The organism is Pseudomonas sp. NY15372 (assembly GCF_048068215.1).
Lineage (GTDB): Bacteria > Pseudomonadota > Gammaproteobacteria > Pseudomonadales > Pseudomonadaceae > Aquipseudomonas > Aquipseudomonas guariconensis_A.
Genome location: NZ_JBLUPY010000008.1, coordinates 1 through 190,531, shown reverse-complemented (window position 1 = coordinate 190,531; position 190,531 = coordinate 1). Strand labels below are relative to the sequence as shown.

The 190,531-nt window shown below is 63.2% G+C and carries 165 protein-coding genes, 1 tRNA gene and 2 pseudogenes; 64 read left to right on the top strand and 104 right to left on the bottom strand.

The window, feature by feature from the left end; all coding sequences use genetic code 11:
- The first annotated feature begins 541 nt into the window (after positions 1 to 541).
- Positions 542 to 1,327 carry a sulfite exporter TauE/SafE family protein gene (locus ACNFG0_RS09310; RefSeq protein ID WP_196145526.1) on the top strand — a complete coding sequence of 262 codons (786 nt, stop codon included), beginning with the start codon at positions 542 to 544 and terminating at the stop codon, positions 1,325 to 1,327.
- A gap of 82 nt (positions 1,328 to 1,409) precedes the next feature.
- Here the strand turns inward: ACNFG0_RS09310 and ACNFG0_RS09305 are convergent, their stop codons facing one another.
- The 5 genes from ACNFG0_RS09305 to ACNFG0_RS09285 form a co-directional block, all read right to left on the bottom strand.
- The gene (locus tag ACNFG0_RS09305; RefSeq protein WP_416764544.1) at positions 1,410 to 1,949 is read right to left on the bottom strand and encodes a histidine phosphatase family protein; all 540 of its coding nucleotides are present in this window, start codon (positions 1,947 to 1,949) and stop codon (positions 1,410 to 1,412) included.
- Positions 1,950 to 1,974: 25 nt separating this feature from the next.
- Positions 1,975 to 2,301, bottom strand: a complete 327-nt coding sequence (locus ACNFG0_RS09300; protein WP_416764543.1) for a DUF3325 domain-containing protein — start codon at positions 2,299 to 2,301, stop codon at positions 1,975 to 1,977.
- On the bottom strand, positions 2,298 to 3,827 hold the full coding sequence (locus tag ACNFG0_RS09295) for a PepSY-associated TM helix domain-containing protein (protein WP_416764542.1): 1,530 nt from the start codon (positions 3,825 to 3,827) through the stop codon (positions 2,298 to 2,300). Before ACNFG0_RS09295 ends, ACNFG0_RS09300 begins: the two co-directional genes overlap by 4 nt.
- The gene (locus ACNFG0_RS09290; RefSeq protein WP_416764541.1) at positions 3,824 to 4,111 is read right to left on the bottom strand and encodes an iron transporter; all 288 of its coding nucleotides are present in this window, start codon (positions 4,109 to 4,111) and stop codon (positions 3,824 to 3,826) included. Before ACNFG0_RS09290 ends, ACNFG0_RS09295 begins: the two co-directional genes overlap by 4 nt.
- Positions 4,112 to 4,215: 104 nt before the next feature.
- Complete coding sequence (locus ACNFG0_RS09285; protein WP_196154707.1) at positions 4,216 to 6,450, bottom strand: TonB-dependent siderophore receptor; 2,235 nt, start codon at positions 6,448 to 6,450, stop codon at positions 4,216 to 4,218.
- Between the two features lie 320 nt (positions 6,451 to 6,770).
- Here ACNFG0_RS09285 and ACNFG0_RS09280 point away from each other — a divergent pair, with 320 nt between their 5' ends.
- Positions 6,771 to 7,988: an MFS transporter gene (locus ACNFG0_RS09280; protein ID WP_416764540.1), complete on the top strand. Its 1,218-nt coding sequence runs from the start codon at positions 6,771 to 6,773 to the stop codon at positions 7,986 to 7,988.
- Positions 7,989 to 7,993: 5 nt separating this feature from the next.
- Here the strand turns inward: ACNFG0_RS09280 and ACNFG0_RS09275 are convergent, their stop codons facing one another.
- The 11 genes from ACNFG0_RS09275 to ACNFG0_RS09225 all read right to left on the bottom strand — a co-directional run bounded on the left by ACNFG0_RS09275 (position 7,994) and on the right by ACNFG0_RS09225 (position 21,746).
- Entirely contained in the window at positions 7,994 to 9,811 is a 1,818-nt protein-coding gene (locus ACNFG0_RS09275) for an ABC transporter ATP-binding protein/permease (protein ID WP_416764539.1), read from the bottom strand.
- A gap of 184 nt (positions 9,812 to 9,995) precedes the next feature.
- On the bottom strand, positions 9,996 to 10,205 hold the full coding sequence (locus ACNFG0_RS09270) for a formate dehydrogenase subunit delta (RefSeq protein WP_196154704.1): 210 nt from the start codon (positions 10,203 to 10,205) through the stop codon (positions 9,996 to 9,998).
- Positions 10,202 to 13,078, bottom strand: a complete 2,877-nt coding sequence (gene fdhF, locus ACNFG0_RS09265; protein ID WP_416764538.1) for a formate dehydrogenase subunit alpha — start codon at positions 13,076 to 13,078, stop codon at positions 10,202 to 10,204. The genes ACNFG0_RS09270 and fdhF overlap by 4 nt, the downstream gene beginning before the upstream one ends.
- Positions 13,075 to 14,634 carry a formate dehydrogenase beta subunit gene (locus ACNFG0_RS09260; RefSeq protein ID WP_416764537.1) on the bottom strand — a complete coding sequence of 520 codons (1,560 nt, stop codon included), beginning with the start codon at positions 14,632 to 14,634 and terminating at the stop codon, positions 13,075 to 13,077. Before ACNFG0_RS09260 ends, fdhF begins: the two co-directional genes overlap by 4 nt.
- Positions 14,628 to 15,110, bottom strand: coding sequence for a formate dehydrogenase subunit gamma (locus ACNFG0_RS09255; RefSeq protein WP_084858113.1), 483 nt, complete (start codon positions 15,108 to 15,110; stop codon positions 14,628 to 14,630). The genes ACNFG0_RS09260 and ACNFG0_RS09255 overlap by 7 nt, the downstream gene beginning before the upstream one ends.
- Before the next feature lie 1,158 nt (positions 15,111 to 16,268).
- On the bottom strand, positions 16,269 to 16,472 hold the full coding sequence (locus ACNFG0_RS09250) for a hypothetical protein (protein ID WP_416764536.1): 204 nt from the start codon (positions 16,470 to 16,472) through the stop codon (positions 16,269 to 16,271).
- 216 nt (positions 16,473 to 16,688) lie between these two features.
- On the bottom strand, positions 16,689 to 18,101 hold the full coding sequence (locus ACNFG0_RS09245) for a hypothetical protein (protein ID WP_416764535.1): 1,413 nt from the start codon (positions 18,099 to 18,101) through the stop codon (positions 16,689 to 16,691).
- A 130-nt stretch (positions 18,102 to 18,231) separates the two neighbouring features.
- Positions 18,232 to 18,975: an HIRAN domain-containing protein gene (locus ACNFG0_RS09240; RefSeq protein WP_416764534.1), complete on the bottom strand. Its 744-nt coding sequence runs from the start codon at positions 18,973 to 18,975 to the stop codon at positions 18,232 to 18,234.
- A complete protein-coding gene (locus tag ACNFG0_RS09235; RefSeq protein WP_416764533.1) occupies positions 18,968 to 19,951 on the bottom strand; it encodes a hypothetical protein in 984 nt (327 codons plus the stop codon). The genes ACNFG0_RS09240 and ACNFG0_RS09235 overlap by 8 nt, the downstream gene beginning before the upstream one ends.
- Before the next feature lie 99 nt (positions 19,952 to 20,050).
- Positions 20,051 to 21,328 carry a translesion error-prone DNA polymerase V subunit UmuC gene (gene umuC / locus ACNFG0_RS09230; protein WP_416764532.1) on the bottom strand — a complete coding sequence of 426 codons (1,278 nt, stop codon included), beginning with the start codon at positions 21,326 to 21,328 and terminating at the stop codon, positions 20,051 to 20,053.
- Entirely contained in the window at positions 21,318 to 21,746 is a 429-nt protein-coding gene (locus ACNFG0_RS09225; RefSeq protein WP_416764531.1) for a LexA family protein, read from the bottom strand. Before ACNFG0_RS09225 ends, umuC begins: the two co-directional genes overlap by 11 nt.
- 103 nt (positions 21,747 to 21,849) lie before the next feature.
- Between ACNFG0_RS09225 and ACNFG0_RS09220 the strand changes: the two are divergent.
- Positions 21,850 to 22,539 (top strand): annotated as a pseudogene (locus ACNFG0_RS09220) (SOS response-associated peptidase family protein).
- Positions 22,540 to 23,086: 547 nt separating this feature from the next.
- On the opposite strand, the gene ACNFG0_RS09215 reads toward ACNFG0_RS09220, so the two are convergent.
- The 33 genes and pseudogenes from ACNFG0_RS09215 to ACNFG0_RS09055 form a co-directional block, all read right to left on the bottom strand.
- The gene (locus ACNFG0_RS09215; RefSeq protein WP_416764530.1) at positions 23,087 to 23,881 is read right to left on the bottom strand and encodes a DNA adenine methylase; all 795 of its coding nucleotides are present in this window, start codon (positions 23,879 to 23,881) and stop codon (positions 23,087 to 23,089) included.
- A 151-nt stretch (positions 23,882 to 24,032) separates the two neighbouring features.
- Positions 24,033 to 24,593, bottom strand: coding sequence for a lysis protein (locus tag ACNFG0_RS09210; protein WP_416764529.1), 561 nt, complete (start codon positions 24,591 to 24,593; stop codon positions 24,033 to 24,035).
- The gene (locus ACNFG0_RS09205; protein WP_416764528.1) at positions 24,590 to 25,141 is read right to left on the bottom strand and encodes a glycoside hydrolase family 19 protein; all 552 of its coding nucleotides are present in this window, start codon (positions 25,139 to 25,141) and stop codon (positions 24,590 to 24,592) included. Before ACNFG0_RS09205 ends, ACNFG0_RS09210 begins: the two co-directional genes overlap by 4 nt.
- Positions 25,141 to 25,770 carry a hypothetical protein gene (locus ACNFG0_RS09200; protein WP_416764527.1) on the bottom strand — a complete coding sequence of 210 codons (630 nt, stop codon included), beginning with the start codon at positions 25,768 to 25,770 and terminating at the stop codon, positions 25,141 to 25,143. Before ACNFG0_RS09200 ends, ACNFG0_RS09205 begins: the two co-directional genes overlap by 1 nt.
- Positions 25,771 to 25,804: 34 nt before the next feature.
- The gene (locus tag ACNFG0_RS09195; RefSeq protein ID WP_416764526.1) at positions 25,805 to 26,851 is read right to left on the bottom strand and encodes a phage late control D family protein; all 1,047 of its coding nucleotides are present in this window, start codon (positions 26,849 to 26,851) and stop codon (positions 25,805 to 25,807) included.
- A 57-nt stretch (positions 26,852 to 26,908) separates the two neighbouring features.
- A complete protein-coding gene (locus tag ACNFG0_RS09190) occupies positions 26,909 to 27,115 on the bottom strand; it encodes a tail protein X (protein WP_368830082.1) in 207 nt (68 codons plus the stop codon).
- Positions 27,090 to 27,920: a phage tail protein gene (locus tag ACNFG0_RS09185; protein WP_416764525.1), complete on the bottom strand. Its 831-nt coding sequence runs from the start codon at positions 27,918 to 27,920 to the stop codon at positions 27,090 to 27,092. Before ACNFG0_RS09185 ends, ACNFG0_RS09190 begins: the two co-directional genes overlap by 26 nt.
- A 9-nt stretch (positions 27,921 to 27,929) precedes the next feature.
- Entirely contained in the window at positions 27,930 to 31,205 is a 3,276-nt protein-coding gene (locus tag ACNFG0_RS09180) for a phage tail tape measure protein (protein ID WP_416764524.1), read from the bottom strand.
- A 131-nt stretch (positions 31,206 to 31,336) separates the two neighbouring features.
- Positions 31,337 to 31,633: a phage tail assembly protein gene (locus ACNFG0_RS09175; protein ID WP_416764523.1), complete on the bottom strand. Its 297-nt coding sequence runs from the start codon at positions 31,631 to 31,633 to the stop codon at positions 31,337 to 31,339.
- 29 nt (positions 31,634 to 31,662) lie between these two features.
- Positions 31,663 to 32,172, bottom strand: coding sequence for a phage major tail tube protein (locus ACNFG0_RS09170; RefSeq protein ID WP_416764522.1), 510 nt, complete (start codon positions 32,170 to 32,172; stop codon positions 31,663 to 31,665).
- Between the two features lie 12 nt (positions 32,173 to 32,184).
- Positions 32,185 to 33,351 (bottom strand): phage tail sheath subtilisin-like domain-containing protein, encoded by a 1,167-nt coding sequence (locus ACNFG0_RS09165; protein WP_416764521.1) that lies wholly within the window; start codon positions 33,349 to 33,351, stop codon positions 32,185 to 32,187.
- An 83-nt stretch (positions 33,352 to 33,434) separates the two neighbouring features.
- A complete protein-coding gene (locus ACNFG0_RS09160; protein ID WP_416764520.1) occupies positions 33,435 to 33,851 on the bottom strand; it encodes a phage tail assembly chaperone in 417 nt (138 codons plus the stop codon).
- Positions 33,852 to 35,293: 1,442 nt separating this feature from the next.
- Positions 35,294 to 36,088 (bottom strand): annotated as a pseudogene (locus ACNFG0_RS09155) (phage tail protein); the annotation flags it as partial.
- Complete coding sequence (locus tag ACNFG0_RS09150) at positions 36,081 to 36,689, bottom strand: phage tail protein I (RefSeq protein ID WP_416764519.1); 609 nt, start codon at positions 36,687 to 36,689, stop codon at positions 36,081 to 36,083. The gene ACNFG0_RS09150 and the pseudogene ACNFG0_RS09155, both read right to left, overlap by 8 nt.
- Positions 36,689 to 37,570, bottom strand: a complete 882-nt coding sequence (locus ACNFG0_RS09145; protein ID WP_416764518.1) for a baseplate assembly protein — start codon at positions 37,568 to 37,570, stop codon at positions 36,689 to 36,691. Before ACNFG0_RS09145 ends, ACNFG0_RS09150 begins: the two co-directional genes overlap by 1 nt.
- Positions 37,567 to 37,893, bottom strand: a complete 327-nt coding sequence (locus tag ACNFG0_RS09140) for a GPW/gp25 family protein (RefSeq protein WP_416764517.1) — start codon at positions 37,891 to 37,893, stop codon at positions 37,567 to 37,569. Before ACNFG0_RS09140 ends, ACNFG0_RS09145 begins: the two co-directional genes overlap by 4 nt.
- Before the next feature lie 4 nt (positions 37,894 to 37,897).
- Entirely contained in the window at positions 37,898 to 38,131 is a 234-nt protein-coding gene (locus ACNFG0_RS09135) for a hypothetical protein (RefSeq protein WP_416764516.1), read from the bottom strand.
- 42 nt (positions 38,132 to 38,173) lie between these two features.
- Entirely contained in the window at positions 38,174 to 38,734 is a 561-nt protein-coding gene (locus ACNFG0_RS09130) for a phage baseplate assembly protein V (protein ID WP_416764515.1), read from the bottom strand.
- Complete coding sequence (locus ACNFG0_RS09125) at positions 38,731 to 39,264, bottom strand: hypothetical protein (protein ID WP_416764514.1); 534 nt, start codon at positions 39,262 to 39,264, stop codon at positions 38,731 to 38,733. Before ACNFG0_RS09125 ends, ACNFG0_RS09130 begins: the two co-directional genes overlap by 4 nt.
- A complete protein-coding gene (locus ACNFG0_RS09120) occupies positions 39,257 to 39,910 on the bottom strand; it encodes a hypothetical protein (protein ID WP_416764513.1) in 654 nt (217 codons plus the stop codon). The genes ACNFG0_RS09125 and ACNFG0_RS09120 overlap by 8 nt, the downstream gene beginning before the upstream one ends.
- Positions 39,907 to 40,221 carry a hypothetical protein gene (locus ACNFG0_RS09115; protein ID WP_416764512.1) on the bottom strand — a complete coding sequence of 105 codons (315 nt, stop codon included), beginning with the start codon at positions 40,219 to 40,221 and terminating at the stop codon, positions 39,907 to 39,909. Before ACNFG0_RS09115 ends, ACNFG0_RS09120 begins: the two co-directional genes overlap by 4 nt.
- A gap of 2 nt (positions 40,222 to 40,223) precedes the next feature.
- Entirely contained in the window at positions 40,224 to 41,219 is a 996-nt protein-coding gene (locus ACNFG0_RS09110; RefSeq protein ID WP_416764511.1) for a major capsid protein, read from the bottom strand.
- Positions 41,220 to 41,281: 62 nt separating this feature from the next.
- The gene (locus tag ACNFG0_RS09105) at positions 41,282 to 41,629 is read right to left on the bottom strand and encodes a head decoration protein (RefSeq protein ID WP_186678573.1); all 348 of its coding nucleotides are present in this window, start codon (positions 41,627 to 41,629) and stop codon (positions 41,282 to 41,284) included.
- Positions 41,630 to 41,631: 2 nt separating this feature from the next.
- Positions 41,632 to 42,789 (bottom strand): head maturation protease, ClpP-related, encoded by a 1,158-nt coding sequence (locus ACNFG0_RS09100; RefSeq protein WP_416764510.1) that lies wholly within the window; start codon positions 42,787 to 42,789, stop codon positions 41,632 to 41,634.
- Positions 42,786 to 44,279, bottom strand: coding sequence for a phage portal protein (locus ACNFG0_RS09095; protein WP_416764509.1), 1,494 nt, complete (start codon positions 44,277 to 44,279; stop codon positions 42,786 to 42,788). Before ACNFG0_RS09095 ends, ACNFG0_RS09100 begins: the two co-directional genes overlap by 4 nt.
- Complete coding sequence (locus ACNFG0_RS09090; RefSeq protein ID WP_021785548.1) at positions 44,276 to 44,482, bottom strand: phage head-tail joining protein; 207 nt, start codon at positions 44,480 to 44,482, stop codon at positions 44,276 to 44,278. Before ACNFG0_RS09090 ends, ACNFG0_RS09095 begins: the two co-directional genes overlap by 4 nt.
- A 1-nt stretch (position 44,483) precedes the next feature.
- Positions 44,484 to 46,517 carry a phage terminase large subunit family protein gene (locus ACNFG0_RS09085; RefSeq protein WP_416764508.1) on the bottom strand — a complete coding sequence of 678 codons (2,034 nt, stop codon included), beginning with the start codon at positions 46,515 to 46,517 and terminating at the stop codon, positions 44,484 to 44,486.
- Between the two features lie 4 nt (positions 46,518 to 46,521).
- The gene (locus ACNFG0_RS09080) at positions 46,522 to 47,103 is read right to left on the bottom strand and encodes a terminase small subunit (RefSeq protein WP_416764507.1); all 582 of its coding nucleotides are present in this window, start codon (positions 47,101 to 47,103) and stop codon (positions 46,522 to 46,524) included.
- A 160-nt stretch (positions 47,104 to 47,263) separates the two neighbouring features.
- A complete protein-coding gene (locus ACNFG0_RS09075; RefSeq protein WP_416764506.1) occupies positions 47,264 to 47,611 on the bottom strand; it encodes a phage holin family protein in 348 nt (115 codons plus the stop codon).
- Between the two features lie 511 nt (positions 47,612 to 48,122).
- A complete protein-coding gene (locus ACNFG0_RS09070) occupies positions 48,123 to 48,485 on the bottom strand; it encodes a hypothetical protein (RefSeq protein WP_416764505.1) in 363 nt (120 codons plus the stop codon).
- Positions 48,482 to 50,701, bottom strand: coding sequence for a VapE domain-containing protein (locus tag ACNFG0_RS09065; RefSeq protein WP_416764504.1), 2,220 nt, complete (start codon positions 50,699 to 50,701; stop codon positions 48,482 to 48,484). The genes ACNFG0_RS09070 and ACNFG0_RS09065 overlap by 4 nt, the downstream gene beginning before the upstream one ends.
- Positions 50,691 to 51,020, bottom strand: coding sequence for a TraR/DksA C4-type zinc finger protein (locus ACNFG0_RS09060; protein WP_416764503.1), 330 nt, complete (start codon positions 51,018 to 51,020; stop codon positions 50,691 to 50,693). The genes ACNFG0_RS09065 and ACNFG0_RS09060 overlap by 11 nt, the downstream gene beginning before the upstream one ends.
- Complete coding sequence (locus tag ACNFG0_RS09055) at positions 50,902 to 51,420, bottom strand: phage regulatory CII family protein (RefSeq protein ID WP_416764502.1); 519 nt, start codon at positions 51,418 to 51,420, stop codon at positions 50,902 to 50,904. Before ACNFG0_RS09055 ends, ACNFG0_RS09060 begins: the two co-directional genes overlap by 119 nt.
- Before the next feature lie 915 nt (positions 51,421 to 52,335).
- Here ACNFG0_RS09055 and ACNFG0_RS09050 point away from each other — a divergent pair.
- From ACNFG0_RS09050 to ACNFG0_RS09010, 9 genes are all read left to right on the top strand, one after another.
- Positions 52,336 to 52,995, top strand: coding sequence for a LexA family protein (locus ACNFG0_RS09050; protein ID WP_416764501.1), 660 nt, complete (start codon positions 52,336 to 52,338; stop codon positions 52,993 to 52,995).
- A 13-nt stretch (positions 52,996 to 53,008) separates the two neighbouring features.
- Positions 53,009 to 54,061, top strand: coding sequence for a hypothetical protein (locus tag ACNFG0_RS09045; protein WP_416764500.1), 1,053 nt, complete (start codon positions 53,009 to 53,011; stop codon positions 54,059 to 54,061).
- A 243-nt stretch (positions 54,062 to 54,304) separates the two neighbouring features.
- The gene (locus ACNFG0_RS09040; RefSeq protein WP_416764499.1) at positions 54,305 to 54,616 is read left to right on the top strand and encodes a hypothetical protein; all 312 of its coding nucleotides are present in this window, start codon (positions 54,305 to 54,307) and stop codon (positions 54,614 to 54,616) included.
- Between the two features lie 9 nt (positions 54,617 to 54,625).
- On the top strand, positions 54,626 to 54,910 hold the full coding sequence (locus ACNFG0_RS09035; RefSeq protein WP_416764498.1) for a phage antirepressor KilAC domain-containing protein: 285 nt from the start codon (positions 54,626 to 54,628) through the stop codon (positions 54,908 to 54,910).
- A gap of 158 nt (positions 54,911 to 55,068) precedes the next feature.
- Positions 55,069 to 55,386: a pyocin activator PrtN family protein gene (locus ACNFG0_RS09030; protein ID WP_416764497.1), complete on the top strand. Its 318-nt coding sequence runs from the start codon at positions 55,069 to 55,071 to the stop codon at positions 55,384 to 55,386.
- A gap of 54 nt (positions 55,387 to 55,440) precedes the next feature.
- Positions 55,441 to 56,460, top strand: a complete 1,020-nt coding sequence (locus tag ACNFG0_RS09025; RefSeq protein ID WP_416764496.1) for a hypothetical protein — start codon at positions 55,441 to 55,443, stop codon at positions 56,458 to 56,460.
- A complete protein-coding gene (locus ACNFG0_RS09020) occupies positions 56,457 to 58,199 on the top strand; it encodes a DNA cytosine methyltransferase (protein WP_416764495.1) in 1,743 nt (580 codons plus the stop codon). The genes ACNFG0_RS09025 and ACNFG0_RS09020 overlap by 4 nt, the downstream gene beginning before the upstream one ends.
- Positions 58,196 to 58,705, top strand: a complete 510-nt coding sequence (locus ACNFG0_RS09015; RefSeq protein WP_416764494.1) for a hypothetical protein — start codon at positions 58,196 to 58,198, stop codon at positions 58,703 to 58,705. The genes ACNFG0_RS09020 and ACNFG0_RS09015 overlap by 4 nt, the downstream gene beginning before the upstream one ends.
- A 187-nt stretch (positions 58,706 to 58,892) precedes the next feature.
- The gene (locus ACNFG0_RS09010; RefSeq protein ID WP_416764493.1) at positions 58,893 to 59,168 is read left to right on the top strand and encodes a pyocin activator PrtN family protein; all 276 of its coding nucleotides are present in this window, start codon (positions 58,893 to 58,895) and stop codon (positions 59,166 to 59,168) included.
- 261 nt (positions 59,169 to 59,429) lie between these two features.
- On the opposite strand, the gene ACNFG0_RS09005 is transcribed toward ACNFG0_RS09010, so the two are convergent.
- Both ACNFG0_RS09005 and ACNFG0_RS09000 read right to left on the bottom strand, forming a co-directional pair.
- The gene (locus ACNFG0_RS09005) at positions 59,430 to 60,116 is read right to left on the bottom strand and encodes a hypothetical protein (protein ID WP_416764492.1); all 687 of its coding nucleotides are present in this window, start codon (positions 60,114 to 60,116) and stop codon (positions 59,430 to 59,432) included.
- 136 nt (positions 60,117 to 60,252) lie between these two features.
- Complete coding sequence (locus ACNFG0_RS09000) at positions 60,253 to 61,374, bottom strand: tyrosine-type recombinase/integrase (protein WP_416764491.1); 1,122 nt, start codon at positions 61,372 to 61,374, stop codon at positions 60,253 to 60,255.
- Positions 61,375 to 61,478: 104 nt separating this feature from the next.
- Between ACNFG0_RS09000 and dusA the strand changes: the two genes are divergently transcribed.
- The 3 genes from dusA (at position 61,479) to ACNFG0_RS08985 (ending at position 65,615) form a co-directional block, all read left to right on the top strand.
- A complete protein-coding gene (dusA, locus tag ACNFG0_RS08995; RefSeq protein ID WP_416764490.1) occupies positions 61,479 to 62,489 on the top strand; it encodes a tRNA dihydrouridine(20/20a) synthase DusA in 1,011 nt (336 codons plus the stop codon).
- A 122-nt stretch (positions 62,490 to 62,611) separates the two neighbouring features.
- Positions 62,612 to 63,538 (top strand): transaldolase, encoded by a 927-nt coding sequence (gene tal / locus ACNFG0_RS08990; protein WP_416764489.1) that lies wholly within the window; start codon positions 62,612 to 62,614, stop codon positions 63,536 to 63,538.
- Positions 63,539 to 63,728: 190 nt separating this feature from the next.
- The gene (locus ACNFG0_RS08985) at positions 63,729 to 65,615 is read left to right on the top strand and encodes an alkaline phosphatase D family protein (protein WP_416764488.1); all 1,887 of its coding nucleotides are present in this window, start codon (positions 63,729 to 63,731) and stop codon (positions 65,613 to 65,615) included.
- Between the two features lie 93 nt (positions 65,616 to 65,708).
- Here the strand turns inward: ACNFG0_RS08985 and rssC are convergent, their stop codons facing one another.
- From rssC to ACNFG0_RS08970, 3 genes are all read right to left on the bottom strand, one after another.
- Positions 65,709 to 66,191 carry an anti-sigma factor antagonist RssC gene (gene rssC, locus ACNFG0_RS08980; RefSeq protein ID WP_008099230.1) on the bottom strand — a complete coding sequence of 161 codons (483 nt, stop codon included), beginning with the start codon at positions 66,189 to 66,191 and terminating at the stop codon, positions 65,709 to 65,711.
- Positions 66,188 to 67,372, bottom strand: a complete 1,185-nt coding sequence (rssB, locus tag ACNFG0_RS08975; protein WP_196145512.1) for a two-component system response regulator RssB — start codon at positions 67,370 to 67,372, stop codon at positions 66,188 to 66,190. Before rssB ends, rssC begins: the two co-directional genes overlap by 4 nt.
- Before the next feature lie 429 nt (positions 67,373 to 67,801).
- Positions 67,802 to 68,509 (bottom strand): VacJ family lipoprotein, encoded by a 708-nt coding sequence (locus ACNFG0_RS08970; RefSeq protein WP_196145511.1) that lies wholly within the window; start codon positions 68,507 to 68,509, stop codon positions 67,802 to 67,804.
- Positions 68,510 to 68,700: 191 nt separating this feature from the next.
- On the opposite strand from ACNFG0_RS08970, the gene ACNFG0_RS08965 reads away from it, so the two are divergent.
- Positions 68,701 to 69,264, top strand: a complete 564-nt coding sequence (locus ACNFG0_RS08965; protein ID WP_416764487.1) for a phosphonoacetaldehyde phosphonohydrolase-related protein — start codon at positions 68,701 to 68,703, stop codon at positions 69,262 to 69,264.
- A gap of 123 nt (positions 69,265 to 69,387) precedes the next feature.
- Positions 69,388 to 69,651, top strand: coding sequence for a DUF4404 family protein (locus ACNFG0_RS08960; RefSeq protein ID WP_084858169.1), 264 nt, complete (start codon positions 69,388 to 69,390; stop codon positions 69,649 to 69,651).
- A gap of 79 nt (positions 69,652 to 69,730) precedes the next feature.
- On the opposite strand, the gene queF is transcribed toward ACNFG0_RS08960, so the two are convergent.
- Positions 69,731 to 70,561, bottom strand: a complete 831-nt coding sequence (gene queF / locus ACNFG0_RS08955; RefSeq protein ID WP_416764486.1) for an NADPH-dependent 7-cyano-7-deazaguanine reductase QueF — start codon at positions 70,559 to 70,561, stop codon at positions 69,731 to 69,733.
- 221 nt (positions 70,562 to 70,782) lie between these two features.
- On the opposite strand from queF, the gene ACNFG0_RS08950 reads away from it, so the two are divergent.
- A complete protein-coding gene (locus tag ACNFG0_RS08950) occupies positions 70,783 to 71,463 on the top strand; it encodes a heavy metal response regulator transcription factor (protein WP_196145508.1) in 681 nt (226 codons plus the stop codon).
- Positions 71,463 to 72,806: a heavy metal sensor histidine kinase gene (locus tag ACNFG0_RS08945; RefSeq protein ID WP_416764485.1), complete on the top strand. Its 1,344-nt coding sequence runs from the start codon at positions 71,463 to 71,465 to the stop codon at positions 72,804 to 72,806. Before ACNFG0_RS08950 ends, ACNFG0_RS08945 begins: the two co-directional genes overlap by 1 nt.
- 1,197 nt (positions 72,807 to 74,003) lie before the next feature.
- Here the strand turns inward: ACNFG0_RS08945 and ACNFG0_RS08940 are convergent.
- From ACNFG0_RS08940 to ACNFG0_RS08930, 3 genes are all read right to left on the bottom strand, one after another.
- The gene (locus tag ACNFG0_RS08940; RefSeq protein WP_196145507.1) at positions 74,004 to 75,248 is read right to left on the bottom strand and encodes a lipoprotein-releasing ABC transporter permease subunit; all 1,245 of its coding nucleotides are present in this window, start codon (positions 75,246 to 75,248) and stop codon (positions 74,004 to 74,006) included.
- A 61-nt stretch (positions 75,249 to 75,309) separates the two neighbouring features.
- Positions 75,310 to 75,993 carry a lipoprotein-releasing ABC transporter ATP-binding protein LolD gene (lolD, locus tag ACNFG0_RS08935; protein ID WP_172403038.1) on the bottom strand — a complete coding sequence of 228 codons (684 nt, stop codon included), beginning with the start codon at positions 75,991 to 75,993 and terminating at the stop codon, positions 75,310 to 75,312.
- A 7-nt stretch (positions 75,994 to 76,000) separates the two neighbouring features.
- Entirely contained in the window at positions 76,001 to 77,251 is a 1,251-nt protein-coding gene (locus tag ACNFG0_RS08930; protein WP_196145505.1) for a lipoprotein-releasing ABC transporter permease subunit, read from the bottom strand.
- A gap of 93 nt (positions 77,252 to 77,344) precedes the next feature.
- Here ACNFG0_RS08930 and ACNFG0_RS08925 point away from each other — a divergent pair, with 93 nt between their 5' ends.
- Both ACNFG0_RS08925 and ACNFG0_RS08920 read left to right on the top strand, forming a co-directional pair.
- Positions 77,345 to 77,929: a PilZ domain-containing protein gene (locus ACNFG0_RS08925; RefSeq protein ID WP_416764484.1), complete on the top strand. Its 585-nt coding sequence runs from the start codon at positions 77,345 to 77,347 to the stop codon at positions 77,927 to 77,929.
- Positions 77,930 to 77,959: 30 nt separating this feature from the next.
- Positions 77,960 to 78,682 (top strand): glycerophosphodiester phosphodiesterase, encoded by a 723-nt coding sequence (locus ACNFG0_RS08920; RefSeq protein ID WP_196145503.1) that lies wholly within the window; start codon positions 77,960 to 77,962, stop codon positions 78,680 to 78,682.
- A gap of 42 nt (positions 78,683 to 78,724) precedes the next feature.
- On the opposite strand, the gene sthA is transcribed toward ACNFG0_RS08920, so the two are convergent.
- From sthA to ACNFG0_RS08905, 3 genes are all read right to left on the bottom strand, one after another.
- On the bottom strand, positions 78,725 to 80,119 hold the full coding sequence (gene sthA / locus ACNFG0_RS08915; protein WP_196145502.1) for a Si-specific NAD(P)(+) transhydrogenase: 1,395 nt from the start codon (positions 80,117 to 80,119) through the stop codon (positions 78,725 to 78,727).
- 203 nt (positions 80,120 to 80,322) lie between these two features.
- Entirely contained in the window at positions 80,323 to 81,294 is a 972-nt protein-coding gene (locus ACNFG0_RS08910; protein WP_416764483.1) for an FAD:protein FMN transferase, read from the bottom strand.
- A gap of 142 nt (positions 81,295 to 81,436) precedes the next feature.
- Positions 81,437 to 82,900, bottom strand: a complete 1,464-nt coding sequence (locus tag ACNFG0_RS08905; protein WP_196145500.1) for a glyceraldehyde-3-phosphate dehydrogenase — start codon at positions 82,898 to 82,900, stop codon at positions 81,437 to 81,439.
- A 167-nt stretch (positions 82,901 to 83,067) separates the two neighbouring features.
- On the opposite strand from ACNFG0_RS08905, the gene mfd reads away from it, so the two are divergent.
- From mfd to ACNFG0_RS08890, 3 genes are read left to right on the top strand one after another with little or no spacing between them, the layout of a single operon-like run.
- Positions 83,068 to 86,517 carry a transcription-repair coupling factor gene (mfd, locus tag ACNFG0_RS08900; RefSeq protein ID WP_416764482.1) on the top strand — a complete coding sequence of 1,150 codons (3,450 nt, stop codon included), beginning with the start codon at positions 83,068 to 83,070 and terminating at the stop codon, positions 86,515 to 86,517.
- 9 nt (positions 86,518 to 86,526) lie between these two features.
- A complete protein-coding gene (locus tag ACNFG0_RS08895) occupies positions 86,527 to 87,099 on the top strand; it encodes a CsiV family protein (protein WP_196145498.1) in 573 nt (190 codons plus the stop codon).
- Between the two features lie 49 nt (positions 87,100 to 87,148).
- Positions 87,149 to 90,415 carry an SNF2-related protein gene (locus ACNFG0_RS08890; protein ID WP_416764548.1) on the top strand — a complete coding sequence of 1,089 codons (3,267 nt, stop codon included), beginning with the start codon at positions 87,149 to 87,151 and terminating at the stop codon, positions 90,413 to 90,415.
- Between the two features lie 124 nt (positions 90,416 to 90,539).
- On the opposite strand, the gene nagZ is transcribed toward ACNFG0_RS08890, so the two are convergent.
- The 3 genes from nagZ to ACNFG0_RS08875 are packed head-to-tail and all read right to left on the bottom strand — an operon-like array spanning position 90,540 to position 92,840.
- Positions 90,540 to 91,538 (bottom strand): beta-N-acetylhexosaminidase, encoded by a 999-nt coding sequence (nagZ, locus tag ACNFG0_RS08885; protein WP_416764547.1) that lies wholly within the window; start codon positions 91,536 to 91,538, stop codon positions 90,540 to 90,542.
- Between the two features lie 23 nt (positions 91,539 to 91,561).
- Entirely contained in the window at positions 91,562 to 92,086 is a 525-nt protein-coding gene (locus ACNFG0_RS08880) for a L,D-transpeptidase family protein (protein WP_416764481.1), read from the bottom strand.
- 40 nt (positions 92,087 to 92,126) lie between these two features.
- Positions 92,127 to 92,840 (bottom strand): TetR/AcrR family transcriptional regulator, encoded by a 714-nt coding sequence (locus ACNFG0_RS08875; RefSeq protein ID WP_084858185.1) that lies wholly within the window; start codon positions 92,838 to 92,840, stop codon positions 92,127 to 92,129.
- 264 nt (positions 92,841 to 93,104) lie between these two features.
- Between ACNFG0_RS08875 and lexA the strand changes: the two genes are divergently transcribed.
- Positions 93,105 to 93,713 carry a transcriptional repressor LexA gene (gene lexA / locus ACNFG0_RS08870; protein WP_196145496.1) on the top strand — a complete coding sequence of 203 codons (609 nt, stop codon included), beginning with the start codon at positions 93,105 to 93,107 and terminating at the stop codon, positions 93,711 to 93,713.
- Between the two features lie 13 nt (positions 93,714 to 93,726).
- A complete protein-coding gene (sulA, locus tag ACNFG0_RS08865) occupies positions 93,727 to 94,215 on the top strand; it encodes an SOS-induced cell division inhibitor SulA (protein ID WP_416764480.1) in 489 nt (162 codons plus the stop codon).
- Between the two features lie 50 nt (positions 94,216 to 94,265).
- Here sulA and ACNFG0_RS08860 read toward each other — a convergent pair whose 3' ends face one another.
- The 7 genes from ACNFG0_RS08860 to ACNFG0_RS08830 all read right to left on the bottom strand — a co-directional run bounded on the left by ACNFG0_RS08860 (position 94,266) and on the right by ACNFG0_RS08830 (position 102,385).
- A complete protein-coding gene (locus ACNFG0_RS08860; protein ID WP_084858188.1) occupies positions 94,266 to 94,499 on the bottom strand; it encodes a hypothetical protein in 234 nt (77 codons plus the stop codon).
- Between the two features lie 52 nt (positions 94,500 to 94,551).
- Complete coding sequence (locus ACNFG0_RS08855) at positions 94,552 to 95,073, bottom strand: DUF6586 family protein (RefSeq protein WP_196145494.1); 522 nt, start codon at positions 95,071 to 95,073, stop codon at positions 94,552 to 94,554.
- A gap of 123 nt (positions 95,074 to 95,196) precedes the next feature.
- Positions 95,197 to 97,806, bottom strand: coding sequence for a type I DNA topoisomerase (gene topA / locus ACNFG0_RS08850; RefSeq protein WP_196154689.1), 2,610 nt, complete (start codon positions 97,804 to 97,806; stop codon positions 95,197 to 95,199).
- A 100-nt stretch (positions 97,807 to 97,906) separates the two neighbouring features.
- Positions 97,907 to 98,158: a DUF1653 domain-containing protein gene (locus ACNFG0_RS08845; protein WP_196166003.1), complete on the bottom strand. Its 252-nt coding sequence runs from the start codon at positions 98,156 to 98,158 to the stop codon at positions 97,907 to 97,909.
- A gap of 75 nt (positions 98,159 to 98,233) precedes the next feature.
- Positions 98,234 to 99,409, bottom strand: a complete 1,176-nt coding sequence (gene fadA, locus ACNFG0_RS08840; RefSeq protein ID WP_416764479.1) for an acetyl-CoA C-acyltransferase FadA — start codon at positions 99,407 to 99,409, stop codon at positions 98,234 to 98,236.
- 31 nt (positions 99,410 to 99,440) lie between these two features.
- Positions 99,441 to 101,588, bottom strand: coding sequence for a fatty acid oxidation complex subunit alpha FadB (fadB, locus tag ACNFG0_RS08835; RefSeq protein WP_196145490.1), 2,148 nt, complete (start codon positions 101,586 to 101,588; stop codon positions 99,441 to 99,443).
- Between the two features lie 359 nt (positions 101,589 to 101,947).
- On the bottom strand, positions 101,948 to 102,385 hold the full coding sequence (locus ACNFG0_RS08830) for a hypothetical protein (RefSeq protein ID WP_196145489.1): 438 nt from the start codon (positions 102,383 to 102,385) through the stop codon (positions 101,948 to 101,950).
- A gap of 108 nt (positions 102,386 to 102,493) precedes the next feature.
- Between ACNFG0_RS08830 and ACNFG0_RS08825 the strand changes: the two genes are divergently transcribed.
- Positions 102,494 to 102,937 (top strand): universal stress protein, encoded by a 444-nt coding sequence (locus ACNFG0_RS08825; RefSeq protein ID WP_084859247.1) that lies wholly within the window; start codon positions 102,494 to 102,496, stop codon positions 102,935 to 102,937.
- Between the two features lie 153 nt (positions 102,938 to 103,090).
- On the opposite strand, the gene ACNFG0_RS08820 is transcribed toward ACNFG0_RS08825, so the two are convergent.
- Positions 103,091 to 105,025, bottom strand: coding sequence for an ATP-binding cassette domain-containing protein (locus ACNFG0_RS08820; protein WP_416764478.1), 1,935 nt, complete (start codon positions 105,023 to 105,025; stop codon positions 103,091 to 103,093).
- A 221-nt stretch (positions 105,026 to 105,246) separates the two neighbouring features.
- Between ACNFG0_RS08820 and ACNFG0_RS08815 the strand changes: the two genes are divergently transcribed.
- On the top strand, positions 105,247 to 107,175 hold the full coding sequence (locus ACNFG0_RS08815; protein WP_196154684.1) for a transglycosylase SLT domain-containing protein: 1,929 nt from the start codon (positions 105,247 to 105,249) through the stop codon (positions 107,173 to 107,175).
- Positions 107,176 to 107,356: 181 nt separating this feature from the next.
- Here the strand turns inward: ACNFG0_RS08815 and ACNFG0_RS08810 are convergent, their stop codons facing one another.
- Complete coding sequence (locus ACNFG0_RS08810) at positions 107,357 to 108,160, bottom strand: MOSC domain-containing protein (RefSeq protein WP_416764477.1); 804 nt, start codon at positions 108,158 to 108,160, stop codon at positions 107,357 to 107,359.
- A gap of 60 nt (positions 108,161 to 108,220) precedes the next feature.
- Complete coding sequence (locus ACNFG0_RS08805) at positions 108,221 to 109,156, bottom strand: chemotaxis protein (RefSeq protein WP_416764476.1); 936 nt, start codon at positions 109,154 to 109,156, stop codon at positions 108,221 to 108,223.
- Between the two features lie 340 nt (positions 109,157 to 109,496).
- Here ACNFG0_RS08805 and ACNFG0_RS08800 point away from each other — a divergent pair, with 340 nt between their 5' ends.
- The 3 genes from ACNFG0_RS08800 to ACNFG0_RS08790 all read left to right on the top strand — a co-directional run bounded on the left by ACNFG0_RS08800 (position 109,497) and on the right by ACNFG0_RS08790 (position 111,840).
- A complete protein-coding gene (locus ACNFG0_RS08800) occupies positions 109,497 to 110,009 on the top strand; it encodes a histidine kinase (RefSeq protein WP_416764475.1) in 513 nt (170 codons plus the stop codon).
- 285 nt (positions 110,010 to 110,294) lie between these two features.
- Positions 110,295 to 111,191 (top strand): sensor histidine kinase, encoded by an 897-nt coding sequence (locus tag ACNFG0_RS08795; RefSeq protein ID WP_196154682.1) that lies wholly within the window; start codon positions 110,295 to 110,297, stop codon positions 111,189 to 111,191.
- Positions 111,181 to 111,840, top strand: a complete 660-nt coding sequence (locus ACNFG0_RS08790) for a response regulator (RefSeq protein WP_196145482.1) — start codon at positions 111,181 to 111,183, stop codon at positions 111,838 to 111,840. Before ACNFG0_RS08795 ends, ACNFG0_RS08790 begins: the two co-directional genes overlap by 11 nt.
- Here ACNFG0_RS08790 and yegS read toward each other — a convergent pair.
- A complete protein-coding gene (yegS, locus tag ACNFG0_RS08785; protein WP_416764474.1) occupies positions 111,824 to 112,711 on the bottom strand; it encodes a lipid kinase YegS in 888 nt (295 codons plus the stop codon). The genes ACNFG0_RS08790 and yegS overlap by 17 nt on opposite strands.
- A gap of 195 nt (positions 112,712 to 112,906) precedes the next feature.
- Between yegS and ACNFG0_RS08780 the strand changes: the two genes are divergently transcribed.
- Complete coding sequence (locus ACNFG0_RS08780; protein ID WP_196145480.1) at positions 112,907 to 114,154, top strand: glycosyltransferase family 4 protein; 1,248 nt, start codon at positions 112,907 to 112,909, stop codon at positions 114,152 to 114,154.
- Here the strand turns inward: ACNFG0_RS08780 and glp are convergent.
- Both glp and moaB read right to left on the bottom strand, forming a co-directional pair.
- Entirely contained in the window at positions 114,143 to 115,330 is a 1,188-nt protein-coding gene (gene glp / locus ACNFG0_RS08775) for a gephyrin-like molybdotransferase Glp (RefSeq protein ID WP_416764546.1), read from the bottom strand. The two genes, ACNFG0_RS08780 and glp, sit on opposite strands and share 12 nt — an antisense overlap.
- Positions 115,331 to 115,352: 22 nt before the next feature.
- The gene (gene moaB, locus ACNFG0_RS08770) at positions 115,353 to 115,892 is read right to left on the bottom strand and encodes a molybdenum cofactor biosynthesis protein B (RefSeq protein ID WP_196145479.1); all 540 of its coding nucleotides are present in this window, start codon (positions 115,890 to 115,892) and stop codon (positions 115,353 to 115,355) included.
- Between the two features lie 176 nt (positions 115,893 to 116,068).
- On the opposite strand from moaB, the gene ACNFG0_RS08765 reads away from it, so the two are divergent.
- Both ACNFG0_RS08765 and ACNFG0_RS08760 read left to right on the top strand, forming a co-directional pair.
- Positions 116,069 to 116,290 (top strand): YgdI/YgdR family lipoprotein, encoded by a 222-nt coding sequence (locus tag ACNFG0_RS08765; protein WP_196145478.1) that lies wholly within the window; start codon positions 116,069 to 116,071, stop codon positions 116,288 to 116,290.
- An 82-nt stretch (positions 116,291 to 116,372) separates the two neighbouring features.
- Positions 116,373 to 116,449 (top strand) — tRNA-Pro (locus ACNFG0_RS08760).
- Positions 116,450 to 116,747: 298 nt separating this feature from the next.
- Here ACNFG0_RS08760 and mqo read toward each other — a convergent pair.
- Together mqo and ACNFG0_RS08750 are read right to left on the bottom strand one after the other, a co-directional pair.
- Complete coding sequence (gene mqo, locus ACNFG0_RS08755) at positions 116,748 to 118,343, bottom strand: malate dehydrogenase (quinone) (protein ID WP_196145477.1); 1,596 nt, start codon at positions 118,341 to 118,343, stop codon at positions 116,748 to 116,750.
- A gap of 554 nt (positions 118,344 to 118,897) precedes the next feature.
- On the bottom strand, positions 118,898 to 120,658 hold the full coding sequence (locus ACNFG0_RS08750) for an ABC transporter transmembrane domain-containing protein (protein ID WP_416764473.1): 1,761 nt from the start codon (positions 120,656 to 120,658) through the stop codon (positions 118,898 to 118,900).
- Between the two features lie 265 nt (positions 120,659 to 120,923).
- On the opposite strand from ACNFG0_RS08750, the gene ACNFG0_RS08745 reads away from it, so the two are divergent.
- On the top strand, positions 120,924 to 121,097 hold the full coding sequence (locus ACNFG0_RS08745; protein WP_196145475.1) for a PA1571 family protein: 174 nt from the start codon (positions 120,924 to 120,926) through the stop codon (positions 121,095 to 121,097).
- A 136-nt stretch (positions 121,098 to 121,233) separates the two neighbouring features.
- Here ACNFG0_RS08745 and pdxB read toward each other — a convergent pair whose 3' ends face one another.
- The 3 genes from pdxB to rlmM form a co-directional block, all read right to left on the bottom strand.
- Positions 121,234 to 122,376: a 4-phosphoerythronate dehydrogenase PdxB gene (gene pdxB / locus ACNFG0_RS08740; RefSeq protein ID WP_416764472.1), complete on the bottom strand. Its 1,143-nt coding sequence runs from the start codon at positions 122,374 to 122,376 to the stop codon at positions 121,234 to 121,236.
- Positions 122,377 to 122,435: 59 nt separating this feature from the next.
- Positions 122,436 to 122,678, bottom strand: coding sequence for a sulfurtransferase TusA (tusA, locus tag ACNFG0_RS08735; RefSeq protein ID WP_196145473.1), 243 nt, complete (start codon positions 122,676 to 122,678; stop codon positions 122,436 to 122,438).
- Positions 122,679 to 122,827: 149 nt separating this feature from the next.
- Entirely contained in the window at positions 122,828 to 123,892 is a 1,065-nt protein-coding gene (rlmM, locus tag ACNFG0_RS08730) for a 23S rRNA (cytidine(2498)-2'-O)-methyltransferase RlmM (RefSeq protein WP_196145472.1), read from the bottom strand.
- A gap of 240 nt (positions 123,893 to 124,132) precedes the next feature.
- Here rlmM and acnA point away from each other — a divergent pair, with 240 nt between their 5' ends.
- The 3 genes from acnA (at position 124,133) to ACNFG0_RS08715 (ending at position 129,648) form a co-directional block, all read left to right on the top strand.
- Positions 124,133 to 126,874, top strand: coding sequence for an aconitate hydratase AcnA (acnA, locus tag ACNFG0_RS08725; protein ID WP_196166010.1), 2,742 nt, complete (start codon positions 124,133 to 124,135; stop codon positions 126,872 to 126,874).
- 359 nt (positions 126,875 to 127,233) lie between these two features.
- Positions 127,234 to 128,019, top strand: a complete 786-nt coding sequence (locus ACNFG0_RS08720) for a CPBP family intramembrane glutamic endopeptidase (RefSeq protein WP_196145470.1) — start codon at positions 127,234 to 127,236, stop codon at positions 128,017 to 128,019.
- Positions 128,020 to 128,082: 63 nt separating this feature from the next.
- Positions 128,083 to 129,648, top strand: a complete 1,566-nt coding sequence (locus ACNFG0_RS08715) for a methyl-accepting chemotaxis protein (RefSeq protein WP_196154677.1) — start codon at positions 128,083 to 128,085, stop codon at positions 129,646 to 129,648.
- A 249-nt stretch (positions 129,649 to 129,897) separates the two neighbouring features.
- Here ACNFG0_RS08715 and ACNFG0_RS08710 read toward each other — a convergent pair whose 3' ends face one another.
- From ACNFG0_RS08710 to ACNFG0_RS08690, 5 genes are all read right to left on the bottom strand, one after another.
- Positions 129,898 to 130,782: a pseudouridine synthase gene (locus ACNFG0_RS08710; protein WP_416764471.1), complete on the bottom strand. Its 885-nt coding sequence runs from the start codon at positions 130,780 to 130,782 to the stop codon at positions 129,898 to 129,900.
- Positions 130,783 to 130,832: 50 nt separating this feature from the next.
- Entirely contained in the window at positions 130,833 to 131,141 is a 309-nt protein-coding gene (locus ACNFG0_RS08705) for a transcriptional regulator (RefSeq protein WP_196145467.1), read from the bottom strand.
- Between the two features lie 64 nt (positions 131,142 to 131,205).
- On the bottom strand, positions 131,206 to 131,637 hold the full coding sequence (locus ACNFG0_RS08700) for a D-Ala-D-Ala carboxypeptidase family metallohydrolase (RefSeq protein WP_416764470.1): 432 nt from the start codon (positions 131,635 to 131,637) through the stop codon (positions 131,206 to 131,208).
- Between the two features lie 89 nt (positions 131,638 to 131,726).
- The gene (locus ACNFG0_RS08695; protein ID WP_196145465.1) at positions 131,727 to 131,963 is read right to left on the bottom strand and encodes a glutaredoxin family protein; all 237 of its coding nucleotides are present in this window, start codon (positions 131,961 to 131,963) and stop codon (positions 131,727 to 131,729) included.
- A 72-nt stretch (positions 131,964 to 132,035) separates the two neighbouring features.
- Positions 132,036 to 133,244, bottom strand: a complete 1,209-nt coding sequence (locus ACNFG0_RS08690) for an ammonium transporter (protein WP_196145464.1) — start codon at positions 133,242 to 133,244, stop codon at positions 132,036 to 132,038.
- Between the two features lie 297 nt (positions 133,245 to 133,541).
- Between ACNFG0_RS08690 and ACNFG0_RS08685 the strand changes: the two genes are divergently transcribed.
- From ACNFG0_RS08685 to ACNFG0_RS08660, 6 genes are all read left to right on the top strand, one after another.
- A complete protein-coding gene (locus tag ACNFG0_RS08685; RefSeq protein WP_196145463.1) occupies positions 133,542 to 133,856 on the top strand; it encodes a DUF883 family protein in 315 nt (104 codons plus the stop codon).
- 9 nt (positions 133,857 to 133,865) lie between these two features.
- Complete coding sequence (locus ACNFG0_RS08680; RefSeq protein ID WP_196145462.1) at positions 133,866 to 134,240, top strand: phage holin family protein; 375 nt, start codon at positions 133,866 to 133,868, stop codon at positions 134,238 to 134,240.
- Positions 134,237 to 134,566 carry a hypothetical protein gene (locus ACNFG0_RS08675; RefSeq protein WP_196166012.1) on the top strand — a complete coding sequence of 110 codons (330 nt, stop codon included), beginning with the start codon at positions 134,237 to 134,239 and terminating at the stop codon, positions 134,564 to 134,566. Before ACNFG0_RS08680 ends, ACNFG0_RS08675 begins: the two co-directional genes overlap by 4 nt.
- 75 nt (positions 134,567 to 134,641) lie before the next feature.
- The gene (locus ACNFG0_RS08670) at positions 134,642 to 135,973 is read left to right on the top strand and encodes a deoxyguanosinetriphosphate triphosphohydrolase (RefSeq protein WP_196145460.1); all 1,332 of its coding nucleotides are present in this window, start codon (positions 134,642 to 134,644) and stop codon (positions 135,971 to 135,973) included.
- A gap of 270 nt (positions 135,974 to 136,243) precedes the next feature.
- Complete coding sequence (locus ACNFG0_RS08665; protein WP_196145459.1) at positions 136,244 to 136,864, top strand: response regulator transcription factor; 621 nt, start codon at positions 136,244 to 136,246, stop codon at positions 136,862 to 136,864.
- 8 nt (positions 136,865 to 136,872) lie between these two features.
- Entirely contained in the window at positions 136,873 to 140,487 is a 3,615-nt protein-coding gene (locus tag ACNFG0_RS08660; RefSeq protein WP_416764469.1) for a transporter substrate-binding domain-containing protein, read from the top strand.
- A 33-nt stretch (positions 140,488 to 140,520) separates the two neighbouring features.
- On the opposite strand, the gene ACNFG0_RS08655 is transcribed toward ACNFG0_RS08660, so the two are convergent.
- Positions 140,521 to 140,868 carry a YggL family protein gene (locus tag ACNFG0_RS08655; RefSeq protein WP_196145457.1) on the bottom strand — a complete coding sequence of 116 codons (348 nt, stop codon included), beginning with the start codon at positions 140,866 to 140,868 and terminating at the stop codon, positions 140,521 to 140,523.
- A 185-nt stretch (positions 140,869 to 141,053) separates the two neighbouring features.
- Here ACNFG0_RS08655 and dacB point away from each other — a divergent pair, with 185 nt between their 5' ends.
- A complete protein-coding gene (dacB, locus tag ACNFG0_RS08650) occupies positions 141,054 to 142,517 on the top strand; it encodes a D-alanyl-D-alanine carboxypeptidase/D-alanyl-D-alanine-endopeptidase (protein WP_196145456.1) in 1,464 nt (487 codons plus the stop codon).
- 211 nt (positions 142,518 to 142,728) lie between these two features.
- On the opposite strand, the gene ACNFG0_RS08645 is transcribed toward dacB, so the two are convergent.
- Positions 142,729 to 145,119 (bottom strand): diguanylate cyclase, encoded by a 2,391-nt coding sequence (locus ACNFG0_RS08645; RefSeq protein ID WP_416764468.1) that lies wholly within the window; start codon positions 145,117 to 145,119, stop codon positions 142,729 to 142,731.
- Positions 145,120 to 145,213: 94 nt separating this feature from the next.
- On the bottom strand, positions 145,214 to 147,406 hold the full coding sequence (rlmKL, locus tag ACNFG0_RS08640; protein ID WP_196146938.1) for a bifunctional 23S rRNA (guanine(2069)-N(7))-methyltransferase RlmK/23S rRNA (guanine(2445)-N(2))-methyltransferase RlmL: 2,193 nt from the start codon (positions 147,404 to 147,406) through the stop codon (positions 145,214 to 145,216).
- 550 nt (positions 147,407 to 147,956) lie between these two features.
- Between rlmKL and rmf the strand changes: the two genes are divergently transcribed.
- A complete protein-coding gene (gene rmf, locus ACNFG0_RS08635; RefSeq protein ID WP_080642046.1) occupies positions 147,957 to 148,172 on the top strand; it encodes a ribosome modulation factor in 216 nt (71 codons plus the stop codon).
- 100 nt (positions 148,173 to 148,272) lie between these two features.
- On the opposite strand, the gene ACNFG0_RS08630 is transcribed toward rmf, so the two are convergent.
- A complete protein-coding gene (locus tag ACNFG0_RS08630; protein ID WP_196146937.1) occupies positions 148,273 to 149,298 on the bottom strand; it encodes a quinone-dependent dihydroorotate dehydrogenase in 1,026 nt (341 codons plus the stop codon).
- A gap of 128 nt (positions 149,299 to 149,426) precedes the next feature.
- Here ACNFG0_RS08630 and ACNFG0_RS08625 point away from each other — a divergent pair, with 128 nt between their 5' ends.
- From ACNFG0_RS08625 to ACNFG0_RS08610, 4 genes are all read left to right on the top strand, one after another.
- Positions 149,427 to 150,641 (top strand): CmpA/NrtA family ABC transporter substrate-binding protein, encoded by a 1,215-nt coding sequence (locus ACNFG0_RS08625; RefSeq protein ID WP_416764467.1) that lies wholly within the window; start codon positions 149,427 to 149,429, stop codon positions 150,639 to 150,641.
- Positions 150,642 to 150,652: 11 nt separating this feature from the next.
- Positions 150,653 to 151,228 carry an ANTAR domain-containing response regulator gene (locus ACNFG0_RS08620; RefSeq protein WP_196146935.1) on the top strand — a complete coding sequence of 192 codons (576 nt, stop codon included), beginning with the start codon at positions 150,653 to 150,655 and terminating at the stop codon, positions 151,226 to 151,228.
- Positions 151,229 to 151,491: 263 nt separating this feature from the next.
- On the top strand, positions 151,492 to 152,703 hold the full coding sequence (locus ACNFG0_RS08615) for a nitrate/nitrite transporter (protein ID WP_196146934.1): 1,212 nt from the start codon (positions 151,492 to 151,494) through the stop codon (positions 152,701 to 152,703).
- 9 nt (positions 152,704 to 152,712) lie between these two features.
- Positions 152,713 to 154,383, top strand: a complete 1,671-nt coding sequence (locus ACNFG0_RS08610) for a protein kinase domain-containing protein (protein ID WP_416764466.1) — start codon at positions 152,713 to 152,715, stop codon at positions 154,381 to 154,383.
- A gap of 106 nt (positions 154,384 to 154,489) precedes the next feature.
- Here ACNFG0_RS08610 and ACNFG0_RS08605 read toward each other — a convergent pair whose 3' ends face one another.
- The 8 genes from ACNFG0_RS08605 to ppsA all read right to left on the bottom strand — a co-directional run bounded on the left by ACNFG0_RS08605 (position 154,490) and on the right by ppsA (position 163,408).
- Complete coding sequence (locus ACNFG0_RS08605; protein ID WP_196146932.1) at positions 154,490 to 155,524, bottom strand: OmpA family protein; 1,035 nt, start codon at positions 155,522 to 155,524, stop codon at positions 154,490 to 154,492.
- Between the two features lie 110 nt (positions 155,525 to 155,634).
- Positions 155,635 to 156,201, bottom strand: coding sequence for an RNA polymerase sigma factor SigX (gene sigX / locus ACNFG0_RS08600; protein WP_196146931.1), 567 nt, complete (start codon positions 156,199 to 156,201; stop codon positions 155,635 to 155,637).
- A gap of 113 nt (positions 156,202 to 156,314) precedes the next feature.
- Entirely contained in the window at positions 156,315 to 157,139 is an 825-nt protein-coding gene (locus ACNFG0_RS08595; RefSeq protein WP_084855104.1) for a mechanosensitive ion channel family protein, read from the bottom strand.
- A gap of 2 nt (positions 157,140 to 157,141) precedes the next feature.
- Entirely contained in the window at positions 157,142 to 157,393 is a 252-nt protein-coding gene (locus ACNFG0_RS08590) for a hypothetical protein (protein WP_043206741.1), read from the bottom strand.
- Between the two features lie 213 nt (positions 157,394 to 157,606).
- Positions 157,607 to 158,602, bottom strand: coding sequence for a zinc transporter ZntB (locus tag ACNFG0_RS08585; RefSeq protein WP_196146048.1), 996 nt, complete (start codon positions 158,600 to 158,602; stop codon positions 157,607 to 157,609).
- A 27-nt stretch (positions 158,603 to 158,629) separates the two neighbouring features.
- Positions 158,630 to 159,121: a ribonuclease E activity regulator RraA gene (rraA, locus tag ACNFG0_RS08580; protein WP_196146047.1), complete on the bottom strand. Its 492-nt coding sequence runs from the start codon at positions 159,119 to 159,121 to the stop codon at positions 158,630 to 158,632.
- A 761-nt stretch (positions 159,122 to 159,882) separates the two neighbouring features.
- Complete coding sequence (locus tag ACNFG0_RS08575; protein WP_196146046.1) at positions 159,883 to 160,872, bottom strand: alpha/beta fold hydrolase; 990 nt, start codon at positions 160,870 to 160,872, stop codon at positions 159,883 to 159,885.
- A gap of 160 nt (positions 160,873 to 161,032) precedes the next feature.
- Complete coding sequence (ppsA, locus tag ACNFG0_RS08570) at positions 161,033 to 163,408, bottom strand: phosphoenolpyruvate synthase (RefSeq protein ID WP_196146045.1); 2,376 nt, start codon at positions 163,406 to 163,408, stop codon at positions 161,033 to 161,035.
- 179 nt (positions 163,409 to 163,587) lie between these two features.
- On the opposite strand from ppsA, the gene ACNFG0_RS08565 reads away from it, so the two are divergent.
- Entirely contained in the window at positions 163,588 to 164,406 is an 819-nt protein-coding gene (locus tag ACNFG0_RS08565; protein WP_084855099.1) for a pyruvate, water dikinase regulatory protein, read from the top strand.
- A gap of 163 nt (positions 164,407 to 164,569) precedes the next feature.
- Here ACNFG0_RS08565 and ACNFG0_RS08560 read toward each other — a convergent pair whose 3' ends face one another.
- Positions 164,570 to 169,435, bottom strand: a complete 4,866-nt coding sequence (locus tag ACNFG0_RS08560) for an NAD-glutamate dehydrogenase (RefSeq protein ID WP_416764465.1) — start codon at positions 169,433 to 169,435, stop codon at positions 164,570 to 164,572.
- A gap of 336 nt (positions 169,436 to 169,771) precedes the next feature.
- On the opposite strand from ACNFG0_RS08560, the gene ACNFG0_RS08555 reads away from it, so the two are divergent.
- The 4 genes from ACNFG0_RS08555 to ACNFG0_RS08540 all read left to right on the top strand — a co-directional run bounded on the left by ACNFG0_RS08555 (position 169,772) and on the right by ACNFG0_RS08540 (position 173,583).
- Positions 169,772 to 170,125, top strand: a complete 354-nt coding sequence (locus tag ACNFG0_RS08555; RefSeq protein ID WP_196146043.1) for a hypothetical protein — start codon at positions 169,772 to 169,774, stop codon at positions 170,123 to 170,125.
- Between the two features lie 79 nt (positions 170,126 to 170,204).
- On the top strand, positions 170,205 to 170,915 hold the full coding sequence (locus ACNFG0_RS08550) for a FadR/GntR family transcriptional regulator (protein WP_196146042.1): 711 nt from the start codon (positions 170,205 to 170,207) through the stop codon (positions 170,913 to 170,915).
- A 103-nt stretch (positions 170,916 to 171,018) separates the two neighbouring features.
- Positions 171,019 to 172,212 carry an L-2-hydroxyglutarate oxidase gene (gene lhgO, locus ACNFG0_RS08545; protein ID WP_416764464.1) on the top strand — a complete coding sequence of 398 codons (1,194 nt, stop codon included), beginning with the start codon at positions 171,019 to 171,021 and terminating at the stop codon, positions 172,210 to 172,212.
- A gap of 42 nt (positions 172,213 to 172,254) precedes the next feature.
- Positions 172,255 to 173,583, top strand: coding sequence for an MFS transporter (locus ACNFG0_RS08540; protein WP_196146040.1), 1,329 nt, complete (start codon positions 172,255 to 172,257; stop codon positions 173,581 to 173,583).
- 95 nt (positions 173,584 to 173,678) lie between these two features.
- On the opposite strand, the gene ACNFG0_RS08535 is transcribed toward ACNFG0_RS08540, so the two are convergent.
- Positions 173,679 to 175,001 (bottom strand): T6SS phospholipase effector Tle1-like catalytic domain-containing protein, encoded by a 1,323-nt coding sequence (locus ACNFG0_RS08535; protein WP_416764463.1) that lies wholly within the window; start codon positions 174,999 to 175,001, stop codon positions 173,679 to 173,681.
- Between the two features lie 218 nt (positions 175,002 to 175,219).
- On the opposite strand from ACNFG0_RS08535, the gene ACNFG0_RS08530 reads away from it, so the two are divergent.
- Genes ACNFG0_RS08530 through ACNFG0_RS08490 form a run of 9 tightly spaced genes read left to right on the top strand, consistent with a single transcriptional unit; the run spans position 175,220 to position 187,546 of the window.
- A complete protein-coding gene (locus ACNFG0_RS08530) occupies positions 175,220 to 176,179 on the top strand; it encodes an AAA family ATPase (protein ID WP_196146038.1) in 960 nt (319 codons plus the stop codon).
- 4 nt (positions 176,180 to 176,183) lie between these two features.
- Positions 176,184 to 177,128, top strand: coding sequence for a DUF58 domain-containing protein (locus ACNFG0_RS08525; RefSeq protein ID WP_196146037.1), 945 nt, complete (start codon positions 176,184 to 176,186; stop codon positions 177,126 to 177,128).
- On the top strand, positions 177,125 to 177,619 hold the full coding sequence (locus tag ACNFG0_RS08520; RefSeq protein WP_196146036.1) for a DUF4381 domain-containing protein: 495 nt from the start codon (positions 177,125 to 177,127) through the stop codon (positions 177,617 to 177,619). The genes ACNFG0_RS08525 and ACNFG0_RS08520 overlap by 4 nt, the downstream gene beginning before the upstream one ends.
- On the top strand, positions 177,612 to 178,688 hold the full coding sequence (locus ACNFG0_RS08515) for a vWA domain-containing protein (RefSeq protein WP_196154649.1): 1,077 nt from the start codon (positions 177,612 to 177,614) through the stop codon (positions 178,686 to 178,688). The genes ACNFG0_RS08520 and ACNFG0_RS08515 overlap by 8 nt, the downstream gene beginning before the upstream one ends.
- The gene (locus ACNFG0_RS08510) at positions 178,685 to 180,403 is read left to right on the top strand and encodes a tetratricopeptide repeat protein (RefSeq protein WP_416764462.1); all 1,719 of its coding nucleotides are present in this window, start codon (positions 178,685 to 178,687) and stop codon (positions 180,401 to 180,403) included. Before ACNFG0_RS08515 ends, ACNFG0_RS08510 begins: the two co-directional genes overlap by 4 nt.
- Positions 180,400 to 182,025: a BatD family protein gene (locus ACNFG0_RS08505; RefSeq protein WP_196146033.1), complete on the top strand. Its 1,626-nt coding sequence runs from the start codon at positions 180,400 to 180,402 to the stop codon at positions 182,023 to 182,025. The genes ACNFG0_RS08510 and ACNFG0_RS08505 overlap by 4 nt, the downstream gene beginning before the upstream one ends.
- Before the next feature lie 51 nt (positions 182,026 to 182,076).
- A complete protein-coding gene (locus tag ACNFG0_RS08500; RefSeq protein ID WP_416764461.1) occupies positions 182,077 to 183,315 on the top strand; it encodes an exonuclease SbcCD subunit D C-terminal domain-containing protein in 1,239 nt (412 codons plus the stop codon).
- Positions 183,312 to 186,956: an AAA family ATPase gene (locus ACNFG0_RS08495; RefSeq protein ID WP_416764460.1), complete on the top strand. Its 3,645-nt coding sequence runs from the start codon at positions 183,312 to 183,314 to the stop codon at positions 186,954 to 186,956. Before ACNFG0_RS08500 ends, ACNFG0_RS08495 begins: the two co-directional genes overlap by 4 nt.
- Positions 186,953 to 187,546, top strand: a complete 594-nt coding sequence (locus tag ACNFG0_RS08490) for a glutathione S-transferase (RefSeq protein WP_416764459.1) — start codon at positions 186,953 to 186,955, stop codon at positions 187,544 to 187,546. The genes ACNFG0_RS08495 and ACNFG0_RS08490 overlap by 4 nt, the downstream gene beginning before the upstream one ends.
- Before the next feature lie 53 nt (positions 187,547 to 187,599).
- Here ACNFG0_RS08490 and ACNFG0_RS08485 read toward each other — a convergent pair whose 3' ends face one another.
- From ACNFG0_RS08485 to ACNFG0_RS08475, 3 genes are all read right to left on the bottom strand, one after another.
- On the bottom strand, positions 187,600 to 188,757 hold the full coding sequence (locus tag ACNFG0_RS08485; protein ID WP_416764458.1) for a hypothetical protein: 1,158 nt from the start codon (positions 188,755 to 188,757) through the stop codon (positions 187,600 to 187,602).
- Between the two features lie 152 nt (positions 188,758 to 188,909).
- Entirely contained in the window at positions 188,910 to 190,001 is a 1,092-nt protein-coding gene (locus tag ACNFG0_RS08480; RefSeq protein ID WP_416764545.1) for a lactonase family protein, read from the bottom strand.
- A 4-nt stretch (positions 190,002 to 190,005) separates the two neighbouring features.
- On the bottom strand, positions 190,006 to 190,293 hold the full coding sequence (locus ACNFG0_RS08475) for a DUF5629 family protein (RefSeq protein WP_416764457.1): 288 nt from the start codon (positions 190,291 to 190,293) through the stop codon (positions 190,006 to 190,008).
- Positions 190,294 to 190,531: the final 238 nt, after the last annotated feature.

The following is a 190,531-nucleotide window of genomic DNA, read 5'->3' as shown; positions in this document are numbered from 1 at the left end:
CTCCGGGGTTCCCTCGCTCCGGCATTACTCCCGGTGGGGCGCGGCGAAGGGCCATCCATGGCCCTGCGCCGCTTGCCGGGCATCCATGCCCGGCACCCACCTCCGTAATGCTTCCACTCGGCCTCCTGACGTCGCGTTTGGCGGCGCCTGGACTATTGCGCATCGCAAGCAAAAGCAAAAGCAAAAGCAAAGGCCGGTCGGTTAATTTTGGGACATCTCATTGGGGCTGCTATGCAGCCCATCGCGGGACAAGCCCGCTCCCACAGGCAACCCGCCAGTGGCAAGCCTTGCATAACCCTGTAGGAGCGGCCTTGTGCCGCGATTGGGCCGGGCCAGATATCACCGCCGCCTAGCAAGGGCTTCGCCCTTGATCGCGGGCCAAGCTGGTTCCTACAGGGCTGGTGAATTGCCACCTTATCCATCCAGACGAAGACAGAAAGCAGCTGGTTATAACCTAATAACGAACAAGTCTATTCGGTTATAAAAAAACCTTTATGCTGGCAGCCATCCGATCACGGGCAAGTTGGGCGTCGAGTAGCGTATGGATGTAGGTTCTTTCGGTTTCACCATCGCGGGGCTGGTTGTTGGGTTCATCGTCGGCATGACCGGCGTGGGCGGCGGCTCGCTCATGACCCCCATCCTGCTCTGGTTCGGCATCAACCCGGCTACCGCCGTGGGCACCGACCTGCTCTATGCCGCCATCACCAAGGCCAGCGGCGTCTGGGTGCACGGGCGCAACAAGAACATCGACTGGAAGATCACCGGCTTGCTGAGCCTGGGCAGCGTGCCTGCGGCAGCATCGACCCTGTGGTTCCTCAGCACCCTGCACACCGATACCTCGGCGCTCAATGCAGTGATCAAGCAAGGCCTGGCCGTGGTGCTGATCCTCACCGCCCTGGCGATCCTGTTCAAATCCCGCCTGCAGGCTTTTGCCAACCGCCACGCGGGCGACCACTATCACCTGAGCGACCGCACCCTGAATATCCTCACGGTGCTCACCGGCGTGATGCTCGGCGTGATGGTCACCCTGACGTCCATCGGCGCTGGCGCTTTGGGCACCGTAGCGCTGTTCCTGCTCTATCCGTTCCTGGTCACCCGTCGCCTGGTAGGCACCGAGATCGCTCATGCCGTGCCCCTGACCCTAGTGGCAGGCCTGGGCCATGCCGGCATGGGCAACATGGACTGGTCGCTGCTGGGCTACCTGCTGCTCGGCTCCCTGCCTGGCATCTACCTGGGCAGCCACCTCACCGGGCGCATCTCCGACCGCGTGCTGCGCCCTTGCCTGGCGACGATGCTATTGCTGATCGGCTACAAGCTGGCGTTCTAGATCGGGTAATGGGGGGCGCGCTGTGCGCGCCTTTCGCGGCACAAGGCCGCTCCTACAGGATCCCGGGAGCCCTCCAGCTCGCTCAGCCCAAGCGTAACCGCCACTGCCCCGCCCGGCTCAACTGCAACCGCGCCAATGGCAGCACGTCGATATGCTGAAACCCCGCCAATGGGCTGCCCAGCACATGAACCAGCGCAGCCCGTATCACCTGCGGGTGGGTCACCGCCCAGGTCTCTCCCGGCCCGTTGAACGCCTCCAGCCAGGCCGCAATCCGTTGGCAAAGCTGGCCGATGGACTCGCCACCATGGGGTGCGCAGTGCGGATCTTGCAGCCATTGTTCCAATGCTTCGGGGGCCTCGGCCTGCAAGTGCTTGAGCGCCAGCCCCTGCCAGGCGCCCAGGTCAACGTCCGCCAGGGCCGGCTCGATAGCTGGGGTTGCCCCGAGGCCGATGGCCGTTTGCAGCGCGCGAGGTTCAGGCGCGCTCAGGATGCGAATGCCCGGCTCGGCTGCGGCGGGCCAGTGGCCTACGGGCAGGATGGCCTCGTCGACAGCGTGGAAGTGTCCGACCTTTTGGCTCTGGGTCAAGGCATGGCAGATGAGGGTCAGGCGAACGGCTTTCACAGGTGGTCTCGTCGTTGAGCGGTGCTCAGAGTATCGACACCGCCCAGAGCGGCAGCAACCCCGCCAGCCCAATTGCCAGCCGCGGCCAATACGGCAGCAGCAGCACCAGCACCACTGCCGCCAGCGAGATCATCCCGAACCAGGCCACCGGCCCCATGGCCCAGCCCCAGGCTTCGGCGCACAGCAGCAGGCTAATGACCAGCGCTGCCCAGCCGCCGCCACGCAGTGCACGGCGCAGCAGCGGCGGGCATGCCCTGCCCCAGACCTGCTTGTAGTGCCGCTCCAGCCCTTGGCACAGGCCGACCATGCCCGCGTAGGCCCACAACAGGCCCCCCACCATCATCATCGTCATCCCTTGGCCCCCACGTAGCGCGCTGTACGGCGCTTCACCGGCGCCCCATCGGCACGCGCCACTCGCCAGGCCGCCATGGCCAGCCCCAAGCCCAGGACCAAGCCGGTGGCTTCGACGCCCAACCGCAGGTTGCCGCTCGCCCCACTGACTGCACCCAGTACGCCAAGCCCGGCACACAACAACGAAACCAGGCCCAATTGCTCGACCCAGGCGCGCCTGGCAGGTCGCACGCCTGCGTGCAACAGCGCCAGCAACCAAGCGCCGAAGAACGCCCGCACCTCCCAGGCCTCGCGGTGCGCCAACTCCACCGGCAGCAGGCGACTGGCCCACAGCAGGCCGGCGCAGGCCAGCAACAGGCCGCTGACGAACCCGATGTTGCAGACCTCGGCCAACCGGTACCAGCGACGCGGCCACGTCTCGTCCGTGGCGCCGGCGTACTTGCGCCCGCGCTTGACGCAGAACAGTACCAGCCCGCTGGCGATCATCGCGCAGCTCACCAGCCCGCATACGAAGTACAACCAACGCATGGGGTAGCCACCGAACTGAGCAAAATGCAGGCCTGCCATCACCCGCTGGGTCAGCGGTGCCGGGCGCAGCTCGGGTACGTCGCCGAGCCGTTCGCCGGTGACACCGTCGAAGACCATGGCGTGCCCTTTGGTCAGGGCGATGCGGTTGCCAAGCTCAGGGCGGACCTCGATGCGCGCCGCGGCCGTATTGGGGTTACGGATGTTCAGGCCGCCGATAGGCCCCAGCCGTGCCTGGGCTTCGGCCAGCAAGGGGGCCACGTCGGCCAATACACCTGGCTGCCGGACCAACTGGCGCGGCGTCTCCGGTCGCGCATTGCCCTGGGCCTGGAAATACGCCCGGGTGTCGCCGTCGAACAGCGCGTCGACCCCGGCCGGGATGTAGATGAGCATGAAGATCACCAGCCCGGTATAGGTGATCATCAGGTGGAACGGCAGCAACAGCACCGCGCTCGCATTGTGAAAATCCAGCCAGGAACGCTGCCCCTTGGCCGGGCGGAAGGTGAAGAACTCCTTGAAGATCTTCTTGTGGATCACGATGCCGGTGACCAGCGCCGCCAGCATCACCAAGGCCAAGGCGCCGACCACGAAGATGCCCCAATTGCGCGGCAGGTCCAGGGTGAAATGGAAGCGGAAGAAGAAATTGCCGCCGACGCTGTCACGCACCTGGATCGGCTCGCCGGTCTGCGGGTCCAGTTGCACGCCGACGCCATGGCGACGGTCGCCGGTGGAAACCCGCAGCCCCGGCGAGCGCTCGGTGGGCAGGCTGATGCCCCAGTTATCAGCAGTGGGCTCATGGGCCTGCAGGTAGGCGATGGCGCGGTGGGCGGCGTCGGCCTGGGAGACTGCGCTGGCCGGAATCTCCGGCTGCATCCAATGGCTGAGTTCCTTGTCGAACACCGCCAGGGTACCGGTGACGAAGATGGCGAACAGCAACCAGCCGAAGATCAACCCGGCCCAGGTATGCAACCAAGCCATCGATTGGGTGAAGGTGTTCTTCATGCCAGCCACCTCACGACCTGGGGCCAGAACCCTGCCATGGCCAGTGGTGTGGCGATGGCCATGGGCAGCCAGGCACGCAAGGCATCACGGCTGGCGAAGGCCCAAAGGATCGCGGCGGTGTAGAAGATGAAGGCCGGTAGCGTGGCGACGGTCACGGCATCGGCCGGGGCCAGCGGCAACAGACGGGCCAGGCAGGCCGTGAAGGCGTAGGTGAAGACATAGCCGCCGAGCAATGCGGCGGCGCTGCGCGAGAGGATGCCTAGGCTGGTGGAAAGCGCGCTCATCGACGGCTCCTTGAGTGCACGGGACTGCTGCGCAGACCGATCGCGGGACAAGCCCGTTCCTACAGGCTCTACGCGATCGGGCCGCACAGCGGCCCCTGTACACATCAGAACGAAATATTCAGCGCCGCGAACACCGCACGCCCCGGCTGGTTGTAGGTGTTGGCCCCCGAGCTGCTGGCGTTGCCGCCGCGCAGGATCTGCTTGTCGAAGAGGTTGTTCACCCCTACCCGCACGTCATAGTTGGCGTTGAACTTGTAGCCAGCACTCACGTCCACCAGGCCATACGCCTTCACGTCCTGCTGGGCAGCCTTGTCGTAGTCCTGCTCGGTGCGGTAGTTGTAGGTCGGCGACTTCTGTTTGCCGAAATAGGTACCCGCCACCTGGAACGACAGCTTGTCGGTGGCACGCCAGTCGAGGGTGGTGTTGACGGTGTATTCGGGGATCACCGACAGCGGCTCGCCGGTCTCGCGGTTGTCGTTGTCGAGCATCCAGGTCAGGTTGGTGTTCCAGTCCAGGGTCGGGGTCAGCTCCATGAAGAAGTTGCCCTCGATGCCTTCGACCCGCGCTTTGCCGGCGTTTTCCCATTGGGTCACACGCGATCCGCTGCCCAGGTTGTAGACCACATCGGTACCACCGATGATCTTGTTCTTGTAGTCATTGCGAAAGTAGGTCGCGCTGGTCCGCCAGCTGCCACGGTCGTACAGCAGGCCGATTTCCTTGTTGACGCTGATCTCAGGCTTGAGATCGGCATTGCCCTGCAGGTAGCAACCGCCGTTGTTGGTCTGTTTCACGCTGCAACCGTTACCCCGACTGTAGAGCAGGTAGTTGGGGTTGGACTGGTACAGGTTCGGTGTCTTGTAGGCACGGGCGATGCCGCCTTTGAGGCTCAGGGCCTCGGTGAGCTTGTGCGACAGGTTCAGGCTCGGGCTGAAGTTGTCGCCGAAGGTTTCGTGATGATCGAAGCGCAGACCCGGGGTGATGGTGGTGTCACCCAGTACGATGTTGTCCTCGACGAACAACGCGTAGCTTCTGGCGGTCATCTTGGTTTCACTGCGGTCGAAGCCAACGATCGGGTCATTGCCGCTCGGGTCGGACGTCTGCGGACGGAACGAGCCCTGGTCGTTGAGCGATTCGTACAGGTACTCCCCACCAAGGGTCAGCACGTGCTCGGTGCTGCCCAGGGCGAACGGCAGGTTCACTTCGCTGTTCAGGCGCGTGTTGCGCAGGCGCGACATCGCTGCCCCCTCGTCGTTCGGCGCGCCTTCGGTGCGCCCAGCCAGGCCTTCGTTCAACCGCCAGTTGCGCACGTATTCGTAGGCCAGCACGGTCTTGCTGGTACCCCAGGTGAAGTCGCCCAGGTGGGTCAGGTCGTAGGTGCTGCGCTGCATGACGTTGGTTTCATGGCCATACAGGTCGGAGACGAATTCCGGGTCGCCGCCACCGTTGCTGTTCATGGTGTCGCCGGCAAAGATGTTGCCCTGGCGGCTGTAGCCGGCGTTGAGTTCCAGGCGATGCTCGTCGTTGAGCTTCCAGCTCAACAGGCCGTTGATGTCCTTGTTGCGCACGCCCTCGCGGCCGGCCACCAAGGCGCTGTTGGCGTGCCCTGCGTTGATGTCCAGGTCGTCGGCGTCGGTCTTGGCCAGACCGCCGTAGAGGCGAAAGCCCAGGTTCTCGGTCAGGCCACCGCCGAGGTTGAAGTTGGCCCGGCGGCTGGCCCCTTCGGCGCTGTCTTCGGGCAGCTGGGTGTAGAGGCTGACATTGCCCTTGAGTTCGTCGGTGGGGCGCTTGGTGATGATGTTCACCACCCCGCCCATGGCGCCGGAGCCGTAGCGCGCCGCAGCCGGGCCGCGAAGAATCTCGATACGCTCGACCGCCTCGGCCGGCACCCAGTTGGTCTCGCCACGGGTATCGCGGTCACCGTTCCAGCCGTAGCGTACCGAGTTGCGCGCACTCGACGGTTTGCCATCGATGAGGATCAGGGTGTTCTCCGGGCCCATGCCGCGCAGGTCGATCTGGCGGTTGTTGCCCCGCGCGCCGCTGGCGCTGTTGCCGGTCAGGTTGACCCCGGGTTCGCGGCGGATGAGGTCGGACAGGTCGTTGGCCGGCGGATGGCGCTTGATGTCCTCCTCGGTGATGATCGAGGTGCCCAGGGCCTGGCGAGCTTCACGTTCGGCGGTGACCAGGGTGTCCTGGATCACCAAGGCGTTGCCATCGACCGGAACCTCCAGCACCTCGGCGGCCTGCTTCTGCTCGGCCTGGGCCGCAGTCGCCACCATGGCCGGCGACGCCAGTGCGACAAAGGCCAGGGCCAGGCTGTTGGGTGAGGTTCTGGGTTGCATCGACAGATCTCCTGCGGTTCATGGGCCAAAGGCATAACCCGGCCCCCATACGATTACGGGGGCTGACAGGGATCGTGAATATAATGATTCTCAAATGGGTTTAAATCTTATTTACGAAATTTACAGATAGGCAGGGAACTTGTGGGAGCGGGCTTGTCCCGCGATCAAGGGCGAAGCCCTTGCCATACCATCGCAATTGACGGACCGCCGCAGCGCTGGTCCTCACCCGACTCGACCCAGCAGTTCGTCTCCGGCATGGCCATGTCCTACAGTGAAGAGCATTACACCGTATCGAACATGACAAGCCCGCGAGGACCTCGATGAGACATGCTGGCCACGCCCCCTCCTCGCCCTCCCACCAGACGCTCCAGGCCATCCCTCGTAGCGTCTGGGCCCTGGGTTTCGTATCGATGTTCATGGACATTTCCTCGGAAATGATCCACGCGTTGCTGCCGCTCTACATGGTCACGGTACTGGGCACTTCGGTGGTGGCGGTGGGTTTCATCGAAGGTATAGCCGAGGCGACGGCGTCGATCAGCAAGGTATTTTCCGGCGCGCTGAGCGACCGGCTGGGCAAGCGCAAGCTGCTCACGGTGCTGGGTTATGGCCTGGCGGCGCTGACCAAGCCGGTGTTTCCCCTGGCTTCGGGGCTGGGGTGGCTGGTCGGGGCGCGCTTCGTCGACCGGATCGGCAAGGGCATCCGCGGGGCCCCGCGGGACGCGCTTATCGCCGATGTCACCCCGCCTGGGCTGCGGGGTGCGGCCTTCGGCCTGCGCCAGGCGTTGGATACCGTGGGCGCCTTCCTCGGGCCATTGCTGGCGATCCTGTTGATGTGGCTGACGGCCAGCCACTTCCAGACGGTGTTCTGGATAGCGGTGATACCGGCTTTCCTGGCCCTGTTCGTACTCATCGCCTTCGTTCGCGAGCCCGAGGCTTCCAGCAGGCCAGCTCCCGTGCGCGCCCCCCTGGCGGTCAAGGAACTGGCCCGCCTGGGCGGGCGTTACTGGCGGCTGATCATCCTGGCGACGGTGTTTACCGTGGCGCGCTTCAGTGAAGCCTTCCTGCTGCTGCGTGGCCAGGCCATGGGCCTGCCAGCCTTGTGGACGCCCGCTGTGCTGGTGCTGATGTCGCTGGCCTACTCGCTCTCGGCCTACCCTGCCGGCGCCTTGTCGGACAAGGTCGGGCGCCGGGCGATGCTGCTGATCGGCCTGGGGCTGCTGGTGGCCGCCGACCTGACCCTGGCATGGGCACCGGGCTGGCTGGGCCTGGGGGTGGGCGTGGTGCTGTGGGGGCTGCACATGGGCTTTACCCAGGGCATCTTCAGCGCGCTGATCGCCGACAGCGCACCGGCTGATTTGCGCGGCACTGCGTTCGGGATGTTCAACCTGCTGTCCGGGGTGGCGTTGCTGGTCGCCAGCGTAGTGGCCGGCCTACTCTGGGATGCCGCCGGCTACCAGGCCACGTTCCTGCTGGGTGCCCTCTTCGCTGCGGCCACCCTCGCCGGGGTGGCCCTGTTGCGCGGAGCCATCGACCGCTGACAGAACTAGGCCAGCGTGCCCTCGGCCGCTTGCTGCTCGAACAACGACCAGCCGCCCTGACCATCGACTTCCAGCCTGTGGGTGTGGAACGCGGCCAAGGTGCTGCGGTGGCCGACGCTCACCAGCAAAGTGTCGGGCATTTCGTGGCGCAGCAGTGAATAGAGCGCGTGTTCGAGCCCTTCATCCATGGCCGAGGTGGACTCGTCGAGGAACACCACCTGCGGCCGGTTGAACAACAGCCGAGCGAAAGCCAGGCGCTGCTGCTCACCGACCGAAAGGATATGCGACCAATCGCAACTGACTTCCAGACGCTCGGCCAGGTGGGCCAGGTTGACCTGGCGCAGGGCCTGTCGCATCCGCAGGTCGTCCTCGGGCGCACCGGCCGCCGGGTAGGCGATGGCGGTGCGCAGGTCGCCCAGCGGCAGGTACGGGCGCTGGGAGAGGAACAGCGCACGGTTGCCCAACGGCCGGGCGACCTGGCCCTCGGCGTAGGGCCACAAGCCTGCCAACGCCCGCAGCAATGTGGTCTTGCCACTGCCGGACGGCCCCTTGATCAGTAGGGCCTGGCCGGCCTGCAGGTGCAGTTCGAGGTCGGCGATCAAACGGTGGCCATCGGGGCGCAACACCTGCAGGCCGGAGATTTCCAGCGCCTGGGCTTGGTCCTTGGTGACCACCCGCGGCAACGCGCTGGCTTGTTGGTTGGCGTCGATGAAACCGGTCAGACGGTCCAGGGTGGCGCGGTATTGGGCGAAGGTATCGTAGGACTCACGGAAGAACGACAGCGAATCCTGCACCTGGCCGAAGGCCTGGGAGGTCTGCATGACGTCACCGAGCTTGATCGCGCCACTGAAGAACCGCGGCGCCTGGAGAATGAACGGGAATACCACCGCGACCTGGCTGATCCCCAGGTTGAAACCGTTGAACTTCAGGCTCCGGTAGACCAGCGCCCAGACATTGACGATCAGCGCGCCGAAGCGCCCCAACAGCGTACCCCGCTCCACCTGGGCCCCTTGGTAGAACGCGATGTTCTCGGCGTTCTCGCGCAGGCGCATCAGGGCATAACGAAAATTGGCGGTGAGTTTTTCGTTGAGGAAGTTCAGGCGGATCAGCGGGCGCCCGAGGCGGAAGGCGATCCAGGTCGCGACGATGACGTACAGGTACACGGCAAACACCATCGCCCGGGGAATCTCCACGCCAGCCACTGTCAGCGGTGCGGAAAGCCCCCACAAGATGGCGGTGAAGGCGACCAGGGACACCAGCGCGCTGACCGCACCCAAGGCCAGCGACACGGACCCGGTGACGAATGCGTTGACGTCCAGCTCGATACGCTGGTCAGGGTTGTCTACCGGCTCTGCGAGGAAGCGCCCGCGGTAGTAGGCATCGCCCTGCATCCAGTCGGCCGTCAGGCGTTCGGTCAGCCACACGCGCCAGCGGATGCTGAAGGCCTGGGTCACGTAGTAGGTGAACAACGAGCGCAGCACATGGATGGTGGCCAATACGGCGAATACGCCCAGCAGGTACCAGAACGCCGTCTGGTCGAGGGCTTGCAGGGCGCTGTAGAAGCCGTTGTACCAGAACGAGAACAGCACGTTCAGACGTACTGAAAACAGCGTAAGTACCAGCAACAGCGCGAACACCAGCAAAGGGCGCCAGCTGCGCCTGAAATTGAAATAGGCGCCGGCAAGCTGCCAAAACTGCCGGCCCCAACGGGTAAAACGCACCGCCAGGGCGCCGGCGGCGGCAAAGCCGGCAAGGGTGAACAGAGAGGCGATTGCGAGCCAGCTCAGGCTCTCCTGCAGGGCCTGGTGCCAGTTCATGTCCATGGGTGACTTCCATACGAATGCGGGTTATCTGGCGAGCGTAGCATTGCCCCCGGATTCGTCAGGCATACATGACGGACTTTTCATCTTTTGCGAGCGGCCCAATCGCCGGCAAGCCGGCTCCCACAGGGAGCATTGGCACAGCCCCCTGTGGGAGCCGGCTTGCCGGCAATTGGGCGGGACCGCGCTAGGCCAGTGCCTCACGCACCAACGCATGCAGCTCGGCCTGCGGATTGGCCTGGGACCATTCCCCCAGTTGCCGACGCATGGCTGGCGTCCAGAAGCTCTGGATATGCTGCCTCACCCCCTCCACCGCCAGCGCCCGGTCGGGCTCGCTGGCGAAGTACTGGGCGATCTGGTTGGCCATCTTGACCAGGCTTTCGTGACCACTGCTCATCGGCGCACCTCGGCTTTCTCGGCTTGGCGGCGTTCCTTGAGCAGCCGCTGCTGTTCATCGCTGAAGGCCTGGTAGCGCTTCTGCCATTCGGACGGCTGGAACACCCGCACCACTTCCACCGCCGTGACCTTGTACTCAGGGCAGTTGGTGGCCCAGTCGGAGTTATCGGTGGTGATCACGTTGGCCCCGGACTCGGGGAAGTGGAACGTGGTGTACACCACGCCCGGCGCGACCCGGCTGCTGACCTTGGCACGCAGCACCGTCTGCCCTGCCCGGCTGCCCACGCCGACCCAGTCGCCATCGCTGATGCCACGGCTCTCGGCGTCGGTCGGGTGAATCTCCAGGCGGTCCTGGGCATGCCAGGCAACGTTCTCGGTACGGCGGGTCTGGGCGCCGACGTTGTACTGGCTGAGGATACGCCCAGTGGTCAGCAACAGCGGGAAGCGGTTGTTGACCTTCTCGTCGGTCGGCACGTAGCCGGTCAGCATGAAGCGGCCCTTGCCACGCACGAACTGGTCGATGTGCATGGTCGGCGTGCCGTCCGGCGCCTCGTCGTTGCACGGCCATTGCAGGCTGCCGTGGCGGTCGAGCTCGGCGTAGCTGACCCGGTGGAAGGTCGGGGTCAGGCGCGCGATCTCATCCATGATTTCCGAGGGGTGGCGGTAGTCCATCTTGTAGCCCAGCGCATTGGCCAGGGCCACGGTGGCTTCCCAGTCGCCCTTGCCGGCCAGCGGTTCCATGACTTTGCGTACCCGCGAGATGCGGCGCTCGGCGTTGGTGAAGGTGCCGTCCTTCTCGAGGAACGAGCTGCCCGGCAGGAATACGTGGGCGAACTTGGCGGTCTCGTTGAGGAAGATGTCCTGTACCACCACGCACTCCATGGCCATCAAGGCGGCGGTGACATGCTGGGTGTTGGGGTCGCTCTGGGCGATGTCCTCGCCCTGGCAGTAGAGCGCCTTGAAGCTGCCGTCCAGGGCCGCCTCGAACATGTTGGGGATGCGCAGGCCCGGGTCGGGCTGCAGGGTCACGCCCCAGGCCTGTTCGAACTCGCTGCGCACGGTCTCGTTGGAGATGTGCCGGTAGCCAGGCAGCTCGTGGGGGAAGGAGCCCATGTCGCAGGAGCCCTGGACGTTGTTCTGCCCACGCAGCGGGTTCACGCCCACGCCTTCGCGGCCGACGTTGCCGGTGGCCATGGCCAGGTTGGCGATGCCCATCACCGCGGTACTGCCCTGGCTGTGCTCGGTGACGCCCAGGCCGTAGTAAATCGCCGCGTTGCCGCCGGTGGCGTACAGGCGAGCCGCTTCGCGGATCTGTTCGGCCGGCACGCCGCAGACCGGGCCGAGCACTTCAGGTGCGTTTTCCGGGAGGCTGACGAAGTCGCGCCAACGGGCGAAGTCTGCCGCCTCGCAGCGAGCATCGATGAACGGCTGGTCGACCAGGCCTTCGGTGACGATCACATGGGCCAGGGCATTGAGCATGGCCACGTTGGTGCCCGGACGCAGCTGCAGGTGCAGCTCGGCGCGGGCGTGAGGCGAATCCACCAGGTCGATCCGGCGCGGGTCGATGACGATCAGCCGCGCGCCCTGGCGCAGGCGACGCTTGAGCTGGGAGCCGAACACTGGGTGGGCGTCGGTGGGGTTGGCACCGATCACCAGCACCACGTCGGCCTGCATCACCGAGTCGAAGCTCTGGGTACCGGCCGACTCGCCCAGGGTCTGCTTCAGGCCATAGCCGGTCGGCGAGTGGCAGACGCGCGCGCAGGTGTCGACGTTGTTGTTGCCGAAGGCGGCGCGTACCAGCTTCTGCACCAGGTAGGCTTCTTCGTTGGTGCAGCGGCTGGAAGTGATGCCGCCGATGGAATCACGCCCGTACTTGAGCTGGATGCGACGGAATTCGCTGGCCGCGTAGTTGACCGCTTCGTCCCAGCTGACTTCCTGCCACGGGTCGTTGATGTGCTTGCGGATCATCGGCTTGGTGACGCGATCCGGGTGGGTGGCATAGCCCCAGGCGAAGCGGCCCTTGACGCAGGCATGGCCATGGTTGGCGCCGCCGTTCTTGTCCGGGACCATGCGCACCAGTTGGTCGCCCTTCATCTCGGCGCGGAACGAGCAGCCCACGCCGCAATAGGCGCAGGTGGTGATCACGGCGCGCTCGGGCTGGCCGAGCTGAATAAGGCTCTTCTCGCTCAAGGTCGCGGTCGGGCAGGCCTGCACGCAGGCACCGCAGGAGACGCATTCGGACTCCAGGAAGTTGTCACCGCCAGCTGCTGCCACACGCGACTCGAAGCCACGGCCGGTGATGGTCAGGGCGAAGGTGCCCTGGATTTCTTCGCAGGCACGTACGCAGCGGTTGCAGACGATGCACTTGCTCGGCTCGTAGTCGAAGTACGGGTTGGAGACGTCCTTCTTCTCGTCCAGGTGGTTTTCGCCCTCGTAGCCGTAGCGCACCTCGCGCAGGCCCACCTGGCCGGCGACGGTCTGCAGCTCGCAGTTGCCGTTGGCCGAGCAGGTCAGGCAGTCCAGCGGGTGGTCGGAGATGTACAGCTCCATCACGTTGCGGCGCAGGTCGGCCAGGCGTGAGGTCTGGGTACGCACCACCATGCCCTCGGTGACGGGTGTGGTGCAGGATGCCGGGTAACCGCGCATGCCCTCGATTTCCACCACGCACATGCGGCAGGAGCCGAAGGCCTCCAGGCTGTCGGTGGCGCAGAGCTTGGGAATGGTGGTGCCCAGCAGCGCCGCGGCACGCATCACCGAAGTGCCGGCAGGCACGCTGATTTCACGGCCATCGATGACCAGGTTGACCTGCACGTCGCTTTCGCGGGCAGGCGTCCCCAGGTCGATGTCGCTGGCGGGGTCGAAGAAATTGATCACTGGGCGACCTCCGTAGTGGTCAGACCGAAGTCGGCGGGGAAATACTTGAGGGCGCTGGCCACCGGGTAGGAGGTCATCCCGCCCATGGCGCACAGCGAGCCGTACTGCATGGTGTCGCACAGGTCATGCAGCAGTTGGGCCTGGTTCTGACGCTCGGTGACATCGGTGGCGGCGATCAGCCGGTCCACCACTTCCATGCCACGGGTCGAGCCGATTCGGCACGGCGTGCACTTGCCGCAAGATTCCTCGGCACAGAACTGCATGGCGAAGCGGGCCATGCTGGCCATGTTCAGGGTGTCGTCGGCGACGACCACGCCACCGTGGCCGAGCATCGCGCCGATGGCGGCGAAGGCCTCGTAGTCCATCGGCGTGTCGAAGGCGCTGGGCGGCACCCAGGCGCCCAACGGGCCACCCACCTGCGCAGCCTTCAACGGTCGGCCGCTGGCGGTACCACCGCCGTAGCCTTCCACCAGTTCGCGCAGGGTCAGGCCGAAAGCGCGCTCGACCAGGCCGCCCTGGCGAATGTTGCCTGCCAGCTGGAACGGCATGGTGCCCAGCGAGCGGCCCATGCCGAAGTCGCGGTAGAACGCCGAGCCCTTGGCCATGATCACCGGCACCGAGGCCAGGGTGAGCACGTTGTGCACCAGCGTCGGCAGGCCGAACAGGCCCTCGAGCGCGGGCAGCGGCGGCTTGGCGCGGACGATGCCACGCTTGCCTTCGATGGATTCCAGCAGCGCGGTTTCCTCACCGCAGATATAGGCACCGGCACCGACCCGCACTTCCAGGTCGAAGGCCTTGCCGCTGCCAGCGACGTCATTGCCCAGGTAACCTGCCTCACGGGCGATGTCGAAGGCCTGGTTCAGCACGCGGATCGCATCCGGGTATTCGGAACGCACGTAGATGTAGCCCATGGTCGCGCCCACGGCGAGACCGGCAATGGCCATGCCTTCGATCAGCAGGAAGGGGTCGCCTTCCATCAGCATGCGGTCGGCGAAGGTACCGGAGTCGCCTTCATCGGCGTTGCACACCACGTACTTCTGTTCTGCACGGGCGTCACGCACGGTGCGCCACTTGATACCGGCCGGGAACGCCGCGCCGCCACGGCCACGCAGGCCGGAGTCCAGCACGGCGGCGACCACTTCGGCGCCATCGAGCGCAACGGCCCGGGCCAGGCCCTCGAAACCGCCGTGGGCGCGGTAGTCGTCCAGCGACAGCGGCCGGGTGATGCCGGCACGGGCGAACAGCAGGCGCTGCTGGGTCTTGAGGTACGGAATGTCTTCGACCGGCCCCAGGGCCAGCGAATGCTTGGCAGGCTCACCGGCCAGCGCATCCAACAGGCCAGGCGCGTCATCGGCGCTGACTGGGCCGAAACCGTGGCGGCCATCGGCCTGCTCCACTTCGACCAGCGGCTCCAGCCAGTACAAGCCACGGGAACTGGTGCGCTGGATGTCTACCGGCAACTGCCGACGTTCGGCCTCGCGGGCCAAGGCTTCGACGACCTGGTCGGCACCGACGGCGCGGGCGATCGAATCGCAGGGAATGAACAGCTTCAGCATGCTTCGTCCTCCAGGCAGCCATTGACCAGGGAACGCAAGCGTTCAGGGGTGATACGGGCATGCAACTGGCCATCGAGCTCCAGGGCTGGCGAGCAGGCGCAGGCGCCCAGGCAGTACACCGGTCGCAGGCTGATCGCGCCATCGGCGCTGGTGCCATGGTCGTCCAGCGCCAGCTGTTCGCGCAGCTGCGCGGCGAGCGCCTCGGCCCCACGACTCTGGCAAGACTCGGCCCGGCACAGGCGCAGGGTATGGCGCGCCGGCGGCGTGGTATGGAAATCGTGGTAGAAACTGATCACCCCGCGTACCTCGGCCTGGCTGAGGTTCAGAGCATGGGCGATGTCGGGAACGGCGCCATCGGGCACATAGCCCGCGCCTTCCTGGATGGCGTGGAGGATCGGCAGCAAGGCACCGGGGGTGTCCTTGAAGCGTTCCAGCACGGTCTGGATCAATGGCAGGTGAAGCGTCTCATCAGGCATACAGCGGACCTCGGCATCACGGACCGACCTGCCTCCCTGGGCAGGCCGCCGGTGTCTTCTGCTGCGGCGCACCGGCCATGTCACGGTTGCATGGTTACGGACGCCCTCCGTGCCCATGGCCATGCGTCTGCGCGCACTGGTTCCCTAGGCATCCTTAAAGCATGGCAGCCCTAGCGCTGGAGATTTGCACCCAAGCGACAGGGCTCATCCTGAAACCGACGCGGGGTGCTGGAAGGCTTTTTGCCTGGTGCTGTAGGAGCCAACTGTTTTTCGCTTCAACCCGACCAACCCATCAGCATGACTTTTCGCGGCCATGGCAAATGGGTGAATGACCGAATCCACCCGCTGGACCGGAGCGACCGACGGTCGACGCTCCTTCCAAGAGGTAAACGACCGCCACTCTTGATAGACTATGGCCCGACTGTCTTCGGAGCAGCGCCGAACAATGTAACGGCCGCTTTTGCACTCTTCTCCAGCGCGTCCGACCGACACCCTGCGCCGCAGACACTTCCGTCCGCCCCGTTACCCGCCGTGAACCATGCCAGCTGAAAACGCCACCACCCTGACCATTGCTCGCCCTGAGCCCACCCGCCGCTTCAGCGTTGCGCCGATGATGGATTGGGGCCAGTTTTCTTAGAACCTTTAATCTTAAAGGGATTGATGAGTAGGATTTTTAATCCGTACCATTTTTGTACCAACGAACCACGCTTAGAATCAATATGCCACCATCGAGTTCTCCAATCGCGAGTAATCATGGAGATCTCTACCGATGGCAATTACTCCTAAAGTAACCTCGATTACGAACTTGAGGGGGTTCAGATGCCCCTCACCACTTGGCAGGAGCTTCAGCGGTACCGCGGCACCCCGCTCTTTGCAGGAATCGAGAAACTGGCTCGCGAGATATAAGCACGAAGAGGCACTTCAAGGTCTACTCAGACACTGACTCCCATATCTACACCCTATGCAGCAACACGAAGGAGCTCAATGATCTGTTTGAAATGGAGATTCTCCCGACCGATTCAGAAAATCCCAAAGCTACCTAACCACACACTAATTGTGCTGGAGTACCGACTAGACAAAGCGCCCAAGCCCCGTATATAAAGGGCTTGGGCGCTTTTTCGTATCTGGCGCTCGATTTCCCCTATCACGTCCCTGTGGCTAGTGAAGCACCTGGCGATCATGTGTGAGCATCTGATAATCCGTTACTGCCTCATACAGCGCGTCTGCCAGCATGCGAAGCCGCTCAATTTCACCGGTCGGCCTAGCTTCCGCTTCTGCTTTGTGGAGCTCTCGCCTAGCCTCGATAGCTTCGACAATCAGCGGCTCGCCCGCCTCAAGCAGCCCTAGAAACGATTTCTTCATTGATGCTCCCCTTCCCTACGAGCTTCGTCTTACGACTTCATGCCCCAATAACCGAACTTCCCTTAATTGCTAGCGCCGCATGGCAGAATGCCATCTACCAGAACGGCATTTTAAGAATCTCTATAATTTAACGATATCCATCTACGTCAAATTTTGTGCTTTCGAGATCGCAGACTCAGAATTACGCCTTCGCCCCCAACCATCATGAATACATGGTCAGAATACCAAGTTGGAAATATCCGCCCCAGCATTTAACCCCCCACGATAATCACTTCCTGTCTTAGGCAGAACGTAGGTATATCTCTCATCCCCCTGATACACAACTCGCCAATGCCTAGCATCACTCTCTACACTAAAGCCAAGCTCCTCGAAAGTATCCCGAACTTTCTTTGACATATCTCTATAGCCACGCAAGGCGTCTTTGAGCGCTTTAGACTTTTGCTCATGCAAATCATTTGAATTATTATTATCCAATATTGCTGTCATGAGATGTTGGCGACGAGAATTCGGATGCGTACTCTTACTGGAGTATTCTCTCATTGCATCCAAAACAACTGAAAGTGTTTCCAACTCAAAATAATCATCCTCCGCGCCTGTATCTAAAATCAAGCCACCTTGTACAGGGCGTTTTGACTCCGACAACCTCAGCATATAGCTTAGACGATCAATTTCTTTTTTCATCTGAGCAATCGTTTCGTCTTTTTGCGAAATTTCGATTTCGTACAGCCCTACAATTTCATTAGCCTCACCATTTTCCTTCAATTGCTCAATAGCATTTCTATTCTTTACATGTATTACTTCTTCCCACCCACATTTTTGAGGAGGAATTAGTACTGACAAAGCTTCAGCTACACACCTAAAAATCCTGTCTTCAAAACTCTTAGCATCGTCAGCTCCGCGTCGACACAAGGTAACGCCCGCACCATTTGGCCAATAAATACCTACAGAACCAGCATAAACATTTCGAGAGCTTACTTGCGGCCGCAACTTAAACGAGAAGTCGCGACTTGGCTCAACGACTACATGTGCCATACCGCAGACCTTTCTTGCGAGCCTATCTGGGATAAGAGCATGCCGATCAAAAAATTTAGCACTCACATAAATCACAGGAAGCGCACTTATGTTTTCCCCTACAACAACTCTTCTCGCAATCTCCAAACTAGTAGTATCATCCCTCAAAACAATAGGGTTAACACCTAAAGGAAAATCACCATCTGTACCACCACCAAACCTATCTAACAAACGAATTGCAATCAATGGGCGCTTAATACTCAACCCTATCGGAGCAGTTAGAGCAGTGGTCGTAACAATGCTCGATACGACACTTACCCATAGTACATCTAACTCTTTACGGGCAGATATCTCGGTAACCCATTTTACAGCCTCTTGCGATTTCGCATAACGCATCGAGGATACGGAAACACCGTCAGCGCTCGCATAAGAATATTCAATAATTTCACTGTCATCTTCATTTCTATGCAAAAACTCATCCTCAGCCGTGTATCTGACAAGCTCTTCTTGTGCAAATGAAGTATGAGGCGAATCTAAAATCCAATTGACGCACTCATTAAAAACATCAGCCACGGTAGTTTCGGCGGAAAGTGTAAAGTATGATTTAATTGATTTCATGCGAGCTAGATCCATTTAATTACAGCCAGTTACAAAACATAATATCAAAATGCCACATTTCATGTCCACATCTCAAAAAAAAGCCCTTCACGGGGTTAACCTGAAGGGCTTGCAAACCAACCACTGTGAATTAATCATCAATTAGCAGTTGATATTTCTCAGTTTGAAACGGTACAAAGCCGTCCGGCCAAGGCGTACGGGACTCACAGAGCAGCCTATATTGTTCTGGAGCACCAAGATTCACCTTTACGACTTTTACTTCGGTCAGCAATGATGACAGGTCTGCACCACAAGCTTTATTTAACCTAATGAGATCCTCATTGAGATAAGAAGGATAATAACCCAAATGCATGCGCGATCTAAGCTTAACCAAGCTAACCGCATTTTTATCCATCGGATTATTCGGCTCAACCACACACTGAAGCCGATCGCCTTTCGTCAAATGATTGATATCAATCTTCGCCTCATCCGAGACGTAGTGAATTCCACTCACAAAAAACTTAAGCTTATAAAAACCATCAGGACTTCTCTGAGGAACTTTTACAACCCGAAAGCTATCAGTTTTCCGAGCCCCTCCTGACGCACTCAAGATCTCAATTGGATCACTAGAACCTGGAACCATGTCCAGCCAACTCAACATCGAATAATATTCTGGACGCCGCTCCGGAATAAGACGATTTTGGAAAAATGGAAATAACTCAGTAGAAATATAAGATTTGACCATGTGATCCATACGAGGGAAAGCACTGAATCTTTTATTCAGGGCGCCCCGAGTATAAGCCAACTTAAAAATCCCTTCCTCTTCAGACAGTTTCGCAACTGGCTCCCACAATGAGGTACCTGGATCCTGCCACAAAACAAATGCGCTACTCATAGTTTTCAATCTGCCACTTTCTATATGACGAGTTCAAATTCCTCTCAAAGAACGGAACCATTTCCATCATATTCGACTTGTTACAAACAAGCATTTCAAGGGCAAATTTTTTAGATTCATCACTCATCACTTCCATTGGAATCAGATCAATAATAGCCCGCATCCTTTCATAAGTCAATTTATCAAGCCTTTCCAACCAACTCAGAGCCGCCAACGGCCGTAAAACCCCCCAATATCCAAATGCCTTCATCGTGCGCAACCTCTTATCTCTAAGATAAAAATAAGATTTAGCGCGAGTTACATATGTTGAGACTTGCTGCCCCTTATCTTTCGACAATAAACGAGCACACTTCGTCTCATCAGACTCGTTTCTAGCTAGACTGGCGGCGTGATCAAAAGAAGGAGCTAGGTGACGACTACCCTTCTCAGTCACTACCAACCCCCAGTTCTCACTGTGCCTATCCTGATTCGAAATCAAAGCATCTAGCATCAAATATCCTGTAAAAAAATCAGCTGCTGTTTTGATTCCCGGCAGGCTATTGAACCCAAGAGGCTTGTTTCGAATGATTCGCCGCAAAATAATGTAAACATGCATAATATTCTGCTTTTCTGAACGTTTCTCTGCCTCGACAGGGACTGCACTGCTGTAATTTTTTAAAACCTCGTTCCCTGTAATCAGGTAAGAACTCTTCCGCTCCAGAAAGTTTGGAGTGATTACACCGCGCGACTCTCCATCATGGGCAAGATCATATGTCGCACAGGGCACCGACAAGAATTTCGCCAGTTCACATGCCACTTTCTCAGCCCAATCTTCGCCGCCTCTCGAAACAAGATTAAATTTCGAGTCGAATGTAACGATCGATTTAAATAAAAATTCCTTTCCACCTGGCCCGGTACACCAATACTTAGATTTGGTACCTAAAGGCTCAACCTCGTCCCTTTTGTAACCTGACACATCCAAGATTTCATACGACATAACCGACCCGCATCCGTTAAGCCTCAGTTTTTGTGGTTTCCAGTAGGACTAAACAGAAATTACCCTTTCTTGATTCACCAGGGAAGGTAGGGGTGCAACTCATTTGCATTTTACGGTCCAGAGCTCTTGGACTTTGGTTGTGAAACTCTGGCTCATAAAAGCACGCTGCATTCCCCAATCGGGGGCGTCGGGTGCCCTCGCAACCCGCAGCGTTCCCCTCCCCCAGCGCCCGTTGATAATGTCCATTATCTGCATTAGTCGATCACAATTTGCGGATTGCTTAGGAGCGAACAAATCCTCAGAAAATTCACCTGGCTGCCGCAGATCCATCAGCAGCACTTCCGCCTTACTATATCGATACCCTGGTCGGTAGACCTGCTCCACCGCCTCGGTAGCCGCCCTGGTAAGCAGCAACGTATCGTTGGTGGGGTAGGGCAATTCCACCAGGACGCCTTTCGCGTACTTGGCTTCGTCCGGGTTGAACATACCCGTTCGGATGCTCACCCGCATGCGCTTGCACACAGAGCCCTGGACCCGCAGCTTCTCCGCCGCCCGCCCCGCGTAGCTGGCCACTGCCTGCTTGATTGGCGCCAAATCAGTCAGCCGCTTGCCGAACATCCGGCTGCAGCAGATCTCCTGCTTAGGCGGGGCAGCGTCCTCGAGCTCCAGGCAAGCCGTGCCGGCGAGCTCCCTGGCCGTCTTCTCAACGACAACGCTGAACTTCTGCCGCAGTGTCCACGGGTCCGCCTTGGCCAAGTCCATCGCCGTTCGGATTCCCATCGCCTCAAGGTGTGCCGTCATTCGCCGGCCGATCCCCCAGACTTCCTTAACCTCGGTGTTGCGCAACACCCAGTCCCGCTTGAACGGGTCGCAGATATCGACCACTCCTCCGGTCTGTGCCTGCAGGCGCTTCGCGGTATGGTTGGCCAACTTCGCGAGCGTCTTGGTGCGGGCAATGCCTACCCCCACCGGAATGCCGGTGCATTTGAGCACCCTGGCCCGCACCTGACGACCGAACTCGGCGAGACTGCCCTGAACCCCGGTCAGATCGGCAAAGCACTCATCGATCGAATACACCTCCGCCGCCGGCACCATCGACTCGATCAGCGACATGACGCGCTCGCTCATGTCGCCGTAGAGCACATAGTTAGATGAGAAGGCAACAATACCGTGGCGCTGCAGTGTGTCTTTGCACTGGAAGTAAGGCTCGCCCATTTTGACGAAGGGCTTCGCATCGTAGGATCTGGCGATCACACAGCCGTCGTTGTTGCTCAGCACCACGATGGGGGTTTTGGCCAGATCCGGCCGGAACACGCGCTCACAACTCGCATAGAACGAATTGCAGTCGATCAGGGCGAACACGGGCTCACTGGGCATGATCGCGCACGCTGTAGCGAACCACGCCCCAGATCACCAGGTCATCGCCTTCCATGACGTGCCTCGGTGGATAGGCCGGGTTCTCCGACTGCAGGATGACAACACCGCTACGCCGATACAGCCGTTTGCACACCGGTTCCGTGTTGATGGCCGCGATCACGATGTCACCGTGCTCAGCATCGCGACTACGGTCTACGATCAGTAGATCACCGGAATAGATGCCTGCGCCCTGCATGCTGTCGCCCTCAACCTGCACCAGGTACATATGCGGCGCCCGCAGATCAAAAAGCTCATCCAGGGAAATGTGCCGCTCGAGATGATCCGCAGCCGGCGAAGGAAAACCTGCAGGCACGCGGAACGAATACACGGGCAACTGCGCGGGGCCACCGATTGGCGTACCCAGGATTGTGACTGACATGGTGGACGGACCCGACTATACTGTATAGACATACAGTTAACTGGTAGATCACGCTCCGGTCAATGCCCGAGCGAGAGGATCCCGATAAACGTTCGAGGTGAGTATGTGCGGAAGGTACGCGATCTACGAGTCAATGGATGACTATCTCAGGCAGCTGGCCCTCGACCTGGTGGTGATCAATGGCTACGACCATGAGCGGATCAACCGCTACAACGTCGCGCCATCAACACGGGTCGAACTGATCCGGCAGCAGGCTGCAGGATTGCGGGTTGATCGAGTGAAGTGGGGATGGGCGCCCTTTTGGGCGAAGGGGAAACGTCCCGACCCGATCAATGCCAGGGCCGAGACGGTGATGACGGGAAAATTCTTCAAGACGCTATGGCCGGTGGGCCGCGCTCTGGCCCCGGCGAACGGCTGGTTCGAGTAGATACCGGACCCAACTGACCCTAAGCGCAAGCAGCCCTACCACATAACGGCCGCGAACGATGAGCCGCTGTTCTTTGCCGCGCTCGCCGAGGTTCATGACAGCCTTGTGCCTGACGACCGCGACAGGTTCGTGATTATCACCGCCGCAGCCGACCAAGGCATGGTCGATATCCACGACCGTAAACCACTCGTCCTAACCCCAGATCTCGCCAGGGAATGGATCGACCCCGCAACAACAGCAGAGCGCGCCGAGGAGATAGCACAGCAAGGCTGTCGTCCAGCGAGCGACTTCAAATGGCATCCAGTCAGCAAGCTGGTGGGGAACGTGCGCAACCAGGGCGCGGAGCTGATCGTCCCCCTTCGGTAGAAGCTGAAAAAGAAAAGGGCATAGAATTAAAAAGTTAACAGAATGAAGATCCAATAAGACTTAAAAGTTAACAAATAGGAGTCAACAAAACACAAAAGTTAACAAATTGACAAGCCAACCAGACTTAAAAGTTAACAGACAACCCAACAAACTTTAAAACTAGTAGCTGGCAACCCTAGCCTCCTTACTTACCTATTCATGGCAGCGTTTAGCCTTCAGTCAAACCCCAGGCCGGGATTCCAACCCCGCAGATCCCTTTTCATCCTCCCACGCAAGCCACGAATCACAAGGCCTGGAGCAAAATGGAAAAAACATTCGGCAAAGCCACAGTTTAGAAAAACTCTTGACGAAGCCCACCAACCCATCCTAATTTAAACACCAAGCCAAACACCAAGTACAACGCCGCATAAAAAATGCGGCGCCGTACTATTTCGTCAAGAGGATTATTTCAAGTGACCCTGCCGTGCTTAATCACAATTGCATACATTGAAACCATAAGACTCTTCCAGATCGCCCTCGTCATCTACGGAGGAAGCATACCCGGAGTTTAGAAAAGCCCACCTAGGGCCGCCGGCTCCCAGTTGGTAATCACCAACTCGCCAGTCATCTCCGCCTTGCCTTGCCGCTGGTTCGTGTTGCTGTAGCGTATGTCCAGGCACTCGAAGTGGAAGCCAGCGAACGCCCGCCGGATGTCCGGATGATCGTTGATGCTGACCATCACCCGACCCTTGCAGCGCCGCATGAAGTCGGCCATGCGCTCGTATTCCTCGAACGGGAAATCAAGCCCATAGCCGGCGGTCTGCCAGTAAGGCGGATCCATGTAGAAGAACGTGTGCGCCCGGTCGTAACGCTCGGCGCAGGCAAGCCACGATAGGTTCTCGACATAGGTTCCGGCGAGGCGCTGCCACGCGGCGGACAGGTTCTCCTCGATGCGCAACAGGTTGATGGCGGGCCCCGTCGTTGCGGTACCGAACGTCTGGCCAGTCACCTTACCGCCGAAGGCATGCTGCTGCAGGTAAAAGAACCGAGCCGCACGCTGGATGTCTGTCAGCGTCTCCGGGCGGGTCATCTTCTGCCATTCGAAGATCTGGCGGGAGCTGAGCGCCCATTTGAACTGGCGGACGAACTCCTCGAGGTGGTTCTGCACCACCCGATAGAGCGTCACCAGATCACCGTTGAGGTCATTGAGCACCTCCACGGGGGCCGGCTGGGGACGGAGGAAGTACAAGGCTGCACCGCCTGCGAAGACTTCCACGTAGCACTCATGAGGGGGAAAGAGAGGGATCAAGCGGTCGGCCAGGCGGCGCTTGCCGCCCATCCAGGGAATGATTGGAGAGGTCATTGGTTGCAAGTCTTTACTGTATGGATAGACAGGTGTTAGGCTCGCCGCGCTTTGTGCACAAGGCAGAGGCCACGGCTGGACTTGCAGGAAGGGTCTGCGGGTTCGGCGGGCCGGGCTGGATGTTGGCGCATCCACCCGGCTCGCCTCTTTTCTACTTGGTGACTTCGCGCACGTAGGCCTGGCAGGCCTGCAGCGCGATCAGCCCCCGGTCGCCTTCGTCGGTGATGGCGACAATTCGTTGAGCATGCGCTCGGTCAAGTTGGGCGCGTACGGTTCCATGAACCACGCCTCCGGCGCTGGTGGCTTCTCGCAGCCCACCGTCACAGCCCTGGGTGGCAAGGGATCCGGCGTCGACCAAGACTGACAACCGCAGGTCAGCAGTAGCGAGCCGGTCACGCAAGCGAGCTTGAGCTTGTTGAGCATCGTTCATTTCCTTCCAGTGAGCTTGTGTCTGTTCCTGCAGGCGGGCTTCCAGTGTGCGGCGAGCGGACTGCTGTTCTGCCAACTGCTCGAGAGCCGCTGCAGCAGCCTCCTCCCGTTCCCGGCTGTGATCGCGATTCTTCGCGGCCAGTTGGCGGTCGTACTCAGCTGCCTGATCGGAGAGGCGCTTACCGTAGGCGTTGTCCTGCCATACCCAGGCGACTTGCCCAGCTATGGCGGAGCCGACCAGCAGCACCGACAGAGCGACAAGGCGGGTCACCCAAGCGCTCATTGCAGCACCTCAAGCGCCCGCTGATAGAGCGCCTGGCGATCCTCGAGCCCGTTGGTACCGCCGTTGATCCGCCTGGTGATGGACAGGAAGTCGCCCTGGTCGGCCAGGCTGTTGAGGCCTCGCTTGTGCCAGAACCAACCCGCCGACATCGAGGCGTAAACAGGGTGCTCGAGCAGCTCCGGAGTGGCCAGCAAGCGAGCGTCGCCGAACAGCGCCTCGCTGCAGGCTGCATAGTTAGCCCGCCCGGTCACCTGAATCAGCCCTCGGCCGCGATACAGCTGGCCGTCGTCGTCATCCTCGGGGGTGTTTCCAAGCCGCTTGGCCAGCGGGCCGGTGTCGTATTTGTCCAAGTAGCCATGGCTACCGAGCTCTCGCACATAGCGCAACTGGCCGGACTCATGGCCGATTTGCGCGAGAAATGCCGCCATGCGCAGACGGGTGACGATGCCGTACTTGCCCATGGCCGCATTGAGGGCAGGAACAAAAACGCCGGCTTGGCGGCCGGCGCTGGGGAGGATCTGCTGCAACTGTGTTTCGGTGATAGCCATTACGAGATGTCCTTGAACAGATTGATTTCGAAAGTCATGCCGGCCCACTGCCGGCTCAGGTCGCCCGAATAGTCCTCGAGCCAGTCCTTGGGCTCCCCCTTGAAGCCCAGCTGGACCACCACGGCGCGTGTGGCCGACCACTGCCACACGCCATAGAAGCCGTAGTAACGCCGGCCTGTTTTCCGGTGCGTTGCCAGCAGCAGCCGGCGACCACCCTCCCCTGGCCGATCCTCGACGCTCTCGTCACCCCAGTAGCGGTAATCGCACTCGGTGACCGGGCAACCGAACAGTGGCGTGAAGCGCATGTTGTTGGCCGGGTTGCGCAGGGCCAGCCACCAGAGCATCGAGAACCAGTGATAGGCGCCCAGGCCGAACGGGGCGTTGAGGTGCCACCAGCCGCGCTTGTCACCCAGGGCGCCGTCCCGGTCGTTGGACCAGAGCCACGCCCAGGCAGGCAGCACAACCAGTTGCCAGCTACCAGGCGCCTGGGTGAAAGGCACAGGCGGCCCTTGCCGGGTTCGGTAAGGCAGCGCCAGTGGCACCACCAAGAACCCGAGCAGGACAAGAACCACGCGGGCAGGAAACAGCAGCAGCCACTGCAGGGCCGCTCGAAGCAGGTGGATGAACATAGAAACCTCAGATGGGTGGATACAGGGAACTGCGTTACAGCTGCTCGACCTTGAGCGGCTTCTCCGTCTTTTTCTTCTTGGCGCCCTTGGCCTTGGCCTTGCCCTTCTTGCCGCCATTGCACTCGACAGTGGTCGACCACCCGGAGGCGGTGAACACTTGCTCGACACTGTCGATCAGGTATTCGCCATCGAGCCCGACCTTGAAGCCCTGGGCACTGATCAGTCGTTCGGCGAACAGATCGGTACGCCCCGGCATCTCCAGGCGCACACCCGCAGTGCTGCGGTTGAACGCGGCCAACCGGGCCTTGGCGGCCTGCTCGGCGGCTGATTTGTTGGGGTAAATGTGGCGGTCGGTATGGACGGGCGGCATGCCGGCGGGCGACTCATCGTTGGCCAGCTGAACGACCTTCAGGTCGCCGGACTTCTTGTCCTGATGCGTAGTCTGTACGGCCTTCTGCGTGTTGCGATCACCCAGGCGGAAGGAGTACCGACTGACATCCGACCTGGAGATGGTGACCATGCCCAGGGCCTTGCCACTGACGCTCTTGCCGCCTTGGCGCTGCATCACGACCAGCTGGCCCTCCGCCACTTTCGCCGTACAGTCGTATTGCTTGGCCAGCCGCGTGACGAAGTTGAAGTCCGACTCATTGCGCTGGTCGACGCGGGGCAGCTTGGTCGCTACCTGGCACACCGCCTGCCAACCGTTGCGCGCTGCCACGTCGCGAACGATCTGCTGCAGCGACACGTTTTCCCAGCTGCCATTGCGGGTGGTCTTGCCGCTCCCACGCATATCGCTGGCCTTGCCCCGGATCGAGATAGTGTCCGGCGGGCCCGTGACCTCGACTTCATCGACCGTGTAGCGGCCGAGCCGGGCGAGCGCCTGGCCTTGGTAGCCCAGATACACCTCAATGTTGGCACCGCGAGCGGGCAGGCTGACCGCCTGGGCACGGTCATCAATGCGCAGCTCGAACTCGTCCGACTCCATGCCGGGCTTGTCGCTGGTACGCAGCAGCAGCAAGCGGTCATTGATCAGCGCCGTGATGTCCTTGCCATCGGCGACTATGCGAAACATGGGCCTCATGCCTTGCTCCAGAAACAAAGAACCCCGCACAGGGCGGGGCTTGTTGATGTTATGGGATCAGTCCCAAAGCTTGACGTGCTCGATCTCCGGCGCGGGCAGATCAGGGAACAAGATCAGCACCCCAGTCCGGTAGGGTTGCGGCTCATCCGCCAGCCCCTGGTTGGCCTCGAGCACCGCTTCGACGGTACCGGTGAGGTGGCCGTAATAGCGGTGGCACAAGGTATCGAGCAGATCTCCCTCAGACGTTCTGCAGGTCGTTGCCATACTTCACAAACTCCAGCGTGAAGGCCTGTTTGCGCGGTATACCGCCCGCGAGCAGCGCCGATTGTTCCTCCTCGATCTTGGTCAGGCACCAAGTGCCCAACACATCACCGTAGCCCGTGGTCAGGCTTAGCGGCAACAGCCGGCGAGCCATGGTGCGCAGGGTATCCAGCTGCCGGATCCCGCCCTTGAACAGTGGGAAGATGGCCCCCTTCAAGATGAGCTGATCCTCACCGTGCCCGACCGCTTGCTGCGCAATGTCACGCGTCAAGCGTTCCTGGCCGGCCCACCTTGAGGAAGTCTGTCGGCGCACCTCATCGAAGGCCGCTGTGTCCAGGTTGAAGTAGTACGGCTTTGCGTTCGGCTCCAGCGTCTGAATGATTAGCAGGTGGGGGAACGGCTTCACCGCCTCGGCCAGCGGGGACACCCCGCCAAACGTCCTACTAGGGAGGATGTTGTTCACAATCGGGGCGATTCGGCCGGCGATTCGGTTAACGGCTGCGCCGGCCCGAGTCGATTGCCCGGCGAAAGCGCCCATACGTTCAATGGCCATCGGCCCGGCCCCTGGCTTCATGGCCATTTGTCGCGCAATGGACTCTGCCGCATTGACCGCCCGCATGGTCCGCTGGAGCTTCTTGGCCCTGTCCGGGTCCAAGGAGCTCTGCTTGTCTAGCTCGTCCGCCGCCACGGTCATCCCGGCAATGGCCATATCGAGCGGTCCAAGCATGCCACCTGGATTAGTGCGGCCCGCCTCCCCCGCCGCAACCAAAGCCGCGACGACTCGTTTCAATGGTTCCTCGTAATCCATACCACCTCCTTAACCGACATCTGGAGCATCGAATAGCTGCTTGGCCGCCATGCGCGCCGTGCGCTCCCGCTCCCAGGCTTCCCAGCTGCCACGGATCCGAGATTCCAGCAGACCGAACAGCCGATCTGGATCGCGGGCATCGCCCTCGACCTTGATCGAGATGCTCGGCGAGTACTGGAACGACTGATCGACTTTCGGCGCCTCCGCTTTAGCAGGCTCGACGGGCTTTGCAGGCACCGGGACTGCGGGCGCCGGCATCATTGCCTTGATCAGGTCTCTGACCACGCTGCCCAAGGAAGCGGTGGGAGCGGGAGCAGCTGCAGGCCCAGCCACACCGACCGGTTCACGAAGTGCAGCACCAGGCGCCGGCTGTTTCGGCGTAGCCACCACCGCTGGCACCGGCACTGGCGCACTCGGCTGAGTGATCGCGACTGGTACCGGCTTGGCGACCTCACGGATGACTTTCCCCGGCTGTTGGACGGCCATGGAGCTCCGAGCGGTCTGCTCCGTAGGCGCCCGACTGCTGGGCAACGCGACCGCTACCGGCGCCGCAGCCGGAGTGGCCCGCTCGGTTGCGACCTGGGGCGGCCGAGCTGGGGGCGGCACATTCCGCACGGCATCACCCGGCTGCATCCTGCGCGGCTCGCTCCGCTCCACTGGGGCAGCGGCCGGAAGAGTAGACGGAGGCGCAGCGGCGACAGATGGAGCCTCAGGCGGAACCGGGGCTGCGACCTGCACTGCATTCCCAAGCACGACCGGATTAACTGAGACAGGTCCCGTCTTGGCTTCTACGGCAGGGACATTGGGGGCAGTAACCTGCACACCGGGCGCAGGAGCACGTACTGACTCTCCCACTACCGGGGGCCGGGCAGTTGCAGGTTCGGCCGGCCTGGCCGGTGCAGGGACGGTATCAACAGTTGGCTCTGGTTTCGCATCCCGGTCGGCTTCCGGCTCATCACCGAACAACTTTTTCCCCAGCCAGCCACCAACGGATTCACCACCGAGGCCGCCCATCACCATACCCACGGCACCACCGACGGCGCTGCCAACAGCGGTCCCGATCACAGGCACAACGGAGCCAATCAAGGCACCCGCCATCGCCCCCGTGGTGCCACCAGCCCAAGCCCCCGCCAAGCCACCGGCCACCCCGCCGTAACCCTCGGCTTTTTCAGCCTTGGTTTCGGCGTTGAGCGCGGTATCCAGCACACCCGGCACTGCATCCACCAGCTTCCCGCCCGGCAGTTTGGACAGCCCACGGGTGAAGACGCGCAGGCTACGCACCGAGCGACCGACGGTTTTCGCATCGAGCGAACCCAGCGCCTCGGCCGTTACCGCTTTCGCGCCGGACACCGGCAAAGAGGGCTTGGCCACGGGTACCGGCGGCCGAGGGTTGCCGAAGGCACCACCCGTTTGCCGCCGTGCCCGGCGCCCACGCCGACGCTTGGTCGAAGCTGCTGGGCCAGAACCAGCGGCAGAAGATCCGAGCCCGCCAAACGCGCTCGCGTTCACGACGAAAACGCGCTGCGGCTCGCCGCTACGGCCAGCGTCGGGATCGTTGCTTGCTGGCACCCCGAGCACCTTGCCCAAAGCCCCCAGCCCGGCGTCCACCACGCGGTTGCCGGTTTTCGGCAGCTCGACACCTGCAGGTGCGTCTTCCTCGCCTCGGCCGAGGCCACGGTCGAGCCGGCGGCCGCGAGCGATGTTGAACACCCCACGGGCAATCTTCAGGCCGCTGGATGCCGTTTTCAGCGCCATGAAGCCAGCGGCCACCGCACCCAGGGTAAGCACAACAGGCTGTGCTCCGTCGGACAACCGGGTCAGGCCCTGGAAGATCCAGGTCAGCCCCTGAGCGGCTGCATCCGTTACCGGGCGAATCGCGTCACCGACACTGCGCATGCTGTCGTTGGCCGCCTGGAACATCTCATCCCAGCGCTGCTGCGAGGTCTCGCGCCGTTCGGCCAGGTTCTTGTCCAAGATCCCGGCCGCCTTCTGCGAGTCGTTTTTCAGGTCGTTGTACAGGCCTCGGTTCTGCGCATAGGCAGTGAGCGCCGCCTTGACCTGCATGTCGGCGAACAAGTCGCCGGTACGCAGGGTTTTCTCCAAGGCATCCAGCGCAGCCCGGGCCTTCTCCGGGTCGACTTCCTTGTCGATGCCCGCCTGGGCGTCCTTGATTTTCTTCGCCTTGGCCGGGTCCGTGGCTTCGACGTAGCGCATCGCCAAGGCCATGCTGGCCTCAAGCGTGTTCATGCCCTTCTGGATACCGGTGTTCAAAGAAGCCTGATAGTCGATGCCGGCGTCCGCATACGCTTTCACCACGTCACCGGAGCCGATCTTCTCGATCCAGTTCTTCAGGTTGTTCGCCGCATCGTCGGAGCTGCCTGCAGTTTTCATCTGCACCTGCAGCATCGAGCCGAGCGACGTGACCGCGTCCATGCCGGTGCTGCCGTTCTTCTCCATGCTGGCCAGCAGCTGCGGGAACCACTTGGCCATGTCGCTGGCCTCAAAGCTGCCCGCCTGGCCCTGGAAGGCGATAGCTTCGAGGGCTTGCTGCATCACCTTGGGATCGTTGATCTTGGCGTTTTGCTGCAGCGCCATGATCATCCGCGCCGTGTCGACCCCGGACGAACCCTGGCCGACGGCGAACTTCGCCGCCGTCGGGGCATAGGCCATGGCCTTGTCCAACTCCATGCCGGCACCGACGAGCTGGTTCACCAGGTCGGCCACGTCGTTGCGCGACATCCCCGTTTCCTTCGAGGTATCGATCACCGTCCGGGTCAACTGGGTTTCTTCGGCCTTATTGACGATGTCCGCCTTGATCGCGATGTCGCGGATGATCGCCTGGTAGTTCGCGCTGATCGTGGTGGGCACCGCAGCCAGGCCAACGCCCACCGCCGCCTGGCCGATGCTGGACTTGAGCCCCGCCCTGCCCTGCTGGATCTGCTGATGGCCCTTCAGCTGCAGATCGGCTGCCTTCGCCTCACGCCCAAGCCGCTGGTACTCACGCGATAGACGCCCGACTTCCACCCCCTGCTTGCGCAAGGAAGCAAGGTTCTTGTCCAGCTTGGCCAACAGCTTGTCCGCGCCTGCAGCACCGGTATCGTGGGCCTTCTTCCACTCGGCCTGCAGCTTCTGCGTGTCGCCAATCATGCCTTTCAGCACTTTGGCCTTGCTGCCCTTGTCCTCGAGCTTCTTGATGTGACCGTCGACGGTCTTGAACGCCGCTCCCACGGACGGGGCAACGGCGCCTCCAAGCTCCAGCGCTATCGACAGTTTGTTCTTTGCCATGCGCTAACCCTCAGAAGGCTCAATCCGTGAGCCACCAGACCATGTCCTCCCAGGACATGGTCATGATTTCCGCAGACGAAAAGCCAAAATCCCGCACTAGCCGCTTGGCCAGGCGCTTTTGCAGCTGGGGATCAAAGCTCGTCGTCCTGCACCAGGCGAAAATAGCCGGCCTGCAGGCGGCTGTAGTCTTTCAGGGTCAGGCTCTCCAGATCCTTGACGCCGACCTCGGCCAGGCTGGAGAACAGGTTCAGCTCGCGCTGTTCGTCATCCGTGGTACCACCGGCTTGGGCGGCGCGCACGTCGCGAACCGTCGGGGCGCGCAGGGTAATCTTGTCCACCTGAATGCCATTGGCCTCGCTGGGCTTGGACAGGGTGACGGTGACGCGATCAGCCTGCAGGTTCATCCAGGCGGGGATTTTCTTGCTCATGTGTACGTTCCTTAATTCGAAGAAAAGGGTTACAGACCCAGGGCGCGGCGCTGCTCGGTGAGCTGGTCGACACCGTCGATCACGCGCTTCATACCCAGAGCATCGATCTCGTAGATCAGCCGGCCGTCGACCTCGAGCTTGTAATAGGTGAGCGCCACCGCATGCTTGATCTCGGCCTTGTCGCCTGCCTTCCAGTCGCCCATGTCGACTTCCTTGAGCGAGCCGCGCAGGGTGACGATCACCGGGTTGATCTTGCCCTTGAGGCCTTTGAAGGCCCCGCGGAACACGCCGTTGAAGGCGGTACCGTCGGCAAGGCCGAAGAACTTCAGCGACTCACGACGCACGCCCGTGGTGGTGAAGTTGGCCTCTTGCTTCTCCATGCCCTGGTCCATCTCGACGGGCAGGTCCATGCCGCCTGCGCGGTGTTCTTCCATCTTCAGGGTGAGCTTGGGCAGGGTCAGGCTCGGGACATCGCCCTGGAAGCTGACGCCGTCGACGAACAGGTTCAGGTTCGCCAGGGTTTCAGGAATCATTGCCATGTAGTGCGCTCCTTAGGCGACAGCGTTGATGACTTCAGTCAGCCACTGGTTGGTGACCTCGACGCGGAAGTTCGGGTTCTCGGCCGGCGGGACGTCGGTAAAGCGGATGTTCCAATACACCTTGCCCTGCTCCAGCTGGCTGGCCGTGTTCAGCTCGGGGTCGGCAAAGACCTCGAAGTTGATGATCGCGCCCTGGTTCTTCAGGTCGCGCATGAAGGCCTGCAAGCCCTCGGTGACGTCCTGCACGTAGGTCGCGGTGATCGAGCGGTCCACCGCCCACTTGTGGCCGTACAGGATGGCGTCCATCACCATGTCCATGGTCCGCACGCGGGTCACGAAGGCCCACTTCGGATCGCTCGACAGGGTGCGGTTGCCCCACAGACGGAAGCCGTCGTCGCGGATAATGGTGGTGATGTTGGCGTTGTTCAGCAGGTTGGCCCGGCAGGTATCGTCACCATCCAGGAACTCGACCGGGCGGGTGGTACCGGTGATGCCAACGAACTCTTTGTTGGACGGCGAGGCCCAGAAACCGTACTCGCTGTCGGTCCAGGCGAACAGGCCGGCGGTGTAGGCCGAGGCCGGCGCATCGACAGTCCCATCCGCGTCGGTGTCCCAGTACTGCACGCCTGGGTCGACCATGAAGGCGCGCTTGGAGCCGAAGTCGCTGGCATACGCCATCGCCGCTTCGTCCGTGGTACCAGGGCCATCAATGATCGCCACGGCCCGCAACTTGTCTGCCAGCCCCACCAGCGCGGTACCGACCGCCGCCGTCGCGCTGTGCTTGGGCGCGATCAGCAGCCGGGGCTGGGCGTTGAAGCGGCTCTTCCCGTCGAGCAGCGCCTGCAGGCCGGTACGCTTGCCGTCGGCCAGGGTGCCACCGATGATCGCGGAGATCTGCTCAGCGGGGTCAACCTGCTCGGCCACACCACAGGCGACGATGACCGCCTTGGCACGGGCGTAGATGGCTTTGCACGCTTTGGTGATGGCCGAGGCCGGGCCGAAGGCGGCGACGGCTTCCCGCTCGCTCGTGATCAGCACCAGATCGTTGGCCTTGGCGGTCGCATCGGCCCCCTCGGTGAAAGTATCGACCAGGCCGATGATCGAGGACGACGGCAACGCGATGCTGCGCGCACCGTTATCGACGTTGGTCACGGTGACGCCGTGAAAGAATCCAGCCATGAAGTTCTCCAGATGTGAAAAGGCCCCGCAAAGCAGGGCCAAGTGGTACAGCGGAAAAGAAAACGCCCCGTCGGTGCGGGGCGTCATTGGGTTTGGCTAGCGACCCAGGACGGCACCACAGGACGCTGCTGCGACTCGGGGAAGGCGCCAGACTGGGGCCAATCGCGCAAGGCCTGGCGGTACAGCAGCAGCTCAGCGAACCGCTGCGGGCTCAGGGTGGTCGGCGATTGCATGTCCTGTTCGTCGCGGTGGCGATTCACCAGCCATTCGGTCGCGGTCAGCTGGCCGTCCCGCCAGGCGCGCTCCTGCGCGGCCCAATCTGGCGCTACCGGGATCAGGTACGGCAGCCCATCTTTGTGCGCCCGGAGAGTGTTCGGGGCCGGATTTGCGATGACCTCTTGATAGAGTTCGTCGCTGATCGGCACCGCGTCGGCCGGGACTTCACCATGGATGCCCACGAAGTAGCAGCAGCCAGTCGATTGCGAATACAAGCGTTCCATCAGTTACTCCTTTAAATCCGTCCAAGAGCGAGCCAGCGCGGCGTGACGTTACCGCCACCGCCCACCGGGCCGTCGACATAGAACGTCACGCCAGTGAGTGTTGGAGCCCCGGTTTTCAAGGTCAAAGGGGTCGTCAGCGGAGCGGTCCCATGGGGGATGGCCATCACCTGAAACACCGAGGCAAAACTCATCGGAAAACTGACCGCACCCGAGTCTGAAGAGGGGATAGCGGCCGCCCTGATTCCCCATTGCAACCCAAAACCCCCGAGCCATTTGGGCAGGAAGAAATAGCCGTTCGGGGCAAAGGACCAGATCGCGCCGAAGCGCATCTTCTTGGGTGTGACGAGCACATCGTCCGCAGCACCAGTGTCAACCTGATCCTGGGTAGCGATGTGGTCAGAAGTCAGCGCATACGACCAGAACATAGTGGGAACGCCGTTGATTAGGTTGTACTGGCCGAACCAGATCCGACGCACCGACGAGGCACCACCATTTTCTATAGCGATGAAGTGACTGCCATCTTGACGCGGGGTGATAGCGAAAACCCCTAGGACGTTATTACCGATAGACGGAGGCCCTCCGGGGGTCGGATTAGATGCCCCTCCGGAATAGGCCAAGTAAAAGCCTCCAGGCACAACGGCTTCAAAGGATGGCAACAGCGGCGCACTGGTGATCCCAAGACCGATGTTGTTCAACTGCTTGATGATGGATTGCAGCGTCGAAAGAGCCGTCATCCACTTGACGTTATCGACGCCGGCCTCGGCAAGCTGCTTGGTTGCCTTGTCCGCAACGTTTACTTTGCTGTCCAGGCCGTTCAGCACCGTTGCCGCGAAATTGGGATCGTTCCCCAGCGCCGCCGCCAGCTCTTTCAGCGTATCGAGCGCACCAGGTGCTGAATCCACAAGGCCTGCCACCTCGCCCCGAACAAACGCCGTGGTCGCCACCTGTTGGGTATTGGTCCCTTTAGGTGCGGTCGGTGCTTCGGGGATGCCGGTTAGCTTCGGAGAATTGACCGTCGGAATCTCATCCCAATCATCCCAACTTCCCCCGTAGGAGGTGCGGAAAAAAATCCGATTGGTCAGGTACATGGTGTATTGCTGGGTCGTGATCTGCGGGCCTGCCGCCTGGACCAGCAGTGTGCCAGCGGCCGCGACCGGGTAGTTCAAAGCCAGCGTTGCGTTAGCATTTTGGGGCTGCCCGTAGGAGCCAGGTACGGTCATCGCGTTGAGGTTGGTGCCGACAGGGATGTTGCTGCCCGAGACGCCTTTTGCGCCCCAGCCTGCCGTCCCGAGCAGATCATCCACCTGGGTCTTGGTGTAAGCATCCGTCAGTCCGTACCCCTCCACGGTGGTGGGACTGGTCGCCGCGACGACCCGTCCATACTTGTCGACCGTGACGCTGCGATAGGTTCCAGCAGCCACGCCACTGCGCCCGAACGCCATTTCGAACACGAGCGCGGACACGCCAACGGTGATTGGGGCGTCGGTCACCAATTGCCATGCGCTATCGCCGTTGACGGTACCGCGTTCTACTAGGACCAGCAGGCCTGGCGTCACCTCAGTACTGACGTCGGCATCAGGGCAGCGCGTCCAGGCGCTGGCAGCAACGGTGTACAGGCCATTGTCCTTACCGGCGGCCTGGTTCTTCACTAGCACGCGGGCCCCGGCAGTAAGCGCCACGCCGTCAATGGTCTGAAGGCCTGTCAAGGCGATGTTGGCCGTGGTCGCCGCCAGCACCGAATGCTTGAAGTCCTGCTTGTGCAGCTCGCTGGTGACCCATTCGCGAGTGGCCAGCACCACGGCCGGGTCAATCTTGAGCTCTACGTTGCTGGAACTGCTGACCACCAGGTTCATGCGCACCACCTGGGTGCGGCCGCTGCCCTGGTTGAGCTGCGGCTTATAAGTTGGCGGGCAGTTGGCCACCGCCACCAGGTCGCCATCGGCGTCATACAGACCGATCTCGCGAATCCAGCGACCTCCGACCTCGGCAGGAATCACCTGCTCCGCCACGATTATCGCTGCGTCCTTGTCGTCGACCTTGAGCTGGTTGAGCGGCGCCCGGCGCCATTCGTTAATCAGGCTGGTCTGATTGGCATTCGGCGTAGGGTCGGTGTTGTTGGCATCACCGACGCCCATCTGTGTGATTTTCCAAGCGATGCCCAGGGCGTCTGCATTGGCCTGCTTGGCGGCCCCGATATTGGTCAGGATCGCGTAAAACTGTGAAGTCTGGTCAACCATGTGCAATTTCCAATGTGTCGATGGTGTGTTCACGGCCGCCACGGCCAATCTCGCCGGAGACCTCCAAGTCGATTGCCTGAGGTGGGTACACGTCCAGCTCGTCACCGTCGTAGATCGAAGGGGCTAGGTTGATCTGGCCTCGGGTTTCGAGGCTGATGGCGAGCCCCGTCATGTGCCGGCTCACTGGCCGGGCGTCATCGATCAGCCAAGACAACTCCTCATAGGTCTCCTCACTGATGCCTTCCTCAGCCACCCCGACCTTGAGGGCGAATGTGCCGGGCACGCCGCGAGGCTCGGTCTGCCACCACTCGATCACCTCAATGAGGTAGCCGAACGGCTCCACCACGCGGCGCAGTGCACCGATGGTGCCCTTGCGCGAGTGGATGAAGAACGATGAGCGGATCACCGAGCGCTTGACCGCCTCGGGCCAGTTTTCGTCCCAGCGGTCAACCGACCATGCCCAGGCCAGCTGGTACAGCAGATGGGCTGGACAGGTGTCGGGGTTGTACAGGGTGCGCAACGGCACCTCGGTCAGCTCGACCGAAGCGACCTCCACGGCCCGCTCCAGCTCGGTGCTGTTGAGCGGCAGCAAACTGTTCATCAGTCACCCCGCTCTACTGTGAAACCCTCACACCACGCCGCCTGGGCCTTAGTGGGCCGGATGTCCACCCAGCCTGGTAGCTCAACACGGGTCACCCCGCTGATGTGCAATTGGGCATCGATCGCTGAGCGGGCGACCTCAACTCCCAGCCGGCGCCGAGGGTTGATCCAGGCTGCCAATCGGCGCCGACATTCGGCCAGCACCGCTTCGTTCTCAGGGCCGGTACCGCCCAGAAACACCTTGGCATCCACCCGATACGGCAGGATCTGCGCGCTCTGCACGGTGACGCGATCAGCCACTGGCCGAATGTCATCGTCACTGAGGTAGGCGTCGACCGCCTGCAGCAGCTCCGGGGAGGCAGCGCCATTGCCCTCCAGGGACAGCACCGTCACGACCACTTCGGCCGGGGCCGGGCTTTCTGCTGTCGCGTCCGCCACCAGGCCTGAGGCGTTGCGAGCATGCAGGATGTAGCTGTTTCGCGGCCCGGCCGTGGTCAGCCCCTCATACACCAGCTGCACTCGCTCCCGCAGCGCGTCGTCTTCCTCGAGCACCGCCGGTACTGGCGGTACCGCGTCGAGGTCTTCTGCCTGGATCACCAGGCGCTGGAGGCCAACGTTCCCGGCAAGGTGGTCGAGGTCGGAGCGCTTGGCGTAGGCCAGCAGCAGCGCCTTGCCGGCGTCGTTGACTCGCGCCCGGTTGCCGACACGCCGGAACGCCACCAGCTCGAGGAGCTTGGTGATCGGATCACTTTCCAAGGGCGCTGACCAGTTCTCGCCCATGGCCTCGCGGAACAGGGCCAGGTCGGCCTGGTAGGCCTCCTCGAAATCGAGGCTTTCCAGCACCTCCGGCGCAGGCAACGCCAACAAATCAATCGTGCTCATGCGCTTACCTCCAGCACCACACCATCACCCAGGTACGTCCCGACCAACGCCATCGTGATTTGGCCGTCGAGCACCGCTGTCACCCGGACGCGCTCCAGCTGCAGCCGCGGTTCCCAGCGACCCAAGGCCCGGGCAACTTCGGCCTGAACTGCGCTCTTCCAACCTTCATTCACAGGCAGGTCGACGTAGCGGCGCAGTTGGCTGCCGTATTCCGGCCGCATGCGACGGCTACCGACTGGGGTCGTCAGGATGTCTTCGATGGACTGCCGCAGATGATCCAGGCCGGACAGCGGCTGCCCCGTGCGGCGATCCATTCCGATCATGGGCCTACTCCCGCACCTGCTCGAAGTCAGGACGCTTGCGGAGGAAGGCCACAGCCACGGCGTCGTCGCCGTCGACCGTCACCTGCCCCCGCGCCACCGACAACGAGCGGTTACCCGGCAGGATCAGGGTGCGGTAGGTGTATTCCTTGTCGCGAAAGGTCACCGACTTAGGCGGCTCGGGCTTCTCAACCGTCAGCGGCGCCGCGAGCTCTGGTGTGTCTTTTTCAGGCTTGGCCATGATTCCTCCAGATACAAAAAAGCCCGCATCAGCGGGCCTGGCTTAGTGTTTGTGGTTGGCCGTGTTGCCGGCCGTGTCGATGATGCGACCACCACCGTTGATGTCGCCGGTCACCGTCAACGGGCCAACAATCCTCACGTTACCGGTGAGGGTGATGTTGGTGGACTGGGCTGTAATGGCGTCGTCGGTGGCCACCACCTTCGTGCCGCCGACTTCCACCGTGACCGTGCCGGATGGCACCTTGATCGTGTAGCTGCCGGCCTCCCAGTCGTAGACCAGTTGGCCACCGTCGGGGAAACGCCAGACTTCGACGTGATCGCGGTTGTCCGGCTGCGCGCCGGCATTGCCGTACAGGCCCGGCACGAATGTGCCCTGGGCAGGCTCGCCGCTGGGACTGAACAACACGCCCTGCTCGCCCAGACTGGGCGCCCGCCAGTGACGGGCCTTGCCTGCCGCCTGGCTGTGCCAGCGCACCCAGGCGCTGGTCCAATCGCCGCCATCGGTCACCCGCACCATGGCAGCGGCAAGATCGACCGCCACCACCCGGCACGGGATCACCATGCTGGAAAGCATCCGGTCATGTTGCGCACTGGCATAGCTCATTCCATGGCCTCCGGTGGCTGATACTGCCCTTCGCTGCCAGGCCCGGTATCAGGACTGAAGCCGAACACCAGGCTGCCCGGCGGCTGGTTCGGCCAGGGCCATTCCTCCGTGCCCAGGTAGATGACCTGGCTCCACTCGACGACCCACACCGCATAGCTGTCCAGCTCAGGACGGCTCCAGTCGCGTTCGGCCCGCACGAACTCCGCGAACTCAACCGGAAGGCCCCAGGACTGCATGCGCAGAAGCACCGTCAACTGGGCCGCGACGAAGGCTGCGACATGCAAGCAATTGGGTTCCTCCTGCCCGACGATGACCCGCGCCTCGAAGCGCGCCTCGACGGCAACCTCACCCGTGCCAGGATCCTTGTCGGCGTCATTAAACCCAACCAGCTCGAGCACCACCGCTGGTGGGGTTACCACATCGATACCCTCCGGCATGGTCCCGACATAGGCCAGACCGGGGATCCCGTCCTTGATGTGCTCCTCGATAGCGGTGTACACCTCACCGAGGGGAATCGGGCTGTCATCCATTGCCTGTTCTCCGTAGGAATTTCTGCAGTTCGAAGTTCAGCTCCTGCTCCATCACCACAAGCAGCCGCTCATGCGCTCGATTGGTCCAGGCCTCGAAGTGCGACCGGACTTCCTCGAGCGAGATCTTGGCCTTGGCCAGGGGGAAGCGGCTGTCGTTCTCGTTGATCCAGCCCGTTCGACGCCCGCCGAGTTCGCTGTCGGGATAGTCCTTCGAATCGAAGTGCTTGCTGGCCGTGCGGATCCAGATATCCGGGTTGCCGCCATAGACGCGCCGAAAGAACGCGCCTTGATAGCGGCGACCAGCGACCGACACACCCGTACGGGTCTGCCGGGGCCGGCCTGCTCGACTGGCTTCGATGGGGTTGATGCCGAACCACAGCCGGCCCTGGCCATTGCTGGACACCGGGAAGGCCTTGAGGCGTTGCCGTACTGCAGAGATCGCAATGCGCTCCTGCTGCCCCACATCACGAGCAATCCGGCGGCGAAGCCAACCGAGTGTTTTGTTGATCGCCCGTCGCTGGGCTGTGGCAACAGCCTTTGGCACCAACTTCGCGAAGTTCTGGAAGCCCTTCACGTCTTGCGGGTCGGCCCGCAGCGAGATCAAACCGCTGCTGGCCGACTGCTTGTGGTAGCTACCAACGCTCATGCTGTCTTCCTCAAGATCAGCGTCACCAGCCCATCGCCACCGGGTTCAATACCGGTGATGAGGTAGTGGCCACCACCGTCTTCGGCCGGCACGGCGAAAAACACTTTGTGCTTCACTTCGATGCCGACGTTGTCCTGCACGCGGATGACCAGGTGAGGCTCACGCAACGCGGTTCTCATCTGGCCGACCTTGGGCTGCAACCAAGGGACTGAAAACATGCCAAGTACCTCCCGCCCCTCGATCAGCACGGGGTCGCCCAGTATCTCGAACACCGTGGTGTCAACGTCGGTTATCAGGTCCCGGAAGCCCATGGTCAGAGCTTCAGGCGGAGAATGGCGCGAGGTCGGGTCACCAGGTGGAGCGGGTTCGACTGGGCCTCACCGGCCACGCCCTTCTTGAACGGCATCATTTCCAACTGGCTGTAATACGGCAGGCCTTCTGTGTTGACCGTGTCCATGTAGTCAGCCGGCGCGAAGCGAGTGATGCACAGGCCTGGCACACCCTCTGGAACCAGACGCGCCTCATCGTCTGCGACAAAGGCGATACCACCAACCTTGCCGCGATAACGCTCCCAGGTGATGCCGCCGAACTCGAACGTTTCGCGACCGTCAGCGCGCAAGGCCGCAGCGTACTGGGTGCCCTCGTAGGTTTTGGACACGCTCTTGTGTCCGATCAGCGCACGCCAGAAGTTCTTGCCGCAGAAGGCCCGAGCGCCACTGGTGGTGGCAGCGCCCAAGGCTTCCTCTTGGGCATCCAGCGCATCCACGCACTTGACCCGGACATTGGTGTCCGGGTTGGCCAGCTCCATCGGGATCACGATGGGATCAAGATCGAACCGAGCATAGATATCGAGCAGCACCGTACTGCCGTCGGCGTCCATCACGTAACCGTTCAGCGCGCCCATGCGATGGAATTCATGCGTGGCATCCAGCTGGCGACGGGCCTTCGCCAAGCGCTTGTTGACCACATCCTGTACCGCCTGCAGCTCAGTTTGCTCACCGAAGGCCCGGATGCCCTGGATCTCATCCGCCTTGATGGCGAAACGCTCAGGCAGGTGGACGGTGTTGAATGGCAGCAGGATTCGCTTGCTACCGTTGACCACCAGCCCCGAGGTACCACGCTCGCCCGCTGGCACCAGGGCCAGGGTATCGCCGTCTTTCTCGACCTGGACGGTCACCGTGGTCACCCCTTCTTCCTCAAACAGCCCCAGTTCGGCGAGTCGTCCAGGCACATAAGGCTGCTCGTTGATCGCCGCGGTGAGCGCAGGAACCGAGAAGGCGTTGTCTTCAAAAATATCGATGTCAGCCATGAAGGCCCTCCAGAAATGCAAAACCCCGCACTCGGCGGGGCTGAAAAAGAGTTGGCTCGCTATCAGCGAACGATGATGAATTGCGCCGCCAGGGCTTTCTCGGCATCGAGATCGAGGCCCGTCAGCAACCCTTCGCTGACCTCGGCCAGGCGAACAACCGCTCGGCCGCGCCGGGCTACATCCGATTCACCGACGGACGCAAACAAAATGCACTTGGCCGTCTCGCTGCCGTCTGCGGCCTCGGGGTTGTACGGCGCAAATTGGCCCGAGGCTGTGAGCTGACCGAGCAGTTGGCCGGCTACCAGGGCAGCACCAGGTGCCAGCTCGATGACTTCGCGAGAGATCTTCCCTGCACCCTCGGAGAGCAGGAATTCGCCGGCATGCACCGGTTCCACATAGTTTTTGCTCATGCTTAGGCTCCTTTGCCGGTGCGTTGTTGAGCAGCCTGCCGACGGGCAGACCAGATGTTGTTGGGGTTAGGTAGCTTCGCCTGGACCTTCTCCGGCTCATCGGCAGCCGGTGGTAGGGTGTTGTCGATCTCGAAGCCTTTGCCCGAGCCGACCAGCTTGTCGAACAGCCGCGCCCGAACCACCGTCGCGTCCAGGCCAGCGCCCACAAACTCGACGGCCATCTCGGGTAAGCGCGCCGCGACGCAGAGGTCGCGTACGGCCTTTGCGCGAGTCAACGCAGCCTGGACCGTGGCTTCGTCGGCCAGCTTGGTCGACGCGATCAGAGGCTCGACCAAGTTACTGATGCCCGCTTTCGCGCAAGCCTGTGTGATCATCAAGGCCAACGCCGTTGAGTCAGCCGCAGTAGGTACAGGGAGCTCCTCGTCCGGGGCGGGCTCGCTCGGGGCTTCTGGCTCGGCCTGGCTGGCTTTGAGCTGATCCAGCAACGCCTGCGGAGTGTTCCGGTACCGCGCCAAGGTGGCCCCCTGTCCCAAGCAAGCCTGGACCTTGATGCCGTTACCGATCTCGTCGGCCAAGCCAAGGTCAACGGCCTCTTGGGCAGTGAGCCAGGTTTCTTCAGCGACCAGACGCCGCAGCTCCGCGTCATCGATATTTGGCGCCTTGGCTTTATAGGCTGCGATCATGGCCTCAAGTGCCTGGTCGAGAACATCCGCCACCCGCCGCAGGTCTTCGGCGTCGCCGCCGACCCAGGTATATGGATTGTGGATCATCAACATGGCATTCGATGCCATCACCACGCGGTGCGCACCACATACCGCCACGCTGCCGGCACTGGCCGCCAGTGCATCGACCCGGCCGGTACAGCGCTCACCCAGCCGGTTCAGTGCGTTGTGGATCGCGAGGCCTTCGAACAGATCGCCGCCGTTGGTATTGAACGCCACTACCACTTCCGAAACGCCATCGTCCACCGCCTTGAGGTCTTGGATGAACTGGTTCGCTGTGATGCCCCAGGCGCCAATCTCGCCGTAGACATAGACCTCAATGACCTTGGACCCGGCCTCGCCTTCGGCGGCTGCAGCGATCTTGTACCAGTGCCCATCCTCGACTTGCGGCGCAGACTTGGCCTTGTTGAAGATGCAAAACGGCATCAACGGTTTCATGTTTTCCCCTTCTCGTCGGGCTCATCCGGCTCATCCTTGATGGCCGACAAGCTGCTGTAGTTGAGGCCCAGGTCCTTAGCCCGAGCGATATCTGCGGCGTTCTCTTCGTCCACAATTTCCGCGTCTGTGCCGGAACGAAGGCACATCTCGGTGCGCGAGGCGAAGCCCGCCCCAACCTCGAGCATCCGCGACTGAACGTCTTGAACGGGATGGATGTAGGCCCAGCCCTGCGGCACCCACCGGGTGCGCAAGTACTCGCGCCGCCGCAGCCCGTAGTCGTCCAGATCCAGAGTCCCGGCCAACACGGCCATGTCCATCCAGGCAGCGCGCACAGGGCGACATAGCTGGTGGACATACACCTGGAACTGCAGCTGCTCCAAGCGTCGGCGGAACTCGGTGAGCACCACACGAATCGCCCGGTCATTCACGTCGCGCATGTCGCCGGTCATCAGCTCGTAGGGCAGGCCTGCCCCTGCAGCTGCAGCCATGAGCTGCTGCCGCATGAAGTCGGGGTAGTTGTTGCCGCCATCAGGCGGATCGGAGAACTCCACCTGTTCGCCCGGCCCGAGTTCCTGCATGGTGCCGGGCTCCAACGCCACCATGGGCGTGAACGCATCACGGTCATGAACCACCGGCGCGCCGGTGACCATGTCCATCGGCGGAAGCCCTGGCCCGTCCGGCGCTGGCTTGCGAACGAAGCCCGCGAACAGGTTTGCCACTTCCTGGCGAAACAACACCGCGTCATCGTAGTTGTCCAGGCTACGCAGGCGTTTCAAGATCGGCGCCAACCGGGGCACCCCGCGCAACTGGCCGGGCTCCAGTGGTTCGAAGATGTGCAACATCTCCTCGGCCGGAACGCGCACCAGCAGGTTGTGTCCGGCGTTGAGCGAGGCCTTGTCGCTGGGGTGGTTGCGATAGCAGTAGTACGCCACCCGGCGCCCGATGCTGTTGAACTCGATCCCGGCCCGGACCGTATTGCCGTAGCGCGTCACCTCGAACTTGTCGTGCGGCACGAATTCAGGTGCAAGGCATTGCACCTGCAACGGGACCGCCAGTCCATCCTCCAGCCGGCGCGGCCGCAATCGCACGAAACACTCGCCCGACTGCTCGACCGTACGCGCTACCAGCGCCTGCTGACCGTAGAAGTCGGTGCGCTCGTCCGCGTCCGACTCGTCCACCCAATCCTCCCACAGCACCTGCATGGCCTTGCGCAGCGCCTTGTCGAGCAACCGAGGTTGAGGCGTGATGCCAGTACCGATCAGGTTGCTGACCCGCTTGTCGATGATGTTGGCCGCATACGGGTCATTACGCACTGCTGCCCGCGAGCGGGAGCGCAGGTTGCGCAAGGCAGGCATGATCAGGCTGTTTGGCCCCGTATCCGGGGCATCCCAGTTAGAAGAACGCCGCCCTTCGGCGGCGCCCTCGTAGCTGGCCTTGATGCGCTCAGGCACCAGCAGGCCAGAGCGTGTGGAGATATAGCGACCGCTCACAAGCCCTTACCTCCATGGTAAAGCCGAACCACGCGAGAGCGGCGACCAGCCGCCTGGGCCAGCTCGGTGCGGATCAGGTCGCGGGCCTTGATCAGTTCATCCACAGTTCGGTACTCGACGGTGCGGTCGCTGTAGCGAACGATCCGTTCGCCACGGGCAATCGCACCTTCGACAGCCGCGAGGTGTGCCTGGGTGTATGCCATGTCAGCGTCTCTTCAGATAGCCGCTGCTTGAGCTGCGGCGTTGCATTGGTTGAGGTGCCGGACGAGGCGGCGTTGGCGGGGCCGTAGGAGCGGGCCGGGCTGGGGGCTGAGTCGGGGTTTGCGACTCGATTTCCTCATCGGCGTCGTCGTCCTCTTGCTCGATAGTCGGCGGCTTCGCAGGTGTCGGGTCATCGAACAGGTTCGCCTGGGCCAGGGCCTGGCGCAGCTTCTCCCAGTCCTGCTCGCCGTAACGATGCAGGCCGAGGTAGTACGCCATGGCCAGGTTGTACACCTGGAGGTCCAGTGCTTCGTTGCGGTCGGCCTTACCCTTCACCCACTCGATTCGCTTGTATCCCTTCACGTAGCGGGCGATCTTGCGTTCGGCCACGCACTGCTGGAAGAACTCGTCCGGCAGGTCCTTGGCGAAGTGCACAGCACCAGACCCCGACTCGAAGCTGTAACGGTTGTAGATCCAGTCCTTGGCCGTGTCGGTACCGACCATCCACAGCTCGGCGCCGTTGCGTTCGGTCTGCCCTCGCCAAGTGACATCCACCTGAGAGGGGCGCTGAGCGATCACGGGGCGCCCAGGCTTGCTTGCACCTTTCAACGCGAAGACGTTGCGCCAACGGCGCACACGGCAGAACTGGTAGACCTCATGGGTGTGATGACCACCGGAGTCGATGCCGGTAGCCAGAATGCCCAGGGCGACACCGCAAGGATGGCGGTAACGAGCCTTCAACAGCTCATCGAGCAAATCCCAGGTGCGCTGGTCTGCCGGATCACCAGGAATCACCTTGAAGTCAACGATCCAGCGCTCCATTCCAGCGCCCCAGCCGATGACCATTACCTCCAAGCGGTTGGCCTGCACGTCGACGGAACAGGTCAATACCAGCACGCCAATGGTCAAGGTACCGAGCACATAGTTCTCCTGCAGCGCCCGGGCCTGTAAGACTTCAGCCTTGGTCTGCTCGACCGCGCTGTCCCACACCTTCGCCAAACGGGTGTTGTAGAACACCTGCATGGGCTCGAGGTCGCCTCGGTCCTGGGCGCGCTTGGCCTTCTCGAATTGCTTGGCCAGGTCAGCCCATGATGTCCAGCCGAGCGGGGCGTATAGAGCATTGAGGTGGAAACCCACCGTTTCACCGTCGCCCTTCGCGTGCGAGCGCCATTCACCCTTGGCGAGCATTTCGCCTTTGTGATGCTCCTCGATCAGTACATCGCAGTCAGGGGAGGAGCACTTGTAATGGACGGTCTGGAAGTCATCGGAGTACAGCAGACGCTCCCACTCCAAGACCTGCATATGACCGCAGGTTGGACAGGGCACGTAGTAATGTCGCTGATCGCTCGTCTCAAATAGATCGGCGATGCGAGAGGCCCCCTTGATGGTTGGCGAGCTGGAGAAGTAAAACTTCGCGTTGCGCCCAAAGGTACTGCCCCGCGTCTCTGCCAGCTCGATGGGGTCACCCTCTTCGTCGACGTCTACATCCCAGCGGTCAATCTCATCGCCGTAGATGTATTTAGCCGCAAGCTCCGCCAGGTTGGAGGCCGAGCCAGCCGTGGTTGCGTATAGCGTGCCGCCCTCGAACTCTTTGGTATCCATGGTGTTGCGGGCATCCCGTGACCGGGAGGCCGCCACGCGGGCCCTCAACTCTGGTGTGACGTTGATGGTCTTACCGATCCGCGCTGACACCCGCTTGGCCAAGGCCAGGCTGGGCAGCAACGTCAGGATGTTGGAGGGAGACATGTGGATCAGCGCCCCAATCCAGTTCAGGGCGATCTGAGTTTTCATGAGCTGCGAGGCGACCATGGTGATGACGCGCTTGCAGGGGTGCGCTGGAGATAGGCAGCGCATGGGTTCACGGGCATAGGGCGTCCGCGCCGTGCGATATTTGCCGGGCTCGGCTGCACCGGTATCACGCGGAATCCGCATGTACTCGTCAGCCCATTCATCCACCCACAATTCAGGGTCGGGCTTCAGCCCCCGGCCATACGCTTCGCGGTACACCTTCGCACCGTCCGCGTATCCGGTGGGCATAGGCTCAGCTCTGTGTCATGGCTTGGTTGAGATCGGCGCCGCTCATCTTCGCCGCGTCGTCGAAGACTTGGCGGAATGCGCCCGCGAGGTGTTTTTCGATTTCCCAGGAATCGCTCATGCCTGTCAGCTCGGCTGCGAGCTGTGGAGCAAGACCGAACATCAGATCCCGAAGGGTGCGACCCGCAGCGAAGGCGGCGTCTTCCACCGCCTTCCGCTCGACCAGGTTGCCTTGGACCTTGTTGAACTCAGCCTCGGCGAGCTGGGCCAGGTAGAACTCGCGATGCGCCCTCGCCTTTTGGAAGTCCAGGCCCTTGCCGGGCTGCTGAACCAGTGGCTGCACCGCAGGTGTGTCGCCGCCTGGGTGGAGGTGGCTGCGCACATCACGCTCGACCCGGTTTTCTTCATGCCGGGCCGCGACGGCGGCCTTGCTTGGGTCGGCAGATTCAGCCAGCAGCGCCTCGGTGGCCTCCACGTCGACCTTTCCGTCGGCGGTGAGCACCAGCCGGTCCTGGCTGGCCAGCTTGGAAACGTAGGATTTCGACCAGCCGCGTCGGGCGGCGAACTCCGATTTAGTCAGATATTGCATGCCGAAATGTCCAGTTCACCCAATGAATTCAAGGGGTTAACCAGTTCACCGCAGTTCACTAAGCTGGTGAACCTCCCGCTAACGAAGAACCGCGGGTTTCCCGTCCCGTACCCCCCGATTTTTGCCAGGGTCCCCGGCCCCTGCCAGGGGCGCGGCCAGCTCACTGACCCGGCTCGCTGCCCCGCGGCGGCATCTCGCAAACGCCCAGGCGCTTGGCAGCCCAGCGTTCGTACAGACCGATGGCGACATCAGCACCGGCCATTGCAGTCAGGCAACCGAATGCCGCCGAAGCCCAGATCGATGCGCCTGCGGAGTACAGCAACATGATCGTTGCCATCCCGCAGACCACGCAGGCGCCAGACCGCAGGGCGATGCGTCGAACCAGTGCCCAGCCCCGGACACCCGCTTTGTCCGCGCGCCACATCTCGCCGGATACCCCGCCGACCAGGGCGAGGATAATCACTAGCCAGACCGGCATCTCGGCAAGCGCTTGTTGTTCGTTCGTCATCCCGTTCCCCAAATGCAAAAAACCCGGCGCGATGGCCGGGTTTGCTGTGTTTGGCGGACTGCTTTTTGCGCCCGCACGTCTCGAAGATGGGTACTTTTTACAGGTCGATTCCGGTGGCAGCAAGCGAGTTTTAATGCCACCCGGCAATAAGGGGTAAACGCCCGGTGAATGTCTGGCAAATGTCGGGGGAATACACCACCCCGGCTTAGCTTCACTGTAGCGGTGCCCCATAAGTCCCAAAGGGAGCGGTGATGGTGGGACCTGTGGAGCCCTTGAGAATCAAGGGCTGTCCCACTGTCTAACTGTTTTTAACCATTCCCCGTGTAAAGAGGGAGATTAAGAGCACGCTGCGCGCAGCGCGCGCGTAACGCGTTGCATGCGCCCTATGTGCGCGCCTTCGGGTGAGCGGTGGGACGGTGGGACAGCCCGCGAGCTGCGCGGGCTGGAGCTGGGCTGGCCTGCAAAAAACGCGGCAGGACCACAGCGGGACGGTGGGACCTCGGGTGGCGACTCATGCCGCTCGCCCCATGAGCAAGCCTGCGATGCAGACGTGTGCCTCATGCAAGCGCTTGTAATACGTGTCCCGGCTACACCCGCAGTGCCGGTACTTTTGGTACAGCTCGCTGTCGGCGTTGCAGTAGTGCTCACGAACCACCAGGTAAAGCTCCGGTGTCAGATGCTTGTTCACGATGATCTCGATGTCCGCAGACTCATCCAGCAGCACCCTGCTGCCTCGCGTACCACGGACAAGATCACCCTTACACTCAATCAACAGGCCGAGCATGCTACCAACACCGCCTGTCGAATGACAGGGCTCAGGTGCATGGAGCTCTTGCGCCCACAGCTTCAGCATCTCATCGATATGCTTGATCAAAAGCACTCCTCCTTCGGCGCTGGCGGTTGCTGCTCCAAGGCACTGGTGCGCCCCCACCCTTCGGGCTTCTGGTACGCCCAAGGCCGTTTGCCGCTCTTCGGCAACGCCGCCAGTCGCTTACGCCGCCACCCAAGGCGGTGCATGATCGATCCGACACGCATCTGCTCGGGCTTGCCCCAGTGGCCGGGGTCGAGGTTGAGCGCCTGTCCCAGCACCTCGCTCCCAGTGACCGTTTCCCCGACCTGCGATTCCTCCAGCCATTTGAGGATCGGCCCTTCCCATTCATCCACCACGAAGCGCTCTTCCTGCTCGGTCGTAAACAGTTCCTCCTCCTCGCGGGTGGCCCACCAGATATCACCGGCCTGGTAGCAGAACATCGCCTCGGCCCACAACTGGTCACGGACTCGCCGCAACGCCTCCAGATCGACCTTGACGCAGGCGACCGGCCAATAACGCCGGTTACCGGTGGCATCCTTGAGATATTCATCTTGGTTGGTGGTGCCCGCGAAAACACACTGGCGTGGCACATCGCTCGTTCTTCGCCCATAGCTTTCGCGATAGGTGTCGATGGAGGCCGAGAAGAACTGCTTGGCCTTGGTACTCTCGGCCTTGTTAAAGCTGTCCAGCTCGCCCAGCTCGATGATCCATTTACCCCGAATGGCCTGGAATGCATCCTTGTCGCCGAGGGTAAATGGCGTGTCCATAAACCACTCCCCACCGAGGATCCCCAAGGCGGTGGACTTACCTTCACCCTGAGCGCCCTCGAGAATCATGACGGCATCCGCCTTACAGCCGGGCTTCATGACCCGAGCCACCGCCGAGATCATCCAGCGCTTCCCGACCTTGGCGCTGTACTCATTGCGGGGGACACCAAAGATCTCATGCAACCAGCGTTCCAGGCGTGGTACACGATCCCATTCCAGCTTCGCGAGGTAGCTGCGCACTGGGTGATAAGCGTTGTCATGGGCAACAATGCTCACCGCCTCAACGACGTGAGAAGCCTTCACCCGTAGGTTCTTCTGCTGGGCCAACCACTTCATCACGCGCATGTCATCAATGTCGCTCCATTCACCTGGCTCACCGCCATAGGGCGCCGCCCGCAGGCGCATGATCTTTGAGCTGAAGGCGTTGTACCCGATCACCCCGCTCCACCGCTCATCGTTGGATAGGATCAGCTCGACGTTCTGCATATGGGCGATAAGTGCACCGCTCTCAGTCCGGGCCAGCATGTCTTTCCACCCCCCGGTAGCCGGGGGTTTGATCACCGCCGTGACTTGTCGACGAACCGCCTCGAGGCCTTCGGCGCAGTGCAGGTCGTTGAAGTCGGTCCACTTGACCTCGCGCTCAACCGAGAAGATCGGGCCGACCACCTGGCCACCGACCACTACCGCCGCGTTGTTGGCCTTCTCCTCACCGGGGTTCCAGGGCTCGCCCGTGGGACGCTTAGTCTTCCAGTCGTCATCGCGACAGATGATGATGGGCCGGCCAGGGAAGCGTTCGCGCATGTGCTTGGCGACCGCCATCAGGTTGCCCGCATCGAAGGCGATCGCCACCGCCTGGGAAGTCGCCATGTGCAGGCTAGCGCCGGTGGCGTAGCCCTCACACACCAGCACCGGCTCACCCGGCTCGGGGTGTCCACCGATCATGTGGAACGCGCCCTCCTTCGCCATGCCGTGTGGCCAGTAGGACTTGTCGCGCCCAGTATCCTCTTGCACCTCCGGGTAGATCACTTGCAGGCCAACGATTGAGTTCTGCGCATTCTGCATCGGGACGAGCACCGCGCCCGACTTCGGGGCATAACGAATGCCGAAGCCGACCACTTGCTTGCGATCCAAGTAGGCGCTACGCCCCTTCTCGGGCATGCGGCTGAACAACGCTTCCGCACGCTTGGCCGCACGACGTGCCGCGTTGGCAGCGACCTCCGCCGCACGCCGCTTGGCGTCGGCCTGACGGGCGCGCATCACCTCACGCTCTTCCGGTGTCAACCCGCGACCGTCGGTCTTCACCTTCTGCGTTTCACCGAGGCGCCAATCACCGAAGCTGCCGAAGATCAGGGCTTGCCCTTTCGCTGTCAGATGCTCATGTAGGACATACCAGCCGTTCTTTTCTTTGCCCTTATCGTCCTTGGTGCGGCAACGGGTCAGCTTGCCGAAGATCAGGGGCTGATCAGGCTGTAGGCCGTAGTCGTGCAACTGGTCGAGAACTTTATCGAGCATGACGAGCCCCTTGTTTCTCGTTCAAGACCTGGCAATCCGTGCAACGCATGCAGCCTGGGGCAGCTAACCGACGCGCCAGAGAGATTGGTTCATCACAATCCACGCACTCCTCAAGAGAGAGGCGCAGAGGGGCGGGCTTACGGGCTGCCAGCGCCAAGTCCAAGTGCCACTGGGCGCGATCATTCGCCAAATCAGCAATATCAGCCACGATGCGCCCCCCGAGTAGTCTGGTTGACGTATTCAGCGCGGCGATACATGCCGAGCAAGCCCTGGATGCCCCGGAAGACTTGCTGCTGGATCTCCGCGAGTTCCCGATCATCGACCTTGCCGTCGCCGATGCTGCGCGCCCAGGTTTCGGACAAGTTGGCGACCTGGCGGAAGAACTCCGCCAGGCCCATGGTCAGGGTTTCGGGAACGTCATGGCTGTAGGCGCCGGAGAGCTCTTGCCAGATGGTGTCGCCAACCAAGGCATGCACCGAGTCGAGGATTCGCGGATCCTTGGTCAACTCGAGAATCTCGCCGAACTCTTGGACGTTGACGATGTGGGTCGGATGGGTGGGAGACAGCTTGTGCTGGAGGGTAGTGGCGTTGCGGCCGGTGGTGGCGGCGATGGCGGCAGCACCGCCTGGGTAATCACGTACAGCGTGATACAGCGAGAGTTCAAGCGGCAGCACTTCGCGCTTGGCGCGCTCGATGCAGCTCATTGCGGATCGGCTCATGGCAATAGTCCTTGTCGGTAGCCAGTGCCTGCGGCGTGCAGTGGTGGTGTGCGCCGCATAGCGATGTAAGAGAGTAAATAGCCGGACAGCGAAGGCTGATACGGCCTCGGGCCGGGGAGTCCTTCCGTCGATCGCCCCTGGCGAAACAGTTGCCTCCCGTGGTGAAGGAGGCGACACCTAGGCTCCCTGCCTGGGCGGTGCGATCAAGGCAAGCGGACCTATGTGGTGTGCCCGCCTACCTTTCACGCGATCAGGCAGCATGTGGGGCTACTGCCGAGCAATGGGGCAATCACTCGCCTCCCCTTTAGGCACCTGGCAGTACGACCCAAAGGCTGCCAGTGCCTGCGACGAGCGGTGGTGTTACACTCGCCGCGTGGCTTGTAAGAGAGTCACTGCCGGCGAGTCCATTGGACTGGCGGCACCCGTCGTCCTATCTGTGGTGGAGAAGGCGGCAACCAGGAACCCCGTGCCTGGGAACCCGCGTTCAAGGTAAGTGGTTGCAGTGGTGTGCCCATTCATCTTGAAGGCGGCCCGGTAGCACTGTGGTGGTACAACCGGGGGAAATCAGGCGACCTTCAGGTCGCCTTTTTTTCGCGTAACAGGCCTTATCGGACCCAAAATTCGATAATGACGAAGGACCGCCTCAATGGTCACAAAGCCTTCACTCTGCTGAGCCAACGACTTAAGGAGTGAAACGCTAGGGTCTTTGCTTGCATATTTCACATGTATTTTCAGATAGTTAGGCGATATTCCACACCGTTTTGCATATGCAACGACCTCATCGGGCACCATTGCATCTAGGTATTCTCGTAGCTCCATAGATCACCTCCGATGCAAAAAATAACCCTGCAGGTAGTTTTTTTCAATACCCCAGAGGAAATTCACCTGTAGGGTTAATCGCGTCAGACTCGCTGCATGAAAATCACAGATACCCGACTTGCTAACCTCCGCCGTCTCATGGCCGAACGGAAACTGCGTTTGTCGCAGATAGCGGAGAAACTAGAGAAGGCGCCAGCGCAGGTAAGCGCCTTTGCTGGCAAAAATCCCACTAAGGGGATAGGCGACCAAATAGCACGGGAGATTGAGCGCGCACTCTCTCTTCCCAGCGGCTACCTGGACATTCCTTTCTCCCTAACGTCGGTTGACGGTGAGCTGACTAATGCCACCGTCCTAAGTCATACAGGGCGCAAGCTGCCAGTTATCGGCTCAATCGCGGCAGGAGCATGGTGCGAGAGTACTTCTCATTTTGACCCGCGAGAGGCTGAGGAATGGGTTGATGCCCCAGGCCCGGTTGGTCCACGCGCCTTCATTCTGCGGGTAGAGGGAGTAAGCATGGAGCCCAAGTTTGTTGAGGGAGACAAAGTTGTGATCGACCCTTCCCTGGAAGCCTTGCCAGGTCACTTTGTGGCCGCCAAAAGAGCAAGCGACCAAGCCACAACCCTAAAACAATTGCGGCAAGAAGGTAGCGAACAGTACCTTTACGCTCTTAATCCCGACTGGCCGAATCGAATAATTAAAATGTCTGAAGAATGGAGCATATGCGGTAGAGCTCGCTGGAAAATCTCAGACCTTTAAAGGATTTGAAGTCTTGGACAAAACACAATCCATTAGAGATTCAGCAGGGCACATTCGCAACCCATTGACTGTGATCTCACGATTTGCAGCGGTAGCCGAAATAAGTGGTACAGCTGTCTTGCCATTTATTGAGCCAGCAAACCAAGCGACTTACATATGGTTCTTAATGCTCTTTCCAGCATTCCTCGTGGGACTATTCTTCCTAACCCTTAATTTCAATCATAAAACGCTATATGCACCGTCAGACTATAAGAACCAGAATCACTTCTTGAATCTATTTGGCATAACAACAGCGGATGAGCGTCGAGACAAACTGGAAGCAGAACTCCAGGAAGAGTCTCCTCCCTCTCCGAACGCGACTTCGCTTGCCCCCCCAGATCCTCTAGCGCCAGAGGCATCTGAACAAGAGCCCTCTGAAGCTGACAATCCAGAGAACGAAAGTCGTTGTCCGAAGGAACATCCCTTCCCTGAGGAGGCTTGCTCCGACATGGCGGAACAACATCAAGAGCGGCAACCCCTTACCCACTCTATCCTCAAGCGCCCCCCTACCGATGAGCGATCAACCAGCCTCAAATTGGAAACAATTAAAGAACAAGATCAGATAAACCTACGAAATAAACTTCAAGACATTGAAAGCAAGGCAATTGCAAAACTACTCAAAACAACAAAGATTTCTTTTGACCGCAACCTAAAAATTGAGACAGCCGACCCTGACCACCCAATAATATTTGATGGAATGTCGATAACCTCAGACGAGGTACACGCGACAGAGATAAAATATTTCGACTCTAAAGGTTTTAGTGTTCAGCGTGTGCTTCCAACTCTGAACCAAGCTGCTCATGCGGCGCAGCTCATAAATCGCTCAATTAACCGTAAATTTATCTTCTACTTAATAGTCGTTGTCAACAAACCCCTCGATAGCAAGCAAGTTGATGTTATTTCACTTGCTTGTCAGCGTGTAGCCGCGGCACTAGGGTTAATCACCAACGTGTATGTCATTGAAGCGGATAAGCTTTTGAGTGAAGAGGGGTTCACCTTCTACGAACGCAGACACCCCAAAGGTTAATTATTGCGCTTGACAGGTTAACCTTTAGGGTTATCATCAGCCTCACTCTTCCACCACAGAGTGAGGCAACACCATGCACACCACAGCATCACTGCACGTCCATCCGGCCGCAGCCACCACCGATCTCATCTTTGAGGTCCGCCGTCTAGCGCAGCAACATGGCTGCGCGTTTGTCACCACCAAACGCGCACCATCTGCGCCGGCATTCCGCCCCGCCCCTCCGACCACCGGAGGGTACACAGCATGAGGTATGTACTCAGCCACAACTCTTTTGCCTGCCTCAAGGCGCAGACCAATCTGACCGGGCAATTCACTCACACCCTCCGCGACGAGGCGAACGGTGCCCGCACCAAGGCCACCCTGCAGACCGAGGTCTATCTCGACCAGCTGAGCGTGACGATCCGCATGGGCTCCACGGTGAACAGCCTGACCCTGCCCGCGAACAACCTCATCAGCGCGAGAAAGATCGCGGCGCACCTCGAGGCCATCGCCAACGGCAAGCTGGACACCGCCGACATGTCACCGGCCGAGCCTGTGCTCGCAGACGCAGCGTAGGAGGTGACCATGGAACGCACCCTTGCACAGACTGCCAAGCATTTTGGGATCAGCCGCAACGAACTGATCAGCCGGATGCGCGAGAAAGAACTGCTGAACGAGCACAACCTGCCCCGCTACCCCTCCCGTGACCGCGAGTACCTGCGCATCAAGGAGGGCAGTTGGTTCCACCCCACTGCCGGGATGCAGTACAGCCAGTCGACCCGCGTGAAGCAGGCCGGAATCCCCTGGCTAGCGGAGCACCTCGCGATCCAGCTTCCGACACCACCGGAAGACAAGCGTTATGCGGCCTAGGCAGTACGCGGCCCAGATCCTCCAGCTCAAGACCCGTGCGGAGCGCAACGAAGCGCTCCTGCAGGTCCCAGAAGAATGGCGCGACCTGGTACGCAAGCACTGCGAAATCACCTGGAACCATCCGTCACGCCACAAGCTCAGGGAGAGCCCCAAGCCTGATGAGCACTACAGACCAACTCGCGCTGCGCCTTCCGCACGCACCTGATGCAACAACCGTAGAGCTGCTCTACCGCACTTTTGGCGACGTGCTCATCCCACTCGAAAAAGTGCGCGTGCAGTACTTCCGCAACCTCAACGAAGACACCTTTGCCGAGCAACTGAAGGTCGGCCGTATCTGCCTGCCAGTGACCACCCTGGACAACAGCCAGAAGGCCTTGAAGTTCGCCCATATCCGCCATGTTGCCGTACTGATCGACAGCAGGGCCTACCAGGCGGACGAGAAGCAGTCTCGGCCCAACGAGCGAGACAAGCAGTAACGACACCAGCAAGGGCCGCCACCACCGGCCCGCACACTACAAGGAGTAAGCCCCATGACCACACAACAGGTCATCGCCCTAATCATCATCGGCGCGTTCGTTGTCGGATTGTTCGCCTACGCCTACTGGCTTGGTCGCCAGGTGGACCGCCCCCTAGGCCAGCCCGGCACCGATCAGGCACACCGGGCCACCATGGATAAGCTGGAGGCCCGCCTCAAGAAACTCACCGCTCAGAACGCAGCTCACTGCCTCACCACTAACAACGGCTTGCTTTTCGATTCCCCGTCGTGCGCAGGACATAGCCGCCCCACTTCGGAATCGCTGCAGATCTCGGCACCGGAGGGAAGCGGGCACGATGTGGCGCAGGCGGTCCGCGATGCCATTCCCGCTTCGCTCCGCGATGATCCCAGCATCGACGCGCAGAAAACAAAGAGTCTCTGCTGCGAAGCAGCAGGCATTATTCACTCCCTCAGCAGCCCCGCCGAGGCGCTGATACCCCACGACAAGCTGCGCGAGGCAGCGCCCGTTAATGGAACGCTAATCGCTAAAAATCGCTCGCACGCGCAGCCTGCCGAGGGGTATACGCACCCTTCCACAGTCAGCTGCATCGTCGCTGCGATGGACGAGACGTTGGCCAAGCACACGGGCACGTACGCCACCTCCGAGCAGATGGCGCAGGCGATTGAAGCCGCCCTACAGCGAGCCGGGTTCCTGATCTCAACTGATCACTACCTGGCCTTGCGTACCCGCCTGGTCGAATTGCTGGCCGACCGTGAGGCCGAGCAGCGCAAGCACCACCACACCGTCGCCAACCTCAAGCGCACCATTGCCGAGCTCGAGGAGCGAATCATGTCGTACACCGGCCTGGCGGTTACCAAGTCTGACTATGCCCTCCTGACGGAGGCCACCAGAACGCTGCGTGTAGCCGAGCAGACCATGAAAGCGCTGAAGTCTCAGGTAGCAAACCAGGCTGGAGAGCAAGCAGCTGGTCTCCAGGCGATCGCCAAGCGCGTCCACGCCCAACTGCGCAGCACCCCTGGCAATGTCGTCACCCAGGCGGAGGATGCGGCATGACGTCCCTTTCCGCAGCCAAGCTGCCCAATCCTCAAGATTTCAAGACTCAATTTGGTTTGGCGCTCCACCCGCAAGACGATGAGCTTGTGGTCGATTTCTTCTGCGGTGGCGGCGGTGCCGGGACAGGGCTGGAAATGGGCCTGGGCCGCAAGGTCGACGTGGCCAAGAACCACAGCGCAGCAGCCATCAGCATGCACACAGCCAACCATCCGCATGCGCGCCACTTTCAGACAGACGTCTTCGAAGGCGACCCCGACGAAGAGTGTCAGGGCCGCCCCGTGGGCTGGTTCCACATGAGCCCAGACTGCACGCACCACAGCCAGGCGGCAGGTGGACAGCCGCGCAAGCGCGAGATCCGTAATCTGTCGTGGATTGGCCTGAAATGGGCAGGCAAGAAGCAACCCCGAGTGATCAGCCTGGAGAACGTGAAGCAGATCCTGCAGTGGGGCCCGCTGATCGCCAAGCGCGACAAGGCCACCGGCCGAGTGATAAAGCTGGACGGCACCGTAGCCGCCCCAGGCGAGCAAGTGCCAGTGCAGCAGCAGTTTCTGGTGCCCGACCCGAAACGACGCGGCATCACCTGGCGCCGGTTCGTGCAGTTGCTCGAAGGCATGAGTTATCAGGTGGAATGGCGCGTCATCAAGGCTTGCGACTTCGGCGCGCCCACCAGCCGTGAGCGCCTGTTCATGATCGCCCGCTGCGATGGCCAGCCAATCGTGTGGCCGGAGCCGACCCACGCCAAGAACCCAGCCAAGGGCCAACAGCAATGGCGCACCGCTGCCGACTGCATTGACTGGAGCGTACCGAGCAAGAGCATCTTCGGCCGCAAGAAGGAACTGGCCGCCGCCACCCTTCGCAGGGTTGCCAAAGGCATGAAGAAGTTCGTGCTCGACAATCCGCAGCCCTTCATCGTGCCGATCGCGAACTGGTCGGGGGAGTTGGCTCAGTCCGCCAACGAACCGCTACGCACAGTCACCTCCTGGCCTCGAGGCGGATCCTTCGCCGTGGCCAGCCCTACCCTGGTCCAGACCGGAAACGGGGAGCGTACCGGCCTACAGCCACGCGTGCCTGGTCTAGATCAACCCATGGGCATGCTGATGACACAGAACCACCGAGCCCTGGTCACTGCATTCATCGAGCAAGCCAACGGCGGGTTCAATACCACGCCAGCCAAGGGCGCGGATGAGCCGCTGACCACGGTCACCAACACCGGCAGCCAGCAGCGCCTAGTAACAGCCAGCCTGGCCACGCTCCGGCGTAACTGCGTAGGCCGAGCCGCGGATGAGCCGGTACCGACCATGACAGCCGGCGCCGAGCATCACGCCCTAGTCGAGTACAAGCTGTCGCCAGAGCATGAGGAAGGCGCCCTGCGCGTCGCCGCATTCCTGATCAGCTACTACGGCACCGAGAACATCAGCGCTTGCGATGCCCCGGCGCCGACAGTGACTACCAAGGATCGACTGGGTCTGGTCACCGTCTTCGTGAAGGGCACCCCGTACGTGATCGTCGACATCTGCCTGCGAATGCTGCAGCCCCACGAGCTGTACCGCGCCCAGGGCTTCCCCTCCAGCTACATCATCGATAAGGGCGCAGAAGGCATGCCATTTACCAAGGCCGAACAGGTGCATATGTGCGGCAACAGCGTAAGCCCACCGCCAATGGCAGCCCTGGCCAGGGCTAACAACCCTTGGAAGTACCGCATCCAGCACGACGACTGGCAAGAGAGGCAAGCAGCATGAGCCGCATTCAACGCATCATCTTCAACGAGGCCTCGCTGGAGCACGCGCTTTCCGCTGTTAGCGGGCTTCACGACATGAGCACGGAGCTCATTGCCGCCGATGTGTTCCGGCAGATGTCGGAACTGACCCCTCATCGAATGACACCCTACACGGTCTGGTGCGGTCGCTCAGGACTCTATCTGACCAGACTCGACGCCGTCGCTAATGGCGAACAGCAGGTTGCCCCTGCAGTAGCGATCAGTACTGCCTACCAGGTCGACCAAGGAAATGTCATTGCAGCCGAAGAGACAGCGAAAGTTGCCCAACGCAAATATTCCGAAGCCGTACAGCGCGCATACCCCATCGGCCGAATCTTGCGAGTCGATGTCGGTGGCCACCAGATCACTATAGAGGTGACCGGTCACGGAGCGTTCTGGTCAAGGCCGGGCGAGATTCTAGGCACCAACGTGAAGACGGGTAAAGCCCGCCAATTCCATCATCGCCATGTCCTGGAGGTGTTGCCATGACTGAACGCATTCGCCCACCCATGGCGTCGCATAGCCTAGACCTGCCCGCTATCTGCGATATCTGCGGCAAGGGACGGTCGACCCGGCGACACACGAAATGCAGCCAGATCCGCCAACATCGTGAGAGCGGCAAGTGGGCAGCCTATATGGCCAACGTGGCCGCGAAACGAATGATGGGGAAACGCGCATGAATACAGCTTTTATGCTGATGGCTCAGTACAACGCGAGAGCAATCATTCCGCTAGAGGAGGTATGTAATTACTATTTCACCCACCTTACCCCCGACATGTTCCAACGCAAAGTGCTAGCCGGCCAGATCAAGCTGCCTATCACCCGACTTGAGCCAAGCCAGAAGAGCGCCCGAGGCATTCATATTGCTGATCTGGCTCTCTATCTGGATCAACAGCGTGATGCTGCCTGCAAAGAGTGTGCTCAGTTGAACAAGTCGCTTCGAGGCGGATAGCCGCAAGAACACATCTCGCCAGGTCAATTTCTCTCGCACGCACTGACCGTCCGCATGCATTCGACGCTGCAGTTGCATCAGCTCAACTACCATGGAATCGATGGCCGCCTACAAATGGCGGCTATCTCCACTTAACATAGGTTCGGGGAGAGTGGCTTACAACCAGCCGAACGATGAAATCTGAGCTGCTAGTCGGGAATAATTTCTTCCATACTGAAATGAAAATTGATTGACAGAGGCATCTACAAAGGATTATAGGATCTAAACAGCAAACCAACAACGCAAGCAGACTACTGCAGCAAACGTACTCCAGGCGTACGGCAACAGATACTCAGTAGCATATGAAGTTTTAATCCAGAGCTTAACAATAGAGAGCCATACACATAGACAAATCAGCCAATACGGACAGTCGCGATCAACCTGGTAAGTTACAGTTGCTGAAATTTCATCGCTCTGCCCATGCGTTACCACACAATAAGCATGAACCACCAACACATCTTTCATTCCTCTGATGTACCTGCGCTTTTCGGATGGGTTAGTGGAGCGCTTGCACTCTGCGGCTACGATTACGCATTTGCTTACGCCATGTTTTGAAACAGCAGGAATACCGCCCTTGCCACGCTCAAGCACCTCGCTTTCAATAGAACTCCTATTAATCCACAGCATAATATTGCGCATGTAATTGGCATAATAGTCCTTATACTCTTTTGTTCCTAAATATGATACACCCGGTCGCTGCTGATAAAATCTCAACAATAAATATGCGTTGATTACAAAGGCGATAAACCAAACGTGCTCGGTATTTCTTTTGAATTCAATCTGGGTGCCTAACAGAGACACGGCTTTCAGGTCCGCTCCAAAAAACCATAGAGCAATTACCAGGGACGAGAATGCAAGCAGCCAGCCACGCGCTTTTGGGAAAGAACCTTCATCGAAATCAGAACTCACATCAAAACTCCAGACAGGGGCTTTATTATTGCAGCTAGTTCTACGTCTGCCAGGGGCAATCTAGCCGAATACTGGCTAGTTACGACTGGTCAAAGCGAATACAGATCAGTATCAATTCTCTCCATTACCCAGCCGACTACTCAGCTCGAGCGCCAAGCTTAACTTGGGATCGGATGATCCGATCTAACCAAGTCCACTCCTTGTATCGATCACCCCGTCCGCGTAGGTGGGTATATCGCCGCAGAGAGTTCCAATCACGATGCCCCGATACGCTCGACACCCTTGGTATGTCCCAGTCCATCTCAAACAGTCGGCTCACGCCTTCGTGGCGCAAGTCATGAAAATGCAGATCTTCGATGCCGGTCATTTTGCATGCCCTCGACCAAGCCGTGCCGATGGAATCAGTGTTGTACGGGAAAATTTCGGCACACTCCCGAGGCATACTCTGCACGATCATCCAGGCCTCATCGGGCAAATAACACCAGACGTCATTACCGATCTTCTGGCCTGGGTTTTTCATGTCCCGCACTTTCACAGCCTGCTGATGCTCATCCAGATCCTCCCAACGGATGCGAGTGATCTCGTCCATCCGCCGCGTTGAATAGATAGCGAACGCCACCACTTTGGGCATATGGATCACGCTAGGACGCCGCTCCAGCATCTTGAAGAAGTGATCCATCACTTTCTCGAGCTCATCAAGCGTAGGGCGCCGATCTCGTTCCCTGCTCCGCATGTTGTAGCCGAACTTCTTTAACACAAGGCGCGCATCAGGCATTGCCTGTGGATCGATCTCATAGCCCCAAGCTGCCCTGGCCAACGACAACACCGAACCCAAGTGCGCCAGGTCATTGCCAGCCGTTTGCGGTTTAACCCCTCCCCCTTCTGGACCCATGCGCCACAGGGCATAGTCCACCAGCACTTGCTGAGTGATTGCCGAATCGACGGTATCACCGAAATAGCTGTTCTTGATGGCAGTCAGGGTGCGCCGCTTGCTCTCGCCTAGCGGCCGAGCTTTCTCGGCCTCGACCAGGTAGCGGTCTATCATCTCCTTGATAGTGTGCCCTTGGCGACTGGCCCGCTCGATCGCTCCAGGAACAGCCAGCTCTGTCTCCCGTCGCTTCGCCCAGGCCTGAGCAGCCTGCTTTCGGGCGAACGTCTGGGCTTCTTGGTAAACTAGGACACCCTTTTTCTTGAGGCGGATCTGGACGGTATAGCTCACCGTACCATCGGCCTTTTTCCTTGCTCTGATCGTTGCCATATTTTTCGGTGGTACAAGCGTGATTGGCGGTGGTACATCGTACCACCGTCACACCAAAAACGCCCGAAAACCCCGGAAAATGGTACAAGAATGCGTAGACCAGAATGCCCCTAGAAACAGCCTCAACACCACAAACCACGCGCCCTGAGCCCTCCCGCCGCTTCAGCGTTGCGCCGATGATGGACTGGACCGACCGCCACTGCCGGTTCTTCCTGCGCCTGCTCTCCAAGCACACCCTGCTCTACACCGAGATGGTCACCACCGGCGCGCTGCTGCACAACGATGCCCACCGTTTCCTGCGCCACGATGTGTCCGAGCACCCGCTGGCCCTGCAGCTGGGCGGTAGCGTGCCGGCGGAGCTGGCGGCCTGTGCGCGGTTGGCCGAGGAGGCGGGCTACGACGAGGTCAACCTCAATGTCGGCTGCCCCAGCGACCGGGTGCAGAACAATATGATCGGCGCCTGCCTGATGGGCCACCCGGCGTTGGTGGCCGATTGCGTCAAGGCCATGCGCGATGCGGTGACTATTCCGGTCACGGTCAAGCACCGCATCGGCATCAACGGCCGCGACAGCTATGCCGAGCTGTGCGACTTCGTCGGCCAGGTGCGTGATGCCGGTTGCCGCAGCTTCACCGTGCATGCACGCATCGCCATCCTCGAGGGCCTGTCGCCCAAGGAGAACCGTGAGATCCCGCCGCTGCGCTATGACGTGGCGGCGCAGCTCAAGGCCGACTTCCCAGACCTGGAGCTGGTGCTCAACGGCGGTATCAAGACGCTGGAGGAATGCCACGCGCACCTTCAGACCTTCGATGGGGTGATGCTGGGGCGCGAGGCGTACCACAACCCTTACCTGCTGGCCGATGTGGACCAGCAGCTGTTCGGCAGCGAGGCCCCGGTGGTCAGCCGCAGCGAAGCGATGGCGCAACTGCGCCCCTATATCGTCGCGCACATGCAAAGCGGCGGGGCCATCCACCACATCACGCGCCATATCCTCGGCCTGGGCCAGGGCTTCCCGGGTGCGCGGCGCTTCCGCCAGCTGCTGTCGGCAGACATCCACAAGGCCCAGGACCCATTGGCCGTGCTCGACCAAGCCGCCGAGCTGCTGCAGGGCCGCTGACGGAACCCCGGGCGCGCTTTCGACTCGAACCTTCATTCCCTCGCCCGACCTGCCCCGCCGGCCCTTGAGTGGCTGTCGGGGCTCGGGTAATGTCGAGTCATTGCACAGGACAGAGCACGCCCATGACCTCCAAGCTGGAACAACTCAAGCAGTTCACCACCGTGGTCGCCGACACCGGGGACCTGGACGCCATCACCCGCCTCAAGCCGGTCGACGCCACCACCAACCCTTCGCTGTTGCTCAAGGCCGCGGCGATCCCGGGTTACGCGGACCTGCTCAAGCAGGTGAAGCGCGATGCCAAGGGCAATGTGGACCTGGCCTGCGACACGTTCGCCGTGGCCGTGGGCTCGGGTATCCTCAAGGTCATCCCGGGGCGTATCTCCACCGAAGTGGATGCGCGCCTGTCGTTCGACGAACCTGCCCTGCTGGCGAAGGCCCGCCAGTTGATCGAGCTGTACGAAAAGGCCAGCGTGCCGCGTGACCGCGTGCTGATCAAGCTGGCCTCCACCTGGGAAGGCATCCGCGCCGCCGAGAAGCTGGAAAAGGAAGGCATCCAGACCAACCTGACCCTGCTGTTCTCCTTCGCCCAGGCCCAGGCCTGCGCCGATGCCGGGGTGTTCCTGATCTCGCCGTTCGTGGGCCGTATCTACGACTGGTACAAGAAAAACACCGGCAAGGAATACGTCGGCGCCGAAGACCCGGGCGTGCAGTCGGTGACACGCATCTACAACTACTACAAGGCCAATGGCTACGACACCGTGGTCATGGGCGCGAGCTTCCGCAACATCGGCCAGATCGAGCAGTTGGCCGGCTGCGACCGCCTGACCATCAGCCCCGAATTGCTGCAACAGTTGAGCGACGACCAGGGCCAACTGCCCCGCGTGCTCCAGCCGGGCAATGCCGGTGAAGCCAAGCAGCACTTGAGCGAAAGCCAGTTCCGTTGGGCGATGAACGAAGACGCCATGGGCACCGAGAAACTGGCCGAAGGTATTCGCCAGTTCGCCCGCGACCAAGAGAAGCTCGAAGCGCTGATGGCTGAAAAGGCCTGATACAAATCTGGCTTGCCCGGCGGGCGGGAAATGCCGAGCATTTTCCGCCCGTTTTCGTTGGGGCCGTTACCGGGCCTTTCCCTATGAATCTACCGACGCAATTGCGGGGCAAACCCGCCCCCACAGGGCTGGCGCCAAGCGTGTGGGAGCGGGCTTGCCCCGCGATTGGATAGAACAGACACCAGGATCAATGGCAATCGACGCCCCGCTCCCCCTCGTGCTCGCCGGCCCCGTGCTACGCCGCCTGGAACCCCAGCGCCTGGCCATCTGGCTGGTAGCTACGCAACCGCTTCGCCCTGAATTCACCCTCGATTGCCCAGGCATCACGACCGACCTCCATTGCGAGGTGGTGCCCATCGGCACGCATGCGTTCGTGCACTTGCTGGACATACGGTTCGATCCGCCGCTGCCGTGCAACGTGGCGATCGAATACGACCTGTTGCTGGGCGACGCCCAGGGCACCGCCGACTGGGCACCGCACCTGCTCTACCCAGGCCAGCAACGGCCGAATTTCGTGTTGCGCGAACGCATCGACCAGTTGCTCCACGGTTCCTGCCGCAAGCCCCACCACCCGGCCGTCGACGGTCTGCTTTGCGCCGACCGCTTGCTGAAACAGGGCCAACCGCCCCAGGAGAGCCCCGCGCTGCTGCTGATGAGCGGCGACCAGGTCTATGCCGACGATGTCGCGGGGCCCATGTTGCGGGCTATCCATGGGCTCGTGGAGCGCCTGGGCCTGTTCCAGGAAACCCTCGAAGGCGCCTTGGTCAACAACAGTGCCGAGCTGTATCGCCACCCGGCCTGCTACTACCACCGCGCCGACTTGCTGCCCGCCCAGGAGGGCAACGAGACCTTGCGCGAACGCTTCTTCGGCGGCAAGCGCAAGCCGATCTTCTCCAGCAGCAACGCCGACAACCATCTGGTGACCTTCGCTGAAGTCATGGCCATGTACCTGCTGGTCTGGTCGCCAACACCCTGGCAGCTGGTGCGCCTGGACATGCCCGCAGGCCTGACCGACAAGCGCCAGGCCCGCTACCGCCAGGAGTTGCCGCTGATCGAGGCGTTCGCCGCGGACCTCGGCCAGGTGGCGCGGGTCATGGCCCACCTACCGTGCCTGATGATCTTCGATGACCACGACATCACCGATGACTGGAACCTGTCGGCTCAGTGGGAGGAAACCGCCTACGGGAATCCGTTCTCCCGCCGGATCATCGGCAATGCACTGCTGGGCTACCTGCTCTGCCAAGGCTGGGGCAACGACCCGGACAGCTGCCAGGCGCTGGTCGAACAGAGCAAGGCCCTGGGAGAACAGGCCCTGCAAGCGCACCTGGACCACCCGGCGCATAACGCGCTGATCGACCAGCTCCTGCGCTTCCAGGGCTGGCAGTTCAACCTGCCCAGCACCCCGCCCCTGCTGGTGCTCGACACCCGCACCCGCCGCTGGCGCAGCGAAAGCAGCCTGAAGAAACCCTCCGGCCTGCTGGATTGGGAAGCCCTGAGCGAGCTGCAGCAGGCGCTGCTCGACCACCCTTCGGCGATCATCGTGTCTCCGGCGCCGATCTTCGGTGTCAAGCTGATCGAGACCGTGCAGCGGGTATTCAGCTGGCTGGGCTACCCATTGCTGGTGGACGCCGAGAACTGGATGGCCCACCGTGGCGCGGCCCAGGTCATTCTCAATATCTTCCGCCACTCGCGCACGCCGGGGCATTACGTGATCCTCTCCGGTGATGTGCATTATTCATTCGTCTATGAAGTGCTGATCCGCCATCGACAGCGCAGCCCACACCTGTGGCAGATCACCAGCAGCGGTATCAAGAACCAGTTCCCCAAGCGCCTGCTGGACGTGCTGGATCGCCTGAACCGCTGGCTCTACGCGCCCCGCTCGCCGCTCAACTGGTTCACCAAGCGCCGGCAGATGGAGGTGGTGCCGCGCACGCCCAGCCGCAGCCAGGCCGGAGAGCGGCTGTGGAACAGTGCAGGGTTGGGGCAGGTGTTCTTCGACGAACAAGGGCGACCAGCGCGGGTGCTGCAACTCAATGCCGATGGGTCGCCGGCCAATGAATTCTGCGAGGTGGAGTAATGCGAGCCTGACGCAATCGCGGGGCAAGCCCGCGCCTACACGGGTAGCGCTAGCCAGCCATTGCGGCAACGCAACCCGAAAGGCTATCAGGAATCAGGTACGCTCCAAGGCGCTCACCAGGTCATGGAACGCCTCGCGGTTGGAGTCGTTCAAGCCCATGAGGATCTTGTGCGCCTCCAGCACCTTGGAGCGCACCACATCCTCGTTCTGGTCCTGGGACGGCAGGTCGGTCAGACACTCCGGGCATGGCACCGGGCGATCGACGATATTGAACACCTGGTCGAAGCCCATCGATTGCAGCAACCGGGAAATGTCCGGGTTGGTGGTGACCACGGTCGGCAACAGCCCGACTTTCTGCCGGGACAGGATGGACAGCTTGGCCAACAGGCCAAGGGTGGTGCTGTCGATGCTCTCGGTCTCGGTCAGGTCGATGACGATGGCCGAGAAGTTCAGCGCAGTGAAGATCTTTTCGATCGTCGCATCCAGCGCCGAGCACAGGGTCAGGCGCACTTCACCGACAAACTTCAGAACGAAGGTCCCGCTCTGCTCGGCGAACTGGATTCTACCGGTACTCATTCAAGGTTCCTGCTCAACACCAATAGGGCGATATCATCCGGCATCTCCCCAAGCGTAGCCAATTCGAATCGTTGGCGCAGCCCGTCCAGGCTGCCCCCCGCGTCCTTGACGATTTCCGGCAAGGTCGCTTCCTTATCTTTGAGTGTATCCCCTGGCAAAAGGTCCAGAATGCCATCGGACATCAGGCTCAGGCTGAAGCGCGGCGGCAACTCCAGCACCTGGTCCTGGTAGCTGGCCTCTTCGAACAGCCCCACCGGCAGGCCGCGGCCTTCCAGGTAGCGGGCCTGGCCCGGGGTATAGAGCACCGGCAACGGCAGATGGCCGCCGACGCTGTAGGTCATCAACCCGGTGTCCTCGTCGATCACCCCGCCAACCATGGTCACGTGCTTGCCCAGTTTGCAGTTGATCAGCCCACGGTTGATGTGGCTGAGCACCTGCGAGGGCTTGAACTCGCGCATCCTGTTGCTGCGCTTGAATTCGAACAGCAAACGGGTGGTCATGAACTTGAGCAGCACCGTGACGAACGCAGACGAGGCGCCATGGCCGGATACGTCCGCCAGGTAGAAGGCGATACGCCGATCATCCACCCGGAAGTAGTCGGCAAAGTCACCCGACAGGTACAACGAGGGGATGATCTGGTGCTCGAACGACAGGTCACCGGCCACCCACGGGCTTTCCGGCAGCATGTTCATCTGCACCTGACGGCCGGCGTTCTGGTCCTCCTGCAACAGGTGCAGGCTGGCTTCCAGCTCACGGTTGGCCGCCTCGAGCTTGTCGCGGTAGCGCTGGTTCTCGAGCACCAGGCGCGAACGGTCGAGGGCCCGGCGTACCGAGTGCTCGAGCACGGCGAGGTCTTCCAGGGGCTTGATCAGGTAATCGGCAGCGCCCAAGCGCAAGGCCTCGACCGCATCGCTCATGACCCCCGCGCCGGAAACCACGATCACCGGCAACTGCGGCGCGCGCTCGCTGACCCGACGGATCAGCTCGAGGCCGCCCATTTGCGGCATGCGCAGATCGCAGATCACGAGGTCGGGCTGGTGTTCTTCGAAGACCTGGAGCCCCTGCTGGCCATTACCGGCCTGGAGGACGCTGAAGCCGCTGTCTTCCAGATAGGCGGCGAGGCTGGCACGGACCACGTCGTCGTCATCGATGATCAGCAGCGTTGCACTGGTTTTCTGCATGTGGGCGAACGGCGCCGGATTGGGTTGGCGTAGCGGCGTCGGCAAAGCGGGCGCGGCGCTACTGGAATACTGTGTGGCAACACTCTACTTGAGTTGTAGGACAAGAAAACAAGCCCGGCAACTCGCAGAGGTACCCTGTAAGGCGCAGACGGTACTCCCATCCGCCAGGCGTTTCAAGCATGCAAGGGTCGAGTGTCTCGCACCGTTATAGGGCAAATGACCGGAAGTTATAAGAAAGCGACCCGATACGATCCGAATGGTTGGAAGCCAGGCGTGAGCAGTGCCGTTTCATGGCCATCGCGGGGCTTGGAATAGGCGCCCTTCCTGGAGCGGGCTTGCCCCGCGATGGGCTGCATAGCAGCCCCACGCCACGAACTCACTGATTGAACGGCCCTGAACCGCCACCAGGCAGCACTGCGACTCAGCGAATCAGAAGTCGTCTTCGACCTCGCCATCCTTGACGCGGAACTCACGGTTCTGCAGGTAGGCATTACGGATGAAGATGTACTTGTCGCCGCTGATCAGCTTCTCTGCCGACAACAGCTCGGCCCGGGTGTCGATCACGTCCAGGGCGAAGATCGAGTTGCGGGTCGGCACGTGGTCGATGTAGCGGTAAGGCCGAGTGTAGGTGTCCGGGTACTTGGCCAGACCATCGCGCACGGTGCTTGGGCCGAGGAACGGAATGACCACGTAGGGGCCACTGCCCACGCCCCAGTAGCCCAGGGTCTGGCCGAAGTCCTCGTCGTTGCGCTGCAGGCCCATCTTGGTGCCCACATCGAAGAAGCCCCCCAGGCCGAAGGTGGTGTTGACGATCAGACGCGCGGTGTCGACGCCGGCGGCATGCGGCTTGAGCTGCAGCACATCGTTCACCAGGTTGGTGACGTCGCCCAGGTTGCGGAAGATGTTGTGAATGCCATCTTCGAGAAACTGCGGGGTCACCGCCTGGTAGCCCTTGGCCAACGGCTTGAGGGCATAGGTGTCGAGGGTATCGTTGAACTTGAAGATCGGTCGGTTGACCGCCTCCCAGGGATCCTCCTCGGTGGCCGCCTGGGTAGCTGCCACAGGCGCCAGCAACAAGCTGGCGCAGACACAGGCCTGGGTGACTCGCTCGATCACTCCGGCACCGATCCTACGCATACATGTTTCTCCATCGGATTTCACGGCCGCGGCGCCCCTGGGCGCTGCGTAATTAAGACGCCAGTATAAATGCTGATTGGCTGATAAACAGCCTTACACTTTTTTATTCAAGATTATGTGAACAACTGTTGCGGTGTCATCCAGCGGTCACACAGCCGACCTAGCCTGCGGGCTATTTCAGGGACGTTGCCATGCACGATGCCTCCGACTTCACCGCCGTGCTCTTCGGGCTGCGCGATTGCCTGGTCCAACCCATGGGCGGCGCTCCCCTGCCCTCGCCCGGCGCCCTCGACACCCTGTCCAGCCTGCGGCGCCAGCGCGTGCCCTGCATCTGGCTCGACGACGTAAGCCCAAGCCAAGGCAAGCGCCTGGCCGCCGTGCTGCCCGACTGGCTACCAGGGCAACTGGTCAACGGCTGCCCCTTGCCGGCACCGAATGCCTGCTGGCAGGCGTTGATGGCCCTGCAAAGCGAACGCCTGGAGGGCTGCGTGCTGGTCAGCGGCCAGCCACGCCTGTTGCAGGCAGGCCTCAATGCCGGGTTGTGGACGGTCGGCCTGGCCGGCTGCAGCCCCGAGTGCGACCCCAGCTCCCGCCAGTGGCAGGCCATGACCGAGCGGGAGCGCGAGCTGGCCCGCGGCAAGGCGACCCTCGCGCTGTTCGGCCTGGGCGTGCATTCGGTGATCGACCATCTGGAGGCCCTGGACACCTGCCTTGCCGATATCGGCCTGCGCCGGCGCAAGGGTGAAAAACCCTGATACGGCCTCGTTGACGCGGATCATGCAAAGCGCCCGCGGGTGGATTACGCTTGAAGGCAGGCCAGAACCTTTGCCCCGTTGCGAAGGTCCATGCCTTGCCAAGCCATAGAGGGAGAACACCCAATGCCTGCCCGCGAACTGCAAGAGCAACTCGAGAGCCTGCGCGAGCAACTGGAACGCAACCCGCCGCTCTCGCTGGAAGAGCGCGAGCATCTGCATGCACTGATGCAGCAGATCGAAGCCCAGATCAAACTGGAGGAAGCCACCCAGGACACCAACCTGGTCGATGGTGTCAACTCGGCTGTCGAGCGCTTCGAAGCAGACCACCCAGACCTGACCGCCATTCTGCGCAATATCGCCAACAGCCTGCACAGCATGGGGATCTGATCATCGCCTATCCTGGCCGCTCCGCGCACCTGTAGAGCGGCCTTGTGCCGCGAAAGGGCCGCACTGCGGCCCCCTTTGCCTACTGACGAACCAGCCGCTGGTTGCTCGGGCTGATCGCCCCGGTGCTGCGGTAGGGGTTGATGTCCAGGCCGCCGCGGCGCACATAGCGCGCATACACCGTCAAATGTTCTGGCTCGAGCAGGCGCAGCAGGTCCAGGTAGATGCGCTCGACGCATTGCTCATGGAAATCGGCATGCTGGCGGAAGCTCACCAGGTAGCTCAGCAGGCTGGCATGATCCAGGGCCAGGCCCTTGTATTGCACCACCACGCTTCCCCAGTCCGGCTGACCGGTCACCGGGCAGTTGGACTTGAGCAGGTGGCTGTGCACGGTTTCCTCGACCACACGCTGCGCGTCGCAGTGCAGCAGCTCCGGCTGGGGTTGCTCGTAGTTGCTGATGTTCACGTCCAGGGCATCGATGCATTGGCCAGGCAGCGTCACCACGCCCTGAGCCTCGACCTCGCCCAGGCTGCGAACCCGAACGCCCACCGGCTTGCCGGCAGCTGCGGACAGGTCCTTTTCCAGGCAAGCCTGCAGCTCGCCGACCGAAGCAAAGACCGTCTGGTTCAGCGAATTGAGGTACAGCTTGAACGACTTGGACTCGATGATGTTCGGCGAGTCGGCCGGAATGGCGAATTCACCAATGGCCACCACCGGCTTGCCCGAAGGCAGCAGCCAGGACAGTTCGAAGCAGTTCCAGTAGTCCACGCCCTGCCAGGGCAAGGTCTGGGCCGTGACGCCCAGCTCGGCCCACTTGGCCGTGCGCGGAATGGGGAACAGCAGCGAAGGTGTATAGGTGGCGATGTACTCGCTGGACTTGCCCAGCGGGGAGTGTTCGGCGGCGGGATGCATGGACCTGACCTGGATACGGAAGTTTCGAATGGGCCTAGTCTACCGTTTTTAACGCCAGCCTTGGCACTGGCGTCGCCCGCCGGCCCCCACCAGGCGACCAAGCGCGGCTGGCTGTTGGCTGACAGCTGCATTACAACGCAGTCAGCTTCGCCCGGCAGACCTGGGGTCACGTATCATCTGCCCGGCAACGACCGCTCTCACCTTCCAGCACAAGGGACACCATGAAACTGCTAATCGTCGAAGACCAGGCCAAGACCGGCCAGTACCTGTGCCAGGGCCTGAGCGAAGCGGGCTTCGCCACGGAGCTGGCCAGCGACGGGGACACCGGCCAGCACCTGGCCCTGAGCGGCGACCATGACCTGCTGATCCTCGACGTGATGCTGCCGGGGCGCAACGGCTGGCAGATCCTCCAGGCGGTCCGCCAGGCCGGCCTGGATACGCCAGTGCTGTTCCTCACCGCACGCGATGCCGTCGAAGATCGCGTGCATGGCCTGGAGCTGGGCGCCGACGACTACCTGGTCAAGCCCTTCGCCTTCTCCGAGCTGCTGGCACGGGTCCGCACGCTGCTGCGCCGCGGCACCAGCCCCAACCAGGACACCACGCTGGGCCTGGCCGACCTGCGCCTGGACCTGATTCGCCGCCGCGCCGACCGCAGTGGGCAGCGCATCGACCTGACCGCCAAGGAATTCGCCCTGCTCGAGCTGCTGCTGCGCCGCCAGGGCGAAGTGCTGCCCAAGTCGCTGATCGCCTCGCAGGTATGGGACATGAATTTCGACAGCGACACCAACGTCATCGAAGTGGCGATCCGCCGCCTGCGCCTGAAGATCGACGACGGCCATGCCAACAAGCTGATCCACACCGTGCGCGGCATGGGTTACGTGCTCGAGGAGCGCCAGGACTGATGCGTCGCCTGTCCCTTGGCGGGCGCCTGGCCCTGCTGTTCGCCGCCTGTACCGCAGCCGTTTCGCTGACCGCTGGGCTGCTGTTCAGCCGGGCCAGCGAACGGCACTTCGTCGAGCTGGACCAGCAATTGCTCGGCAGCCGGCTGTCCCTGATGCGTGCCCTGCTCGACGGCGTGGCCAGCCCCGACGCGCTGGCGCAACGGCTGCCGGCACTGCGCAACGAGTTGAGCCACCAGGCCGACCTGGCCCTGCGCATTCGCGGCGCCGACGGCGTGGTGTGGTACGACAGCCGTACTGACCTGCCCGAGGTGCCCCGCCATTCGGGCCTGGCGACCTTGCATGCCAACGGCATCGACTACCGCAGCCTTTCGACCCACTTGGATGAGCGAAACCCGAGCGCCGGGCAACTGACCCTGTTCCTCGATATCACCCATCACCAGCATTTCTTGCAGGGCATGCAGCGCCTGATCTGGCTGACGGTCGGCCTGTCGGCCCTGGCGACCGCCCTGCTCGGCGCCTGGGCTGCGCGTCGCGGGCTGCGTCCTTTGCGGCAGATGGGCGAAGTGGCCGCCAGCGTCAATGCCCGCTCCCTGACCACCCGCCTGCCGGTGGCGCAGATGCCCGACGAGCTGGCGGAGCTGGCCGACACGGTCAATGCCATGCTGCAGCGGCTGGACGATGCCTTCCAGCGCCTCTCGGCGTTTTCCGCCGACATCGCCCATGAACTGCGCACGCCGCTGTCCAACCTGCTGACCCATACCCAGGTCACCCTCACCCGCCCACGCAGCCTGGAGGAGTACCGCGAAGCGCTGCACGGCAACCTTGAAGAGCTGCAATGGATGGCGCAGCTGGTCAACGACATGCTCTACCTGGCCAAGGCCGACCATGGCCTACTGATGCCCAACCGTGAGACGCTGGACCTGGCCCAGGAGCTGGATGCCTTGCTGGAGTACTACGCACCCTTGGCCGAAGATGCCGAGGTGCACGTGCTGCGCGAGGGCCAGGCGATACTCGAAGGCGACCGCCACATGCTGCGCCGGGCGTTGTCCAACCTGCTCGACAATGCGCTGCGCTTCACGCCACAAGGCGGGGAAATTCACGTGGCGCTGGTGGCCGGCACGCGGATCACCGTCGCCAATACCGGCCCTGCGATCGCGCCGGCCATGCTGCCGCGGCTGTTCGACCGCTTCTACCGCGCCGACCCTGCGCGCCGGGAAGGCAGCAGCGAGCATGCGGGGCTGGGCCTGGCGATCACCCGTTCGATCATCCAGGCCCATGGCGGCACCATTCGCGCCGAGTGTGCGGACGGCTGGACGCGGTTCGTCATCGAACTACCCGAATAAGGGCTGCTGCGCCCCATCGCCGGCAAGCCGGCTCCCACAGGGGCCCTGCTCACTCAATGAATGATGTGCAGTTCCATGAGGGCCATCCCAGCCCTTGAGGCCACGCTGTCGCGCAAAGAACCAATGGCAGGCGCTACCCCTTTGTGGGCCGGCTTGCCGGCGATGGGCCGCGCAGCGGCCCCGTACCATCACTCGTAACGCAACGCCATCGCCGGCTCCACCTGGGACGCCCGATACGCCGGGAACCATTCGCACCGAGAGCGCGGAGGGCTGGACGCGGTTCGTCATCGAACTACCCGAATAAGGGCCGCTGCGCCCCATCGCCGGCAAGCCGGCTCCCACAGGGGCCCTGCTCACTCAATGAATGATGTGCAGTTCCATGAGGGCCATCCCAACCCTTCAAGCCACGCTGTCGCGCAAAGAACCAATGGCAGGCGCTACCCCCTTGTGGGAGCCGGCTTGCCGGCTCCCACAAGTGGCGCAGGCGACGCAAGTAAAGTTGTGGCGTTCCATGAGGGGCAATCCAGGCCTTCAGGCCGAGCTGTCGCGCAAAGAACCAATGGCAGGCGCTACCCCCTTTGTGGGAGCCGGCTTGCCGGCGATGGGCCGCGCAGCGGCCCCGGACATCGCCGGCTCCACCTGGGACGCCCGATACGCCGGGCACCATTCGCGCCGAGTGTGCGGACGGCTGGACGCGGTTCGTCATCGAACTACCCGAATAAGGACCGCTGCGCCCCATCGCCGGCAAGCCGGCTCCCACAGGGGCCCTGCTAATTCAATGAATGATGTGCAGTTCCATGAGGGCCATCCCAGCCCTTGAGGCCACGCTGTCGCGCAAAGAACCAATGGCAGGCGCTACCCCTTTGTGGGAGCCGGCTTGCCGGCGATGGGCCGCGCAGCGGCCCCGGACATCGCCGGCTCCACCTGGGACGCCCGATACGCCGGGAACCATTCGCGCCGAGTGCGCGGACGGCTGGACGCGGTTCGTCATCGAACTACCCGAATAAGGGCTGCTGCGCCAAATCGCCGGCAAGCCGGCTCCCACAGGGGCCCTGCTAATTCAATGAATGATGTGCAGTTCCATGAGGGACATCCCAGCCCTTCAGGCCGAGCTGTCGCGCAAAGAACCAATGGCAGGCGCTTACCCCCTGTGGGAGCCGGCTTGCCGGCGATGGGCCGCGCAGCGGCCCCGGACCATCACTCGTAACGCAACGCCATCGCCGGCTCCACCTGGGACGCCCGATACGCCGGGTAGATCGTCGCCAGGAAGCTCATCACCAGCCCCGCCGTGCAGATGATCGCCACATCGCCCCACTGCAGCTCGGACGGCAAGCTGCTGATGAAATATACATCGGAGGTGAAGATATGCTGCCCGCTGATGCGTTCCAGCCAGCCGACGATCTGGCTGACATTGAACGCGGCGACCACACCCAGCACACCGCCGACCAGGGTACCGACGATACCGATCAAGGAGCCCTGGACCATGAAGGTACCCATGATCTGCGCCGGCGTAGCGCCAATGGTGCGCAGGATAGCGATGTCCGAGCCCTTGTCGTTCACCACCATCACCAGGGTGGCGATGATGTTGAAGGCCGCCACGGCGATGATCATCATCAGCAACAGGCCGATCATGGTCTTTTCCATCTTCATCGCGCTGAACAGGCTGCCCTGGGTGTGCGACCAGTCATCGGCGCGGTAGCCCTCGCCCAGGCCCGCAGCGATGACCTTGGACACCTGCGGGGCGGCGTACAGGTCGTGCAGTTTCAGGCGCACGCCCTGCACGCTGCCCGGCGCCCAGCGCTGCATCTGGCCGGCATCGGCCACATGGATATAGGCTTGCGAGCCATCCAGCTCGGCTCCGACCTTGAAAATGCCGACCACGGTCAGGCGCTGCATACGCGGCGTAATACCCCCCGGCGCCTTGCTGATCTCCGGGACGATCAGGGTCAGCTTGTCGCCGGTGTTGAGGCGAAAGCGCCGAGCGGTCAGCTCGCCGATGACCACGCCATACTCGCCGGGCACCAGGTCCTGCAGCCGCCCCTGGACGATATGCTGACCGACGATCGAAACCTTGCCCTCCTCGGCCGGGTCGATACCGCTGACCTGGATCGGCTGCATGGCGCCTTTATAGGAAAGCATGCCTTCCATTTCGGTCAGCGGCGCGGCGGCCATCACGGCCGGGTTCTTCAGCGCGGCATCGGCGACCTTGCGCCAGTCGCCCAGCGGCTGCACGCCCAGGACGCTGGCGTGGGGCACCAGGCCGAGGATGCGCGAACTCATTTCGCGCTGGAAACCGTTCATCACCGAGAGCACCACGATCATCGCCAGCACGCCCAGGGACAGGCCGATCATCGAGGTCATGGAGATGAACGAGATGAAATGGTTGCGGCGCTTGGCACGGGTGTAGCGGGCACCGATGAACAAGGGCAAGGGTCTGAACATGTACGAGAACACCCAATGAAAAAGAGTTACGCAGCGGCTCCTGCCGCCGCGTGCGAGCGGCTCAGATCGGCACCAGGTGGCCGTCTTCCAGGCGCAGGACCCGGTCCATCTGGCGCGCCAGGTTGAGGTCGTGGGTCACCACCAGGAACGCTGTCTGGGACGAGCTGGACAACTCCTGCATCAGTTCCTGGATGCCCTGGGCGGTGTGGTGGTCAAGGTTGCCGGTGGGCTCGTCGAGCATCACCAGGCCCGGGCGATTGACCAAGGCACGGGCGATCGCCACGCGCTGGCGCTCACCGCCGGAAAGCTCGGCCGGCTTGTGGTTCAGGCGATGGCCCAGGCCCACCCGCTTGAGCAACGCCTCGGCACGCTCGCGGGCTTCGGGGATGGGCGTGCGACCGATCAGCAGCGGCATGCAGGCGTTCTCCAGGGCGGTGAACTCCGGCAGCAGGTGGTGGAACTGGTACACGAAGCCCAAGGCCCGGTTGCGCAGCAGGCCACGGGCACGCTCGCCGAGGGCCGACAGCTCTTCGCCGGCCAGCCAGACACTGCCCTGGGTCGGCGTGTCGAGGCCGCCCAACAGGTTGAGCAAGGTGCTCTTGCCAGAGCCGGAGCTGCCGACGATGGCCACCCGCTCACCGGCGTGCAGCTCCAGGTTCAAGCCCGACAGCACCTGCACCGACTCCGGGCCTTCCTCGTAGGACTTGCCCAGGTTACGGCAACTCAGTACGGCTTTATCACTCATGCGCGACTCACTCATAACGTAGCGCCTCTGCAGGCTGGGTGCGGGCCGCACGCCAGGCCGGGTACAGGGTGGCGAAGAAACTCAGGACCAGCGCCGCACCACAGACCATGTACACGTCCTGGGCCTGGATCTGCGACGGCAGGTAATCGATGAAATACACATCGGCATTCAGGAACTTGTGCCCGATCAGCTTCTCGATGCCGGCGATCACCGCACTGACATTGAGCGCCGCGAAGATCCCGACCAGGGCGCCGATCAGGGTGCCGACCACGCCAATCACCGTACCCTGGACCATGAAGATGGCCATGATCTGCGCCGGTGTGGCGCCCAGGGTACGCAGGATGGCGATGTCGCCCCGCTTGTCGTTGACCACCATCACCAGGGTGGAAATGATGTTGAACGCCGCCACCGCCACGATCAGCAGCAACAGCAAGCCGATCATGGCCTTCTCCATGCGGATCGCCTGGTACAGGTTGCCATGGGTGCGGGTCCAGTCGCGGGCATAGAACTCCTGCTCGCCCAGGTTCTGGGCGATGTTCCAGGCCACGCGCGGGGCTTGGAACAGATCGTCGAACTTCAGGCGCAGGCCCTGGACCTGGTCGGCCTTCCAGCGGTGCAGGCGCGACAGGTCGTTGATGTTGGTCAGGCCCAGGTAGCCGTCGATCTCACCCGCGCCGACATGGAAGGTGCCGACCACAGTGAAGCGCTTCATGCGCGGGAACATGCCAGCCGGGGTCACGCTGACCTCCGGAGCGACGAAGGTCAGCTTGTCGCCGATGCCCACGCCCAGCTTGGCCGCGGCCTTGTCGCCGATCATGATTCCCCACTCGCCCGGCGCCAGCTTGTCGAGGCTGCCGTCGCGGACGAAGTTGTCGATGATCGACACCTCGCGCTCGCGCGCAGGGTCGATGCCATTGAGCAGCACCTTCTGCACCTTGCCGTCGTGGGTCAGCAACCCCTGCATCTGGGTGAAAGGCGCCACCGCAAGCACTTGCGGATTCTGCTTTACTTGTTGGGCGAGGGCCGGCCAGTCGTCCAGCGGCTGGCCGCTTTCCAGGGTGGCGTGAGGGATCATGCCCAGCACGCGGGTACGCATCTCGTGGTCGAAACCGTTCATGACCGACAACACCACGATCATCACCACCACGCCCAGGGCGAGGCCGATCATCGAAGTCAGCGAAATGAACGAGACGAAGTGATTGCGACGCTTGGCACGGGTATAACGCGTACCGATGAATACGAAAAGAGGTCTGAACATGTCGGGGCTTGTTCGGATGAAAGGGAACGTCCTTGTGGCAGGGCGCCTACAGCGGCTTTACACTCGGACCACCGCCGTAACCATGGGTTCGCCATGACGACACTAGACGAAGAAGATCGCCGCGAATACTACCGCATCGAAGACAGTATCGCACTTGAAATCAGCCCCCTGGGCGCGGCCGAAGCCCTGGAAACAGACCTGTTGCAAGATGCTTCACCGCTGTTCAACCTGCTCAGCGAGCTGCACCTTGCCGACTTCGAATCCCAGCACCTGATGCGCCAGCTGAGCGAAAAGGACCGCACCCTGGCGGCATTCCTGCGGGTGCAGAACAAACGCCTCGACCTGCTCAGCGCGGTGATGGCCCAGGCCCTGCTGGGCGAAATCGGGCAGCCGCAGCCGGTCATTCTTTCCGAAGGCGGCATCGAGTTCGCCCAGGCAACCCCGATCGCCACCGATACCCGGGTGGCCGTGAAGATGGTGCTGATGCCTCGCGCCCTGGGCCTGCTGCTGCGCGCTCGGGTGACCCATTGCGACCAGCGCCCGGACGGCCTTTACGAAGTCGGCACCGAATTCATCGACATGACCGACGCCCAGCGCCAGCTGCTGGCCCGCTACATCCTGCAGCGCCAGCAACAACAACGGCGCCAGGCGCTGGAACAGAACGACCCCGCCTCCTGAGCCTATTCACTCTGATTTGAAGGAACGAACGTGACCCTGATCTATGGCCATCGCGGCGCCAAGGGCGAAGCGCCCGAAAACACCTTGACCAGCTTCCGCCAGTGCCTGTCCCACGGCGTCAATCGCTGCGAGCTGGACCTGCACCTGTCAGCCGACAATGAGCTGATGGTGATCCACGACCCCAGCCTCAAGCGCACCACCGGCCGGCGTGGCAAGGTGGTCGAGCACACCGCCGCCGAGCTGGTCACCTATGACGCGCGCAAGGGCGGCCCGGGCTGGGTGCAGCCCTGCCCCGTTCCGCGGCTGGAGGAACTGTTCGAAAAATGCGCCTTCGAGCACTGGCAACTGGAGGTCAAGAGTGCCTCGCGCACCCGCGCCGCCAGTACCGTATTGGCCATCCGCGAGCTGGCCCAGCAATACGGCCTGCTCGACAAGGTGACCATCACCTCGAGCTCCCGCGAAGTGCTCGGCGCCGCACTGGAGCTGGTGCCGGACGTGTCCCGCGGGCTGGTAGCCGAATACGCCTGGCTCGACCCGCTGAAGGTCGCCCAGAACTACAGCTGCGAGATGTTGGCCTTGAACTGGACACTGTGCACCCCCGAGCGCCTGCTCAAGGCCCAGCGCCAGGGGTTGCACGTATCGGTGTGGACGGTCAACGAACCGGCGCTGATGCGCCGGCTCGCCGACTTTGGCGTAGACAGCCTGATTACAGACTTTCCCGGTTTGGCCATGACCACCCTTGGGAAGGGCTGAATCCGGACTCCCCGGCCGGCTCAGGCCACCGGCCGGAGCCGCTCAAAAAAGCCGGTTCAGGCCGTCGTAGGCCGCTACCCGATAGGCTTCGGCCATGGTCGGGTAGTTGAAGGTGGTGTTGACGAAGTACTTCAGGTTGTTCTGCTCACCCGGCTGGTTCATGATCGCCTGGCCGATATGGACGATCTCCGACGCCTGGTAGCCGAAGCAGTGCACGCCGAGGATCTCCAGGGTCTCGCGGTGGAACAGGATCTTCAGCATGCCCTGGGGCTCGCCGGCGATCTGCGCGCGGGCCATGCTCTTGAAGAAGGCCTTGCCCACTTCGTACGGCACCTTGGCCTGGGTCAGCTCCTGCTCGTTCTTGCCGATCGAGCTGATCTCCGGAATGGTGTAGATACCGGTCGGCACGTCATCGACGAAGCGCCAGCTGCCATTGTCGACGATGCTGCCGGCGGCCGAACGGCCCTGGTCGTGGGCGGCGCTGGCCAGGCTCGGCCAGCCGATCACATCACCGGCGCCATAGATGTTCGGTACGCTGGTGCGGTAGGCCTGGTCGACTTCGATCTGGCCACGGCTGTTGACCTTGATGCCGATGTTCTCCAGGCCCAGCTTGTCGGTGTTGCCGGTACGGCCGTTGCACCACAGCAAGGCGTCGGCCTTGATCTTCTTGCCCGACTTCAGGTGCAGGATCACCCCGTTGTCCAGGCCTTCGACCCGGTCGTACTCCTCGTTGTGGCGTACGGTGATGTTGTTGTTGCTGAAGTGGTAGCTCAACGCCTGGGAGATTTCCGAATCCAGGAAGCTCAGCAGCTGGCCACGGTTGTCCACCAGTTCGACCAGCACACCCAGGCCACTGAAGATCGATGCGTATTCGCAGCCGATCACTCCCGCACCGTAGACGATCAGCTTGCGCGGGGTGTGGCTCAGGCTGAGGATGGTGTCGCTGTCATAGACGCGCGGGTGGTGGAAATCGATGTCGGCCGGGCGGTACGGGCGCGAACCGGTGGCGATGATGATGTGCTTGGCCACCAGGGTCTCGACCACGCCATTGGAGCAGACCACTTCGACGGTCTGCTCGTCGGCGAAGCTGCCGGTGCCGACGAACACATCGACGCGGTTGCGCGCATAGTAGCCGGTACGCGAGGCCACCTGCTTGGCGATCACCTTCTCGGCGCTCTTGAGCACATCGGGGAAGGAGAACCAACGCGGCTCGCCGATGGCACGGAACATCGGGTTGGTGTTGAACTGCATGATCTGCCGCACCGAGTGACGCAGTGCCTTGGACGGGATGGTGCCCAAGTGGGTGCAGTTGCCGCCGACCTGGCGACGGCTGTCGACCATCGCCACCTTGCGCCCCGCTTTGGCGGCGTTCATTGCCGCGCCTTCACCGGCCGGGCCGGAACCCAGCACCACTACGTCGTAGTTGTAGACAGCCATGCGTACTCCTTCAGAACTGGCCCGGGGTTACGGTTACCCGCGGGACTCGATCATGCCGCCGGGGCGTCATGAGAAAATTCGGGTGCAGTCTAATCAAGCGTGAACGCCGAGCACATTAACCCTTGGTCGCGTCGTAGGCCAATTTTGACCGCACTACATGTCATTCACCGGCTCCCTGGCGACGATCATCCGTGCTTGCGCTTTCACCTGCCTTTCAACGCCTGCTCGAACGCAGGCGTAGCACGGGAGACGAAGCCACCCTCGGCCCGGGTCACCAATACCGCGGCGATGCCGTGGGCCGTGGCGAAATCCCAGCCCTGCTCCGCGCCGAGGATCAACAGCAGCGTCGAGTAGCCATCGGCCTGCAGCGCCGAGGCGTCGAGCACGGTGACTGCCGCCAGGTCGTGCTCGACCGGGCGCCCCAGGCGGGCATCGAAGGTGTGCGAATAACGCCGGCCATTGTCCTCGAAATAGTGGCGATAGTCACCCGAGGTCGACACGGACAGGCCATCCACGGCGATCACCTGGCGGGCGACCTGGCGGTCTTCGCGGGGCAATTCCAGGGCGACCCGCCACGGGCTGCCATCGGGCTTGTTGCCCACGGCCTTGAGCTCACCGGTGACCTCGACGAGAAAATGCCCGACACCCATCGCTTGCAGGCGTTCGGCGATCAGGTCCACGGCGTGGCCCGCAGCGATGCTGTTGAAGTCCAGTTCCACCGGGGCGTCCTTGCACAGGGCACCGCCCTCGATGCGCAGGTGCCGGTAGCCCACGCGTTGGCGCGCCTGGGCCAGCTGCAACGGGTCGGGCACCTGTGCCCGCCGGGCCTGGGGGCCGAAGCCCCAGAGGTCGAGCAGCGGCTCGACGGTAAGGTCGAAGGCCCCCTGGCTCTGCTCGGCCAGGTGCTGGCCGAAGCCCACCAGTGCCAGCATGTCCGCCGGCAACGCCAGGCAGTGGTTGGCCGGCAGCTGGTTGAACTGGTTGACGGTGGAGTCGCCGCGGTAGGTCGAGTAATGCTCGTCGACGTCGCCGAGGATCGCATCGACGGTTTCCAGCACTTCCATTCGCGACGGGCCGCCGGGGTCGCGAACATACTGGATGCTGTAGCTGCTGCCCATGGTCGGGCCGCCCAGGCGCTCCAGCGTCGGGGCTGGGTCGCAGGCACCAAGGGACATCAGGATGAACAGTAATAGAAGTACGCGCAAACTCGATCTCTCGATTGTCCAGCCGCCTACAGGTACCGCGCAGATCGGCGCTTCGCGGCCAAAAAAAACGGGAACCCGAAGGTTCCCGTTTCTTCAACGCATTACAAGCGGATCAGCGTGGAAACGCTGGCGGGTTCACACCGGCCATGTCTTCCATCACGCGCACCACCTGGCAGCTGTAACCGAATTCGTTGTCGTACCAGACGTACAGGACAACGCGGTTGTCGTTGCAGATGGTCGCCTCGGCGTCGACCACACCGGCGTGGCGCGAGCCGACGAAGTCGGTCGATACCACTTCCTGGGAGCTGACGTAGTCGATCTGCTTGTGCAGTTCCGAGTGCATCGCGGTCTGGCGCAGGTACTCGTTGATTTCGTCGCGAGTCGTGGCCTTTTCCAGGTTCAGGTTCAGGATGGCCATCGAGACGTTCGGCGTCGGCACGCGGATGGCGTTGCCGGTCAGCTTGCCCTTGAGCACCGGCAGCGCCTTGGCCGCAGCGGTGGCGGCACCGGTCTCGGTGATGACCATGTTCAGCGGCGCGGCGCGGCCACGGCGGCTGCCCTTGTGGAAGTTGTCGATCAGGTTCTGGTCGTTGGTGAACGAGTGAACGGTCTCGACGTGGCCGTTGACGATGCCGTACTGGTCATTCACGGCCTTGAGCACCGGCACGATGGCGTTGGTGGTGCAGGAGGCGGCGGAGACGATCTTGTCGTCGGCGGTGATGTCACCGTGGTTGATGCCGTGCACGATGTTCTTCAGCGCACCCTTGCCAGGTGCGGTGAGGATCACGCGGGAAGCGCCAGGGCAGGCCAGGTGCTGGCCCAGGCCATCGGCGTCACGCCATACACCGGTGTTGTCGACGATCAGGGCATCGTGGATGCCGTACTGGGTGTAGTCGACTTCGCTCGGGTTCTTGGCGTAGATGACCTGGATCAGGTTGCCGTTAGCGGTGATGGTGTTGTTCTGCTCGTCGATGACGATGGTGCCGTCGAACGGGCCGTGTACCGAGTCACGACGCAGCAGGCTGGCGCGCTTGGTCAGGTCGTTCTCGGCGCCCTTGCGCACGACGATGGCGCGCAGGCGCAGGCCGTCGCCACCACCGGTCTTCTCGATCAGGATACGCGCCAGCAGGCGGCCGATGCGGCCGAAGCCGTACAGGACGACGTCGGTGCCCTTGCGTGGGGAAACGTTCTGCTGGCCGACGACATCGGCCAGCTCTTCGCGCACGAACTGCTCGACAGTGCGGCCGTTGCCTTGCTGCTTGAACTTGTTGGCCAGCTTGCCCAGGTCGACCGAGGCGGCACCCAGCTTCAGCTCGCTCATGGCCTTGAGCAGGGGGAATGTCTCGTGGACGGACAGTTCGGTTTCGTCGGCTTGACGGTGACGGGCAAAGCGGTGGGCTTTGAGGATCGAGATAACCGAACGATTGATCAGGCTGCGGCCATAGATCGAGCTCACCACGTTGTTATTGCGGTAGAGCTGACCGATAAGCGGGATCATCGCTTCAGCCAGGGCTTCACGATCGATCCACTCACCAAGACACTGGTCGGGCTTCTGAGTCACGGGAACCTTCCACATGTAGGGGGAGAAAAAAGGGGCTACATTATGACGCCCCTCGACGTATCGGGCAATGAGCGCCTGTCGCCACCGCCAGAGCCCGTCGCCACGCCCTTCCGAGCCTGACAGCGCGCACCGGCACCGGTACAATTGTCGTCTTTGCCGCAACGCTTGGAGTCCAATCTCCCGTGTCAGTTCTGCGCCTACCGCAATTATCGGCCACGGCCGGCAAACAAACCTGGGGCAACCTGCCCGGGGCCGCCCTGAGCCTTGCCATCGCCGAAGCCGCCAGCAGCGCTGGCCGCTTCACCCTGCTGTTGACCGCCGACAGCCAGGCTGCCGACCGTCTGGAACAGGAGCTGCGCTTCTTCGCGCCCGACCTGCCGGTGCTGCCGTTCCCCGACTGGGAGACCCTGCCCTACGACCTGTTCTCGCCGCACCAGGACATCATTTCCCAGCGCATCGCCAGCCTCTATCGGCTGCCGGAACTGGACCACGGCATCCTCGTGGTGCCGATCACCACCGCCCTGCACCGCCTGGCCCCGACCCGCTTCCTGCTGGGCAGCAGCCTGGTGCTGGATGTCGGCCAGACGATCGACGTGGAACAGATGCGCACGCGTCTGGAGGCCAGCGGCTACCGCTGCGTCGACACGGTCTACGAGCATGGCGAGTTCGCCGTGCGCGGCGCGTTGATCGACCTGTTCCCCATGGGCAGCAAGCTGCCCTACCGGATCGACCTGTTCGACGACGAGATCGAGACCCTGCGCACCTTCGACCCCGAGACCCAGCGCTCGATCGACAAGGTCGACTCGGTGCGCCTGCTGCCGGCGCGCGAATTCCCGATGCAGAAGGAAGAAGTGACCCGCTTCAAGGCGCGCTTTCGCGAGCGCTTCGATGTGGATTTCCGCCGCAGCGCGATCTTCCAGGACCTTGCCAGCGGCATCATCCCCGCCGGTATCGAGTACTACCTGCCGCTGTTCTTCGAAGAAACGTCGACCCTGTTCGACTATTTGCCGGCCGACACCCAGGTGTTCTCGCTGCCCGGCGTGGAGCAGGCCGCCGAGCATTTCTGGAACGACGTGCGCGGGCGTTATGAAGACCGCCGCGGCGACCTCAGCCGCCCGCTGCTGCCGCCGGCCGAGCTGTTCCTGCCGGTGGAGGACTGCTTCGCCCGACTCAAGCAGTGGCCACGGGTGGTGGTCAGCAGCGAAGACCTCGACCCAGGTGCGGGCCGCGCGCGCTTCCCGGCGCGCGCCCTGCCCAACCTGGCCATCGAGGCCAAGGCCAACCAGCCGCTGGCCGAACTCTCCAATTTCCTCGCTCAGTTCCCTGGCCGCGTGCTGTTCACCGCCGAATCGGCCGGCCGCCGTGAGGTGCTGCTGGAGCTGCTCGAGCGGCTGAAACTGCGCCCGCAAATCGTCGAAGGCTGGCACGACTTCATTACCGGTGCCGAACGCCTGGCAATCACCATCGCCCCGCTCGACGAGGGCCTGCTGCTGGACGACCCGGGCCTGGCCCTGATCGCCGAAAGCCCGCTGTTCGGCCAGCGGGTGATGCAGCGCCGGCGCCGCGACAAGCGCGGGGAAACCGCCAACGACGCGGTGATCAAGAACCTGACCGAGCTGCGCGAAGGCGCGCCGGTGGTGCACATCGACCATGGCGTAGGCCGTTACCTGGGCCTGGCCACCCTGGAAATCGACGGCCAGGCCGCCGAATTCCTCACCCTGGAATACGCCGAGAACGCCAAGCTGTATGTGCCGGTGGCCAACTTGCACCTGATCGCCCGCTACACCGGCAGCGACGATGCCCTGGCCCCGCTGCACCGACTGGGCTCGGAGACTTGGCAAAAGGCCAAGCGCAAGGCTGCCGAACAGGTACGCGACGTGGCTGCCGAGCTGCTCGACATCTATGCCCGCCGCGCGGCGCGCAAGGGCTATGCATTTGTCGACCCCGCGGCCGACTACGCCACGTTCAGCGCCGGCTTCCCGTTCGAGGAAACCCCCGACCAACAAGCGGCCATCGAAGCTGTGCGTGCCGATATGCTGGCGCCCAAGCCGATGGACCGCCTGGTCTGCGGCGACGTTGGCTTCGGCAAGACCGAAGTGGCCATGCGCGCGGCCTTCATCGCCGTGCACAGCGGCCGCCAGGTGGCCGTCTTGGTGCCTACCACGCTGCTCGCCCAACAGCACTACAACAGCTTCCGCGACCGCTTTGCCGACTGGCCGGTGACCGTGGAAGTGATGAGCCGCTTCAAGTCGGCCAAGGAAGTGGCCGCCGCTGCCGCCGACCTTGCCGAAGGCAAGATCGATATCCTCATCGGCACCCACAAGCTGCTGCAGGACGATGTGCGCTTCAAAGACCTGGGCCTGGCCATCATCGACGAAGAGCACCGCTTTGGCGTGCGCCAGAAGGAACAGCTCAAGGCCCTGCGCAGCGAAGTCGACATCCTCACCCTGACCGCCACGCCCATTCCGCGCACGCTGAACATGGCGGTGGCGGGCATGCGCGACCTGTCGATCATCGCCACGCCGCCGGCGCGTCGCCTGTCGGTGCGCACCTTCGTCATGGAGCAGAACAAGAGCACGGTCAAGGAAGCGCTGTTGCGTGAGTTGCTGCGCGGCGGCCAGGTCTATTACCTGCACAACGATGTGAAAACCATCGAAAAATGCGCCGCCGACCTCGCCGAGTTGGTGCCCGAGGCACGCATCGGCATCGGCCATGGGCAGATGCGCGAGCGCGAGCTGGAACAAGTGATGAGCGACTTCTACCACAAGCGCTTCAACGTGCTGGTGGCCTCGACCATCATCGAAACCGGTATCGACGTGCCCAGCGCCAACACCATCGTCATCGAGCGCGCCGACAAGTTCGGCCTGGCCCAGCTGCACCAGCTGCGCGGGCGGGTGGGCCGCAGCCACCACCAGGCCTACGCCTACCTGCTCACGCCAGCCCGGCAGAAGGTCAGCGCCGATGCCGAGAAGCGCCTGGAGGCCATCGCCAACACCCAGGACCTGGGCGCAGGCTTCGTACTGGCCACCAACGACCTGGAGATCCGTGGCGCCGGCGAGCTGCTCGGCGAAGGCCAGAGCGGGCAGATCCAGGCCGTGGGTTTCACCCTGTACATGGAAATGCTCGAGCGCGCGGTCAAGGCGATCCGCAAGGGCACCCAGCCGAACCTCGAGCAACCGCTGGGCGGCGGCCCGGAGATCAACCTGCGCCTGCCGGCCTTGATCCCGGAAGACTACCTGCCGGACGTGCATGCCCGCCTGATCCTCTACAAGCGCATTGCCTCGGCCGCCGACGAAGAAGGCCTCAAGGACCTGCAGGTCGAGATGATCGACCGTTTCGGCCTACTGCCGGAGCCGACCAAGAACCTGATGCGCCTGACGTCGCTCAAGCTGCACGCGGAAAAGCTCGGTATCAAGAAAGTCGATGCCGGCCCCAACGGCGGCAAGCTCGAATTCGAAGCCCAGACACCCGTCGACCCGCTGACCCTGATCAAGCTGATCCAGGGCCAGCCCAAGCGCTACAAGTTCGAGGGCGCCACGCAGTTCCGCTTCCTCGTGCCGATGGAGCGCCCGGACGAACGTTTCAACACCCTGGAGGCGCTGTTCGAGCGCCTGACCCCACAGCCTGCCTAAGGAAGATCCATGCGTGCCATCCGTTGCCTGACCTTGATGCTGACGCTGTTCGCGCCGGCCGCCTTCGCCGAAGGCCTCTATCAGGTAGAAATGATCCTGCTGCGCCAGAATGCCGTGCCCGCCGTGACCAGCCCGTTCGCCCCCGAAGACTGGAGCGCTGGCGCGCCACGCCTGGACAAGGCGGCCGAACGGCCACTGGCGCTGGACGATGAAGCCACCCGCCTGCAGGCGACGGCCGACTACACCGTGCTGCTGCACAAGGCCTGGCAACAGCAGGTCGGCAGCACGCCAAGCCGCATCGCCCTGAGCGCCGGGGACGAACAGTTCGGGCACTTCCCTATCGAAGGCAACCTGAGCATCGCCGACGGCCGCTTCATCGCCGTGGATGCCAACTTCTGGGTCAACCAGCTCGACGGCAATGGCAGCGTGCTGCGCAGCGAGCAGTTCAGGCAGAGCAACAGCAACATGAAGGCCAACCAGCTGACGTTCCTCGACGGCGGCCACCTGGCCGTGCTGCTGAAGGTCGCCCCCGCCGGCATGCGCAAGCTGCCCGTGCTCGACCCGGAGATGATGGAGCAATGAGGTGAGCGCGCGCGGTGTGCAGCAATTGCTCCTGGCCCATGCAGGCTGGATGTCCGCCTTCAATGACGGAGCGCTTGGCCGCGGCCTGGACTACGCCCTCCAGGGCAAGGTCAAGATTCTTTCGGCCAGTGACCAGGCGATCGAGGCCGTTTGCTCGGGCTCCGCAGGCCAGCGCTACAGCCAGCAGATCCATCTGGCCCATAGCGGCGCGAAGCTGCATGTACTCGGGCGCTGCACCTGCCCGGTGGGGACCAACTGCAAGCACTGCGCCGCAGCGCTGTTTCACCTGCAAGACTGTATCGACGACCCCACGGGCCCCGGTTGCGGGCCGTCGCTCCCGCCCGAACTGAGCCAGTGGGTCAAGGCACTCGAAGCCCCCACGGCCAAGCCGGCGGAGCCAAAGCCCTCGCGCAAGGGGCCGGCCATCTACTACCAGGTCAGGCTCGACCGTATGCAGTGCCGCCTGGAAGCCCTCAAGGGCACGCTGCAAAGCGACGGCAAACTGAAGCTGGGCAAGATCACTTCGCTGCCGGAGATGATCTACTACACCCCACGCTATGTGACCGAAGAAGATGCTCGCCTGCTGCGCCTGATCAGTTCACAGAACACGGCCATCGTTTCACCCTCGACGCCATTGGAGGGCAAGAAAGGCGCGGAATTGCTCGAATATGCCCTGGCCACCGGTCGCCTGCTGTTCGAGGACCAGCCCGAGCCATTCGCCCAAGGCCCTGAACAGTCGGCGGAGTTCCGCTGGGTCCGCCAGGACAACGGCAGCTACCGTGGCGCCTGGTATAACGAAGGCCATGCCCTGTTCCCGGTGCTGCCGCTGGACCCGCTGTACTACGTGGATACCCAGGCCCGGCAAACAGGCCGGCTGCGGCACGAGCTGGACCCTTTCATCGCCAGCCAGCTGGCCCTTGCCCCGACGGTACCCGAGGATCTGGTCGTGCCGCTGAGCCATCGGCTCAACGCCCTCAACCGCCAGGTCCCCACGCCGACCACCGTGCGCAGCGAAGAACACGAGCACATCCAGCCACGCCCGCACCTGACCCTCGGCAGCCTGGAATTCAGCGCCTACATGCCCAAGACCGGGCGCATGCAGCGTCAGATCCAACACCGCGCCGCCCTGGCCTTCAACTACGACGGCCTGCTGGCCAGCGGCAGCGACGAAAAGCCCCTGAACCGGCTCGTGGGCGAGACCAGCCAGCGCATCCACCGCCAGCCCCAGGCCGAGCAAGCCATACGCAAGACCCTGCGCGGGCTGGGCTTCAAACCTGCCACCCGGCAGAGCAAGGCCCTGCCCGACAGCGCCGGCGAGATGTTTCAACTTGCCGACGACGAAGCCTGGCTGCAGTTCGCCCGTGAAAGCCTGCCACGCCTGCGCGAGGCCGGCTGGGAAATCGACATCCCTCGGGATTTCGCCTTCGACCTGCAGGACATCGACGATTGGTACGCCACCATCGACGAAACGCCTGGCCATGAATGGTTCGACCTGGAGCTGGGAATCGTGGTCGATGGCCAGCGCCACAGCCTGCTGCCGATCATGCTGCAACTGCTGCGCAGCAGCCCCGAATTGCTGCGCCCCAGCGAGCTGGCCCGGCGCCGCGACGACGAACACCTGCTGATCGACCTCAACCGCGGTCGCCATGACAGCCCGGCCCTGCGTGTCGCCCTGCCCTATGGCCGCATCAAGGCGGTGATGGGCACCCTGGGCGAGCTGTACCTGCACGAACAGGCCGCCGGCCCTTCCCTGCGCCTGGAACGCGCCGACGTCGCCCGCCTGAACGATATCGACCACCTGCCGTTGCTCTGGGAAGGCGGCGAACACCTGCGTGACCTGGGCCGACGCCTGCGCGATGCCCGCGATCTGCAGGTCGAGCCACCCAAAGGGCTGAACGCCGCCCTACGCCCCTACCAGCGACAGGGCCTGAACTGGCTGCAGGCACTGCGCGAAATGGGTACGGGCGGCATCCTCGGCGACGACATGGGCCTGGGCAAGACCCTACAGACCCTGGCTCACCTGTTGCTGGAAAAGGAAAACGGCCACCTGCGACACCCCGCCCTGGCGGTGATGCCCACCAGCCTCGTACCCAACTGGCTCGACGAAGCCCAGCGCTTCGCCCCCGGCCTGCGCGTGCTGGCGCTGCACGGCCCGGGCCGCAGCAAGCATTTCGACAGATTGGGTGACTACGACCTGGTGCTGACCACCTATGCCCTGGCGCCGCGAGACCTCGAGCACCTGCGCCCGGTACCTTGGAGCGTGCTGATCCTGGATGAGGCGCAGAACATCAAGAGCAGCACCAGCAAGGCCGCCCAGGCGGTGTGCGAACTGCAGGCCGGGCAGCGCCTGTGCCTGACCGGCACGCCGATGGAAAACAACTTGGGCGAGCTGTGGTCGCTGTTCCACTTCCTGATGCCCGGCTGGCTGGGCGACCTCAAGCGCTTCAATCAGGATTACCGCACGCCCATCGAACGCCATGGCGACAGCGAACGCATGGCCCACCTGGCCAGCCGCATCCGCCCCTTCCTACTGCGTCGCACCAAGGAGCAGGTGGCCACCGAGCTGCCCGCCAAGACCGAAATGGTCCACTGGGTCGAGCTCAGCGATGCCCAGCGCGACACCTACGAAACGGTACGGGTGGCGATGGACAAGAAAGTCCGCGACGAGATCGCCCGCAACGGCGCGGCGCGCAGCCAGATCGTCATCCTCGACGCCTTGCTCAAGCTGCGCCAGGTCTGCTGCGACCTGCGCCTGGTCAAGGGCGTGGAAGCCAAGGGCAACCAGGCCGACAAAGGCAAGCTGGGCAGCCTGATGGAGATGCTCGAGGAGTTGCTCAGCGAAGGGCGAAGGGTGCTGCTGTTTTCCCAGTTCACCTCGATGCTGGCCCTGATCGAGGCCGAGCTGGAAAAGCGCAAGATCCGCTACAGCCTGCTGACCGGCGACACCCGCGACCGCCGCACGCCCGTGCAGCAGTTCCAGAATGGTCACAGCGAAGTGTTCCTGATCAGCCTCAAGGCCGGCGGCACCGGCCTGAATCTGACCGCCGCCGACACGGTGATCCACTACGACCCCTGGTGGAACCCGGCCAGCGAGAACCAGGCCACCGACCGCGCCTATCGCATCGGGCAGGACAAGCCGGTATTCGTGTTCAAGCTGATCACCCGGGGAACGGTGGAAGAGAAGATCCAACAATTGCAGCAGGAAAAGGCCGCGCTGGCGGCCAGCCTGCTCGATGGCGGGCAGGCTGGGCAGTGGCGCCTGGGCGATGACGAGATCGAGGCGCTGTTCGCGCCGTTGCCGGGTAAACGCCGCTGACCCAGCGAGGACTTCGTCCTCGATCGCGGTACAAGGCCGCTCCTACAGGTACAGCACCCCTCTTGGACTGGCGCAGTCACTGTGGAGCGGGCTTGTCCCGCGATGAGCCAGCGCAGTCCCCCGGTCAATAGATCAACTGCGCCTCTCTCAAGGCACCCAATGCCTCCAGCCAGCGCGGCTGCTGGCGGTAGTCGGTACACGCAAAGCCGCGCCCGCGCATCCCCGCGATCCGCGGCGACGGCTTGACCTTCAGGCGCTGCGCCGCGCTCAATGCCAGCTCCGCCGCGGCCCGGTCGTTGCACACCAGCCCCATGTCGCAACCGGCGCTCAGCGCGGCCTCGATACGGTTGGCCGCATCCCCCACCACATGTGCACCAGCCATGGACAGGTCATCACTAAAGATAACGCCCTGGAAGCCCAGCTCGCCGCGCAGAATGTCCTGCAACCAGCGCCGCGAGAAGCCGGCTGGCTGGTTGTCCACCTGCGGATAGATCACATGGGCCGGCATCACAGCTGCCAATTGGCCACTCAGGCGTGTGAACGGCACCAGGTCGGCCTGGCGCAGTTGCTCCAGGCTGCGCTCATCCGTGGGAATGGCCACATGAGAGTCCGCTTCAGCCCAGCCATGGCCAGGGAAATGCTTGCCACAGGCGCCCATACCGGCCGCATTCATGCCACGGATGAAGGCGCCGGCCAACAGCGTGGCCCGCGCCGGGTCGCCTTCGAATGCACGGCTACCGACCACCGCGCTGCGCTGGTGATCGAGGTCCAGTACCGGCGCGAAGCTCAGGTCCAGGCCAACCGCCAGCACTTCGGTCGCCATCAGCCACCCACACTGCTCGGCCAGGTACTCGGCGTTGGCATTGTCGGCGATCGCACGCATGGCCGGCAGGCGCACGAAGCCCTGACGCAAGCGCTGGACCCGGCCACCCTCCTGATCGACCGCCAGGATCAGGTCGGGCCGGATGGCGCGGATGGAGGCGCACAGCTCGCGCACCTGGCGGGGGCTGTCGATGTTGCGAGCGAAAATGATCAGGCCAGCCACCTCGGGCTGGCGCAATAGATGGCGGTCTTCAGCGGTCAGCCATTTACCGGCGATATCCACCATCAGGGAACCTTGCAGGCTCGCGGTCATAATTGAATCCTTCAGTGAAGAGGCAGGAAATCCCATTGCGGGCAGGCGGCTTCGTCGATCCGCACCCGACAATGTTCCTGCACACGGTCGAACAGCGGCACCAGGTCGCTGTTCCTCATGCGTATGCAGCCATGGGACAGCGGTATACCCATAGGTTCAGTGTCCGGAGTGCCATGCACGTAGATGTAGCGGCGAAAAGTGTCGACCTGGCCGAGACGATTGAACCCCGGTTCGCAGCCGCTGAGCCAGAGGATGCGGCCAAGGATCCAGTCTCGCCCGGGAAAACGGGCGTGCAGCGCTTGCGACCAGACCTCGCCGGTCCAGCGTCGGCTGCTCAGCACGGCGCCTTGCGGCAAGCCGGCACCGATCTTCGCGCGCACTTGGTGCAGGCCACGGGGCGTACACCCCGAGCCAGCGCGTTCGCCCGCGCCATTGCGCGCCGTCGACACTGCCAGGCGCACACGCAGCTCGCCCTGGGCGAACCCATAGAGGCGCTGGTCGGCGAGGGAAATGTGCAGGAAATCGAGGTCAGGCATGGGCGCTAGCTTAGCGCAAGCGCCCTTCCACGCCCAGCGCTCAGGCCTTGGCCGAGGCCGGCGCGGAACCGGTCTTGCTGCGCGGGCGCAATTGCGCTGCAGCCATCGCTTCGTCGGTGACACCGCTGTCGGCGCGCATGCCGGCGGCCAGGAACGGCACCATCAGGCGCATCACCTGTTCGATCGAGGTATCGACGCCGAAGTCGGTCTCGGCAATGGCACGCAAGGCCTTGATGCCCGACATGCTGAATGCCGCGGCGCCAAGCATGAAGTGCACCCGCCAGAACAGCTCCAGCGGCGGAATACGCGGAGCGGCTTCGTTGACCAGCAGCATGTAGCGACGGAACACCTTGCCGTACATGTCTTCCAGGTAGCGGCGCAGGTGGCCCTGGCTCTGGCTGAAGGCCAGGCCCAGCAGGCGCATGAAGATAGACAGGTCGTTGTTGCTGCGCGGCTGCACGGCCAGCGCCTGCTCCACCAGCATTTCCAGGAGTTCTTCAAGGCTCGGCCGAGGCTCGGGGCGAGCCTGGCGCCGGTCCAGCTCACGCTCCAGGCTTGCACAGAACGGACCGAGGAAGCGCGAGAAGACCGCCTGGATCAGGGCTTTCTTGGAGCCGAAATGGTAGTTCACCGCCGCCAGGTTGACCCCAGCCTTGCTGGTGATCAGCCGCAACGAGGTTTCCGCGAACCCCCTTTCCGCGAACAGCTGCTCGGCAGCGTCGAGAATGCGTTCAACGGTTTCGGATTGGGCCATGACTTTTCCGCCTGACAAACAGTTGTTTGAAACATACGTTTCAAGCAGGCCTGTTGTCAAGGTTCGGTGACTGGTGGGTCGCCATTTAAAAGCGCCGAGCCGCAAGCTGCAAGCGACACGTCACGTCCACGGTTGCAAAGTATGGAACGCGATTTCGAAGGTGCGCTCACTGCCCTTGCGGCTTTTTCTTGAAGCTTATGGCTTGCAGCTGGCCATCTACTGTATATAATTCCAGTCACTGTATAAAAAGACAGAGCGCCCGCCATGTTGAAACTGACGCCACGCCAAGCCGAAATCCTGGCCTTCATCAAACGCTGCCTGGAAGACAACGGCTTCCCGCCGACCCGCGCGGAAATCGCTCAGGAACTGGGGTTCAAGTCCCCCAACGCTGCCGAGGAACACCTCAAGGCACTGGCCCGCAAGGGCGCGATCGAAATGACCCCGGGCGCCTCCCGCGGCATCCGCATTCCCGGCCTGGAAACCAAGGCGGAAGAAAGCGGCCTGCCGATCATCGGCCGCGTCGCCGCCGGCGCCCCCATCCTCGCCGAGCAGCACATCGAGGAATCCTGCAACATCAACCCGGCCTTCTTCCACCCTCGCGCCGACTACTTGTTGCGCGTGCACGGCATGAGCATGAAGGACATCGGCATCTTCGACGGCGACCTGCTGGCGGTACATACCTGCCGCGAAGCCCGTAACGGCCAAGTCGTCGTTGCCCGCATCGGCGACGAAGTGACCGTCAAGCGCTTCAAGCGCGAAGGCAGCAAGGTCTGGCTGGTCGCCGAAAACCCCGAATTCGCCCCCATCGAAGTCGACCTGAAAGAACAGGAACTGGTGATCGAGGGCTTGAGTGTCGGCGTCATTCGCCGCTGATCCAGGAGGCGTCATGCAGCAGTTCATCCATGCACCCCAGCAAGCACAGCTCCCTCTGTTCGAGGCCTTCCTGGCCCAACCGGTGCTGCCTGGCCTGAAAGCCCGCAACAGCGTCACGGAGCAGCCACGCAAGCCCCAGCAGCCCGAGCTGTTCAGCGAACTGTCCCTGCGTGGCGCGCCTGGCCACTGCCAAAGCCTGCTGGCGCCGGTTCTGCGAGAGCTGAGCGAAGAAGACGAAACCCGCTGGCTGACCCTCCTTGCCCCGCCCGCCAGCCTGACCCAGGCCTGGCTACGCGATGCCGGCCTCAACCGTGAACGCATCCTGTTGCTGCAACCGGGCGCGAACCAAAGCGCCCTGCAATTGGCCTGCGAAGCCTTGCGCCTGGGCCACAGCCATACCGTGGTCAGCTGGCTTGGCAACCTCAATGCCACGGCTCGTCAGCAACTGACCCGCGCGGCCACTAGCGGAAACGCACAAAGCCTGAACATCCGCCTCGGCTGATGTTCAGGCTTTGCCTGTATTTCAATTTCTGAATCGCGAAGCGCAAGGGCTCAGTGCAACACGCGTGGCCCTTCTTCATGCTCGAGATCGCCTTCAACCAGGCGACCTGCCATTTGCACGCCGACACTCAGCATGGCCTTGGCGACTTCCACATGCTGGCCTTGCAGGAACGCCTTGGCGTCCTCGGAGAAATCCAGGGTCACCAAAGAACCCTCGTCCTCGGCGCGGCGCAGCTCAATCCGGCCATCAGGCAACTCGACAATTTCTAGAAAGGACGTTGACATACTAAGGCCTGCTTTTCACGAAAGGCCAGTATTGTACCAGCCACTGGCGCTATCAGCACTCACTCAACGCGTCACGGAAACGTCGCACCAAGTCCTTCAGATTACGCCGCCAGCTTTCTAGCTCGTCCCGGGACAGCGCCAATTGTTCGGGCTCATCCAGGTTCACAGCCACGATCAAAGGTTGGGTGACATCGGTTTTCGGTGCTTTTTTGGCGACCGGCGGTCGGAACAAATCGGCATAAGCACGAAGCATTTGCGCGAGCCAGGTTTCCGGCTGACGCGCCAGCTCCAGCATTTCCGCCACCTCCGGGATGGCGATGCCGTTGAGCGCGTCCTCATTGAGCAGCAGCTCCACCTGTGCTGCCGCAGCCTGCGGCAAACGGTAAAAGCCGGCGATCTCATGGCATAGGCCTAGCAGCGCGCCATACAAGTGAAACAGCGCCGACTCACGCTCTGCCTGGATCAGGCCCTGGGCATTCATTGCCTGGCTGTCGGCAGCCTTGGCCATGGACTCCAGGGCTAGCCCGGCAAAGAACAGTTTCTGGTTGGTGCGGGTGTAGAGTTCCTGGGCCATTTCGATGGCCTCCCTGAGGCTGCAAGGCGATGCCTCAGTTTCAGGGATTGCCCCGCCCTGCCGCAAGCCGAATGTCATAAAAGACAAGGGCCGCGAAGCGGCCCCCTTTTCAGCGCTTACCGATCAGCGCTTGTCTTCGACCTTCCACGCCTTGCCGTCGTAGAACGCCTTCCAGCCAGTCGGCTTGCCATCAACCTCCGACTGCACGTACTGCTCCTTGGTCTTACGGCTATAGCGGATCACCGCCGGGCGGCCATCCGGGTCCTTCTGCGGCGCATCGCAGAGGAAGTGGTATTTCGGATCGATCTCATGCTTGTGCGGGACGATTTCCAGCACCAAGGGCGCACGGGTCTCGCGGTTCTTCGGGAACTGGCTGGCGGCCAGGAACAACCCCGAGGCGCCATCGCGCAGCACGTAGGTGTCGTCGACCTTCTCGCACTTGAGTTCCGGCATGTCCACCTTGTCCATCTTTGGCGGCGCCGCCTCGCCGCTCTTGAGCAGCTTGCGGGTGTTCTTGCACGCAGGGTTGGTGCAACCGAAGAACTTGCCGAAGCGGCCGGTCTTGAGCTGCATCTCGCTGCCGCACTTGTCACATTCCAGGCTTGGCCCTTCGTAACCCTTGATGCGGTAGCTGCCCTCTTCGATCTCGTACCCCGGGCAGTCCGGGTTGTTGCCGCAGATGTGCAACTTGTGTTTTTCGTCCAGCAGGTAGGCGTCCATCGCCGTGGCGCAGATCGGGCAACGGTGTTTGCCACGCAACACCAGGGACTCGGACTCACCTTCGTCGTCGGCTGCGATCTCGTCGCCCGGCACCAGGTTCACGGTGGCCTTGCAACGCTCCTTCGGCGGCAGGCTGTAGCCCGAGCAACCGAGGAAGACGCCCGTGGATGCGGTGCGGATCATCATCGGCCGGCCGCATTCCTTGCACGGAATGTTGGTCAGCGTCGGCTGGTTGGCACGCATGCCGTTCTCGGCCGACTCGGCGGTCAGCAGCTTCTTGCTGAAGTCGCCATAGAACTCGTCGAGAACGTTCTTCCAATCGCGCTCGCCCTGGGCCACGTCGTCGAGGTTCTCCTCCATGCCGGCGGTGAAGCCATAGTCCATGAGGTTGGAGAAGCTCTCGGAGAGGCGCTCGGTGACGATGTCGCCCATCTTCTCGGAATAGAAGCGGCGGTTGTGCAAGGTCACGTAGCCGCGGTCCTGGATGGTGGAGATGATCGCCGCATAGGTCGACGGGCGGCCGATGCCACGCTTTTCCATTTCCTTGACCAGGCTGGCTTCGGTGTAGCGTGCCGGCGGCTTGGTGAAATGCTGGCTCGGGTCGAGCTGGATGAGCTTGAGGACCTCGCCCTGGGCCATTTCCGGCAGCACGTCATCTTCGCCCGGCTTGCTCTGCTGGGGCAGCACACGGGTGTAACCGTCGAACTTGAGGATACGGCCCTTGGCACGCAGCTCGAAGTCGCCGGCATTGACCGTGACGCTGGTGGACAGGTACTGCGCAGGCGGCATCTGGCAGGCCAGGAACTGGCGCCAGATCAGCTCGTACAGGCGCTCGGCGTCACGCTCCATGCCGCTGAGCTTGCTCGGGTGGGTATTCACGTCCGAAGGACGAATCGCCTCGTGCGCCTCCTGGGCGCCTTCCTTGCTGCCGTACACCACCGGCTTTTCAGGCAGGTACTGCTTGCCGAACTCGCGCTCGATGTAGCTGCGCGCCATGTCCAGGGCATCGACCGACAGGTTGGTCGAATCGGTACGCATGTAGGTGATGTAGCCGGCTTCGTAGAGACGCTGCGCCATCATCATGGTTTTCTTCACGCCGAAGCCCAGGCGGTTGCTCGCAGCCTGCTGCAGGGTCGAGGTGATGAACGGCGCCGACGGCTTGCTGCTGGTCGGGCGGTCTTCGCGCTTGGCTACGCTGTAGCTGGAGGCCTTGAGTTTCTCCAGGGCCGCCATGGCCTGGGCTTCGTTCAGCGGCTTGAAGGCTTCGCCTTTTTCACGCGCCACTTCGAAGCGCACCTTGGCGCTCTTGGCGGTACCCAGGTCGGCATGGACTTCCCAATACTCTTCCGGGACGAACGCACGGATCTCACGCTCGCGCTCCACCACCAGCTTGACCGCCACGGACTGTACGCGGCCGGCCGACAGGCCTCGGGCGATCTTGGCCCACAGCAGCGGCGAGACCATGTAGCCGACCACGCGATCGAGGAAGCGGCGTGCCTGCTGGGCATTGACCCGGTCGATGTCCAGCTCACCCGGTTGGGAGAAGGCCTCCTGGATGGCTTTCTTGGTGATTTCGTTGAACACCACGCGCTTGTAGCGGGTGTCGTCGCCGCCAATGGCCTCGCGCAGGTGCCAGGCGATGGCCTCCCCTTCGCGGTCCAAGTCGGTTGCGAGATAGATGGTGTCGGCATCTTTGGCCAGGCGACGCAATTCGTCGATGACCTTTTCCTTGCCGGGCAGGATCTCGTACTTGGCCTTCCAGCCGGCTTCTGGATCGACGCCCATGCGGGCCACCAGCTGGCGGCGGGCCTTCTCTTTCGGCGACAGGGCCGGCGCCTCACCCGCGGCCTTGCCGCGCTTGGCCGCCGGTTCCTTGCTGGCGCTGGCCGAACCGCTGGTGGGGAGGTCTCGGATATGGCCGATACTCGACTTCACCACGTACTGGCTGCCCAGGTACTTGTTGATGGTCTTGGCCTTGGCCGGGGATTCCACAATGACCAGCGATTTGCCCATGGATCGGAATATTCCTGAATCTGAAGATGAAAAACGCGTCAGGTGCCGGACGCGGCACCGCTATATATAGTGGCAACAGAGTGAGGTCAAGCGCTCAGGTTCAGTCGCTTGCCGTATCGGGGCGCTTGAACATCCCCTCCTCGGCCTCGACCAAAGCAAAGCGCGGCACTTGCTCGCCGTCAACCTCTACAGTGTCATGGAACAGGGCCAGCGGCCGGGCACCCAAGCCGTAGTCACCGTAAAGCAACTGGTAGATCACCAGCGACTCATCGGTTTCCGTGTGATGTGCAACGCCCAGCACACGGTACTCCGGACCTTTGTAATGCCGGTATATGCCTGGTTGTATCTGCATGTTGCACACCCTCTTGAACAAATCCGAACAAACAAAAACCGGGGCACAAGGCCCCGGTCGCTGTCGACGACGCGATCAGACGCGTTCGAAGACAGTCGTGATGCCCTGGCCCAGGCCGACGCACATGGTGGCGACACCCAGGGTACCGCCATTTTGCTTCATGACGTTGAGCAGGGTGCCGGAAATCCGCGCGCCCGAGCAACCGAACGGGTGGCCCAAGGCGATGGCGCCGCCGTGCAGGTTAACCTTCTCATCCATCTTGTCGAGCACTTTCAAGTCTTTGAGCACTGGCAGGGCCTGCGCGGCGAAGGCTTCGTTGAGCTCGATGTAGTCGATGTCGGCCATGGTCAGACCGGCACGCTTGAGGGCTTTCTGGGTCGACGGAACCGGGCCATAGCCCATGATCGCCGGGTCTACGCCTGCCACGGCCATGGAACGGATCACCGCCAAGGGCTGGATGCCCAGGTCCATGGCCCGCTGGCCGGACATGACGATCATGCACGAGGCGCCATCGGTGATCTGCGACGAAGTACCCGCAGTGACGGTACCGCCCTTGGGGTTGAACGCCGGTTTGAGCGACGCCAGGCCCTCGAGGGTGGTTTCCGGGCGGATGGTTTCGTCATAGTCGAAGACCTTGAGGAAACCGTTCTCGTCATACCCCTGCATCGGGATGATCTCGTCCTTGAACTTGCCTTCGACCGTCGCCTTGTGAGCGAGCTGGTGCGAACGCAGGCCGAACAGGTCCTGCTGCTCACGGGTGATGCCGTGCATCTTGCCGAGCATCTCGGCAGTCAGGCCCATCATGCCCGAGGCCTTGGCCGCGTGCAGGGACAGGTGCGGGTTCGGGTCGACGCCATGCATCATGCTGACGTGGCCCATGTGCTCGACGCCGCCGACCACGAATACATCGCCGTTGCCGGTCATGATCGCCTGGGCGGCGGTATGCAGCGCGCTCATGGACGAACCGCACAGACGGCTGACGGTCTGGGCTGCCGAAGTATGCGGGATCGGGGTCATCAGCGACGCCATGCGGGCGATGTTCCAGCCCTGCTCGAGGGTCTGGTTGACGCAGCCCCAGATCACGTCCTCGACTTCCTTGGGGTCGACCTTGTCGTTACGCTCCAGCAACTTGCTGATCAGGTGCGCGGACATGTCCTCGGCACGGGTGTTGCGGTGCATGCCCCCCTTGGAGCGGCCCATCGGCGTGCGACCGAAGTCGACAATCACCACGTCTCTTGGATTCAGGCTCATATCAATACTCTCGCTCTAACTCGTTGGGCGCTCAGTTGAAGAAGCGCTGGCCGTTCTTGGCCATTTCGCGCAGCTTCGCGGTCGGGTGGTACAGCGGCCCCAGATCGGCGTACCGGTCTGCCAGGGCGACGAACTCGGCGACCCCGATCGAATCGATGTAGCGCAGCGCGCCACCGCGGAAGGGAGGGAAGCCGATGCCGTACACCAGGCCCATGTCGGCCTCGGCGGCGGTCTCGACGATGCCGTCCTCCAGGCAGCGAACGGTCTCCAGGCACAGCGGGATCATCATCCAGTTGACGATATCCTCGTCGGTCACTTCACGCTGTTCGAAGACGATCGGCTTGAGCACTTCCAGCACCGATGGGTCGGCGACCTTCTTCGGCTTGCCGCGCTTGTCGGTCTCGTAGGCGTAGAAGCCCTTGCCGTTCTTCTGGCCCAGGCGGTTGGCCTCGTACAGGGCATCGACGGCGGAGCGGCGATCATCCTTCATACGGTCCGGGAAGCCGTCGGCCATGACGTCACGGCCATGGTGGCCGGTGTCGATGCCGACCACGTCCATCAGGTAAGCCGGGCCCATGGGCCAGCCGAACTTCTCCATCACCTTGTCGATGCGCACGAAGTCCACGCCTGCGCTGACCAGCTTGGCGAAACCGCCGAAGTACGGGAACAGCACGCGGTTGACCAAGAAGCCCGGGCAGTCGTTGACCACGATCGGGTTCTTGCCCATCTTCTTGGCGTAGGCCACGGTGGTGGCGACGGCCACGTCACTGGACTTCTCGCCACGAATGACCTCCACCAGCGGCATCATGTGCACTGGGTTGAAGAAGTGCATGCCGACGAAGTTTTCCGGGCGCTTGAGCGCCTTGGCCAACAGGTTGATCGAGATGGTCGAGGTGTTGGAGGCAAGGATCGCATCCTCCTTGACCTGCCCTTCCACTTCCGCCAGCACGGCCTGCTTGACCTTCGGGTTCTCGACCACGGCCTCGACGACGATGTCGACGTTGCCGAAATCACCGTAGGACAAGGTCGGGCGAATGGCATTGAGCGCCTCGGCCATCTTGGCCGGGGTCAGGCGGCCCTTCTCGACACGCTTGCCGAGCAGCTTGGAGGCTTCGTTCAGGCCCAGCTGGACGGCTTCTTCGCGGATGTCCTTCATAAGAATCGGCGTGCCCTTGACCGCCGACTGATAGGCGATGCCGCCGCCCATGATGCCGGCGCCGAGCACGGCGGCCTGCTTCACGTCGTGGGCGATCTGGTCATAGGCCTTGGCCTTGCGCTTGAGTTCCTGGTCATTGAGGAACAGGCCGATCAGGCTTTCGGCGACCGAGGTCTTGGCCAGCTTGGCAAAGCCTGCGGCTTCGACTTCCAGGGCTTTGTCCCGGCCGAAGTTGGCCGCCTTCTGGATGGTCTTGATGGCTTCGACCGGCGCCGGGTAGTTCGGGCCGGCCTGGCCTGCTACGAAGCCCTTAGCGGTCTCGAAGGCCATCATCTGCTCGATGGCGTTGAGCTTGAGCTTTTCCAGCTTGGGCTGGCGCTTGGCCTTGTGGTCCAGCTCACCGCTGATGGCACGCTTGACCAGGTCCAGGGCCGCAGCCTGCAGCAGCTCGGGGGCTACCACCGCGTCGACGGCACCGACCTTGAGCGCGTCCTCGGCACGGTTTTCCTTGCCGGCGGCGATCCACTCGATGGCGTTGTCCGAGCCGATCAGGCGCGGCAGGCGCACGGTACCGCCGAAGCCTGGGTAGATACCCAGCTTGACTTCCGGCAGGCCGATCTTGGCCGTGCTGGCCATCACGCGATAGTCGGCCGCCAGACACATCTCCAGGCCGCCACCCAGGGCGATGCCGTTGATGGCGACGACGGTCGGGACCTCGAGGTCCTCGAAGTCGTTGAAGATGCGGTTGGCTTCCAGGTTGCCGGCGACCAGCTCGGCCTCGGGCAGCTTGAAGTTGTCGACGAATTCGGTGATGTCGGCGCCGACGATGAACACGTCCTTGCCGCTGCTGACGATCACGCCCTTGATGGCGGCATCGGCCTTGATGGCGTCCACGGCCTGGCGCAGTTCGTCCAGGGTCAGGCGGTTGAACTTGTTGACGGACTCACCCTTGAGGTCGAACTTCAGTTCGACGATGCCGCTTTCAAGAGCCTTAACCGTGATGGCTTTACCTTCGTAAATCATCAACTGATCTCCACGATATGGAAGCTGAACTGTACACGCCGAACGCTGGTGCAAAGGCCGGCTCGGCCCCTTACCCAGGCACACCCGTCAGCGTGCGAGTCGGGATTCTGTTAGAGCCGTTCGACATACAAACGCTCAATTCATACGCCCGTTTGATTTGGGTACGCACACATTCTCCGAAAAGATCGGCGTTGTCAAATGCTCGCAAGCACGGTGAAAACGCGACTTTCCGGTCATTTTGCACCCATTGGGTACGAAACATGATGACAGTGATTAGCGGGTATTCATGGCACAGCGCATGCCTTGGATTTGGCGGCGCCTGTGAGGTCGCCATGTCCGCCCAAATATCCCAAGCGCTATCAAGCGAGGGTTTCGAGTACCTGCGCAATATCCTGCAAAACAGATTTGTCACCCCGCTCGCTCCAGTACAGGGCAAGCATGCGGCTATCGGCCTCGATCTTGTAGACGCTCGCAGGCAGGCGCGTGAAGGCCTCGCACAGGCGCGCGTCCTCGCAAGGCTCGCGCCACTGGTTCCACCATACACCTGGGGTAATTTGCCAATACACCCAGGTATCGTCATGGCCTTTACGCCGCGCGCGGTGGTACTGCGGGCAAGGGCTTGGCGGCTCCTTTTCCAGCCAATGCGGCCAGGTCTGGGGCGCCAGTTGCATGGCAAGGCCCATGCGCCGCCCTTCCATGCGCAGGTTCATCTGTTCGCTCTGCTTACGCGATGGGCGCAACCAGGCCAGGGGGCTGAGAATCAGCGCAAGGATTGACACCACCAGCCATACCGTCATATCTGTAGTTCCCATAAAGCGTTGCAAATGAGCTGGTTAGCCAGGTTTCACGGCATTCGGCCCGAAAGCGACCATACTTCTACTATCGCGACTGCAGGAGTACCACCCATGTCCTATGAACATCTTCTGGTCGCCGTCGACCTGACCGAAGAATGCGACCCGGTGATCAAGCGCGCCATGAAACTCGCCGAGCCCACGGGCGCCAAGGTCTCCCTCGTGCATATCGTCGAGCCCATGGCCATGGCCTTCGGCGGAGACGTGCCGATGGACCTGTCGCAACTGCAGCAGCAACAGTTCGACCAGGCCAAGGAGCGTATGGATCGCTTGTTCAACAAGTATCCGACCATCAACCGTGGCGACTCGCACCTGACCTACGGCCAGCCGCGCCAGGAAATCCACCAGCTGGCCAAGGAGCAGAATTGCGACCTGATCGTGGTGGGCAGCCACGGCCGCCATGGCCTGGCCCTGCTGCTTGGCTCTACCGCCAACGACGTGCTGCACGGTGCGCCTTGTGACGTTCTGGCAGTGCGCCTGTTGAAGAAAGAAGGCTGACAGTGTTGGGGGCTGCTTTGCAGCCCTTTCGCGAGACAAGTCCGCTCCTACAGAGGGCTGACGATGGGGCGCATGGCGCCCCTCTAGTGTGGTGTTTCACAAATAACAACCATAAGTCGCGGCGCTTTTTGGTCGTATTTGCAAAACACCACACTAGCCTTCCAATTCCGCCCAGCGCTCGACCAGGGCGTCCAGCTCACCCTGCATCTGCTCCAGCCTGGCCAGTACCGCCGAGGTCTCGCCGATCGGGCGCTGGTAGAAGCCTGGCGCATTGACCTCTTCCTGAACCGCGGCCATGCGTTGCTCCAGCGCGTCGATCTGCCCCGGCAGGGCTTCCAGCTCACGTTGCAGCTTGTAGCTGAGCTTCTTCTTCCCAGGCTCCACCACAGCGGCAGGCGCAACGGGCGCTGGCGCTGCCTGCTCGACAGGCTTCTCCACCACCGCACTGCCTAGCTCTGCCTTGCCGCCCTTGCTTTCGGTCACGCCCAGCAGCTTCGGTGAGCCGCCCTGGCGGATCCAGTCCTCGTAGCCCCCGACATATTCGCGCACCCGCCCCTGGCCTTCGAATACCAGGGTGCTGGTGACCACGTTATCGAGAAAAGCCCGGTCGTGGCTGACCATCAACACGGTGCCCTTGAAGTTCGACAGCACCTCTTCGAGCAGCTCGAGGGTTTCGACGTCCAGGTCGTTGGTCGGTTCGTCCAGCACCAGCAGGTTGGCCGGCTTGCTGAACAGCTTGGCCAGCAACAGGCGCGCCCGCTCGCCGCCCGACAAGGCCTTGACCGGCGTACGCGCACGCTGCGGGCTGAACAGGAAATCGCCCAGGTAGCTGAGCACGTGGCGATTCTGGCCGTCGATCTCGATGAAGTCGCGCCCTTCGGCGAGGTTGTCGATGACCGTCTTTTCCAGGTCCAGTTGGTGGCGCATCTGGTCGAAATAGGCGACTTCCAGCTTGGTGCCACGCTCGACCTTGCCACTGGTGGGCTCCAGGTCGCCGAGCATCAGCTTGAGCAAGGTGGTCTTGCCGGTGCCGTTGGCGCCCAGCAGGCCGATGCGGTCCTCGCGCTGCAGGACCATGGAAAAATCCTTGACCAGCATGGGGCCATCGGTATGGGCGAAACTGACATTCTCCAGCATCATGACCTGCTTGCCGGACTTGTCCGCCACCTCGATCTGGATGTTCGCCTTGCCCTGGCGCTCACGCCGTTCGCCGCGCTCCACACGCAGGGCCTTGAGGGCACGCACACGGCCCTCGTTGCGGGTACGCCGGGCCTTGATGCCCTGGCGAATCCACACTTCCTCCTGGGCCAGACGCTTGTCGAACAGCGCGTTGGCGGTTTCCTCGGCGGCCAGCATGGCCTCCTTGTGCACTAGGAAGCTGGCGTAGTCACCGTTCCAGTCGATCAGGCCGCCACGGTCCAGCTCGAGGATGCGGGTGGCCAGGTTCTGCAAGAAGGAGCGGTCGTGGGTGATGAACAGTACCGCGCCGTTGAAACCGTTCAGGGCTTCCTCGAGCCAGGCGATGGCGCCGATGTCCAGGTGGTTGGTTGGCTCGTCGAGCAGCAGCAGGTCGGGCTCGGACACCAATGCCTGGGCCAGCAGCACGCGGCGGCGCCAGCCACCGGAGAGCTCGGCCAGGGTTTTGTCGGCCGGCAGTTGCAGGCGGCTCAGGGTGCTTTCCACCACTTGCTGCAGGCGCCAGCCGTCCCGAGCCTCGAGCTCGTGCTGGACATGCATGAGCTTCTCCAAGTCAGCGTCGCCCTGGATGTTCTGGCTCAGGTGGTGATATTCGGCCAGCAGCGCCCCGACGCCGTCCAGGCCCTCGGCCACGACGTCGAACACGCTACGCTCGTCGGCCACCGGCAACTCCTGCGGCAGCTCGCCGATCTTCAGGCCCGGGGCGCGCCAGATCTCGCCGTCATCGGGCCGCTGCTCGCCCTTGACCAGGCGCAGCATGCTCGATTTGCCGGTGCCGTTGCGGCCGATGATGCACACCCGCTCGCCACGAGCGATCTGCCAGGACACCTTGTCCAGCAGCGGCATGGCACCGAACGCGAGGGACACATCGCTGAATTTGAGCAGGGTCATAATCGTCTCCAAAAACCGGGCGCGCATTCTACCTGACTTGCCCCTTCCCGGCATCAGCCGGGCCGTATTCCAGAGGCTGCGCGACACGCGGTCGAAGATAATGATTGGATACAAGCACAGTGCTTTCATCCGCCGCCGGCAAACGGCTAAGCTAAGGCAATAGATCCCAACAGTGCTGGCTCCGCCGTCACTTTCCCATGGTTCAACTGCCCGGACGTCTCATGCGCAGCCGCCTGTTCCAACTCGTTTCCTGCCTGCTGCTCACCGCCACCGCCGCGAGCGCGGCACAGGCCATCGATATCACCCAGCAACGTCAGTACTACGATGAAGCCAAACGCGCCCTGGCCAAGGGCGATAAAGGCCCCTACCTGCGCTACGCCCAGGCACTGCGCGACTACCCGTTGACGCCGTACCTGGCCTACGACGAGCTGACCGCTCGCCTCAAGAGCGCCAGCAACCAGGAAATCGAAGGCTTCCTCGCCAAGCACGGCGACCTGCCCCAGGCCAACTGGATGAAACTGCGCTGGCTGCGCTGGCTCGCCGAACGCGGTGAGTGGGACACCTTCGTCAAGTACTATGACCCCAAACTCAACTTCACCGAGCTGGACTGCCTGAACGGCCAGTACCAGATCACCCATGGCCAGCGTGCCGAGGGCTTCGCCAGCGCCGAAAAACTGTGGAACGTGGGCAAGTCGCAGCCGGCAGCATGCGACACCTTGTTCGGCCTCTGGGCCGCCGAGGGCCAGTTGACCGAAGCCAAGCGCTGGCACCGCGCCAAGCTGGCGGCACAGGCGCGCAACTACGGCCTGGCCAACAGCCTGGTGAAAAGCCTGACCACCCTCGCTCCCCAAGGCCGGCTGCTGATCGACGTGGCGCAGAAGCCACAGTTGCTCAACCAGCCGTCGCGCTTCGCCCCGGCCAACGAGGCGATGTCCGATGTGGTCAGCCTGGGCCTTCGCCGCCTGGCCCGCCAGGACCCGGAGCGGGCCATGGCGCTGCTCGACGACTATGCCCAGCGCATGCACTTCTCCCGTGACGAAAAGGTCGCCATCGCCCGCGAGATCGGCCTGACCCTGGCACGCCGCTATGATCCGCGTGCCCTTGACCTGATGACCCGCTACGACCCCGAACTGCGCGACAACACGGTCAGCGAATGGCGCCTGCGCCTGCTTTTGCGCCTAGGCCGCTGGGAAGAAGCCTACAAACTGACCCAACGCCTGCCCCAGGACCTGGCCAGCAGCAACCGCTGGCGCTACTGGCAGGCACGCAGCCTGGAGCTGGCCCAGCCGAACAACCCGCAGATCCCGCTGTTGTACAAGACCGTCGCCCGTGAACGCGACTTCTACGGCTTCCTGGCGGCCGACCGGGCGCAAACGCCCTACCAGCTGAACAACAAACCGTTGGTGCTGAGCCAGCAGGTGATCAACAAGGTTCGCAATACCCCGGGTATTCGCCGCGCGCTGGAATTCCATGCCCGCGGCCAGATCGTCGAAGGCCGCCGCGAGTGGTACCACGTCAGCCGTCATTTCAACCGCGACGAGATGGTCGCCCAGGCGCGCCTGGCCTATGACCTGCGCTGGTACTTCCCGGCGATTCGCACCATCAGCCAGGCGCAATACTGGGACGACTTGGACATCCGCTTCCCCATGGCCCACCGCGACACGCTGGTACGCGAGGCCAAAGTACGTGGGCTGCATTCAAGCTGGGTATTCGCCATTACCCGCCAGGAAAGCGCCTTCATGGAAGACGCCCGTTCCAGCGTCGGGGCCAGCGGCCTGATGCAACTGATGCCGGCGACCGCCAAGGAGACAGCGCGCAAGTTCAACATACCGTTGGCCTCACCGTCGCAAGTGCTCAACCCGGACAAGAACATCCAATTGGGGGCGGCCTACCTGAGCCAGGTGCACGGGCAGTTCAACGGCAACCGGGTGCTGGCCTCCGCGGCGTACAACGCAGGTCCCGGGCGGGTGCGCCAATGGCTCAAGGGCGCCAAGCACCTGAGCTTCGATGTCTGGGTGGAGTCGATACCCTTCGATGAGACACGGCAATATGTGCAGAACGTGTTGTCTTATTCGGTCATCTACGGGCAGAAGCTGAACTCGCCGCAGCCGTTGGTGGATTGGCACGAGCGGTATTTTGACGATATGTGATGGGGTGGGCTACTCGACAGACGCTACTTGGATCGTCGTTGGGGCTATCGCCGGCAAGCCGGCTCCCACGGAGTGGGCCGTGGGCCTTGCCGGCGATAGGCTGCACAGCAGCCTCATCCCTGAGCCCCGTTCGCGATGGACACCACCGTGCCAGGCGAACGCAGGGGCCCGCAGCCCAAACCTACTCGAGCACCTCAACTGCCATCCCCACCCGCAGCTCCCCGCTGCCATCCACCGCCAGGTTCTGCCCGAACAACACATCCCCCTCGCGCTCGCGGAACGTCTTCAACGTCGTCAAAGGCTCCCGATCCGCACTGCGCTCCCCGGTCGCCGGGTCCAGGGTCGTCAGGATGCAGCGTACGCTGGGCTTGAGCACCCGGAAAACCAGGTCGCCGATACGAATCCGCTTCCACCCGTCCTCGGCAAACGGCTCAGTCCCCGACACCACCAGGTTCGGCCGGAACCGCAACATCTCCATGGGCCGCCCGATCCGTCGATTCAGCTCATCGAGCGACCCCTGCCCGATCAACAGCAAAGGAAACCCGTCCGGGAACGCCGCACGGTCACTGTTGAACCCGTAGCCACTGGGCAAGTAACGGGCCCGCTGTTCAGGGCAATACACCAGGCGCACCGGCTTGCCGAGCAGCTCGCTCAACCAGGCCGCGGCAACATCACCGGCATCGGGCACGCGCAAGGTGTCGCGCCAGATGGTCACGCCCCGCAGCGCCTCGTCGGCAGGTGGTACAGGCACCGTAATCGACGCCATACCCGATGCTTCGAGCAGCAATTGGCCATCTACGCCATAACGGGCCTTGAGCTGCCCAAGGCGTGGCCAGGCCCGCTGGGTGAGGAAGCGCCCGTTGCCCTCCTCCACCACCATCCAGCGCCGGTCGCCCTGCAGGCCCAGCAAGTCTACCGCCGAAGCCTCAAGGCTCTGGGCCTGCCCCGATTTCACCGGGTACCGATACAACGCACTCAAAAACATCCCTGCCCGCCTCGTGCCAGTCGAAAGCGCAAGCTTATACCCGGCAGCGGCCTGCAATCACTAGGCGGGGGCCACATCCAGCATCAGCCGTTGGTGGACCACGTCCACCAGGCGGTCAGGCTGGAACTTGGACAGGAAATTGTCGCAGCCGACCTTCTTGACCATCGATTCGTTGAAACTGCCCGACAACGAGGTATGCAGCACCACATGCAGCCCACGCAGGCGGGCATCGCTGCGAATCTCCGTGGTCAGCCGGTAACCGTCCATTTCCGGCATTTCCGCATCGGTGAACACCATCAGCAGCTTTTCGCAGACATCCTCCCCCGCATCGGCCCAACCCTTGAGCATGCGCAAGGCCTTCAGGCCGTCACCGGCCACATGCAGCTTCATGCCCAGCTGGGACAAGGTCTCGCGTAACTGCACCAGGGCCACGCTGGAGTCGTCCACCAGCAATACCTCACGCCCTCGGGCCCGTGCCAGGACCGGGTCGTCGAGCTTGTCTCGGGACACGCGCGTGTTATAGGGCACGATCTCGGCCAGGACTTTCTCCACATCGATCACCTCGACCAGTTGCTCATCGACCCTGGTGATCGCCGTCAGGTAATGCTGGCGCCCGGCACTGGACGGCGGCGGCATGATCGCTTCCCAATTCATGTTGACGATGCGATCGACACCACCGACCAGGAACGCCTGTACCGAGCGGTTGTATTCGGTGACGATGATCGTGCTGTCCGGGCCCGGCTGCAGCGGGCGCATGCCAATCGCCTGGGACAGATCGATCACCGGCAGCGTCTGCCCGCGCAGGTTGACCACGCCGCACACGAACGCATGGCGTTGCGGCATCAATGTCAGCTTGGGCAGCTGCAATACTTCCTGGACCTTGAACACATTGATGGCGAACAACTGGCGGCCCGCCAGGCGGAACATGAGAATCTCCAGGCGGTTCTCACCCACCAATTGCGTTCGTTGGTCGACCGTGTCGAGAATGCCAGCCATTGGAAACCCCCAGGCTTGAGTCGGTGAATGATGTCATCTGCCCTGTATCGGCGGCTCGGGCAGCAGCTTGACCTATTACAGGAAAATGCATGATGCCTAATTGATATCATTTTACCATCATGCTTTACTGCCGATAGGCCTCCTACCCCCCGCCTTTGCGCCCTCGCCTCAAAAACCATCAGGGTTTCCCCTAGTGGCAATCGGGTGCGACCTGATTTTCCCCGTATCCGTTAGCCATTAATGTGACGCCTTTCTCATTGCATGAATGGAGTCAGGCTTTGCTAGCGACAGTCTCGGTGTTGCCAAGCGCGTGTCCAGCCCTGCGCGCAGGGGCGTCATGATGGACAGCGCACCACTGAACAATGGCGCCCTGCAGGATTTCCTTGTGGATGCGCAGGTGTGGCTGACAAAGTCGCTGGAATGCCTGCAACACCTCGAGCTGATCCACAACGATCCCGATGCCTGCCTCTGCCTGAATGAAACCCTCGAGACCCTCGCCCGTCGCGCCAACCTGCTGGGCCTGGTCGAACTTGCCCATTACACGGCCACCTTGCAACGGTTGCTCGAGCCTGCCTGCCAGCAACGGCACCTGGGCAGTGAAGCCTTGGGTGCACTGCATGCGTGCTTGAACCTGCTGGCGTGGCAGTTGGAGCTGGTGGACGCCTCGACCGGCCGCCTCGGCCTGGATACCGAGGAGCAACATCTGCTGCTGGGCGAACTGGCCAATGCCCTGGGCCAACCCTTCCCCGAACTGTGCGGCCCTTGCCAGGTCCGCGGCGAGGTCTGCGCCCACTCACATCCCGCCCAGGCGATATCCAGGCCCTCCAACAGCCTGAACAGCCCCCGGCATTGATGTGCTTGCCCAGGCATGTGGGTTTGCTCCAAACCCATCCCCATGCATACGATTCAGAACCCGACATAACGCCACTTGCGCCCGATAATACCGGGCTTCCAGGTCATTACCCAGCAGCGACCAAATGAACCTGAAGTGATACCATGCCCGCAATCGAATGCACGCGTAGCGGGTATTGTCCAATTGGATGGACACCTTCGATGACTGTTGAACGCAGGATGCCAAAGCCTCTGATCACCCCCATGCAAGGCCTCCAAGAGCAATAATTCAGTGGCTTTTCTACCTATGTCCCCACGCTTTAAAACTCCATCGCGTTGCCGCTACCGCGCCACCTTGCTGCGCTGGACGACCGCGTTGATATGCGTGGCCTCCCTACTTGCCAACCTGGTGCTGAGCCTGCGCGGGCAGCCGCTGCCTGCCAGCCTGTTGCTCCTGCAACTGCTCGCCTTGGCCGGCGTTCTTTGGCACTGGCGTCAATGGGGGCGCTCGATCACCCTTCAGCCAGCGGAATTGGCCGATCGCATGCTCAAGGTGCAGGAAAGCGAACGCCAACGCCTGAGCCGCGAGCTGCATGACGACATCGGCCAACTGCTCACGGCCGCCAAGCTCCAGGTCGACTGGCTACAGCGGCGCATGCCTGCCGACCTGCAGGCGCATTGCGAGACGTTGCGCAAGACCCTGGACAACACCTTGGGCAATGTGCGCGACGTCTCCGCCCTTCTCAACCCGCGCCAGCTGGCTAGCCTGGGCCTGGAAGCCAGCCTGCGCGCCCACTTGCTGCGTACACTGGAAAACAGCGAGGTACATTGGAGCCTTCAATGCCACCAACGCCTGGAAGGCATCTGCGAGGACGTTTCCATGGCGGCATTCCGTATCACCCAGGAAGCCGTCACCAACATGTTGCGCCACGCCAACGCATGCAACCTCACGATTAGCCTGCAGCGGACCCCCGCCGGCCTTGCCCTGTCAATCCAAGACGACGGTTGCGGTTTCGTCCCAGCCAGCGACCCCGCCGAGGCAGGCCAGCGTGGCATGGCGGGCATGCTGGAACGCGCCACTGCCTTGCAGGGCAGCCTGACCATCACCAGCCAGCCCGGCCAAGGCACTCGAATCGACGCCTTGTTCCCTTGGCCACCGCGCACCGAAGAACGAGCCAGGATCTCTACCTCCCATGACCTGTAGATTGCTGCTGGTGGACGACCACTCGCTGATCCGTGCCGGCGTGCGCGCCCTGGTGTCCGATATTCCCGGCTATGCGGTGGTCGGCGAGGCTGACGATGGCAGCCAATTGCTGGAAATGGTCCAGCGCCTGGTGCCGGACATCGTCCTGCTGGATATTTCGATGCGTTCGACCAGCGGCCTGGATGCGCTGAACCAGCTGCGGGCAAACGACCTTGCCTGCAAAGTGCTGATACTTTCCATGCACACCGACCCCGACCTGATCATGCGCGCCCTGGAGAGTGGCGCCCATGGCTACCTGCTCAAGGACACCACGGCCAACGAACTGGAACAGGCCCTGGCCGCCTTGCGCAGTGGCGAGCGCTACCTGAGCCCGGCCATCGCCCACACAGTGATCAACCAGGCGCTGCTACGCGCTCAGGACGGCAAGCAACCAGCCGTTGACCGCCATAACCTGACGGCGCGCCAGCTGGAAATCCTACGCCTGATCGTGCGCGGCAAGTCGACCCGAGAGATCGCCAGCGGCCTGGGCCTGTCGATCAAGACCGTCGAAACCCACCGCTCGCAAATCATGAAACGCCTGCAGATCTATGACGTCGCGGGCCTGGTACTGTTTGCCGTACGCGAGAAGATCATCAGCCTGGACGACTGAGTACTGGCGAGTCCGCCGGCAAGTGCAGGCGCAATGCACCAGGGCTTGCCTCGAAGCGCAAGCTGTCGGCCTGCAGCGGTTCACCATCGAGGTTGATGTCCAGTCCCTGGGAGCTTTTGATTTCGACCCAAGGCAGACGGGCCCGGACGAACAGCCCCTCGCCAGCCAGCAATTCACGCAATGCCCCGACCATCTCCTGGGGCGCGGGCAAGATGCCGATATCCAGCAAACCATCGTCGACCACTGCATCGGGGCACAATACATGCCCGCCACCGGCCTGACGGCCGTTGCCGATGCCCAGCGCCAATAAATCGCCTTGCCAATGGAAGCCCGGCCCTTGCAGCTCCACCGAGGCCGCTTGCAGCTCGCTGAAGCGTGACAAGCCCGTGAACAGGTAAGCCGCAGCGCCCAGAACCTTCTTCAGGTCTTCCGACGTATTGGCCGTCACCTGGCTGCCGAAACCGCCAGTGGCCATGTTGAGAAACAGCTGGTCGCCCACTTTGCCCAGGTCTACCGCCTGTGCCGGCTGCTCCAGCAGGTTCAATGCAGCCTCGGGCTCCAGCGGTACCCCTGCGGCCTTGGCAAAGTCGTTGGCCGTACCCAGGGGCAGCAGCGCCAGGCTGGCCGAGTGTCCGGCCTGGCCCATGGCCTCGGCGACATCGCGCAAGGTGCCATCCCCACCACCAGCAACCACGTGTGAATAATCGGCGGCCAAGGCTTCGCCGACTAACCGCTGGGCGTCGCCCGCCTCCCAGGTCAAGCGCACATCCAGCACCCAGCCGCGCTCACGCAGGGCGCCCACAGCACTGCGTACTTCTTCGTTCATGGCTTGCTTGCCATGCAGGATCAACATTGCCTTGCGCTCGCCCATCATCCCTACCCTCGCCTTATCGCCTCCAATCTCGACCACGGCTGACCCACAATGGTTGCATGGCCAGACGCCCCATAATCGACAAAAACTTGGCTACCCCGACCAACTACCTGGCGACATGGCCATTTTATTGACTATGCTCATGCCATATCCCTGGCTGTACAGCGTACCAGCCGTCGACGAGGTAGCGGGGCCATGCGAATACTCTGGACACTGCCCTACCTGCCCTGGCCCACCACCAGCGGCAGCAAGACCCGGCAATATCACCTGCTGCGCGAACTGTCGCGCCAGGGCCACCGGATCACCTTGCTGGCGCAGTCGAAGGTGCCGCTCGGCGATGCCGCCCGGGACATGCTGGAACCCTTGGTCGAGCGCTTGATCGTGCTGCCCCGACGCCCTCTGCACAGCCCGCTCAACCTGTTGGCCTCGCCGATCATCGACTACCCCATGCGGGCCATCATCCATGGCCTGGCGCCTTGCCTGCGACACCGCTTCGAACAGTTGCTGGACGAACCCTGGGATGTGATCCAGGTCGAGCACAGCTACAGCTTCCAGCCCTTCGAAAAAGCCCTGCAAGCCCGCCGCCTGCCCTTCATGCTCACCGAGCACAACCTAGAGTCGGTGATGGGCACCGCCTGTCATGACCGGCTGCCATTGTGGCTACGCCCCCTCAATGCCTTCGACCGCTGGCGCTACCGGCGCTGGGAGCAGCGCGTGTTGCGCCAGCCCAGCGAAGTGGTGGCCGTCAGTGCCCATGATGCCGAATGGATCGGACAGATCAGCGGCCGGTCGGTGAATGTGGTGGTCAATGGCGTCGATTGTGACTATTACCAGGACGTACGCCCGGCCTACCGCAGCCAACGGCTGCTGTTCGTAGGCAATTTCGAATACGGCGCCAACCTGGAAGCCATCGAATGGGCGCTGGAAGAGATCCTGCCGCAAGTGTGGATGAGCAACCCGGCCGTGCGCTTGGCCATCGCCGGGCACGCGCTGCCGGCCAGCTGGAAGCTGCATTGGAACGACCCGCGCATCGAATGGATCGGCTATCGCCCGGATCTGCGGGACCTGCAACGGCGCTCGGCACTGTTCTTCGCGCCGCTGCGCTATGCCGGCGGCTCCAAGGTGAAGATCCTTGAAGCCATGGCCGCCGGGTTGCCGGTGCTGACCACCAGTAAGGGGGCGTCGGGCCTGGCGATCAACAGCGGCGAGCACTACCTGGGCAGCGATGACAGCGGCCAGCTGGCACTGTTGATCACGCAATTGCTCAACCAACCCTGGCGCATGTGTCAACTGGGCGAGACAGGCCGCCAATTCGTCCGCCAGCGCCACGATTGGAGCGTCGCGGCGCAGCAATTGATGAATGTGCACATGCGCCTGAGCCAGTTGGGGCCGGTCGAGGCTTCGTCGCTGGACAACGCGCTGCTCGGCCGCTCAGTCAAGTAGCTCGCTGAAAGGAATGAACGACACGCTGTCACCCTGGCGCAACGTGGTGCCCTCACGCACCTCCACCAGCCCCTCGGCCCAGGCCGCGCTACGCAGCACGCCGGAGCTCTGGTTCTTGTAGATGCGCGCCTGGCCGTCTTCGATCCGCGCCCGCAGGTATTCGCGCCGGCCTCCCGGCTTGGGCCAGTCGAAGCCGGCCGGCACGTTGAAACGCAGCGCAGCGACCTGCGCCACGCCTTGGCGGCGCAGCAGGTAAGGCCGCGTCAGCAAGGCGAAGGTCACCAGGGTCGACGCCGGGTTGCCTGGCAAGCCGATCACCGGGACACCGCGAAAATGCCCAAAGGTCAACGGCTTGCCCGGCTTGATGGCCAGCTTCCACAACGCCAGCTCGCCCGCTTCGCGCAGGGCCATGCCCAGGTAGTCGGCCTCGCCAACCGAGACACCGCCGCTCGACAGAATCAGGTCGACGTCACCCAGACCGGCCAGGCATTCGCGAGTGCGCTGCAGGTCATCGGCGAGGATGCCCACGTCCACCACTTCGCAGCCCAGACGCTGCAACCAACTGGCCAGCAAACGCCGATTGCTGTTGTAGATTTGCCCAGGGCCCAACGGCTGGCCAGGCTCGACCAGCTCGTCACCCGTGGACAGCACGGCGACGCGCACCTTGCGCACCACCTCGAGCCGGGCATGGCCCAAGGTTGCCGCCAACCCCAGCTGGATAGGCCCAAGTCGCGTGCCAGCCGCCATCACCTGTTCGCCTACGCGAGCCTCCTGCCCTTGTGGGCGTACGTTCTGCCCTGATTTGAGCGGCTCGAGAAAACGCACCTGACCGGTTTGCAGCACCTCCGTGTTTTCCTGCATCTCGACGCAGTCGGCTCCCTCGGGCAGCGGCGCGCCGGTAAAGATCCGTGCACAAGTACCCGGCTGCAGCGGCGCAGGGGCATGGCCGGCGAAGATACGTTGGCTCACTGGCAAGGGCTCGCCCTGCCAATCCGCCAGGCGCAGGGCATAACCGTCCATGGCACTGTTCGGCCAGGGCGGCAGGTCGAGCTCGGCGACCACCTCTCGGGCTAGCACCCGCCCCTGGGCATCGGCCAGGGCCACGCTTTCCGAACCCTTGATCGGCGCGGCCTCGGCCAGCGCGAGCAAGCGCTCCAGGGCTTCTTCCACCGCCATCAGTGGGCGGGCTTTGCCGACCTCAACCACGGCTTTCACAGGCCGCTGCCTGCTTCAGGTGCGGTACGAAGTTACAGGGGCGATGGCGGGCATCGAGCTGCTCGGCCAGGATGCCGTCCCACCCAGTGCGCACCGCGTTGGTCGAGCCCGGCAGACAGCACACCAGGGTGCCGTTGGCCAGGCCCGCCAAGGCGCGGGACTGCACGGTGGAGGTGCCGATGTCGGCCACGGATATTTGCCGGAACAGCTCGCCGAAGCCCTCGACCTGCTTGTCGAGCAAGCAAGCGACCGCTTCCGGCGTGCTGTCACGGCCGGTGAAACCAGTACCGCCTGTGATCAGCACCACCTGCACCTGGTCATCGGCGATCCAGGTGGCGACCTGGGCGCGGATCTTGTACAGGTCGTCCTTGAGCAGCACGCGGGCCGCCAGGCGATGGCCCGCCGCGTTCAGGCGGTCGACAAACAATTGGCCGGACGTGTCGGTCTCGAAGGTGCGGGTATCGCTGACCGTGAGCACGGCGATATTCAGCGGCACGAAAGGGGTGTCTGCCTTGGCTTTCATGGGAGTCCGTCGCAGGAAAGGGAAGATGGCCGCTGTTATATCACAGGCCACCGCGACGCCGCCGTTGTTCTCGGTCAATGCCTGCGCAATGGCGCTATGCTGCACTGTGCAAGGAACTTTGCGTGGACGCCTGGCGTCCTACTAGACATCAAGCACGATCGTACTGGAGAAACACAATGATTCAACGGACCCTTCCCGCTTTCCTGCTCGCCCTCGGCCTTGGTGCCCTCGCTGGCTGCGCATCGCCGACCGTCATCACCCTCAATGATGGCCGCGAGGTCCAGGCAGTGGACACCCCTTCGTATGACGAAGACTCCGGTTTCTACGAATTCGAGCAGCTCGACGGCAAGCGCACCCGCATCAACAAAGACCAGATCCGCACCGTCAAAGAGCTGTGATTTGAACGGCCTTTTTCGGCAAACACTCTTTTTGCAACAAGGGGTTGCGTCGAAAAATGCGATGCAGTAGGATTTTGTTCATCGGAGTGTAGCGCAGCCAGGTAGCGCGTCTCGTTCGGGACGAGAAGGCCGCAGGTTCGAATCCTGTCTCTCCGACCAAATCCTATCCAAGAAGCCCGCCTCGAGCGGGCTTTTTGTTGCCTTCGGAAAAGCTGGGGCCTGCGGCCCAATCGCGGGACAAGCCCGCTCCCACACAGAGCCTGCAATGGCCGCAACCGCAGCAAAGCAGCATGCCCCTTTAGCAGCCCATCGCCGGCAAGCCGGCTCCCACAGGGGCAACGCTGCCCTCAAGGCTGACGCGTTACTTGTGGAAGCCGGCTTGCCGGCGATGGGCGCGCAGCGCCCCTTATCCTTAACTGACAGGCATTATCCTGAAGGGACGTTCTTCGCTACAGCGTTACTGCACCGTGACCGCTTCGGCAACCGCCTCTTCCGGCTGCACCGGAACGTACAGCAGTTGCAGACGCGCACTGCTCCATTCACGGGTCTTGTTGGTCAGCTCGAGGTTGTTGTTCAGCTTCTGGCCATAGGTCGGCACGATTTCCTTGAGCTTGGCCTGCCATTCAGGACTCTGGACGCGGTCCTTGAAGGTCTTTTCCAGTACCGTCAGCATGATCGGCGCCGCGGTGGAAGCACCTGGCGAAGCCCCCAGCAGCGCGGCGATGGTGCCGTCCTGAGAAGCCACCACCTCGGTGCCGAACTGCAGGATGCCGCCGTGCTCAGGGTCCTTCTTGATCACCTGAACACGCTGGCCGGCCTGCAGCAGCTTCCAGTCCTCGTTCTTGGCGTTGGGGAAGTATTCGCGCAGGGCGTTCATGCGGTCATCGAAGCTGAGCATCAGCTGGCCCATCAGGTAGGTGCTCAGGTCGATATTGTCGATACCGGCATTCATCATCGGCATGATGTTGTGCGTGGTCAGCGACGCGAACATGTCCAGCAGCGAGCCATTCTTCAGGTATTTGGTGGAGAAGGTCGCGAACGGGCCGAACAGCAGCACTTCCTTGCCGTCGATCATGCGGGTATCCAGGTGCGGTACCGACATCGGCGGCGCACCGACCGAGGCCTTGCCGTACAGCTTGGCCTTGTGGCGAGCGACGATGTCCGGGTTGTCGGTCATCAGGAACTGGCCACCGACCGGGAAGCCCGCATAGCCTTCGGCTTCCGGAATACCGGACTTCTGCAGCAGCTTGAGGGCACCACCACCGGCACCGATGAACACGAACTTGGCGTTGACGCTGGTCTCCTTGCCACCGTTGGCCAGATCCGCCACCACCACGTTCCAACTGCCGTCGTCGTTGCGCACGATATCGCGCACTTCATGGCGCAGGTGCACCTGGACGTTGGGGTTGCGGGTCATCGAAGCGAACAGCTGGCGGGTGATCTCGCCGAAGTTCACGTCGGTGCCGATGGCCATGCGGGTGGCGGCGACCTTCTGCTCAGGCGAACGGCCTTCCATCACGATCGGTACCCACTTGCGGATCTGCTCGTGGTCTTCGGAGATCTCCATGCCGCGGAACAGCGAGCTGTGCTGCAGGGCCTCGACGCGCTTGTGCAGGAAGGCGACGTTCTCATCCCCCCAGACGAAACTCATGTGCGGCACGTTGTTGATGAAGGACTTCGGGTTGCTCAGCACGCCCTGCTCGACCTGATAGGCCCAGAATTGCTTGGAGACCTCGAACTGCTCGTTGACGTTGACCGCCTTGCTGATGTCGATCTTGCCGTCCTTGCCTTCGCTGGTGTAGTTCAGCTCGCAGAAGGCCGAGTGGCCGGTACCGGCGTTGTTCCAACCGTTGGAGCTTTCCTCGGCGACTTGGTCCATGCGCTCGTAGACGTCGACTTTCCAGTTCGGCTCGAGCTCGGTGAGGTAGGTACCCAGGCTCGCACTCATGATGCCGCCGCCGATCAGCAGGACGTCGACGGACTTTTCCGGCTCACCGGGCTTGGAGCAGCCGATGACGCTCAGGCACAGGAGCGTCAGCAGGATTTTTTTCATAGTTCAATCCAATTGAAGTGAAGTGGCTGGCGTTGCCCTGCCCCCGCGATGCACGCCCGGTTGTTGTTCTGGCTCGCGCGGCCTTCGCGTCAGCGACGCGTCATCCTGCGGCAACTGGCCTGCAGGACCGATGAAGGTCGACGCCTGGGGTTTCGATGGGTCGGGGCAGGATTGCCATGGGCCTTGGCCCGGCTCGCCCTAAAGCAGGAGTTGTGCCAGTTCCACCAAGACCAACGGCTAATAGCTAGGACGTGTGGTCGCACCCCATCTTTAGCGGTTTCGCTGGCGGCAATCCGCCACATTACGTTGCCCTTTCGGCCTGCAAATGGCGGTTTTCCCCCGCCCGGTGCGCCTTCGCCTTCTGTAGGCGCGGGTAGGCGAAACGGCCTTCTCAGGCACTGAGCCGGGACGTGACCTGGAACTGGAAGCACACCAGAGCGATCAGCAACATCACCGCCAGGCTACCGCCGAGTAGGGTGAGGATTTGCACTCTGAGGGACGGCGAAATAGTCTCCAGCCATTGCTACAAAAAATGTTACAGCCGCGCAAAGCGTCTAGCCCAGGCCGAACTGCAGGGCAGCCAAGCGCGCATACAACGGGCTTTGCTCGATCAGTTGGCGGTGGCTGCCCACCGCCACCACACGCCCATGGTCGATCACCGCGATGCGCTCGGCGTGCTGAACCGTGGCCAGGCGGTGGGCGATGACCAAGGTGGTGCGCCCGGCCATCAGGGGCGGCAATGCCTGCTGGATCAGGTGTTCACTCTGGGCGTCGAGGGCACTGGTGGCTTCATCGAGCAACAGGATCGGCGCATCCAGCAGCAGCGCACGGGCGATCGCCAAGCGCTGGCGCTGGCCGCCGGAGAGCCCTAGGCCACCCTCCCCCAGGAGGGTCTGATAACCCTGGGGCAGCTGCTCGATGAATTCATGGGCATGGGCGCTGCGTGCTGCCGCTTCGACCTCGGCCAGGCTGGCTTCGGGCCGTCCGTAGCGGATATTGGCTTCGACGGTACCGCGAAACAGCGCCGGGTTCTGGGCCACCAGGGCAAACTGGCGACGCAGGTCGTCTGGATCCAGTTCGGTGATCGCCTGCCCATCGAGCAGAATCTGCCCACCCTGCGGGTCGTAGAAGCGCAGCAACAGATCGAACAATGTGGATTTACCTGCCCCTGAAGGCCCAACCAGCGCCACGGTCTGCCCCGGCTCGACGACCAGGTCCAGGCCATCGATGGCTGCCACGCCCGGGCGAGACGGATAAGCGAAATGCAGATCGCGCAACTCTATGCGGCCGCTGGACCGCCCCGCTGCCAAGGCGGTCGCATGCGCCGGTGGCAGGATCGCGCTGCGGGCCGCCAGCAGTTCGGCAATGCGCTCGGCTGCTCCGGCGGCGCGCTGCAGCTCACCGATCACCTCGCTGAGAGTACCGAAGGCACTGCCGACAATCAGGCTATAGAACACGAAAGCAGCCAGCTCTCCCCCGGAGATACGCCCAGCGATGACGTCCATGCCGCCGACCCACAGCATCACCCCGACCGCGCCAAGCACCAGTACGATTACCAGCGTGATCAGCCAGGCGCGTTGGGCAATCCGCCGCCGGGCCACGGCGAAGGCCGCCTCTACCGTATCGGCGAAACGCTCACGATCCAACGCCTGGTTGTAGGCTTGCACGGTCTTGATTTGCCCCAGGGTCTCGGCCACATAGCTGCCCACGTCGGCCACCCGGTCCTGGCTCTGGCGCGACAGGCTGCGCACCCGCCGACCGAACAACAGGATCGGCGTCAACACCAGCGGCAGCGCCAATACCACGATGCTGGTCAGCTTGGGATTGGTGACGAACAGCAACGCAACGCCACCGATCACCATCAGGGCATTACGCAGGAACATCGACAGCGACGAGCCGATCACCGATTGCAGCAAGGTGGTATCGGCGGTCAGCCGCGACTGGATTTCCAAGCTGCGGTTGTCTTCGAAGAAGCCCGGATGCAAGCCGATCAGGTGGTCGAACACGGCCCTGCGGATATCCGCCACACAACGCTCGCCGATCCACGAGACCAGGTAGAACCGGCTGAACGTGCCGATCGCCAGCGCCAACACCAGCAGCAGGAACAGGCCAATGGTCTGGTTCAGCTGGTGGGGAGAGCGGGTCATGAAACCTTGATCGACCAGCAGGCGGATACCCTGCCCCATCGACAAGGTGATGCCGGCGGTGACCACCAGCGCCAATAAGGCCAACACCACCTGCTTGCGGTACGGGTGAATGAACTGCCAGGCCAGGCGCAAGGCGCGGCGTTGGAGGGAAGAAACCGGTTCGAGCATGAAAGGACCATCCGCGTGCCAGAAGACTGCACACTACCACTCATCCGCTCGAACGGAACTGCCAGCGCTCGCTGGGCATCGTGTACAGAACGAAGCGCAGCGATGGAAAGCATAGGCCGACCCCTATGCGCTTTCGATCTAACAGCCCTCTGGAGCTTTACCCCACTTTCTGGTGGACTATCCCTGTCGCGACGCCAGGGAGCTGTCACAGGCCAGTCACGGCACCGGGGTTATCCTGAGCTTGAACCTGATGAGGAGACAGGACATGAGCTTGCAACACAGCAGCGAAGCACCGAAGACCACCCACCAGCCGCAACCGAAGGTGTGCGGTTCGATCATCGACGCCCAGGGGCGCGAGGTACCGATCACCGAGCAGATGATCCAGCAGGCCTGCAAGGAGCTGGAGGAAAGCCGAGTGAAACAGGTGCCCAAGGCGTAAGCCAGGAATGACTTCGACCCGGCCCTTGCGCCGGGTTTTTATTGACCTTTTCGCCGGCAAGCCGCCCCCACAAGGCCGAGCGTCGCATCGATCCGGTGGGAGCCGGCTTGCCGGCGATAGCATCAGCCAAGGAATGTCAGGCGAGCACAGCGCCCAGCGCATTGACCATCTGCGCCAACTGCGGCGCCTCGCCTCTCAGGCGCACTGCCAGCCCCTCGATCTCGCGTCGCTGCGGGTAGTGCTTGCGCAGCAGGTCGAACGCGGCGCGCTGTTCGGCTGGGTCTTCGCTGAGACTACGACGGAAATCGGCATCGTCACGACGCGGGTCGTACACCGCGCGGCACAGGGTCGCCAAGGCCCAGGCGGGCTCGGCGCTGGCGTCCAGCTCAACCTGCGCCAGCATTGGTGCCGGCAGCAAATCGGCCAGCTGCACCTGCTCGGGCTCGCCCCGCCAGCGGCAGAACGCCTGGTAGATCTGTGCCGTGCCGCGCTGCTTGCCATCGAGGCTGTAGCCTGCGATATGCGGCGTGGCCAAGGTGCACAGGTCGGCAAGGTCCAGGTCCACCTGAGGCTCGCCCTCCCATACGTCCAGCACCGCATGCACGTCTTCGCGATCGAGCAGCAGCTCGCGCAGCGCATGGTTGTCCACCACCGGGCCACGGCTGGCATTGATCAGCCAGGCGCCTGCCCGTAGGCGTGCCAACTGCTGCGCACCCAACAGGTGCCAGGTCGGGTGTTCGCCGCCGCGCTGCAACGGGGTGTGCAGGCTGATCACGTCACAGGCCTCGAGCAGGGTATCGAGGCTGACGAAATCCCCGCCCTCCTGCGCCTGGCGGGGCGGGTCGCATACCAGCACCTTCCAGCCCAGACCATGCAGTACACGCACCAGGCGCTCGCCCACCTGCCCGGCGCCAACCACACCATACACCCGCTCGCCCAGCGTGGCGCCATCGAGTTCGGCCAGGGTCAGCAGGCTGCCCAGTACATAGTCCACCACGCCACGGGCGTTGCAGCCTGGCGCGCTGCTCCAGTGGATGCCAGCCTGGGCGAAGTAGTCGAGGTCGAGGTGGTCGGTGCCGATGGTGCAGGTACCGACGAAACGTACCTGGCTGCCTTCAAGCAGATGCCGGTCGACTCGGGTCACCGAACGCACCAACAGCACGTCGGCGTCCTTGACGCAGGCCGCGTCGATGCTGCGCCCGGGATAGCGGCGGATCTCGCCGAACCCGGCGAAGAAGGCATCGAGCAGCGGGATATTCTCGTCGGCAACTATCAGCATGGCGCTCTCCTGTCAGGGGAGCGCAGTGTAGGCCCTCTGCGGGGCGCGATCCAGCGGGCTCAGTCGGCCTTCTTGCGGATCCAGTACAGGTAGGTGCCGCCCTGCTCCTGCTGCTCCAGCAGTTCATGACCGAGGAAGTTGCAGAACTTGGGGATGTCGCGACGGGTCGAGGGGTCGGTGGCGATGACCTTGAGCAGGCCTCCGGCGGCCAGGTCACGTACATGCTGGTGCAGCATCATCACCGGCTCCGGGCAATTCAGGCCGGTGGCATCGAGGACGGCGTCAGGGGTGAAATCGGTCATGGGGGACTCCAAATGATGGGCCATTGTCGCGCATCGGGCGCCAGGCTCCAAGGGGGGATCGGCTACCCCACAGGCTGGCTCCTGCCCTGGAGCGGGCCTGGCCCGCTATCGAGGGCCAAGCGCTTGCCAGGCGGCCGCGATGACAGCGTTCAACGCGGCTTGAGGTCCAGGCGTCGCAGGTGGCAGGTGACTTCCTCGCGATCGTGGTACAGCTGCTTGCAGGCGATCGTCACCTTGATCTTGCGGGCCTTGAAGCTCGCCTCGATCCGGTCGAGCAGCCGACGCACCTCGGCATAGCGCTGCTTCATCGGCAACTTGAGGTTGACCACGGCCTCACGGCACAGCCCCTCGCCCAGCCAGGTCTCGATCAGCGCCGCAGTGCGCGCAGGCTTCTCGACGATATCGCAGACCATCCAGTCCACCGTCTGCCGCGGTTGCCAGGTGAAGCCATCGGCCATCAAGTGCTGGACCAGGCCGGTGTCCATCAGGCTTTCGGCCATGGGGCCGTTGTCGATGGCGGTCACCAGCATCCCGCGCTTGACCAACTGGTAGGTCCAGCCACCAGGCGAAGCCCCCAGGTCGACGCCGGTCATGTCATCGTTCAGGCGTTGGTCCCACTGGTCGCGCGGGATGAACTGGTGCCAGGCCTCTTCCAGCTTGAGGGTCGAGCGGCTCGGCGCCTCGCGTGGAAACTTCAAGCGCGGGATGCCCATGGGCCAAAGCGCCGAATTGTCAGCCTCGGCCAGGCCGACGAAGACCCGCCGACCACTGATGAACGTCAGCAGCAGGCGCGGCCCGCCCGTCTTCTCCACCAGGCGCCCGGCCTTTTCCAGCGCTTTGCGCAGCGGCACCTCGAACTTGCGGCAGAACGTCGACAGCTCCTTGCCTTCGTTGCTGTCGAGCACCTCGAGCCACAGGCTGCCGCACACTGGGTAACCCGCCAGTTGCTCGAGCAGAACGCTGATGCGGTCGCTCTCCGGCAAGTCGACGTACAGGCCCCGGGCCCATTGGCGCGGGAAGATCAGCCGATCGAAGCGCAGCTCACGCATCAGCCGCTCGCCGCCGTCTGGCTCGGCACAGACGAATTCGGCGCAGGCGCTCTGCGGCTTGCCCTTGGCGTAGCCGGCAACCCCCAGGCGGGCGGCGTATTCGCTGATTTCGGCGCAGACCTCACCCTCGAAACCGGGCCGGCAATGCATGAACAGGGTATTCATCTCTCGCTCCACTTCGCTGGCATCGATCGCCAGCCTTGATCCGGCGCAAGGCGGGCGCCGGCAGGGCGGCGATGATAAAGGAAGATCGGAACCTGCGACACGTCCCACCGGTCCAGAATTGAGTCAGGGTCGGCAAACCGGTCTACCCTGAGCATTCAGCCAGGTCCGTGCCGTGCGGACCGTCACAGAGCGGTGACACCGGCCTGGAGTTGCCGTGCACCGGCGCAGAAGGAGTTGGCAATGCCCTCGCTCGATAGCCTGAACAGCCTCAAGACACTCAAGGTCGCAGATAAGACCTACCACTATTTCAGCCTCGCCGAGGCCGCCCGGCAGTTGGGCGACCTGCACCGCCTGCCCATGTCGCTCAAGGTGCTGCTGGAGAACCTGCTGCGCTGGGAAGACGGCAAGACCGTCAGCAGCGACGACCTGCAGGCCCTGGCCGACTGGCTCGGTGAACGCCACTCGGACCGCGAGATCCAATACCGCCCGGCGCGGGTGTTGATGCAGGACTTCACCGGGGTACCGGCCGTGGTCGACCTGGCCGCCATGCGCGCGGCCATGGCCAAGGCCGGCGGCGACCCACAGCGGATCAACCCGCTCTCGCCGGTGGACCTGGTGATCGACCACTCGGTGATGGTCGACCGCTACGCCAGCCCCGCCGCCTTCGCCCAGAACGTCGACATCGAGATGCAGCGCAATGGCGAGCGCTACGCCTTCCTGCGCTGGGGCCAAAACGCGTTCGACAACTTCCGCGTGGTGCCACCAGGCACCGGCATCTGTCACCAGGTCAACCTGGAATACCTGGGCCGCACGGTCTGGACTCGCGAAGTGGACGGCCGCACCTATGCCTTCCCTGACACCCTGGTCGGGACCGACTCGCACACCACCATGATCAACGGCCTGGGCGTGCTCGGCTGGGGCGTGGGCGGTATCGAGGCGGAAGCGGCGATGCTCGGCCAGCCCGTGTCGATGCTGATTCCCGAAGTCATCGGCTTCAAGCTGACCGGCAAGTTGCGCGAAGGCATCACCGCCACCGACCTGGTGCTGACCGTGACCCAGATGCTGCGCAAGAAGGGCGTGGTAGGCAAGTTCGTGGAGTTCTACGGCGACGGCCTGGCCGACCTGCCACTGGCCGACCGCGCCACCATCGCCAACATGGCGCCCGAATACGGCGCCACCTGCGGCTTCTTCCCGGTGGACCAAGTGACCCTCGACTACCTGCGCCTGTCCGGGCGGCCGGAGGCCACCGTGCAACTGGTGGAGGCCTATTGCAAGGAACAGGGGCTGTGGCGCCTGCCGGGCCATGAACCGGCATTCAGCGACACGTTGTCGCTGGACATGCACGACGTCGAAGCGAGCCTGGCCGGGCCCAAGCGGCCCCAGGACCGGGTCGCGCTGACTCAGGTCAGCCAGGCCTTCGACCACTTCATCGAGCTGCAGCCCAAGCCCCTGGCCAAGGAAGTCGGTCGCCTGGAAAGCGAAGGCGGTGGCGGCGTGGCGGTCGGCAATGCCGACCAGGCCGGCGAGATCGACTACACCCATGATGGCCAGACGCACACCCTGCGCGACGGCGCCGTGGTGATCGCGGCGATCACTTCTTGCACCAACACCTCCAACCCGAGCGTAATGATGGCCGCAGGCTTGGTGGCCAAGAAGGCCGTCGAGAAGGGCCTTGCCCGCAAACCCTGGGTGAAAAGCTCCCTGGCGCCCGGCTCCAAGGTGGTCACCGACTACTTCAAGGCCGCCGGCCTTACGCCCTATCTCGACCAGCTCGGCTTCGACCTGGTCGGTTATGGCTGCACCACCTGCATCGGCAACTCCGGCCCACTGGACGAGGCCATCGAGCACGCCATTGGCTCGGCGGACCTGACCGTGGCCTCGGTGCTCTCGGGCAACCGCAACTTCGAAGGCCGCGTCCACCCGCTGGTGAAGACCAACTGGCTGGCCTCGCCTCCCCTGGTGGTCGCCTATGCCCTGGCCGGCAGCGTACGCACCGACCTGACCCGAGACCCGCTGGGCATCGGCAAGGACGGCCAGCCGGTCTACCTGCGCGACATCTGGCCCAGCCAACAGGAGATCGCCGATGCCGTAGCCAAGGTCGACACGGCCATGTTCCACAAGGAATACGCCGAAGTCTTCGCCGGCGACGCGCAGTGGCAGGCCATCGAAGTGCCTCAGGCCGCCACCTATGTCTGGCAGGCCGACTCCACCTATATCCAACACCCACCGTTCTTCGACGACATCGGTGGCCCGCTGCCGCAGATCCGCGATATCCAGGGTGCACGCATCCTCGCCCTGCTCGGTGATTCGGTGACCACCGACCACATTTCCCCGGCCGGCAACATCAAGGCCGAGAGCCCGGCCGGGCGCTACCTGCGCAGCAAGGGCGTAGAGCCCCGGGACTTCAACTCCTATGGTTCACGGCGCGGCAACCATGAGGTCATGATGCGCGGCACCTTCGCCAACATTCGCATCCGCAACGAGATGCTGCGTGGCGAGGAAGGCGGCAACACCGTGCACGTGCCCAGCGGCGAGAAGCTGTCGATCTATGACGCGGCCATGCGTTATCAGGATGAAGGCACGCCACTGGTGGTGATCGCCGGCCAAGAGTATGGCACCGGCTCCAGCCGCGACTGGGCCGCCAAGGGCACCAACTTGCTGGGGGTCAAGGCGGTGCTGGCCGAAAGTTTCGAGCGCATCCACCGCTCCAACCTGGTGGGCATGGGCGTGCTGCCGTTGCAGTTCAGGGCTGGCGAAGACCGCAAGGTCCTGGGCCTGACCGGCACCGAGCGCATCGACGTATTGGGCCTGACCGGCACGCAGATCCGCCCTGGCATGACCCTGCCGCTGCGCATCACCCGCGAGGATGGCCAGCAGCAACAGCTCGAAGTGCTGTGCCGGATCGATACGCTCAATGAAGTGGAGTACTTCAAGGCCGGCGGCATTCTCCACTACGTGTTGCGGCAATTGATCGCAGCCTAAGCCCACGACCAGGGCCGCTTCGCGGCCCTTTCTTTAGGTCCTTGTGGGAGCGGCGGTGCGGCGGTCCGACTTGTCCCGCGATCAAGGGCGAAGCCCTTGCCAGGCGACGGTGATATCGGGCCCGGCCCAATCGCGGGACAAGCCCGCTCCCACCAGGCCTGCGCTGTTTTCAGTGACACCGCCGTACCTGTGGGAGCTGGCTTGCCAGCGATAGGACCGGGGCAAGCAACTCAAGACAGTTGGCTCCCACCGGTACTTCGCCAACCACACTCTGGGAGCGACCTTATGCCCCGATGACGTGTCCTGGACGACATCCGGTGAGTCGTACCTACCAGTCTCACCCACGACAAGGATCGCCCATGTCTCCCCCCCATTACAGCGCCCTGCTCCTGCTCGGCCTCGGCTACCTCCTGGCCTTGGCCTACGGCAGCCTTGGCCTGGCCAGCCTGCCCACCTTCATCGCCCTGCTCGGTGCCTACCTGCTGGCCCGTCGCCCGGTACGTTGGCAACAGGTTCTTGGCCATGCCTCCTTCATCGTCCTGGCCATCGCCCTCGCCCTGCACGGGCTACCCGGTTTCCACGGCGCCAAGGTGATCGACAAAGCGGTCTTCAGCACCGGCGCCCTGCCCTTTTCCATGTACCTGAACCTGGACAAACCCCTGATCGGCTTCTGGCTGCTGCTGGCCTGCCCCTGGGTCCTGGCCTGGCGCGGTCGAACCTGGGCCCCGAGCTTGGCAATGACTTTTCCCGCCATCGTGCTCGTCTGCCTGGGCGGTGCCTGGGCTGCAGGGCTGGTGGCCTGGGCACCGAAATGGCCGGACCAGGCCTGGATCTGGCTGCTGAACAACCTGCTACTGGTAAGCCTGACGGAAGAACTACTGTTTCGAGGTTACCTCCAGGGCGGCCTGCAACGACTGTTCGGCCATGCCAACCTGGCCCTGCTTGCCAGCGCGCTGTTGTTCGGCCTGGCGCATCTGGGCGGCGGCTGGCAGTGGTTCTGCCTGGCCAGCCTAGCCGGCATCGGCTATGGCCTTGCCTATCGCCATGGCGGGCTGGTCGCCGCGGTGCTGTGTCACTTCGGCCTGAACCTGGCGCATTTCGCGGGCTTCACTTATCCAATGCTATCGCCCTACGCAATCCATTAAATAAACACTCAATAAAAGTCCGGGCATGCCGATACCAATCCAAAGCCTTGCGGATTGAGCCCCATGCGTAACAACCAGCCCATTACCCAGAGAGAACGGACATTTCCTGCCGAGCAGCGGTTGATTTCCACCACCAACGCCAAGGGCGTGATCACCTACTGCAACGATGCCTTCATCGACATCAGTGGCTTTTCCCGAGAGGAGCTCACGGGCGCGCCCCATAACCTGGTGCGCCATCCCGATGTGCCATCGGCTGTGTTCGCTCACATGTGGCAGACCCTCAAGCAGGGCCTGCCCTGGATGGGCATCGTCAAGAACCGCTGCAAATCCGGCGACCATTATTGGGTCAATGCCTATGTCACGCCGGTGTTCGAAAAGAACCAGGTGGTCGGCTACGAGTCGGTGCGGGTCAAGCCCACGGCCGAGCAAATCCGCCGGGCCGAGGCGCTGTACCAGCGCATCAACCAAGGCAAGCCAGCGATCCCGCGCCGCGACAAATGGCTGCCGGTGCTGCAGGATTGGCTGCCGTTCATCCTGATCAGCCAGATCGGCTTTTCCATCGGCAACTGGCTTGGCCATTCCTGGGGCTTCGCCCTGGCCGCAGGCCTGTCCGTGCCGCTGGGCCTGCTTGGCCTAGGCTGGCAGCAGCGCGGCCTCAAGCGCCTGCTGCGCTTGGCCGAGCAGACCACCTCCGACCCGTTGATCGCGCAGATGTACACCGACAGCCGCGGCGTCCAGGCACGCCTGGAAATGGCCATGCTCAGCCAGGATGCGCGCATGAAGACCTGCCTGACGCGCCTGCAGGACAGCGCCGAACAGCTCAGCGACCAGGCTCGCCAGTCCGATGCCCTGGCGCACCAGAGCTCCACCGGGCTCGAGCGCCAACGCGTGGAAACCGAGCAGGTGGCCGCTGCGGTCAACCAGATGGCCGCCACCACCCAAGAGGTGGCCAACCACGTACAACGCACCGCCGACGCCACCCAGCAAGCCAACCGCCTGACCAGCCAGGGCCGTCAGATCGCCGGGGAAACCCGTGAAGCCATCGAGCGCCTGTCGGTTGCCGTTGGCGAAACCGGGCAGACCGTGACCCAACTGGCCAAGGACAGCGACGAGATCGGTGGCGTGGTGGATGTGATCAAAGGCATCGCCGACCAGACCAACCTGTTGGCCCTGAACGCAGCCATCGAAGCCGCCCGGGCGGGCGAAATGGGCCGTGGCTTCGCGGTAGTGGCCGACGAGGTTCGTCAGCTTGCCCAGCGTACCGCCGAGTCCACCGGGCAGATCCACGGCCTGATCGCCAAGCTGCAACAGACGGCCAGCAATGCAGTGCAAACCATGGAGAATGGCCATCGCCAGGCCCAGGAAGGTGTGGAACGGGTCATGGAAGCCGACCAGGCATTGGTGGGGATCAGCGAAGCCGTGGCCAACATCACCGACATGGCCACCCAGATCGCCGCCGCGACCGAAGAGCAGACTGCCGTGGCCGACGAGATCAGCCGCAACATCAGCACCATCGCCGACCTGGCCGACCAGACGGCCGAACAGGCGCAACGTTCGGCATTGTTGAGCGAGGAACTGACCAGCACGGCCGGCAGCCAGTATTCGCTGGTGGAGCGGTTCAACCGCTGAGGCCTGTCCTGAAGCGGGGCTGCTTCGCAGCCCATCGCCGGCAAGCCGGCTCCCACCTACCCTGCGCTGCTCAGAGATACCGTCTTACCTGAAGGATCACCCAGCGCCCCCTGTGGGAGCGGGCTCGCCCGCGATCAAGGGCGAAGCCCTTGCCAGGCGACGGTGTTATCGGCCCCGGCCTAACCGCGGGGCAAGCCCCACAGGACCTGAAAAGTCAAGCCATACGGCCCACCCACCCCAAGCCGTCGATCACCAGTCAAGTGCCAGCCGGCTCTCGAAATAACGCACCTGCCCGGTGAACGGGTCTTCGAACCGCAAGCTCTGCGCCAACAGCTTCAAGGGACGCCGGTAGTCGTCCTCTTCGTTCGCCAGCTGCGGATAGAACGGGTCGTTGCAGATCCCGGCGCCCAGGGACGCCATGTGGACCCGCAACTGGTGCGTCTTGCCGGTCACCGGCGACAGGCCGTAGCGCCACAGCTCGCCGTTCTTCTCCAACACCTCGGCCCACGTTTCGCTGTTTGCCACCCCTTCCACTTCGTGCATGCGAAAGAAGGGCTCGCCATGTACCAGGCGACTGCGATGCACCAACGGGAACGCCCGCTCCGGCAGCGCCGCAGCAATGGCCTGGTAGCGTTTGTCGATACGTCGCTCGGGAAAAAGCCGCTGGTAAGCGCCTCGGCTCTGCGGGTTCGCCGAGAACAGCACCAGCCCCGCGGTGTGGCGGTCGATTCGATGCAACGGCACGAGGTGGGGGTTGTCCAGACGACGGATCAGGCGGCGCAGCAAGGTCTGCTCGACATATTCACCCGTGGGGGTGACGGGCAGAAAATGCGGTTTGTCGGCCACCACCAGATGCTCATCGACGTGCAGGATGGCCTCTTGTACGGGTATCGGCCTTTCGTTGGGCACTTCGCGAAAATAATGCAGACGCATGCCCTGGCGATAGGGCAGGTCAGCAGGGATCGCCCGCCCTTCGGCGTCCAGTACCCGCCCACGGGCGAAACGGTCGAGCCACTGCTCGCGACCGATGCCCTTGAAATGATCGCTCAAACAATCGAGCACGGTCGCCCAACGGCCAGGGGGCAGGCATACGGTACTGGCTTGCTGGCGGGCGGGGTCGAAAGTTGCGGTCATGGCAAGGCTCGGGCATTCAAAGGCGGGCATTATCCGTCATGCCCGCCGGCTCAACCAGCCTGGCCGGTCAACTCGCTGTGCTCCTTCAACCAGCGCAACACCTGCACGGCCTCCCAGCGGCCCGGATCGAAGAGGGCATAGACCAGCCCTTGGTACCCCACCACATCCAGCGGGCGGTGATAGCCGGCGCGCTGGAACAGCGCCTCGATTTCGGCGAAACAGGTGTTGAAGTGGACCTTGCCGAACGGGGTGCGGTCGTCGGTCACCAGGCCTTCGAGCCGCAGCTCCAGCACGGCTTCGCTCACACGCGAAGGCGGCATGCGATTGACGCTGTATTTCAATTGCTCGACATTGAGCATGTGGCATTCCCAATACTGTATTTATATACAGCATACGGATGCCGCCACACCTGCGTCAATCGCCTCAATGCAGCCCCGGAAGGTAACCCATGCCTCGTCGAGCGGTCAGCACCTCCCGTCGCGGCGCCTGTACCGCCACGGCAAGATGGACCCAACTGTCATATTCCAGGATCAATTGGTCGAACACCAGGTCGCTGGCGAGGATGCGCTGAACCACCTCCCGAGGCTCTATCTCCACCACAGTGAAATCGGCGGCCAGCCCGGAAAGATGGGCACTGTTGCGAGCGCCGCCCACCCGCTGGTTGACGGCCTGGCTGCGAAACCCACTGCTAATGAGAACAGGGGCTCGACACAGCTCACGCACGCCCTCCAAGGCCTGGCACAACAGGTCAAGATTGGCCAAGGCCTGCGGGCCCGGTTTGTTGTCCAGCCCTTCGCGCGCGGCGATTTGCGAAACGGTCATTTCTGCGAGAGTGAAATGGGGGGTAATGAACATCACGTTACTCCAGGGTTCGGATCGGCCCCGAATTTTCGATCCATGCCCTGTTGGATGCAGGAGGGAGATGACTCCTACCCGAGCATTTCTTACCCCAAGAACGCCACGACCTGCTCGGCATCGAACGGCCAACCCAGTTCAGCCCCCGTGTCGCAACGTCGCAACACCGGGATGCTCAACCCATAGCGCTCGAACAAGGCCTCGCTGTCGGCAATGTCGACCAGTTCGACCAGCAGGCCATGTTCGACAAAAGGCATCAGCACGCCCTCGGCGACTTCGCACAAGTGGCACCCAAGGGTGCCGAACAATTGGCATTCAGGCAGCATGACCAAGCCTCGGGTCTATGGAGGGGGATACCTATTCTAGGTCCATCCCCTGCCCTGCGCACCTGACGAGCATCAATCCTGGCTAGTGGCCCCGATACGATGTAGCGACAGGTCAGCGCCCTGGAATTCCTGCTCATGGCTCAAGCGCAGCCCATGCACTGCCTTGATCGATCCGTACACGGCGAAGCCGCCCACCAACGCCACGAGTACGCCTGCCAGGCTGCCAAGCACTTGGCTGACGAGGCTGACACCTCCCATTCCGCCCAGTACCGATTGCCCGAAGACACCGCAGGCAATGCCGCCCCAGACACCACAGAGCCCATGTAGCGGCCAGACACCCAGCACATCATCGATCTTCCAGCGGTTCTGCGCGGCGGTGAAGCACCAGACGAACAAGGCCCCGGCTATCAGGCCGGTCACCAAGGCACCGATGGGATGCATCAGGTCGGAGCCTGCACAAATGGCTACCAACCCTGCCAACGGGCCGTTATGCAGGAAACCTGGGTCGTTGCGCCCGGCCACCAGGGCGGCCAGCGTTCCGCCGACCATGGCCATCAGCGAATTGATCGCCACCAGGCCACTGATGCCCTGCAAGGTCTGGGCGCTCATGACGTTGAAGCCGAACCAGCCGATGATCAGGATCCACGAACCCAGCGCCAGGAACGGAATGCTCGACGGCGCGAACGCCACCAGCCGCCCGTCGCGGTAGCGTCCGCGGCGCGCGCCCAGCAGCAATACCGCCGCCAACGCCAGCCAGCCGCCCATGGCATGCACCACCACCGACCCTGCGAAGTCATGGAACGGGGCGCCAAAACGCGCCTGCAGCCACGCTTGCAGGCCGAAGTTGCCATTCCACACCACGCCTTCGAAGAAGGGGTAGACCAATGCCACGATCAGGGCTGTGGCGCACAGCTGCGGCGCGAAACGGGCGCGTTCGGCGATGCCGCCGGAAATGATCGCCGGGATCGCCGCGGCGAAGGTCAGCAGGAAGAAGCACTTGACCAATGCATAGCCATGGTCGGTGGCGAGCTCGGCAGCCGGCTGGAGGAAACTCACACCATAGGCCACCCAGTAGCCGACGAAGAAATACACCAGGGCCGAAATGGCGAAGTCGCTGAGAATCTTCGACAAGGCATTGACCTGGTTCTTGTGACGCACCGTGCCCACCTCGAGGAAGGCGAAGCCTGCATGCATGGCCAGCACCAGGATGGCACCCATGAGGATGAACAGGGTATTGGAGCCATGAACGAGGGAGTCCATAGCGCTGTGCGTGTTTTCCATGAGTAGGCAGACCTGAAAAAGCACCAGGACAGTTCAAGAGCCCGCATCCGTGCACCGGTTCGGTGCCAGCCCCCTGCCCTGTTTCGGTGAGCCGGGCGGGAGCTGCGTGGTTTTTTCTTGGGTTTGTCGTGGATTGGGTTAAGGTTTATCGGTATCGGTCAGCCAGGTGCACGCATTCGACGCACGCCCTGATGACCATGCCCCAGGTAATAGCAAGGGCCATACCAGCAACTGCACTGAACCTTCCGCTTCGCCCATCACTCGAAATAGCCACACACTTTCACAGGGAGAAATCGCATGGCCAACAAACCGGCAAAGACTGCTCAAGAGCTATTGATGGATGACTTCCAGGCCCTGGTGCGTGACACCGAGAAATTGCTCGCCGACACAGCCAACCTGGCCGGCGACCAGGCCGATGCACTTCGCGAACAGCTGCATGAGCGCCTGACCCAGGCCCGAGAATCCCTGCACTCGACCCAGGATTCGGTCCGCGAACGTGGCCAGGCAGCCCTAGGCAGTGCCGAGCAATACGTCCAGGAAAACCCTTGGCAAGCCATCGGCATTGCCGCCGGGGTCGGCTTGCTGATCGGCCTGCTGGCCAATCGACGTTAAGGAGTGCCCATGGACAACGACGCCCCAGGCGCCAGCGCTTCCGGCAAGCGCCTCGGCGCGGCCCTGCTCGGCCTGCTGCACAGCCATATCGAACTGTTCGGCATCGAACTGCAGGAACAGAAAGCCCGAACCCTCAGCCTGCTGTTGTTCGCGGGCCTTGCCCTGGTGTTCGGTCTGCTGCTGCTGACGGCGCTGTCCGGCCTGGTGCTGGTGCTGTTGTGGGACAGCTATCGCCTGGCCGGCATCGTTGGCTTGTGCGTGTTCTATGGCATCGCTGCGCTGTATTGCGGGTTGCGCCTGAAAGCTGCCGTGTTCGACGAATCGTCACCCTTCAGCGCCACCCTCGAAGAACTTGCCAAGGACCGGGAGCGCCTGTTGCCATGAGCCTGCCCGAACTGCCCAATACCCGAAACCCCAGGGAGCTACGCAAGGCGCTGCTGCGCCTGCGCCTGGAAATGCACCGTCAGGAGATCCGCCACGAATCGGCGCAACTGCTCGAGCCCGTCCGCCGCCTGCGCGGCATGGGCGATTCGTTGCACGGCGGCCTGGGCATCAAGCACGCGCCTCTGTGGGGCCTGGGCGCGGTGGTCGCCCTGGGCTTTCTCACGGGTAAAGGCGTACGCAGCGGCAACCTCAGCCGCCTGCTGCGCCTGGGTACCAGCCTGGTGCCATTGGTCCGCCTGTTCCTGCACGGCAGCCGACGCCCCTGACCCCTCGTGCCCGCCGCTTGCGCGGGCACGCTCGACACGGGAAGCTATGGCCTCCACCTGATGGGAGATCGAGCCTTGGACTGGCATACCCTGCTGACCCGCGAACGCCTGGGCAAAGCCCTGTACAGCCCCGAGGAACTGGGGCGTAGCCCCTTCCACAAGGACCATGATCGCATCATCTTCTCCGGTGCCTTCCGCCGCCTGGGACGCAAGACCCAAGTACACCCGGTCTCCAGCAACGACCATATCCATACCCGCCTGACTCACTCCCTGGAAGTCAGTTGCGTCGGCCGCTCGCTGGGCATGCGCGTCGGCGAGACCCTGCGCGATAGCCTGCCCGCCTGGTGCGAGCCCAGCGACCTGGGGATGATCATCCAGTCCGCCTGCCTGGCCCATGACATTGGCAACCCGCCATTCGGGCATTCCGGCGAAGACGCCATCCGCCATTGGTTCCAACAGGCAGCCGGGCGCGGCTGGCTGGACGACATGAGCGACGACCAGCGGGCCGACTTCCTTAATTTCGAAGGCAACGCCCAAGGCTTTCGCGTCCTCACCCAACTGGAATACCACCAGTTCGACGGCGGGACCCGATTGACCTACGCCACCCTGGGTACCTATGTGAAATACCCTTGGAGTGCCCGCCACGCCGACGCCCTGGGCTACAAGAAGCACAAGTTCGGCTGCTACCAGAGCGAACTGCCACTGCTCGAACAGATTGCCCGCAAGCTTGGCCTGCCGCAGCTCGAGCAGCAGCGCTGGGCACGGCATCCATTGGTGTACCTGATGGAAGCGGCCGACGATATCTGCTACGCATTGATCGACCTGGAAGATGGCCTGGAGATGGAGTTGTTGCAGTACGCCGAAGTCGAGGCCTTGCTGCTTGATCTGGTGGGCGACGACCTTCCCGAAACCTACCGCCAGCTCGGGCCGGCGGACTCGAAGCGACGCAAACTGGCGATCCTGCGTGGCAAGGCCATCGAACACCTGACCAATGCCGCCGCCCAGGCCTTCGTCGAGCAGCAACAAGCCCTGCTTGCCGGCCACCTGGCCGGGGACCTGGTGGAGCACATGCATGGCCCAGCCAAGCGCTGCGTCCTGCAGGCCAAGGACATGGCACGCAAGAAAATCTTCCAGGACAAGCGCAAGACCCTGCATGAAATAGGCGCCTACACCACCCTTGAGATCCTCCTCAACGCGTTCTGTGGGGCTGCGCTGGAACAGCATGGTGGGCGCACGCCGTCGTTCAAGAGCCGACGTGTGCTGGACCTGATCGGCAACCATGCCCCTGACCCTCATGGCTCGCTACACAATGCGTTCCTGCGCATGATCGACTTCATTGCCGGCATGACTGATAGTTATGCCAGCGAAATGGCCAGTGAAATGACCGGACGCTCCAGCCCTGCATAAGGGCGGGAGCCAACCCACACTCAATCGACGTCATTGAAGGAAATATCTTAACAACCACCCTTTCAATTAAACATCTCTTTATATTTACAAATAAAAAGTAACCAAATCTTGGTCTGACACCCACCTAAACACGCTGAATGCGTAGCGCGGGTAGCTTTTTACTGTAAGCCTTTTCCCATATCGTAATTACAGCCTTTCATCGCGTATTCCTCATCTAGCAACTGAGCTAAGGTATCCGCTGTTTCCGACACCTACGCATGGAAGTTGAATATGCACTCTGTATATATTGTCGACGATCACCCCGTAATTCGCCTGGCAGTTCGAATGCTGCTGGAAAACCAGGATTACAAGATTGTCGGCGAGTCGGACAATGGCGTGGACGCCATGCAGATGATCCGCGAAACACGCCCCGACTTGGTAATCCTGGATATCGCCATTCCAAAGCTGGACGGCCTGGAAGTGCTTTCCCGCTTCCAAAGCATGGCGTTACCCTTGAAGGTTCTAGTTCTGACCGCCCAGTCACCTGCGCTTTTCGCCATCCGTTGCATGCAGTCAGGCGCTGCGGGGTATGTCGGAAAACAAGAAGATCTTAGCGAGCTGCTAAGTGCAATCAAAGCGGTCCTGTCTGGTTACAATTATTTCCCAAGCCAGGCGGTTAATGGCAGCCTTGCCGAATCCAACACTGAAATACGACTTTTCCGACAAGTCAATGACAGAGAGCTTATGGTACTGCAACTATTCGCACAGGGAAGAAGCAATAAGGATATCGCCAAAGGGATGTTTCTCAGCAACAAGACCGTCAGCACCTACAAAAAACGGCTCATGCAAAAACTTCAGGTCCAGACATTGGTCGACCTGATCGATGTCGCCAAGCGCAACGCCTTGGTTTGAGGTGCGGCATGGGGCGGTACCTGGCCATTTATCTAGCTTTGCTCATGATGTGCGGCGCGGCCGTTGCCGAACCGGCGCCCCCCAAGATGCTGAACCTGCTTACGCGTTCGAACCTCAAGCCGATCCCTCCGGCGCTGAACGACGCTCAACGTCAGTGGCTGGAAAAAAAGCGGGTATTGGTGGTCGGGACGTCCTTTCCGGACTATCCGCCCTTTGACATCACCACGGGAGGGCGAGACTACCAAGGACTCACCGCCGAGTATGCAGGGTTGATCGGCAGTGCCTTGGGGCTGCCAGTGCAGGTGCTGGGTTTCGACAGTCGCCAGGCAGCGATCGACGCACTCACCCAAGGCCAGATCGACCTGCTCGGCAGCGCCAACGGCTACGAGGCCAGTGCCGGGCTCGCCCTTTCCCGGCCCTATGCCGTCGACCAACCGGTGCTGGTGACCCGCGAACAGGAAGGCCGCGTGCTGGATGACCAGCTCGAAGGCCTGCGTTTGAGCATGCTCTATCACTATCTGTCGCCAAAGAACGTATTGCGAACCTACCCAAAGGCCGAACTGCTCGCCTTCCAATCCTCGACCTTGGCGCTCAATGCCGTCGCCTTTGGCCAGGCCGATGTGTTCATCGGCGATACCATTTCCACCCACTACCAACTCAACCGGGGCCACATGCCCCCCCTGCGCATGGCCAGCTTCGGCAAGCACGAGGCCATCGGCTTCAGCTTCGCCCTGCGTCGCCAGGACACCCAGCTCAAGGCGCTGGTCGACGCGACCCTCGACAACCAGCCCAACGCCATGAAGGCCAGCATCTTCAAACGCTGGGGTGCCGGCAGCGACTTGCTTCTGAGCGATCGCAAGCTGCAGCTTTCGCCTAACGAGGAGCAGTGGTTGCGAGAGCATCCGGTCATGCGTGTGGCCATCAACGAAACGGCCGCCCCCATTTCCTACTTCGATGGCAACGGTCATTTCCGCGGCATTGCCGCCGACTTGCTCGAACTCGTCCGCCTGCGCACGGGCCTGCGCTTCGAAATCGAACGGGCCAGCGGCATTCGGGATATGCTGGCCCGGCTCAAGGATGGTCGAGCCGATGTCATCGCAGCCATTTCCAGCGATGAAAAACATGACACTGCACTGCACATCAGCCGACCGTACCTGGAAAGCGCCTATGTACTGGTCACCCGTGCAGGCAGTGACCAGGCATCATCGCTCGAACAACTGCAGAACAGGCAGGTCGCGATCATGCGCGACAGCAACATCGCCGAACTGCTCTCGGCACGCTATCCGCAGATCGGCCGGATCGAGACCGACAGTCCGTTCTTTTCCATGGCCCTGCTCGGCAGCGGCGAGGTGGATGCGGCCATCACCACATTGATCGACGCCAACCACGCGTTGGCCGACAACCCGGACCTGGTGATCCGCAGTACGATCGGCAGCGAGCCGGCCACCTTCGCGATGGCCACCAACCGCCAACCCCAGGCGCTCGCGTCGATACTCGACAAAGCCCTGCAGAGCATCTCCCCGGAAGAGCTGGGTGTGATCGACAACCGCTGGCGGGGCTATCGGTTGCATGACGACGCACCTTGGCAGGCGTTTCGCCGCGAGGCCCTGCAGTTCCTGCTGGCCATAGGTTTGCTGCTGTTGCTGGCCTTGCTCTGGAATGCGCACCTGCGCCGGCAGATCAAACACCGCCAACGTGTGGAACGCGCGCTCAACGACCAGCTGGAATTCATGGGCGCCCTGCTCAACGGCACGCCCCACCCCATGTATGTACGTGACCGCGAAGGGCGCTTGCAGAGTTGCAACGCCAGCTACCTGGAGGCTGTCGAAGCGCAGGCCGAGGACTTGATCGGCAAACGCCTGGACGAAAGCCTGGGCAATGAACGTGAATACACCCGGCAGATAGAAGCCGACTACCGGCAGGTCATGGCCGCAGGCACCCCCCTGATACTCGATCGCGCTTTCCACATCGGCGGTCAGCATCTGACGCTCTATCACTGGATCCTGCCCTATCGTGATTCGCTGGGCGAGGTCCAGGGCATCATTGGCGGTTGGATCGACATCAGCGAGCGCCGCAAGCTGATTCAGGAACTGCGCCTGGCCAAGCAGCAGGCCGATGACGCGAATCGTGCCAAAAGCACCTTCCTGGCGACCATCAGCCATGAAATCCGCACCCCCATGAATGCGGTCATCGGCATGCTGGAGTTGGCCGTACGGCGCGCCGACAAAGGGCAGTTGGACCGACCGGCATTGGAGGTCGCCTATCATTCGGCCAAGGACCTGTTGGGGCTGATCGGGGATATCCTGGATTTCGTTCGCATCGAATCCGGGCATCTCTACCTTGCGCCCGAGCCGGTCGACCCCAGTACCCTGGTCGAATCGGTGGCCCGGGTATTCGACGGACTGGCGCGCCAGAAGGGCCTCACCCTGCAGGTGGTGATCGCAGCGGATGCACGCTGCCATGCCCTGCTCGACCCACTGCGCTTCAAACAGGTCGTTTCGAACCTGGTGAGCAATGCCATAAAGTTCACCCAGGACGGCCAGGTGTGCGTCAGCCTCGCCCTCAGCGATGGCGGCTCGGACACACCGACCCTGGACCTGCAAGTGCGTGATACCGGTATCGGTATCCATGAAGATGACCTGCAGCAATTGTTCAACCCCTTCGTTCAGGCCAACCCTCACAGCGAAGGCGCGCGCGCGGGCACCGGCCTGGGCCTTGCGATCAGCCGCAGTCTTTGCGAAATGATGGGAGGCAGCCTGACGATCAAGAGCCTTCCGGGAGTGGGTACCCAGGTGCGCTTGGTCATGCCGCTGCAATGTGTCGCCGCGCCGATGGAAGCGACGCCCCTGATACCTGAGGTCGAAGCGCCCGTGGCGCGCCTGAACGTGCTCGTGATCGACGATCATCCAGCCAACCTGCTGCTGATGGAGCAACAACTGGGCTTCCTGGGGCTATGCCTGAACAGTGCGCGTGATGGCCATGAAGGCTTGGAGAAATGGCGAACGGGTGGTTTCGACCTGGTGATCCTGGACTGCAACATGCCGCGCATGAGCGGCTACCAGGTGGCCGAAGCGATTCGAGCGCAGGAACACCGGTTTGGTTGGCCACGTTGCGTGATCTTGGGCTATACCGCCAATGCCCAACCGGAAGTGCGTCAGAAGTGCCTGGACGTCGGCATGGACGATTGCCTGCTCAAACCCATCAGCTTGCACATGTTGAACCAACGCCTCGCCGCCATCGTCCCCGCTTGGCAGGGTATACCTGCAAAACCGCGACCCAAGCACTTCGAACCCGCAGGCTTGGCCACCATCGCCGGAGACGATCCCGCCAACCATGAACGGCTACTCAAAGCCCTGCAGCAAAGCTTGCAACAGGACCTGGCCACGTTGATGGCCATCGACCCAGGCCTCGATCCACACATGCTCGCCACCCAGGCACACCATATCCTCGGCGTGGCGAGGATGCTCGAAGCCAGGGCCTTGATAAAGGCGTGCGAGGCGCTGGAGGGTCAGCCATTGGCCCTGTCGCAACGCAAGCTGCGAAGGCAGGCCTTGGCACGGCATATGCGCCGTGTCGAGAAAGCCCTGGCCAGGCATCTGCAGGATCTGGCCAGGGCTCGCTGAAGCGGCGCGCCGAGCGGCGGCCGCGCAGATGGATCAGGAAGCCGAGGTATTGATCGGCTTGTCCGGATACCAGGCGTCCAGCAGCGGGCTGAGTTCGATCTTGGTCAGCTCGCTGCGGCCCTTGAGCCAGGCTTCGACAATGGCGCGCTGCTCTTCGCTGACCGAGCCACGCTTGGCCAGGCAGACCAGGCCGAAATCATCGCCGCCAACATAATCCAGGCCATTGGCATCCATGGCTTCGGCGAGGAAGGCATCGAGGAAGGCATCGATGGCTTCGTCGGACAGGTCTTCCTTGAATTCCAGGTTCAGTTCGAAACCCAGCTCCTGGAATTCGTCCACGCAGAGCTTCTTGCGCAGGCGACGGGAACGGTTGGTGGCCATGAAACAATCCTCTTGAGTATTAACGCGCGGCACTTTACCAGTTTCCGCGCCAAAGCGGCGCTTTTCCGTCGAACATGGCCCATGGGCGGTGCGCTTGGGGCATAATGCGCACAGTATTTTGTCCTGGGGCCATCATCTATACAGCCCCGTTGTCTTTTCCCTCGTGCGCAGGGTTGAAATCACACATGATCAAAACGCTTCGTCCCCTGATTCTTGCCGGCCTGTTCCTGCCATTCGCCATGACCAGCCAGGCTGCCACGGTCAATACCACCCTCTCGCCCAAGGTGCAGCAGGCGCTGAAGGCCAACAAGCTGGAAAATTCGGCCCTGTCTCTGGTGATGCTGCCCCTTGACGGTCCAGGCACGCCGACCGTGTTCAATGCCGATGTCTCGGTCAACCCGGCCTCGACCATGAAACTGGTCACTACCTACGCGGCGCTGGAACTGCTCGGCCCGACCTTCCAGTGGAAAACCGAGTTCTATACCGACGGTACCCTGAGCAATGGTGTACTCAACGGCAACCTGTACCTCAAAGGGGGCGGCGACCCGAAGCTGAACATGGAAAAGCTCTGGTTGCTGATGCGCGACCTGCGTGCCAACGGCGTGCGCACCATTACCGGTGACCTGGTGCTGGACCGCAGTCACTTCGTCCAGCCCAACCTGCCGCAGTTCAATGACGACGGCGGCGACATGAACAAGCCGTTCCTGGTACGCCCGGATTCGTTGCTGGTCAACCTCAAGGCCCTGCGTTTCGTGGCCCGCAACGACGGCGGCAAGGTGACGGTGGCCGTCGAACCGCCGCTGGCCAACATCCGTATCGACAACCAGGTCAAGGCCGTGGCATCCAAGCGCTGCACGGGCGATGTACGTTACAACCCAGTGACCCAGGCCGATGGTGTAAGCGTGGTTGTCAGCGGCCAGCTCGGTGATGGCTGCAACTCCCAGACCTACCTGTCGCTGCTCGACCATCCGACCTACGCCGCCGGCGCCGTACGTGCGATCTGGAACGAGCTGGGCGGAAGCATCCAAGGCCGCGACCGCATCGAGAACGTGCCCAAGAGCGCACGCCTGCTGGCCCGGGCGTTCTCACCGGACCTAGTGGAGGTGATCCGCGACATCAACAAGTACAGCAACAACACCATGGCCCAGCAGCTGTTCCTGAGCCTGGGTGCACAGTTCCGCACCGATGCCGACGGGGATGACGCACGTGCCGCCCAGCGTGTGGTGCGCCAGTGGTTGGCGAAGAAGGGCATCACCGCGCCGCACCTGGTCATGGAGAATGGCTCCGGGCTGTCCCGTGCCGAGCGGGTCAGCACCCGTGAAATGGCGGCGCTGTTGCAGGCGGCCTGGAAGAGCCCTTACGCGGCAGAATTCATAAGCTCCATGCCCCTGGTGGGCATGGACGGGACCATGCGCAAGCGACTCAAGCGCACGGCCCTGAGTGGCGAAGGCCATATCAAGACCGGAACGCTCAATACCGTCCGGGCGATCGCCGGCTTCAGCCGCGACAGCAATGGGCATACCTGGGCGGTGGCAGCGATCTTGAACGACCCCAAGCCTTGGGGGGCTTCGCAGGTTCTGGACCAGGTATTGCTGGACCTTTATCGCCAGCCCAAGGTGGGGGCAGGGACGATAGGCGTCGTGCCTTGATCGTTCTGGGCTAGGCCTGTAGCGCCTGAATCCCGGCCCCATCGCCGGCAAGCCGGCTCCCACATGGCCTGTGGGAGATCACCCAGCCCTCCCGGGCCGCGTTGCCGCGCAGAGAACAAGCGGCTAGCGCCGCCCCTCCCTGTGGGAGCCGGCTTGCCGGCGATGGGCTGCAACGCAGCCCTGCTACCTGAGCCCACTGCCTACGTCACCCTCAGGGCAACTCCGACTCCACCCGATCCCGCCCCGCCTGCTTGGCCGCATAGACCCCGGCATCGGCCCGCAACAACAACGCATCCGCGCCCTCTCCTGTTCGCCACCCCGCTACGCCGAAACTCGCCGTCACCCGCCCTACCCCCTCGACCGCCACATTCCGTACCCCCTGCCACAACTCCAGCGCCAACAACCGCGCCTGCTCGGCATTGCTTCCCGGGCACAACACCATGAATTCCTCGCCGCCCAGGCGACAGAACACATCCGTGCGCCGCAGCCGATTGCCGATCCGCTGGCACAGGCTGCGCAGCACATGGTCGCCCACCGCATGCCCATACTGGTCGTTGATATGCTTGAAGTGATCGATGTCCAGCATGATCACTGCCAGGTCCAGGCCATCGCGTTGCGCCCGCTCGAGCTCATGCTTGAGCCGCTCCTGGAAATAGCGGCGGTTGTGGATACCCGTCAGGGAATCGGTGACCGACAATGCGCGCAGTTCCTCCTCCACCCGCTTGAGGTCGGAAATGTCCGTCAGGTAGCCGTGCCAGACCGTGCAGCCGGCATCGTCGACCTCCGGCGTCGCCTCCCCGCGGACCCAGCGTAGGCCCGCCTTCGGCAGCACAACCCGGTACTCCTCGCGCCAGGGCGCAAGATGCTCAGCGGAATAACGCACCGACCTACGCACACGCTCCAGGTCGTCCGGGTGGATGCGCTCGAACACCGCCGAGGCGTCCTCGCGCAGCACCTGCAGGTCGATCTCGTAGATGTCGCGCAGCCCTTGGCTCGCGTAGGAAAAGCACGAGTGCCCGTCGGCGTCCTGCCGATACTGGTAGATACCGCCCGGCACTTCGGCACTGAGCTTTTCCAGGAGCCGGTCTCGCGCCGCCAGCGCCTCATGCACCCGGCGCCGTTCGGTGACATCGATACAGATCGCCAAGTACCCCACCCACAAGCCCTGCTCATCGAGCACGGCGGTCACCAGCATGTTGGCCAGCAGGTGGCTGCCATCCTTGCGTACCAGGGTCCACTCCCCTGGCTCGCTGTCGCTCTCCTGCACCGTTTCGGCGAACATCGCCTGGCCGCCGCCGAAATCACGCCCATAGCGCTGGCGCAAGGCATGGGCGCGCTGGCTCAGTTCCTCGGGCGGAACCAGGTCCTCCAGGCGCAACTGGCCGATCGCCTCGCTGGCCGAATAGCCCAGCATGCGTTCGGCACCGGCATTGAACGTGCTGACCACGCCCCTGAGGCTGGTGGCGATGATCGCCACCTGGGTGGCGGCATCCAGCACGCTGCGCAGCTGGTTGTGGGTATCGCGCAGGGATTGTTCACTGACGCGCAATTCGGCGGTGCGCTGCTCCACCAGGCTCAGGGCGCGCTGACGCTGGCTGAACAGGCTGTAGAGCAAGGCGCTGAGCAACAGGCTCAACAAGCCGCCCAGCAAGCCGACGGCCACCGCGGCGGAAGAACGGTTGGCCTGGAGGAAGGCCAGGCTGGGGCGAATGTCGAGCGGGTAGTGGTGGTCCGCCAGGTGCAACAAATGGCTGCTGGCCAGGGGTACCGGGGCGATCGGGTTCTGCGAGTCGAACAGCACCTCCGGGCCCTTGCTCCCAGAAGCATCGGTGATGCGCACCACCAGGTTGTCCTCCTCCGTCGGCGGCAGGCCTTCGGCGATCAGGCGTCGCATGCTCAGCAGCGCCATCACGTAGCCAGCCGGCAGGCCGTCGACCACACCCTCGGCGAATACCGGCGCCACCACCAGCACGCCTCGTGCATAGGCCGGTTCGACATTGATCATGTCCAGCGGCGCGGAAACCGCCATGCTGCCCGGCGACTGGGCGCGAATCAGCGCCGCCTCGCGCACGGGCTGGCCGCGCAGGTCCAGGCCATAAGGCTGCCCCTGCAGCGAGGCTGCCTGGGTGTAGAGCACCGGGTAGTAATAGTCGCGCTGGGCGGCTGGCTGCCAGTTGCCCTGCTCGTCCTGGTCGCGAATCTGATAGTCCTGGCCCAGCCACGCCCTGGCCCGGCGCTCGAAGTCACCCCGCTGGCCGGCATCGACCCGTGGCGCCCAGGAGTAAGCCTGGGTGCGGTACAACAATGGCCGGGCATAGCCGTCGAACTCGAGCGGGGTGATCTGGGTGGAATAGCTGAAGAAGCGCCGCAGCCCGTCCAGGCGCTGCTCCTGGTCTTCGAAACGTTCGGCGATACGGCTGTAGCGTTCGTTGGCCAGCAAGTCGAAACGCTGACGCAACTGCTGCTTATAGAACGCCTGGGCAGCGATCACCAAGGCGGCGGTGAGCAGCCCGCCAGCGACCAGGGCCGCCAGCGCCACCGCCCACGCAGGCAATGCTTCGCGAAATACGCCAAGCACCTTCGCACGCACGCCACACTTCATAGAAGAATCTCACCACGTCAGCGTCCTGCGAATTGTCCAGCCCTTCGCTGAGTTATAGCTATTGGCCACTAGCCGCGCAACGTAGCTTGTCGCCTCAGCGAGCCTGAATGCGCCAGGCTTTGTGGATCCGGTTGTTACGGGCGAAATCCGGGTCCAGGGTCTGCGCGCTGATTTCCTCGACCGCATAACGCTCCACCAGCCCCGCGTCGAGCTGGAACTTGCGGAAATTATTGGAGAAATACAGCACGCCCCCTGGCGCCAGCCGAGCCATGGCCAGATCCAGCAGTTGCACATGGTCGCGCTGCACGTCGAACACGCCTTCCATGCGTTTGGAGTTGGAGAAGGTCGGCGGGTCGATAAAGATCAGGTCGTAGCTGTCGCGATTGCCCTCCAGCCATGCCATGACGTCGCCCTGCTCCAGGCGGTGGCGGTCGGAAAAGCCATTGAGCGCCAGGTTGCGTCGCGCCCAGTCCAGGTAGGTTTTGGACAGGTCGACGCTGGTGGTGCTGCGCGCCCCGCCCTTGGCCGCATGCACGGTGGCGGTGGCGGTGTAGCAGAACAGGTTGAGGAAACGCTTGCCGGCCGCTTCGCGCTGAATACGCATGCGCATCGGGCGATGGTCGAGGAACAGGCCGGTATCCAGGTAGTCGGTGAGGTTGACCAGCAACTTGACGCCGCCTTCGTTTACCTCGTGGAAACGGCCTTCAGTGCCCTGGCGTTCGTACTGGCGGGTTCCGCTCTGGCGCTCGCGGCGCTTGAGCACCACGCGCTGCGGGTCGATGCCCAGCGCCTGGGGAATGGCCGCCAGAGCGTCGAGCAGGCGCGCCTGGGCCTTGTCCGGGTCGACCGAGCGCGGCGCGGCGTATTCCTGCACATGCACCCAGTCCTGGTAGAGGTCCACGGCCAGGGCATACTCGGGCATGTCGGCATCGTACAGACGGTAGCAACCGACCTGCTCGCGGCGGGCCCACTTGCCCAGTTGCTTGAGGTTCTTCTGCAGGCGGTTGGCGAACATCTGCGCGCCCTCGGACAGGCGTGCCGGCTCACTGGCAATCGCCACCGGGCGGCGCGGCTCGCCCGCCTCAGGCTCGGCCTGGCGACGCTCGCCGGTGACGAACTGGTCGGGCTGGACCTTGAACAGCAGCAATTTGCACGGCAGCGCGCCGTTCCAGAACGCGTACTGCTTGTGGCTGCGAATGCCCATTCGCTTGCCCAGCTCCGGCGCACCGGTGAACACCGCCGCCTCCCACCCCAGGCAGGCCTGGCGCAGACGCTCGCCAAGGTTCTGGTAGAGGTAGAGCAGGCTCGCCTCGTCGCCCAGGCGCTCGCCATAGGGCGGGTTGCTGATCACCAGGCCTTTCTGGTTCTGGTCCGGGCGCGGCTCGAAGCTGCCCACCTCGCCCTGGTAGATCTTCACCCAGTCGCCCAGGCCCGCACGCTCGACGTTGTTGCGCCCCGGCTGGATCAGCCGCGGGTCGGCCTCATAGCCGCGGATCCACAGGGGCGGCTTGGCCAGCCCCACCTGGGCGCGGGCCTGGGCCTCGTCATGCACTTTGCGCCACAGCGCCGGCACATGGCCGAGCCAGGCCGTGAAGCCCCAGCGTTCGCGCTTGAGGTTAGGCGCGATGTCGGCAGCGATCATCGCCGCTTCGACGAGGAAGGTGCCCACACCGCACATGGGGTCGGCCAGGGCGCCACCTTCGGCGGCGATACGTGGCCAGCCGGCGCGAATCAACACCGCCGCAGCCAGGTTCTCCTTCAGCGGCGCAGCGCCTTGCTGCAAGCGGTAGCCACGTTGGTGCAGGCTGTGGCCGGAGAGGTCCAGAGACAGGATCGCCTCGCCACGCTCCAGGCGCAGGTGCACGCGCAGGTCTGGGTCGATCTTGTCCACCGAGGGGCGCTGACCTTCACGGTTGCGCAGCTTGTCGACAATGGCGTCCTTGACCTTCAGGGCACCGAAGTGGGTGTTGTCGATACCCGAGCCGTGGCCACTGAACTCCACCGCCAGGGTGCCGTCGGCCATCAGGTGGTCCTGCCAGTCGACGCCATGGACGCCGTCGTAGAGCTCGTCGGCGTTCTTCATGGAGAAGCGCTTGAGTACCAGCAGCACGCGGTTGGCCAGGCGCGACCACAGGCACAGGCGGTAGGCGGTTTCCATGTCGGCCGAGCCGCGGATCGCCGAGGTGTGCTCGCGCACCTCTTCAAGGCCCAGGCCACGGGCTTCCTCGGCGAGCAGGCCTTCCAGGCCTTTGGGGCAGGTGAGATAGAGTTCGAAACGGTCCGACATGAGCAATCCAGAGCCTTGGGCTGGTTGAGTGACGGGCCGACGCATCGCCCCGCCTGAGTTTGCCCGGGCGCCCTTCCAGCAGGCGCTCGGGTGGCCTGCCCATCAAGAGCAGACCGGGCCACCTGATCGACGAGCCCATCGCGTCATGGCGAAAATGGGTTAGATCGTCAGGCAGTATGAAAATTTCCGGTGACGGGGTCACGACTGTGACCCTTCGTCGCATTTCAAATTGTTACCACACTTCACCGGCCCCCATGGCCAGTTGACCGCAAATAGGCACTAAACCCTGATCATAGCGGGCTCAACGACAAATCAGGTTGAGTCGCATTTATTTACTTATCCTCTGACCCTAGGAAAGGTTACGTCCTTATGACAAATCGATCATTCACACTGTGACTCGCTTTGGTTAGAACTGGCCTTAGGTTGTCTCGCAACGAGGCAACACCTTCCGCTCGCCACGCCGGCAGCGAGCGCAAACCGGCAGAACGATTCTGCCCGGCCTCGGAGAGGCCGACGGGACATTACAGTCAACAAGTGAGGGCAACACCCTATGAGAAGACTTAAGCGTGATCCGTTGGAAAGAGCATATTCACGTGGCTACCAGTATGGGGTCACCGGCAAATCCCGCGAGCTTTGCCCCTTCAACCTGCCGTCCGTACGCCAAGCCTGGATCAATGGCTGGCGCGAAGGACGGGGTGACAACTGGGATGGCATGACCGGCACCGCTGGCATCCAGAGACTCAACGAAAATCACGCCGTTGGCTGAGACGAGGACACTGAATTCGAGTCACCATGCGCGCCCCATCCGGGCGGCGGGCTGAGGCCCAGGGGCCCCCGCAAGGGGCCCTTTTTTATGCCTGTCCTTTTTATTGCCGCGGCATGGCCGCAATGGCGTCCACCGCCTCGCGGATCAGCGCAGGCCCCTTGTAGATGAAACCCGAGTAGATCTGCACCAGGCTGGCACCAGCGGCGATCTTTTCCGCTGCGTGGCGCCCTTCGGTGATCCCGCCCGCGGCAATGATCGGCAACTTGCCGGCCAGCTCAGCGGCCAGCACCTTCACCGTGTGTGTGCTTTTCTCCAGCACCGGCGCACCGGACAGGCCACCGGCCTCGTCACCGAACGGCAGGCCCTGGACGCCTTCGCGGCCGAGCGTGGTGTTGGTGGCGATCACCGCGTCCATGCCGGTTTCCATCAGCGCCGAGGCCACCAGGGCGGTTTCCTCGTCGGTCATGTCCGGGGCGATCTTGATGGCCAGGGGCACGCGCTTGCCGTGCTCGCTGGCCAACTGCTCGCGGCGCACCGCCAGGGCTTGCAGCAGTTGCTTGAGCGAGTCGCCGAACTGCAAGGTGCGCAGGCCCGGGGTGTTCGGCGAACTGACGTTGACGGTGATATAGCTGGCATCGGCGTAGACCTTTTCCAGGCAGATCAGGTAATCGTCCACCGCGCGCTCGACCGGCGTGTCGAAGTTCTTGCCGATGTTGATGCCCAGTACGCCGTCATAACGCGCAGCACGAACCCGGGCCAGCAGGTGATCGACGCCCAGGTTGTTGAAGCCCATACGGTTGATGATCGCCGTGGCCTCGGGCAACCGGAACAGACGCGGCTTGGGGTTGCCCGGCTGAGGGCGCGGGGTCACGGTGCCGATCTCGACGAAGCCGAAACCCAACTGGGCGAAACCGTCGATGGCCGCGCCGTTCTTGTCCAGGCCGGCGGCCAGGCCGACCGGGTTGGCGAAGTTCAAGCCCATGACCGTTACCGGCAACGCCGCCGGCTGCTTGCACAGCAGGCCATTGAGACCGAGGCGGCCACCGGCGCCGATCAGGTCCAGGGACAGGTCGTGGGAGGTTTCCGGGGAAAGCTTGAACAGCAGCTGGCGGGCCAGGGTATACATGGGCGGGCAAGACTCGCGGTGAGTGAGCGGGCGATTATAGCCAGCGCGCGGCCCGGGCGACAGGGGCGCTGGCACATGGGTTGCTTCATCGGGTACAGGCAGACTGCTCCGTACCGGCGAGGAACCCCTTGAACACAGCATTCCCCACGACACCCCTGGCCTGGGTCAACGGCAGCGATGCCCCCGAGAAAACCTGCCTGGACATCGGCTTCATGGCCCTGACCGACTGCGCGCCGGTCGTAGTGGCCGCCACCCAGGGCTTCGCCCAGTTGCAGGGCCTGACCCTCAACCTCAAACGCCAGGCCTCCTGGGCCGGGCTGCGCGACAAGCTGGTCAGCGGCGAACTGGATGCCGCCCATTGCCTGTACGGCCTGGTCTACGCCGTGCACCTGGGCCTGGGCGGCATACCCAACCATGCCATGGCCGTGCTCATGGGTCTGAACCAGAACGCCCAGGCCCTGAACCTCTCCCCGGCCCTGCAGCGCAAAGGCGTGACCAGCCCCGAGGCATTGTCGCGCCTGGTGCACCAGCATGGCGCACGCCTGACCTTCGCCCAGACCTTCCCCACTGGCACCCACGCCATGTGGCTGTATTACTGGTTGGCCAGCCAAGGCATTCACCCGCTGCAGGACGTGCGCAGTGTGGTGGTCCCCCCCGCACAGATGGCCGCCCACCTGCAAGCCGGGCGTATCGACGGCTTTTGCGTCGGCGAGCCCTGGTCGGCCGATGCGGTGGCCAAGGGCTTGGGCTTTACCTTGGCGACCAGCCAGTCGATCTGGCCGGACCATCCGGAAAAAGTCCTCGGCGCTACCCGCGCGTTCGTCGAGCAATACCCCAACAGTGCCCGAGCGTTGGTGAAGGCGGTCCTGGCCGCCAGCCGATTCATCGAGCAAAGCCAGGAAAACCGCCGGAGCACGGCCCAGCTGCTCAGCGGCAAGGCCTACCTGGATACGCCCCTGGGCAGCATCGAACCACGACTGCTCGGCGATTACCAGGACGGCCTGGGCAACCAGTGGCACGACCCTCACGCCCTACGCCTGTTCGACCAGGGGCGGGCGAACATACCCTACCTGTCCGACGGCATGTGGTTCATGACGCAGTTCCGCCGCTGGGGGCTGCTGCGCGAAGACCCCGACTACCTGGGCGTGGCCCGTCAGGTCCAGCAGTTGGGCCTCTACCACCAGGCGGCCGAGGCCATCGGCGTGCCCTGCTCCTACCCCCTGATGCGCAGCAGTCTGCTGATCGACGGCACCCGCTGGGACGGCAGCGACCCTCACGGCTATGCCCGCAGCTTCCGCCTGCACGCCCTGGATGACACCCCTGATGCCCAGGCCGGCCTGTGAGGAGAACGGACATGCTGCGAATCCTGCTGATCGATGACACCGAACGAAAGGTCGGTCGCCTCAAGGGCGCCCTGATCGAGGCGGGCTTCGAGGTGATCGAGGCCGCTGGCCTGACCATCGACCTGCCCACCTGCGTCGAAACCGTGCACCCGGACGTGGTCCTGATCGATACCGAGTCACCAGGGCGGGATGTGATGGAGCAGGTGGTGCTGGTCAGCCGCGACCGTCCCCGCCCCATCGTGCTGTTCACTGACGAGCACGATCCAGGCGTGATGCGCCAGGCGATCCAGGCCGGGGTCAGCGCCTATATCGTCGAAGGTATCCATGCCGCGCGTCTGCAGCCGATCCTCGACGTGGCCATGGCCCGCTTCGAAAGCGACCAGGCGCTCAAGGCCCAACTGCTGGCCCGGGACCAGCAGTTGGCCGAACGCAAGCGCATCGAACAGGCCAAGGGCCTGTTGATGAAAATGAAGGACTGCAACGAGGAACAGGCCTACACGCTGATGCGGCGCCAGGCGATGAGCCGCCAGCAGAAGCTGATCCAGGTGGCCGAACAGATCATCGCCATGCACGAGATGCTGGGCTAGCGGCAGCCCTGCGCTGCCTGAACTCGCCATTGGCCAGGTTTGCGTGATCCTGAGCGGGCTTGTCTCGCGATGGGCTGCATAGCAGCCCTAATTGGCCCGGCTCTTGCTGAGTACACCCCACAGGTAGCCAACGGCGGTTGCCACATTCCCCGACAAAGACGTCGCTCCCCTTCCATGCCAGTGGACCGGGAAGCGGCGTCTTTTTCGTTCCGGCCCTGCACAACCAGGGCGTGACTAGCGTTGCAAGCCGCGCGAGGTGTTCGATGAATACGAGCTTCTGGAAATCCGGGCATGTGCCCACCCTGTTCGCCGCGTTCCTGTATTTCGACCTGAGCTTCATGGTCTGGTACCTGCTGGGCCCTCTGGCGGTGCAGATCGCCGCCGACCTCGGACTGAGCGCACAGCAACGGGGCCTGATGGTGGCTACGCCGATCCTGGCCGGCGCGGTGCTGCGTTTCGCCATGGGCCTGCTGGTGGATCGTTTGTCGCCGAAGACTGCCGGGGTGCTGGGCCAGGTGGTGGTGATCGCAGCCCTGGCCTGCGCCTGGCACTTGGGTATCCACAGCTATGAACAAGCCCTGCTGTTGGGCGTGTTCCTCGGTTTTGCCGGCGCCTCGTTCGCCGTTTCCCTGCCCCTGGCCTCGCAGTGGTATCCGCCTCAACACCAAGGCAAAGCCATGGGCATCGCCGGCGCGGGTAATTCCGGCACAGTGTTCGCCGCCCTGCTGGCCCCTGCCCTGGCTGCAGCCTTTGGCTGGAACAACGTGTTCGGCTTCGCCCTGCTGCCCCTGGTGCTGACCCTGGCCTTGTTCGTTCTGCTGGCGCGCAATGCACCGCAACGGCCCAAGCCCAAGGCCATGGCGGACTACCTCAAGGCCCTGGGCGACCGCGACAGCTGGTGGTTCATGTTCTTCTACAGCGTGACCTTCGGCGGCTTCATCGGCCTGGCCAGTGCTCTGCCCGGCTATTTCAGCGACCAGTACGGCCTGAGCCCGGTCACCGCCGGCTACTACACGGCCGCCTGCGTATTCGCCGGCAGCCTCATGCGCCCGCTGGGCGGCGCCCTGGCCGACCGCTTCGGCGGGATCCGCACCTTGCTGGCCATGTACAGCGTGGCGGCCATCTGCATCGCCGCCGTTGGCTTCAACCTGCCCAGCGCCGTGGCCGCCCTGGCCCTGTTCGTCAGCGCCATGCTCGGTCTCGGTGCGGGCAACGGCGCGGTATTCCAATTGGTGCCCCAACGCTTCCGCCAGGAGATCGGCGTGATGACCGGGTTGATCGGCATGGCCGGCGGCATCGGCGGGTTCCTCCTGGCCGCAGGGCTGGGAGCGATCAAGCAACACACCGGTGACTACCAACTGGCCCTGTGGCTGTTCGCCAGCCTTGGCCTGCTGGCCTGGTTCGGCCTGCACGGCGTCAAGCAACGCTGGCGCACCACCTGGGGCTCTGCGGCCGTCACTGCAGCGCGGGTCTGAGGAGATGCCATGAGCCTGCAGTTGAGCTTCGCCCAAGCCACGGCCACCGGCCCGCGGGCCGAAAATCAGGATGCCCTGCGCCTGGTCACGCCCGCTCCGGAACTGGCCGCCAGCAAGGGCTATCTGTGTGCACTGGCCGACGGCGTCAGCCAGTGCGCCGACGGCAGCCTGGCCGCGAAGGCCACCCTGCAGGCGCTTGCGCTGGATTACTACGCCACCCCCGCCACCTGGGGCGTGGCCCAGGCTCTGGACCGCCTGCTACTGGCGCAGAATCGCTGGCTGCGCGCCCAAGGCAAAGGCCAACCGCTACTGACCACCCTCAGCGCCCTGGTCCTGCGCGGGCGTCGCTTCACCTTGGCGCATGTGGGTGATTGCCGTGTCTATCGTTGGCAGGCCGGCCGCCTGCACTGCCTGAGCGAAGACCACGTCTGGGACCAACCGGGCATGCAGCATGTGCTCAAGCGCGCCCTGGGCCTGGACCAGCATCTGCTGGTGGACTACCTCGAGGGCGAGCTGCAGGATGGCGACTGCTTCGCGCTCCTCAGTGATGGCGTCTGGGCCAGCCTGGGCGACCAGCGCATCCGCTCGGTACTGCATGACCAGTCTGACCTGCAGGCAGCCGCCGACACCTTGGTGGCCACGGCCCATCGATGTGGAAGCCAGGACAACGCCAGCGCCTTGCTGGTACGTGTCGACCAACTGGGCTCGACCAACCTCGGCGACACCCTGGCACAACTGCAGCAGTGGCCGGTGCCTGGGTTGCTGCGCCCCGGCCAGTCGCTCGATGGCTGGCAAGTCGAGTCATTGCTGTCGCGCAGTCGTCAGTCCATGGTGTACCGGGTGCACGACAGCCACGGGCAAGCCTGGCTGCTCAAGACCTTGCCAGCGGACCTGCATGCCGAAGCAGGCGCCACCCAGCGCCTGTTGCTGGAGGAATGGTTCCTGCGCCGGGTCGCCGGGCGGCATTTCCCTGAAGTGCACAGTGCCAGCCAGCGCCAGCACCTGTACTACCTGATGCGCGAATACCCAGGGCAAACCCTGGCGACGCTGTTTGCCGAGCACGGGCCGCTGCCCCTGCAACGCTGGCTGGAGGTGGCGCGCCAACTCCTGCAGGCGGTCGGGGCGCTGCACCGACGCAACCTGCTGCACCGGGACATCAAGCCGGACAACCTGCACCTTGGGCACGATGGCCAGGTGCGGCTGTTGGACTTTGGCCTGGCCTATTGCCCAGGGCTCTCCGAAGACGCGGCGCACGAGCTGCCCGGCACGCCTTCGTTCATCGCACCGGAGGCGTTCGAAGGCGCCCAGCCCGGTCCACAGCAGGACCTCTATGCGGTCGGGGTGAGTTTGTACTTCCTGCTCACGGGGCATTACCCGTATGGCGAGGTCGAGGCATTCCAACGGCCCCGGTTCGGCGCAGCGGTCGATCCGGCACGCTACCGGCCGGATGTGCCGGCCTGGGTGCAGGGGAACCTGTTGCGGGGCGTGGAGCGTGACCCTGCGCGGCGGTTCGAGACGGCTGAGGAATGGTTGCTGGCCTTCGAGCGCGGGGACCGGGACGAGGCGCCCAAGCGGGCCCGGCCGCTGCTGGAGCGGGAACCGTTGAAGGTCTGGCAGGGGGTGGCGTTGTTGTCGTTGCTGCTAAACCTGGTCTTGCTGGTGGCATTGCTCAAGCAGTGAGACACCACGGCACTGCGGCTCACACAGCGGGACGTGTCTGCAGCGCTGCAGCCAAAAAAAGAAAAACCCGGCCGAGGCCGGGTTTTTCATGAAGCATCAAACCAAATTACTTGGCTTGGGCTTCGACCTGAGCTTCAACGCGACGGTTGATAGCACGGCCTTCTTCGGTGGCGTTGTCAGCAACCGGACGAGTCTCACCGTAGCCAACCGAGTCGATACGGGTCGATTCAACACCGTACTGCTGGGTCAGGACTTCCTTGACAGCATTGGCACGACGCTCGGACAGCTTCTGGTTGTAAGCATCCGGACCAACGGAGTCGGTGTGACCTTCAACGGTGGTGGTGGTCTGTGGGTACTGCTTCATGAAGTCAGCCAGGTTCTTGATGTCGCCGTAGCTGTTTGGCTTGACGACCGACTTGTCGAAGTCGAACTTGACGTCCAGCTCAACGCGTACGACTTCGGCAACAGCCGGGCAGCCGTCGGCGTCAACGGTAACGTTGGCCGGAGTGTCAGGGCACTTGTCGACGTTGTCGCAGACGCCATCGTTGTCGCTGTCGGAGCAGACTTCGGCAACAGGAGCCGGAGCAGCTTCAGCTTGCTTCGGGCTACCGCCGAAGTTCATGCCGATACCAACGCTCGGGGCCCACTCGGTGTCGCCCTGGTCGATGTTGTACTGAGCTTCGACGCCAGCACGGGCGTAGAACATGTCGGTGATGTACCACTTGGCGCCAGCGCCAACGTTGGCGAAGGTGGAGTGGTCACGACCGCCACGGCCGGTCTGGCCCAGGCTCTGGTGCGAGAAACCAGCCGAAACGTACGGACGGATAGCGTCGTACGGGTTGTTGAAGTGGTAAACGGCGTCCAGGGCGGTGTTGGAGCCCTTGATGTTCTTGCCGTCTTCGCCACGAGCGTTGTGAACTTCGTCGTAGCCCAGACGCAGTTCGACGTCGTCGGTCAGGAAGTAACCGATCGAGCCACCGAACAGGTTGCCGTCGTTCTTGAAGTCGCGCTGGCTGTCGAAGAACTCCTTCTTGTAGAAGATCTCGGTCTCGACGGCGCCTTGACCTTGTGCCAGAGCGCCAAACGAAGTGGCGGCTACAAGCGAACCAATGGCCAAGCCCAAGGTGTTTTTCAATTTCATCCGTTAAATCCCCATCTGGTGATAGTTAAGCAGTCCCACCAACATCCGGGGGACAACTCGACGGCAAGTCTAGCAGAACTTGCCGGTTGGTTAGAGAGATTTACAAGCCACTAAGTTTCAGTGAGCCCTGCAAATTTCTCCCTAAGCTTGTCGAGCGCACGTTTGTAGCGCATTTTCGTGGCGCTCAGGCCCATGTGCATGATGTCCGCGATCTCCTGGAATTCCAGCTCTGCGACAAATCGAAGCACCAGGATTTCCCGGTCGATCGGGTTCACGTGCACCAGCCATTTATCCAGCCCGCCTTTTTCTTCGGGCTTCGGTGCCTTGTCCTCGGACGCCTCTTCGACAGGGTCCAGGCTCAGGGCATCCATCAGCCTTCGTTTGCGTCGCTCCTTGCGGTACTGGGTAATGCATTCGTTGTAGGTAATGCTGTAGAGCCAGGTCTTGAACTTGGACTTACCCTCGAAGTTCTTCAGGCCATACAGCACTTTGAGCATCACTTCCTGACAGACATCGTCGGCATCCCGGTCGTTCCCCAGGTAACGTGCACAGACGTTGAACAGGGTCCGTTGGTAGCGCCGCATGAGCTCCTCATAGGCGCGGGTTACGTGAAACAGCTCCTCATGCGAACGCGCCACCAACTCCTCGTCAGTGAGTGCTCGGGGGTCATAGCGCATGGGCGGCGAATGAACTTTATTCAAAACGGATCTGGCCGACAGTCGGGTCAATGTCGCCGCTCGGCCCCGTGGGCCAGTTTTCGCGGCGGCATACATTAACAGCTTTTGTGCGGTTAGCGGCTATTGACTCGCTGCTCGAGCAATTCCCGATTGGACAACGACACCAGTTCGCCATCATCGGTCAGCAGGGTCGTCTTGACCGTACCGATCTCCTCGATCTGCCCTTCGACCTCGCCAATACGCACCTGCTGGCCGACTTGATAGAGTTCACGCACGTAGATTCCCGCCAGGATCTGCCCGGCAATTTCCCGGCTGCCCAGGCCCATCGCCAGCGCAACGGCCAGACCAACGGTAATCAGGCCGATGACGATCACATGGTTGAGCAGGTCGGTCTTGACCTCCAGCTGGCTGATCGCTACAGAGATGCTGATGATGATCACCAGGCCCTGGGCGATACGCCCGACCCCCGCGGCATACTCCAGGCCCACCCCTTCGGCGGCGCCGCGCACCAGGCCATTGACCAATTGCGCCAGGAGCACGCCGGCCAGCAGCACCAGGGCCGCGCCGAACACCTTCGGCAGGTACAGGGCGAGCATGTCGAGGGTCGCCGACACCCGCTCCAGGCCCAGGGATTCTGCGGCCGAGACCAGGAAGATCAGCAGCACGAACCAATAGACGATCTTGCCGATCAGGGTGGAAATGGGTACCTGGATGCCGACCCGGCTGAGCATCTTGGTCAGGCCGGTGCCGCTCATCAGGCGGTCCAGGCCGAACTTGGCCAGCAGCTTGGACAACAGGGTATCGAGCAGCTTGGCCACCACGAAACCGAGCAGCACCACGACCAGGGCGCCGAACAGGTTGGGGATGAAGTTCGCCACCTTGGTCCAAAGGGCGGTCATCGCGGTGACCAGGCTCTGGGTCCAGAGATCGAGTTCCATATTCAATCGGCCTTATCAGCTTTTCTGCCAGCGGCAGGGTTGCGGCGCACCGGCGCGACATGCGCCGAGCCATTGTTCACGGCGATCATCAGCGCCTGGCTCCAACGGCCGAGCAAGCTGAACAGATCACCCGCGCCGACCTGGCGGTTGGCGGTCTTGAGGACGCGACCCAGGCAAGCGGCATCGTCACGGTCCTGGCCGGACGGCGATGCCTTGAGCAGGTCGCGCAAGGATTCTTCAAACGGATCGTGCATGGGCACCTCGCGTGATGTCTGTCAAAGACGAGGGCTCGGGACGATGGGTCACACCCGGATGTGGGACGAATGTTTCAAAATGCATAGCTGGCCGCCATTCCCCATCGCGGGGCAAGCCCGCTCCCACAGGTTCGGCGCCACTTGAAGGGATGCACCGAACCTGTGGGAGCGGGCTTGCCCCGCGATGAGGGCGGCACGGCCGACGAGGCTGACTCATACCCACCGCAACCGCCTGAACAGCCACCACTGACCCGCCGCCAAACCCAGCACCACGGCGCAGGCAAGCAGAAAGCCATAGGGGCTGTCGGCGCCCGGAATACCGCCGACATTGATCCCTAACAGCCCGGTGACGAAGCTCATGGGCAGGAAGATGCAAGTGATGATGCCGAAGCGGTACATGGTCCGATTCATGCGCTCGCTGCGCCGCCGGTCCTCGCTTTCGAGCACCAGCGCAGCCCGCTCGCGGGTCAGCTCCAACTCCTCCAGGTAACGGGTCAGGCTGTTGTTCAGCTCGTTCCAGTAGTCGGCATCGCCGTCGGCGAACCAGCTCCACTTGTTGCGCGAAAGCTGGGCGTAGATCTCCCGCTGCGGCGCGAGGAAGCGACGCAGGCCGGCGGCACGACGACGGATCTGCTGCAGGCTGCCCTGCACCGGGCTGTACCGTTCGTCGGATTCGACCTTCTCTTCCTCCAGGTCGACCACTTCCGACAGGTCGTCGACCAGGGCCTGGACCTTTTCGGTGAGCAGTTCACCCATCAGCAACAACAGTTCGGACGCCGATTTAGGACCCCTGCCCTCGTCCAGCTGCTGGAGGATTTCGTCACTGGCACGCAGCGGCCGCAGGCGCAGCGAGATCACCCGCCGCGCCTCGGCAAAGATACGCACCGACACCATGTCCTCGGGTTCTGCCCCCGGGTTCAGGTTGACCCCACGCAAGAACAGCAGCATTTGCTCGTCGGCCAGCGGCAGCAGGCGCGGGCGAGTGTTTTCCTCCAGCAGCAGGTCGCAGGCGAATTCGCTTAGGCCGCTGTCGTGCAGCAACCAGGTGCGCGTCTGCGGATGGCTGCGGTCCCAGTGCAGCCAGAGGCTTTCCCCGGGCTGCAAGGCAAGGTCGTCCAGTTCGGTCCGGGCAATCGAGCGCGCGCCACCTTTGCCATCGAGCACCAGGGCATGGACCAGCCCCCACTGCGCGTTGTCTTCCTCGAACATTCCAGCTCCATCAGCGCGGGCGGCGCATCACTCCGGCATCTTCAGCGGGTTTGGCGAGACGATCACGCCATTGTTGTCGGCGTACACGTACTCGCCCGGGCGGAAGGTCACGCCGGCGAAGGTCACCGCTACATTGAGGTCGCCGATGCCGCGCTTATCGGTCTTCATCGGATGGCTGGCCAGCGCCTGGACACCGACGTCGGTCTGCACCAGTACGTCCACGTCACGCACGCAGCCGTAGATCACCAGGCCTTCCCAGCCGTTCTTGGCGGCCTTCTCGGCGAGCATGTCGCCCAGCAGCGCACGGCGCAGCGAGCCACCGCCATCGACCACCAGGACCTTGCCCGTGCCGTCGAGCTCGACCTGTTCCTTGACCAGCGAGTTGTCCTCGAAGCACTTGATGGTGACGATCTGGCCGCCAAAGGAGTCGCGGCCACCAAAATTGCTGAACATCGGTTCCAGCACCTGGACCAGGTCCGGGTAGGCGTCGCACAGGTCGGGCGTTACGTAATGCTGCATGGGAAACTCCTGTCAGTCACAACGAAAGCGAAGTTGACCAAGGCTACACCGGGGAAGCCCCGCAGTCATCCGAGACTGCTCGGTCAGTCGCGATCGGTGTTGCCCCCATCGCCGGCAAGCCGGCTCCCACAGGTACGGCGGGGCTCTGAAAACAGCGCAAGACCGGTGCCGCCCCATCGCCGGCAAGCCGGCTCCCACAGGTACGGCGGGGGCTCTGAAAACAGCGTAAGACCGGTATTGCCTCATCGCCGGCAAGCCGGCTCCCACAGGTACGGCGGGGGCTCTGAAAACAGCGTAAGACCGGTATTGCCTCATCGCCGGCAAGCCGGCTCTCACAGGTACGGCGGGAGCTCTGAAAACAGCGTAAGACCGGTATTGCCTCATCGCCGGCAAGCCGGCTCCCACAGGTACGGCGGGGCTCTGAAAACAGCGCAAGACCGGTATTGCCTCATCGCCGGCAAGCCGGCTCCCACAGGTACGGCGGGGCTCTGAAAACAGCGTAAGACCGGTATTGCCTCATCGCCGGCAAGCCGGCTCCCACAGGTACGGCGGGGCTCTGAAAACAGCGTAAGACCGGTATTGCCTCATCGCCGGCAAGCCGGCTCTTACAGGTACGGCGGGGGCTCTGAAAACAGCGCAAGACCGGTATTGCCTCATCGCCGGCAAGCCGGCTCTTACAGGTACGGCGGGGGCTCTGAAAACAGCGTAAGACCGGTGGGAGCCGGCTTGCCGGCGATGGGAACGAACAGGCCAAGCAACGCTCACTCAGCCAACGCGGGTTCCATCATTGCAACCCCGGGCAATGGCGATAGCGGATCCTTCAGCCATCGTTCCACCAATGGCCATACCTGCGCCTGCGCCGCCTTGCTCACCAGCATGTCGACGTGCCCGAACGCATCGAAGCCCTCTTCCGGCCCCAGGCGCAGGAACTGCTTGCGCGTTCCGCCCAGTTGCTCGAACAGCTTGCGGCACGCCCACACCGGGTCCTGATGGTCCGCCGCGCCCGCCACGGCCAATACCGGCACATCGACCTGCGCCAACCCAGCCCACCAGTCGTCCTGCTTGTCGCCGAAGCGCCCGAACAGCTTGTGCCAACGCAAACTCTCCAGCGCCAGGCCAATCGGTTCGTCTTCCGGGCCTCGCTTGAGTCGCGACCCGGACAACTGAGCGAAGCGCTTGAGCAGCACGCGCGCGCTCCAGGCAACAGGTGGCACTTTCAGCGGCCAGTACACGCGGCTGACCTGGGAGCCGAAGAGCGCCACGCTGGCCACCCCGTCCGCGCCCAGGTAACCACCGCCCAATGCCGCCGCCAGGGTAGTGCCGCCCAAGGAATGGCCGATCCAGTGCGGCGCCCGCCCGGCCTGCTCCTGGACGAACGCGCCGATCACCGGCAAGTCGAAGCGGGCGTAGTCCGCGACACGGTTATGCCGCCAGTGGCGATTGCGCGGCGACAGGCCGTGGCCGCGCATCTCAGGGATCCACACGTCGAACCCGGCGCGGGCCAGGTACGCCCCCAGGCCGATACCCTTGGGCGAGTACCAGAAACGACGGTTGGAAAAACTGCCATGCAGGAGAATCACCGGCACACCCTGAGCATGCGCCTGGCTGGCCAGGCCCAAGCGGGTCACGGCCAGCTCCACGCTGGGGTCAGGGCTGTTGCCGGCCTTGATTCGGTATACGTCCTCGCTGAGGTCACCGCGTCGCTCGGCGCTGAGCAAGGCCACGGGAAACAGGGTACTGCTGCTTTGCATGAGTTCACGAACAAACAGAAGGGACAGAATGTGGGAAGCGGGCTTGTCCCGCGATGGCGTCGGCCGGGACAGCACGCTGTCCGGCCTGATGCTATCGCGGGGCAAGCCCGCTCCTACAGGTTCCGATGCGAGGGCGCACGGTGGCGCCCCGGCATTCGTATCAAGCGGCGCCCTGGCCCTCGGCCAGGAAGAACCAGGTCTCGAGCACCGAGTCCGGGTTCAGCGACACGCTCTCGATGCCCTGCTCCATCAGCCACTTGGCCAGGTCCGGGTGGTCCGACGGGCCCTGGCCGCAAATGCCGATGTACTTGCCGGCCTTGTTGCACGCGGCGATGGCATTGGCCAACAGCTTCTTGACGGCCGGGTTACGCTCATCGAACAGGTGGGCGATGATGCCCGAGTCGCGGTCCAGGCCCAGGGTCAGCTGGGTCAGGTCGTTGGAGCCAATGGAGAAGCCGTCGAAGTACTCGAGGAACTCTTCGGCCAACAGGGCGTTGGATGGCAGTTCGCACATCATGATCACGCGCAGGCCATTGACGCCACGGCCCAGGCCGTTCTCGGCGAGCAGGTCGACGACCTGGCTGGCCTCGCCCAGGGTGCGCACGAACGGCACCATGATCTCGACGTTGGTCAGGCCCATCTCGTCGCGCACGCGCTTGAGGGCACGGCATTCGAGCTCGAAGCAGTCACGGAACGATTCGCTGATGTAGCGCGAGGCGCCGCGGAAGCCCAGCATCGGGTTCTCTTCTTCCGGCTCGTACAGCTTGCCGCCGATCAGGTTGGCGTACTCATTGGACTTGAAGTCCGACAGGCGCACGATGACCTTCTTCGGATAGAACGCCGCCGCCAGGGTGCTGATGCCTTCGACCAGCTTCTCGACGTAGAAGCCGACCGGGTCGGAATAACCGGCCACGCGCTTGTCGACGCTCTCTTTCAGGTCGGCCGGCAGGCCCGCATAGTTGAGCAGTGCCTTTGGGTGCACGCCGATCATGCGGTTGATGATGAACTCCAGGCGCGCCAGGCCGACACCGGCGTTGGGCAGCTGGGCGAAGTCGAAGGCACGGTCCGGGTTGCCGACGTTCATCATGATCTTGAACGGCAGCTCCGGCATGGCGTCGACCGAGTTCTGGCGCACGTCGAAGCCCAGCTCGCCTTCGAAGATGAAGCCGGTATCGCCCTCGGCGCAGGACACGGTGACGCCCTGGCCATCCTTGAGCAATTGGGTGGCATTGCCGCAACCGACGACCGCCGGGATGCCCAATTCACGGGCGATGATCGCCGCGTGGCAGGTACGGCCGCCACGGTTGGTGACGATGGCGCTGGCGCGCTTCATCACCGGTTCCCAGTCTGGGTCGGTCATGTCGGAGACCAGCACGTCGCCTGGCTGGACCTTGTCCATCTCGGAGACGTCGTGGATCACGCGAACCTTGCCGGCGCCGATGCGCTGGCCGATCGCGCGACCTTCCACCAGGACGGTGCCCTTCTCCTTGAGCAGGTAGCGCTCCATGACATTGGCGCTGGAACGGCTCTTCACGGTCTCGGGGCGTGCCTGGACGATGTACAGCTTGCCGTCGTCACCGTCCTTGGCCCACTCAATGTCCATCGGGCGCTGGTAGTGCTGCTCGATGATCATGGCCTGCTTGGCCAGTTCGCAGACTTCCTCGTCGCTCAGGCAGAAACGCGCACGGTCGGCACGGTCGACGTCGACGGTCTTGACCGAACGGCCGGCCTTGGCTTCGTCGCCGTAGACCATCTTGATGGCCTTGCTGCCCAGGTTGCGGCGCAGAATGGCCGGGCGGCCGGCCTGCAGGGTCTGCTTGTGCACGTAGAATTCGTCAGGGTTGACCGCACCCTGCACCACGGTTTCGCCCAGGCCGTAGGCGCCGGTGATGAACACCACGTCACGGAAGCCCGACTCGGTGTCGAGGGTGAACATCACACCGGCGGTGCCGGTTTCCGAACGGACCATGCGCTGCACGCCGGCGGACAGGGCGACCAGCTTGTGGTCGAAGCCCTGGTGCACGCGGTAGGCGATGGCGCGGTCGTTGAACAGGGAGGCGAAAACCTCCTTGGCGGCGCGGATCACGTTGTCGACGCCACGGATGTTCAGGAAGGTCTCCTGCTGGCCGGCGAAGGAGGCATCCGGCAGGTCTTCGGCGGTGGCCGAGGAACGCACGGCGACGGCCATGTTGTCGTTGCCTTGGGCCATCTCGGCGAAGGCAGTGCGGATTTCTGCATCCAGGCGCGCCGGGAATTCGGCGTCCATCACCCACTGGCGAATCTGCGCGCCGGTCTTGGCCAGGGCATTGACGTCATCGACGTCCAATGCGTCCAGGGCCGCATGGATGCGGTCGTTCAGGCCACTCTGCTCGAGAAAATCGCGGTACGCCTGAGCCGTAGTGGCAAAGCCGCCCGGCACCGATACGCCGGCACCTGCGAGGTTACTGATCATCTCGCCCAGGGATGCGTTCTTGCCCCCCACATGCTCTACATCGTGGACGCCGAGCTTATCGAGGGAAACTACGTACTCAACCAAGGTGATCTCTCCACTAACTGTATTGGAAAAGCTCAAGGGCGCCCGCCTGTCGACTCCGACTTGGCCGGACGCTTGTGGCCTGGACCTGGAAAATAAGTGAGAATGCCGAACACACGCGTTCGGCAAACCGAACCTATCATACTCCAGAAAACTTCGGCAGCTTAAGGCCCAGGGTGCAAATGAAACGATCCGCGTTCTTCATCTCCGACGGTACCGGTATCACTGCCGAAACGCTGGGCCAAAGCCTGCTCGCACAATTCGATAGCATTCCTTTCAATAAATTCACCCGTCCCTACATCGACACGCCGGACAAGGCGCGCAATATGGTCCGCCAGATCAACGACGCGGCGGAGCGGGACGGCATGCGGCCGATCATCTTCGACACCATCGTCAACCAGGACATCCGTGAAATCCTGGCCACGTCGAACGGCTTCATGATCGACATCTTTTCGACGTTTTTATCCCCACTGGAGCAGGAATTAACCGCCCATTCGTCGTATTCCGTGGGCAAGTCGCATTCGATCGGCGGCAACTCCAACTACATGGAGCGCATCGAGGCGGTCAACTTTGCCCTGGACAACGACGACGGCGCACGCACCCATTATTACGACAAAGCCGACCTGATCCTCGTGGGCGTGTCGCGATGCGGCAAGACGCCGACGTGTTTGTACATGGCGATGCAGTTCGGCATCCGCGCGGCCAACTATCCGCTGACCGAAGACGACATGGAGCGCCTGCAGTTACCGGCAGTGCTGAAGAAGCACCAGAACAAGCTGTTCGGCCTGACCATCGACCCCGACCGCCTGACCGCCATCCGCCACGAACGCAAGCCCAACAGCCGTTATTCGAGCTTTGCCCAGTGCGAGTTCGAAGTGCGCGAGGTGGAAAGCCTGTTCCGCCGGGAGAACATCCCGCATATCAATTCCACGCATTTCTCGGTGGAGGAGATCTCGGCGAAGATCCTGGTCGAGAAAGGCGTGGAGCGGCGGTTCAAATAACTCTGAACCTGCCTCATCGCCGGCAAGCCGGCTCCCACAGGTACACGACTGCCCTCAGGCCAGAGGTGCTCCTGTGGGAGCCGGCTTGCCGGCGATGAAGCCAGCACAGGATTAAAAAAAACCCCGGCATCGCTGCCGGGGCTTTTTCACTTCAACACCTGACTCAGGACGGAATCACCGCCGCCTGCCCGCTCATCGCCAGGTCGACCAGCTCGCGGTTGGCCACCGCGTACATCGCATAGTCGGTACCCGTGGCGTTGCGCAGGTCGTCCAGCATGGCGCGCCAGCGCTCGACCATCACCTTGTGCTGCTCGTTCCACAATGCCACGCGGGCATCCATGTCGTCCGGCGCGTCGGCCATCTGCAGCACGGAGATGGTGATCGCCCGCTGCTGCAGGTCGATGTCGTCGCGGAACGCCTCGCGCGCCAGGGCCTGCCAGTTGTTCTCCACCGGCAGGTTGCTGATTTCCTGCAGGTACCAGGTCAGGTCCAGCGAGCTGCCCACGGCGAAGAACGCCTTGGCCACCTGGGCCGGGTCGTGGCCGGTAACGTCCGAGGCCTCGATGATCGGCAACAGGGTGTACAGGTGCGTGGTGCCGGCGACCATGCGCGCCAGCAGCTCCGGTACACCGGCCTCGACGAAGCCCTGGTAGCGCTGCTGCCAGCGCTCGCGGGTCGGGCCTTCGAGCAGCTCGTCGAGCTTCAGGCCCAACTGGGCGATCTTCGGCCCGAAATGCGCCACGTCGCGGCCTGCATCCTGCTCGTTGCGACGGCTGCGCAGGAACCAGCGGGTGGCACGACGCCCCAGGCGCATCAGCTCGTCCATCAGGGTCAACTGGATCTCGGCCGGGACCTGGTAGTCCAGGGCCTCGATCTGGCGGAACCAGTGCGGCAGATGGAAGATGTCACGCACGATCACGTAGGCACCGGCGACGTTCGCCGGGCTCATGCCGGTGGACTCCTTCAGGCGCTGCACGAAGGTGATGCCCATGTTGTTGACCAGGTCGTTGGCGATCTGGTTGCTGACGATCTCGCGCTTGAGGCGGTGACGGCGCATGGCCTCGGCGAACTTGCTGACCAGCGACGGCGGGAAGGCGTTCTCCATGTCGCGGGTCAGGTAGTCGTCGTCCGGCACCAGCGACTTGAGCAGCTGCTCCTTGAGGTCGATCTTGCTGTAGGAGATCAGCACCGACAGTTCGGCGCGGGTCAGGCCTTGGCCGGCGGCCAGGCGCTCGGCCAGCTGCTCCTCGGACGGCAGGAACTCGATGGCCCGGTCCAGCTTGCCGCGGGCTTCGAGGTCCGCCATCAGGCGCTTGTACTCGGCGATACGCTCCAGGGCACGGCGCGCTGCCAGCGACAAGGCCTGGGTTTGCTTGTAGTTGTTGCCCAGCACCAGCGAGGCGACCTCGTCGGTCATGCTGCCCAGCAGCTGGTTGCGCTGCTTCTCAGTCATGTCGCCGCCCTGCACCACTTCGTTGAGCAGGATCTTGATGTTGACCTCATGGTCGGAGCAGTCCACGCCGCCGGCGTTGTCGATGAAGTCGGTGTTGGTCGCGCCGCCGTTGAGGCCGAACTCGACCCGGCCAAGCTGGGTCATGCCCAGGTTGCCGCCCTCGCCCACCACCTTGCAGCGCAGCTCGTTGCCGTTGACCCGCAGGGCATCGTTGGCCTTGTCGCCGACATCGGCGTGGCTTTCGCTGCTGGCCTTGACGTAGGTGCCAATACCCCCATTCCACAGCAGGTCCACTGGTGCTTGCAGCAGGGCATGCAGCAGCTCGGTCGGGGTCAGGCGGTCGGCCTCGATGGCGAAGCGTTCCTTCATCTGCGGGCTGATGGCGATACTCTTGGCACTGCGCGGGAAGATCCCGCCGCCCTCGGACATGATGCTGGTGTCGTAGTCGCTCCAGGCCGAACGCGGCAGCTCGAACAGGCGCTTGCGCTCGGCGAAGCTGGTGGCCGGGTCCGGATTGGGGTCGATGAAGATGTGCAGGTGGTTGAATGCGGCCACCAGCTTGAGCTTGTCGGACATCAGCAGGCCGTTGCCGAATACGTCGCCGGCCATGTCGCCGATGCCGACCACGGTGATCGGGTCTTCCTGCACGTTGATGCCGCGCTCGCGGAAGTGGCGTTGCACGCCCACCCAGGCGCCACGGGCAGTGATGCCCATTTTCTTGTGGTCGTAGCCGGCCGAACCGCCCGAGGCGAAGGCATCACCCAGCCAGAAGCCGTAGTCGATGGCGATGCCGTTGGCGATGTCGGAGAAGGTCGCGGTGCCCTTGTCCGCCGCCACCACCAGGTAGGGGTCGTCGTCATCGTGGCGCACCACATTGGCCGGGGGCACCACGCCGCCGTCCTTGAGGTTGTCGGTGATGTCCAGCAGGCCGGAGATGAAGATGCGATAGCAGGCGATACCTTCGGCCTGGATCTCGTCACGGCTGCCGCCCAGCGGCAGACGACGCGGCAGGAAGCCACCCTTGGCGCCGACCGGCACGATCACCGAGTTCTTCACCTGCTGGGCCTTGACCAGGCCGAGCACTTCGGTGCGGAAGTCTTCCTCGCGGTCCGACCAGCGCAGGCCGCCGCGGGCCACATTGCCGAAGCGCAGGTGTACGCCCTCGACCCGTGGCGAGTAGACGAAGATCTCGAACTTGGGCACCGGCTTGGGCAGCTCGGGAATCAGCTTGGGGTTGAACTTGAAGCTGAAGTACGGCTTGTTCTGCCCGTTGGCGTCCGGCTGGTAGAAGTTGGTGCGCAAGGTGGCCTTGATCAGGTCCAGGTAGCGACGCAGGATGCGGTCTTCGTTGAGCACCTGGACCTCGTCCAGGGCACTGAGGATCGCCTGCTCCAGGCGCTGCTGCTTGTCGTCCAGGTCCTCGACGCTGAGCTTGCGCGCCAGGTAGAAGCGGGTCTTGAACAACCGGGTCAGCTCGCGGGCGATGTCGGTGTGGTTGTTCAGGGTGCTGGCGATGTAGCCCAGGTCGAAGCCCAGGCGGATCTGCTTGAGGTAGCGGGCGTAGGCGCGCAGCAGCGCCACGTCGCGCCATGGCAGGCCGGCAGTCAGGACCAGGCGGTTGAAGGCGTCGTTCTCGGCGTCGCCCTTGACGATATGGATGAAAGCGTCCTGCAGGATGTCGTTGAGCTGCTGGATGTCCAAGTCCAGGCCTTCGCTGTAGGTGAAGGCGAAGTCGTGGATCCAGAACTCACGGCCCGAAGCATGGCGCAAGCGATACGGGAACTCGCCCAGCACGCGCAGGCCGAGGTTCTCCAGGATCGGCAGCACGTCCGACAGCGCCAGCGGCGTATCGGCGTGGTACAGCTTGCAGTGCAGCTGGCGTTCGGCCAACTGGGTCAGCGGCTGGTAGAAGCTCATCGCCAGCGGCTTGCTCTCGGACAGCGCCAGCACATGCTGCATGTCGACCACGGCCGAATGGGCAGCGAAACGCTCGCGGTAGCCAGCCGGGAAGCCTTTGGGGAAGTCGGCCAGGATGTTGGTGCCCTGGGCTTCGCCGAAGTTCTCCACCACCAGCGCCGAATAGTCGTCCTGCCAGGAGCGGCACGCCTGGATCACTTCGTTTTCCAGCTGCTGCGGGTCGATGTCGATGCGGTTCTTCGGGTCGACGCGCAGAATCAGCTGCACCCGTGCCAATACCGACTCGGAGAAGAACGTCCAGAACTCGCAGTCGCTGGCCTTCAGGCGCTCCATCAGCACCTGCTGGATCTTCTGGCGTACCTCGGTGGAGTAGATTTCACGCGGCACGTAGGCCAGGCAGTAGCAGAAGCGGCCGTACGGGTCCTTGCGCAGGAACACGCGGATCTTGTTGCGTTCCTGGATCTGCACGATCGCCATGACCGTGGTGAAGAGTTCGTCGATCGGGGTCTGGAACAGGTCGTCGCGCGGCAGCACTTCCAGTACCTGCGCCAGCTCCTTGCCCAGGTGAGCCTTGGGATCGAAGTGCGAACGGCGCTCCACTTCGGCCACCTTGCCACGGATGTACGGGATGGTGCGCACGCTCTCCCCGTACACCGAGGAGGTGTACAGGCCCATGAAGCGGCACTCCTTGACCACCTTGCCGTCGGCGTCGATCTGGCGGATCGACACGTAGTCCGGGTAGGCCGGGCGGTGCACGCGGCTCGGTTGCGAGGCCTTGGCGAACGACAGCAGCTCGGGCTCGCGCAGGTAGGTGACGGCGTAGTCCTCGATGCGCAGGTCATCGCTGCTCAGCCCGGTGCGCAGCAGGCGGGTCAGGCCCAGGAACGAGCCTTCGTCGTAGACCATCTGGCCGCCGGCGGCGTCCGACTCGACCACGAATTCTTCATAGCCGAGGAAGGTGAAATGGTTGTCCAGCAGCCACGACAAGAAGCTCTTCACCTCGGCCTTGTCGTGTTGCGCCGGGCCGAACGCGGTCTGCTCCACCCGCTCCACCAGGTCGCGGACCTTGGCCTTCATCGGCTCGAAGTCGGCCACCGCCACGCGCACCTCGGCCAGCACCTGCTCAAGCTCCTTGCTCAGGGTGGTCAGCTCGGCGGCACTGGCACAGCGGTCGATCTCCAAGTACATCAGCGATTCATGCTGGATGCCTTCGCCCTGGGTGCCCTTGGGCAGCAGCTCGAGCAGTTCGCCCTTGGCCCCACGGCGCACGCTGAGCACCGTGGTCTGCAGGGTGTGGATGCTATAGCCGCGGCGGTTGAGTTCGGTGCGCACCGAATCGACCAGGAACGGCAGGTCGTGGTGCAGCACCTCGACCACGGTGTGGGTCGACTGCCAGCCGTGGCGTTCGTAGTCGGGGTTGTAGACCCGCACCTGCGGGTGCTCGGGGTCGAAGCGCTCGATGATACGCCAGGCAGAAAGCGTGCAGCCGGCCAGGTCGGAAAGCCTGCGCTGGGTGAGTTCGTCCAGAGAGATGATGCCGAAGAACTGTTCGGCGAACAGCGCCACTTGTGGCAGTGCCTGTTCGCTGATGTGCTGCGCCAGGGCCGCTTGCAGTTGATGCTGGAAGTCGGCTTTGCTGGCTGCGGTGAAGAACGCCATCTGTGGTACTCCGCTTGGGCTTTGTTATTTGGTGAAGCGTCGCGTGCGTCCGCCGTACACGAATCAACGATAGCCAACCCGTGGCGACTGGACGGTGAAAACCAGGCGTCGGACGCCATTTCGCGTCCATCCGTTCAGGGATGAGCACCTGCAAAGACGACTGCCGCCTCGGGCTGTGGCTTTACGGGTGTCCATCGACTGGGCAGCTTAACGACTGAGTGGTCACCAGGGCTTGCAGCGCTGCGACAATTTCGGTCAAGGGGCGGTAACTTTACGTTTATGTACGCGGGCAAGGCTGTCAGAATTCCCCTTTCATACCCTCGACCCGAGCCTGCCATGCAATTGAAAACCGCCCTGCTGTTCGCCACGCCCTGCGACGAAGAGGAAGACAACATGGCGACCCTGTGCTGCCACAGCGACAAGGGCCAGATGTTCCTGCTCACCCGTTACCCGGACGAAGACACCGTGGACCTGACCCTGGACGACGAGCCCTCGACGCTCGACGGCTTGAAGGTAACGCTCAGCGCCACGCGCCTGCTGATCGAAGTGGCGGCCGGCGATCGGGATGCACTCAAGGGCTCCGAACAGCTGGAGATCGTGCTGACCTCTGCAGGTACCGACCTCGAGGAGGTCGAACTGACCTTGCGCAACATCCTCGATGGCACCGGTACTTTCGTCTCCGAACGCTGAAGCCGCCCCGCTGCGACATTGACAGCCTAACCCCAACACAGGCATTGTCTGACAACCTGATCAATAGGCAATCATTCCAATGCTAGAGCTCCAGCGCCCCGACACCCTGGTCGAACGGGTTGTCAGCGCCATCCGCGCAGAGATCGATTCCGGCCGCCTGGCCGCCGAATCGCGCCTGCCCACCGAACAGCAACTGGCCGAACAGCTGAACGTCAGCCGCTCGGTCGTGCGCGAGGCGGTGGCGCAGCTCAAGGCCGATGGCGTGCTCATCGCCCGGCGCGGGCTCGGCTCCTACATTTCGCAAACCCCCAGCGGCACCGTGTTCCGCTTCCCCGGCAGCAACGGGCGCAAGCCGGACCTGGTGCAGATGTTCGAAATGCGCCTGTGGATCGAGACTCAGGCAGCGGCCATCGCCGCCCGTCGCCGCGACGACGCGGACCTGGCGCGCATGGGCCAGGCCCTGCAGGCGATGCTCGACAAGCGCAGCGACCTGGCCAGCGCCTCCGCCGCCGATGTGGCCTTCCACCGGGCCATCGCCGAAGCCAGCAAGAACGACTACTTCGTTGCCTTCCACGATTTCCTCGGCGGCCAGCTGGCCGCCGCACGGCGCAGCGCCTGGGAAAACTCCGCCACCCCTTCGGTGGGCGGCTCGGCCGATGCCAACCGCGAACACCAGGCGCTGTACCAGGCGATCGCAGACGGTGATCGCCTGGCGGCTGCGGCCTGCGCCGAGGCGCACCTGCGAGCCTCGGCGCGCCGACTGAACATCGACCTGCCCGAACTCGACTGACACTGGAGCCACGCACATTGGCCTGGCGAGCCTCTCACACGCCCTACTTAGTCTGACAACCTGATAAGCAGATCCACTGACAAGAAATCCAAGGTACCCCTGCATGACCTACGACTACTGCATCATCGGCGGCGGCATCGTCGGCCTCGCCACCGCCATGGCGCTGCTCGAGCAACGCCCCGGCGCGTCCTTGCTGATCCTCGAAAAGGAAACCCGCCTCGGCCGCCACCAGACCGGCCACAACAGCGGCGTGATCCATGCGGGTATCTACTACGCTCCCGGCAGCCTCAAGGCCGACCTGTGCAAGCGCGGCGCCCAGGCCACGAAAGACTTCTGCACCGAGCACGGTATCGCCTTCGAGGTGTGCGGCAAGCTGCTGGTCGCTTCCAACGACCTGGAAATGCAACGCATGCAGGCACTGCATGAACGTTCCCGGCAGAACGGGTTGAAGGTCGAGCGCCTGGACGCCACCGAGCTCAAGCGCCGCGAACCCAATATCGTCGGCAAGGGGGCGCTGTTCCTCGATGCTACCGGCATCGTCGACTACAAACAGGTGTGCGACGCCATGGCCCGTGTCATTCAGAAGGCCGGCGGCGAAGTGCGCATGGCCACCACGGTACGGGCGATCCAGGAGCATGGCGACCATGTCGAGGTCCGCAGCGACGGCCAGACTTGGCGCGCCCGTCAGCTGGTCGCCTGCGCAGGCCTGCAGTCCGACCGCCTGGCACGCCTGGCCGGGGTGAAGATCGACCATCAGATCATCCCCTTCCGCGGCGAGTACTACCGCCTGCCACCGAGCAAGAACCAGATCGTCAACCACCTGATCTACCCGATCCCCGATCCAGACCTGCCGTTCCTTGGCGTGCACCTGACGCGAATGATCGACGGCAGTGTCACCGTCGGCCCCAATGCCGTGCTCGGCCTGGGCCGGGAGAACTACCGCAAGTTCTCGGTGAACTGGCGGGATGTTGCCGAATATGCGCGTTTCCCCGGCTTCTGGAAGACCCTCTGGAACAACCTCGGGTCCGGTACCACCGAGATGAAGAACTCACTGTTCAAGCGTGGCTACCTGGAGCAGTGCCGCAAGTACTGCCCACAGCTGCAGGTGCAGGACCTGCAGCCCTACGAGGCCGGCATCCGCGCCCAGGCGGTGATGCGCGACGGCACCCTGGTGCACGACTTCCTGTTCGCCGAGACGCCGCGCATGGTGCACGTCTGCAATGCCCCGTCACCGGCCGCGACCTCGGCCATCCCCATCGGCCAGATGATCGCCGAAAGGATCCTCAAGGCCCGCTGAACCTGCTGTACACCCAACTACAAAGACAATAAGGAACCTCAGATGTCGGTATATGAGGCGGCCCCGGCCGCGCCCGAAACCCCGGAACAGCAACGCAAGCGCCTGCGCAAGGTGGCCGCGGCGACCATCTTCGGCTCGATGCTGGAGTGGTATGACTTCTACCTGTACGCCACCATGGCGGCGATCGTCTTCTCGAAGATCTTCTTCGACGCCAGCAACCCGGCGGTGGCCTCGCTGCTGGCCTTCTCCACCTTCGCCATCGGCTTCATCGCCCGCCCCTTCGGCGGCGTGCTGTTCGGCTACCTGGGCGACCGCTTCGGCCGCAAGCAAGTGCTGGTGATCACCTTCTGCATGATGGGCGTGTGCACCGCGTTGATCGGCCTGATCCCCAGCTACGCCAGCATCGGCATCTGGGCACCGATCATCCTGGTGGTGATCCGTATCATCCAGGGCCTGGGCGCCGGCGCCGAACTGTCGGGCGCGGCGGTCACCTCCTACGAGCACGCCAGCGAAGGCAAGCGCGGCAGCCAGGGTGCCTGGCCGGCGCTGGGGCTGAACCTGGGCCTGCTGCTGTCGTCGCTGACGGTGTACCTGCTGACCATGAACGGTAACGAATTCCTCTTGGCCGGCGGCTGGCGCATCCCGTTCATCGCCAGCATCGCCCTGGTCGGCATCGGCCTGTGGGTACGCAAGAGTATCCCCGAGACCCCGGACTTCAAGGAACTCGACCAGGCCAAGGACAAGCCACAGGTCTCGCCGCTCAAACTGCTGTTCAAGAACGACCTCAAGGGCCTGGCGGTGGTGTTCTTCGTGGCTGTCGGCTACAACGCCCTGAGCTACATCTTCAAGACCTTCTCCCTGGCCTACCTGACCCAGTTCAAGGGCGTCGAAGCCCATGTCACCTCGCTGTCGGTGACCCTGGCCAGCCTGGTGGCGATCTTCGCCGTGCCGTTCTTCGGCTGGCTGTGCGACCGCTGGAGCAGCAAGCACGTGCTGATGCTCGGCGGCCTGCTGTCGGCGCTGTTCGCCTTCCCGTTCCTGAAATTGCTGGAAACCGGTGAGCCGACGCTGATCTACATCGCCATCGCCATCGGCACCGGCCTGCTCGCCCCGATGATGTTCGCGCCCCAGGGGTCGTTCCTCAGCCGCCAGTTCCCGACCCAGACCCGCTCATCGGGCTTCGGTACCGGTCGCGAGATCGGCACGGCCGTGGCCGGCGGCCTGGCCCCGCTGGGAGGCCTGGCGCTGGTGGCCGGCTCGGCGACCCACTCCACCGATGGCGTGGCGCTGATCCTGGCGGTTTCCGGGGTGCTGGTGGTGGTCTTTGCGCTGCTGGACCAAGGGCGCAAGCATTCGTCCTCGAAGAACTGACCAACGCGGCGCGCCCCTTCGCGGCACAAGGCCGCTCCTACAATGGTCCCCCTATAGGAGCGGGCTTGTCCTGCGATTGGGACGGCTCAGGTAAATCACCGATTGCCATGCATCACCCGCCCGCCCTCCGCCGGCCGGTCGATGTACAACACATCCAATTCGCTGTTTCGCAGCCCCTTCAGCGCATTCCAATGCGCCGAAGCATGGATATAGCGCGCCTCCAGCAACTGCCTTTGTTCCCTGGTCAGCCCCGGTTCTTCGCTGCGCCCCAGGGCGAAGTCATGCAGCTTGTCGCTGATGCCCTGCAACTCCTGCGGCAACCAGAAGGCCGCCGCACGCTCATCCAGTTCGGCAAACGGCACCCGCGCCCGCACCGCCAGTTCACGCATGATGCGCAGGTAGACCCGCGACAGGTGTCCCCGTACCTCCCGCTCGCGGTATATCGCCGCGTACACCCGCTTGTACGGCTCATCCCGTGGGTTGCTTCGCTCGACCGGCGCCTCCCAGGTCAAGACGTGCGGCCTAGCCGCTGACGTATGAGCGGGGTCCGTGGCCAGCCGCCCGGCCGTCAGGGTATAGGCCTGGGTCTGCTCCACAGGCGTACGCGACGGCACCAAGTTCGAGCGTGGCTTGCTGAGCAGCACCTGCTCGGTCATGCACTCCAGGTACCCCCCGCCGACATCCGAATGGGCGCCGGGCACGACGATATCGTTGTCGCTGCGCACCAGCGGGAAGTTGTGCCGCTGCTCGTCAGCCGCCACCAATTGCACCACCTGGCGCGCCACACCTTCGGCCAAGCCCAGCTGCAGCCCGGCATAGCGGTCGTTGGCTGGGCTGAAATTGCCTTTGAGCGGCTCGACGATCGCCGCCACGGTGTCGAACAGGCCGATGAAATTGATGACCAGCCCAGCACGCCAGTCGAACCCCTCGCCCAGCACGCCGGTCCGCGCCAGTAGGCTATCGCCGCCCTTGCCCAGGTCGTTGGCCAGGTGCCTGGCCGCTGCCGCGCCGCGGCTGAAGCCGAACAGGTCGAACTCCAGCGCTGCGACTTGCGCTTGCGGGTGGCCGACCAGCCAGGCGCCCATCTGCCCAGCGATCATCTGGACGGCCTGCGCGACGCGGGCCAGGACACCGCTGCTTCCCCGTCCAGTCGCCTGGGCAAAAACCGAATCGCCCTGGCCTGCCCAGGTGCCGATCCCCTCGACGTAGCACTTGAAGTACACCCGGGCCGGTTCATCGCTGCCCTCCCGGTACAAGCCATGGAGCAATGCCACATTGCTGGGCGCATTACCGTAGCTGCCCAGGCCAGCGTCTACCGCCCCACCGGGCACAACGCTATTGCCGTGGTTATTGCCGGTGCCGTCGAAGAAAACGCCGATCCGCAAGGTGATCGCGCCACTCGGCTGTCGTAGGTCCATCGGAGCCCTCCCAGTGCTCGAAAATGAACATAAGGGTGCAAACCGAGGGCATTGAAAATCGGCAGATTCAACGGCTAGACAGACCGATAGCACTGTGCCTGCCCGAGAAATTTCCACGCCGCCATTGGTCGGCATGGGCCCGGATGGATTAAAGTATCAGCCCTTGCCCGGACGCTGCGGTACACGCATCGCCGGCCCATTTCCAGGAACCGTCGACGATGGAACACCGTGAGGCGCTGATCGCGCTGCGCACCTTTCTTTCCTCCCAGATCCTTGGCCAGGAGAAGCTGGTCGAACGCCTGCTGATCGTATTGCTGGCCGACGGCCACATGCTGGTCGAAGGCGCGCCTGGCCTGGCCAAGACCAAGGCCATCAAGGAATTGGCCGAGGGGATCGAGGCGCAGTTCCACCGCATCCAGTTCACCCCCGACCTGCTCCCGGCCGACATCACCGGCACCGAGATCTATCGCCCGGAAACCGGCAGCTTCGTGTTCCAGCAAGGGCCGATCTTCCACAACCTGGTGCTGGCCGACGAAATCAACCGCGCGCCGGCCAAGGTCCAGTCGGCGCTGCTCGAAGCCATGGCCGAGCGCCAGGTCAGCGTCGGGCGCAGCACCTACGAGCTGTCGCCGCTGTTCCTGGTCATGGCCACCCAGAACCCGATCGAGCAGGAAGGCACCTACCCGTTGCCCGAAGCCCAGCTCGACCGCTTCCTCATGCACGTGAAGATCGGCTTCCCGGATGCCGCGGTGGAACGCCGCATCCTCCAGCAGGCCCGCGGCGAAGCCCTGGGCGGCGAGGTCAAGCCGGAACGGCGGGTCAGCCAACAGGCGATCTTCGCCGCGCGCAAGGAAATCCTCGGCCTGTACATGGCCGATGCCGTAGAGGAATACCTGGTGCAGTTGGTCATGGCCACCCGTACCCCGGCCAAGTTCGATGCCGAGCTGGCCGACTGGATCGCCTACGGCGCCAGCCCCCGTGGCTCGATCGCCCTGGACCGCTGCGCGCGGGCCCATGCCTGGCTGGCGGGGCGCGACTTCGTCAGCCCTGAAGATATCCAGGCGGTGCTGTTCGACGTACTACGCCACCGCGTCATCCTGTCCTTCGAGGCGGAAGCGGCGGGGATCGACCAGGACCGGGTGGTCCAGCGCATCCTCGACGTCGTCGCCGTCGCCTGACCCGATGCCCACCGCGTACCTGGCCGAACCCGGCATCCGCATTGGCCTGGCCGAGCTGATCGACATGCGCCACCGCGTGCGCGAGATCCAGCTGTTCTCCCGGCCCGGCCAGCGCAGCCCGCTGGTCGGCCTGCACCATTCCAAACTGCGCGGGCGCGGCGTGGACTTCGACCAGGTACGCGTCTACCAGGCCGGTGACGATGTGCGCAACATCGACTGGCGGGTGACCGCGCGCACCCAGGAGCCTCATACCAAGCTGTTCCACGAGGAACGCGAGCGGCCGATCTTCATCCTGGTCGAGCAGAGCCAGCGCCTGTTCTTCGGTTCGGGGCTGATGTTCAAGTCGGTGCTGGCCGCCCAGGCGGCGGCCTTGTTCGGCTGGGCTGCGCTGGGGCATAACGACCGCATCGGCGGCCTGGTGTTCGGCGATAACGAACACCACGAGATCAAGCCACGGCGCAGCAAGCAGAGCCTGCTGCAACTGCTCAACCGCCTGGCCAAGGTCAACCAGGCGCTGCACACCGAGGCCCTGCCCCAGGCCGACAGCCTGGCCCTGGCCCTGCGCCGCGCCCGCGAGGTATTGCGCCCCGGCAGCCTGGCCATCATCATCTGCGACGAGCGCGCCCTGAGCCCCGGCGTTGAGCAGCACCTGAGCATGCTCTCACGCCACTGCGACGTGCTGTTGATGCCAGTGTCAGACCCTCTGGACCATGCCCTGCCAGCCGCCGGCCTGCTGCGCTTCGCCCAACGTGGCGCCCAGCTGGAACTCGACACCCTCGACGCCAACCTGCGCCAGGCCTACCGCCAGCAAGCCGAGGCGCGCATCGAGCGTTGGGAGCTGCTGGCGCAAAAGCTGCGGGTGCTGATGATGCCCCTGAGTACCCAGAGCGAAATGATCGAACAGCTGCGCGAGTACCTCAACGCCCAGCGGCCTGGGAGTACGCAATGAACCCGCTGGACCAGCTGCAACCACTGATCGCCCCGCCGGCCATCAGTCTGTGGCCGCCCGCACCCGGCTGGTGGGGGCTGCTGGCCCTGCTGCCGCTGCTCGCCTGGGGGCTATGGCGACTGCGCCATTGGCGCCCGGTCAAGCGCCCGATCGTGCGCGCCGAACTGCCCCTGGACCCGGTGCGCGTGGAAGCGCTGGCCGAACTCGCCCGCCTGCCGCGCCCGTACGACGGCGCCCCGGCCGGCGCCTGGCTGCAGCAGATCAACGCGCTGCTCAAGCGCCTGTGCCGCAATCACTACCCTGGCGCCAACAGCCACACCCTCAATGGCCGGCAATGGCTGGCGTTTCTCGACAACCGCTGCCCTGCCGCCGGCCTGACCCGTTGGATGGTGCTGGTCGAAGGCGCCTACAAACCCGAGTGCAAGCTCGACGACAAGGCCATCGCCGGGCTTGCCCAGGCAGTCGAAACCTGGATCCGCAAACATGTTTGAGCTGGCCTGGCCGTGGATCTTCCTGCTATTTCCGCTGCCCTGGCTCGCGCGCCTGGTGCTGCCTGCCGCCGACAGCGGCGAGCCGGTGCTCAAGGTGGGCTTTCTCGATGAACTCGAAGGCCTGGCCGGGCGACGCGCGCGGCTGAACCTGCCGACCTGGCGCCAGCAGGCACCGTTCGTGATCATCTGGACGCTGCTGCTGCTGGCCGCCGCGCGCCCGCAATGGCTGGGCGAACCCGTCCCCGTGGCGGCCAGTGGCCGCGACCTGTTGGTGGCGGTGGACGTGTCCGGTTCCATGGACTTTCCCGACATGCAGTGGAAGGACGAGGAAATCAGCCGCCTGGACTTGGTAAAAGCGCTGCTCGGCGACTTCCTCCAGGACCGCGAAGGCGACCGGGTCGGCCTGATCCTGTTCGGCAGCGAAGCCTACCTGCAGGCGCCCCTGACCTTCGACCGGCGCACGGTGCGCACCTTCCTCCTCGAGGCGCAGATCGGCATCGCCGGCAAGAATACGGCCATCGGCGACGCCATCGGCTTGGCGGTCAAGCGCCTGCGCCAGCGCCCGGCACAAAGCCGCGTGCTGGTGCTGGTCACCGACGGCGCCAACAACGGCGGGCAGATCCACCCCTTGACCGCCGCACGCCTGGCTGCCCAGGAAGGCGTGCGCATCTACACCATCGGCATCGGCGCCAACCCCGAGGCCAGCGGCACCCCCGGCCTGCTCGGCCTGAACCCGAGCCTGGACCTGGACGAAGCCTCGCTCAAGGAAATCGCCGAGCTGACCCATGGCGCCTATTTCCGCGCCCACAACGGCGCCGAACTGAACGCCATCGGCGATGCCCTCGACCAGCTGGAACCGGTGGCCCAGCAACCGACCCAGGCGCGCACCGCCAAAGCCCTGTACGCCTGGCCACTGGCCCTGGCGCTGCTGCTGAGCGTGTTGCTGGTGGTAGCCGTGCAATGGCCGGACAACCTGTTGCAGCGCTTGCTGCGTCGGCCACGCTTCCTGCAACCGCACCCGGAATGGCGCCAGCGCCTCAAGCGCCTGCGCCTGAGGAGACGGCGATGATCGAACTCTGGCCACAATGGCTGCGCCCGCTCTGGCTGCTGGTGGTGCCGCTGCTCGGCTGGCTGTTGTTCAAGCTGTGGCATCGGCGCAAACGTGCCGGGCGTTGGCAGATGATCCTGCCGGCGCAGTTCCATGCCGTGCTGCTCGGCGGCGGCAACGGCCAGGCCAGCAAGCTGCCCTGGGTGGCCCTGGGCCTGGCCTGGCTGCTGGTGGTCCTGGCCCTGCTCGGCCCCAGCTGGCAACGCCTTGAAGAAACCCGCCAGCGCCCTGCCGACCCGCTGGTGATCCTGCTCGAGCTGACTCCGCAAATGCTCGCCGAGGACAGCCCGCCCAACCGCCTGGAACAGGCCCGGCGCAAGGTCCAGGACCTGCTCGAACACCGCCGCGACAGCCAGACCGCGCTGGTGGTATACGCCGGCAGCGCACATACCCTGGTGCCGCTGTCCGACGACCTGGGCACCACGCGCAACCTGCTCGAGGCCATCGACCCGTCGATCATGCCGCAACCCGGCCAGCGCGCGGACCTTGCCGTGCAGAAAGGCCTGGCCCTACTGGCCCAGAGCGGCCTCGGCCAGGGCCGTCTGCTGCTGATCGGCTCGTCCCTGAACGAGCAGGAACGCGCAGGCATCCTCAAGGCCCTCGGCCGCCAAGGCCCGAGCCTGCTGATGCTGGGTGTCGGCAGCGCCGAAGGCGCCCCCGTGCGCCAGGCCAACGGCGAATTCCTCAAGGATGACCAGGGTGGCATCCTCGTGCCGCGCCTGGACGGCGCCAGCCTCAAGGCCTTCATCAATGGCACCGGCGGGCGTTATCGCCATGCCCGCATCGACGACCTGGACCTGCGTGGCCTGGGCCTGTTCGACACCCCCCGCGCCCTGCGCAACGACGGCCAGACGGTGCAGTTGGACAGCTGGGCCGACCAGGGCCACTGGTTGCTTCTGCCCCTGCTGTTGCTGGCAGCCTGCGCCGGCCGACGCGGCTGGTTGTTCTGCCTGCCCTTGCTCCTGGCCCTGCCGCAACCGAGCCAGGCCTTCGAATTCAACGACTTGTGGTTGCGCCCCGACCAACAAGGCCAGCGTCTACTGGCGCAACAACGCCCCGCCGATGCCGCCCGGCACTTCCAGGACCCACAATGGCGCGGCCTGGCGCTGTATCAGGCCGGCGACTACGAAGGCGCCGCCCGGGCCTTCGCCCAGGGCAGCAGTGCCGCAGCCCACTACAACCGGGGCAACGCCCTGGCCCGCGCCGGCGAGCTGGAGGCCGCGCTGGATGCCTATGAGCAAGCCCTGGAACGCCAGCCCGACCTGCAACCGGCACTGGACAACCAGGCCCTCATCCAGCAATTGTTGCAACAACGCCAGGCCAAGGCCGAGGAACAACCGGCCGACAGCGATGCCCAAGGCACGCCCGGCAACGAGACCGAAGGCAACAGCAGTTCGGCAGCCAACCCAGCCCAGGGCACACCAGGCAACGAAGAACAGGGCGCCGCCGAGGAACCCGGCGAAGGCGCCAGCGACGAGCAGGCCCAGGGCGGCAACCAGCCCGGCGACGACGATGGGGTGACCCAGCCGCCGCAGCGGCCGGTCTCCACCAGCCTGGATGCCGAACAGCGCCAGGCCCTGGAACAGTGGTTGCGGGAAATTCCCGACAACCCCGCCCAGCTGCTGCGGCGCAAATTCTGGTATGAACAGCAATTGCATCAGGACAACCCACGATGAGTCGCCTCGGCGTCTTCCTACTCAGCCTGTTGTGGCTTCTCCAGGCCCAGGCGCAACCGACCCTGCAGGCCAGCGTCGACCGCACTCGCCTGCAGGCCGGCGAAACCCTGGAACTGACCCTGGAAAGCCAGGACGTCACCCAGTTCGGCAAGCCCGACCTGCGCGCCCTGGAAGGCGATTTCGAGGTGCGCGGCACGCGCCAGCTCAACAGCCTGCACACGCTCGACGGCGAGACGCGCGCCAGCACCCGCTGGATCATCACCCTGCTGCCACGGCGCAGCGGCAGCCTGCGCATTCCCGAACTGCAACTGGGTCATTCGCAGAGCCAGGCCATCGAACTGCAGGTATTGCAGGCCGACGCCAGCCGCCCGGAAAGCGCTGCCAAGGTGTTCATCGAAGCCACCCTCGACCGCCAGGATGTCTATGTCCAGGCCCAGGCCGTGCTGACGCTGCGCATCTACCATTCGGTGCCGCTGTACGACGACAGCAGCTTGAGCCCCCTGCAGCTGGACAACGCCAAGGTCGAACCCTTGGGCGAGTCGCGCACCTATGAAAAAGAGATCGATGGGGTCCGCCACGGGGTGATCGAGACCCGCTATGCGATCTACCCGCAACAAAGCGGCAGCCTGGACATCCCGACGCTGACCTTCACCGCCACCGCTGCCGACAGTGGCGAACAACCTGCCGGCACGCCCCGGGTCGGCCGCCAGGTGCAGGTCAGCTCGCTGCCGCTGCACCTTGGCGTACGGCCGGTCCCCAGCGCCTGGCCGGCCAGCGAGCCCTGGCTGCCGGCCCGCAGCCTGAGCCTGGAAGAGCACTGGAACCCTGAACCGAGCAGCCAGCCCACCCAGATCGGCGACTCCCTGACCCGCAGCATCACCCTGCGCGCCGAAGGCCTGTCCAGCACTCAGCTGCCCCAGCTGCCGGCCACGGAAATACACGGCCTGCGCCGCTACCCCGACCAACCGTTGCTGCGCAACGAAATCAACGAACGCGGCATGATCGCCAACCGTGAAGAACGCGAAGCGCTGGTCCCCACCCACAGCGGCGACCTGGCCCTGCCGGCCTTGGACGTCACCTGGTGGAACACCCGCGAAGATCACCTGGAACATAGCAGCCTACCGGCGCGCACCCTGACCGTGCAGGACAACCCAGCCCTGAGCGGCGAAACGCCGGTCAGCGATACCCGCAGCGGCACCGCCCTGCTCTGGCCCTGGCAACTGGCGACGGTGCTGCTGGCCCTCACCACGGTGCTGGGCTTCGCCCTGTGGTGGCGCGCACGCTCGCAACCAGCCATATTGCGCGCCGCGCAGAACGGGCCCAGCCCGCGCACGCTGCTGGACGACCTCAAGCGCGCCTGTCAGGCCAACGACCCCCAGGCCACCCGTCAGGCCCTGGATGCCTGGGCACGTCAGCAGCCGGAAACCCTGGCCGAGATGGCCGCCCGTTTCGTACCCTTGTCCGACGCGCTGGATGGCCTCAATGGCGCTTTGTACAGCGAAAGCGGCCAGTATTGGCAAGGCGACGAACTATGGCGTGCCATCGGTACCATTCCACCGGCCGAGCAGATCCTGCTGCCGTCGGGCGAGACAGGCAGCCTGCCACCGCTCTACCCCAAATAACCACCTGTGCGTGGCGCCCAGCGCCACGCCTGCATGCTTGCGGAATTCTCCATGCGTCTGTTTCACACCTCCGACTGGCACCTGGGCCAAAGCCTGCACGGCCAGGAACGCGACTTCGAACATGCCTGCTTCCTCGATTGGCTGCTCGGTCAGTTGCGTCTGCGCCAGCCCGATGCGCTGCTGATCGCCGGCGATATCTTCGATACGGTCAACCCGCCGGTCAAAGCCCAGGAGCGGCTCTACGACTTCATCGTCCAGGCCCACGAACAACAGCCCAAGCTCGACATCGTGATGATCGCCGGCAACCACGACTCCGGCTCACGCATCGAGCTGCCGGCGGCGTTGATGCGGCGCCTGCGTACCCACGCCCTGGGGCGGGTGCACTGGCTCGATGAAGGTCAGCTGGATGCCGAGCGGCTGTTGATCCCGCTGACCAACGCACGCGGCAAGGTCTGCGCCTGGTGCCTGGCCCTGCCCTTCCTGCGCCCGGCGGAAGTCACCGGGCCGCAGCTGGGTGATGACTACCTGCAAGGCATCACCCAGGTGCACCAGCAACTGATCGAAGCCGCCCAGGCCAAGCGCAAGAAGGACCAGGCCCTGGTCGCCATCAGCCATGCGCACATGGCTGGCGGCGCGGTATCCGAGGACTCCGAGCGCAGCCTGGTCATCGGCAACGCCGAGGCCTTGCCGGCGCGCTTGTTCGACAAGGCCATCAGCTACGTCGCCCTGGGCCACCTGCACAAGCCGCAGCGGGTCAACCGTGAGGAACGCATCCGCTACAGTGGCTCGCCGATCCCGTTGTCGTTTGCCGAGATCAACTACCCGCACCAGGTGCTGGAAGTGGAGCTCGAAGGCGCCGAGCTGGTCAGCGTCGAGGCACGCCCGGTGCCACGCGCCGTGGCCCTGCAACGCATCGGCCCGGCGCCGCTGGGCGAGCTGCTGCAGCAATTGGCCGACCTGCCGGTGGTCGATCTTCTGGAAGACCCCAACCGCCAGCCCTGGCTGGAGGTGCGGGTGCGCCTGGACGAGCCGCAGCCAGACCTGCGCCAGCAGATCGAAGGCGCCCTGGAGGGCAAGGCCGTACGCCTGGTGCGCATCAGTGCCGAGTACGCCGGCAGTGGCAGCCAGGACGAGGACGAACGGGCGTTTGTCGAGCTGTCCCAGATGACCCCGCAGGACCTGTTCAGCCGCGCCTGGGAGCAAGCCTATGGCAGCCCCGTCGACGAACAGGCCCTGGCCGACTTCGCCCTGCTCCTGCAGGACGTGCAGCTGGAGGAGGTGCAGCCATGAAGATCCTTGCCATTCGCCTGAAGAACCTGGCCTCCCTGGCCGGCCCGATCGACATCGACTTCACCGCTGAGCCCCTGGCCAGTGCTGGCCTGTTCGCCATCACTGGGCCCACCGGCGCCGGCAAGAGCACCTTGCTCGATGCCCTGTGCCTGGCGCTGTTCGGCACCGTGCCGCGGCTCAACGACATCGGCCGGGAGGCCAAGGTGCCCGACGCCGATGGCGAGATTGCCACCTACGACCCGCGTAACCTGCTGCGTCGCGGCACTGGCAGCGCCTATGCCGAGGTGGACTTCGTGGGCATCGACGGGCACCGCTACCGCGCCCGCTGGGAAGCCAACCGCGCCCGTGAAAAAGCCAACGGCAAATTGCAGCTCAGCCGCCAGAGTCTGTACGACCTGGACGCCGAACAGCTGCTGGGTAGTGGCAAGAACGAATACAAGCAGTTGGTCGAGGCGCGCCTGGGCCTGAACTTCGAGCAGTTCACCCGCGCGGTGATGCTGGCCCAGAGCGAGTTCGGCGCCTTCCTCAAGGCAGACGACAAGGACCGCAGCGAGCTGCTGGAAAAACTCACCAACACGGCGATCTACACCCGCCTGGGCCAACGTGCCTTCAGCAAGGCCCGTGAGGCAGGCGAAGCGCACAACGACCTGAAGAAGCAGGCCGAGCACCTGTTGCCGATGGCCGCCGAGGCCCGCGCCGAGCTCGACCAGCAGCTGGAGCAGGCCCAACAGCGGTTCAAGGCCGACCAGGCGCGCCAGCGCCAACTGGAACAGCAGCGCGCCTGGCTCGATGAACAGGGCAAGCTGCAGGCCCAGCACGCCGAAGCCCAGGCTGCCTTGCAGGCGGCCGAGCTAGGCTGGGAACAGCTGGCCGAGCAGCGCCTGGACCTGCAACGCCTGGAACGCCTGGCCCCGCAGCGCCACCAGTTCCACCGCCAGCAGGTACTGGCCGCACAACTGGCGCCCCTGGCCGCGGAGCTCGCCGATCAACAGCGCCAGCAGGCCGACTTGCAGGTACGTACCGGCGAGCTGGAGCAAGCGCTGGAGGCGGCGCGCCAGGCCCTGACCCACAGCCAGGCCCAGCACAGCGAAAACGCCCCCCGCCTGCGCCAGGCCTTCGCCGCCCAGGACAGCCTGGCCCGTCTCGACCAGGAGCTGGCCAACCAACGCAGCGCCGCCCAGCAGGCTGACCAGGACGTCGCCGACGGCCAGCAGCAGGTACAGCAGCTCGAGGAACACCAGCAGCGCAGCCAGCAACAACTGGCGCAGATCGACACGGCGCTGGCCGACAGCGAGCACCTGGCTGGCCTGGCTAGCGCCTGGCAGGCCTACCTGCCGCAGCTCAAGCAAGTGATGCAGATCGGTGCACGCCTGACCAAGGGCCGTGAGGAGCTGCCCGGCCTGCAGGCCCAGGCCAGCCAGGCCAACGCCCAGCTGCAAAGCCAACGCGACGCCTTCGAACTGCTGTTCCGCGAAGCCGGGGCCGAACCCCAGGCGCTGGCCGAGCAGATCGACCTGCTGGGCGCCATGCTCCAGGACAATCGCAAGCAGCAACGCGCGGTCGAAGAGCTTTCGCGCCTACAGGGCCGCGAATTGGAACTGCGCCAGCACGTCACGGCCCTGCGCGAGCGCCAGCAGCAGGCCATGCAGCAGCGCCAGCGCCTCATCGGCGAAGGCACCGCGGCCAAGGCCGAACTGGAAACCGCCGACCAGGCACTGGCCCTGACCCGCCAATTGCTGGAACGCCAGCGCCTGGCGCGCACCAGCAGCGTGGAAGAGCTGCGCGGGCAATTGCGCGCTGGTGAACCTTGCCCGGTCTGCGGAAGCGCCGAGCACCCATTCCACCAGCCCGACGCCCTGCTGCAGAGCCTCGGCCGCCATGACCAGGCCGAAGAGGACGCGGCCCGTGCGCAGGTCGAGCGCCTCAACACCCGCCTGGTGGAGCTGCGGACCGAGCTGGGCGTGGTCAATGCCCAGCTCAAGGACTTCCAGCAACAGCAGGTACACCTGGGCGAACAGCTGCAACCGCTCAGCGAACAGCTTCAGGCCCACGCTCTGTGGCCGGCCCTCGCCCCGCAGGACGACAGCGCCCGCCGCACCTGGCTCGACGGTCAGCTGCGCCGCCTGGGTGAAGAGATCGATCGCGACGAGAAACGCCAGGCTGCCCTGCTCGCCCTGCAAAAGGATGCCGCCCGCCTTACCCAGCAGTTGCAGGCGGCAAGCGAGGCCCAGCAACAGGCCCAGCGTCACCTCGAGCAGCAGCACCAGGCCCTGGCCTCCGATGAGCAGCAACTGGAACAGGGCTTGAACGACCTGGCCAACGTACTGCCCGAGGATATCCTCCAAGCCCTGCGCGACGACCCGGCCACGGCGTTCCTCGGTCTCGACCAGCAGATCGCCCAGCGTCGCCAGCAGCTCGAGCAACGCCAGGACGAACAGCAGGAGCAACAGGCCCGCCAGGTGCAGCTGGACAAGCTGCGCGACCAGCAACACGCCCGCCTGGCGGCCCAACAGCAGCTCAAGCACAGGCTCGCCACGCTGGATGAACAGCGCCAGCAGGCCCTGGCGAGCTTGAGCGAACTGCTCGGCGAACAGGCCAGTGCCGAAGCCTGGCAACAGCACATGGACACCCAGCTGGAACAAGCCCGGGTGGCCGAAGCCGAAACGGCCCAGCGCCTCCAGGCGCTGCACACCCAAGGCGTACAGCTAGCCGGCGAACTCAAGGCCAACAGCCAGCGGCAACAGGCGCTGGAGCAGGAATGCCAGCAGTTGCAGGGCCAGATCGGCCAATGGCGCAGCGAACATCCGGAGCTGGACGACACAGGCCTGGAGCGCCTGCTGGCCATCGACGATGCCCAGCTCGGCGAACTGCGCCAGCGCCTGCAAAGCGCGGAAAAGGCCATCGAGCAAAGTCGCGTGCTGCTGCAGGAGCGCGAACAACGCCTGCAACAACATGCCGACCAAGGCCAGGGCGATCTGTCTGCCGAAGCCCTGCATCAGGCCCTCACCGAAATCGGGCAGCAGTTGGCCGTGCAAGAACAGCAGTGCGCCGAGTTGCGCGCGCGGCAGGCCGACGACCAGCGCCGCCAGCAGGCCCACCAGGCCTTGGCCGAACAGATCGAGCAGGCCTACCAACAATGGCAACGCTGGGCACGCCTGAACGCGCTGATCGGCTCGGCCTCCGGCGATGTGTTCCGCAAGATCGCCCAGGGCTACAACCTCGACCTGCTGCTGCATCATGCCAACAGCCAGCTGCGCCAGCTGGCCAAGCGCTACCGCCTCAAGCGAGGCGGCAGTGCCCTGGGCCTGCTGGTGCTGGACACCGAAATGGGCGACGAACTGCGTTCGGTGCACTCGCTCTCTGGCGGCGAGACCTTCCTGGTGTCCCTGGCCCTCGCTCTGGGCCTGGCATCCATGGCCTCGAGCACCCTGCGCATCGAATCGCTGTTCATCGACGAGGGCTTCGGCAGCCTGGACCCCGAATCGCTGCAACTGGCCATGGATGCCCTCGACGGGTTGCAGGCCCAAGGGCGCAAGGTGGCGGTGATTTCCCACGTGCAGGAAATGCACGAGCGCATCCCGGTGCAGATCCAGGTGCGTCGCCAGGGCAATGGCTTGAGTGACGTGGAGGTGTGCGGGTGATTCTCTACTCGTTCCGTCGCTGCCCCTGGGCCATGCGTGCGCGCCTGGCCTTGCGCTATGCAGGCTGCCCGGTGGAGATCCGCGAAGTGGCGATGAAGAACAAGCCGGCCGAGTTGCTGGCCTTGTCGCCCAAGGGCACGGTGCCGGTGCTCGATACCGGCGCCGGGGTCCTGGAGGAAAGCCTGGACATCATGCGCTGGGCCCTGGAGCAGAACGACCCACAGGACTGGCGCCTGCTGGCCGACCCGAGCGGCGCGCAACAGGCCGAGGCCTTGATCGCGCGTAACGACCGCGAGTTCAAGGCCCAGGTGAACCTGTACAAGTACGCTGAACGCTACCCCGAGCACTCGCGTGAACATTACCGCCAGCAGGCCGAACCTTGGCTGGCCGAGCTCGAGGGGCTGCTCGACGGCCGCCCGTTCCTGCTGGCCGAGCACCCGAGCCTGGCCGACGCCGCCCTGCTCCCCTTGGTGCGTCAGTTTGCCGGGGTCGAACCACAATGGTTCGCCGAGGCGCCTTATCCGCGGGTGCGCAGCTGGTTGCAGGGGTGGCTGGAGTCAGCGCTGTTCAAGGCCGTCATGGCGCGCTGAGCAAGGGAGAGGCACTTGCTTGGATTGCGCTGCACACCACAGACTTCAAGGGGCTATAACGTAGCGTCGAATACAACGGTGACCGGGCTTTGGTACTTATACCCAGGCTGCATTGCGCTCAGGTCTTCAAGCTTGAAATGCAATTTGGCTGCTCCATTGACGATCGCGCGTGGCACCTCGAACCGACGTGAAAGCCCCCCTGCGGCATTTGTCGGCAGCTCGATGTCCGCTACCGGCCTGCCCTGCCAGGTGGCCCCTGGCACAGTCAATGAAACCTTGGTGATTGCCTTGTCCCGGAGCCCCTGGGAACCACCGAGAATGCAACCAAACGCGCCGGCGGATTCACACCGCACACCGACCAAGAACGGCCCTCCCGCACTGATTCGAAACGGCAAGTCCCGCGCCAGTAACGGGGGCAGGCGGCCAGTCCATCGCCCCCAGCCGCCTGTCGGTTCGAGCACCGCCCTGTCGGAGCCGGGAGGGAACTGCACATGCATGTCGGCGTGCACAGTCAATTCTATGTTCACGACGAGCGTACGATCCAGCATGTTGCCCCATCTGCTCCCAAGATCGAATTCCCTGCGATCGGCGCTATCGAAGCGGTAGATGAGGCGATCCCTATAGACCCCTGGCGGCATTGTCTGGAGCCCAGGAATCTCCATGCGGAAGGGAAAACCTGTCAGTTGCATGCCATACGTGTACGTTTCGTTGGGACCCGCATGCATTCTGCTCCAGCAATCTCCCCTATTTACTGTAGTCACCCACAGCGCATTCATGACAACGTGCTTAGCGGTTCTATAAACGGTACACGTTCCTGCCCCATCGCGACCCAGACGCTCGACCGCGTGCCTGTTTAACGCTATACCGGGGTCATACCACTCGCCCTGCATCCCCAAGCCCAGGATGAAGAACCTACCTCGCTGGCCTCCCGGATCGTTGAAATCAATATATCTAAAATCCGGAAGCCGGGTGTAGAAGCTCCTTCTGGGCTCCGTCTCTCTGCTATACACATCGGTCTGGTAGGTGATAGGAATATCCACCGTGCCGATACCCTGCCTGGAGTTCTTCTCGATATCGCATTGTGCGGGCCAGTACTTGCAATACCTGGCAGGGGCGCTCGACTCTATCCGTAGTTTCCCATTCCGGTACTTGGCATAGATCGTGACCTCCGCCGCAAAGGCCTGCCCTACGACCGACAACATCAACGCCAACAGCACTGCCCAATGAAGTGGGTGATTCCTCATACGTTTCCCCTCGAAGACTCTGTCTTTGCAAAGGGAAAGCTTGCGGAATTTTGGCCACACTGACTAACAAGACGCTTCCCAAAAAATCTGGGAAAAGTCTTACATCATAGGCAAGCGTGTCACTCGAGAAACTTCAGGTCCGATGGCGCGTCCTGGGCCAGTTTCTGCACGGTTTCGCCCAGCTTGCCGCTACGCGGGTCGCGGCGCAGGACCACGACCTGGTTGCTCTTCTGGTTGGCCACCAAGAGGAACTTGCCGCTGGGGTCGAGGCTGAACTCCCGCGGGTGGTCGCCCTCGACGGAGCGGCGCTGCAACAGGGTCAGTTGGCCATCCTCCTTGCCCACGGCATAGGCCACGATCTCGTTGCTGGTGCCGCGGTTGCTGACATACAGGAAGCGCCCGTCGGCCGACAGGTGCAGCCCACCGGCCGCCTTGGCTGCAGCCTCCTGGCGCTCGGTCAGGGGCAGGCGCTGGCGTTCCATCAGGTTGCCGTCCTGCACATCGAACATCACCACTTCGGCGCTCATCTCCAGGGTGAGGTAAGCGTGCCGGCCCTTGGCATCGAACAGCAGGTGACGCGGGCCGCTGCCTGGAGGCAGGCTGACAGACGCCGGAATCGCCGGGCTCAGCGGATGCTCGGGGCTGGCCCCGTCGTAGCGATAGATGAAGACCTTGTCGGCGCCCAGGTCGCTGGCGTAGAGGTGACGGCCCTCGGGCGAGAACACCACCGAATGCACATGGGCCCCGGCCTGGCGTTCAGGGTTGACCTTGCTCGGCGTGTGACGCAGCTGCTGCACCACCTCCTTCAGCTTGCCATCGCGCGCCACCGGGAGCGCCACTAGGCTGCCGCCGGGCACCGGCGCGACCGCATAGTTGGCGACGAACAGGTAGCGCTGGTCATGGCTGAGGGTGGCGTGAGTCGGTTCGTCGCCACGGCTGGCCACCTGGTTGAGCGGCTTGATGTCACCCTTGGCATTGAGCGAAAAGCTGCTCACATGGCCCTGGGGCGTTTCATTGACCGCGAACAGCAGGCGCTGGTCGGCGGACAGCACCAGCCAGGACGGGCTGACACTCTTGACCACCTGCAGCGGCGTGGCATCGACCTGGCCGCTGTCGCTGTCGAAGCCGTAGCGATAGATGCCTTGGCTGGCACCGTCGGTGTAGCTACCAACCAGCAATACCGCGGCATGGCCGTTCAATGTCAGGCCCATGAGACTAGCGGCCAGCAGGCTCTTCCAGATCTTCATCGTCGTCATCTTCCGAAGCACGCAGGGCATCCATACAGACTAGCCGATGCTCGCCATCGGCATCATCGAGCCGCCACTGGTCGCCCTCGGCGACGGCGGCGGCCACTTGTTCGGGGGTGAAGCGCCAGCGGCGCAGCTGGCGGCCGTCCATGCATTCGATCGAAAGGCCGGTGTCGTCGTAGGTGAAGTCGAAGGCGTGGAGCCCGTCGATCAGCAGCATGTCGCAGGCTGCGAGGGCGGTGGCGAGGGATGACATTGGAACACCAGGTAGAAAGTGGGGCGCCAGTATAACCCCGGGGCTGCTGTGCAGCCCAATCGCCGGCAAGCCGGCTCCCACAAGGAGCGAAACCTGTAGCCCGCCGATTGGGCCACAAACAGCGAAACCTGTGGGAGATTCTATGGTTGTGGGCAAGCCGGCTCCCACTGGTGCAGCGCCAACCACACCCTGTGGGAGCCGGCAAGCCGGCGATGAAGACAACCCTTTACCCAAAGCC

Bases quoted from the DNA above. Each gene is read 5' to 3' on its own strand.
- ACNFG0_RS08960 (WP_084858169.1), top strand. From the start codon at position 69,388: ATGCCTGCCCGCGAACTGCAAGAGCAACTCGAGAGCCTGCGCGAGCAA.
- ACNFG0_RS09175 (WP_416764523.1), bottom strand. From the start codon at position 31,633: ATGAGCAAGAAAATCCCCGCCTGGATGAACCTGCAGGCTGATCGCGTC.
- mqo (WP_196145477.1), bottom strand. From the start codon at position 118,343: ATGAAAAAAATCCTGCTGACGCTCCTGTGCCTGAGCGTCATCGGCTGC.
- ACNFG0_RS08845 (WP_196166003.1), bottom strand. From the start codon at position 98,158: ATGCAGATACAACCAGGCATATACCGGCATTACAAAGGTCCGGAGTAC.
- lolD (WP_172403038.1), bottom strand. From the start codon at position 75,993: ATGAGTGATAAAGCCGTACTGAGTTGCCGTAACCTGGGCAAGTCCTAC.
- ACNFG0_RS08940 (WP_196145507.1), bottom strand. From the start codon at position 75,248: ATGTTCAGACCCTTGCCCTTGTTCATCGGTGCCCGCTACACCCGTGCC.
- ACNFG0_RS08930 (WP_196145505.1), bottom strand. From the start codon at position 77,251: ATGTTCAGACCTCTTTTCGTATTCATCGGTACGCGTTATACCCGTGCC.
- ACNFG0_RS08500 (WP_416764461.1), top strand. From the start codon at position 182,077: ATGCGTCTGTTTCACACCTCCGACTGGCACCTGGGCCAAAGCCTGCAC.
- ACNFG0_RS08720 (WP_196145470.1), top strand. From the start codon at position 127,234: ATGTCTCCCCCCCATTACAGCGCCCTGCTCCTGCTCGGCCTCGGCTAC.
- ACNFG0_RS08510 (WP_416764462.1), top strand. From the start codon at position 178,685: ATGATCGAACTCTGGCCACAATGGCTGCGCCCGCTCTGGCTGCTGGTG.
- ACNFG0_RS09010 (WP_416764493.1), top strand. From the start codon at position 58,893: ATGAATACAGCTTTTATGCTGATGGCTCAGTACAACGCGAGAGCAATC.
- rlmM (WP_196145472.1), bottom strand. From the start codon at position 123,892: ATGAATACCCTGTTCATGCATTGCCGGCCCGGTTTCGAGGGTGAGGTC.
- ACNFG0_RS08480 (WP_416764545.1), bottom strand. From the start codon at position 190,001: ATGGGCCTGACATTGAACGGCCATGCCGCGGTATTGCTGGTTGGTAGC.
- ACNFG0_RS09195 (WP_416764526.1), bottom strand. From the start codon at position 26,851: ATGAGGCCCATGTTTCGCATAGTCGCCGATGGCAAGGACATCACGGCG.
- ACNFG0_RS08575 (WP_196146046.1), bottom strand. From the start codon at position 160,872: ATGCAAAGCAGCAGTACCCTGTTTCCCGTGGCCTTGCTCAGCGCCGAG.
- ACNFG0_RS08925 (WP_416764484.1), top strand. From the start codon at position 77,345: ATGACGACACTAGACGAAGAAGATCGCCGCGAATACTACCGCATCGAA.
- ACNFG0_RS08505 (WP_196146033.1), top strand. From the start codon at position 180,400: ATGAGTCGCCTCGGCGTCTTCCTACTCAGCCTGTTGTGGCTTCTCCAG.
- ACNFG0_RS08790 (WP_196145482.1), top strand. From the start codon at position 111,181: ATGACCTGTAGATTGCTGCTGGTGGACGACCACTCGCTGATCCGTGCC.
- ACNFG0_RS09085 (WP_416764508.1), bottom strand. From the start codon at position 46,517: ATGCCCACCGGATACGCGGACGGTGCGAAGGTGTACCGCGAAGCGTAT.
- ACNFG0_RS09065 (WP_416764504.1), bottom strand. From the start codon at position 50,701: ATGCTCGATAAAGTTCTCGACCAGTTGCACGACTACGGCCTACAGCCT.
- ACNFG0_RS09115 (WP_416764512.1), bottom strand. From the start codon at position 40,221: ATGGGCTTCCGGGACCTGATAACCGACGTTGACACCACGGTGTTCGAG.
- ACNFG0_RS08985 (WP_416764488.1), top strand. From the start codon at position 63,729: ATGGCAATCGACGCCCCGCTCCCCCTCGTGCTCGCCGGCCCCGTGCTA.
- glp (WP_416764546.1), bottom strand. From the start codon at position 115,330: ATGGCGGTGGAAGAAGCCCTGGAGCGCTTGCTCGCGCTGGCCGAGGCC.
- ACNFG0_RS09250 (WP_416764536.1), bottom strand. From the start codon at position 16,472: ATGAAGAAATCGTTTCTAGGGCTGCTTGAGGCGGGCGAGCCGCTGATT.
- ACNFG0_RS08795 (WP_196154682.1), top strand. From the start codon at position 110,295: ATGTCCCCACGCTTTAAAACTCCATCGCGTTGCCGCTACCGCGCCACC.
- ACNFG0_RS09185 (WP_416764525.1), bottom strand. From the start codon at position 27,920: ATGGATTACGAGGAACCATTGAAACGAGTCGTCGCGGCTTTGGTTGCG.
- ACNFG0_RS09280 (WP_416764540.1), top strand. From the start codon at position 6,771: ATGAGACATGCTGGCCACGCCCCCTCCTCGCCCTCCCACCAGACGCTC.
- ACNFG0_RS08540 (WP_196146040.1), top strand. From the start codon at position 172,255: ATGTCGGTATATGAGGCGGCCCCGGCCGCGCCCGAAACCCCGGAACAG.
- ACNFG0_RS09180 (WP_416764524.1), bottom strand. From the start codon at position 31,205: ATGGCAAAGAACAAACTGTCGATAGCGCTGGAGCTTGGAGGCGCCGTT.
- ACNFG0_RS09260 (WP_416764537.1), bottom strand. From the start codon at position 14,634: ATGCTGAAGCTGTTCATTCCCTGCGATTCGATCGCCCGCGCCGTCGGT.
- ACNFG0_RS08890 (WP_416764548.1), top strand. From the start codon at position 87,149: ATGTCCGCCTTCAATGACGGAGCGCTTGGCCGCGGCCTGGACTACGCC.
- ACNFG0_RS09025 (WP_416764496.1), top strand. From the start codon at position 55,441: ATGACCACACAACAGGTCATCGCCCTAATCATCATCGGCGCGTTCGTT.
- ACNFG0_RS08810 (WP_416764477.1), bottom strand. From the start codon at position 108,160: ATGTTTTTGAGTGCGTTGTATCGGTACCCGGTGAAATCGGGGCAGGCC.
- ACNFG0_RS08745 (WP_196145475.1), top strand. From the start codon at position 120,924: ATGAGCTTGCAACACAGCAGCGAAGCACCGAAGACCACCCACCAGCCG.
- ACNFG0_RS08765 (WP_196145478.1), top strand. From the start codon at position 116,069: ATGATTCAACGGACCCTTCCCGCTTTCCTGCTCGCCCTCGGCCTTGGT.
- ACNFG0_RS08475 (WP_416764457.1), bottom strand. From the start codon at position 190,293: ATGTCATCCCTCGCCACCGCCCTCGCAGCCTGCGACATGCTGCTGATC.
- ACNFG0_RS09075 (WP_416764506.1), bottom strand. From the start codon at position 47,611: ATGACGAACGAACAACAAGCGCTTGCCGAGATGCCGGTCTGGCTAGTG.
- ACNFG0_RS09040 (WP_416764499.1), top strand. From the start codon at position 54,305: ATGAGGTATGTACTCAGCCACAACTCTTTTGCCTGCCTCAAGGCGCAG.
- ACNFG0_RS09165 (WP_416764521.1), bottom strand. From the start codon at position 33,351: ATGGCTGGATTCTTTCACGGCGTCACCGTGACCAACGTCGATAACGGT.
- ACNFG0_RS08555 (WP_196146043.1), top strand. From the start codon at position 169,772: ATGCAATTGAAAACCGCCCTGCTGTTCGCCACGCCCTGCGACGAAGAG.
- tusA (WP_196145473.1), bottom strand. From the start codon at position 122,678: ATGACCGATTTCACCCCTGACGCCGTCCTCGATGCCACCGGCCTGAAT.
- ACNFG0_RS08665 (WP_196145459.1), top strand. From the start codon at position 136,244: ATGCACTCTGTATATATTGTCGACGATCACCCCGTAATTCGCCTGGCA.
- ACNFG0_RS08520 (WP_196146036.1), top strand. From the start codon at position 177,125: ATGAACCCGCTGGACCAGCTGCAACCACTGATCGCCCCGCCGGCCATC.
- ACNFG0_RS09035 (WP_416764498.1), top strand. From the start codon at position 54,626: ATGGAACGCACCCTTGCACAGACTGCCAAGCATTTTGGGATCAGCCGC.
- tal (WP_416764489.1), top strand. From the start codon at position 62,612: ATGACCTCCAAGCTGGAACAACTCAAGCAGTTCACCACCGTGGTCGCC.
- ACNFG0_RS09140 (WP_416764517.1), bottom strand. From the start codon at position 37,893: ATGATCGGAATGGATCGCCGCACGGGGCAGCCGCTGTCCGGCCTGGAT.
- ACNFG0_RS09245 (WP_416764535.1), bottom strand. From the start codon at position 18,101: ATGAAATCAATTAAATCATACTTTACACTTTCCGCCGAAACTACCGTG.
- ACNFG0_RS08855 (WP_196145494.1), bottom strand. From the start codon at position 95,073: ATGGCCCAGGAACTCTACACCCGCACCAACCAGAAACTGTTCTTTGCC.
- ACNFG0_RS09285 (WP_196154707.1), bottom strand. From the start codon at position 6,450: ATGCAACCCAGAACCTCACCCAACAGCCTGGCCCTGGCCTTTGTCGCA.
- ACNFG0_RS08615 (WP_196146934.1), top strand. From the start codon at position 151,492: ATGAATACGAGCTTCTGGAAATCCGGGCATGTGCCCACCCTGTTCGCC.
- ACNFG0_RS08515 (WP_196154649.1), top strand. From the start codon at position 177,612: ATGTTTGAGCTGGCCTGGCCGTGGATCTTCCTGCTATTTCCGCTGCCC.
- ACNFG0_RS09235 (WP_416764533.1), bottom strand. From the start codon at position 19,951: ATGTCGTATGAAATCTTGGATGTGTCAGGTTACAAAAGGGACGAGGTT.
- ACNFG0_RS08680 (WP_196145462.1), top strand. From the start codon at position 133,866: ATGGACAACGACGCCCCAGGCGCCAGCGCTTCCGGCAAGCGCCTCGGC.
- ACNFG0_RS08590 (WP_043206741.1), bottom strand. From the start codon at position 157,393: ATGCACGATCCGTTTGAAGAATCCTTGCGCGACCTGCTCAAGGCATCG.
- ACNFG0_RS08800 (WP_416764475.1), top strand. From the start codon at position 109,497: ATGGACAGCGCACCACTGAACAATGGCGCCCTGCAGGATTTCCTTGTG.
- ACNFG0_RS09300 (WP_416764543.1), bottom strand. From the start codon at position 2,301: ATGACGATGATGATGGTGGGGGGCCTGTTGTGGGCCTACGCGGGCATG.
- ACNFG0_RS09170 (WP_416764522.1), bottom strand. From the start codon at position 32,172: ATGGCAATGATTCCTGAAACCCTGGCGAACCTGAACCTGTTCGTCGAC.
- ACNFG0_RS08605 (WP_196146932.1), bottom strand. From the start codon at position 155,524: ATGAAATTGAAAAACACCTTGGGCTTGGCCATTGGTTCGCTTGTAGCC.
- ACNFG0_RS08610 (WP_416764466.1), top strand. From the start codon at position 152,713: ATGAGCCTGCAGTTGAGCTTCGCCCAAGCCACGGCCACCGGCCCGCGG.
- ACNFG0_RS08860 (WP_084858188.1), bottom strand. From the start codon at position 94,499: ATGTCAACGTCCTTTCTAGAAATTGTCGAGTTGCCTGATGGCCGGATT.
- ACNFG0_RS08685 (WP_196145463.1), top strand. From the start codon at position 133,542: ATGGCCAACAAACCGGCAAAGACTGCTCAAGAGCTATTGATGGATGAC.
- sulA (WP_416764480.1), top strand. From the start codon at position 93,727: ATGCAGCAGTTCATCCATGCACCCCAGCAAGCACAGCTCCCTCTGTTC.
- lexA (WP_196145496.1), top strand. From the start codon at position 93,105: ATGTTGAAACTGACGCCACGCCAAGCCGAAATCCTGGCCTTCATCAAA.
- ACNFG0_RS09030 (WP_416764497.1), top strand. From the start codon at position 55,069: ATGAGCACTACAGACCAACTCGCGCTGCGCCTTCCGCACGCACCTGAT.
- ACNFG0_RS09290 (WP_416764541.1), bottom strand. From the start codon at position 4,111: ATGAGCGCGCTTTCCACCAGCCTAGGCATCCTCTCGCGCAGCGCCGCC.
- ACNFG0_RS08530 (WP_196146038.1), top strand. From the start codon at position 175,220: ATGGAACACCGTGAGGCGCTGATCGCGCTGCGCACCTTTCTTTCCTCC.
- ACNFG0_RS08815 (WP_196154684.1), top strand. From the start codon at position 105,247: ATGCGCAGCCGCCTGTTCCAACTCGTTTCCTGCCTGCTGCTCACCGCC.
- moaB (WP_196145479.1), bottom strand. From the start codon at position 115,892: ATGAAAGCCAAGGCAGACACCCCTTTCGTGCCGCTGAATATCGCCGTG.
- ACNFG0_RS09255 (WP_084858113.1), bottom strand. From the start codon at position 15,110: ATGCCTGATGAGACGCTTCACCTGCCATTGATCCAGACCGTGCTGGAA.
- ACNFG0_RS09210 (WP_416764529.1), bottom strand. From the start codon at position 24,593: ATGAGCGCTTGGGTGACCCGCCTTGTCGCTCTGTCGGTGCTGCTGGTC.
- ACNFG0_RS08695 (WP_196145465.1), bottom strand. From the start codon at position 131,963: ATGCTGCCTGAATGCCAATTGTTCGGCACCCTTGGGTGCCACTTGTGC.
- ACNFG0_RS08620 (WP_196146935.1), top strand. From the start codon at position 150,653: ATGCTGCGAATCCTGCTGATCGATGACACCGAACGAAAGGTCGGTCGC.
- ACNFG0_RS09145 (WP_416764518.1), bottom strand. From the start codon at position 37,570: ATGAGCACGATTGATTTGTTGGCGTTGCCTGCGCCGGAGGTGCTGGAA.
- ACNFG0_RS09015 (WP_416764494.1), top strand. From the start codon at position 58,196: ATGAGCCGCATTCAACGCATCATCTTCAACGAGGCCTCGCTGGAGCAC.
- ACNFG0_RS08535 (WP_416764463.1), bottom strand. From the start codon at position 175,001: ATGGACCTACGACAGCCGAGTGGCGCGATCACCTTGCGGATCGGCGTT.
- ACNFG0_RS08820 (WP_416764478.1), bottom strand. From the start codon at position 105,025: ATGACCCTGCTCAAATTCAGCGATGTGTCCCTCGCGTTCGGTGCCATG.
- ACNFG0_RS09190 (WP_368830082.1), bottom strand. From the start codon at position 27,115: ATGGCAACGACCTGCAGAACGTCTGAGGGAGATCTGCTCGATACCTTG.
- ACNFG0_RS08875 (WP_084858185.1), bottom strand. From the start codon at position 92,840: ATGGCCCAATCCGAAACCGTTGAACGCATTCTCGACGCTGCCGAGCAG.
- ACNFG0_RS09090 (WP_021785548.1), bottom strand. From the start codon at position 44,482: ATGGCATACACCCAGGCACACCTCGCGGCTGTCGAAGGTGCGATTGCC.
- ACNFG0_RS08660 (WP_416764469.1), top strand. From the start codon at position 136,873: ATGGGGCGGTACCTGGCCATTTATCTAGCTTTGCTCATGATGTGCGGC.
- ACNFG0_RS08630 (WP_196146937.1), bottom strand. From the start codon at position 149,298: ATGTATACCCTGGCCCGCCAGCTGCTGTTCAAGCTTTCCCCGGAAACC.
- ACNFG0_RS09000 (WP_416764491.1), bottom strand. From the start codon at position 61,374: ATGGCAACGATCAGAGCAAGGAAAAAGGCCGATGGTACGGTGAGCTAT.
- ACNFG0_RS09225 (WP_416764531.1), bottom strand. From the start codon at position 21,746: ATGTCAGTCACAATCCTGGGTACGCCAATCGGTGGCCCCGCGCAGTTG.
- pdxB (WP_416764472.1), bottom strand. From the start codon at position 122,376: ATGCTGATAGTTGCCGACGAGAATATCCCGCTGCTCGATGCCTTCTTC.
- ACNFG0_RS08780 (WP_196145480.1), top strand. From the start codon at position 112,907: ATGCGAATACTCTGGACACTGCCCTACCTGCCCTGGCCCACCACCAGC.
- ACNFG0_RS09295 (WP_416764542.1), bottom strand. From the start codon at position 3,827: ATGAAGAACACCTTCACCCAATCGATGGCTTGGTTGCATACCTGGGCC.
- ACNFG0_RS08645 (WP_416764468.1), bottom strand. From the start codon at position 145,119: ATGAAGTGTGGCGTGCGTGCGAAGGTGCTTGGCGTATTTCGCGAAGCA.
- ACNFG0_RS09020 (WP_416764495.1), top strand. From the start codon at position 56,457: ATGACGTCCCTTTCCGCAGCCAAGCTGCCCAATCCTCAAGATTTCAAG.
- yegS (WP_416764474.1), bottom strand. From the start codon at position 112,711: ATGGGCGAGCGCAAGGCAATGTTGATCCTGCATGGCAAGCAAGCCATG.
- ACNFG0_RS08525 (WP_196146037.1), top strand. From the start codon at position 176,184: ATGCCCACCGCGTACCTGGCCGAACCCGGCATCCGCATTGGCCTGGCC.
- dusA (WP_416764490.1), top strand. From the start codon at position 61,479: ATGCCCCTAGAAACAGCCTCAACACCACAAACCACGCGCCCTGAGCCC.
- ACNFG0_RS08690 (WP_196145464.1), bottom strand. From the start codon at position 133,244: ATGGAAAACACGCACAGCGCTATGGACTCCCTCGTTCATGGCTCCAAT.
- dacB (WP_196145456.1), top strand. From the start codon at position 141,054: ATGATCAAAACGCTTCGTCCCCTGATTCTTGCCGGCCTGTTCCTGCCA.
- ACNFG0_RS08655 (WP_196145457.1), bottom strand. From the start codon at position 140,868: ATGGCCACCAACCGTTCCCGTCGCCTGCGCAAGAAGCTCTGCGTGGAC.
- ACNFG0_RS08880 (WP_416764481.1), bottom strand. From the start codon at position 92,086: ATGCCTGACCTCGATTTCCTGCACATTTCCCTCGCCGACCAGCGCCTC.
- ACNFG0_RS09130 (WP_416764515.1), bottom strand. From the start codon at position 38,734: ATGAGCTATGCCAGTGCGCAACATGACCGGATGCTTTCCAGCATGGTG.
- ACNFG0_RS08895 (WP_196145498.1), top strand. From the start codon at position 86,527: ATGCGTGCCATCCGTTGCCTGACCTTGATGCTGACGCTGTTCGCGCCG.
- ACNFG0_RS09200 (WP_416764527.1), bottom strand. From the start codon at position 25,770: ATGTTCATCCACCTGCTTCGAGCGGCCCTGCAGTGGCTGCTGCTGTTT.
- ACNFG0_RS08965 (WP_416764487.1), top strand. From the start codon at position 68,701: ATGCACGATGCCTCCGACTTCACCGCCGTGCTCTTCGGGCTGCGCGAT.
- ACNFG0_RS08905 (WP_196145500.1), bottom strand. From the start codon at position 82,900: ATGTGGAAGGTTCCCGTGACTCAGAAGCCCGACCAGTGTCTTGGTGAG.
- ACNFG0_RS08595 (WP_084855104.1), bottom strand. From the start codon at position 157,139: ATGGAACTCGATCTCTGGACCCAGAGCCTGGTCACCGCGATGACCGCC.
- ACNFG0_RS09160 (WP_416764520.1), bottom strand. From the start codon at position 33,851: ATGGAACGCTTGTATTCGCAATCGACTGGCTGCTGCTACTTCGTGGGC.
- ACNFG0_RS09080 (WP_416764507.1), bottom strand. From the start codon at position 47,103: ATGCAATATCTGACTAAATCGGAGTTCGCCGCCCGACGCGGCTGGTCG.
- ACNFG0_RS08970 (WP_196145511.1), bottom strand. From the start codon at position 68,509: ATGCGTAGGATCGGTGCCGGAGTGATCGAGCGAGTCACCCAGGCCTGT.
- ACNFG0_RS08675 (WP_196166012.1), top strand. From the start codon at position 134,237: ATGAGCCTGCCCGAACTGCCCAATACCCGAAACCCCAGGGAGCTACGC.
- ACNFG0_RS08585 (WP_196146048.1), bottom strand. From the start codon at position 158,602: ATGTTCGAGGAAGACAACGCGCAGTGGGGGCTGGTCCATGCCCTGGTG.
- fadA (WP_416764479.1), bottom strand. From the start codon at position 99,409: ATGAGCCTGAATCCAAGAGACGTGGTGATTGTCGACTTCGGTCGCACG.
- rraA (WP_196146047.1), bottom strand. From the start codon at position 159,121: ATGCAGCATTACGTAACGCCCGACCTGTGCGACGCCTACCCGGACCTG.
- ACNFG0_RS09215 (WP_416764530.1), bottom strand. From the start codon at position 23,881: ATGACCTCTCCAATCATTCCCTGGATGGGCGGCAAGCGCCGCCTGGCC.
- ACNFG0_RS09050 (WP_416764501.1), top strand. From the start codon at position 52,336: ATGAAAATCACAGATACCCGACTTGCTAACCTCCGCCGTCTCATGGCC.
- ACNFG0_RS09055 (WP_416764502.1), bottom strand. From the start codon at position 51,420: ATGAGCCGATCCGCAATGAGCTGCATCGAGCGCGCCAAGCGCGAAGTG.
- umuC (WP_416764532.1), bottom strand. From the start codon at position 21,328: ATGCCCAGTGAGCCCGTGTTCGCCCTGATCGACTGCAATTCGTTCTAT.
- ACNFG0_RS09060 (WP_416764503.1), bottom strand. From the start codon at position 51,020: ATGATCGGGAACTCGCGGAGATCCAGCAGCAAGTCTTCCGGGGCATCC.
- queF (WP_416764486.1), bottom strand. From the start codon at position 70,561: ATGCATCCCGCCGCCGAACACTCCCCGCTGGGCAAGTCCAGCGAGTAC.
- ACNFG0_RS09310 (WP_196145526.1), top strand. From the start codon at position 542: ATGGATGTAGGTTCTTTCGGTTTCACCATCGCGGGGCTGGTTGTTGGG.
- ACNFG0_RS08825 (WP_084859247.1), top strand. From the start codon at position 102,494: ATGTCCTATGAACATCTTCTGGTCGCCGTCGACCTGACCGAAGAATGC.
- ACNFG0_RS08715 (WP_196154677.1), top strand. From the start codon at position 128,083: ATGCGTAACAACCAGCCCATTACCCAGAGAGAACGGACATTTCCTGCC.
- sthA (WP_196145502.1), bottom strand. From the start codon at position 80,119: ATGGCTGTCTACAACTACGACGTAGTGGTGCTGGGTTCCGGCCCGGCC.
- ACNFG0_RS09120 (WP_416764513.1), bottom strand. From the start codon at position 39,910: ATGAGCGTTGGTAGCTACCACAAGCAGTCGGCCAGCAGCGGTTTGATC.
- ACNFG0_RS08565 (WP_084855099.1), top strand. From the start codon at position 163,588: ATGAAACGATCCGCGTTCTTCATCTCCGACGGTACCGGTATCACTGCC.
- ACNFG0_RS08550 (WP_196146042.1), top strand. From the start codon at position 170,205: ATGCTAGAGCTCCAGCGCCCCGACACCCTGGTCGAACGGGTTGTCAGC.
- ACNFG0_RS09110 (WP_416764511.1), bottom strand. From the start codon at position 41,219: ATGGCTGACATCGATATTTTTGAAGACAACGCCTTCTCGGTTCCTGCG.
- ACNFG0_RS08560 (WP_416764465.1), bottom strand. From the start codon at position 169,435: ATGGCGTTCTTCACCGCAGCCAGCAAAGCCGACTTCCAGCATCAACTG.
- fadB (WP_196145490.1), bottom strand. From the start codon at position 101,588: ATGATTTACGAAGGTAAAGCCATCACGGTTAAGGCTCTTGAAAGCGGC.
- ACNFG0_RS09135 (WP_416764516.1), bottom strand. From the start codon at position 38,131: ATGGCCAAGCCTGAAAAAGACACACCAGAGCTCGCGGCGCCGCTGACG.
- ACNFG0_RS08700 (WP_416764470.1), bottom strand. From the start codon at position 131,637: ATGTTCATTACCCCCCATTTCACTCTCGCAGAAATGACCGTTTCGCAA.
- ACNFG0_RS08705 (WP_196145467.1), bottom strand. From the start codon at position 131,141: ATGCTCAATGTCGAGCAATTGAAATACAGCGTCAATCGCATGCCGCCT.
- sigX (WP_196146931.1), bottom strand. From the start codon at position 156,201: ATGCGCTATGACCCCCGAGCACTCACTGACGAGGAGTTGGTGGCGCGT.
- ACNFG0_RS09105 (WP_186678573.1), bottom strand. From the start codon at position 41,629: ATGAGCAAAAACTATGTGGAACCGGTGCATGCCGGCGAATTCCTGCTC.
- ACNFG0_RS08805 (WP_416764476.1), bottom strand. From the start codon at position 109,156: ATGGCTGGCATTCTCGACACGGTCGACCAACGAACGCAATTGGTGGGT.
- ACNFG0_RS09100 (WP_416764510.1), bottom strand. From the start codon at position 42,789: ATGAAACCGTTGATGCCGTTTTGCATCTTCAACAAGGCCAAGTCTGCG.
- ACNFG0_RS08830 (WP_196145489.1), bottom strand. From the start codon at position 102,385: ATGACGGTATGGCTGGTGGTGTCAATCCTTGCGCTGATTCTCAGCCCC.
- ACNFG0_RS09270 (WP_196154704.1), bottom strand. From the start codon at position 10,205: ATGAGCAGTGGTCACGAAAGCCTGGTCAAGATGGCCAACCAGATCGCC.
- ACNFG0_RS09275 (WP_416764539.1), bottom strand. From the start codon at position 9,811: ATGGACATGAACTGGCACCAGGCCCTGCAGGAGAGCCTGAGCTGGCTC.
- ACNFG0_RS08710 (WP_416764471.1), bottom strand. From the start codon at position 130,782: ATGACCGCAACTTTCGACCCCGCCCGCCAGCAAGCCAGTACCGTATGC.
- ACNFG0_RS08495 (WP_416764460.1), top strand. From the start codon at position 183,312: ATGAAGATCCTTGCCATTCGCCTGAAGAACCTGGCCTCCCTGGCCGGC.
- ACNFG0_RS09125 (WP_416764514.1), bottom strand. From the start codon at position 39,264: ATGGATGACAGCCCGATTCCCCTCGGTGAGGTGTACACCGCTATCGAG.
- acnA (WP_196166010.1), top strand. From the start codon at position 124,133: ATGCCCTCGCTCGATAGCCTGAACAGCCTCAAGACACTCAAGGTCGCA.
- rssB (WP_196145512.1), bottom strand. From the start codon at position 67,372: ATGCAGAAAACCAGTGCAACGCTGCTGATCATCGATGACGACGACGTG.
- ACNFG0_RS08750 (WP_416764473.1), bottom strand. From the start codon at position 120,658: ATGCTCGAACCGGTTTCTTCCCTCCAACGCCGCGCCTTGCGCCTGGCC.
- ACNFG0_RS08910 (WP_416764483.1), bottom strand. From the start codon at position 81,294: ATGTCCCTTGGTGCCTGCGACCCAGCCCCGACGCTGGAGCGCCTGGGC.
- topA (WP_196154689.1), bottom strand. From the start codon at position 97,806: ATGGGCAAATCGCTGGTCATTGTGGAATCCCCGGCCAAGGCCAAGACC.
- lhgO (WP_416764464.1), top strand. From the start codon at position 171,019: ATGACCTACGACTACTGCATCATCGGCGGCGGCATCGTCGGCCTCGCC.
- rssC (WP_008099230.1), bottom strand. From the start codon at position 66,191: ATGAGTACCGGTAGAATCCAGTTCGCCGAGCAGAGCGGGACCTTCGTT.
- rlmKL (WP_196146938.1), bottom strand. From the start codon at position 147,406: ATGTCGGACCGTTTCGAACTCTATCTCACCTGCCCCAAAGGCCTGGAA.
- ACNFG0_RS09205 (WP_416764528.1), bottom strand. From the start codon at position 25,141: ATGGCTATCACCGAAACACAGTTGCAGCAGATCCTCCCCAGCGCCGGC.
- ACNFG0_RS08945 (WP_416764485.1), top strand. From the start codon at position 71,463: ATGCGTCGCCTGTCCCTTGGCGGGCGCCTGGCCCTGCTGTTCGCCGCC.
- ACNFG0_RS09150 (WP_416764519.1), bottom strand. From the start codon at position 36,689: ATGAACAGTTTGCTGCCGCTCAACAGCACCGAGCTGGAGCGGGCCGTG.
- rmf (WP_080642046.1), top strand. From the start codon at position 147,957: ATGAGAAGACTTAAGCGTGATCCGTTGGAAAGAGCATATTCACGTGGC.
- ACNFG0_RS09240 (WP_416764534.1), bottom strand. From the start codon at position 18,975: ATGAGTAGCGCATTTGTTTTGTGGCAGGATCCAGGTACCTCATTGTGG.
- ACNFG0_RS08950 (WP_196145508.1), top strand. From the start codon at position 70,783: ATGAAACTGCTAATCGTCGAAGACCAGGCCAAGACCGGCCAGTACCTG.